The 225,179-nt window shown below is 74.2% G+C and carries 211 protein-coding genes, 1 tRNA gene and 2 riboswitches (2 of these 214 cut by a window edge); of the genes, 93 read left to right on the top strand and 119 right to left on the bottom strand.

From position 1 onward, the window contains the following. Together ACN27C_RS23585 and ACN27C_RS23580 are read left to right on the top strand one after the other, a co-directional pair. Positions 1 to 563 carry the 3' portion of a sensor histidine kinase gene (locus tag ACN27C_RS23585; RefSeq protein ID WP_422748193.1) on the top strand. Its footprint begins 655 nt before the window's first position, so 563 of the gene's 1,218 nt are visible here — the last part of the coding sequence; its start codon lies beyond the left edge, outside the window; it ends in the stop codon at positions 561 to 563. Next, complete coding sequence (locus tag ACN27C_RS23580) at positions 560 to 1,186, top strand: response regulator (protein ID WP_120569775.1); 627 nt, start codon at positions 560 to 562, stop codon at positions 1,184 to 1,186. The genes ACN27C_RS23585 and ACN27C_RS23580 overlap by 4 nt, the downstream gene beginning before the upstream one ends. A 5-nt stretch (positions 1,187 to 1,191) precedes the next feature. On the opposite strand, the gene ACN27C_RS23575 is transcribed toward ACN27C_RS23580, so the two are convergent. From ACN27C_RS23575 to ACN27C_RS23565, 3 genes are all read right to left on the bottom strand, one after another. Continuing rightward, positions 1,192 to 1,905 carry an RraA family protein gene (locus ACN27C_RS23575; RefSeq protein WP_393158818.1) on the bottom strand — a complete coding sequence of 238 codons (714 nt, stop codon included), beginning with the start codon at positions 1,903 to 1,905 and terminating at the stop codon, positions 1,192 to 1,194. A 9-nt stretch (positions 1,906 to 1,914) separates the two neighbouring features. After that, entirely contained in the window at positions 1,915 to 3,216 is a 1,302-nt protein-coding gene (locus ACN27C_RS23570; protein WP_422748190.1) for an FUSC family protein, read from the bottom strand. A 63-nt stretch (positions 3,217 to 3,279) separates the two neighbouring features. Next, the gene (locus ACN27C_RS23565; RefSeq protein WP_120573768.1) at positions 3,280 to 4,032 is read right to left on the bottom strand and encodes a dienelactone hydrolase family protein; all 753 of its coding nucleotides are present in this window, start codon (positions 4,030 to 4,032) and stop codon (positions 3,280 to 3,282) included. A gap of 135 nt (positions 4,033 to 4,167) precedes the next feature. Here ACN27C_RS23565 and ACN27C_RS23560 point away from each other — a divergent pair, with 135 nt between their 5' ends. Then, positions 4,168 to 4,566 (top strand): DUF2267 domain-containing protein, encoded by a 399-nt coding sequence (locus tag ACN27C_RS23560; RefSeq protein WP_121684670.1) that lies wholly within the window; start codon positions 4,168 to 4,170, stop codon positions 4,564 to 4,566. Between the two features lie 13 nt (positions 4,567 to 4,579). After that, the gene (locus tag ACN27C_RS23555) at positions 4,580 to 4,840 is read left to right on the top strand and encodes a hypothetical protein (protein ID WP_120569771.1); all 261 of its coding nucleotides are present in this window, start codon (positions 4,580 to 4,582) and stop codon (positions 4,838 to 4,840) included. 4 nt (positions 4,841 to 4,844) lie between these two features. Here the strand turns inward: ACN27C_RS23555 and ACN27C_RS23550 are convergent, their stop codons facing one another. Further along, a complete protein-coding gene (locus ACN27C_RS23550; RefSeq protein WP_120569770.1) occupies positions 4,845 to 5,774 on the bottom strand; it encodes a diacylglycerol/lipid kinase family protein in 930 nt (309 codons plus the stop codon). Positions 5,775 to 5,889: 115 nt separating this feature from the next. Here ACN27C_RS23550 and ACN27C_RS23545 point away from each other — a divergent pair, with 115 nt between their 5' ends. From ACN27C_RS23545 to ACN27C_RS23525, 5 genes are read left to right on the top strand one after another with little or no spacing between them, the layout of a single operon-like run. Beyond that, positions 5,890 to 7,596 (top strand): sugar ABC transporter permease, encoded by a 1,707-nt coding sequence (locus tag ACN27C_RS23545; protein ID WP_422748187.1) that lies wholly within the window; start codon positions 5,890 to 5,892, stop codon positions 7,594 to 7,596. Positions 7,597 to 7,642: 46 nt separating this feature from the next. After that, positions 7,643 to 8,209: a hypothetical protein gene (locus tag ACN27C_RS23540; protein WP_120569769.1), complete on the top strand. Its 567-nt coding sequence runs from the start codon at positions 7,643 to 7,645 to the stop codon at positions 8,207 to 8,209. 11 nt (positions 8,210 to 8,220) lie between these two features. Continuing rightward, a complete protein-coding gene (locus ACN27C_RS23535) occupies positions 8,221 to 8,763 on the top strand; it encodes a hypothetical protein (protein ID WP_422748184.1) in 543 nt (180 codons plus the stop codon). An 8-nt stretch (positions 8,764 to 8,771) separates the two neighbouring features. After that, positions 8,772 to 10,193 (top strand): hypothetical protein, encoded by a 1,422-nt coding sequence (locus ACN27C_RS23530; protein ID WP_422748182.1) that lies wholly within the window; start codon positions 8,772 to 8,774, stop codon positions 10,191 to 10,193. 48 nt (positions 10,194 to 10,241) lie between these two features. Further along, complete coding sequence (locus ACN27C_RS23525) at positions 10,242 to 12,983, top strand: ATP-binding protein (protein WP_422748180.1); 2,742 nt, start codon at positions 10,242 to 10,244, stop codon at positions 12,981 to 12,983. 5 nt (positions 12,984 to 12,988) lie between these two features. On the opposite strand, the gene ACN27C_RS23520 is transcribed toward ACN27C_RS23525, so the two are convergent. Beyond that, complete coding sequence (locus ACN27C_RS23520) at positions 12,989 to 13,567, bottom strand: TetR/AcrR family transcriptional regulator (protein ID WP_422748178.1); 579 nt, start codon at positions 13,565 to 13,567, stop codon at positions 12,989 to 12,991. Positions 13,568 to 13,637: 70 nt separating this feature from the next. Between ACN27C_RS23520 and ACN27C_RS23515 the strand changes: the two genes are divergently transcribed. Continuing rightward, positions 13,638 to 14,183 carry a hypothetical protein gene (locus ACN27C_RS23515; RefSeq protein ID WP_252449052.1) on the top strand — a complete coding sequence of 182 codons (546 nt, stop codon included), beginning with the start codon at positions 13,638 to 13,640 and terminating at the stop codon, positions 14,181 to 14,183. A gap of 30 nt (positions 14,184 to 14,213) precedes the next feature. On the opposite strand, the gene ACN27C_RS23510 is transcribed toward ACN27C_RS23515, so the two are convergent. The 4 genes from ACN27C_RS23510 to ACN27C_RS23495 form a co-directional block, all read right to left on the bottom strand. After that, positions 14,214 to 15,440 carry a low temperature requirement protein A gene (locus tag ACN27C_RS23510; protein WP_422748176.1) on the bottom strand — a complete coding sequence of 409 codons (1,227 nt, stop codon included), beginning with the start codon at positions 15,438 to 15,440 and terminating at the stop codon, positions 14,214 to 14,216. Positions 15,441 to 15,609: 169 nt separating this feature from the next. Beyond that, positions 15,610 to 16,467 carry an SIR2 family NAD-dependent protein deacylase gene (locus ACN27C_RS23505; RefSeq protein ID WP_422748174.1) on the bottom strand — a complete coding sequence of 286 codons (858 nt, stop codon included), beginning with the start codon at positions 16,465 to 16,467 and terminating at the stop codon, positions 15,610 to 15,612. Beyond that, complete coding sequence (locus ACN27C_RS23500; RefSeq protein WP_120569760.1) at positions 16,464 to 16,751, bottom strand: DUF1905 domain-containing protein; 288 nt, start codon at positions 16,749 to 16,751, stop codon at positions 16,464 to 16,466. The genes ACN27C_RS23505 and ACN27C_RS23500 overlap by 4 nt, the downstream gene beginning before the upstream one ends. Positions 16,752 to 16,755: 4 nt before the next feature. After that, positions 16,756 to 17,400 carry a DUF998 domain-containing protein gene (locus ACN27C_RS23495; RefSeq protein WP_422748171.1) on the bottom strand — a complete coding sequence of 215 codons (645 nt, stop codon included), beginning with the start codon at positions 17,398 to 17,400 and terminating at the stop codon, positions 16,756 to 16,758. Between the two features lie 132 nt (positions 17,401 to 17,532). Between ACN27C_RS23495 and ACN27C_RS23490 the strand changes: the two genes are divergently transcribed. Both ACN27C_RS23490 and ACN27C_RS23485 read left to right on the top strand, forming a co-directional pair. Beyond that, positions 17,533 to 18,816 (top strand): sensor histidine kinase, encoded by a 1,284-nt coding sequence (locus ACN27C_RS23490; RefSeq protein ID WP_393379893.1) that lies wholly within the window; start codon positions 17,533 to 17,535, stop codon positions 18,814 to 18,816. Further along, positions 18,804 to 19,463, top strand: coding sequence for a response regulator transcription factor (locus ACN27C_RS23485; protein WP_357895003.1), 660 nt, complete (start codon positions 18,804 to 18,806; stop codon positions 19,461 to 19,463). Before ACN27C_RS23490 ends, ACN27C_RS23485 begins: the two co-directional genes overlap by 13 nt. A 7-nt stretch (positions 19,464 to 19,470) precedes the next feature. On the opposite strand, the gene ACN27C_RS23480 is transcribed toward ACN27C_RS23485, so the two are convergent. Continuing rightward, the gene (locus ACN27C_RS23480) at positions 19,471 to 19,893 is read right to left on the bottom strand and encodes an acyl-CoA thioesterase (protein ID WP_121684684.1); all 423 of its coding nucleotides are present in this window, start codon (positions 19,891 to 19,893) and stop codon (positions 19,471 to 19,473) included. 71 nt (positions 19,894 to 19,964) lie between these two features. Between ACN27C_RS23480 and ACN27C_RS23475 the strand changes: the two genes are divergently transcribed. Then, positions 19,965 to 20,708, top strand: coding sequence for an N-acetyltransferase (locus ACN27C_RS23475; RefSeq protein ID WP_252449060.1), 744 nt, complete (start codon positions 19,965 to 19,967; stop codon positions 20,706 to 20,708). Between the two features lie 4 nt (positions 20,709 to 20,712). Here the strand turns inward: ACN27C_RS23475 and ACN27C_RS23470 are convergent, their stop codons facing one another. Then, a complete protein-coding gene (locus tag ACN27C_RS23470) occupies positions 20,713 to 21,018 on the bottom strand; it encodes a DUF1330 domain-containing protein (RefSeq protein ID WP_120569755.1) in 306 nt (101 codons plus the stop codon). 176 nt (positions 21,019 to 21,194) lie between these two features. Between ACN27C_RS23470 and ACN27C_RS23465 the strand changes: the two genes are divergently transcribed. From ACN27C_RS23465 to ACN27C_RS23455, 3 genes are all read left to right on the top strand, one after another. Next, positions 21,195 to 22,157: a hypothetical protein gene (locus ACN27C_RS23465; RefSeq protein ID WP_120569754.1), complete on the top strand. Its 963-nt coding sequence runs from the start codon at positions 21,195 to 21,197 to the stop codon at positions 22,155 to 22,157. Between the two features lie 40 nt (positions 22,158 to 22,197). Beyond that, entirely contained in the window at positions 22,198 to 22,536 is a 339-nt protein-coding gene (locus tag ACN27C_RS23460; protein ID WP_334458472.1) for a putative quinol monooxygenase, read from the top strand. A 98-nt stretch (positions 22,537 to 22,634) separates the two neighbouring features. After that, positions 22,635 to 22,994, top strand: a complete 360-nt coding sequence (locus ACN27C_RS23455; protein WP_091418203.1) for a hypothetical protein — start codon at positions 22,635 to 22,637, stop codon at positions 22,992 to 22,994. 42 nt (positions 22,995 to 23,036) lie between these two features. Here the strand turns inward: ACN27C_RS23455 and ACN27C_RS23450 are convergent, their stop codons facing one another. Next, positions 23,037 to 23,882, bottom strand: coding sequence for a S1 family peptidase (locus ACN27C_RS23450; RefSeq protein WP_121684688.1), 846 nt, complete (start codon positions 23,880 to 23,882; stop codon positions 23,037 to 23,039). 383 nt (positions 23,883 to 24,265) lie between these two features. On the opposite strand from ACN27C_RS23450, the gene ACN27C_RS23445 reads away from it, so the two are divergent. Further along, positions 24,266 to 25,711 (top strand): endo-1,4-beta-xylanase, encoded by a 1,446-nt coding sequence (locus tag ACN27C_RS23445; protein ID WP_422748165.1) that lies wholly within the window; start codon positions 24,266 to 24,268, stop codon positions 25,709 to 25,711. A 115-nt stretch (positions 25,712 to 25,826) separates the two neighbouring features. After that, a complete protein-coding gene (locus tag ACN27C_RS23440; protein WP_422748163.1) occupies positions 25,827 to 26,759 on the top strand; it encodes a superoxide dismutase in 933 nt (310 codons plus the stop codon). Between the two features lie 41 nt (positions 26,760 to 26,800). Here the strand turns inward: ACN27C_RS23440 and ACN27C_RS23435 are convergent, their stop codons facing one another. Both ACN27C_RS23435 and ACN27C_RS23430 read right to left on the bottom strand, forming a co-directional pair. Further along, the gene (locus tag ACN27C_RS23435) at positions 26,801 to 28,375 is read right to left on the bottom strand and encodes a Na+/H+ antiporter (protein ID WP_422748161.1); all 1,575 of its coding nucleotides are present in this window, start codon (positions 28,373 to 28,375) and stop codon (positions 26,801 to 26,803) included. Positions 28,376 to 28,451: 76 nt separating this feature from the next. Beyond that, on the bottom strand, positions 28,452 to 29,072 hold the full coding sequence (locus ACN27C_RS23430; protein WP_091418190.1) for an L-threonylcarbamoyladenylate synthase: 621 nt from the start codon (positions 29,070 to 29,072) through the stop codon (positions 28,452 to 28,454). A gap of 96 nt (positions 29,073 to 29,168) precedes the next feature. Here ACN27C_RS23430 and ACN27C_RS23425 point away from each other — a divergent pair, with 96 nt between their 5' ends. Next, positions 29,169 to 29,537, top strand: a complete 369-nt coding sequence (locus tag ACN27C_RS23425) for a hypothetical protein (RefSeq protein ID WP_422748159.1) — start codon at positions 29,169 to 29,171, stop codon at positions 29,535 to 29,537. Positions 29,538 to 29,796: 259 nt separating this feature from the next. Then, positions 29,797 to 32,781: a glycosyl hydrolase gene (locus ACN27C_RS23420; RefSeq protein WP_422748157.1), complete on the top strand. Its 2,985-nt coding sequence runs from the start codon at positions 29,797 to 29,799 to the stop codon at positions 32,779 to 32,781. A gap of 54 nt (positions 32,782 to 32,835) precedes the next feature. Here ACN27C_RS23420 and ACN27C_RS23415 read toward each other — a convergent pair whose 3' ends face one another. From ACN27C_RS23415 to ACN27C_RS23395, 5 genes are all read right to left on the bottom strand, one after another. Next, a complete protein-coding gene (locus ACN27C_RS23415) occupies positions 32,836 to 33,216 on the bottom strand; it encodes a VOC family protein (protein WP_121682901.1) in 381 nt (126 codons plus the stop codon). A gap of 45 nt (positions 33,217 to 33,261) precedes the next feature. Continuing rightward, positions 33,262 to 34,128, bottom strand: coding sequence for an SDR family NAD(P)-dependent oxidoreductase (locus tag ACN27C_RS23410; RefSeq protein ID WP_422748155.1), 867 nt, complete (start codon positions 34,126 to 34,128; stop codon positions 33,262 to 33,264). A 311-nt stretch (positions 34,129 to 34,439) separates the two neighbouring features. Continuing rightward, positions 34,440 to 37,235 (bottom strand): FAD-binding and (Fe-S)-binding domain-containing protein, encoded by a 2,796-nt coding sequence (locus ACN27C_RS23405; protein ID WP_422748154.1) that lies wholly within the window; start codon positions 37,233 to 37,235, stop codon positions 34,440 to 34,442. 46 nt (positions 37,236 to 37,281) lie between these two features. Continuing rightward, positions 37,282 to 38,052, bottom strand: a complete 771-nt coding sequence (locus ACN27C_RS23400; protein WP_422748152.1) for a nucleotidyltransferase domain-containing protein — start codon at positions 38,050 to 38,052, stop codon at positions 37,282 to 37,284. 29 nt (positions 38,053 to 38,081) lie between these two features. Next, positions 38,082 to 39,023, bottom strand: coding sequence for a diacylglycerol/lipid kinase family protein (locus ACN27C_RS23395; RefSeq protein WP_350816261.1), 942 nt, complete (start codon positions 39,021 to 39,023; stop codon positions 38,082 to 38,084). A 155-nt stretch (positions 39,024 to 39,178) separates the two neighbouring features. On the opposite strand from ACN27C_RS23395, the gene ACN27C_RS23390 reads away from it, so the two are divergent. The 4 genes from ACN27C_RS23390 to ACN27C_RS23375 all read left to right on the top strand — a co-directional run bounded on the left by ACN27C_RS23390 (position 39,179) and on the right by ACN27C_RS23375 (position 46,108). Further along, a complete protein-coding gene (locus ACN27C_RS23390; RefSeq protein ID WP_422748150.1) occupies positions 39,179 to 40,375 on the top strand; it encodes a hypothetical protein in 1,197 nt (398 codons plus the stop codon). 135 nt (positions 40,376 to 40,510) lie between these two features. Beyond that, positions 40,511 to 41,173 (top strand): hypothetical protein, encoded by a 663-nt coding sequence (locus ACN27C_RS23385; RefSeq protein WP_422748148.1) that lies wholly within the window; start codon positions 40,511 to 40,513, stop codon positions 41,171 to 41,173. A gap of 146 nt (positions 41,174 to 41,319) precedes the next feature. Further along, a complete protein-coding gene (locus ACN27C_RS23380) occupies positions 41,320 to 43,635 on the top strand; it encodes a transglycosylase domain-containing protein (protein WP_422748146.1) in 2,316 nt (771 codons plus the stop codon). A 409-nt stretch (positions 43,636 to 44,044) separates the two neighbouring features. Further along, a complete protein-coding gene (locus tag ACN27C_RS23375) occupies positions 44,045 to 46,108 on the top strand; it encodes a M4 family metallopeptidase (protein ID WP_121685769.1) in 2,064 nt (687 codons plus the stop codon). Between the two features lie 110 nt (positions 46,109 to 46,218). Here the strand turns inward: ACN27C_RS23375 and ACN27C_RS23370 are convergent, their stop codons facing one another. Continuing rightward, positions 46,219 to 46,668 carry a YbaB/EbfC family nucleoid-associated protein gene (locus tag ACN27C_RS23370; protein WP_422748144.1) on the bottom strand — a complete coding sequence of 150 codons (450 nt, stop codon included), beginning with the start codon at positions 46,666 to 46,668 and terminating at the stop codon, positions 46,219 to 46,221. Positions 46,669 to 46,855: 187 nt separating this feature from the next. Next, positions 46,856 to 47,506 (bottom strand): transglycosylase family protein, encoded by a 651-nt coding sequence (locus ACN27C_RS23365; RefSeq protein WP_120569737.1) that lies wholly within the window; start codon positions 47,504 to 47,506, stop codon positions 46,856 to 46,858. Beyond that, positions 47,505 to 47,650: riboswitch (cyclic di-AMP (ydaO/yuaA leader) on the bottom strand. (Overlaps the previous gene by 2 nt.) A gap of 171 nt (positions 47,651 to 47,821) precedes the next feature. Here ACN27C_RS23365 and ACN27C_RS23360 point away from each other — a divergent pair. From ACN27C_RS23360 to ACN27C_RS23350, 3 genes are read left to right on the top strand one after another with little or no spacing between them, the layout of a single operon-like run. Next, positions 47,822 to 49,384 carry an LLM class flavin-dependent oxidoreductase gene (locus ACN27C_RS23360; RefSeq protein WP_422748141.1) on the top strand — a complete coding sequence of 521 codons (1,563 nt, stop codon included), beginning with the start codon at positions 47,822 to 47,824 and terminating at the stop codon, positions 49,382 to 49,384. 47 nt (positions 49,385 to 49,431) lie between these two features. After that, complete coding sequence (locus ACN27C_RS23355; RefSeq protein WP_358172060.1) at positions 49,432 to 49,908, top strand: winged helix-turn-helix transcriptional regulator; 477 nt, start codon at positions 49,432 to 49,434, stop codon at positions 49,906 to 49,908. Between the two features lie 33 nt (positions 49,909 to 49,941). Then, positions 49,942 to 50,640 carry an SDR family oxidoreductase gene (locus ACN27C_RS23350; RefSeq protein WP_422748139.1) on the top strand — a complete coding sequence of 233 codons (699 nt, stop codon included), beginning with the start codon at positions 49,942 to 49,944 and terminating at the stop codon, positions 50,638 to 50,640. Between the two features lie 476 nt (positions 50,641 to 51,116). Here ACN27C_RS23350 and htpG read toward each other — a convergent pair whose 3' ends face one another. Next, positions 51,117 to 53,006 (bottom strand): molecular chaperone HtpG, encoded by a 1,890-nt coding sequence (gene htpG, locus ACN27C_RS23345; protein ID WP_422748137.1) that lies wholly within the window; start codon positions 53,004 to 53,006, stop codon positions 51,117 to 51,119. Between the two features lie 136 nt (positions 53,007 to 53,142). Between htpG and ACN27C_RS23340 the strand changes: the two genes are divergently transcribed. From ACN27C_RS23340 to ACN27C_RS23300, 9 genes are all read left to right on the top strand, one after another. After that, positions 53,143 to 53,871, top strand: a complete 729-nt coding sequence (locus ACN27C_RS23340) for a FadR/GntR family transcriptional regulator (protein WP_252449086.1) — start codon at positions 53,143 to 53,145, stop codon at positions 53,869 to 53,871. Beyond that, positions 53,868 to 54,695, top strand: coding sequence for a sterol desaturase family protein (locus ACN27C_RS23335; RefSeq protein WP_120569732.1), 828 nt, complete (start codon positions 53,868 to 53,870; stop codon positions 54,693 to 54,695). The genes ACN27C_RS23340 and ACN27C_RS23335 overlap by 4 nt, the downstream gene beginning before the upstream one ends. After that, positions 54,692 to 55,366 carry a lysoplasmalogenase gene (locus tag ACN27C_RS23330; protein ID WP_422748134.1) on the top strand — a complete coding sequence of 225 codons (675 nt, stop codon included), beginning with the start codon at positions 54,692 to 54,694 and terminating at the stop codon, positions 55,364 to 55,366. Before ACN27C_RS23335 ends, ACN27C_RS23330 begins: the two co-directional genes overlap by 4 nt. After that, positions 55,339 to 55,830: an SsrA-binding protein SmpB gene (gene smpB / locus ACN27C_RS23325; RefSeq protein WP_120569730.1), complete on the top strand. Its 492-nt coding sequence runs from the start codon at positions 55,339 to 55,341 to the stop codon at positions 55,828 to 55,830. The genes ACN27C_RS23330 and smpB overlap by 28 nt, the downstream gene beginning before the upstream one ends. Positions 55,831 to 55,871: 41 nt before the next feature. Next, a complete protein-coding gene (locus ACN27C_RS23320; protein WP_422748131.1) occupies positions 55,872 to 56,420 on the top strand; it encodes a DinB family protein in 549 nt (182 codons plus the stop codon). A gap of 47 nt (positions 56,421 to 56,467) precedes the next feature. Continuing rightward, positions 56,468 to 57,043: a helix-turn-helix domain-containing protein gene (locus ACN27C_RS23315; RefSeq protein WP_422748128.1), complete on the top strand. Its 576-nt coding sequence runs from the start codon at positions 56,468 to 56,470 to the stop codon at positions 57,041 to 57,043. Further along, on the top strand, positions 57,040 to 58,320 hold the full coding sequence (locus ACN27C_RS23310; RefSeq protein WP_422748126.1) for an MFS transporter: 1,281 nt from the start codon (positions 57,040 to 57,042) through the stop codon (positions 58,318 to 58,320). The genes ACN27C_RS23315 and ACN27C_RS23310 overlap by 4 nt, the downstream gene beginning before the upstream one ends. A gap of 115 nt (positions 58,321 to 58,435) precedes the next feature. Next, a complete protein-coding gene (locus ACN27C_RS23305) occupies positions 58,436 to 59,671 on the top strand; it encodes a ricin-type beta-trefoil lectin domain protein (RefSeq protein WP_422748124.1) in 1,236 nt (411 codons plus the stop codon). Positions 59,672 to 59,878: 207 nt separating this feature from the next. Continuing rightward, a complete protein-coding gene (locus ACN27C_RS23300; RefSeq protein ID WP_422748122.1) occupies positions 59,879 to 60,526 on the top strand; it encodes a GNAT family N-acetyltransferase in 648 nt (215 codons plus the stop codon). Between the two features lie 30 nt (positions 60,527 to 60,556). On the opposite strand, the gene ACN27C_RS23295 is transcribed toward ACN27C_RS23300, so the two are convergent. Further along, positions 60,557 to 66,331, bottom strand: coding sequence for a TIR domain-containing protein (locus ACN27C_RS23295; RefSeq protein ID WP_422748120.1), 5,775 nt, complete (start codon positions 66,329 to 66,331; stop codon positions 60,557 to 60,559). A gap of 108 nt (positions 66,332 to 66,439) precedes the next feature. Here ACN27C_RS23295 and ACN27C_RS23290 point away from each other — a divergent pair, with 108 nt between their 5' ends. From ACN27C_RS23290 to ACN27C_RS23280, 3 genes are read left to right on the top strand one after another with little or no spacing between them, the layout of a single operon-like run. Further along, on the top strand, positions 66,440 to 67,672 hold the full coding sequence (locus ACN27C_RS23290; RefSeq protein WP_358172035.1) for an SLC13 family permease: 1,233 nt from the start codon (positions 66,440 to 66,442) through the stop codon (positions 67,670 to 67,672). 10 nt (positions 67,673 to 67,682) lie between these two features. Next, complete coding sequence (locus tag ACN27C_RS23285) at positions 67,683 to 68,006, top strand: nuclear transport factor 2 family protein (protein ID WP_252449097.1); 324 nt, start codon at positions 67,683 to 67,685, stop codon at positions 68,004 to 68,006. Between the two features lie 56 nt (positions 68,007 to 68,062). After that, positions 68,063 to 68,962 carry a GNAT family N-acetyltransferase gene (locus tag ACN27C_RS23280; protein WP_422748117.1) on the top strand — a complete coding sequence of 300 codons (900 nt, stop codon included), beginning with the start codon at positions 68,063 to 68,065 and terminating at the stop codon, positions 68,960 to 68,962. Here the strand turns inward: ACN27C_RS23280 and ACN27C_RS23275 are convergent. Then, positions 68,902 to 69,819, bottom strand: coding sequence for a helix-turn-helix domain-containing protein (locus tag ACN27C_RS23275; RefSeq protein WP_422748115.1), 918 nt, complete (start codon positions 69,817 to 69,819; stop codon positions 68,902 to 68,904). The two genes, ACN27C_RS23280 and ACN27C_RS23275, sit on opposite strands and share 61 nt — an antisense overlap. 137 nt (positions 69,820 to 69,956) lie before the next feature. Between ACN27C_RS23275 and ACN27C_RS23270 the strand changes: the two genes are divergently transcribed. Then, entirely contained in the window at positions 69,957 to 70,640 is a 684-nt protein-coding gene (locus ACN27C_RS23270) for an SDR family NAD(P)-dependent oxidoreductase (protein ID WP_422748113.1), read from the top strand. A gap of 115 nt (positions 70,641 to 70,755) precedes the next feature. Here the strand turns inward: ACN27C_RS23270 and ACN27C_RS23265 are convergent, their stop codons facing one another. The 6 genes from ACN27C_RS23265 to ACN27C_RS23240 all read right to left on the bottom strand — a co-directional run bounded on the left by ACN27C_RS23265 (position 70,756) and on the right by ACN27C_RS23240 (position 75,659). Next, the gene (locus ACN27C_RS23265; protein WP_422748111.1) at positions 70,756 to 71,160 is read right to left on the bottom strand and encodes a VOC family protein; all 405 of its coding nucleotides are present in this window, start codon (positions 71,158 to 71,160) and stop codon (positions 70,756 to 70,758) included. A 24-nt stretch (positions 71,161 to 71,184) separates the two neighbouring features. Then, complete coding sequence (locus ACN27C_RS23260; RefSeq protein WP_422748109.1) at positions 71,185 to 72,087, bottom strand: inositol monophosphatase family protein; 903 nt, start codon at positions 72,085 to 72,087, stop codon at positions 71,185 to 71,187. 15 nt (positions 72,088 to 72,102) lie between these two features. Continuing rightward, entirely contained in the window at positions 72,103 to 72,756 is a 654-nt protein-coding gene (locus tag ACN27C_RS23255; protein WP_121685248.1) for a hypothetical protein, read from the bottom strand. After that, on the bottom strand, positions 72,753 to 73,754 hold the full coding sequence (locus ACN27C_RS23250; RefSeq protein WP_121685247.1) for a hypothetical protein: 1,002 nt from the start codon (positions 73,752 to 73,754) through the stop codon (positions 72,753 to 72,755). Before ACN27C_RS23250 ends, ACN27C_RS23255 begins: the two co-directional genes overlap by 4 nt. Before the next feature lie 55 nt (positions 73,755 to 73,809). Further along, positions 73,810 to 74,586 carry a class I SAM-dependent methyltransferase gene (locus ACN27C_RS23245; protein ID WP_121685246.1) on the bottom strand — a complete coding sequence of 259 codons (777 nt, stop codon included), beginning with the start codon at positions 74,584 to 74,586 and terminating at the stop codon, positions 73,810 to 73,812. A 107-nt stretch (positions 74,587 to 74,693) separates the two neighbouring features. Further along, positions 74,694 to 75,659, bottom strand: coding sequence for a TolB family protein (locus ACN27C_RS23240; RefSeq protein WP_422748106.1), 966 nt, complete (start codon positions 75,657 to 75,659; stop codon positions 74,694 to 74,696). A 139-nt stretch (positions 75,660 to 75,798) separates the two neighbouring features. Between ACN27C_RS23240 and ACN27C_RS23235 the strand changes: the two genes are divergently transcribed. Both ACN27C_RS23235 and ACN27C_RS23230 read left to right on the top strand, forming a co-directional pair. Continuing rightward, the gene (locus ACN27C_RS23235; RefSeq protein WP_120573759.1) at positions 75,799 to 76,392 is read left to right on the top strand and encodes an HD domain-containing protein; all 594 of its coding nucleotides are present in this window, start codon (positions 75,799 to 75,801) and stop codon (positions 76,390 to 76,392) included. A gap of 93 nt (positions 76,393 to 76,485) precedes the next feature. Beyond that, positions 76,486 to 77,127, top strand: coding sequence for a dihydrofolate reductase family protein (locus ACN27C_RS23230; RefSeq protein WP_422748103.1), 642 nt, complete (start codon positions 76,486 to 76,488; stop codon positions 77,125 to 77,127). A gap of 12 nt (positions 77,128 to 77,139) precedes the next feature. On the opposite strand, the gene ACN27C_RS23225 is transcribed toward ACN27C_RS23230, so the two are convergent. The 5 genes from ACN27C_RS23225 to ACN27C_RS23205 are packed head-to-tail and all read right to left on the bottom strand — an operon-like array spanning position 77,140 to position 81,508. Continuing rightward, the gene (locus ACN27C_RS23225) at positions 77,140 to 77,652 is read right to left on the bottom strand and encodes a hypothetical protein (protein ID WP_121685243.1); all 513 of its coding nucleotides are present in this window, start codon (positions 77,650 to 77,652) and stop codon (positions 77,140 to 77,142) included. An 11-nt stretch (positions 77,653 to 77,663) separates the two neighbouring features. Then, positions 77,664 to 78,467, bottom strand: coding sequence for an ABC transporter permease (locus ACN27C_RS23220; protein WP_422748101.1), 804 nt, complete (start codon positions 78,465 to 78,467; stop codon positions 77,664 to 77,666). Beyond that, positions 78,464 to 79,414: an ABC transporter ATP-binding protein gene (locus tag ACN27C_RS23215; protein WP_121685241.1), complete on the bottom strand. Its 951-nt coding sequence runs from the start codon at positions 79,412 to 79,414 to the stop codon at positions 78,464 to 78,466. Before ACN27C_RS23215 ends, ACN27C_RS23220 begins: the two co-directional genes overlap by 4 nt. After that, positions 79,407 to 80,054: a GNAT family N-acetyltransferase gene (locus ACN27C_RS23210; RefSeq protein WP_121685240.1), complete on the bottom strand. Its 648-nt coding sequence runs from the start codon at positions 80,052 to 80,054 to the stop codon at positions 79,407 to 79,409. Before ACN27C_RS23210 ends, ACN27C_RS23215 begins: the two co-directional genes overlap by 8 nt. Next, positions 80,051 to 81,508 (bottom strand): aldehyde dehydrogenase family protein, encoded by a 1,458-nt coding sequence (locus ACN27C_RS23205; protein WP_121685239.1) that lies wholly within the window; start codon positions 81,506 to 81,508, stop codon positions 80,051 to 80,053. Before ACN27C_RS23205 ends, ACN27C_RS23210 begins: the two co-directional genes overlap by 4 nt. Before the next feature lie 168 nt (positions 81,509 to 81,676). Between ACN27C_RS23205 and ACN27C_RS23200 the strand changes: the two genes are divergently transcribed. Both ACN27C_RS23200 and lanKC read left to right on the top strand, forming a co-directional pair. Further along, the gene (locus tag ACN27C_RS23200) at positions 81,677 to 82,351 is read left to right on the top strand and encodes a flavoprotein (protein WP_199733228.1); all 675 of its coding nucleotides are present in this window, start codon (positions 81,677 to 81,679) and stop codon (positions 82,349 to 82,351) included. Between the two features lie 11 nt (positions 82,352 to 82,362). Next, the gene (gene lanKC / locus ACN27C_RS23195; protein ID WP_121685238.1) at positions 82,363 to 84,969 is read left to right on the top strand and encodes a class III lanthionine synthetase LanKC; all 2,607 of its coding nucleotides are present in this window, start codon (positions 82,363 to 82,365) and stop codon (positions 84,967 to 84,969) included. 32 nt (positions 84,970 to 85,001) lie between these two features. On the opposite strand, the gene ACN27C_RS23190 is transcribed toward lanKC, so the two are convergent. Further along, positions 85,002 to 86,201: an IS110 family transposase gene (locus ACN27C_RS23190; protein WP_230651872.1), complete on the bottom strand. Its 1,200-nt coding sequence runs from the start codon at positions 86,199 to 86,201 to the stop codon at positions 85,002 to 85,004. Between the two features lie 391 nt (positions 86,202 to 86,592). Between ACN27C_RS23190 and ACN27C_RS23185 the strand changes: the two genes are divergently transcribed. Continuing rightward, positions 86,593 to 87,264 carry a GAP family protein gene (locus tag ACN27C_RS23185; RefSeq protein WP_121685237.1) on the top strand — a complete coding sequence of 224 codons (672 nt, stop codon included), beginning with the start codon at positions 86,593 to 86,595 and terminating at the stop codon, positions 87,262 to 87,264. A gap of 1 nt (position 87,265) precedes the next feature. Here the strand turns inward: ACN27C_RS23185 and ACN27C_RS23180 are convergent, their stop codons facing one another. The 3 genes from ACN27C_RS23180 to ACN27C_RS23170 are packed head-to-tail and all read right to left on the bottom strand — an operon-like array spanning position 87,266 to position 89,585. Then, the gene (locus ACN27C_RS23180) at positions 87,266 to 87,565 is read right to left on the bottom strand and encodes a phosphopantetheine-binding protein (RefSeq protein WP_422748097.1); all 300 of its coding nucleotides are present in this window, start codon (positions 87,563 to 87,565) and stop codon (positions 87,266 to 87,268) included. Further along, positions 87,562 to 89,049 carry an AMP-binding protein gene (locus tag ACN27C_RS23175; RefSeq protein WP_121685235.1) on the bottom strand — a complete coding sequence of 496 codons (1,488 nt, stop codon included), beginning with the start codon at positions 89,047 to 89,049 and terminating at the stop codon, positions 87,562 to 87,564. The genes ACN27C_RS23180 and ACN27C_RS23175 overlap by 4 nt, the downstream gene beginning before the upstream one ends. Then, entirely contained in the window at positions 89,046 to 89,585 is a 540-nt protein-coding gene (locus tag ACN27C_RS23170; protein ID WP_422748095.1) for a hypothetical protein, read from the bottom strand. Before ACN27C_RS23170 ends, ACN27C_RS23175 begins: the two co-directional genes overlap by 4 nt. A gap of 830 nt (positions 89,586 to 90,415) precedes the next feature. Between ACN27C_RS23170 and ACN27C_RS23165 the strand changes: the two genes are divergently transcribed. The 11 genes from ACN27C_RS23165 to ACN27C_RS23115 are packed head-to-tail and all read left to right on the top strand — an operon-like array spanning position 90,416 to position 98,120. Further along, a complete protein-coding gene (locus tag ACN27C_RS23165) occupies positions 90,416 to 91,450 on the top strand; it encodes a 3-oxoacyl-ACP synthase III family protein (protein WP_121685233.1) in 1,035 nt (344 codons plus the stop codon). A gap of 16 nt (positions 91,451 to 91,466) precedes the next feature. Further along, positions 91,467 to 91,730 carry a phosphopantetheine-binding protein gene (locus ACN27C_RS23160; RefSeq protein WP_121685232.1) on the top strand — a complete coding sequence of 88 codons (264 nt, stop codon included), beginning with the start codon at positions 91,467 to 91,469 and terminating at the stop codon, positions 91,728 to 91,730. 11 nt (positions 91,731 to 91,741) lie between these two features. Next, on the top strand, positions 91,742 to 92,398 hold the full coding sequence (locus tag ACN27C_RS23155) for a GNAT family N-acetyltransferase (protein WP_233585998.1): 657 nt from the start codon (positions 91,742 to 91,744) through the stop codon (positions 92,396 to 92,398). Next, the gene (locus tag ACN27C_RS23150) at positions 92,391 to 93,377 is read left to right on the top strand and encodes a TauD/TfdA family dioxygenase (RefSeq protein ID WP_121685230.1); all 987 of its coding nucleotides are present in this window, start codon (positions 92,391 to 92,393) and stop codon (positions 93,375 to 93,377) included. Before ACN27C_RS23155 ends, ACN27C_RS23150 begins: the two co-directional genes overlap by 8 nt. Further along, positions 93,374 to 94,600, top strand: a complete 1,227-nt coding sequence (locus ACN27C_RS23145) for an aminotransferase class V-fold PLP-dependent enzyme (protein WP_158614804.1) — start codon at positions 93,374 to 93,376, stop codon at positions 94,598 to 94,600. Before ACN27C_RS23150 ends, ACN27C_RS23145 begins: the two co-directional genes overlap by 4 nt. Positions 94,601 to 94,635: 35 nt before the next feature. After that, positions 94,636 to 95,388, top strand: a complete 753-nt coding sequence (locus ACN27C_RS23140) for an SDR family NAD(P)-dependent oxidoreductase (protein WP_199733227.1) — start codon at positions 94,636 to 94,638, stop codon at positions 95,386 to 95,388. Next, positions 95,385 to 96,326 (top strand): ACP S-malonyltransferase, encoded by a 942-nt coding sequence (locus tag ACN27C_RS23135; RefSeq protein WP_121685227.1) that lies wholly within the window; start codon positions 95,385 to 95,387, stop codon positions 96,324 to 96,326. The genes ACN27C_RS23140 and ACN27C_RS23135 overlap by 4 nt, the downstream gene beginning before the upstream one ends. Further along, positions 96,323 to 97,240 (top strand): ACP S-malonyltransferase, encoded by a 918-nt coding sequence (locus ACN27C_RS23130; RefSeq protein ID WP_121685226.1) that lies wholly within the window; start codon positions 96,323 to 96,325, stop codon positions 97,238 to 97,240. Before ACN27C_RS23135 ends, ACN27C_RS23130 begins: the two co-directional genes overlap by 4 nt. A 21-nt stretch (positions 97,241 to 97,261) precedes the next feature. Further along, on the top strand, positions 97,262 to 97,741 hold the full coding sequence (locus tag ACN27C_RS23125) for a DUF2975 domain-containing protein (protein WP_121685225.1): 480 nt from the start codon (positions 97,262 to 97,264) through the stop codon (positions 97,739 to 97,741). Next, a complete protein-coding gene (locus ACN27C_RS23120) occupies positions 97,741 to 97,959 on the top strand; it encodes a helix-turn-helix domain-containing protein (protein ID WP_013476639.1) in 219 nt (72 codons plus the stop codon). The genes ACN27C_RS23125 and ACN27C_RS23120 overlap by 1 nt, the downstream gene beginning before the upstream one ends. Further along, a complete protein-coding gene (locus tag ACN27C_RS23115) occupies positions 97,956 to 98,120 on the top strand; it encodes a hypothetical protein (protein ID WP_174536834.1) in 165 nt (54 codons plus the stop codon). The genes ACN27C_RS23120 and ACN27C_RS23115 overlap by 4 nt, the downstream gene beginning before the upstream one ends. 32 nt (positions 98,121 to 98,152) lie before the next feature. Here ACN27C_RS23115 and ACN27C_RS23110 read toward each other — a convergent pair whose 3' ends face one another. The 3 genes from ACN27C_RS23110 to ACN27C_RS23100 all read right to left on the bottom strand — a co-directional run bounded on the left by ACN27C_RS23110 (position 98,153) and on the right by ACN27C_RS23100 (position 100,231). Continuing rightward, positions 98,153 to 99,352 carry an RtcB family protein gene (locus ACN27C_RS23110; RefSeq protein WP_422748089.1) on the bottom strand — a complete coding sequence of 400 codons (1,200 nt, stop codon included), beginning with the start codon at positions 99,350 to 99,352 and terminating at the stop codon, positions 98,153 to 98,155. 30 nt (positions 99,353 to 99,382) lie between these two features. Continuing rightward, positions 99,383 to 99,455: transfer RNA gene (locus ACN27C_RS23105), tRNA-Glu, on the bottom strand. A 383-nt stretch (positions 99,456 to 99,838) separates the two neighbouring features. Next, on the bottom strand, positions 99,839 to 100,231 hold the full coding sequence (locus tag ACN27C_RS23100; protein WP_120569714.1) for a hypothetical protein: 393 nt from the start codon (positions 100,229 to 100,231) through the stop codon (positions 99,839 to 99,841). Between the two features lie 147 nt (positions 100,232 to 100,378). Between ACN27C_RS23100 and ACN27C_RS23095 the strand changes: the two genes are divergently transcribed. Then, entirely contained in the window at positions 100,379 to 101,152 is a 774-nt protein-coding gene (locus tag ACN27C_RS23095; protein ID WP_421500888.1) for an alpha/beta hydrolase, read from the top strand. A gap of 26 nt (positions 101,153 to 101,178) precedes the next feature. Here the strand turns inward: ACN27C_RS23095 and ACN27C_RS23090 are convergent, their stop codons facing one another. The 3 genes from ACN27C_RS23090 to ACN27C_RS23080 are packed head-to-tail and all read right to left on the bottom strand — an operon-like array spanning position 101,179 to position 103,568. After that, entirely contained in the window at positions 101,179 to 101,685 is a 507-nt protein-coding gene (locus ACN27C_RS23090; RefSeq protein WP_091418060.1) for a DinB family protein, read from the bottom strand. A 44-nt stretch (positions 101,686 to 101,729) separates the two neighbouring features. Beyond that, a complete protein-coding gene (locus ACN27C_RS23085) occupies positions 101,730 to 102,554 on the bottom strand; it encodes a M15 family metallopeptidase (RefSeq protein ID WP_121685221.1) in 825 nt (274 codons plus the stop codon). 48 nt (positions 102,555 to 102,602) lie between these two features. Beyond that, positions 102,603 to 103,568 carry an acetylxylan esterase gene (locus ACN27C_RS23080; RefSeq protein WP_120569711.1) on the bottom strand — a complete coding sequence of 322 codons (966 nt, stop codon included), beginning with the start codon at positions 103,566 to 103,568 and terminating at the stop codon, positions 102,603 to 102,605. Positions 103,569 to 103,765: 197 nt separating this feature from the next. On the opposite strand from ACN27C_RS23080, the gene ACN27C_RS23075 reads away from it, so the two are divergent. After that, the gene (locus ACN27C_RS23075) at positions 103,766 to 104,791 is read left to right on the top strand and encodes a LacI family DNA-binding transcriptional regulator (protein ID WP_120569710.1); all 1,026 of its coding nucleotides are present in this window, start codon (positions 103,766 to 103,768) and stop codon (positions 104,789 to 104,791) included. Positions 104,792 to 104,806: 15 nt separating this feature from the next. Here the strand turns inward: ACN27C_RS23075 and ACN27C_RS23070 are convergent, their stop codons facing one another. The 6 genes from ACN27C_RS23070 to ACN27C_RS23045 form a co-directional block, all read right to left on the bottom strand. Next, complete coding sequence (locus tag ACN27C_RS23070) at positions 104,807 to 106,087, bottom strand: D-alanyl-D-alanine carboxypeptidase family protein (protein WP_422748085.1); 1,281 nt, start codon at positions 106,085 to 106,087, stop codon at positions 104,807 to 104,809. Between the two features lie 91 nt (positions 106,088 to 106,178). Continuing rightward, positions 106,179 to 107,456 carry a D-alanyl-D-alanine carboxypeptidase family protein gene (locus ACN27C_RS23065; RefSeq protein WP_422748083.1) on the bottom strand — a complete coding sequence of 426 codons (1,278 nt, stop codon included), beginning with the start codon at positions 107,454 to 107,456 and terminating at the stop codon, positions 106,179 to 106,181. 101 nt (positions 107,457 to 107,557) lie between these two features. After that, a complete protein-coding gene (locus ACN27C_RS23060; RefSeq protein WP_091418039.1) occupies positions 107,558 to 107,974 on the bottom strand; it encodes a protein-tyrosine phosphatase family protein in 417 nt (138 codons plus the stop codon). 98 nt (positions 107,975 to 108,072) lie between these two features. Beyond that, the gene (locus ACN27C_RS23055; protein WP_091418035.1) at positions 108,073 to 108,693 is read right to left on the bottom strand and encodes a hypothetical protein; all 621 of its coding nucleotides are present in this window, start codon (positions 108,691 to 108,693) and stop codon (positions 108,073 to 108,075) included. A gap of 13 nt (positions 108,694 to 108,706) precedes the next feature. Then, on the bottom strand, positions 108,707 to 110,491 hold the full coding sequence (locus tag ACN27C_RS23050) for a DUF4012 domain-containing protein (RefSeq protein WP_422748079.1): 1,785 nt from the start codon (positions 110,489 to 110,491) through the stop codon (positions 108,707 to 108,709). Between the two features lie 102 nt (positions 110,492 to 110,593). Beyond that, positions 110,594 to 111,835 carry a glycosyltransferase family 4 protein gene (locus tag ACN27C_RS23045; protein WP_422748076.1) on the bottom strand — a complete coding sequence of 414 codons (1,242 nt, stop codon included), beginning with the start codon at positions 111,833 to 111,835 and terminating at the stop codon, positions 110,594 to 110,596. Between the two features lie 123 nt (positions 111,836 to 111,958). On the opposite strand from ACN27C_RS23045, the gene ACN27C_RS23040 reads away from it, so the two are divergent. Next, entirely contained in the window at positions 111,959 to 112,540 is a 582-nt protein-coding gene (locus ACN27C_RS23040; RefSeq protein WP_422748074.1) for a low molecular weight phosphatase family protein, read from the top strand. On the opposite strand, the gene ACN27C_RS23035 is transcribed toward ACN27C_RS23040, so the two are convergent. Further along, complete coding sequence (locus ACN27C_RS23035) at positions 112,521 to 113,969, bottom strand: polysaccharide biosynthesis tyrosine autokinase (protein ID WP_422748072.1); 1,449 nt, start codon at positions 113,967 to 113,969, stop codon at positions 112,521 to 112,523. The two genes, ACN27C_RS23040 and ACN27C_RS23035, sit on opposite strands and share 20 nt — an antisense overlap. Positions 113,970 to 114,154: 185 nt before the next feature. On the opposite strand from ACN27C_RS23035, the gene ACN27C_RS23030 reads away from it, so the two are divergent. After that, positions 114,155 to 116,002, top strand: a complete 1,848-nt coding sequence (locus ACN27C_RS23030; protein ID WP_120569703.1) for a nucleoside-diphosphate sugar epimerase/dehydratase — start codon at positions 114,155 to 114,157, stop codon at positions 116,000 to 116,002. 159 nt (positions 116,003 to 116,161) lie between these two features. Then, positions 116,162 to 117,463 (top strand): Na+/H+ antiporter NhaA, encoded by a 1,302-nt coding sequence (gene nhaA / locus ACN27C_RS23025; protein ID WP_120569702.1) that lies wholly within the window; start codon positions 116,162 to 116,164, stop codon positions 117,461 to 117,463. A gap of 61 nt (positions 117,464 to 117,524) precedes the next feature. Here the strand turns inward: nhaA and ACN27C_RS23020 are convergent, their stop codons facing one another. The 8 genes from ACN27C_RS23020 to ACN27C_RS22985 all read right to left on the bottom strand — a co-directional run bounded on the left by ACN27C_RS23020 (position 117,525) and on the right by ACN27C_RS22985 (position 124,499). Beyond that, complete coding sequence (locus tag ACN27C_RS23020; RefSeq protein WP_091418011.1) at positions 117,525 to 117,728, bottom strand: hypothetical protein; 204 nt, start codon at positions 117,726 to 117,728, stop codon at positions 117,525 to 117,527. A gap of 119 nt (positions 117,729 to 117,847) precedes the next feature. After that, positions 117,848 to 118,435 carry a TMEM165/GDT1 family protein gene (locus ACN27C_RS23015; protein ID WP_120569701.1) on the bottom strand — a complete coding sequence of 196 codons (588 nt, stop codon included), beginning with the start codon at positions 118,433 to 118,435 and terminating at the stop codon, positions 117,848 to 117,850. Positions 118,436 to 118,663: 228 nt separating this feature from the next. Next, positions 118,664 to 119,629, bottom strand: coding sequence for an L-histidine N(alpha)-methyltransferase (egtD, locus tag ACN27C_RS23010; protein WP_120569700.1), 966 nt, complete (start codon positions 119,627 to 119,629; stop codon positions 118,664 to 118,666). 32 nt (positions 119,630 to 119,661) lie between these two features. Next, the gene (gene egtC / locus ACN27C_RS23005; protein ID WP_120569699.1) at positions 119,662 to 120,411 is read right to left on the bottom strand and encodes an ergothioneine biosynthesis protein EgtC; all 750 of its coding nucleotides are present in this window, start codon (positions 120,409 to 120,411) and stop codon (positions 119,662 to 119,664) included. Between the two features lie 9 nt (positions 120,412 to 120,420). Then, a complete protein-coding gene (gene egtB, locus ACN27C_RS23000; RefSeq protein WP_364804964.1) occupies positions 120,421 to 121,728 on the bottom strand; it encodes an ergothioneine biosynthesis protein EgtB in 1,308 nt (435 codons plus the stop codon). Further along, on the bottom strand, positions 121,725 to 122,960 hold the full coding sequence (gene egtA / locus ACN27C_RS22995; protein ID WP_422748066.1) for an ergothioneine biosynthesis glutamate--cysteine ligase EgtA: 1,236 nt from the start codon (positions 122,958 to 122,960) through the stop codon (positions 121,725 to 121,727). Before egtA ends, egtB begins: the two co-directional genes overlap by 4 nt. Before the next feature lie 155 nt (positions 122,961 to 123,115). Beyond that, the gene (locus tag ACN27C_RS22990; protein WP_422748064.1) at positions 123,116 to 123,844 is read right to left on the bottom strand and encodes a hypothetical protein; all 729 of its coding nucleotides are present in this window, start codon (positions 123,842 to 123,844) and stop codon (positions 123,116 to 123,118) included. A gap of 19 nt (positions 123,845 to 123,863) precedes the next feature. Beyond that, positions 123,864 to 124,499, bottom strand: a complete 636-nt coding sequence (locus tag ACN27C_RS22985) for an RNA polymerase sigma factor (protein WP_013476621.1) — start codon at positions 124,497 to 124,499, stop codon at positions 123,864 to 123,866. A 500-nt stretch (positions 124,500 to 124,999) separates the two neighbouring features. Here ACN27C_RS22985 and ACN27C_RS22980 point away from each other — a divergent pair, with 500 nt between their 5' ends. Beyond that, complete coding sequence (locus ACN27C_RS22980) at positions 125,000 to 126,388, top strand: serine/threonine-protein kinase (RefSeq protein ID WP_422748061.1); 1,389 nt, start codon at positions 125,000 to 125,002, stop codon at positions 126,386 to 126,388. Between the two features lie 67 nt (positions 126,389 to 126,455). Here the strand turns inward: ACN27C_RS22980 and ACN27C_RS22975 are convergent, their stop codons facing one another. From ACN27C_RS22975 to ACN27C_RS22955, 5 genes are all read right to left on the bottom strand, one after another. After that, the gene (locus ACN27C_RS22975; RefSeq protein WP_422748058.1) at positions 126,456 to 128,936 is read right to left on the bottom strand and encodes an ABC transporter permease; all 2,481 of its coding nucleotides are present in this window, start codon (positions 128,934 to 128,936) and stop codon (positions 126,456 to 126,458) included. A gap of 5 nt (positions 128,937 to 128,941) precedes the next feature. Beyond that, complete coding sequence (locus ACN27C_RS22970; protein WP_422748056.1) at positions 128,942 to 129,706, bottom strand: ABC transporter ATP-binding protein; 765 nt, start codon at positions 129,704 to 129,706, stop codon at positions 128,942 to 128,944. A 149-nt stretch (positions 129,707 to 129,855) separates the two neighbouring features. Next, the gene (locus tag ACN27C_RS22965) at positions 129,856 to 130,521 is read right to left on the bottom strand and encodes a response regulator (protein WP_120569694.1); all 666 of its coding nucleotides are present in this window, start codon (positions 130,519 to 130,521) and stop codon (positions 129,856 to 129,858) included. Beyond that, the gene (locus ACN27C_RS22960; RefSeq protein WP_422748053.1) at positions 130,518 to 131,735 is read right to left on the bottom strand and encodes a sensor histidine kinase; all 1,218 of its coding nucleotides are present in this window, start codon (positions 131,733 to 131,735) and stop codon (positions 130,518 to 130,520) included. The genes ACN27C_RS22965 and ACN27C_RS22960 overlap by 4 nt, the downstream gene beginning before the upstream one ends. Positions 131,736 to 131,894: 159 nt before the next feature. Next, positions 131,895 to 132,593, bottom strand: coding sequence for a DUF305 domain-containing protein (locus ACN27C_RS22955; protein WP_120569692.1), 699 nt, complete (start codon positions 132,591 to 132,593; stop codon positions 131,895 to 131,897). A gap of 138 nt (positions 132,594 to 132,731) precedes the next feature. Here ACN27C_RS22955 and ACN27C_RS22950 point away from each other — a divergent pair, with 138 nt between their 5' ends. Next, entirely contained in the window at positions 132,732 to 134,183 is a 1,452-nt protein-coding gene (locus tag ACN27C_RS22950; protein WP_120569691.1) for an LVIVD repeat-containing protein, read from the top strand. A gap of 77 nt (positions 134,184 to 134,260) precedes the next feature. Beyond that, positions 134,261 to 134,881 carry an HD domain-containing protein gene (locus tag ACN27C_RS22945; RefSeq protein WP_393379834.1) on the top strand — a complete coding sequence of 207 codons (621 nt, stop codon included), beginning with the start codon at positions 134,261 to 134,263 and terminating at the stop codon, positions 134,879 to 134,881. 10 nt (positions 134,882 to 134,891) lie between these two features. On the opposite strand, the gene ACN27C_RS22940 is transcribed toward ACN27C_RS22945, so the two are convergent. Further along, positions 134,892 to 135,887: a carcinine hydrolase/isopenicillin-N N-acyltransferase family protein gene (locus ACN27C_RS22940; RefSeq protein WP_422748050.1), complete on the bottom strand. Its 996-nt coding sequence runs from the start codon at positions 135,885 to 135,887 to the stop codon at positions 134,892 to 134,894. A gap of 48 nt (positions 135,888 to 135,935) precedes the next feature. Then, positions 135,936 to 136,214 carry a DUF1203 domain-containing protein gene (locus ACN27C_RS22935; protein WP_422751666.1) on the bottom strand — a complete coding sequence of 93 codons (279 nt, stop codon included), beginning with the start codon at positions 136,212 to 136,214 and terminating at the stop codon, positions 135,936 to 135,938. Between ACN27C_RS22935 and ACN27C_RS22930 the strand changes: the two genes are divergently transcribed. Both ACN27C_RS22930 and ACN27C_RS22925 read left to right on the top strand, forming a co-directional pair. Continuing rightward, the gene (locus ACN27C_RS22930) at positions 136,165 to 136,455 is read left to right on the top strand and encodes a hypothetical protein (protein ID WP_422748048.1); all 291 of its coding nucleotides are present in this window, start codon (positions 136,165 to 136,167) and stop codon (positions 136,453 to 136,455) included. The two genes, ACN27C_RS22935 and ACN27C_RS22930, sit on opposite strands and share 50 nt — an antisense overlap. Before the next feature lie 80 nt (positions 136,456 to 136,535). Continuing rightward, positions 136,536 to 137,411 carry a transglutaminase domain-containing protein gene (locus ACN27C_RS22925; protein ID WP_422748046.1) on the top strand — a complete coding sequence of 292 codons (876 nt, stop codon included), beginning with the start codon at positions 136,536 to 136,538 and terminating at the stop codon, positions 137,409 to 137,411. Between the two features lie 6 nt (positions 137,412 to 137,417). Here ACN27C_RS22925 and ACN27C_RS22920 read toward each other — a convergent pair whose 3' ends face one another. From ACN27C_RS22920 to ACN27C_RS22900, 5 genes are all read right to left on the bottom strand, one after another. Further along, on the bottom strand, positions 137,418 to 139,028 hold the full coding sequence (locus tag ACN27C_RS22920; RefSeq protein WP_120569686.1) for an asparagine synthetase B family protein: 1,611 nt from the start codon (positions 139,026 to 139,028) through the stop codon (positions 137,418 to 137,420). Positions 139,029 to 139,032: 4 nt separating this feature from the next. Then, positions 139,033 to 139,992 carry a hypothetical protein gene (locus tag ACN27C_RS22915; protein ID WP_422748044.1) on the bottom strand — a complete coding sequence of 320 codons (960 nt, stop codon included), beginning with the start codon at positions 139,990 to 139,992 and terminating at the stop codon, positions 139,033 to 139,035. Between the two features lie 102 nt (positions 139,993 to 140,094). Then, entirely contained in the window at positions 140,095 to 140,889 is a 795-nt protein-coding gene (locus ACN27C_RS22910; RefSeq protein WP_422748042.1) for an isocitrate lyase/PEP mutase family protein, read from the bottom strand. Continuing rightward, complete coding sequence (locus tag ACN27C_RS22905; RefSeq protein WP_422748040.1) at positions 140,886 to 141,143, bottom strand: cytochrome P450; 258 nt, start codon at positions 141,141 to 141,143, stop codon at positions 140,886 to 140,888. Before ACN27C_RS22905 ends, ACN27C_RS22910 begins: the two co-directional genes overlap by 4 nt. Before the next feature lie 891 nt (positions 141,144 to 142,034). Then, positions 142,035 to 142,778, bottom strand: coding sequence for an ArsR/SmtB family transcription factor (locus ACN27C_RS22900; RefSeq protein WP_422748038.1), 744 nt, complete (start codon positions 142,776 to 142,778; stop codon positions 142,035 to 142,037). A 124-nt stretch (positions 142,779 to 142,902) separates the two neighbouring features. Here ACN27C_RS22900 and ACN27C_RS22895 point away from each other — a divergent pair, with 124 nt between their 5' ends. Then, complete coding sequence (locus tag ACN27C_RS22895) at positions 142,903 to 145,098, top strand: family 43 glycosylhydrolase (protein ID WP_422748036.1); 2,196 nt, start codon at positions 142,903 to 142,905, stop codon at positions 145,096 to 145,098. Between the two features lie 38 nt (positions 145,099 to 145,136). Here ACN27C_RS22895 and ACN27C_RS22890 read toward each other — a convergent pair whose 3' ends face one another. The 3 genes from ACN27C_RS22890 to ACN27C_RS22880 are packed head-to-tail and all read right to left on the bottom strand — an operon-like array spanning position 145,137 to position 147,462. Continuing rightward, complete coding sequence (locus ACN27C_RS22890) at positions 145,137 to 145,670, bottom strand: 2'-5' RNA ligase family protein (RefSeq protein WP_135240380.1); 534 nt, start codon at positions 145,668 to 145,670, stop codon at positions 145,137 to 145,139. A 44-nt stretch (positions 145,671 to 145,714) separates the two neighbouring features. Then, a complete protein-coding gene (locus tag ACN27C_RS22885) occupies positions 145,715 to 146,320 on the bottom strand; it encodes a response regulator transcription factor (RefSeq protein ID WP_120569680.1) in 606 nt (201 codons plus the stop codon). Beyond that, positions 146,317 to 147,462 (bottom strand): sensor histidine kinase, encoded by a 1,146-nt coding sequence (locus tag ACN27C_RS22880; protein ID WP_422748033.1) that lies wholly within the window; start codon positions 147,460 to 147,462, stop codon positions 146,317 to 146,319. Before ACN27C_RS22880 ends, ACN27C_RS22885 begins: the two co-directional genes overlap by 4 nt. 132 nt (positions 147,463 to 147,594) lie before the next feature. Between ACN27C_RS22880 and ACN27C_RS22875 the strand changes: the two genes are divergently transcribed. Beyond that, positions 147,595 to 148,422: a hypothetical protein gene (locus tag ACN27C_RS22875; RefSeq protein WP_422748031.1), complete on the top strand. Its 828-nt coding sequence runs from the start codon at positions 147,595 to 147,597 to the stop codon at positions 148,420 to 148,422. 118 nt (positions 148,423 to 148,540) lie between these two features. Continuing rightward, on the top strand, positions 148,541 to 150,298 hold the full coding sequence (locus ACN27C_RS22870) for a DEAD/DEAH box helicase (RefSeq protein WP_422748029.1): 1,758 nt from the start codon (positions 148,541 to 148,543) through the stop codon (positions 150,296 to 150,298). A gap of 73 nt (positions 150,299 to 150,371) precedes the next feature. On the opposite strand, the gene lon is transcribed toward ACN27C_RS22870, so the two are convergent. Further along, entirely contained in the window at positions 150,372 to 152,708 is a 2,337-nt protein-coding gene (gene lon, locus ACN27C_RS22865) for an endopeptidase La (protein ID WP_422748027.1), read from the bottom strand. 234 nt (positions 152,709 to 152,942) lie between these two features. On the opposite strand from lon, the gene ACN27C_RS22860 reads away from it, so the two are divergent. Then, a complete protein-coding gene (locus ACN27C_RS22860; RefSeq protein WP_120573755.1) occupies positions 152,943 to 153,290 on the top strand; it encodes a histone-like nucleoid-structuring protein Lsr2 in 348 nt (115 codons plus the stop codon). Positions 153,291 to 153,495: 205 nt separating this feature from the next. Here ACN27C_RS22860 and ACN27C_RS22855 read toward each other — a convergent pair whose 3' ends face one another. Together ACN27C_RS22855 and ACN27C_RS22850 are read right to left on the bottom strand one after the other, a co-directional pair. Further along, positions 153,496 to 154,773 (bottom strand): hypothetical protein, encoded by a 1,278-nt coding sequence (locus tag ACN27C_RS22855; protein ID WP_199733281.1) that lies wholly within the window; start codon positions 154,771 to 154,773, stop codon positions 153,496 to 153,498. Between the two features lie 257 nt (positions 154,774 to 155,030). Then, positions 155,031 to 155,897 (bottom strand): hypothetical protein, encoded by an 867-nt coding sequence (locus tag ACN27C_RS22850; protein WP_422748025.1) that lies wholly within the window; start codon positions 155,895 to 155,897, stop codon positions 155,031 to 155,033. Between the two features lie 106 nt (positions 155,898 to 156,003). Here ACN27C_RS22850 and ACN27C_RS22845 point away from each other — a divergent pair, with 106 nt between their 5' ends. Together ACN27C_RS22845 and ACN27C_RS22840 are read left to right on the top strand one after the other, a co-directional pair. Next, the gene (locus tag ACN27C_RS22845) at positions 156,004 to 157,095 is read left to right on the top strand and encodes a DICT sensory domain-containing protein (RefSeq protein ID WP_120569673.1); all 1,092 of its coding nucleotides are present in this window, start codon (positions 156,004 to 156,006) and stop codon (positions 157,093 to 157,095) included. Positions 157,096 to 157,127: 32 nt separating this feature from the next. Continuing rightward, positions 157,128 to 157,850, top strand: a complete 723-nt coding sequence (locus tag ACN27C_RS22840) for a helical backbone metal receptor (protein WP_422748023.1) — start codon at positions 157,128 to 157,130, stop codon at positions 157,848 to 157,850. A gap of 24 nt (positions 157,851 to 157,874) precedes the next feature. On the opposite strand, the gene ACN27C_RS22835 is transcribed toward ACN27C_RS22840, so the two are convergent. Continuing rightward, positions 157,875 to 158,573, bottom strand: a complete 699-nt coding sequence (locus ACN27C_RS22835; RefSeq protein WP_120573754.1) for a CBS domain-containing protein — start codon at positions 158,571 to 158,573, stop codon at positions 157,875 to 157,877. A 218-nt stretch (positions 158,574 to 158,791) separates the two neighbouring features. Here ACN27C_RS22835 and ACN27C_RS22830 point away from each other — a divergent pair, with 218 nt between their 5' ends. Then, on the top strand, positions 158,792 to 159,373 hold the full coding sequence (locus ACN27C_RS22830; protein WP_374667520.1) for a hypothetical protein: 582 nt from the start codon (positions 158,792 to 158,794) through the stop codon (positions 159,371 to 159,373). Between the two features lie 154 nt (positions 159,374 to 159,527). Beyond that, a complete protein-coding gene (locus ACN27C_RS22825) occupies positions 159,528 to 159,896 on the top strand; it encodes an FKBP-type peptidyl-prolyl cis-trans isomerase (protein ID WP_120569670.1) in 369 nt (122 codons plus the stop codon). 141 nt (positions 159,897 to 160,037) lie between these two features. On the opposite strand, the gene ACN27C_RS22820 is transcribed toward ACN27C_RS22825, so the two are convergent. Next, positions 160,038 to 160,436, bottom strand: coding sequence for an STAS domain-containing protein (locus tag ACN27C_RS22820; RefSeq protein ID WP_233586147.1), 399 nt, complete (start codon positions 160,434 to 160,436; stop codon positions 160,038 to 160,040). 185 nt (positions 160,437 to 160,621) lie between these two features. On the opposite strand from ACN27C_RS22820, the gene ACN27C_RS22815 reads away from it, so the two are divergent. After that, positions 160,622 to 161,641: an SMP-30/gluconolactonase/LRE family protein gene (locus ACN27C_RS22815; RefSeq protein WP_422748018.1), complete on the top strand. Its 1,020-nt coding sequence runs from the start codon at positions 160,622 to 160,624 to the stop codon at positions 161,639 to 161,641. Positions 161,642 to 161,699: 58 nt separating this feature from the next. Here the strand turns inward: ACN27C_RS22815 and ACN27C_RS22810 are convergent, their stop codons facing one another. From ACN27C_RS22810 to pdhA, 4 genes are all read right to left on the bottom strand, one after another. Next, positions 161,700 to 162,971, bottom strand: a complete 1,272-nt coding sequence (locus tag ACN27C_RS22810) for a L,D-transpeptidase (protein WP_199733120.1) — start codon at positions 162,969 to 162,971, stop codon at positions 161,700 to 161,702. Positions 162,972 to 163,564: 593 nt separating this feature from the next. Then, positions 163,565 to 165,106 carry a dihydrolipoamide acetyltransferase family protein gene (locus tag ACN27C_RS22805; protein ID WP_120573753.1) on the bottom strand — a complete coding sequence of 514 codons (1,542 nt, stop codon included), beginning with the start codon at positions 165,104 to 165,106 and terminating at the stop codon, positions 163,565 to 163,567. A gap of 53 nt (positions 165,107 to 165,159) precedes the next feature. After that, a complete protein-coding gene (locus ACN27C_RS22800) occupies positions 165,160 to 166,164 on the bottom strand; it encodes an alpha-ketoacid dehydrogenase subunit beta (protein WP_091417870.1) in 1,005 nt (334 codons plus the stop codon). Next, positions 166,164 to 167,363 (bottom strand): pyruvate dehydrogenase (acetyl-transferring) E1 component subunit alpha, encoded by a 1,200-nt coding sequence (pdhA, locus tag ACN27C_RS22795; protein WP_422751665.1) that lies wholly within the window; start codon positions 167,361 to 167,363, stop codon positions 166,164 to 166,166. Before pdhA ends, ACN27C_RS22800 begins: the two co-directional genes overlap by 1 nt. Positions 167,364 to 167,435: 72 nt before the next feature. Between pdhA and ACN27C_RS22790 the strand changes: the two genes are divergently transcribed. After that, positions 167,436 to 167,942, top strand: coding sequence for an Lrp/AsnC family transcriptional regulator (locus ACN27C_RS22790; RefSeq protein ID WP_030499924.1), 507 nt, complete (start codon positions 167,436 to 167,438; stop codon positions 167,940 to 167,942). A gap of 5 nt (positions 167,943 to 167,947) precedes the next feature. Here the strand turns inward: ACN27C_RS22790 and ACN27C_RS22785 are convergent, their stop codons facing one another. The 8 genes from ACN27C_RS22785 to ACN27C_RS22750 all read right to left on the bottom strand — a co-directional run bounded on the left by ACN27C_RS22785 (position 167,948) and on the right by ACN27C_RS22750 (position 182,357). Further along, complete coding sequence (locus ACN27C_RS22785; protein WP_364805023.1) at positions 167,948 to 168,928, bottom strand: DNA polymerase domain-containing protein; 981 nt, start codon at positions 168,926 to 168,928, stop codon at positions 167,948 to 167,950. Between the two features lie 34 nt (positions 168,929 to 168,962). Next, positions 168,963 to 171,098: an SWIM zinc finger family protein gene (locus tag ACN27C_RS22780; RefSeq protein WP_364805026.1), complete on the bottom strand. Its 2,136-nt coding sequence runs from the start codon at positions 171,096 to 171,098 to the stop codon at positions 168,963 to 168,965. Between the two features lie 11 nt (positions 171,099 to 171,109). Further along, positions 171,110 to 172,222 carry a VWA domain-containing protein gene (locus ACN27C_RS22775; protein WP_120569662.1) on the bottom strand — a complete coding sequence of 371 codons (1,113 nt, stop codon included), beginning with the start codon at positions 172,220 to 172,222 and terminating at the stop codon, positions 171,110 to 171,112. Continuing rightward, the gene (locus ACN27C_RS22770; RefSeq protein WP_422748014.1) at positions 172,219 to 174,519 is read right to left on the bottom strand and encodes a DUF5682 family protein; all 2,301 of its coding nucleotides are present in this window, start codon (positions 174,517 to 174,519) and stop codon (positions 172,219 to 172,221) included. Before ACN27C_RS22770 ends, ACN27C_RS22775 begins: the two co-directional genes overlap by 4 nt. Beyond that, positions 174,516 to 175,619: an ATP-binding protein gene (locus ACN27C_RS22765; RefSeq protein ID WP_357826785.1), complete on the bottom strand. Its 1,104-nt coding sequence runs from the start codon at positions 175,617 to 175,619 to the stop codon at positions 174,516 to 174,518. The genes ACN27C_RS22770 and ACN27C_RS22765 overlap by 4 nt, the downstream gene beginning before the upstream one ends. After that, entirely contained in the window at positions 175,616 to 179,314 is a 3,699-nt protein-coding gene (locus ACN27C_RS22760; RefSeq protein WP_422748011.1) for a DUF4132 domain-containing protein, read from the bottom strand. Before ACN27C_RS22760 ends, ACN27C_RS22765 begins: the two co-directional genes overlap by 4 nt. 74 nt (positions 179,315 to 179,388) lie before the next feature. After that, positions 179,389 to 181,686, bottom strand: coding sequence for an FtsX-like permease family protein (locus tag ACN27C_RS22755; protein ID WP_422748009.1), 2,298 nt, complete (start codon positions 181,684 to 181,686; stop codon positions 179,389 to 179,391). Continuing rightward, positions 181,683 to 182,357 carry an ABC transporter ATP-binding protein gene (locus ACN27C_RS22750; RefSeq protein WP_422748007.1) on the bottom strand — a complete coding sequence of 225 codons (675 nt, stop codon included), beginning with the start codon at positions 182,355 to 182,357 and terminating at the stop codon, positions 181,683 to 181,685. Before ACN27C_RS22750 ends, ACN27C_RS22755 begins: the two co-directional genes overlap by 4 nt. A gap of 187 nt (positions 182,358 to 182,544) precedes the next feature. Here ACN27C_RS22750 and ACN27C_RS22745 point away from each other — a divergent pair, with 187 nt between their 5' ends. Together ACN27C_RS22745 and ACN27C_RS22740 are read left to right on the top strand one after the other, a co-directional pair. Further along, complete coding sequence (locus tag ACN27C_RS22745; protein ID WP_422748005.1) at positions 182,545 to 183,807, top strand: sensor histidine kinase; 1,263 nt, start codon at positions 182,545 to 182,547, stop codon at positions 183,805 to 183,807. Then, positions 183,804 to 184,472, top strand: a complete 669-nt coding sequence (locus ACN27C_RS22740) for a response regulator (RefSeq protein WP_120569655.1) — start codon at positions 183,804 to 183,806, stop codon at positions 184,470 to 184,472. Before ACN27C_RS22745 ends, ACN27C_RS22740 begins: the two co-directional genes overlap by 4 nt. 27 nt (positions 184,473 to 184,499) lie before the next feature. On the opposite strand, the gene ACN27C_RS22735 is transcribed toward ACN27C_RS22740, so the two are convergent. Next, positions 184,500 to 184,829 carry a hypothetical protein gene (locus ACN27C_RS22735; RefSeq protein ID WP_091043629.1) on the bottom strand — a complete coding sequence of 110 codons (330 nt, stop codon included), beginning with the start codon at positions 184,827 to 184,829 and terminating at the stop codon, positions 184,500 to 184,502. Between the two features lie 184 nt (positions 184,830 to 185,013). Here ACN27C_RS22735 and ACN27C_RS22730 point away from each other — a divergent pair, with 184 nt between their 5' ends. The 5 genes from ACN27C_RS22730 (at position 185,014) to ACN27C_RS22710 (ending at position 190,993) form a co-directional block, all read left to right on the top strand. Beyond that, a complete protein-coding gene (locus ACN27C_RS22730) occupies positions 185,014 to 187,131 on the top strand; it encodes an acyltransferase family protein (protein WP_422748001.1) in 2,118 nt (705 codons plus the stop codon). Between the two features lie 44 nt (positions 187,132 to 187,175). Then, a complete protein-coding gene (locus tag ACN27C_RS22725) occupies positions 187,176 to 187,907 on the top strand; it encodes a histidine phosphatase family protein (RefSeq protein ID WP_422747999.1) in 732 nt (243 codons plus the stop codon). After that, the gene (locus ACN27C_RS22720; RefSeq protein ID WP_151500215.1) at positions 187,891 to 188,754 is read left to right on the top strand and encodes an NAD(P)H-hydrate dehydratase; all 864 of its coding nucleotides are present in this window, start codon (positions 187,891 to 187,893) and stop codon (positions 188,752 to 188,754) included. The genes ACN27C_RS22725 and ACN27C_RS22720 overlap by 17 nt, the downstream gene beginning before the upstream one ends. Positions 188,755 to 188,901: 147 nt before the next feature. After that, entirely contained in the window at positions 188,902 to 190,386 is a 1,485-nt protein-coding gene (locus ACN27C_RS22715; RefSeq protein WP_252449164.1) for a S8 family peptidase, read from the top strand. A gap of 106 nt (positions 190,387 to 190,492) precedes the next feature. Next, complete coding sequence (locus ACN27C_RS22710) at positions 190,493 to 190,993, top strand: hemerythrin domain-containing protein (RefSeq protein ID WP_422747996.1); 501 nt, start codon at positions 190,493 to 190,495, stop codon at positions 190,991 to 190,993. Between the two features lie 65 nt (positions 190,994 to 191,058). Here the strand turns inward: ACN27C_RS22710 and ACN27C_RS22705 are convergent, their stop codons facing one another. Beyond that, entirely contained in the window at positions 191,059 to 191,865 is an 807-nt protein-coding gene (locus ACN27C_RS22705) for an SDR family NAD(P)-dependent oxidoreductase (RefSeq protein ID WP_252449165.1), read from the bottom strand. Positions 191,866 to 191,970: 105 nt separating this feature from the next. Then, positions 191,971 to 192,060: riboswitch (ZMP/ZTP riboswitch) on the top strand. 18 nt (positions 192,061 to 192,078) lie between these two features. Here ACN27C_RS22705 and ACN27C_RS22700 point away from each other — a divergent pair. Next, positions 192,079 to 193,515 (top strand): glycine hydroxymethyltransferase, encoded by a 1,437-nt coding sequence (locus tag ACN27C_RS22700; protein ID WP_013286616.1) that lies wholly within the window; start codon positions 192,079 to 192,081, stop codon positions 193,513 to 193,515. Positions 193,516 to 193,573: 58 nt separating this feature from the next. Here the strand turns inward: ACN27C_RS22700 and ACN27C_RS22695 are convergent, their stop codons facing one another. From ACN27C_RS22695 to ACN27C_RS22670, 6 genes are all read right to left on the bottom strand, one after another. Next, positions 193,574 to 193,825 carry a hypothetical protein gene (locus tag ACN27C_RS22695; protein WP_013286617.1) on the bottom strand — a complete coding sequence of 84 codons (252 nt, stop codon included), beginning with the start codon at positions 193,823 to 193,825 and terminating at the stop codon, positions 193,574 to 193,576. A gap of 27 nt (positions 193,826 to 193,852) precedes the next feature. Next, complete coding sequence (locus ACN27C_RS22690; protein ID WP_357894817.1) at positions 193,853 to 195,196, bottom strand: PLP-dependent aminotransferase family protein; 1,344 nt, start codon at positions 195,194 to 195,196, stop codon at positions 193,853 to 193,855. Position 195,197: 1 nt separating this feature from the next. Next, entirely contained in the window at positions 195,198 to 196,301 is a 1,104-nt protein-coding gene (locus ACN27C_RS22685) for an alpha-hydroxy acid oxidase (protein WP_422747991.1), read from the bottom strand. Further along, positions 196,294 to 197,268, bottom strand: a complete 975-nt coding sequence (locus tag ACN27C_RS22680; protein WP_422747989.1) for an alpha/beta hydrolase — start codon at positions 197,266 to 197,268, stop codon at positions 196,294 to 196,296. Before ACN27C_RS22680 ends, ACN27C_RS22685 begins: the two co-directional genes overlap by 8 nt. After that, complete coding sequence (locus ACN27C_RS22675; protein ID WP_422747987.1) at positions 197,265 to 198,488, bottom strand: cytochrome P450; 1,224 nt, start codon at positions 198,486 to 198,488, stop codon at positions 197,265 to 197,267. Before ACN27C_RS22675 ends, ACN27C_RS22680 begins: the two co-directional genes overlap by 4 nt. A 66-nt stretch (positions 198,489 to 198,554) precedes the next feature. Beyond that, positions 198,555 to 199,865: an SGNH/GDSL hydrolase family protein gene (locus ACN27C_RS22670; protein WP_091417807.1), complete on the bottom strand. Its 1,311-nt coding sequence runs from the start codon at positions 199,863 to 199,865 to the stop codon at positions 198,555 to 198,557. 285 nt (positions 199,866 to 200,150) lie between these two features. Here ACN27C_RS22670 and ACN27C_RS22665 point away from each other — a divergent pair, with 285 nt between their 5' ends. From ACN27C_RS22665 to ACN27C_RS22645, 5 genes are read left to right on the top strand one after another with little or no spacing between them, the layout of a single operon-like run. Continuing rightward, a complete protein-coding gene (locus ACN27C_RS22665) occupies positions 200,151 to 201,713 on the top strand; it encodes a class I adenylate-forming enzyme family protein (RefSeq protein WP_422747985.1) in 1,563 nt (520 codons plus the stop codon). Beyond that, a complete protein-coding gene (locus ACN27C_RS22660; RefSeq protein WP_120569643.1) occupies positions 201,710 to 202,930 on the top strand; it encodes an MFS transporter in 1,221 nt (406 codons plus the stop codon). The genes ACN27C_RS22665 and ACN27C_RS22660 overlap by 4 nt, the downstream gene beginning before the upstream one ends. A gap of 36 nt (positions 202,931 to 202,966) precedes the next feature. Next, the gene (locus tag ACN27C_RS22655) at positions 202,967 to 203,359 is read left to right on the top strand and encodes an MmcQ/YjbR family DNA-binding protein (protein WP_350815857.1); all 393 of its coding nucleotides are present in this window, start codon (positions 202,967 to 202,969) and stop codon (positions 203,357 to 203,359) included. Next, positions 203,356 to 203,988 carry an HAD family hydrolase gene (locus ACN27C_RS22650; protein WP_422747983.1) on the top strand — a complete coding sequence of 211 codons (633 nt, stop codon included), beginning with the start codon at positions 203,356 to 203,358 and terminating at the stop codon, positions 203,986 to 203,988. The genes ACN27C_RS22655 and ACN27C_RS22650 overlap by 4 nt, the downstream gene beginning before the upstream one ends. A 41-nt stretch (positions 203,989 to 204,029) precedes the next feature. Beyond that, a complete protein-coding gene (locus ACN27C_RS22645; RefSeq protein WP_422747981.1) occupies positions 204,030 to 204,710 on the top strand; it encodes an SGNH/GDSL hydrolase family protein in 681 nt (226 codons plus the stop codon). 271 nt (positions 204,711 to 204,981) lie between these two features. On the opposite strand, the gene ACN27C_RS22640 is transcribed toward ACN27C_RS22645, so the two are convergent. The 14 genes from ACN27C_RS22640 to ACN27C_RS22575 all read right to left on the bottom strand — a co-directional run bounded on the left by ACN27C_RS22640 (position 204,982) and on the right by ACN27C_RS22575 (position 218,724). Further along, the gene (locus ACN27C_RS22640) at positions 204,982 to 206,331 is read right to left on the bottom strand and encodes a hypothetical protein (RefSeq protein WP_422747979.1); all 1,350 of its coding nucleotides are present in this window, start codon (positions 206,329 to 206,331) and stop codon (positions 204,982 to 204,984) included. 3 nt (positions 206,332 to 206,334) lie between these two features. Then, positions 206,335 to 207,300 (bottom strand): alpha-ketoacid dehydrogenase subunit beta, encoded by a 966-nt coding sequence (locus ACN27C_RS22635; protein WP_422747976.1) that lies wholly within the window; start codon positions 207,298 to 207,300, stop codon positions 206,335 to 206,337. Continuing rightward, on the bottom strand, positions 207,300 to 208,271 hold the full coding sequence (locus tag ACN27C_RS22630; protein WP_358171855.1) for a thiamine pyrophosphate-dependent dehydrogenase E1 component subunit alpha: 972 nt from the start codon (positions 208,269 to 208,271) through the stop codon (positions 207,300 to 207,302). The genes ACN27C_RS22635 and ACN27C_RS22630 overlap by 1 nt, the downstream gene beginning before the upstream one ends. Then, positions 208,268 to 209,065 carry a DUF3050 domain-containing protein gene (locus ACN27C_RS22625; protein ID WP_121683783.1) on the bottom strand — a complete coding sequence of 266 codons (798 nt, stop codon included), beginning with the start codon at positions 209,063 to 209,065 and terminating at the stop codon, positions 208,268 to 208,270. Before ACN27C_RS22625 ends, ACN27C_RS22630 begins: the two co-directional genes overlap by 4 nt. Positions 209,066 to 209,067: 2 nt before the next feature. Then, positions 209,068 to 209,991: a phytanoyl-CoA dioxygenase family protein gene (locus ACN27C_RS22620; protein WP_422747973.1), complete on the bottom strand. Its 924-nt coding sequence runs from the start codon at positions 209,989 to 209,991 to the stop codon at positions 209,068 to 209,070. Further along, complete coding sequence (gene hppD / locus ACN27C_RS22615) at positions 209,988 to 211,088, bottom strand: 4-hydroxyphenylpyruvate dioxygenase (RefSeq protein WP_422747971.1); 1,101 nt, start codon at positions 211,086 to 211,088, stop codon at positions 209,988 to 209,990. The genes ACN27C_RS22620 and hppD overlap by 4 nt, the downstream gene beginning before the upstream one ends. A 60-nt stretch (positions 211,089 to 211,148) precedes the next feature. Further along, complete coding sequence (locus tag ACN27C_RS22610) at positions 211,149 to 212,411, bottom strand: beta-ketoacyl-[acyl-carrier-protein] synthase family protein (RefSeq protein WP_121683786.1); 1,263 nt, start codon at positions 212,409 to 212,411, stop codon at positions 211,149 to 211,151. Continuing rightward, a complete protein-coding gene (locus ACN27C_RS22605; protein WP_252449179.1) occupies positions 212,408 to 214,027 on the bottom strand; it encodes a class I adenylate-forming enzyme family protein in 1,620 nt (539 codons plus the stop codon). The genes ACN27C_RS22610 and ACN27C_RS22605 overlap by 4 nt, the downstream gene beginning before the upstream one ends. Next, positions 214,024 to 214,524, bottom strand: coding sequence for a hypothetical protein (locus ACN27C_RS22600; RefSeq protein ID WP_422747969.1), 501 nt, complete (start codon positions 214,522 to 214,524; stop codon positions 214,024 to 214,026). The genes ACN27C_RS22605 and ACN27C_RS22600 overlap by 4 nt, the downstream gene beginning before the upstream one ends. A 110-nt stretch (positions 214,525 to 214,634) precedes the next feature. Then, positions 214,635 to 215,765, bottom strand: a complete 1,131-nt coding sequence (locus tag ACN27C_RS22595) for a beta-ketoacyl-[acyl-carrier-protein] synthase family protein (protein WP_422747967.1) — start codon at positions 215,763 to 215,765, stop codon at positions 214,635 to 214,637. Further along, the gene (locus ACN27C_RS22590) at positions 215,758 to 216,003 is read right to left on the bottom strand and encodes an acyl carrier protein (RefSeq protein ID WP_120569630.1); all 246 of its coding nucleotides are present in this window, start codon (positions 216,001 to 216,003) and stop codon (positions 215,758 to 215,760) included. Before ACN27C_RS22590 ends, ACN27C_RS22595 begins: the two co-directional genes overlap by 8 nt. Next, on the bottom strand, positions 216,003 to 216,266 hold the full coding sequence (locus ACN27C_RS22585) for an acyl carrier protein (protein ID WP_120569629.1): 264 nt from the start codon (positions 216,264 to 216,266) through the stop codon (positions 216,003 to 216,005). Before ACN27C_RS22585 ends, ACN27C_RS22590 begins: the two co-directional genes overlap by 1 nt. Before the next feature lie 180 nt (positions 216,267 to 216,446). Further along, complete coding sequence (locus ACN27C_RS22580) at positions 216,447 to 217,844, bottom strand: class I adenylate-forming enzyme family protein (protein ID WP_121685273.1); 1,398 nt, start codon at positions 217,842 to 217,844, stop codon at positions 216,447 to 216,449. 220 nt (positions 217,845 to 218,064) lie between these two features. Continuing rightward, entirely contained in the window at positions 218,065 to 218,724 is a 660-nt protein-coding gene (locus ACN27C_RS22575) for a TetR/AcrR family transcriptional regulator (protein WP_128139293.1), read from the bottom strand. Between the two features lie 107 nt (positions 218,725 to 218,831). On the opposite strand from ACN27C_RS22575, the gene ACN27C_RS22570 reads away from it, so the two are divergent. The 4 genes from ACN27C_RS22570 to ACN27C_RS22555 all read left to right on the top strand — a co-directional run bounded on the left by ACN27C_RS22570 (position 218,832) and on the right by ACN27C_RS22555 (position 220,914). Then, positions 218,832 to 218,960 carry a hypothetical protein gene (locus ACN27C_RS22570; RefSeq protein ID WP_422747963.1) on the top strand — a complete coding sequence of 43 codons (129 nt, stop codon included), beginning with the start codon at positions 218,832 to 218,834 and terminating at the stop codon, positions 218,958 to 218,960. A gap of 49 nt (positions 218,961 to 219,009) precedes the next feature. After that, positions 219,010 to 219,957, top strand: coding sequence for a sigma-70 family RNA polymerase sigma factor (locus ACN27C_RS22565; RefSeq protein WP_422747961.1), 948 nt, complete (start codon positions 219,010 to 219,012; stop codon positions 219,955 to 219,957). A gap of 47 nt (positions 219,958 to 220,004) precedes the next feature. Continuing rightward, positions 220,005 to 220,661: a CatB-related O-acetyltransferase gene (locus ACN27C_RS22560; RefSeq protein ID WP_128139179.1), complete on the top strand. Its 657-nt coding sequence runs from the start codon at positions 220,005 to 220,007 to the stop codon at positions 220,659 to 220,661. A gap of 124 nt (positions 220,662 to 220,785) precedes the next feature. Continuing rightward, positions 220,786 to 220,914 (top strand): hypothetical protein, encoded by a 129-nt coding sequence (locus tag ACN27C_RS22555; protein WP_258545576.1) that lies wholly within the window; start codon positions 220,786 to 220,788, stop codon positions 220,912 to 220,914. Between the two features lie 10 nt (positions 220,915 to 220,924). Here ACN27C_RS22555 and ACN27C_RS22550 read toward each other — a convergent pair whose 3' ends face one another. The 5 genes from ACN27C_RS22550 to ACN27C_RS22530 form a co-directional block, all read right to left on the bottom strand. Further along, a complete protein-coding gene (locus tag ACN27C_RS22550; RefSeq protein ID WP_422747959.1) occupies positions 220,925 to 222,172 on the bottom strand; it encodes a beta-ketoacyl synthase N-terminal-like domain-containing protein in 1,248 nt (415 codons plus the stop codon). Positions 222,173 to 222,345: 173 nt separating this feature from the next. Then, positions 222,346 to 223,617 carry a beta-ketoacyl-[acyl-carrier-protein] synthase family protein gene (locus ACN27C_RS22545; RefSeq protein ID WP_422747957.1) on the bottom strand — a complete coding sequence of 424 codons (1,272 nt, stop codon included), beginning with the start codon at positions 223,615 to 223,617 and terminating at the stop codon, positions 222,346 to 222,348. Beyond that, positions 223,614 to 224,024: a cupin domain-containing protein gene (locus ACN27C_RS22540; RefSeq protein ID WP_018784080.1), complete on the bottom strand. Its 411-nt coding sequence runs from the start codon at positions 224,022 to 224,024 to the stop codon at positions 223,614 to 223,616. Before ACN27C_RS22540 ends, ACN27C_RS22545 begins: the two co-directional genes overlap by 4 nt. Continuing rightward, complete coding sequence (locus ACN27C_RS22535; RefSeq protein ID WP_422747954.1) at positions 224,021 to 224,728, bottom strand: SRPBCC family protein; 708 nt, start codon at positions 224,726 to 224,728, stop codon at positions 224,021 to 224,023. The genes ACN27C_RS22540 and ACN27C_RS22535 overlap by 4 nt, the downstream gene beginning before the upstream one ends. Further along, a protein-coding gene (locus ACN27C_RS22530; protein WP_422747952.1) for an acetyl-CoA carboxylase biotin carboxylase subunit crosses the window boundary here: on the bottom strand, positions 224,725 to 225,179 show its 3' end. It continues 1,003 nt past the right edge of the window; the window shows 455 of its 1,458 coding nt (coding positions 1,004-1,458); the start codon falls outside the window, past its right edge; the stop codon is at positions 224,725 to 224,727. The genes ACN27C_RS22535 and ACN27C_RS22530 overlap by 4 nt, the downstream gene beginning before the upstream one ends.

Below are 225,179 nucleotides of genomic sequence, written 5' to 3'. Positions count from 1 at the left end.
GCGAGGTGTTCGACGACGTGCACGCCACCGGCACGGCCGCGCTGACCGACCTGCGGCGGCTGGTGGCGGTGCTGCGTGACCCGGACGGTGTCCGCGGCGACGCCGCCCTGACCGCGATCGAGCCGTCGGCGCTGCCGGCCGCGCTCGGCGCGGCTGTCGACCGGGCCCGGCAGGCGGGCGTCGTGGTGGAGGCCGACGTCGACCCGGCGGTCGGCAGGCTCGACGCGGTACGCGGCCAGGCGGTGCTGCGACTGACCCAGGAGGCGTTGACGAACGTGGCGAAACACGCGGGCGCGGCGGCCCGGGCCCGGCTGGCCGTGTCGGTCGAGGACGACGCGGTGCACTGGGCGGTGACCGACGACGGGCGCGGCGCTGCGCCGGCCGGGGTGCCCTCCGGCGGCGGGCACGGTCTCGTCGGGATGCGGGAACGGGTCGAGGTGCTCGGCGGGCGGCTGGAGGCCGGGCCCACCGGTTCCGACTGGCGGGTCCGGACCGTGCTGCCCCCGCCCGGGCCGGCCCACCAGGCGCCCCGGCCCCGCGCGGGCACGCCGGAGCCGGCGTGATCCGGGTGCTGCTGGTCGACGACCAGCACCTCATCCGGGCCGGCCTGCGGATGCTGTGCGACGCCCAGCCCGACCTCGAGGTCGTCGGCGAGGCCGACAACGGCCGGGACGCGGTCAGCCTGGCCGCCCGGCTACGCCCCGACGTGGTGGTGATGGACCTGCGGATGCCCGGCGTCGACGGGATCACCGCGACCAGCCGGATCCTCGCCGACCGGCCGGCCACCCGGATCATGGTGCTCACCACGTTCGGCGACGACGACCACCTCTACCCCGCGCTGACCGCCGGCGCCTGCGGGTTCCTGCTCAAGGACGCGCCCCCGGCCGACCTGCTCGACGGCGTCCGCCGCGCCGCCGCCGGCGACAGCCCGTTCAGCCCGGACGTCCTGCGCCGGCTGGTCGAACGCGCGGTGCACGCCCGCGCCGGCGCGCCCCGGCGTGCGGCCGAGCTGACCGCCCGCGAGCGGGACGTGCTGGACCTGGTCGCCGACGGGCTGTCGAACACCGAGATCGCCGACCGCCTCCACATCGGGGTGACCACTGTGAAGACGCACATCACCAGCCTGATGACCAAGACCGGCAGCGCCAACCGGGTCCGCCTGGCGCTGTGGGCGCGCGGCGGCTGACCGGGTCACTCCTCGATCGCGCCGCCCACCGCCCGCAGGTGCGCCCGGAACGTCAGCGCCGGGTCCGCCTCCCGGGCCGCCAGGTACGCGCCGAACCCGACCTGCGCGCGCAGCGACTCCCCGGCCCGGATCCGGTCGGCCTGCCGCCGCTCGGTGTCCCGGATGGACCCGGCCAGGTCGAACAGCTCCCCGGCCCGGTCGGCGGGTACGAACAGCACGCCGTCGTCGTCGGCCAGCGCCAGATCCTGCGGGCCGACGGTGAACGGCCCGACCCGGGCGTGCTCCAGCGCCCCGGCCGGGCGCGGGTCCAGCTCCAGCGGCCCGCTCGGGGTGGCGCCGAGGCTGAACACCGGCAGTCCGACCGCGACCAGGTCCGCGGTGTCGCGGTGCGCGCCCCACACCACCAGCCCGGCCAGGCCGGCGGCCCGCGCCTCCAGCACCACGAGGTCGCCGACGCACGCCCGGTCGGTGCGGCCGGCGTCGTCGACGACGAGCACGTCCCCGTCGGCGGCCAGCTCGATCGCCTCCAGGAAGACGTCCACGCTGCCGGCGTGCCGGGCCGGGCGGACCCGGCCGGCCAGGCGCCGCCCCGGCAGCACCGGGACGACGGCGGCCGGGGCGCAGCGGACGGGCACGCCGGCGCGCAGGCAGGCGTCGGCGACGTGGGCGGTGGTCAGAGCGGCGAATCGCGCGGCCGGCGCGTCCTGACGGATGTCCATGCGCCGACGCTAACCAGCCGGGCCGCCCCGGGCAGGTGCCAGTCGACGCCCGGTGGCCTTCGGCCGGGGCCGCCCGGCGGGCCGGCGCCGGACCGGGCGGCTCATCCGGGCCCGGACCGGCGGGCGCGCCTCCGCCTCCCCCGCACCGGCGGCCCGGCGCACGGTGCCGTTGGCGTCCTCGGGCCGGCAGCCGGTGGCCCGCAGCAGCTCGCTCTGCCCGGTCCGCAGATCGCTGATCATCGCCTCGCCGTAGGCGCGCACACCCTGCGACCACGCGCGCCCGGCCAGCTCGGCGCCCTGCCGTACCAGCTCCCGGGTGCGGTCCAGGTCCTCCCCGGACTTGCAGGCCCGCTTCAGCTCCCGCACCGCGTCGCCGAGACGGGCCACCGCGTCGGGCAGCGCGGGCGGGACCGGCTCGTCGTACTGCAACGCGGTGGCGGAGCGGCGGGCGATCGAGCGGGCGTACAGGACCAGCCGTTCGAGGTGCTGGGTCGCGTCGGCGTACCGGTGGAACCGGGCCCGGCGGTGCCAGCGGGCCGGGGCGATGGTGACCACCTCCTCGGCCCCGCTGAGCGCCTCGTTGAGCCGCCCGATGTCCGGTTCGATCCCGCGCAGATCGTCCAGGGCGCGCTGCGCCGCGTCGGCGTCGCCGCGGGTCAGCGCGTGGGCGACGGCGTCGAGCTGCTCGGTGAGCCGGGCGATCACCGGCTCCACCGCCCGGTCCAGCACGCGGATCGGGTTGACCGGCAGCAGCAGCGCCACCACGAACAGGCCGACCAGGCCGCCGACCAGCGCGTCGAAGATGCGGGGCAGTTCCAGGCCGGGCTGCACCGGCGCGAGCGTGGCGATCAGCACCGCCGTACCGCCGGCCTGGCCCACGAGCGCGCCGCCGCGCCCGGCCACCAGCAGCGCGGTGGCGATGGCGAGCGTGACCACCAGGCCGGTCTGCCAGGATCCGCTGCCGAGCAGCGCGCGCAGCAGGTCACCGACCACGATGCCGAGGCCGACGCCGACGAGCAGCTCGAACGTGCGGCGGGCGCGCTGGCCGATGGCGGTGGCGATGGTGCCGACCGCGGCGGCGGGGGCGAAGACGTGCGCGCCGGAGCCGAGCAGCATCTGGGCGAGCAGCGCGGCGAGCGCCGCGGCCAGCCCGGCCTGCGCGGAGATCACCACGGTGATCTCCAGTTGGCGCAGCCGGTTCCGGCCGGCCGCGCCGCCCTGGTCACGGACCCGGGAGAGCGCGAGACCGCCCCGCTCGACCGCCCCGTCCAGGGGCGAGCGGACGGTGTCCTCGGCGCGGCGGTCGGTCATGACGGCGGTTACCCGGCTCCGGGCCGGTGAATCGTCGGCCGTGCCCCCGCGCGCCCTTCGGAGTCAGCGGCGGTACGTGCGGTCCAGCAGGTCGAACAGCGCCGTCCAGTGCCTCCGCGTGGCCTGCTCGTCGTACATCGGGGTGTCCGACTGGGTGTAGCCGTGGCGGGCGCCGGCGTACACCTCGGAACGGTAGGTCACCCCGGCCGCGTCCAGCGTCTTCTCCAGCGTGGCGATCTGCTCGGCGGTCATCGACGGGTCGGCGTCGGCGTGCCCGAAGTAGAGTTCGCCGGTCACCGCGCCGACGGCCAGGTGCGGGCTGTCCGGGGCGTCGGTGACCACCCGCCCGGCGTGGAACGCGGCCACCGCGGCGATCCGGTCCGGGAGCGCCTCGATCGCGCGCAGCGCGTTCGTGCCGCCCATGCAGTAGCCGGTGATCGCCGCCGGGCCCGGCGCGACGTCCGGGCGGGCGGCGAGGAAGTCCAGATAGGCGGCCGTGTCGCGGGCCACCGCGTCCGGCGTCAACGCGGCCATCATCGGCCCGATGCTCTCGAACAGGGCGGCCCGGCGGCTGTCGTCGGCGAGCGCGCCGAGGTCGATCAGCGGGGCGCGCCCGGCGCGGTGGAACAGATTCGGGGCGAGCACCACGTACCCGCGGTCGGCGATCGTGGCGGCCATCTCCGCGACCCGGGGCCGCAGCCCGAACGCGTCCATGAACAGCAGGACGGCCGGGAAGGGCCCGCCGGACCCCGGCGTGGCCAGGTAGGCGTCGGCCGTTCCGTCGGGGGTGGGCACGTCCACGATCGTCGGCTGCACTGTCGGGGCCTCCTCGCTGCGGGTTCCGGCCTGCACGCTACCCCCGGTCCGGCGGCTCCGGCGCCTCGGGCTCGCGCCCCGTTTGCCGAGGTCCAGCGTGGGAATCCGGCAATCCCAGCGGAGGAAGGCGGCGAGATGGACCAGGATCAGTTCGTCGGCGCGGTGGCCGAACGGTGCGGCGCGTCCACGGAGCAGGCCACCGCGATCACCCGGGCGACGTTGACCACGCTGGCCGAGCGCATCGACGGCGGAGAGGCCCGCGACCTCGCCGACCGGCTGCCGGAGGCGCTGCGGGCGTACGCGTTCGGCCCGGCCGAGGACGCCGAGCCGTTCGGGCTCGACGTGTTCGTGGAGCGGGTGAGCGGACGCGCCGACGTCGACGTGGACGCCGCGCGGGACGGGATCACGGCGGTGTTCGACGTGCTGCGCGACGCGGTCGACCCGGCCGCCTACGCGCAGGTCGTCGGGCAGCTCCCGGCCGAGTACGGCGAGGTGGCCGACCAGAGCGCGCCGTACGTGCGGCGCACGGCGTGACGGGGCGCGCCCGATGAGCGAGGACGCGCTGCGCCGCCCGCCCGAGGCCGACGCGCAGGAACAGCGGCAGGACGAGACACTCGTCGGACCGCCCGACACGGTCGGCACGGCGGTGCCCGAGGCGAGCGAGGCGGACCTGGCCGAGCAGGGCGTGCTGCGCCCGCCGAGCGACCGGGCGGGCCTGGGTGAGTCGGTGCGCGACGACCTGACCGCCGCCGACGCGGTGGAGCAGAACACGGAGATCCCACTGCCCGACGAGGAGCACTGGGCCTGACCGGTCAGTGATCCGGGCTGTCGGCGCGGGCCATCAGCCGCAACGCGTTCGGGTCCAGGCCGATGCGTACCGGCGTCTGCCCGTACGGCTCGCCGTCGACCTCGATGCGGGCCGGCCGGTCGGTGTCCAGCCACAGCTGGCGTACCGCCAGGAACGGCTCCTCGCCGAGCGTGCGGCGGTGGCCGGCCGCCGCGTTGCGCGCCGTCTCGCGCAGCAGCCCGCGCCGGGTCGGCCCACCCACCGGGTACGCGACCAGCAGCCGGTCGTCGGCGGTGGCGTCGGCGGTGATGGGCCGGCCGGCGTGGAAGCCGCCGTTGGCCACGTACACCTGGTGGGTGGTGAACGTGTGCTCGCGGCCCTCGGCGCGGACCGTCACGGCCAGCGGCCGGTGCCGGGCCAGCAGCCCCAGGCCGGTCATCGGGTACGCGAGCCGCCCGACGACCCGCTTCAGCCTCGGCGGCGCGGCCTGCATGATGTCGGCGGACAACCCGATCCCGACGTGGTTGGTGAACCGGGTGTCGCCGATCAGGCCCAGGTCGACGTCGATGACCTTGCCGTCGGTGAGCACCGCGACGGCGGCGTCCAGGTCGAGCGGGACGCCGACGGTGCGGGCGAAGTTGTTCGTGGTGCCCAGCGGCAGCAGACCCATCGCGATGTCCCGGTGGGCGAGCAGCCGGGCGGCCGCGCCGACGGTGCCGTCGCCGCCGCCGGTGACCAGCAGGTCCGGCCCGAGGTCGGCGGCCTCGGCGAGCACCCGGTCCAGTTCGCCGGGCCGGTCCACCGGGTACGCGCCGAGCAGCGCGAAACCGGCCGCCCGCAGGCGTGCGTGGACGGTGTCGTAGAGCCGCCGGCCACGGCGGGAGTGGGCGTTGACCACGAGCGCCGCCCGCCGTCGTTCCCGGATCGCCGTCGACAGCTCCTGCTTGGTCCGCACGGTTGCGACCCTAGCCGCCCCCGCGCCGACGTGGGCCGGTGGCGCTGCCGGTATTGACCGGGTCGGTTATCGTCGCGGCGGCCGTGATCGTCGATCTTCGAGGGTGGATGTCCCGATGAACCAGCCGGCAGCACCGCAGGCGACAGCGTCAGTGCCCCCGCTCACGTCGCCGAACCGTCCGGGGAGGGCCCTGATCGGGCTGGCCCTGGTCGTCCCGGCGGTGATCGCCTGGATCTGGTCGTACGTCCTGCCGACGCTGTCCACGTTGGCTCGCAGCTTCCAGGGTGACGGGCCGCGTGGCTCGGGCGAGTCGGTCGGCACGGCGAACTACGAGGCCGCCCTCACCTCCGGGTTCGTCGGGCAGGTCGGGCTCGCGGTGCTGCTCAGCCTGATCCCGCTGGCGGTGGCGCTGCTCGCCGCGCCGCTGCTCGCGATCGTCGCCGACCGGGCCGGCCGGGTGGCCCGCCTGGTCACCCGGGGCGTGCTGGCGCTGCCGCTCGCCGCGTACGCGCCGGTCGCGGTGTTCCTCGGCCGGCGCGCCGAGCACATCGAGAACGGCACCTTCACCCAGGAACTGCAGTCTCCCCGGACGCTCCTCGTCTCGGCGCTGGCACAGGTGACGTTCGGGCTGGTCGTCGCGGTGGCCGCGACGCTGTACCTGAGCGCCCTGCGCCGCCGCGAGCCCGACCAGCGGCCCGCGCCCGCCATGCTGGCCGTCGGTGGGCTGCTCGGCCTGAGCGTTCTCGCCGCAGCCCTGCAGACCTACACCGCCCCGTACATCCTGACCGGCGGCGGGCCGCGCGGCGACGACACGGCGACGCCGGTGTTCACCGCCGCGCAGACCTCGTTCCGGACGATGCGCCTGGGCGCCGGATCGGCCACGTCGACGCTGCTGCTGGTGCTGCTCGGGCTGCTCGGGCTGGCCGCGGTGGCGCTCATCCTGGCCACCCGGCTGCGCATCGAGTTCGACGGCTGGCGGGACGGCCCGGCCGTGCGGGAGGCGGAGTCCTACTCCGGCCGCCGGCCGCTGCTCGTCGGGCTGACCGCCGTCGCGCTCGTCGTCGTCCTCGGCGTGACCGTCTGGGCGTCGCTGCCGTGGCTGCGGAACCTCTCCGCCGACACCGGGCCCCTGCCCCGGGGGGTCGAGACCTCGAACCTGTTCGCCAACACCTGGGTGCCGCCGCTGCTGTCCACACTCGTCGCGGTGGCGCTCGCCGCGCTGGCCGGGTTCGGGATCGGCGCGCTGCGCCCGCTCGGGCGCTACAGCGAACTGCTGCTGGTGCCGTTCGCGCCGTGGTTGTTCGTCGGCGTCGGCCCGCTGGCCATCGCCGGTTTCGAGCGCACCAGGGAACTCGACCAGCTCGGCCTGTTCCTCGGCCTGGTGCCGCCGACCTGGCTGTCGGTGCCCGCGCTGTTCGCGTTCACGCTGCTGTTCCGAGGCCAGCACGAGCGGTGGCGCTCCGGCGGCGGCGTCGGCCGTACCCTGCTGCTGCCGGCGCTGCCGATGCTGGCCGTGACCACGTTGGCGACCTGGCTGGCGCACGTCCAGTCGCCACTGTGGGGGATGCTGGTGGGCCGCGGCCCGGACAGCCTGACCGCTCCCGCGCTGGTGACGATGATCGCCGGCCGCGCCTTCGGCGCCGGCGGCGAGCTTCCGCTGGGCCTGATCCTGCCGCTGCCCATGCTGATCCTGTTCGTGCTGCTGTTCGTCGCGCTCATGGTCGGCTACGTGGATCGGCTCGCCATCCGGGTGGGACGGCGCAGCCGCGCGGACGCGCCGCCGGCCAGGGCCGGCGAGCCCGTCGGCAAGGTCACCGCATAGGGAAACCCCCGATTACGGCCGGTGACGGCGCGCCTAGCGTCGGGCCATGGCAACTGACGCGCTCACACCGGCCCGGACCGCACGTGCCCGCCGCGACGGCGGGCTCCCGCGAGGGCTGATCCTGCCCCTGCTGCTGCTCGCCCTGCTCGCGCCGGCCGGGTGCGACTCCGGCGACGGGATCGTCGACGGCGGGCCGGCCGACTCCGCGGCGGGCGGGGACGGCGGCGACGTGGACGCGGGCGCGGTGGACGACGTCCGGCCCCCGTGCCCGTTCACCGCCGCCCAGGTCTCCGAACTGGTCGACCGCAAGCTGCGCGACGAGGGGAACTGCTCGTTCGGCGACGGCATCGCCCAGCTGGCGGTCACCACCGCCTCCGCCACCGCCGGCAAGGCCACCTACGACTACCAGTACGACCAGGCCGGCCAGCAGTACGAGAAGGTCGTCGACCTGGACCGGGGCGAGCGGGGCTACCTCGCGGTCAAGGACATCCGCGGCGAGGCGGTGCTGATCGAGGGCAAGGGCACGTACACGGTGACCATCAGCAGCTTCGGCGGCGGCACCGCGGGCAACGAACAGATCCTGCGCCGTACGCTCGACGCGATCCCGGCCTGAGCGGGGCCGGCATGCGAAGCCGCCGACTGGTCGCGCTCGCGCTGACCGCGACCCTGCTCACCGCGTCCGCCGGCTGCGGCGACGACGAACCGCCGGCCGCCGGCGGCGCTCCGCCCGGTGCGGACGCGCCGGTCGCGGAGCCGACCGGGGAGGCACCGGCCGAGCCGAACGCCGGACCGGTGGACGACGCCGCCCCACAGGCGTGCACGCTGGTGTCGAAGGCCGACGCGGAACGCCTCGCCGGCACGGCGCTGGACGAACCGGTGGTGGCCGGGCAGTCGTGCACCTACACCGGGCCGGTGACCGGGCCGACCGCCCAGGTCGAGGTGTTCGTGGGCGAGGGCGCCAAGAAGTACCTCGACATCGAACGGCAGCTCGGGCACGAGATCCGTGAGCTGGCCGGGACCGCCGACGAGGCGCTGCTCACCGCGGAGGCGTTCTTCCTGCGCAAGGGCGAGCTGTGGGTCGCGGTGCGGCTGGTGCGGCTCAACGACCCGCAGGAGAACCGGGCGCCGCTGGAACGGCTCGCCCGTACCGTCGCCGGCCGGATGTGAGGCGGCCGGTGCGCGGCCGGCGGCTGCTGGCGGCCGGCCTGGCGGCGCTGCTCCTGGTGACCGGCTGCGGCGGGCCCACGCCCGGCCCGGCGGACGGGGGCGACGGCGGGCAGCCCCGGTACGGGCAGGCCCCGGCGCCGGGGAAGGACGTCACGCTGCAACCGGACGTGGTGCTGGTCGGCGGCGGCAGCCGGACCGTGCGGTCGGTGAGCCCGGACGGGCTGACCTGGCGGCTCGACCCCGGCGCGCGCGACGCGGACCGGCTCGCGCCCGGCCGGGTCATGTTCCTCACCGGACGCGGCGTGGGCCGGGTGCTCGACCTGGACGAGGAAGGCGGTGACCTGCTCGTCACGATCGGACCGGTCACGCTCACCGAGGTGATCCGCGACGGCACGTTCGGCGGCGACGACGTCGCCCTCGACCGCCCGACCGTCTACGTGGCGGGTGAACCCTCGTGGACCCGGGAGGTCGCGGCGGCCGGCGGCACGCTGGGCCGGTCGCGTCCGCTCGCCGTCGCGCCCGCGCAGCCGCCACCGGCGCCGGGCGGGCAGGCGGGCGCCACCGCCCACGGCTACCGGGTGCGGACGTTCTGCTGCGCCGGTGGCGTCGGCACGCACTTCACGTACGACGACGGCGGGCTCCGGCTGGCCGGCACCGTCACGCTCACCGTCGGACGGCCCACCGCGTCGTTCCACCTGGCCGTCGGCGCGGGCAAGGTGACCCGGGCCGAGCTGGAGATCGGTGGCGGCTTCGGCATCAAGGTGGACTTCACCGCCGGCATCGACGGCGGGCAGAACCACCGCCGCACGTTCCCGGTCCCGGTCGACATCGCGTTCCCGATCGGGCTGGTCGCCGGTCTGCCGCTGTCGTTCACGGTGAGCCAGACGCTGGAGGTGGCCACCGCGTTCGGCGCCCGCCGGGGCACGTTCCGCGGCGCCGGTGAGTACGCGCTGGCCGGCAGGCTCGGGTTCGGTTACGCGAACGGCCAGGTGGGCTCGCGCGTGACGGAGGGGTTCGCGCGCCGGGTGAGCCTGCTCGACTCGCTCACCGGCGTGCCGGTCGGCGTGATGGGCCTGGTCGTCCGGCACGGCGTGCGGTTCACCATGGGGATCAGCGCGTTCCTGTTCACCGCCGGCATCTGGTTCGAGCTGATCGCCTCGTACGGCGCCACCATCGGTTCCGCGCTCGGCGCGCCGTACGCGCTGTGCCGGGGCGTCGGGCTCGGTGTGCATGCGCGGTTCGGGATCGGCTACCGGATCCTGGAACCCGTCGTCCAGGTGATCAACAAGTTCCTCAGCCTGCTCAGCCCGTCCCGGGCGCCCCGGATCCCGCCGATCGTGGCGTCGGGCGGGCCGAGCTGGAGCGCCGCCGTCTACCGCAACCAGGAGGTGATCCCGCCCGTCTCGATATGCGGACAGCTTCCGGGCTAGGCCGCGCCGACGCTGGGTTCGCGGGCGCGGCTGTGCCACCATCCCGCCATGGACGCCGCACTGGTCGGCCGCGACGCGGTCGTCGAGCGGGTGTGGCGTGCCCTGACCTCCGGTACGCCGGTGCTGCTCGACGGTCCCAGCGGCATCGGCAAGACCGCGCTCTGGCGGGCAGTGGTCGCCCACGCCGGGCGGACCGGCTGGCGGGTGCTGTCCGCCGCGCCCACCGAGGCCGAGACCGCGCTGCCGTACGCGGCTCTGGCCGACGTGCTGCGCCCGCTCGCCGACGCGCTGCCGGGGCTGCCCGCGCCGCAACGGGTGGCCGCCGACATGGTGCTGCTGACCGGTGAGCACGACGGCGCGGTGGACGAGCGGGCGGTGGGCGCGGCCACCCGCACGCTGCTCGACGCGGCGGTCACCGACGCGCCCCGGGTCCTGCTCGCGGTCGACGATCCGCAGTGGCTGGACCCGCCGAGCGCCCGGGCGCTGCGGTTCGCGCTGCGCCGGCTGACCCGGTGGCCCGCCGTCCTGGCCACCCACCGCACCGGGGACAGCACGCCGGCGCCGGTGCCGCTGGGGCTGGACGACGACCCGACCGGCCGGCATCCGCTGCTGCGCGCCGACGTACCCCCGCTCACCCCGCCGGACCTGCACCGCGTCCTGGCGGCCCGGCTCGGCGGCACACTCAGCCGTCCGCTCACCGACCGGCTGGCCCGCGACGCCGACGGCAATCCGCTGCTCGCGATCGAACTGGCCCGGGCGGTGCTGCGGCTGCCCCGCCCGCCCGCGCACGACGAGGACCTGCCCGTACCGTCGTCGCTGCGCCTGCTGCTCGCGGAGACGCTGCGGGCGCTGCCCGGCCCGAGCCGGGACGCGGTGCGGCTGGCCGCGCTGCTGACCGTGCCGACGCTGCGGGACCTGGCGGCGGCGGGTGTGCCGGCCGGGGCACTGGACGCGGCCGAGGACGCCGGGCTGGTCGTGGTCACCCCGAGCCGGGTCGACTTCGCGCACCCCCGGTACGCGGCGGCGGTGCGCGAGAGCATCCCGCCGGGGGCCCGGCGGCGGATGCACGCGCTGCTCGCCGGCACGGTCGCCGACCCGGACGAGCGGGCCCGGCACCTGTCCCGGTGCACCGTGGCGCCGGACGCCGCTGTCGCCGCCGACCTGGCCGCCGCGGCGGCCCGGCAGCGGATGCGTGGCGCCTCAGCGCTCGCCGCCGACTGGTACGCCCGGGCGGCCGAGCTGACCCCGTCGTCCGCCGCCGCCGACCGGAACCGGCGTCGCCTCGACGCGGTGCAGTGCCGCATCGACGGCGGCGACTACGCGGCGGCCGGGCGGGCCGCCGAGGCGGCGGCCGGGGAGCTGACCGGTGCCGAGCGGGGCGAGGCGCTGCTGCTGCGCGCGCTCGTCGCGTGGTGCGCCGACGACCTGGTCACGGCCGTCCGCGTCGCCGAGCAGGCGCTCGCCGCCGCCGGGCCGGACGGGGATCTGGCCGGGCGGATTCACACCCACCTGACCATGTTCCACGACCAGCCGGAGCCCGCCCGCCGGCACGCGCGGGCCGCGATCGCCCGCCTGTCCGACCGGGACGAGCACCGCCCGCTGCTCACCGCCGCGCTGCTGCTGCTGTTCTTCCACGAGGTACGCGCCGGCGGCCCGGCGCCCACCGATCTGCTGGACCGGGCCCTGTCGCTGGAGGCGGGTGAACCGTCCTTCCTGGCCGGTTCGGTGCCGGCGATCTGGTGGAAGTCGGTCGACGACCACGACCGGGCGCGGTCCCGGCTGCACCTGATGCTGGACCTGGCGGTGGCGCGCGGCGACGACCCGCTGCGGCACGAGGTGCTGACCCACCTCGGCGAGACGGAACTGCTGGCGGGGCGCTTCGCCGAGGCCGGTACGCACATCGCCGCCGCCCGTGACCTGGGTGAGCAGCTGGGCACCGGACTGGTGGGCGAGAGCTGGCTGGCCGGTGTGCTCGACGCGCACCGGGGGCGGCTGGCGCGGGCGGGCGCCGCGGCCGCCGGGCTGCGCCGCGACGACGACCTCGGCGACGCGTGGAGTCGGCGACTGCACCACCAGCTCACCGGCCTGGTGGCGCTGGCCTCCGGGGAGTGGGTCACCGCCGCGGCGGCGTACGGCGCGCTCGCCGCCGATCTGGACGGGTCGGGCATCGCCGAACCGCTGGGGCAGCGTTTCGAGCCGGACTGGATCGAGGCGTGCGTGGGCGCCGGTGACCTGGACACCGCGCGCGCCGCGCTGGACCGGCTGGCCGGGCGCCACCGCCGGCTGCCGCGCCCGTGGACGACGCTCGGGCTGGCCCGCAGCCGGGTGCTGCTGGCCGGCGCGACCGGGGCGGATCCGGGCGCGGCGCTGGACGCACTGACGCAGGCCCGGGCCGCGGTGCCGGAGGGGGTGCTGCCACTGGACCGGGCCCGCTGCCTGCTCGCCGCCGGCCGCACGTACCGGCGGGTGCGGCGACGTCGTGAGGCGCGGGCGGCGCTCGACGCGGCGGCGGCCGAGTTCGACGCGCTCGGCGCGTCCGCGTTCGCCGACCGGGCGCGGGCGGAGCTGGGCCGCATCGGCGCCCGCACCCCGGCCCCGACCACGCTCACCGCCACCGAGGAGCGGGTCGCCCGGCTCGCCGCCCGGGGTCAGACCAACCGGCTCATCGCCGACGCGCTCTACATCAGCCCGAAGACGGTGGAGGCCAACCTGGCCCGGGTCTACCGCAAGCTGGGCATCGCCAGCCGCGCCGAGCTGGGCGCGGCGATGGGCCGGCCGCCGGGCGACTGAGTCGCTCAGGCCGCGGCCAGCGTGTCCAGGTGCGCGCCGAGCAGCTCCCGGGCGCGCGCGGGCGGCATCCGCTCGGGATACAGCAGCGCGTGCAGCGCGAGCCCGTCGAGCAGGGCGTGCAGCCGGGCGACCGCCTCGGGGCCGGCGGCCGGTTGCCCGGTGAGCAGCGCGACGGCGAACTCGGCGGCGCGACGGATGCCGTCGTCCGCGTCGGCCATCCGGGTTCGCGCCGCCGGGTCGGTCTGGGCGCGCGCGGCGAGCAGCAGCCACACCTCGGCCTCGCGGACGCGCTGGCGGTCCAGCGGCAGCAGTTGTTCCAGGATCCGCTGGGCGACCTCGCGCGGACTGCCGGTGCGGTCGTCGGCGGCGATCCGCTCGGCCGCCTCGGCCTGCACGTGCTCCATGGCGAACACCAGCAGCTCGGTCTGGGTGGCGAAATAGTGCCGCAGCGCGCTCGGTGACCAGCCCGCCTCGGCCGCGATGCTGCGGACGGTGGCGGCGCCGACGCCGTCGCGGTAGACGACCCGCCACATCGCCCGCGCCAGCTCGGCACGGCGCGCGTCGTGGTCGACGATCTTGGGCACGGGCCCCTCCGGAACCTGGTTGACGGCCGCTGTTACGGTTATCGCACAGCGTACTAAAAAGGGGGGCCGGATGCTCGTCGCAGTGATCGTCGGATGTGAGGTGGCGTTCTGGGTGGTGCTGCTCGCCGGACTGATCGCCCGGTACCCGCTGCGGCGGCCCCGCCTCGGCGCCGCCCTGCTGATCGCCGTGCCGGTGGTCGACCTCGTGCTGCTGGCCGCCACGATGATCGACCTGCGCCGGGGCGCGACCGCCACGTTCGCCCACGGCCTCGCCGCCGCGTACCTCGGGTTCTCGGTGGCGTTCGGGCACAGCATGGTGCGCTGGGCCGACCAGCGGTTCGCGCACCGGTTCGCCGGCGGCCCTCCCCCGCGCCGGGCCCCCCGGTACGGGATGGCGCGGGCCCGGCACGAGTGGCGCGAGTGGGGCAAGGGCATGATCGGCTGGGCGGTCGCCTGCGCCGTGCTGCTCGCCGGCATCGCCCTGGTCGGCGACGGCGAGCGCACCGCCGAACTGTGGGCGTGGACCGGCCGGCTCACCGTGGTGATGGCGGGCTGGCTGGTGTTCTGGCCGGTCGCGTACACCGTCTTCCCGAAGCGGGCGCCGCGCGGCGCGTGAGGGTCACCCGCCACGCCCGCTGATCCGGCCTCAGACCGGTTGAGGCGCACCGGTTGCCGTCGGCCGCCCGGCGGCGGACGGCTCACCGAGCCGATCGACGGCGATCGCGACCAGCAGCAGCCCGGCCAGCGCGGCCAGCGCCAGCGGTGGCGGCAGTACCGTCCCGAGCGCGCCCAGCGGCAGCGCCGCCCCGGCGACGGCCAGCCGGGCCGCTCCGACCGGCTGCCCGGTCAGCCGCCGGAACAGCAGCCGTCCGGCCAGGTAGACGGCCGCGCCGCCGAACAGCGCCACCGCCGCCGAGGGGTTCAGCCGGGGCCCGGCCTCCGGGTCGGCGACGTGCTCCAGCACTTGTTCGACGCCGAGCGCCAGGTAGATGACGCCGGCGACGAGCAGCAGATGGGTCTGGCTGTAGGCGTCCGCGGCCATCCGGTCCCGCTGCGCCGCCGGTGCGGCGGCGAGCGCCCGGGCCGCCGCCGGGGACGTGCGGTGGAAGTAGAGCCACCAGAGGCAGACGGTCACCACGAAGGCGACGAGCGCCACGGCGAGGACCGGCGGCTCGGTGACCGCCGAGGCCGCGCCCACCCCCGCGGCCACCACCGACTCCCCCAGCGAGATGATCAGCACCAGGCCGTACCGCTCGGCGAAGTGCGTCGGGCTGCGCAGCGGCCAGGCGCCCCGGCGGGCGTACGACAGCCGCTGACCGGCCACCTCGACGGCGAAGCCCAGCACCCACAGCGCCGCGTGCGCGGCACCGTCCAGCAGCGCGCCGAGCAGCAGCGGCACCCAGCCGACGGCGCTGACGAACGCGAAGAACCGGATCCGGGCGCGCAGTTCCGGGTCACCCGCCGCGGCCCAGTGGAACAACGTCAGGTGCACCACGCGCAGCACCACGTAGGCCAGCACGACGATCAGCGGCCCGTCCAGCCCCGGGCCCGGCGTCCACGCCTGCGGCATGGCGAGCGCGGCCAGGAACAACGCGGCCATCGCGACCAGGAACCCGCCGCGCACCACCCCGACGTCGGCGGGCGTGTGGTTGCCCAACCAGGTGTACGACAGCCACGCCACCCAGAGCAGCACGAGCAGGAGCAGGCCCTTGGCCATCCCGGCCGGGGTCGGGTGCGGCTCGATCAGCGCCATGATCCGGGTGAGCGCGAAGACGAAGACCAGGTCGAAGAAGATCTCGAACGGGGTGACCCGGCGCCGGTCCGGCCCCGGCCGGGGCGCACGCAGCCGCCGTCGCACCCGTTCGCGTCCCACGTCCGCCGCCCTCCGCCGGTCCACCTCCTGCGCCGACGGTAGGCGGCCCCGGACGGGCGGTCGGGTGATTTCCGCGATCACGCCCTGCCCGGTCCGCCGGACCGGTGCCCGCCGGGCGGTACGACGAGACGGCGCGGCCGGGCTGTCAGGCAGGGCGGCGGCGGGCAGCTCAGCCGGCGTCGGCGTCCGGCCAGGCGGCGCGGACCAGCGCGGGCAGCACCTCGCCGGCCGGGCCGCGCAGGTTCACCGCGCAGATCGCGTCCAGCGGCGTCGGCACCGGGTTCACCTGCACCACGGGCGCGCCGAGACGGGCCGCCACGACCGGGATCTCGGCGGCCGGGTGCACGAGCGCCGAGGTGCCCACCGTCAGCAGCAGGTCGCAGCCGGCCGCCGCCTCGACCGCCGCGTCCAGCGCGGCCGACGGCAGCGCCTCGCCGAACCACACCACCCCGGGCCGCACCGGCGCGCCGCAGCCGGCGCACGCGGGCGGGGTCAGCGGCCCGTCCTGCGGTTCCGGCGCATGCGACACGGGCCCGCCGGGCGGTTCCGCCTCGTCGCGCGCCTCCGGAGCGCCGGGCACCGGCGTGCCGGCGGGCGGTGGCAGGTCGGACGGCAGCGGCGCGGGCCGGGCGCAGGCCGAGCAGCGGGGCGCGAACAGGCTGCCGTGCAGGCGTACCGGTGCGGGCACGCCGCCGCGCTCGTGCAGGTCGTCGACGTTCTGGGTGATCACCACCGTCGCCGGGAGGCGGGCCTGGATCGCCGCCACCGCCCGGTGCCCCGGATTCGGCAGCGCCCGCCGCACCCCACGCCGGCGTGCCTCGTACCAGCCCCAGACCAGCGCCGGGTCGGCCCGGAACGCCGCCGGGGTCGCCAGTTCCTGCGGGTCGTAGCGCTGCCAGAGCCCGGTCTGGGCGTCGCGGAACGTCGGCACGCCGCTCTCGGCCGACATGCCCGCCCCGGTGAACACCACCGGCCGCCGCGCGGCGGCGAGCAGCCGGCCCGCCTCGGCCAGCTCCGGCCCGGTCACACGTCCACCGTCAGCCGCACGTCGACCCGATCGCCCAGCTCGATGCCCTCCGCCCGGCGCGCCGCGACCCGCAGCGGCACCACGTACCGGCCGTCCTTGGGCCACAGCGACGTCCGCCAGTCGGTGTCACCGATGCGGACCGTCACCGGGATCATGCCCCAGCCGTAGGTGACCGACGCCGAGGCGGCCTCGATCGCCGCGCTCTGCTCGTCGGGCACCGTGACGAAGTGGTACGGCGCCGGGCCGCGCCAGAACCACACCTCGCCGCTGAACGCCAGCTCCATCCGGTCAGGATAGGGGCCGGGACCGACACGACCACAGCAGCCGGAGCCCGGCCGCCGTCACCCAGGCGAACAGCGGGAACACGGCGACGCGTTCCATGCCGCCCACGCCGATGCCGGCGTCCACCCGGGACAGGAACAGCACGGTGCCGGCGAGCCCGAGCAGGCCCAGGAGCGCGCTGACGGTCCGCAGTTCGCGCAGCAGCGGCGACCGGCGGGCGAGCGCGGCGGCGAGCAGCGCGGCGTTGCCGGGCGCGAAGACCAGCAGCGCGCCGAGCACGTGCAGGTTCTCGTCCACGTCCGCCGGGTGGAGGCCGGCCAGCACGTACCCGGACCCGGCGGCCACGATCGACGCGACGGCGACGGCCGCGGCGCGGCCCGGGCGCAGCGCGCGGTGTGCGAGCAGCGCGCCCAGCGCGAGCAGCAGCCCGGCGCCGACGAATACGGCGTTCATGGCCGGGTGCCACGGCGAGCAGACCGGGCGGGGCCGGCTGCTGTCCCACACGCCGCAGGTGACGTTGCCGAGGTCGCTGATGTTGTGCTCGGCCCAGCTGAACCCGGGCTGGTCCCAGGCCAGGCCGACGACGACGTTGGCGGCCAGGAACGATGCGGTGGCGAGCAGCCAGCAGGCGCCCGGGAGGCGGTTTCTCATCCGCCGAGTGCACCGTCCCGGGGCGGCCGGCGCACGGGGCGTGACGGGCCGGTTCGGGGTAGGGCCAGGCCTACCCCGAGAACGGGGTGCAACCGGCTGGGCCGGGCGGCGTGGTCTGGCTAGCGTCGGGCCATGACAGTTGATCACGGGCTGGCCGTCGCGTTGCGCCGCCGCCGCTACCTGCTCTCCGCGTGGCCGTGGCGGGCCCTGGCGTACGCCGTCACGACCCTGCCCCTGGCCGGCGCGGCGGCGCTCGGCGCGGCGGTCGTCGCCGCGCCGCTGCTGCTGGTGGCCGCCGCGCTGCGGCGGGGCCGCCCGGTCGACGCCGGGGCGCTGGCGGCGCTGGCCGTGGTGGCGCTGGCGGTGGTGGCGCTCGCCCCGCTGGCCGGCGCGCCGGTGGCCGCGTTCGAGCGGTGGCGCCTCGGCCTGGTCGACGACCGCCCGGTCACCGCGCCGAGGTGGCGCGGGCTCGCCGCCCGTTTCACCACCGCCACCGGGTGGCGGGAGGGCGCGTACCTGGCCGTGCTGGGTGCGGCGGTGCCGCTGGCGTACGGGATGTTCGGGCTGCTCGTGCTGCTGGACGCGGCGCTCGTCGCCGGTCCGTGGCTGGCCGGCGGCGAGGATCGGATCGTGCTGGTCTGGGCCACTGTCGACTCCCCGGCCGAGGCGGTGCCGTACGCCTTCGCCGGCCTGCTGGCGTTCCCGGCGCTGGTCTACCTGGCCGGCCTGCTCGTCGCGGTGCAGGCGGCGGTGACCCGCCTGCTGCTCGACGACGCGCCCGCCGGGACGGCCCTGCGCGAGGTGACCCGGTCCCGTGCCCGCCTGGTGAGCGCCTACGAGGCGGAGCGGCGCCGCATCGAGCGGGACGTGCACGACGGCGTGCAGCCACGCCTGACCAGTCTCACCCTCCAGCTCGGGCTGGCCCGCCTGGACGTGCCGGACGACTCCCCGGTGGCGAAGCCGCTCGCGGCGGCGCACGAGCAGGCCAAGGAGCTGATGGTGACGTTGCGCGGCATAGTGCAGGGCATCCGCCCGCCACAGCTCACCGAACTCGGTCTGGCCGCCGCCGTCGGCGACCTGGCCGCCCGGTCGGTCGTCCCGGTCACCGTGCACGCCGACCTGACCCGCCCGGTGCCCGACCTGGTGGAGACCACCGCCTGGTACGTCGTCTCGGAGACGCTCGGCAACGTCACCCGGCACGCCGGGGCCACCCGGGCGCAGGTGCGGCTGACCCGTACCGACCGCCTGCTGGTGGTGGAGGTACGCGACGACGGCCGGGGCGGCGCCGACCCGGCGCGCGGCACCGGCCTGACCGGGCTCGCGGACCGGGTGGCCGCGGCGGACGGGCGGCTGCTGCTGTCCAGCCCGCCCGGTGGGCCTACCCTCGTGCGGGTGGAGCTGCCGTGCCGTCCGTGACCCGGGTCGTCCTGGCCGAGGACGAGGTGCTGCTCCGGGAGGGCCTGGTGGGCCTGCTGACCCGGTTCGGCTTCGCGGTGGACGCCGCGGTCGGCTCCGCCCCGGAGCTGCTCGACGCGGTGCGCGCGCACCGGCCCGACCTCCTGGTGACCGACATCCGGATGCCGCCGCAGCATCGCGACGACGGCCTGCGCGCGGCCGTCACGCTGCGTGCCGAACGCCCGGACCTCGCCGTGGTGGTGCTCAGCCAGCACGTGCAGAGCGGGTACGCCGCCGCGCTGCTCGACAGCGGCGACGGCAACCGGGTCGGCTACCTGCTCAAGGACCGGGTGGCCGACGTCGCGGAGTTCGCCGCGACGCTGCGCCGGGTGGCGGCCGGCGGCACCGCCGTCGACCCGGACGTGGTGCGGCACCTGCTGCGTCGTCCGCGCGACCCGCTCGGCACGCTGTCCCCCCGTGAGCGGGAGGTGCTGGGCCTGGTCGCCGAGGGCCACTCCAACGCGGCCATCGCGGCCCGGCTGTACGTCACCGAGGCGGCGGTCGGCAAGCACGTGGGCAACATCCTGGCGAAACTCGGCCTGCCGCCGGACGAGGACACCAACCGGCGGGTGCTCGCCGTGCTCGCCTACCTGCGCGCGGCGGGCTGACCGGGCGTCACAGGTTCATCGGCACGGGGTCGGTGGCCAGCGCCCGGAACCGCTCGCGCGGGTCGGCCACGAGCCGCCGCCCGGTGAGGTCGAGCAGCCCGCCGACGCCGGTCACCGAGGCGACCGGGGTGCCGTCGGCACGGGTGAACTCCTGGCCGATCCGGAACGTCTTGCCCTCGCCCCAGTGGAACTCGCAGGTCACGTCGACCTCGTCGCCGCCGCGCAGCTCCCGCAGGTAGCGCACCGTCACCTCCAGCGCGACCGGCCCGACGCCGCCGGCGAGCAGCCGGTCCTGGCCGATGCCGGACGCGCGCAGGCACTCCCAGCGGGCGTGCTCGGCGTACTGGAGGTAGACCGCCTGGTTGAGGTGCCCCTGCGTGTCGAGTTCGTAGCCGCGCACCGTGACGCGCACCCGGAACGGATCTGCCATGCCGGCAGCCTAGCCAGTGGCGCCGACAAAACGGCGTGCGGTCCGGGCCGCGCGGCTCTAGCCTGCCCGGCGTGACAGTGGAGATCGTGACCCTGGCGCAGCGGCCCGACCTGGCGCCGCTGCTGGACGCCGACTTCGACGGCGCCTGGCCGCCGTTCATGCTCTGGGATCCGATGGGCGCGATCTACTACGGCGTCGCGCACGAGACGTACCCCGAGTTCGTCTTCGCCGCCGTCGATCCGGCCGAGCCGGGCCGGGCGGTGGCCCGGGGGTACGCGGTGCCGCTGCGCTGGACCGAGGACGAGCTGCCAGACGGCGGCTGGGACCGGGTGATCCAGCGGGCCACGCTGGGCCGGCTCACCGGGTCCACTCCGAACCTGGTGTCGGCGCTGGAGATCTGCGTGCGCCCGGACCGGCGCGGCGGCGGGCTGTCCGGGCTGATGCTCGCGGCCATGCGCGCGGCGGTGGCCGGCGCGGGCTTCGACACGCTGGTGGCGCCGGTGCGCCCGAACGGCAAGGCCGCTGTCCCGGACGTGCCGATGACCGAGTACGTGGCCCGGCGCGGCCCGGACGGGCTGCCGGCCGACCCGTGGCTGCGGGTGCACGTGCGGGCGGGCGGGGTCGTCGAGCGGATCGCGCCCCGGTCGATGACGGTGACCGGCACGCTCGCCGACTGGCGGCGCTGGACCGGGCTGCCGTTCGACACCTCCGGCCCGGTACGCGTGCCGGGCGCGCTGACCCCGGTGCTCGTCGACGTCGACCACGACCACGCCGCGTACGTCGAGCCCAACGTGTGGGTGCGCCACCGGCTCTGACGGCTCAGGCCGGCCAGGCGTGACCGATCCCGTCGAGCAGCAGGACCACGCCGTCGGTGGCCGCCTCCCGGTCCCGGGAGATCTCCCGGTACTCCGGCGAGGTGGACCAGCGCTCGAAGTCCTCGCGGTTGTCGAACGACAGCAGTACCGCCTTCTGGTGCGGCCAGTCGCCCTCGACCACGCGGGGGGCGGTGTCGGCGGCGAGCAGCTTCCCGCCGTAGCGGGCCAGCACCGGCGGGAAGGCGGCGGCATACCTGTCGTAGCGCGCCCGGTCGTGGATGGTGAGCTGTGCGAGGGCGTAGACGGTCACCGGCTCAGGCTACCGACCGCCCGAGCGCCGCGGTGTCGTCCGTCAGGTCGGCGCCATCGCCGCCGCGACCCGGCCGACTGTCCGTTGTGCGCTAGCCATTATGCCTCTGACCTGCGAATACTGGTGGCAGGCTCGCGCGCGCCCCGCGCCGGGTGGGGGGAAAGAGGTGGGGCACGATGATCGGACAGGAGACCCAGCCGGAGGCCATACCCGGGCCGCGGAACGCACCGGAGGACCGGCTGGTCCGGCCCGCCGCGCCGGTTCCCGGCGCGGTGTGGCAGGTCCGCGTCCGGACCAAACTCGACGACCTGTACCAGCAGCTCACGGTGCTGTCCGCGCGCGACCCGGAGCGGGCCGGGGCGCTGCGCGCGCAGCTGTCCGGGGTGGAGGGGGTGCTCGGACGCAGCGGCGTGGTCGAGTGGTTGCGCGGCGGCAACCTGGAGTACGCGTGGCAGACGATCCACTCGGTGGAGCGGGGGATGGTGGCGCTGCGCAGCCCGGACGAGCTGACCGGGCTGCTGCCGGCGTACCGGAGCGCGGCGGCGCAGGTGCTGCCGGCCGACGACAAGGTGCTCACCGATCTCGACCCGTCGGCCGGCACCCCGTCCGACGCGCTGCTGCGCGCCCGGGTGCAGGCACTGCTGCTGCGCTACCACTCCGCGTCCGACGAGTTCCACGAGTCGGCCCGCCGGCTGCGCAACCGGATGCTGGGGCTGTCGGTGTTCGCGCTGGTGGCGGAGATCCTGGTGGTGCTGGTGCAGTGGCGCAGCCACGACGTACGGCTGCTGGAGGCGCCGACCGACGCCGGTGGCGTGCCGGCCTGGCGGCTGCTGTTCTTCGTGCTGATCGCCGGGGCGCTCGGCGCGTTCCTCAGCGCGCTGCCCTCGATGATCACCTCACGGTCCGGCGGGCTGCCCTACAAGCTGCCGTTCCAGCAGGGGCTGCTGAAGCTCGCGATCGGCCCGCTGGTGGCGGTGGTCGGCATCATGCTGGTCATCGGCGGCCTGGTGGAGACCAGCGTGAGCAGCACGGCCGCGCTGCTGGGCCTGGCGATCGTCTTCGGCGCCGGACAGCAGGCGGTCACCGCGTTCGCCGACCGGCGGGCGGCCGAACTGCTCGGGCCGGCGGCCAAGAGCTGATGCCGCACGGCGGCCTGTCCGGCCTGGGTAGCCTGATCCCATGATCTTCATTACCGCGAAGTTCCGGGTCCGTCCGGAGGACGCCGACAACTGGCCGCAGATCGCCGCCGACTTCACCGCCGCGACCCGGGCCGAGCCCGGCTGCCTGTGGTTCGACTGGTCCCGCAGCCTGGACGACCCGACCGAGTACGTGCTGGTCGAGGCGTTCCGCGACGACGAGGCGGGCGCGGCGCACGTGCAGTCGGAGCACTTCCGGACCGCCCGGCGCACGCTGCCTCCGCACCTGGCCGAGACGCCCAGGATCGTCAACGTGACGGTGCCGCAGCAGGACTGGTCGCGCCTGGGCGAGATGGCCGTGCCCGGCGACACCGCGAGCTGAAGATTTCCCACGGTTTACCGCTCAGGCATTGAAGCTTGTTTTCACCTCCCGCTACCCTCGGCGGAAAGATCCACCATCCACCGTGGAGGAGCTGAAGCATGCGCAAGCTGATGGCGGCGCTCGGCGCCGGGGCGATGACGGCCGCGGGCCTGCTCGCGGTCGCGACACCGGCCCAGGCCGCGGCCTGCACCCTGGTGCAGTCGGAGATCTACAACGGGGCGAACCTGATCGCCTGGTCGCGCGGCCTGGACGGCTGCTCGGGCGACGTCTACTGGGAGATCCAGTCCGGTGACGGCGGCACGTGGCAGGTGACCGACAGCGGCACCACGCACTACGACGACCAGGTCGTCAGCTACTACGGTGACGTGGACCTGCCGTGCTACCTGCGGGTGTACGCGGCGTTCGGGGACCAGGAGCGGCTGACCCGGCCGGTGCGCAACAACAACTGCGCGGGCTGACCACCGGCCGGGGCGCGTCGGGCGCCCCGGCCGCACCGCCGGTCACGGGATGGTCAGGCCGTACGCGGCGAGGATCTCCAGGATCGGCTGGTAGTAGCTGGTGCCGCCGCTCGTGCAGTTGCCGCTGCCGCCGGAGAGGACGCCGATGACGGTGCCGGTCGCGGCCACGTAGAGCGGTCCGCCGCTGTCGCCCGGCTCGGCGCAGATGTTCGTGCGGATGAGCCCGGTGACGCTGCCCTCGGCGTAGTTGACGGTCGCGTTCAGCCCGGTGACGGTGCCGCACCGCACGCCCGTGGTGGCGCCGCTGCGGCAGACCGCCTGCCCGACGTACGCGCTGCCGGCGGCGGTGACGGTGACCTGCCCGGGGTAGGTGTGGATCGCGCTCGGGTGGGCGACGGTCCCGGTGTACCGGACCACGCCGTAGTCGTTGCCGGGGAAGCTGCTGCCGGTCCGGCTGCCGAGCACCGTGGTGCGGGCGCTGTCGGCGTACCAGGTGGCGGCGAGGCGGGTGCAGTGCCCGGCGGTCACGAAGTACCAGGCGGTGCCGCTGCGCACGTTCGCGCCCAGGGAGCAGCGCCCACCGCCGCCGTAGATCGCCTGGCCGCCGGCGATGAGCGTGCGCAGCCGGCCGGGTTCGTGGCGCAGCACCGCACCGGCCCGGTCGGCGGTGCGCCGCAACGCGGCCAGCTCGCGCCCGCGTACCGTGTCGTCGGCGGTGACAGTGAGCCGGCCGGTGGCCGGGTCGTGCTCCCAGGCGGTGCCGGGCGTGCGGATCCCGGCGAGCGCGGCGGGGTCGGGCGGCGGTGCGGCGGCGCCGGCCCGGGCGACCGCCGGGGTGCCGGCGAGCAGGGCGGCGAGGACGAGTACGACGAGCGCGGGTCGGCGCATGCTCCGGCACCTCTTCCATCGTCTACGGTCGATTCGCCAAGCATCGGCCCGCAGGCGCGATCGACTCAACCGGCAGAACCGGCGATCCCCGAAACTTCCGGAGCCACGGCGGGCGGCACGGGCGCGCCCGCAGGCCGTGCCCACACGCAGATCCCGCCCGCCCACCCGGCACCGCGTGCCCCGATGTCGACATATCGAGGTGATTAAGTTTTCGGAACGCTTCCGGTAGGCTCCGGGCAGAGATTCGCTTCGATCCACTCACGATGTGCCGGGGAGTCACTCCCTCACCTGGCGCGGCCACCGGGCGGCCGCGCGGAGCCGACGTCGTGGCGGGCGGTGGCCGAGGCGAGCCGATCCCATTGACAGGCTAGAGAGGCGTTCAGATGGACAAGGTGCTCGCCCGCGGCAGCGGGAGCGCGGCAGCCCGGTCACGCCCGCGGACCGCTGTGGTCGCGATGGTGGCGGGGGCCGCGATGGTCGCCGCCACGATAGCGGTGGCGACCAGTGCCAGCGCCGGCACGACGCTCGGCGCGTCGGCGGCGGAGCAGGGCCGGTACTTCGGCACGGCGGTGGCGGTGAACAAGTTGTCCGACAGCACGTACGTCGGCATCCTGAACCGCGAGTTCAACATGGTCACCGCCGAGAACGAGATGAAGTGGGACGCCACCGAACCGTCCCGGAACCAGTTCAACTTCAGCGCCGGCGACCGGCTCGTCGCGCACGCTCAGGCCAACGGCATGCGGGTGCGCGGCCACGCGCTGCTCTGGCACCAGCAGCAGCCCGGGTGGACGGGAAGCCTGTCCGGCAGCGCGCTGCGCGAGGCGATGATCAACCACGTCACCCAGGTCGCCACCCACTACCGGGGCAAGATCCACTCCTGGGACGTGGTGAACGAGGCGTTCGACGACGGCAACAACGGCGCCCGCCGCAACTCGAACCTCCAGCAGACCGGCAACGACTGGATCGAGGCCGCGTTCCGTGCCGCCCGCGCCGCCGACCCGGGCGCCAAGCTCTGCTACAACGACTACAACACCGACAACTGGTCGTGGGCCAAGACCCAGGCCGTCTACAACATGGTCCGGGACTTCAAGACCCGGGGCGTGCCGATCGACTGCGTCGGGCTTCAGTCGCACTTCAACAGCGGGTCGCCGTACCCGAGCAACTACCGCACCACGCTACAGAATTTCGCCGCGCTCGGCGTCGACGTGCAGATCACCGAGCTGGACATCGAGGGTTCGGGCAGCAGCCAGGCCACGTCGTACGGCAACGTGACCCGGGACTGCCTGGCCGTGCCGCGCTGCAACGGCATCACGGTCTGGGGCATCCGCGACACCGACTCCTGGCGGGCCAGCGGCACCCCGCTGCTGTTCGACGGCAGCGGCAACAAGAAGCAGGCGTACACCGCCGTGCTGAACGCGCTCAACGAGGGCGGCACCCCGCCGCCCACCACCGCGCCGCCGACCAGCACCCCGCCCACCTCGACGCCGCCCACCAGCACGCCGCCGACCAGCGCACCGCCGACGACTCCCCCGCCGACCGGCGCCTGCACGGCGACGTTCACCACCAACCAGTGGCCGGGCGGGTTCGTCACCAACGTCCGGATCACCGCGGGCTCCAGCGGGCTCAACGGGTGGGCCGTGTCGCTCACCGTGCCCTCGGGCTCGGCGATCACGAACACCTGGAGCGCCCAGGCCAGCGGCACCACCGGTGCGGTGACGTTCCGCAACGTGGACTACAACCGTCAGGTCGGTGCCGGTGGCACCACCGAGTTCGGATTCCAGGGCGCCGGTACCGCGCCCTCCGGCACGCCGACCTGCGCGGCGGGCTGACCGTCGGCGCGACCCGGCACGGGAGCACCGTGCCGGGTCGCGTCCCCGGCGGACATCGGCCCGCGACCGTACAGTGGGGTGGGTCCTGTCCCACCGTTTCGCCGGAAGGACCACAGTGAACCGACGCATCAGGACCGCCCTCGGCGTCGCCCTGACCGCCACCCTCGTCACCACCGCCGCCCCGGCCCCCGCCACCGCCCACGACCGCCGCCCGAGCGTCATCGCGCTGCCCGACGGCTTCGCGCCGGAGGGCGTCGCCGCCGCCGGCCGGTACGCCTGGTTCGGGTCACGGGCCACCGGCGAGATCTACCGCGCCGACCTGATCACCGGAGCCGGCAAGCAGGTCAGCCCCGCCACCGGCACCCCCTCGCTCGGCCTGAAGATCGACCCGCGGGGCCGGCTCTTCGTCGCCGGCGGCACCGCCGGTGACGCCCGGGTGATCGACACGCGCACCGGTGACGTACTCGCCAGCTACCGGTTCGCCGAGGCGCCGACGTTCGTCAACGACGTGACGCTCACCCGCGACGCCGCCTGGTTCACCGACTCGAACCGGCCGGTGCTCTACCGCCTGCCGCTGGGACGCGGCGGCACGCTGCCGCCCGCCGACGGGTTCACCACGCTGCCGCTGACCGGCGACTTCCAACAGGACGGCACCGGCGTCAACCTCAACGGCATCGCGCCCACCCCGGACGGGCGGGCGCTGATCGTCGTGCAGTCGAACACCGGCACGCTGTTCCGGGTGGACCCGGCCACCGGCGTCACCACCGCCGTCGACGTGCCGGGCGCCACGTTCCTCAACGGCGACGGCCTGCTGCTGCTCGGCCGCACGCTGTACGTGGTGCAGAATTTCCTCAACCAGGTCGCCGTGGTCGACCTGAACCGCTCCGGCACGGCCGGCGTCGCGCGCGGCGTCATCACCGACCCGGGCTTCGACGTGCCGACCACCGTGGCCGCCGCGCTCGGCCGGCTCTACCTGCCGAACGGCCGGTTCACCACCCCGCCGACGCCGACCACCCCGTACACGGTGGTCGCTGTCGACCCGCGCTGAGCCACGCCGGCCGCCACCCGTCCGGTGGCGGCCGGCCCGGCTCACTCCTCCATCTCCGGCCCGAGCAGCCGGATCTCCTCGATGTCGATGGCCGCTTGGAGCTGCCGCAGCACCGCGTCGTCGATCTGCCGGGTGTTGCGCAGCCGGGTGATCTCCTGCCGCTTGTGGTCGAGCACCCGCAGCCGCAGCCTTCGGGCCATCTGCCGCTCCGCCTCCGCGTCCTCACCGCCCGGGTCGCGGGCGTCGGCCAGGTGCTCCTCGTAGTCGGCGCGCAGCCGGTCCACCGTGTCCTGCGTGGCGCCCACGTCGCTGGCGGCCCGGGGCAGCGCCTCCAGGGCGGCCTCGGTGGCCCGGATCCGGGCCCAGCGCACCTCGTCGTCGCGTTCCCGGTCGCCCGTCAGGCCCGCCCAGCTCACGACAGCGGGCAGTGTGGTGCCCTGCACCAGCATGATCAGCACGATCACCACCACGGTGACGAAGATGATCAGATCCCGTTCGCGCACGGTGCTCCCGTCGTGCATGGTGACCGGCACGGCGAGCGCGGCGGCGAGCGAGACGGCGCCGCGGAACCCGGCCCAGCCCACCGCCGTACGCATCCGCCCGTCGAAGTGCCGCGCCCGGCTCGACTCGCGCCGGTCCACGCGTTGCAGCACCGACACCGACAGGTGCACCCAGACCAGCCGGATCACCACCACGACCAGCGCCACGAGCGCCGCGATGCCGAGCGACGCGGCCGGCGAGTGGCTGGTGATGCTGCGCAGCGAACGCGGCACCTGCGTGCCGAGCAGCACGAAGAGACCACCGTTGACCATGAACGTGGAGAGGTCCCAGAACGCGAACGCGGTAACCCGGGAACGGGCCCGGATCACCCGGGGCGCGGCGTAGGACAGCAGCAGCCCGGACACGACCACCGCGAGCACGCCGCTGGCGTGCACCGCGTCGGCGAGCAGGAACGCGACGAACGGGGTGAGGATGCTCAGCCCGCCCTCGCGCATCGGGTCGTCCACGTGCTTGCGGATCAGCACCACGACCGCGCCGACGAGCAGGCCGGCGGCCACCCCGCCGGCCGACTTGCCGACGAACTCGCCGGTGAGCAGCAGCGGCCCGGGCACCGTCCCGCCCGCGACCACCCCGGCCGCCACGGCGAACAGCACGAGCGCCGTACCGTCGTTGACCAGGCTCTCCGCGCGCAGCGTGGTGAGGATGCCGCGCGGCATCCGCTTGGCCAGGCCGGCCACGGCGGCCGCGTCGGTCGGGGCGAGGACCGCGCCGAGCACCCACGCGGCGGCCGGCTGCACGCCGAGGGCCTGCGCCGTGAACGCGACGGCGGCCATCGTGACGATCACCAGCACGACGGCGAGGCCGATGATCACCACCAGGTTGGCCCGGATCTCGCGCAGGCTGATGACCAGGCTCTCCCGGTAGAGGATCGCCGGGAGGAACAGCACCAGCACGACCTCGGGTTCGAGGATCAGATTGTCGAACGGCGGCAGCAGGCCGATCAGCGCACCCATGGCGATCAGCAGGACCGGCGGCGCGACGCTGTAGCGACCGCCGATCGTGGTGCCGACGAGCACCGTGGCGCCCAGCACGGTGATCAGCACGAGTGCTTCCACGCCGTACCCCCGTCACCGTCCGCCGGGAATCACGGTGCCCTACGACGGCGGCCCGGCGCGGCGGAACGGGTGATCGTTACTCGAAGCGGGACGGGTCTCCGGCCCCGCGGCGCAGGATCTCCGGCTCGGGGCCGGACAGGTCGACCACGGTGGTCGGCTCCAGCCCGCAGTCCCCGGCGTCGACCACGGCGTCGACCAGGTGGTCGAGCCGTTCCTTGATCTCCCAGCCCTGGGTCATCGGCTCGTCCTCGCCGGGCAGCAGCAGCGTGCTGGTCAGCAGCGGCTCGCCGAGTTCGGCGAGCAGCGCCTGGGTAACGGTGTGCCGGGGTACGCGTGCCCCGACCACCCGCCGCCGCGGGTCCTGCAACCGGCGGGGCACCTCGGCGGTGGCCGGCAGCAGGAACGTGTAGCTGCCCGGGATGACGGACTTCACCTGCCGGAAGACCGCGTTGCTGAGCTTGACGAACTGGCCGAGCTGGGCGAAGTCGGCGCACATCAGCGTGAACGGGTGCCGGTCGTCGAGCCGCCGGATCTCCCGGATCCGCTCCACGCCGTCGCGGTTGCCGATCCGGCAGCCGAGCGCGTAACAGGAGTCGGTCGGGTAGGCGATCACCCCGTCGGCGCGCAGCAGGTCCACCACCTGCCGGATCACGCGGGGCTGGGGGTTGTCCGGATGCAGGTCGTAGTACCTCGCCACGCCGGTCAGCCTATTCCCGCGTTCCGGCGGGCGCAGGTTTGGGCGGGGCGGTTTCCGGAAACAGGTGGGGGCCGTTCACGACAGGGGGACCGAATCATGTCCGAAGCCAGCACAGACCGCGTCGCCGACCGCCCCGCGGAGGTGACCGATCCGCTGCTGTGGGACCTGGCCGCCGCGGTGGCCGACGCGCACCAGCCGGACGCCGAGCGCGTCTGCGCCAGCCCGAGCTGCGCCGGGGCGGCGTGGCCGTGCGCGGCCTGGAACAACGCGCAGGCGGGGCTGAGCGCCGCCCGGACGCCACGGCAGTCCGCCGTGCCCCGGCAGCCGGCCGCCTCGCCGCAGTCCGCCACGACGCGGCCGGTCGCGGCCGGGCAGCCGGGCGACGGGCAGGCCGGTGCCGCGGGTGAGCCGGGCACTGGCGCGGCGCGGACCGGCGCGCGGAACCTGGCCGCCACCGCCGCCTGACTCAGGGTAGGCACACGCTCCTCGCGCCGCCCCGGCCGCCTCGGCCCGGGGCGGCGCTTTCGCGTCCCGTCGCGGCTGGTCAGCGCGCTTCGCGGCAGGGCCGGCGGGTACGCCCCAAGCGTGGGAGAGCGCTCTCTTCGGTAACAAGACATTGACGGATCCGTAACCCGAACCTTAATGTCCCTTCCCAAGAGAGCGCTCTCACGACTGCCGGACCACCACTCCGTACCCCCGCCTTCTCCTCGTGAAGGGGACCTCCATGACCCACCTGCGGGACTTCTCCCCCGACCCCGTACCCCCGACCGCGCCCGCCCCGTCCCCGGCCCGCCGGCGCGGTCTGCGGGCGACCGCCCTCGTCGCCGCGTCAGTGCTCGCCGCCGGCCTGCTGGGCGTCGTGGTCGCCGGTGGCGGCACGGCCACCGCCGGCGCCGTCGGCGCGGGCAGCTACACCGAGACGCGGCCGGCCGGCGCCCTGCTGCCCAAGGGCTGCGGCGCGATCAGCACCAACCCGCGCGTCTTCACCACCGCCGACGCGCCCGCCGGCGCCGTCCCCACCAACGACTGGTGGTCGTCGCTGATCTGGAAGCGCAACAACTGCACGGGCAGCGAGGTCCTGCACGCCCACCCGCTGGCGGCCAAGGCCGAGAACAACGGGCTCGGGCTGTCGTACACCACCACGCCGGCGATCAGCGGCACCGCGACCGGCGTCGGCGAGTTCCACTACCCGTACACCGAGGACGTCCGCGTCGGGATGCCCGGACTGTCCGCGCCGGTGGTCAAGGCCGCCGGGTGGACCGACTGGACGGTCACCGCCGACTGGAGCGACGGCAGCCGCACCATGCGCGCCACCATCGGCCACGGCCTGCCGTTCAGCTACTACACGGTCAGCGGCGGCACCGCCCAGCTCACCACCGCCGGGACGCCCACCGTCTGGCGCAACTCCGGCGCCACCATCGGCTTCACCGTCCGCGGCCACGACTACGTCGCGTACGCCCCGACCGGCGCCACCTGGACCGTCAGCGGCACCGGCATCAGCTCGACGCTGGCCGGCAAGGGGTACTTCTCGGTCGCGGTGCTGCCCGGCGGCGGCGACCGGGGCGCCCTGGCCGACACCTACGCCCGGTACGCCCACGCCCACGTCACCGGCACCCGGATGAGCTACTCGTACGACCAGTCCGCCGGCACGGTACGCACCACGTACGCGTTCACCACCACGCCCCGCGAGGGCAGCGAGACGAAGACCGTGGTGGCGCTCTACCCGCACCAGTGGCGCAGCCTCACCGGCGCCACCCCGATCGGGCAGACGTACGTCTCGGCGCGCGGCGCCATGCGGGTGCTCACCGGCGTGCCGTCGTTCACCACCACGATGCGCTTCACCGGCGTCCTGCCCGAGGTGCCCGCCGTCGGCGACTCCAGCGGCGCAGACCTGTCCACAGTCACCGGCTACCTGAACGCCGAGCAGGGCAACCCGGAGGGCGTCAGCGGCCCGGACACCTACTGGGCCGGCAAGGGACTCGGCCGGGCCGCCCGCATCGCCGAGATCGCCGACCAGCTCGGGCAGACCTCGGTCCGCGACGCGACGCTGACCGCGATGCGGAACCGGCTGACCAACTGGCTCACCGCCGGCTCCGGCGAGAGCGGCCAGCTGTTCTACTACGACCGCAACTGGGGCACGCTGATCGGCTACCCCGCGTCGTACGGCTCCGACGAGGACCTCAACGACCACCACTTCCACTACGGCTACTTCATCGCCGCCGCCGCCACGCTGGCCAAGTTCGACCCGGGCTGGGCCGGCGACAGCCGCTACGGCGGCATGGTCGACCTGCTCATCCGCGACGCCAACAACTACGACCGCGCCGACAGCCGCTTCCCCTACCTGCGGGACTTCGACATCTACGCCGGCCACGACTGGGCCTCCGGCCTGGCGCCGTTCTTCGCCGGCAACAACCAGGAGTCCTCCTCGGAGGGGATGAACTTCGCCAACGCGCTGATCCAGTGGGGCCAGGCCACCGGCGACACCGCCGTCCGCGACGCCGGGGTCTACCTGTGGACCACCCAGTCCGCGGCCATCTCCGAGTACTGGTTCGACGTGTACGACCAGAACTTCCCGGCCGCGTTCGGGCACAAGACGGTCGGCATGGTGTGGGGCGACGGCGGGTCGTACTCGACCTGGTTCTCCGCGGCGCCGGAGATGATCCAGGGCATCAACATGCTGCCGATCACCGGCGGTCACCTCTACCTGGGCGACTTCCCGGAGTACGTCAAGGCCAACTATGCCGAGCTGGTCACCAACAAGGGCGGCCCGCCCACGGTGTGGCAGGACATCATCTGGGAGTTCCTGGCCCTCGGCGACGGTGAGCAGGCGCTGCGCAACTTCCGCGCCAACAGCGGGTTCACCAGCGAGGAGGGTGAGAGCAAGGCGCACACGTTCCACTGGATCCGCAACCTGGCCGCGCTCGGCACGGTGGACACCTCCGTCACCGCGAACCACCCGCTGGCGAAGGTGTTCGTCAAGAACGGCGCCCGCACCTACGTGGCGTCGAACATCACCGCCCGGTCGCTGACTGTCACGTTCTCCACCGGCACCACCCTCGTCGTGCCGGCCGGGAAGACGGCCACGTCCGGGGCGTACACGTGGAGCGGCGGCAACGCCACCGGCGGCGGGACCGTGCCGACCGGCAGCCCGTCGACGTCGGGGCCCAGCCCCACCCCGACCACCGCGAGCCCGACGCCGACCTCCGCGAGCCCCAGCCCAACGGGTACGGGCAGCCCGCTGAAGCCGGTCCGGTACCTGCGCTCGGGCGGCGGGCTGGACGGCACCGCCGGCACCGCCGGCACGGTGAACGTGGCGGCGGCGAACGGCAACCACGACGGCACGCCGACCAACCCGCAGGTGTTCACCGCCACCGGGCTGACCGGCACGTACACCGGCGGGGCGACCGCCTTCGACCTGGCCGTCGACGCGGGCACCGCGGTCGGCAACGGCGTCCAGATCCGCGTCTCCTACGACCTGACCGGCAACGGCAGCGTCGAGCGGGTGGAGACGTACCGGTACTTCGCCACCGATCCGGTCCCGGGTGCGGAACGCTACCGGCAGACCCAGGGTCTGCTCTCGTCCACCGGCACGCTGGGCAACCTGGCCGGCGGCACGGTACGCGTCGAGGTGTGGAACGCCATCGGCGGCGCGCCCACGATCCTCGGCGTCGGCAACGGCTCGACTGTCACCCTGCCGTACGGTTCCTGACCCGCGGTTCCGGCGCCCCGGCCCCAGTGGCCGGGGCGCCGGTTCGCGACCGGGTCACGGCCAGCGGGTGGCGGTGGACTCGAACAGCGCGCTGTCGCTCGCCACCGGGATGACGCAGAGCAGGTGCCCGCCCGGCGCGCGCAGCACGTGGCAGTCGAGCCAGCGGGAGACCGGTGCGGCGCCGAGTCCGCACAGCCGCTCGACCTCGGCGGCCACGTCGTCGGTCTCGATGTCGAGGTGGTAGCGGGGCGCGTCGCCGACCGACTGCACGGCGGTGACCAGCCCGGGCACCACGTCGGCCAGGCCGGTGAACTCCGGTTCGGCCGGTTCGGTGCGCAGCTCCGAGCCGAGCGCGGCGGACCAGAACGCGGCCGCCTCCCCCGCCTCGTCCCGCGGCGCGTCGATGATCAGGGCGTACAACCTCGATCGATGCATCGCCCGAGCCTAACCACGACCGCCCTCACCGGCAGCCCCGCGCGGTCAGGCGGTCACGTGCGCACTGTCGCCGGCCGTCGCGGCGAACGACGTGCCGCTGACCATCCGGGCCGCGTCCGAGGCGAGGAACACCACGAGCGGCGCGACGTCCTCCGGTTCCACCCACGGCACGCCCAGCGGCGTCTTCGACCGCAGCGCCGCAATCGCGGCGTCCTCCACCTCGGCGAGGTCACCGGAGGCCGGCTTCCCCGCCTCGACGAGCGCCTGCACGTAGCGGTCCCGGTGCCGGGTCAGCGCGGTGTCGACCAGGCCCGGGATCACCGCGTTCACCGTCACGCCGTGCGGACCGAGTTCCAGCGCGGCGGACTTGACCAGCCCGATCAGTCCCCACTTGGACGCTGAGTACGCGGACCCGTTCGTGGTGCCGTGCTGCCCCTGGGTGGACGACGTCACGACGATCCGGCCGCCGCCGCGGCGTACCAGCAGCGGCGCGAAGACCCGCAGCACGTTGGCGGCGCCGGTGAGGTTCACGTCGATCTGGTCGTGCCAGTGCTGGTCGGTCATCTCCAGCAGCGGCGCGAACGCCTGGATGCCGGCGTTGGCGAACAGCACGTCCACGCCGCCGTGCTCCCGCTCGACCGCCTCGGCGACCGCGCGTACCGCGCCGATGTCACGCTGGTCGGCGACGTGCGCCGACCAGCGGGCGCCCGCCGCCGTCACCCGGCGCCCGGTCTCGGCCAGGTCCTCCGGCGTGGCGGGCGGGAGATCCAGGATCGGGCTGACCGGCCCGGCGACGTCCATCCCGGCCACGTCCGCGCCGGCCTCGGCCAGCGCCACCGCCGCGGCACGGCCGATCCCCCGCGCCGCGCCGGTGACCACAGCGACCCGCCCCGACAACATCCCGGCCGCCACCGCGTCACCCCTCCCGTGGACTCCCCCTCTCGCACCGTAAGCCCTGCCGCCCTCGCCCCGCCCGCAATCGAGACCCCGGTACGCCCGCCCAGCCCACTCGTCACCGGCACCGCCCTCAACCGGCGCAGCGCCTCACCGAAGCAGCGCCCTCGGAGGGGAACCCCCTGGTGTCGATCACGAACCCCAGGCACACCCGACCAACCCAAGATCGACACCGGTACGGGGAAGTGGTGCCATCCGACCCGCCCGGACCCCACCACCACCCCGAACTGGTGTCGATCAAGCAGGCAATCGGCGCCCCTCCGGCGTCGCTACGGCGTGGTGGCCTCGGCCAGCAGCTCCAGCAGGTGCCGGTACGGCTGCCCGGTGGCCCGCGCCAGCCCGATCTCGCAGGTCCGGTTCACCGAGGCGTACCCGTCGAAGGGGCGCGCCGCGACGGCGGCGGCCTCGGCCCGGGTGGCCGACGCGGTCAGCTCCGGGTGCAGCAGTCCCCGGTCACCGGCGAAGCCGCAGCACTGCCAGCCCTCCGGGACCACCACCTCGTCGGCGACCGCGCGGGCCACTGTGAGCAGCGCGTCGTCCAGGCCGAGCCGGACCGACGAGCAGGTCGGGTGCAGCGCGAGCGAGCCGATCCGGCGGCGCACCGTGAGCCGGGGCAGCAGCGTGCCCGCGGTGTACGCGACCGCGTCGACGACCCGCACGTCCCCGGCGCCGTCGACCAGCCGCTCGAAGCCCTCGGTGCAGGACGCGGCGTCGCTGACCACGGGCAGCGCGCCGTCGCGGCTCGCGGCGCGCAGCACCGGGGGCACGCGGTCGCGCACCGCCCGGTAGCCGTCGGTGAGTCCCTTCGACGACCAGGGGGTGCCGCAGCACAGGTCACCGATGCCGTCCGGCACGAGCAGGCGTACGCCGGCCCGCTCGGCGAGCGTGAGCAGCGCGGCGGCGACGCCGGTCCCGCCCTGCGCCGGGGCGAACAGCGTGCCCAGGCAGGACGGCACGAACACCGCGTCCGGGTCGTCGGCCGGGTGCGGGCGGCGTGGGGTGCCGCCGCGCGGCAGGTCCCGCTGCCACCGCGGTACCCGGTCGGCGCCGAGCACCGCGCGGGCGGCCCGGGTGGCGGCCTCGGGCAGCGCGGGCGGCAGCGCCCCGGCCAGGTCGAGCCCACGGGCCATGCCCCGGGTGGTGGCGCCCCAGCGGCGGGCCGCGCCGCGCCAGGCGGACCCGGCCGTCCGGCCGTGCTCCTGCGCGCGCAGCCGCTTGACCAGGTCACCGGTGTTGATCAGCACCGGGCAGGCGGTGGCGCACATGCCGTCGACCGCGCAGGTCTGCACCGCGTCGTAGTCGTAGTCGTCGGTCAGCTCCCGGACCAGCGCGGTGTCGCCGGCGGCCTGCGCGGCGGCGATCTCCCGGCGCAGCACGATGCGCTGCCGGGGCGTGGTGGTGAGGTCGCGGCTGGGGCAGACCGGCTCGCAGTAGCCGCACTCGACACAGCGGTCCACCTCCTCCTCCACCGTCGGCACGGTCTTGAGGTGCCGCATGTGGATCTCCGGGTCGTCGCTGAGCAGCACACCCGGGTTGAGCACGCCGTCGGGGTCGCACAGCGTCTTCAGCTCGCGCATCACCTCGTACAGCTCGTCGCCGAACTGGCGCCGCACGTACGGGGCCATCACCCGGCCGGTGCCGTGCTCGGCCTTGAGCGTGCCGCCGTGGCCGAGCACCAGGTCGACCATCTCCTCGGTGAAGTCGGCGTAGCGCGCCGGAGCCGCACCGCCGTCGAACCGCTCGTTGAGCATGAAGTGCAGGTTGCCGTCCTTGGCGTGGCCGAAGATGACGCTGTCGGCGTACCGGTGCCGGTCGAACAGGTCGGCGAGCGCCGCGCACGTGCCGGCCAGCGCCTCGACCGGCACGGCGATGTCCTCCAGCAGCGCGGTGGTGCCGGACGGGCGGGCGCCCGCGACCGCCGCGTACAGGCCCTTGCGGATGTGCCACAGCGCGGCGCGGGCGGCCGGTTCGCCGCTGAGCCGGGCCGGTGCGCTCAGCGGCAGGCCGGCCAGCACCGGCTCGGCGGCGGCGACCCGGTCGGCGAGCGCCTCCGGGTCGGACTCCTGCCACTCGGCGAGCAGCGCGGCGTGCCCGCGCACGGCCAGGCCGCGCAGGGCGGCGTCCGCCTTCGGGTCGCGCTGGGCCACCCGCAGGGCGGCGGCGTCGAGCAACTCGACCGCCGCCGGCCCGGCGGCCACCAGCGCCGGCATGGCGGCCATCGCCGCGCCCAGGGACTCGAAGACCAGCAGGCCGGTCGCGGCGTGCCGGTGCACGGGTACGGTGCGGAACGTCGCCGAGGCGACGAACGCGAGCGTGCCCTCGCTGCCCACCACGAGCCGGGTGAGCAGGTCGGCCGGGTCGTCGTGGTCGAGGAACGCGTTCACGCCGTAGCCCATGGTGTTCTTCATGGCGTACTGGGCGCGGATGCGGCGCACCGACTCGGGGTTGCCGCGTACCCGGTCGCGCAGCCGCAGCAGCCCGGCGTGCAGCTCCGGTTCGGCGGCGCGCAGCCGGGCGTCGGCGTCCGGGGCGCCGGTGTCCAGCACGGTGCCGCTGGGCAGCGCGAGGACCAGCGACTCCAGTGTCCGGTACGTGTTGAACTCGGTTCCGCACGTCATGCCGCTGGAGTTGTTGGCGACCACACCGCCGACCGTGCACGCGGACTCGCTGGCCGGGTCGGGGCCGAGCTTGCGGCCGTACGGCGCGAGCCGCGTGTTCACCTGCCGCAGCACCACCCCCGGCTGCACCCGTACCCGCCGCCCGTCGTCGAGCACCGTGAGGTCGCGGAAGTGCCGCCGCACGTCGACCAGCAGCCGGTCGGTGACCGCCTGGCCGCTGAGGCTGGTGCCGCCGGAGCGGAACGTCAGCGCGGTGCCGGTCCGGCGGCCGTACGCCAGCAGCGCGGCGACCTGACCGGCGTCGGACGGTGTGACCACCGCGCCGGGATGCAGCAGGTAGTGCGAGGCGTCGTGGGCCATCCGCAGCCGGTCCGCGGCCCGGGTCGCCACGCCGCCGGGCACCACCGACTCCAGCCCGGCCCGCGCGGACGCGCTCAGCTCAGTCATGATCACCGCACCTCCCCCGGCCCACAGTAGTCACGCGCGGTGCGGCTCAGTCCGCGGTGATCCGGTCCAGCACCCGCCGCTGGAACGCGCGGGCGGCCGGACCGGACGGCGGCGTACCGCCCCGGCGGGCCTCGATCGAGGCCCGGATCAGCGCGGCGTCCGGGTCGTCGGCGGCGACCCGCAGCCCGGCGTCGACCTTGCCCAGCCAGACACCGTCGCGGTAGCGCACCAGCGTCCGGCAGGCCCCGAGCACCGCGTCCTCCGCACCGGGGGCCGGTTCGTCACCGGGCGGCGTGGGCAGCGCCAGCCACCAGCGCAGCGCGTCGGCCAGCAGCGCCCGCAGCGCCTCGGGTGACGGGTCGGCGAACACCTCGGCGGCGGGCGGGCCGAGCAGGGCCAGGCCGGACTGGCGCAGGATGCTGCGGTCCAGCGCGTACCAGAACAGCCCGTCGGCGGCGGGCCGGTCGGCCGGGTCGTAGGTGGCGCGGAACGGCATTGTGGCGCCCGTGTTCAGCTCGACCTCGAAGCCCGGCTCCGGGGTGCCGGAGGCGGCCACGTCGCGGCGGTAGACGACGAGTTCCAGGCCGCGTGCCGGGCAGGGCAGCGACCCGTGCCGCAGCCGGTCCACGAGCAGGCGCTTGTCCGGCTCCGGCATCGGCCCGGCGGCCACCAGCGCCACGTCCACGTCGCTGCGGCCCGGCTGGTACGCGCCCAGCCCGACCGAGCCGGCCGCGTACGCGCCGACGAGATCGTCACCGAGCACGTCCCGGGAACGGCGGACCACTTCGGCCAGGTAGTCGCGGATGTCGTCACGCATTCCGGCATCCTGCCCCGGCCCGGTCGCGGTCAGTCCGCCGGGTCGGGACAGCACACGGTCAGTGCCCCCGGGACCACCTTGACCTTGAGCCGCTTCGCCTTGCCCCGGGCGCCGCCGTCCAGCTCGTACGTCTTCGGCGCGTCGAACCGCACCTTGATCTTGCGCCCGCGGGTGATCCGGACGAACGGCGACTCGTCGGAGCGCCCGGCGGCCATCCGGCCCAGCGTGCGCGCCCAGTCCACGGCGCCGCTGGCGGTGGACACGCCGACTTCGAGGGCCCCGTCGTCGGGGCGGGCGTCGTCGAAGGCCGGGATGCCGCCGGTGATGGTGCCGACGTTGCCGAACAGCACGCAGCTCGCCTCGTCGTCGAACCAGTCGGCGCCGTCGACCCGGATCCGGGTCCGTACGCACTCCCCGCGCACGTGCCGCAGCCCGGTCCAGACGTACGCGATCCGGCCGAACCGGCCCTTGAGCTGCCGGTCGGCGTCGCGGATCAGGTCGCCGTCGAACCCCGCGCCCGCCATCACCGCGAAGTGCTCGCCGTTGATCCGGCCCAGGTCCAGCTCGCGCCGGCGGCCGTGCAGCGCGATCCGTACCGCCTCGGGCAGGTCGACCGGGATGCCGAGGTTGACCGCGAACAGGTTGGCGGTGCCGGCGGGCAGGATGCCCATCGGCACGCCGCTGCCCGCGAGCGCGTCGGCGCACCGCTGCACCATGCCGTCGCCGCCCCACACCAGCACCAGCTCGGCGCCGGAGTCCAGCGCCGCACGGACCCGCTTGGGCGCCTTGCGGCTCTTCGGCACCTCGTACCAGAGCAGCCGCCCGACCCCGGCGGCCACGAGCCGGGAACGCAGTTCGTCGAGCCCACCCCCGAACGTCTTCTTCCGGTGGGCGACGACAGCGACCACACCGGCCGGGGGCGCGGCGGAAGCGGGGGCGGTGTCCGGGCGTTCGGCAGTGCGCGTGTCCATGGCCCGGCTGGTACCCGGACAGCGCGGATCCCACGCCTGCGCCCGGCGCGACGCGCCCGATTCGGATCAACGGCGTACTGTGCCCGGCCCGCCACGTTCGGTACAGTGCGGGTCGTCGATCCGTGCCGCCGGGCGCGGGTTCCGAGGGGTGCGGGATGTCGGTACGGACCGGGTGGATGGCGCGCGGCACGCTGCGCCTCGGCCTGCTGCTCGGCGCCGTGGCCGTCGTCTGGGGCGCCCACGAGGCCGCATCCGGCTCGGCCGCCCACGCCGCCGACCGGGAGCCGTCCGGTCCGCTCACCGCCACCGTCGGGGTGCTCGCCCACACGCTCGGGACGGTGCTCGGCCTGCCCGTGTCCGGAACCGACGACGGCGACGCGCCCCCTTCCGGGCCCGGTGACGCCGCGGCGGAGCCGGCGGCATCGGCCGCACCCGCACCTGCTCCCGACTCCGCCGCGCCGCCCGCCGCGACCTCGCCGACGCGGGGCCCGGCCGAACCGGCAGCGCCGGACAAGGCCGAACCGGCGACGCCGGACGCGGCCCCGGCCGCGCCTCCCGAGCCGGTGCCGCGTCGCCCGGCCGTCGCGGCACCGGTCACCGGCCGGGTGGTCGAGGCGGTGGTGACGCCGGTCCGGGAGCACGTGCTCACGCCCGTCACCGACGGCCTGCGTCCGGTCACCGACCCGCTGCGCGACCACCTGCTCGCGCCCGTCGCCGACGGTCTGCGCCCGGTCACCGACCCGGTGACGGTGGGCGTGCTCGACCCGGTGGCGGACCTGCTGTCCCCGGTCGTGGAACCGTTGCGCCCGATCGTCGGCCCGGTCTGGCGGGGCCTGGCACCGGTGCTCGACCCGCTGGAACCGGTGCTCGACCCGCTCAGCCCGGTGACCGATCTGCTCGACCCGCCGGCCACGCCGGACCCCGAATCGCCGGCGCCCGGCGAGCCCGTGCCCGGGCCGTCCGATCCGAGCGTCCCGGTCGTTCCGGCCGACCCGGCCGCGACGCCGGCACCGGCCCCCGGGCGTGCGCACGACGCGCCGCCCCGCGCCGCCGGGCCGGTCCTCGCCGCACCGGCGGCGCGCACCCTCACCGTCGTCGGCACCCGGTGGGTCGACCCCGTACGCAGCCGGGCACCGGCGGCCGTCGGCCCGGCGGCGCACGTCACCACCACGCCCGCACTGCCGCTGCCGCTCGACGGCGTCACCCACGGCGGCGGCGCCGTGCACAGCGAGCCGGCCGACGCGGACGCGAACCGCTTGCGGCTGCCGGCGCTGACCCACCGGTACGCGCGGCCGGCGGCCGACCCGCTGCCGCCGTCCCGCACGTCGCGCCCCGGCACCAGACCCGCCTGAGCGGACTCCGCAGGCACCATCTCCGATCCGGAGCACGGGCGTCCCGCCCGACTGCCGCATGCCGCGGCGGCGCCGCCGACTGTCGTCCGGCGCCCGCAACCGACCCGATCACGCCTGGAATACAGGAGTCCGTTCATGAGCACAGCCCTGCCCGTCGTCCGCGCCCGGTGGTGCGACATCGGCCGGATCGCCGATCTCGTCGCCGAGGCCCTCGCGCCCACCGCGCTGGCCGCCTGGCTCGTCCCCGACACGTCCCGCCGCCTGCCGGTCCTCGCCGCCGTGGCGCGGATCTGGACCGAACACGCGTTGCTGTTCGGCGACGCGTTCCTGCTGCCCGACGGCAGCGCCGCCACCGTCTGGTTCCACCGCTACCGCCCGATCCCCTCCCCCCACCGGTACGCCGACCGTCTCGCCGGCGCCGCCGGGCCGGACGGGGACCGGTTCCGCCGCCTCGGTGCCGAGCTGGCGGCACGCCGACCGGCCGAGCCGCACAACAATCTGGCGCTGCTGGCCGCGCCGCGGGGTGGCGCGCCGCAGGCGTTGTCCGCGGCGCAGCGCCGGATGGACACGTTGAGCCTGCCCACGTACGCGCACCCGTGCGCCGGTGCGCAGGAGGAGGAACTGCTGCGGCGGCTCGGCTACGCCGAACGGGAGACGTTCGCCGCCCCGGACGGCACGCCGGTGCGGTCGCTGTGGCGGTCGGCGCCGTTCCACGCGGGTGGCAGCGACAGGTGGCGTTCCCGCCGAGCCGCCCGCCGGGAACGCGACGACCGGGCCGCCGGGTGGGCGGCGCGCTGACCGGCTGAGCGCCGGGCCGGGGCGGACGATCGCCGCCCCGGCCCGGACCGGCGCCACACCGTCCGGGTTCGTCGGCCGGTGCGGCCGGCGCAGCTCGGTTAGCCTGCGAGCCGGGCACGACTCAGCCGAGCAGTCGGAGGTAACGCGTGCGGAACAGCGGATCCACCCCGGAACCGGGCGGCGCGGCTCAGGTGCGCCCCAGGCGCAAGCGGCGGCGTCTGCTGGTCGTCCTCGCGGTCTGCACGCTGCTGGCCGGCTGCGGGCTGGTGGCCGGCGGCTACTACTTCGACAGCGTGCCGACGCCCAGCGACCTGAAGCTGCCCGAGTCCACCACCGTCTACTACGCCGACGGGCGCACGCCGATGGCGAAGCTGGGCGCGCAGAACCGCACCATCGTGCCGTACGACCAGATGAACGACTCGGCGAAGCAGGCGATCGTGGCGGCCGAGGACCGTACCTTCTGGACGAACCAGGGCATCGACTTCAAGGGTGTGCTGCGGGCGGCCTGGGCCAACGTGAGCGGCGGACAGCGGCAGGGCGCGTCCACCCTCACCCAGCAGTACGCGCGCATCGCCGCCGACCTGCGCGGGGTCACCTACTCCCGCAAGCTGCGCGAGGCGGTGATCGCGTGGAAGCTCGACGACGCGTACTCCAAGGAGGAGATCCTCGGCTTCTACCTGAACACCGTGCCGTTCGGGCGGGGCGCGTACGGCATCGAGGCGGCCGCGCAGACGTACTTCGGCAGGACGGTGCGCCGGGACGCACCCGCCGCGCGGCAGCTCACGCCGGCCGAGGCGATGGTGCTCTGCGCGATGGTGAAGCAGCCGGAGGCGGACCCGGCCGACCCCGAGGGCTCACCCGGCTACGACCCGCGCCGCAACGCGCTGGCCCGGCAGAACTCGATCGACAGGTGGAACTACATCCGCGACGGGATGGTCAAGCTCGGCTACCTGACGCCGCAGCAGGCGGCGGATCTCGCGTACCCGGACACGGTCCGGCCGATCGACAAGGACGCGGGCCGGTCCGACCTGGACCGGCCGACCGGCCTGGTGGTCAACCACGTGCTCGCGGAGCTGCGCGAGACCGACCCGTTCCGCGGCAAGCCCGACGAGGTGATCCGCGACGGCGGCTACCGGATCGTCACCACCATCGACAAGCGCGTGCAGGACGCGGCCGAGGCGGCGGCGGACATCCGCCGCGACACCGCGCCGCAGTCGGTACGCGGCCAGCCGCGCAACTGGCAGGCGGCGCTGGTGGCGGTGGAGCCGGGCACCGGGCGGGTGCTCGGCTACTACGGCGGCGACAAGGGCTCGGGCGCGGACTACGCCGGCTGGTACTACGACGAGAACGGCGAGACCCGCGGGTTCGGCCAGCATCCGCCGGGGTCGTCGTTCAAGGTGTACGACCTGGCGGCGGCCGTGCGCGACGGGATCTCGGTGAAGCAGCGGTTCGACTCGCCGGACACCAAGGAGTTCCCCTCCTCGGGGCGCACCAGGGGGAGCGCGGCCGGGCCGATCCGCAACGCCGAGCGCGCGCCCTGCCAGCCGGACTGTGCGCTCTGGGAGGCCACAGTCGCCTCGCTGAACGTGACCTACTTCGAGCTGACCGAGAAGCTCGGCACCGACAAGGTGATCGAGATGGCCCGGCAGGCGGGCGTGGAGTCGATGTGGGAGACGGTCCGCGGCAATCCCCGGCCACAGCGCGTCGACCTGCGCAGTGATCCCGCCGACGAGGTGGCGAAGCGGTTCTCCACCGAGGTCGGGATCGGGCAGTACGGGATCACCGTGCAGGACCACGCGAACGGGATGGCGACGTTCGCGGCCGGCGGCAAGCGCGCCGACGCGCACTTCGTCCGGTCGGTGACCAAGGACGACGAGGAGGTGTGGACCGAGCAGCTGCGGACGACGGACCTGGGCCTGGACCGGGAGGCGATCGACCAGCTCGACTGGACGCTGCGCCGGGTGCGGGCCGCCGAACTGGGCAACGGCTGGGACTCCGCCGGCAAGACCGGCACGTGGCAGGCGGGGCAGAGCACCACGCAGAACGTGCACACCTGGATGGTCGGCTGGACCGGCGCGCTCGCCTCGGCCGTCTGGCTGGGCACCACCGACGGCAAGCCGCTGCGGACGAAGGGCGGCAGCTACGAGGTGTACGGCTCGACCGGCGCCGCGCCGATCTGGCGGCAGTTCATGAACCGGGCCACCGCGGCCATGAAGCTCGACCCGGGCAAGTACCGCTTCGGTGAGCCGGCGTTCCCCGGCGAGACCCCGGAGCCGACGCGGTCGGTGCCACCGCCGCCGACCACCGCCGCGCCGACGCCCTCGGAGTCGCCGAGCCCGAGCCCTTCCTCGTCGAGCCCGAGCCCGGGCCCGACCGGTCGGCCGACGTCGCGGCCGACGCTGACGCCGTCGCTTCCACCGCTGCCCACCGTGTCGCCGACGCGTACCCGCGGCCCGCGCTGACCCGGCCGGGCGGCGGATCGGCCGCCCGGCCGCGCGCACGGCGGCCTCGCGTCTATGCGCGCCATTCGCACACAGCGGCAACGTCCGCAATTTGCACGCCCGCCCATCCACAGTCGGCGATGTTCGCCCTGATCAGGGCCTATTGAAGATCATGGTTGCCTGAATCGACGCGCGCGGCGACACGCCCGACTGTCAGCCGTTGCCCAGGTCACCCATTGCTCCGGGCTCGGGCGGCGTGTGATTGTGCACCAGCGAGCCGCCGACCCCCGGCGACTCACGACGGTCGATCTGTCGACCCGGAGCCACGCCGGCAGCTCCGGTGACCGGCCGTCACCCTGCCTCGCACCACCGCGCCGCCCGTCCCCACCGGGCTCCGTGCGGCGCGCCTGTAGAACAGGAGCAAACCCCCGTGAAACTCTCACCTCGCTTCGCCGCGCTCACCGGCGCGGCCGCGGCCGGCATCCTCGCTGCCGGCACCGCCGCGGCCGTGCAGGCCGCGCCACCCGGGCCCGCCGCCCCGGACCCGGCCCAGGCCCGCGCGACCGCCGCCGACTCGGCCCGTGCCCTGGTCGCGAACCGTCCCGCCTACCTGCAGGCCGGCTCCGACGACGCGTTCGTCCAGAAGCCGGTCATCTCCTCCGAGGGCACCCAGTACGTGCCCTACGAGCGCACCTACAAGGGCCTGCCGGTGGTCGGCGGCGACTTCGTGCTCGCCACGGACGCAGCCGGCAACCTGAAGTACGCCTCGGTCGCCCAGCAGCGGCCCATCGGCGCCCTTGCCACCACGCCCGCGCTGACCCGGGACGCCGCCGCGAAGACGGCGCGCGCCCAGCTCACGACCGTGAACGCGGTCGAGGGCACCACGCTCGTGGTCTACACGCTCGGCGCCGCACCGGCGCTGGCCTGGGAGACCACGGTACGCGGCACCGGCGCGGACGGCCCCAGCCGGCTCACCGTCGACGTCGACGCCCGCACCGGCGCGGTCCTGCGCAAGCAGGAGCACGTGGTGCGCGGCACCGGCACCGGCGCCTGGAACGGGCCCAGCCCGCTGACGCTCAACACCACCCAGTCGGGCTCGACGTACACCATGAAGGACCCGACGGTCACGAACCTGAGCTGCCAGGACGCGGCGAACAACACCACGTTCAGCGGCTCCGACGACGTCTGGGGCAACGGCACCGCCACCAACAAGGAGACCGGCTGCGTGGACGCGCTGTTCTCCGCGCAGACCGAGCACAAGATGCTCGCCCAGTGGCTGGGCCGCAACGGCGCCAACGGCAACGGCGGCTACTGGCCGATCCGGGTGGGCCTCAACGACCAGAACGCCTACTACGACGGCAGCCAGGTGCAGATCGGCAAGAACACCGCCGGCCAGTGGATCAGCTCGCTGGACGTGGTGGCGCACGAGATCGGCCACGGCATCGACGACAACACCCCCGGCGGCATCTCCGGCGGCGGCACGCAGGAGTTCGTGGCTGATACGTTCGGCGCGGCCACCGAGTGGTTCGCCAACGAGCCGTCCAGCTACGACGCGCCGGACTTCCTGGTCGGCGAGAAGATCAACCTGGTCGGCTCCGGCCCGATCCGCAACATGTACAACCCGTCCGCGCTCGGCGACCCGAACTGCTACTCCAGCAGCATCCCGTCGACCGAGGTGCACGCCGCGGCCGGCCCGGGCAACCACTGGTTCTACCTGCTGGCCAACGGCAGCAGCCCGACCAACGGGCAGCCCTCCAGCTCCACCTGCAACGGCAGCAGCGTGACCGGCCTGGGCATCCAGAAGGCCATGAAGATCATGTACAACGCGATGCTGCTGAAGACGTCGTCCTCGTCCTACCTGAAGTACCGCGTGTGGACGTTGCAGGCGGCGAAGAACCTCTACCCGAGCGGCTGCACGGAGTTCAACGCGGTGAAGGCGGCGTGGACCGCGGTCAGCGTACCGGCCCAGTCGGGCGAGCCGACCTGTGCCGGCGGCACCCCGACGCCCACGCCGAGCACCACGACCACTCCGCCGTCGGGCGGCTGCTCCGGCAACAAGCTCGCCAACCCGGGCTTCGAGTCGGGCAACGTGAGCTGGAGCGCCTCGTCCGGCGTCATCACCACCGACAGCGGCCAGGCCGCACACGGCGGCTCGTACAAGGCGTGGCTGGACGGGTACGGCTCGTCGCACACCGACACGCTCAGCCAGTCGGTGACGATCCCGGCCGGATGCCGGGCGACGTTGAGCTTCTGGCTGCACGTCGACAGCGCGGAGTCGACCACCAGCACCGCGTACGACAAGCTCACCGTCAAGGCGGGCAGCACCACGCTGGCCACCTACTCCAACCTGAACAAGGCCACCGGCTACGTGCAGCGGTCCTTCGACATCTCGTCGCTCGCGGGCACCACGGCGACCATCTCGTTCAGCGGCGTGGAGGACAGCTCGTTGCAGACGTCCTTCGTCGTCGACGACACCGCGGTCACCCTGAGCTGACCGTGGCGTAGCGCGGCCGGTCGTCGTCCTCCCGGCGGCCGGCCGCCTCGTCGTGCCAGAGCCTCGTCGTGCCGGGCGTCGCGGGGTCGCGGCGCCACGCGGCCGTCGGGTCAGGCCGGGCTGCCGGCCCGGGACGGGGTGCCGCGGTCGCGGTGAATCCGCGCGGCCGCCTCGTGCATCGCGCGGCCGAACAGCTCGACCTGGTCGCCCATGGTGCCGAGCCGGGCGGCGAGCGCGTCGGCGTCGGCCCGCGCCGACGCGCTGACCTGGGCGTCCAGCTCGGACAACGCGGCGTTGGCGGCGGTGACGAGGTGTCCGCAGAGGACGTCGAGGGGCTCGCCGGCCAGCTCCGGGTCGACCGTCACGGAATCCAGCCGGCCACCCTGGACGGCGACCGCGCGGACCCGCCCGCCGGCGGCCGTGCCCTCGGCGCGGAGCAGGTCGCCCGGCTCGCCGTCGGCGTGCGCCGAGGCCCGGGAGCGCATCGCGGTGAGCGCCTGCTGCGTGCGGGTCAGCATCTCGTCGAGGCTCGCGGCCGCCGAGAACGGGTCGTTGGTCATTTCCGCGCTTTCTTCACGTCTTAGCCGAGCACCGTGACCCTAGCAACCGGCTCCGACGAATCGCGGTCACCGGCTGTCGCGGGCCGCGCCCCGGCGCCGCGAGCAGGCCGGACACCGGCGACGCGGCGTGTCGCGGACGGGTGAACGCCCGGCCGGACGGACCGGCCGGGCGTTCTCCGGACCGCTGTCAGCGCAGGCGCAGCCGCTGACCGGGGAAGATCAGGCCCGGGTCGTCGCCGACCACTGCCCGGTTGCGCTCGTGCAGGGCACGCCAGCCGCCGTCGACGCGCTGCGCCACGGCGATCTCCGACAGGGTGTCCCCGCGCCGGACCACGTACGTCCCGGCACCGCTCGCGGGCTGCGGCGCGGCCTTCGTCGCGGGCCGCTCCGGCGCGGCCTTGCGCGGGGCCGGCCGCTCCGGGGCGGCCTTGCGCGGAGTGGCCTTCGTGGTGGCCCGCTCGCCGGCCGCGGCCGACCCGGCGTTCGCCGAGCCGCCCTTCCTGCCGCAGACCGGCCACGCGCCGATGCCCTGACCGCGCAGCACCTTCTCGGCGACGGCGATCTGCTCGGAGCGGCTGGCCAGGTCGGCGCGGGCGGCGTACTTCTTGCCGCCGTAGCCGTTCCAGGTGGCGCGGGAGAACTGGAGCCCGCCGTAGTAGCCGTTGCCGGTGTTGATCTTCCAGTTGCCGCCTGACTCGCAGCGCGCGACCGCGTCCCAGTTGACGCCCGCGCTGGCCGGGGCGGCCGGGCCGAAGAGGGTCGCGGCGCCGACGGCGGCGCCGGCCAGAACCGCCCCGAGAGCGGTACGGCGGCTTCGGGCTGAGTATTCAGTTGCCATGTGGATTCCTCCACGCCGACGAGGTGAGCTGTCGGGTTCGGGCCGAGGAGCCCGGCCGCCGGTGGCGGCTTCACCCCGAGGTGACGATGCACCGTGGAACGTGTGGTTCCCCCGCTCCCGCGCGAGGTTCGGTTACCGGGGACGGCGGCGGGATTTGGCGTTTCCGGCCCGCGGTGTCCGCGTCTGCGAACGAAACCGACGCTAGGAGCGTTTTGCGACGATCGTCCACTTCTTGTGATGCTCTTCACCCGGCCGGGCTACCGGCGGCGGCGCTACGGTGGCAGGGCCAGGCAAGATCACGGGAGGACGGGACGGATGACCGATCACGGACACGAGCTGACCTTCGGCGGCTTCCTCACCCCCGCCGCCGGGCAGCCCGACCAGGTGGTGGCGCTCGCCCGGCTCTGCGAGCAGGTCGGGCTGGACCTGGTCACGTTCCAGGACCACCCGTACCAGCCGGGCTTCCTGGACACCTGGACGCTGATGTCCTACGTGGGCGCCGCCACCGAGCGCATCCGCCTGGCCGGCAACGTACTCAACCTGCCGCTGCGCCAGCCGGTGGTGCTGGCCCGCAGCATCGCCAGCCTGGACCTGCTCACCGGCGGCCGGGTCGAGCTGGGGCTCGGCGCGGGCGCGTTCTGGGACGCGATCGAGGCGACCGGCGGGCGGCGCCTGTCCCCCGGCGCCGCCGTCGAGGCCCTGGACGAGGCGATCCGGGTGATCCGCGAGGTCTGGGACACCGACCGGCGCGGCATGATCCGGGTCGACGGCGAGCACTACCGGGTGGTCGGCGCCAAGCGCGGCCCGGCGCCCGCGCACCCGGTGGGCATCTGGGTCGGCGCGTACAAGCCGCGCATGCTGCGCCTGGTCGGCCGCGCCGCGGACGGCTGGCTGCCGTCCCTGTCGTACCTGCCGAAGGGCCCCGACGAGCTGCCCGCCCTGAACGCGCTCGTCGACGAGGGCGCCCGGGCCGCCGGGCGCGACCCGGCCGCGATCCGCCGCATGCTCAACGTGACCGGCACGTTCGCCCGCTCGTCGGCCGGTTTCCTGGCCGGGCCGCCGGACCAGTGGGTGGAGGAACTGGCCGGGCTCACGCTGGAGCACGGCATCACCACGTTCATCCTCGGCAGCGACGAGCCGCGCGCGATCCAGATCTTCGGCCAGGAGGTCGCGCCCGCCGTGCGGGAGCTGGTCGCCGCCGAGCGCGCCACGCCCGGCGGCGGTGCCCGCGCGGCCGCCGAGGAGCAGGCCGCCGCCGGCGGCCCGAGCACGCTGGGTGTCACCCCCACCCCCGACCCGGGGGTACGCCTGAGCGCGCGCCGCCCCTGGGACGAGTCCACCCGCCCGAGCGCCCCGCCGCCACCGGCCGGGCACACCTACCCGGCCCGGGGACAGGCCGCCGGGCAGCACCTGGTGGACGTGCACGACCACCTGCGGCAGGAGCTGGCCCAGGTGCGCGACCTGCTGGAACAGGTCAAGCAGGGCTCGGTCACACCGGGCCGGGCGCGGGCCGCGCTGAACGAGATGACCATGCGGCAGAACAACTGGACGCTCGGGGCGTACTGCGCGGCCTACTGCACGATGGTCACCCAGCACCACGGGCTGGAGGACGCCTCGATCTTCCCGCACCTGCGCCGCTCCGAGGCCGGGCTGGCCGCCGTGCTGGACCGCTTGGAGGAGGAGCACGTGGTGATCCACGGCGTGGTGGAGAGCGTGGACCGGGCACTCGTGGAGCTGGTCCGCCGGCCCGGCGACTTCACCGGACTCCAGGAGGCGGTGGACCTGCTCACCGACACGTTGCTGTCGCACCTGTCGTACGAGGAGCACCAGATCGTCGAGCCGCTGGCCCGGCACGGTTTCTTCCCCGGCCAGCTGTGAGGTAGCTGACTTTTGGTTCCCTAAGTCAGGTGGGTACCGTCGACGCCATGACGGACCTCCTCGCCCACCGTGACTCCTGGTCCACCGCCAACTGCTCGATCGCCCGGGCGCTCGAGGTGGTCGGCAACCGCACCACGCTGCTCCTGCTGCGGGAGGCGTCGTTCGGCACCCGCCGCTTCGACGACTTCGCCCGGCGGGTCGGCGTCAGCGAGCCGGTGGCCGCCGCACGCCTCAAGCAACTCGTCGCCGACGGGCTGCTCGACCGGCGTCCCTACCGCGAGCCCGGGCAGCGCACCCGCGACGAGTACGTGCTCACTGCCAAGGGAAGCGACCTGATCCCGGTGCTCGTCGCGCTGCGGCAGTGGGGCGACGCGTACGCCGCCGACGAGGCCGGCCCGGCGGTCCGGGTTGCCCACGACGAGTGCGGCGCGCCGGTGCACGCGCGGCTGCGCTGCGACGCCGGGCACGACGTACCGCCCGGCGAGCTGGCCGTCCTGCCCGGCCCGGGCCTGCTGTCCGCCTGACCTCCCTTTTCCACCACACCTCGGAGCGAGACCATGAAGATCGCTGGAAGCACCGCCCTGGTCACCGGCGCCAACCGCGGCTTCGGCCGGCACCTGGCCGCCGAACTCGTCGCGCGCGGCGCCACCGTCTGGGCCGGCGCCCGCAACCCGGACACCGTGGAGCTGCCCGGCGTCACCCCGGTACGCCTCGACATCACCGACCCAGCATCGGTGGCCGCCGCCGCCGAGCGGGCCGGTGACGTGACGCTGCTGGTCAACAACGCCGGCGTGAGCACCGGCACCGACCTGCTCGACGGCGACCTCGCGCAGATCCGGCTGGAGCTGGAGACGCACTACCTCGGCACGCTGTCGGTGGTACGGGCGTTCGCGCCCCGGATCGCGGCCAACGGCGGCGGCACGATCCTGAACGTGCTGTCGGCGCTGTCCTGGTTCACGTTCCCCGGCGTCGGCGCGTACGGCGCGGCCAAGGCCGCCGAGTGGTCGATGACGAACGCCCTGCGCGTCGAGCTGGCCGGCCGGGGCGTCCGTGTCGCGGGCCTGCACGTGGGCTACATGGACACCGAGATGGCCGCCGCCGTCCCCGGCCCGAAGGCCGACCCGGCCGACGTCGCCCGGCTCGCCGCGGACGGCATCGAGTCCGACAGCTACGAGATCCTGGCCGACGACGTCGCCCGCCGGGTCCAGGCCGGACTGTCCGGCGGCGTGGCCGCGCTCTACCCCGCACTCCCCTGAGCCGACCCGTCTTCGCCGAGGTGGCGGCGCCACCTCGGCAAGACGGTTCCGCTGCCACAACTACCGCCACTCTGGGACACCCCAGCGTGATCAACACCAGCTCGCCGAGGTGGCCGGGTCAGAGCCCGTGGGATGCCGCCACTTCGGCGCAGTGGTGTCGATCACGCAGCTGCCACGACTACCGCCCGGGCATAGTCGATCGTCAGCCGGTGCCCCCCGCGCGGCGCTCCGCCCCATCCACCCCGACCCACACATGTGCACCTGGGCAGCCCTGCCGACACGGGCGGAAGCCCTCACCGCCCCGGTCATCCCTCCAGGTGGGATCGATCTTCCCCACCCTGGGACACCCCAGTGTGATCAACACCAGTTCGGCGAAGTGGCGGGGTCAGAGCCCGTCCGATACCACCACCTCGGCGAGCTGGAGTCGATCACGCCGGCCCGCCGGGGTGGGTCGGGCGAACCGGGTCGGGGTAGGGCTACAGCCCGCGGGCCAGGCGGTCGGCGAGGATCCGGGTGAACCGGGCCGGGTCGGCCAGCTCGCCGCCCTCGGCCAGCAACGCCATGCCGTACAGCAGCTCGGCGGTCTCGGTCAGCGCGGCGGTGTCGCCGCCCTCCCCGTGCGCCTTGCGCAGCCCGGTGACCAGCGGGTGGGCCGGGTTCAGCTCCAGGATCCGCTTGACCTGCGGCATCTCCTGGCCCATCGCCCGGTACATCTTCTCCAGCGTCGGCGTCATGTCGTGCGCGTCGCCCACCACGCAGGCCGGCGACGTGGTCAGCCGGGTGGACAGGCGCACCTCCTTGACGCTGTCGGCGAGCGCGCCGCCGAGGAACGCGAGCAGGTCGGCGTACTCCTGGCGCTCCGCCTCGGCCTTCTCCTTCTCCTCCTCGGTCTCCAGGTCGACCTGCCCCTTGGCGACCGAGCGCAGCGTCTTCCCGTCGTACGCGCCGACGCGCTCGACCCACACCTCGTCCACCGGGTCGGTGAGGATCAGCACCTCGTAGCCCTTGGCGCGGAACGCCTCCAGGTGCGGCGAGTTCTCGATGGTGGCCCGGTTCTCGCCGGTGGCGTAGTAGATCTCGGTCTGGCCGTCCTTCATCCGCTCCACGTACGCCCGCAGCGTGGTGGGCTCGGCCGGGTCGTGGGTGCTGGCGGCCCGGACCAGCTCCAGCAGCGTCTCGGTGTTGTCCGGGTCCTCCAGCAGACCCTCCTTGACCACCGCGCCGAACTCGGTCCAGAACGTGCGGTACGACTCGGCGGACATGTCCTTGAGCGTGGCGAGCACCTTCTTGACCAGCCGGCGACGCACCGCGCGGATCTGCCGGTCCTGCTGGAGGATCTCCCGGGAGATGTTCAGCGACAGGTCGTGCGCGTCCACCACGCCCTTGACGAAGCGCAGGTAGTTGGGCATCAGCGCGTCGCAGTCGTCCATGATGAACACGCGCTTGACGTAGAGCTGCACACCGCGGCGGCCCTGCGGGGAGAACAGGTCGAGCGGGGCGTGCGAGGGCAGGAACAGCAGTGCCTCGTACTCGAACGTGCCCTCGCCGCGCATGTGGACGGTTTCCAGCGGGTCGGCCCAGTCGTGCGCGACGTGCCGGTAGAACTCCTTGTACTCGGCCTCGTCGACCTCGTCCCGCGAGCGCGCCCAGAGCGCCTTCATCGAGTTGAGCGTCTGCTCCTCGCGGGTGGTGCCGTCCTCGCCGGGCTTGTCGACAGTCATCCGGATCGGCCACGAGATGAAGTCGGAGTAGCGCTTGACGATCTCGCGGATCGTCCACTCGGCGGTGTAGTCGTGCAGGTTGTCCTCGGTGTCGACCGGCTTGAGGTGCAGCGTGACCGAGGTGCCCTGGGGTGCGTCCCCGACCTCCTCGATCGAGTACGTGCCCTCGCCGGTGGACTCCCAGCGGGTGCCGCCGGACTGCCCGGCGCGGCGGGTCAGCAGCGTCACCCTGTCGGCGACCATGAACGTGGCGTAGAAACCGACTCCGAACTGGCCGATCAGCTCCTGCGAGGCGGCGGCGTCGGAGGACTCGCGCAGCTTGCGCAGCAGTTCGGCGGTGCCGGACTTGGCGATGGTGCCGATCAGGCGGACGACCTCGTCGCGGGTCATGCCGATGCCGTTGTCCCGCACGGTGAGCGTACGGGCGTCCTTGTCGACCTCGATCTCGATGTGCAGGTCGGAGGTGTCGGCCGACAGTTCCTTGTCGACGAGCGACTCCAGCCGCAGCTTGTCCAGCGCGTCGGACGCGTTCGAGATCAGTTCGCGCAGGAAGACGTCCTTGTTCGAGTAGATCGAGTGCACCATCAGCTGCAACAGCTGACGGGCCTCGGCCTGGAACTCCAACGTCTCGACCCCGTCGCTCACACCGGCTCCCTTCCCTCTGGCGGCCTACCGCGGAAAGGATACGAGGGGTGACCGGAACGGCACGCACCGGCCGCCCTCAAAATTCACTGGTACAACCAGTTGACGGGTTGATGTGTTCGGGGCCACACTGCTGCGCATGACCTTCGATCCCGCGCCCCGCGTCTCGGTCTCCGACCACGTCTTCGGCCGGCTGCGCGACGCGATCGTGTCCGGCCGGTACGCGCCGGACGAGACGCTGCCCGGCGAGCGGGAGCTGGCCGGGGCGTTCGCGGTCAACCGGCACGCGGTCCGGGAGGCGCTGCGCCGCCTGCAACAGCTCGGCCTGGTCCGGGTCAGCCAGGGCGGCGCGACCCGGGTGCTGGACTGGCGGGTCCACGCCGGGCTGGACCTGGCGCTGTCACTGGCCCGCTCCGGTGACGTACTCCCGGTCGAGACGCTGGTGCGCGACATGCTGGAGATGCGGGCCTGCGTCGGGGTCGACGCGGCCCGGCTCTGCGCCGAGCGCGCGGACCCGGCGGTCGTCGCCGCCCTGGTCCGGGCCGCCGAGGAGTACGGCGACCTGGCCCCCGACCTGGACCTGATGAACGAGGCCAACATCGCCATCTGGCGGCTGGTCGTACGCGGCAGCGGCAACACCGCCTACCAGCTCGCGTTCAACAGCCTGGTGGCCGGCACGTTCGCGGTCGGCGACGTCCCCCCGGACGCCCGCGCGGCCGAACTGCTCGACGTGGCCGGTCACCGTCGTCTCGCCGCGTCGGTCGCCTCCGGTCAGGGCGCGGCGGCGGCCCGGCACGCCCGGGCGCTGCTCACCGCGCCGGTCACCACCCCCACCACCCCCACCTCCGGAAGGGAAGCGCGCGCATGATCCCCGCCGTGCTGTACGCCGTCCCGGCGTTCCTGCTCCTGATCGTCGTGGAGGCGGTCTCCTACCGCTTCCTGCCCGACGACGACGAACGCGGCTACGAGCTGCGCGACACCACCACCAGCCTGTCGATGGGGCTGGGCAGCCAGATCATCGGCTTCCCGTGGAAGCTGCTCACCGTCGGTGCGTTCGCGGCGCTGTGGACCGTGGCGCCGGTGCACCTGTCCCCCGGCGACTGGTGGACCTGGGTGATCCTGTTCTTCGCCGACGACCTGGCCTACTACTGGTTCCACCGCTCGCACCACGAGGTACGCGTGCTCTGGGCGAGCCACGTCGTGCACCACAGCAGCGTCTACTACAACTTCTCCACCGCGTTGCGGCAGAGCTGGACGCCGATGACGTCGCTGCCGTTCTGGCTGGCGCTGGCGCTGCTCGGCATCCCGCCGTGGATGATCTTCCTCCAGCAGTCGGTCAGCCTGCTCTACCAGTTCTTCCTGCACACCGAGCGGATCAAGGTGCTGCCCCGGCCGATCGAGTGGATCTTCAACACGCCATCCCACCACCGGGTGCACCACGGCTCGAACACCGAGTACCTGGACCGCAACTACGGCGGCATCCTGATCATCTGGGACCGGCTGTTCGGCACGTTCGAGCCGGAGCGGGCCACCGCGCGCTACGGCCTCACCAAGAACATCGGCACCTACAACCCGCTGCGGGTGGCCACCCACGAGTTCGCCGCGATCTGGTCCGACGTACGCCGGGCCGAGTCCTGGCGGCACCGCCTCGGCTACCTGTTCGGCCGTCCCGGCTGGCAGCCGGCCCGATGAGGCGCTCCTGGCTGCTGCCCCTGTTCGGGCTGATCGCCGCCGTCGAACTCGTCGGGGTCGCGCTGGACTCGACCGTGCTCCAGTGGCTGGCCAAGCCGCTGCTCGCGCCGGTGCTGCTGGCGTACCTCTGGGCGCACCGGCGCCGGGTCGACGCGGTGGCGGTCGGCCTGGTCGCCGCCACCGCCGGCGACATCGCGCTGCTCCTGCCCGGAGACACCGCGTTCCTGGCCGGCATGGGCTTCTTCCTGGTGACCCAGCTCGCGTTCATCACCGCCTTCGTCCGGCACCGGCGTGCGCGGGCCGTGGCGTGGGCGGGCTACCTGGTCGCCTGGGCGGGCGCGAACGCGCTGCTGTGGGGCATGCTCGGGCCGCTGCGGCTGCCGGTGCTCGGCTACAGCCTGGCGCTGTGCCTGATGGCCGCCGCCGCGACCGGGGTGTCCGCGCGGGTCGCCGCCGGCGGGGCGTTGTTCCTCGTCTCCGACCTGCTCATCGGCGTGGGCGCGGCCGGCGTGGAGCTGCCCGGGCGGGGTCTGCTGGTGATGACCACCTACTGCGCCGCGCTGCTGCTGATCACCACCGGCTGGGTGGCCGCGACGCGCCCGGCGACCGGCCCGCAGCCGCCGCCGGCGGGTACCCTGCTGGCGTGGCCAGGGAGAACGGGCGCAAGCTGATCGCCTCGAACAAGAAGGCGCGGCACGACTACGACATCCTCAAGACGTACGAGGCGGGCATCGTGCTGGCCGGCACGGAGGTGAAGTCGCTGCGCGAAGGGCGGGTGTCGCTGGTCGACGCGTTCGCCCAGGAACGCGACGGCGAGATCATGCTGTACGGCCTGCACATCGCCGAGTACGGCTTCGGCACCTGGACCAACCACGCGCCCCGGCGCACCCGCAAACTGCTGCTGCACCGGGTGGAGATCGCCCGGATCCTGGAGAAGCTGCGCGACGGCGGCATCACGCTGGTGCCGCTGTCGATGTACTTCGCCGACGGCTGGGCCAAGGTGGAGCTGGGCCTGGCCCGGGGCCGCCGGTCGTACGACAAGCGCCAGGCGCTCGCCGAGCGGGACGCCAAGCGGGAGATCGCGCGGGAGATGGGCCGCCGGCTCAAGGGCCGGACGGCGACGCGGCGGGGCTGAGCGCGCCGTTTCTGTCCCAGGCCGGTGGCACGCTGGCCCACATGACCGATCTGACCTGGAACCCACTGCTCCGCGAGCAGCTCACCTGGCACTGGACCTACCAGTTACGCGACCGCCTCGCCGGGCTCACCGACGCCGAATACCTCTGGGAGCCGGTCCCCGGCTGCTGGAGCCTGCGCCCGCGCGGCGACGGCGGCACTCCGGCGATCGACTTCTCGATGCCGCAGCCGGACCCGCCGCCGTTCACCACCATCGCCTGGCGGCTCGCCCACGTCATCGTCGGCGTGCTGGCCATGCGCAACGCGTCGCACTTCGGCCGCGCGTCCACCGACTACGGCTCGTTCCCCTACTCCCCGACTGCGGCCAGCGCGCTGGCCCAGCTCGACGAGGAGTACGCGGCCTGGACGGCCGGGGTCGAGGCGCTCGGCGAGGAGGGCCTGGCCCGCCCCTGCGGCCCGGCCGAGGGGCCGTTCGCCGACGTCCCGATGGCCACGCTCGTGCTGCACATCAACCGGGAGGTGATCCACCACCTGAGCGAGGTGTGCCTGCTGCGCGACCTGTACCGCCACACGCCGGAGACGGCCCGATAAATACAAGGGTTCTTGTACATCATCTCTTGTAGGTCTAGCCTGACGGTATGACGGACGGAACCGGCAACCGGCGCGTGAGCGACCCGCGAGCCATGCGGGCGCTGGCCCACCCCACCCGGCTGCGGCTGCTCGGCGAGCTGCGCCTGCGCGGCCCGCAGACGGTCGGCATGCTCAGCGAGCGCACCGGCGAGGCGGTGGGCTCGGTCAGCTACCACGTCGGCAAGCTGGCCGAGCACGGCTTCGTGGCCGAGGCCCCCGACCTGGCCCGCGACCGGCGCGAGCGGTGGTGGCGGGCCGCGCACGCCACCACCGACTGGGATCCGCTCGAACTGCTCGACGACCCGGAGCGCCGGCTCGCCGGCAACCTGCTGCGCCAGGCCGCCATGCAGCGCTACGTGGACCGCTACCAGGCGTACCTGGACTCCGAGGCGAGCCTCGACCCGGCCTGGGTACGCGGCACCACCAGCAGCGACATCGTGCTGCGGCTGACGCCGGAGGAACTGGTCGAGCTGCGCGACGAGCTGACCGCGCTGGGCCGGCGCTGGCAGGAACGCGGCGCACCCGGCCGGGCCGGCGCCGAGATGGTCACGCTGATCTGGCAGGCGTACCGGGGGCCGCAGTGAACCGCGACCGCCGGCCGCTGGCCGGACTGCTGATCGGGCACGCCGTCTCGCTGACCGGCAACGTGCTCACGCTCATCGCGCTGCCGCTCTACGTGCTCGCCGAGACCGGCTCGCCGGCGGCCACCGGGCTGGCCGGCGCGTTCGCCACCGCGCCGGTGGTGCTCGGCGGCGCGTTCGGCGGCGTGCTCGTCGACCGGATCGGCTACCGGCGGTCCAGCGTGCTCGCCGACGTGGTCTCCGGCGTGACGATCGCCGCCGTACCCCTGTTGCACTCCACAGTCGGCCTGCCGTTCCCGGCGCTGCTGGCCCTCGTCTTCGTCAGCGGCCTGCTGGACACGCCGGGGCAGACCGCGCGCACCGCGCTGCTGCCGGAGGCCGCGGCGGCGGCCGGGGTGCCGATCGAGCGGGCGGCCGGGTGGGAGGACGCGACCTCGCGCGGCGCCCGGATGATCGGCGCACCCTTGGCCGGCCTGCTGGTCGGTGTGTTCGGGGCGGTGCCGGTGCTGGCGCTGGACGCGGTGACGTTCGCCGTGTCGGCGCTCGTGGTGACGCTGCTGGTCCCGCGCGGCCTGCGACCGTCCGACGACGGCAGCGAGCCGGAGACCGGAGGCTACTGGCGGCAGTTCGCCGCCGGGCTGCGTTTCCTGGTCCGCGAGCCGCTGCTGCGCGCCATGGTCCTGCTGGTGCTGGTGACCAACCTGTTCGACGCGGCCAAGAGCCAGGTGCTGCTGCCGGTGGTCGCCGAACGGGAACTCGGCGGGCCGGCCGCGTTCGGCCTGCTGGTCGGCGTCATGGGTGGCGGGGCGCTGGTCGGCTCGCTGGTGTTCAGCGCGATCGGTCACCGGCTGCCCCGCCGGGCCACGTTCGTCACCGCGTACGCGCTGTGCGGCGCCCCACCACTGTGGGCGCTCGCCGCCGCGCCGTCGCTGCCGGTGGTGGCCGCCGTGGTGGCGGTGGCCGGGCTGGCCGCCGGCGCGCTCAATCCGCTGATGGGCGCGGTCCAGTTGGAGCGGGTGCCGCCGGCCATGCGTGCCCGGGTCTACGGCGTGATCGGCGCGGGCGCGTGGGCGGCCATGCCGGCCGGCGCGGTCGGCGCGGGATTCGCCGCGGACCGGTTCGGCCCCACGTCCACGCTCGTCGTGATGGGCGCGTGCTACCTGCTGGTGGTGCTGACGCCACTGTTGGGCGGTCCGTGGCGGGACATGCGCCGGCCCACCGTGGTGCGGCAGCGTGAGCCGGAGCCCACGTCGGAGCGCCGGCGGGAAACGCTCTCTTGACATCGACCGACTTCGTTCATACCTTCATCGAAGTCTATTTGTATGGTTTGTTAACCGTTGGGCGGGGCCGGCCGCCGTGACGGAGAACGGCCACCACCCCCGCAGGAGGCGCCCCGTGCGCACTATCCGTACCCTCGCCGCACTGGCGGCGACGGCGGTCGGCCTCACAGCCGCCCTCGCCCTCGTCCCCCACTCCCCCGCGATCGCCGCCCCCGGCGCGGTCACCTGGTCCGACGACTTCAACGGCCCGGCCGGCGCCGCCCCCGACGCGAGCAAGTGGCGCTACGACATCGGTGGCGGCGGCTGGGGCAACAACGAGCTGCAGTACTACACCAACAGCACCCGCAACGCCGCGCTCGACGGCAACGGCAACCTGGTCATCACCGCCCGAAGGGAGAACCCGTCCGGCTACTCGTGCTGGTACGGAAGCTGCCAGTACACCTCGGCGCGGCTGCTCACCAACGGCACGTTCGCGCAGGCGTACGGGCGGTTCGAGGCGCGCATCAAGGTCCCGCGCGGGCAAGGGCTGTGGCCGGCGTTCTGGATGCTCGGCAACGACATCGGCACGAACCCGTGGCCCGGCAGCGGCGAGATCGACATCATGGAGAACGTCGGCTACGCGCCGTCGACCGTCTGGGGCACGCTGCACGGCCCCGGCTACTCCGGCGGCAGCGGCGTCGGCGCGTCCACCTCGCTCCCGGGCGGCCAGGCGCTCGCCGACGCCTTCCACACGTTCACGGTGGACTGGGCACCGGACTCGATCACCTGGTACCTCGACGGCGTGGCGTACTCGCGCAAGACGCCCGCCGACATCGGCGGCAACCGCTGGGTCTTCGACCACCCGTTCTTCATGATCATGAACGTGGCGGTGGGCGGCAACTGGCCCGGCTCGCCGGACGGCAGCACCACGTTCCCGCAGACCATGACCGTCGACTACGTCCGGGTCCAGGCGTGGGACAACGGCGGCGGAGGCACCGGCGGGCAGATCGTCGGGTACGGCGACAAGTGCGTCGACGTGGCCAGCGCCAACACCGCCAACGGCACCCCGGTGCAGCTCTGGACCTGCAACGGCACCGCCGCCCAGCGCTGGACCTGGAACGCCGACGGCTCGGTACGCGCGCTCGGCAAGTGCCTCGACGTGGCCGCCGGATCGACGGCGAGCGGCGCCAAGGTGCAGCTCTACGACTGCAACGGCACCGGCGCGCAGAAGTGGGTGTTCAGCGCGGCCGGGGACATCGTGAACCCCCAGGCGAACAAGTGCCTGGACGCCACCGGTCCCAGCTCGGCCGACGGCACCCGGCTGCAGATCTGGGACTGCACCGGCGCCGCCAACCAGAAGTGGCGCCGCTGACCGGCGTCACGGCCCGCCACCCCTCCCCCGCGATCTTGCACTTTCGGCCCGAGCGGTGACGCGAATGTCCCATCCGCCCGGGCACAAACTGCAAGATCGCGAGGGGTGGCGCCTCGCCGGGGGCACGAATGGCGTTGCGGGCTGGGATACCGTGAGGTCCGTTTCGCTCCCGCGAGACCAGGTCATCGATCCCCTGGAAGCGCCATCATGGATGAACCGACCGGCGCGCTGCCGTCGACGAGCGGGTTCACGCCGGAGCCCATCTCCACCGCACGGCTTGACCTGCTGCCCCTGGCCGTCGAGCACGCCCAGGAGATGGCCGCCGTCCTCGCCGACCCGGCGCTGCACACGTTCATCGGCGGCGAGCCCGCTTCCCCCGCCGCGCTGCGAGCCCGCTACGAACGGCTGGTCGCCGGCTCGCCCGACCCGGCCGAGTCGTGGTGCAACTGGGTGATCCGGCTCCGGGACGACGGCCGGCTGGCCGGCTTCGTCCAGGCCACGGTCACCGGGCCACACGAACCGGTGGCGGACACCGCCACGGCGGGCGCGCGGGCAGTCGGGCACCGGCACCTCGACGAGGCGACACCGGCCACCGCGGGACCGGTCGCGGAGATCGCCTGGGTGGTGGGAACACGGTGGCAGGGGCGCGGGATCGCCACCGAGGCCGCCCGTGGAATGGCCGGCTGGCTGGGCCGGCGCGGTGTGCGTACCCTCGTGGCTCACGTCCATCCCGACCACCGCGCGTCGGCGGCGGTGGCCACGGCCTGCGGCCTGGCCCCCACCGACGTGTGGCAGGACGGCGAGGTCCGCTGGACCGGACCGGCCGCCCCGCCTCCCCCGCCTGCCCGGGGTTGACCAAGGAGTTCGTGTCGGATACGGCGGGGATCAGAAGGGGGCGTCCACGGACAGGCGGCGGACCTGGGTGAGGTAGGGGTCCAGCTCGCCCACCTCGAACCGGCACGTGCCGATGACGTGCCAGAACTGGCCGCCCGGGTCACCGTCCAGCTTGTACCGGCCGTCCGGGCTGACCGCCGCCCATCCGTCCGGCAGACCGATGAGCGTGGTCCGCAACTGGGCGTGCTCCGGGTCGGCCACGTCCCACAGCCGCACCGTGCCGTCGTCGCCGGCGCTGGCGAGCAGGCTGCTGTCCGGGCTGAAGTGCACCGACCAGACACGCCGGGTGTGCGCGGCCAGGGTGCCGTGCAGACGGCCGGTGACCGGATCCCAGAGCCGGATCACCAGATCGTCGCCGGCGGTGGCGAGCAGGTTGCCGTCCGGGCTGAACGCGCAGGACCAGAGCCGGCCGTCGTGTTCGGTGAGCACCAGGCGCCGCTCGCCGGTGACCGCGTCCCAGACCACCGCCGTGCCGTCGTTGCCGGCGCTGGCCAGCAGCGTGCCCTCGCTGTTGAAGCCGACCGAGTAGACCCGGTCGGTGTGGTGTTCGAGGGTGAGGCGGCAGGTGGCGGTGGCGGCGTCCCAGAGCCGTACCGTCTGGTCGTCGCAGCCGGTGGCGATGGTCTCGCCGTCGGGGCTGAACGCGACGGTGCGCACGCGCCCCCGGTGCGGGGTGAGCGTGGCGAAGTGCCGGCCGGTACGGCGGTACCAGAGGCGTACCGTGTCGTCGTCGTTCGCGGTGGCGAGGGCGTCGCCGTCGGGGCTGAACGCGACCGCCCACACGTGGTCGGTGTCCACGTTGAGTTCGCGCTCGTCGGCGCCCGTGTCGGTGTTCCACAGGTGCACGCCGCCGTCGCCGCTGGGCGTGGCCACGAGCGGCTCCTCGGGGCAGAACACCACCGACAGCAGCCGGTCGGCCGGGCTGGCGAGCTGCCGCAGCAGGCGGCCCGTGCGCGGCTCCCAGAGCCGGATCACGCCGTCGTTGCCGCAGGCGGCCAGCACCTCGCCGTCGTCGCGGAAGGACAGCGCGGTGACGCGGCGGCCGTGCCCGCGCAGCGTGTGCTGGAGCTGCCCGCTGCGGACGTCCCACAGCCGGGTCGTGCCGTCGTTGCTGCTGGTGGCCACCTGGTTCTGGTCCGGCCGCCAGACCACCGGCCAGACCGAGCCGCGGTGCCGGGTCAGCTCGTGCCGCACCTGCCCGTCGTCGGTGTCCCAGAGCTGGATCGCGCCGTCGCTGGCGGCGGTGGCGAGCAGGCTCCCGTCGCCGTTGAACCGGACGCTGTAGATCGCGCCGCGCTGTCGCCCGAGCACCCGTACCGGACGGCCCGTCTCGGTCTCCCACAGCCGCAGCGCGCCGTGCGTGTCGCCGGTGGCCATCAGCGTGCCGTCGGGGTGGATGTCGAGGGCGTACACGTCGGCCTCGTGGCCGCGCGGCGCGCGCAGCAGCTCGCCGTCGATGGCCCGGCGGATCCAGATCCGGCCGTGCTGCCCGACGGCGGCCAGCAGCCGGCCGTCCGGCGAGTGCACGACCCGGTAGACCACCTCCGGCTCCTGCACCTCGAACGCCAGCTTGCCGGTGGGGATGTCCCAGCCGCGAACCGTGCCGGCGCTGTCGGCCACCACGACCCGCCGCCCGTCCGGGCTGAACGAGGTGCCCCAGATCGGCGCGGAGTGGCCGGGCCACTCGTGGCGCAGCCGGGCGCCGCGGGTGTCGTACAGCCGCACCACGCCCGCGGCGTCGCCGACCACCAGGCGGCCCCGGCGGCCGTCGGTGAGCAGCGGCCACACCCAGCCGGCGAAGACGTCCTCGATGACGTGCCGCACGTCGCCGTGGTCGGCGTCCCACAGCCGTACGGTGAGGTCGGCCGAGCCGGTGACGAGCTGGTGGGAGGCGGCGTCGTAGCGGACCGCGTACACCCGGGACCGGTGTCCCTGGAGCGTGCGCACCGGCAGCCCGGTGGCGGTGTCGCAGAGCAGCACACCACCGTCGTCGCTGCCGACCGCGAGGACCGCGCCGTCCGGGCTGTACGCCACCGGCACCGGCAGCCGGCCCACCTCGAAGCCGTAGCCGACGCCCACGGCGGGCGGGGCCAGGCCCGGCGCGACCGGCCGGCCCGGCGCGACGACGGCGCCGCGCAGTTCCGGGGCGCGCAGCAGCGCCGGGTCGGCGCTGACGTCGATCAGCGCGGTGCGGTGCCAGCTGCTGCCGGCGACGCGCGCGCCGCGCAGGTCGGTACGGAACAGGCGCGCGCCGGCCATCTCCGCGTCGCGCAGGTCCGCCCCGGCGAGGCGGGCCTGGTCGAGGCGGGCGCCGCGCAGCCGGGCGTGTTCCAGCCGCGCCTCGGTCAGGTTGGTGGCGACCAGCCGCGCGTCGGTCAGGTCGGCGCCGGTCAGGTCGGCCCCGGCGAGTTCGCGGTGCGACAGGTCCTCGCCGCGCAGCACCGCGCCGCGCAGGTCGGCCCGGTCGGGCAGGCGCAGCCGGGCGGACAGCCGCAGCGCGTTGGCGCGCAGCGTCTCGCCCGCGGACTCGTCGCCGAGCACCCGCGCGGTCCACGCGGTGCAGCGGGCCGGGTCGGCGAGGTCGCCGAGGAACTCCACCGCCAGCGCGGACAGCGACCGTACCGCCAGCGCGGACGGTTCCTCGCCCCTGTTGATCTGCTCGGCCACCCCCTCGGCCACCAGCCACTCCATCACCGAGGTGTGGATGAACCCGAACAGCCCGTCGTCGGTGCGGACCAGCAGGCTGCCTGCGCCGACCGCGTGCGCCGCCTGCGGGCCGGACAGCCGGGAGTCGGCCCGCCCGGCGAGCTGGCCGGTGGACTCGGCCAGCTCGGCCAGGCGAAGGTACGCCTCGCCGCTCTCCCAGAGCTGGAACGCCAGCCGGCTCACCGCCTGCCACAGCTCGGGGCGGCGCAGGCTCACCGGCGCGCCCGGGATGCCCTGGGTCCGGCGTTCCTCGAAGTCCAGCCAGGACTCCAGGATCTCCCGGTACAGCGCGGCGGCGCTGAACGTGCCGCCCGCCCCGGCGACGGCGGCGAGCCGCCCCTCGTCGAGGTTGGCGATGAAGCCGAGCATGCGCGGGTTGCGGGAGAGCCCGAGCAGGTCCTTCACGCCGGCGAGCAGGTCCATCCGCTCGCGGGTGGCCCGCTCGTCGCCGCCGTACCGGTTGCGCAGGAACGCCTCGATCTGCCCGGGGGTGAAGTCCTCCACCGCGAGTACGCGCCGGTGCGGCAGCAGGCCGACCCGCTCGCCGAGCGCGGTCAGCACCTGCGAGTTGGTCTTGAAGTGCTGGGTGCGGCTGCTCACCACGATCTTCGCGTTGCCCTCGGCGGCCTGCAGCAACGTCTCCAGGTGGTCGGCCGCCCGGTCGTACGTCACCCGGGCCACCAGCTCGTCGAACCCGTCGAACAGCAGCACGATGCGGCCCTGGCGCAGCATGTAGCGGAACGCCTTGAGGTCGATCACCTGCTCGCCGTGGTTCGCCAGGTGCGCGGCGACCAGGCCGTCCACGGAGTGCGCCTTGTCCAGCGCGCGCAGCTCCACCAGGATCGGGATCAGGTCCGGTGCGGCGGTGGGCAGCCGCCGGGCCACCTCCCGCAACGCGAACGTCTTGCCCCGGCCGAAGTCGCCGAGCACCAGCACGAAGCGGCCGTCCGGCGCGGAGACGGTCTCCAGCAGCTCGTCCACCACGTCGTCGCGGACGCGCTGGTCGGCGCCGACGAGGTGGCGGTAGCGCTGCGGCACGTACTGCCCGGGCGGGTAGAGCCGGTCGGCCTGGAGCCGGGCGGTCTGCGCGGCGACGTACTCGCGCAGGTCGAGCAGGCCCTGGAACTCGGTCAGGTGCAGCACGCGTACGCCACGACGCTGCGCCTCCTCGGCCAGTCCGCGCGGCACCCGGTCGCCGTCGTAGACCAGCTCGGAGGCGATGTCCGGGTCGGTGGCGTGCACCCGCCGGGCGAAGACGTCAAGGTCGGCGGCGGTGGGGGTGCCGACGTGCGCGCCGACGCGCTGCTGGCGGACCACCCCGTCGGAGCGGTAGCTGATGTACAGGTGCGGCGGGTCGGTGTCGACGCGGCGCACCACCACCCGGTCGTAGCGGGCCTCGCAGACCTCGGCGAGCCGGTCCAGCAGCCGCTGGACCGGGGCGACCGGCGCGGCGGCCGCCGCCACGCCCTGGGTGGCCCCCTCGACGGCGACCGGGCGGCGCGGGTCGGGCACCTGCGCCGGGCCGGACGCGCCGAAGGTGGCCTCCGCGTGCGGCCAGGACACGGCGGTCGCCGTGCCGCCGTCGAGCCGGTCGTCGCGGCCGAGCACCCAGCGGGTCATCCCGTCCACGCCCAGGCGCAGCACCTGCGCCCGGCCGTCGCGGGGCGCGGCGGCCAGCGGCACCATCGGGTCCACCCGGGCCGACGGTGCGGCGTCGGCCAGCAGCAGGTTGAGCATCGGGCCGACCAGCCGGTTGACCGAGCCGCGGTCGCGCAGGGACACCGGGTCCGGCGGCACCTCGTCGGCGTACGGGCTGCGCGCCCCCGGGGCGTGCGCCATCGCGCCCAGCCGCAGCCAGCCGGACTGCTGGTAGTGGCGCAGCCGCTGGGCGAACCAGCTGGACTGCGCCTCGCCGAGGAAGCCGTACCGGTCCTCCTCGCGGTGGGTGATGGCGATGGTGGAGTTCAGCCCGGCCACCACCACCCGCAGGTCCGGTACCGGGAACAGCGTCCAGGGCTGCTCGCTGTCGAAGATCCGGTCGTCGAGGCCCTGGTAGAGGTCGTCGAACAGGCGCGCGTAGTGCCGCCACTTCGGCCAGTACGGCGGCTGCGGGTCGACGTCGTCGGCCTCGCAGGTGGCGAAGTACGCGCGGCACGCGGCCATCGTCACGTCGCGCGGGCCGGGCACCACGACCAGCCGGTGCGGTTCCAGCCCGAGCAGCACCCGCAGGCCGGTGAGGAAGCTCAGCGCGTCGGAGAACTCGCGCGGGCTGCCCGACTCGGTGAGGTTCCCGGCGACGACGAGCAGGTCCGGCCGGGGCACGCCGTCGTTCATCAGCACCGTGAGGTCGCCCATCAGGTGTTCCTGCACCTCGCCCGGGGTGACCGGCGCGCCGGGGGTGATCACGCCCCGGCCGAAGCGCGGCCCGGCGACCTGGAGCACGGTCACGGTGTCCCGGGCGGTCGGTGGCGCCGCCGCGGCCGGCGGGAACGGCGGCGGGTTGATCGGGGTACGCCGGGCGCGGCGGGGCGCGGGCGCTCCGGCGGCGGGCGCGGCGAGCACCCCGTGCGGGTCGGCCGGGTGGTGCGGGAACGCCGGCTGCCGCATCGGCTTGGCCCGGCCGTCGAGCGCCTCCCGGATGCGGTCGAGCACCCGGTTGCGGGCCTGCACCGGGTCGTCCACGCCGACCAGATCCACATAGGTAATGGTGGCGAGCAGGCCGTCGATCGGGCAGTCCTCGACGCGTACCGTGACGAGCTTGTTGCCGGTGCCGTCCGGGTCGGCGCGCAGCGCGGCCTGCCACTCCAGCTTGCCGTACGTCGAGTGCAGGTAGCGCTCGGACAGCACCGCCACCACCACCTCGGCCTCACGGACGCCGCGGTCCATGAAGTCGATGAAGTTGGTGCCTGCCACGAAGTCCCACGCCTGCAGCAGCGTGCGATAGCCGGCCGCCTCGAACTCCCACGCCAGCCACGTGGCCCAGCGTTCGTCCGCGGGCGAGTAGCTGATGAAGAAATCGATGGGGCGGTCGGACCGGGTGGGGTGCGCGCCTACAACCACATGGTCATTATGGCCACCGACGGTCAACAGATCGACACCCTCGGCAGCTCGGATCGCGACCGCGTCGGGCTCCTCCGGCCGCACCGGCGTGTGCGAGGATCATCCCTCGTGGAGACCCCCGGCGATCCGCCGAACGCCGTGCCCGACCGTTCCCGCTGGGGCCGCCTGCACGTGCTGGACTGGATCGCGATCGGGCTCGCGGTGCTCGGGGTGGTGTGCGTGCTCACCGGGCTGCTGCCCCGTGCCGACGCCGAGGGCACGATGCGGCGGATCGTGCCGATCCTGATCTTCCTGGGCACGGTGGTGGTGCTGGCTGAGCTGACCGCTGTGGCCGGTGTGTTCGACGCGCTGGCGACCCGGGTGGCGGTGACCGCGCGGGGCAGCTTCCGGGCCCTGTTCTGGCTCTGCGTCGGTTTCGCCTCGATCACCACGATCGCGCTCAACCTGGACACCACGGCGGTCCTGCTCACGCCGGTGATGATCGCGCTGGCCCGGGCGCTGAACGTGCCGCCGACGCCGCTGGCGATGACCACCGTGTGGCTGGCCAACACGGCCAGCCTGCTGCTGCCGGTGTCCAACCTGACGAACATCCTGGCCAGCGACCGGGTCGACCTGGACCCGGTGCCGTGGGCGGCCCGGATGTGGTGGCCGCAGCTGGTCGCCGTCGCGGTGACCGCGCTGCTGCTGTGGTGGTGGTACTGGCGTCCGGCACGGGCCGGGGCCGACCCGTTCGTCGCGCCGCCGCCGTACGTGCCGCCGGACCGGGTGCTCTACCGCACCGCGCTCGCCGCCTGCCTGCTGTTCGTCGCCGGGATCCTCGCCGGGGTGGAGATCGGCGTCGCCTCCGGGGTGGCCGCCGCGATCCTGGTCGCGGGCTTCGCGGTGCGCGCCCGGCACCGGCTGCGGCTCGCGCTGGTGCCGTGGCGGCTGCTGGTGTTCGTCACCGGGCTGTTCCTGGTGGTGCAGACCATCGGCCGGTTCGGCCTGGACACGGTGATGGGCACGCTCATCGGCGCCGACCCGGGCGCGGAGGGGGCACTGCGGGCGGGCGCGGTCGGCGCGCTGTTCAGCAACGTGGTCAACAACCTGCCCGCGTACCTGGCCGGCGAGGCGGTGATCGCGGCCGACCGGCACACCCAGTTGCTGGCGCTGCTGATCGGCACGAACGTCGGCCCGCTGGCCACGCCGTGGGCGTCGCTGGCCACACTGATCTGGTACGAGCGCTGCCGGGCCGCCGGGGTGGCCGTGCCGCTGGGCCGGTTCGTGGCCACCAGCGCCGCGCTCGCCGTGCTCGCCACCACCGCCACCGTCACGGCGCTTCTTGTCGGACCCGGCGCCTAGCATCGCGACCATGAGCAGCACGCCCGAGATCGTCCGCCGCTACTTCGCGCTCGCCGGCCAGGCCGACAAGGAGCCCTACCTCGCGCTGTTCGCCGACGACGCGGTGGTCGAGGACGAGGGACGCACCCACCGCGGGATCGACGAGATCCGCGCCTGGCGCAGCGGCACGCCGCTGGTGTCGTACGAGATCACCGACGTCGAGCAGACCCCGGCCGGGACGGTGGTGACCGCCACGATCAGCGGTGACTTCCCCGGCAGCCCGTTCGCCGGGCTGCGGTTCCGGTTCGAGGAGTACGACGACACCCGCATCCGCCGGCTGCGCATCGCCCCCTGAGCCGGGGCGGGAAAACCGCTTCGGCGCGGTTCCGGCCGCTGGCTACCGTGGCCCGCATGACCGCCGCGCCGACGCTGCACTTCTGCACCGACCCGGGCGAGTTCCTCGCCGCCGCCGAGGCGTACCTGGCCGCCGATCCGGTGGTCAACACCGTCGTCGCCACCGTCGCGCGCCGGATGGCGGCCCGCCGCGCCGAGGGCGTCGCGCTGCCCGAGGACGACTGGTGGCTCGTGGTCCGGGACGCCTCCGGGGCGGTGGTGGGCGCCGCGATGCGTGCCGCGCCGTTCCCGCCTCGACCGCCGTTCCTGCTGCCCATGCCACCGGAGGCCGCCGTGGCGCTGGCCCGGGAGTGGTACCGGCGCGGCGAGCGGGTGCGCGCGGTGAACGGCGCGCTGCCCGCCGTGCGCGCCTGCGCCGACGAGGTGGCCCGCCTCGACGGCCGGCGGGTCGAGGTCGCCCAGCACACCCGGCTGCACCTGCTCGGCCACCTCACGCCGCCCGCACCGGTGCCCGGCGCCCTGCGGGCGGCCACCGCGCACGACGTCGGCCTGGTCGCCGCGTGGTTCGGCGCGTTCATGGCCGACGCCGACGAGCAGGCGGGCCGCCCGCGCGGGACGAGCGCCCACGAGGCGCCCGACCGCGCCGAACTGCTGCGCCGGATCCGGGACGGGCGGGTCTGGTTCTGGACCGACGGGTCGGGTGCTCCGGTGCATCTGACGGCCGCCAACCCGACGTCGTTCGGCGTGGCCCGCGTCGGACCGGTCTACACGCCACCCGAGCAGCGCGGACGCGGCTGGGCCGGAAACGCGGTCGCCGAGGTGTGCCGGCTGCTCACCGCCGAGGGGGCGCGGGTGTGCCTGTTCACCGACCAGGCCAACCCGGTGTCGAACCGGCTCTACGCCCGGCTCGGTTTCCGCCCGGTGGTCGACATGGCCAACCTGGTCGTCGCCGGCTGACCCGGCCGCCTCACGCCCCGGCCCGCCGGAGCGTCCGGCGCGTCGAGCGTCGCCGACGCCAGCAGCGCCAGCTTCTCGGCGTCGCCGGACCCGGCCTCCGGGTGGAAGACCACGAGCATCAGCGTCTCGGCGCCGCCGATGGTTAGCCGCTCCCGGTTGAGTGTCAGCTCCCCGAGCTGCGGGTGCCGCATCCGGATCGGCCCGCCGCTCTGCCCGCGTACCTCGTGCCGGGCCCAGAGCTGGCGGAACCGGGCGCTGGCGAGCGCCAGCTCCCCGGTGAGCTCGATGAACCGGGGGTCGTCCACGTCGGTGCCGACCGCCTGCCGCAGGTTCGCGACGAGACATTCGGTGAGGTCCTGCCAGTCCGGGTAGCGGGCCTGCTCGGCCGGGTCCAGGAACATGTCCCGGAGCTGGTTGCCTCCGACGGCGAGCCGGGGCGACAGCGCGCGGGCGAGCGCGTTCGAGGCCAGGATGTCGAAGTATCGCCCCTCGATGTACGCGGGCTGGGCGAGTGAGTCCAGGAGCTTGAGCGCGCCCGGCGGCGGTGTCTCCCTCGGCGACCGGCGGCGCCGCCGGGGCTGCTCCGCGACGAGCGTCAGCAGGTGGGCGAGGTGGTCGTCGTCGAGGCGCAGCACCCGGGCGATCGACTCCAGCACCTGCACCGACGGGCGGCGGTCCCGGCCCCGCTCCAGCCGCAGGTAGTAGTCGGCGCTGATGCCGGCCAGCATGGCGACCTCCTCGCGCCGCAGCCCGGGCACCCGCCGCACTCCCCCGTCGGGGATGCCCGCCTGCCGCGGGGTCACCAGTTCCCGCCGTGCCCGCAGGTACGCGCCGAGCGCGTTCGTCGTGTCGCTCACCGGACCACCGTACGGCGCGGCGACGCCCGCAGAGGGGGCCCTGTCAGGACCCCGGTCCGACAGGGCTCTGGCCGGCGCGGACGGCCGTTCGTAGCGTTCCCCGCGGCCAGTCCGGCCCACGTACCGCGAGGAGAGACATGACCGTCACACTGATCACCGGCGCCAACAGGGGCATCGGTCTCGAGACCGCCCGGCAGCTGCTCGACCTGGGCCACGTCGTGTACGTCGGCGCCCGGGACGTCGAACGGGGCGAAAAGGCCGCGGCGACGCTCGGCGCGCGCTTCGTGCAGCTCGACGTGACCGACGACGCCTCGGTCACCGCCGCGCTGGCCGCGATCGACGCGGCCGAGGGCCGGCTCGACGTGCTCGTGCACAACGCGGGAGTGCTCGACGAGGCCGTCAGCGGCCCGACCGCCCTACGTGTCTTCGACACCAACGCGGTGGGCGTCGTCCGGGTCACCGAGGCGGCGCTGCCCCTGCTGCGCCGGTCGCCGAACCCCACAGTGGTCACGGTGTCCAGCAGCGCCGGGTCGTTCTGGGCGACGACCAACCCGGACCGCCCGGAGTACGGCATGCCGGCCCTGCTCTACGCCTCGTCCAAGGCGGCGGCCACCATGCTGACCCTCCAGTACGCCAAGGCGAACCCGGGCATCCGGTTCAACGCGGTCGAGCCCGGCTTCACCGACACCGACATGACCGCCGCGATGGCCGGCGGCCGGTCGCCGCGGGACAGCGCCCGGGTGATCGTACGGCTGGCCACGCCGGACGCGGACGGCCCGACCGGGACGTTGCAGGACGAGCACGGCGAGCTGCCCTGGTAGGACGCGGCTCAGCCGACGGGGCCGAGCGCGCGGTGGCGGACGCCGGCCGAGGTGGCGGCCCGGCCGGCCGAGCGTCGTCGCGGCGTTCGGTCTGACGCGCCGGCCCCGCCGCCGGTCAGGCGTGGCGGGCGCGATCCGGCTGGTGGAACTGCTCGAACATGACCTCGTAGCCGTCCGGGTCGAGACCGTAGAAGATCCGTGCCCAGCCCACGTCCTCCGGCTCCAGCGTCACCGGCAGCCCTTCGTCACGCCACAGCGCGTACGTCGCGTTCAGGTCGGCGGTGGGCACGGTGAGCACGACACCGAGCCCCGGCGGCCCGGCCTTGACCTCGCGTTCCCGCTCCGCGTCGTGGTGACCGTGGCGGTGCAGGTCGGACAGGATCAGCCAGGTGTGGCCGAACGTGAGGTAACGCAGGTTCGGCTGGTCCGCGTTCGGGATCTCCTTGAAGCCGAGTCGCAGGTAGAGCCGGTGGGAACGGTCCAGGTCACGGACCCGGAGCCCGAGCTGTCTGGCGGCCATCCGGCCGAGGCTAGCGGACCCCGCTCACCAGCCGACCGAGCCGAGGCCGACCGGGGTGAGGCGGCGCACCTGCGGCTCGATCCACTGTGCCGCGGTGACCAGTTTGACCAGCCGGTCGATGGTCTCCGGTGGCCCGGCCACGAAGCTGCGCCGGTCGGCGGGGCAGCCGTACCGGTCGTCGAACGTGCCGCCGTCGAGCGCGCGTACCGCCATGCCGGCCTCGACGGCGAGCAGCATCCCGGCGGGCAGGTCGACCGCCTCGGGACGGTAGCCGACGATGCCGTCGATGTCGCCGCGGGCCAGCATCACCCAGGACAGCAGCGGCGCCCATAGTTGCAGTACCCGGCGCGCGCTGGTGTCCAGCACCACCTTCAGCGCCCGGGCGGTGCTGTCGTCCCGGCGTACCTCGTGCCCCTGGGTCCAGGCCAGCACGGGCGCGGACGGCACCGGGCGGTGCGCGGCCCGCAGCGGCCGCGCGGCCGGGCCGGGCGCGTGCACGAACGCGCCCCGGCCGCGCACCGCCGACCAGGTACGGCCCGCGACCGGGTCGTGCACCACGCCGAGCACCGGCGAGCCGCTGTCGCACAGGGCGATCCCGACGACGTACGCGGGCAGCCCGATCGCCACGTTGTTGGTGCCGTCGAGCGGGTCGACGAGCCACGCCCAGGTGGTGTCCGGGGCGTACTCGCCGCCCTCCTCGGCGATCACGCCGTGCTCCGGCCAGCGGGCCCGGATCCGGTCGACGATCAGCCGCTCGGCGGCCAGGTCGAGGTCGGTCACCAGGTCACCGGTGTCGTTCTTGGCCCGGGCGTGCACCTCCCCCCGGGTGCCCCGGCGCAGCAGGCGGCCCGCCGCCTGGGCGGCCTCCACCGCGAAGCGGTGCGCGTCGCGCAGGTCGGGCCCGCCTCTGCTCGGCTCCACGTCCATGGCTCCTCCAGCCAGTCAGCCCCGTGCCACCAGTCGCGCGATCTCCCGCGCCATCCGCGCGGTCTCCGCCGCGTCGCAGCGGTCCCGGCGTACCCGGTGGCTGCGCCCGTCCACCGCGCCGAGGCTCAGGTCGCACGCGCCGGGAGTGGTCCGGCCGAGCGCCACAGTCACCGCCGGCTCACCGGCGTCCACCTCCGAGGTGTGGAAACCGCCGGCGCGCAGCGCGTACGAGTCGCCGGCGGAGTGCGTCTCCACCGCCGCGGTCATCGCGGTGACCAGCCGGTCGGTGGCGGCCATCTCGTCCACCTCGCCGAGGCTGTGCACCTCGTAGATCCGCCAGGACGGGTCGGCCGGCGCGTCGTCGACCTCGATCAGCTCGTTGCGGACGGTGCCGTGCAGCACGTGGCTGAGCAGATCCCAGCTGTGCGAGTGCATCGTGGAGGTGGTCGGGCGCACCGGCGGCGGGTCGGCCGGCCAGGCGTGCACGCAGATGCCGTCCGGGCCGTCGCGTTCCACTGGCAGGCAGGTGAAGCCGAGCGGGTGCCGGACCGCTCGCAGCGGCCGCCGCCCGTCGGCCACGTCGCCGAGCACGTCCAGCACCCAGCCGCGCAGCATCTCCGGCCGGGTGCCCCGGTCGATCTCCCGTTCGAGGTCGGCGTAACTGGTCATGAGTAGGGGTTCCTCGCCTGGACGGCCTTGCCGATGATGTCGGCGACCTCGCGGTCGCCGAAGGACCGGGGCAGCGTCAGGCCGAGGGCGGTGAACAACCGCCGTACCTGCTCGACCGACGGCTCGTCGTCGAGCTTGACCTGGGCCGCCGCCTCGATCGGCACGCGCCGGCTCTGCCGGCGGCTGTAGTCCAGCTCGATGTTGAATCGGTTGTAGTAGACCTCGCCGCGGTCGATGCGCAGCGCGGGCGTCTGCGGGTTCTCCTGCGTGATGACGACGCAGGAGGAGGAGAGGTCGTAGCGGAACGTGGTCATCTGCGCGGAGAGCCGGACGTCGACGGTGAGCAGGCCGGAGCGTTGCAGGTGCCAGCAGGCGGCCAGCACCGTCGCGTACGACTCCTTGCGGGTGCGGTCGACGGTCCACGGCTCGCCCGGCGCGTCCGGGTCGAGGCTGCGCCGGAAACGCGCGTACCGCTCGCAGACCTCCTCGTCGGTCGGGTCGATGATCTCGATCGCGACGGTGAGCGTGGCGTTGCGCCGCCGGGCGTGTTCCAGGCAGTCGGGCAGCGTGACCGCGCGCAGGAAGGTGCCGGTGCCGCCCTTGAAGCTCCACTGGTCGGTGTGCCGCCGCGCCTCGGCGAGCGCCTGCCCGACCTCGCTGCCGTGCAGCACGCGCACCATGGAGACACTGTCGATGGCCTCGCGGGCCCGGTTCAGCGCGCCCTCCGGCCCGGTGATCTCCTGCATCTGCGGCACCAGGTCGGTCAGCCGGTCACGGGTGTCCGAGATGACCTGGCGGATCTCCCGCTCGGTGGTGCGCCGGCGCAGCCGGTCCCGCAGCATCGCCTGCGCGAGCAGGCCCAGGACCAGCAGGATCGCGCTGTTGACGACCTCCTGGTCGACCGCGTTGGTGAGGCCGAGCACGGACACCGTGAGCGCCAGGACGAGGCCGATGAACGCGTCGAGATTGGTCACGACCCAGGCGAGCAGGCGCGTCATGACATCCCCCGGTCGACGACGGAACCTCCATGATAGCCCGCTGTCAATGTCGCCATCACGCCCTGTTCCGCGGCGGTGGCGGTGCGCCGTGCCGGCGGGCGGCGCAGATCAGCGAACCGCCGAGCCCCGGCGCGGCGCGGGCCAGCCGCCGCGAGGCCACCCAACGGCCGCCCGGCAGCCGCCAGCCGACCTCGTTGGACCGCAGCGCCACCGGGGTGAACCCGGCCCGGCGCAGCGTCCGGCGCAGCAGCGAGGCGGTGAACGGGCGGATGTGCAGCCAGAGGTACGGGTGCAGCGGGTCGACCTGCCGCGGCGCGCGGCCGGCGAGGAACGCCAGCCGGTCCTGCACCGGCGCCAGGTTCGGGGTGGTGAGCACCAGCAGGCCGTCCACGGCCAGCACCCGGTGACACTCCCGCAGCAGCGTCAGCGGGTCGTAGACGTGCTCGATCAGCTCCCCGGCGAGCAGCCCGGCGAAGCTGCCGGCCCGGAACGGCAGCCCGCGGGTGGCGTCCAGCCGGACCGGCAGCGCCCGCCCGCCGGCCGCCGCGCGGGCGGTGCGCAGCGCCGTCTCGGCCATGTCCGCGAGCACCACCGGGCCGGGCAGCGCGGCCGGGTCGAGCATGCCGCGCGGCCCGCAGCCCAGTTCCAGCACCGGCCCGCGCCGGGTCACCCCCTCGGCCATCAGCCGGGCCGCGACCGCGCGGCGCACCCGGTGGTACGGGTCGTCGACGTACCCGTCGACCTCGGCGCCGTCGTGGTAGCGGTGATGGTTGGCGTGCCTGCCGTGCGCCTGCGCGCGGTGCGACGACGTCCCGGTCGGCGGCTCGGCCATCACCCCTCCACAGCGGACGCCGGCCCCTTCGGCGGCGTCCGCTCCAAGCCTCGCACCGGTCACGCCCGGCGGCGCGCATCCGGTCCGTGATGCGCGCGCCCGGTACGTCAGATCGCCCGCGCCCAGTCCAGCCGGGTGCTGTCGTCGTACTCGTCGCCGGGGATCCACCACTGCTCGCCGAAGCCACTGGTGGACACGATGATGTTGCCGCCGTCGGGGTACTCGTTCTCCGGCGGGATCGAGAGCGCGGCGCAGTAGCGGCCGTCCGGGGAGAACACCGGCGACAGGTAGAACCGGGGCTCGTCGGTGAGCTTCTTCAGCCCGGTGCCCCCGATCCGCACGGACGCCAGCGAGTGGTTGCTGGACTCCAGGTCGGGATACCAGCGGTCGGTGCGGAACACCACGCGCCCGGAGTCGGGCGTGAAGACCGGCGAGCCGAACAGTTCACCCGGCGTGCCGGGCGTGTAGAGCCGCCGCGCCGTGCCGGTCGCCAGTTCGAGCACACGCAGTTGCGGACCCTCCGAACGGCTGCGCCACCGCAGGACGATCATGGAGCCGTCCCGGGACCAGTCCGGGTCGGCCATGGAGTGACCCTGGACCAGCACGCGGGTGCCGCCGGTCGCCACGTCGACAGCGATCAGCCGGTCGTTGTTCTCCCCGGTGACCAGGGCGATCTCCGAACCGTCCGGCGACCAGGTCGGCGCGCCGTAGCGGACACCGAACGGGTCGGCGAGCAGCGTGCGCTTCTGGCCGGTGATCCGGTCGTACACCGCCACGAACGGCTCGAGCGTGCCGTCGCCCGAGCGGGCCGTGTTGACCCAGGCCACGTACCGGCCGTCCGGCGACGCCTTCGCGTGGTCCCCGTTGGGCAGCAGCTCTCGCGGCGTGGTCCGGCCCGGGTCGACCTGGAGCACACCCCAGCCGACGCTGACCAGCCACGACCCGTTCACCGCGTCGGCGGCGGACACCGGTGCGGCGGACGCGGCGGAGGGCGCGGCGGCCAGCCCGGTCGCGGCGGCCAGGCCGGTCAGCGCGGCGGTACGCAGCAGGGCACGACGATTCAGTGTGGTCATTCGACAACCCCCGTGAGAGACGTGGCCCTCACCCTCCCGAGTGGATCGACGCACCGGAATCGGACGAGCGGCCGCTTCACGTTCGGCTGCTCGTCCATCACCGCCGGTGAGCCCACCGGGGACCGGTACGCTCGCCCCGATGACCTCCGACGCGCTGCGCCGCGCCCTCACCGAACCGGGCGACCCGCCGCTGCTCCCGCTGCCCGGCGTGGCGGTCGAGCTGCTGGACGCCCTGGCCGCCCCGCCGCGCCTGGGCGCGCACCTGCGGCTCGTGCACGACGTCGCCTGGCACCTGACCGCCGCGTTCGCCGACCGGTTCGCCGCGGTGCCGTTCGACAGGCAGGCGGTGCTGTTCGGCGCCGCGGTGCACGACCTCGGCAAGGTCGAGCATCCCGGCGAGCTGACCGGTCCCGGATCGGCGCACGAGGAGGCGGGCTACCAGTTGCTGCTGCGCTTCGGCGTACCGGAGGAGCGGGCCCGCTTCGCGGTCACCCACGCCGCCTGGCACTCCCCCGGCGTGCAGTTGGAGGACCTGCTGGTCAGCCTCGCCGACAAGGTCTGGAAGGGCCGTCGGGTCACCGACCTGGAGCAGCTCGTGGTCGACCGGCTCGCCGGCATCACCGGCCAGGAGCGCTGGCAGACGTTCCTGGACCTCGACGACGTGCTCGCCGAGCTGGCCGCCGGCGCGGACCGGCGGCTGGCGTTCCAGGCCGAGCATCCGGTGTACGGCTGACGCCACGCCCGATCCGGCTCCGGTGCGACGATGAGTCCGGCGCCGGCGGGCGGTCTTCCCGGTGTCGGTGTTCTCCGATCTCCGGGAGGAAGCATGAGCACGAGCGAGGCGCGCGGCCGGGTGCGGGCGTCCATCACCGTCTCCCTGGACGGCTACGTCACCGGTCCCGACGACCACGCGGGCCAGGGGCTGGGCGTCGGCGGCGAGCGGCTGCACTACTGGGTGATGGGCGGCCCCTGGACGTACGACACGCAGCGCGAACCCGGCGCCGGCATGGCGGACGAGGACCGCGCGTACTTCGACGAACTGCTGGCGGGCACCGGCGCCGGGCTGTGCGGCCGGGGCATGTACGACAGCGCGGGCGCCTGGGGCGGCCGGAACCCGTTCCAGGGGACCCTTGTCGTGCTCACCCACCGCACCGCCGACCAGCCCGACCCGAGCACCGGCTTCCTGCTGGTCGACGGGTTCGACGAGGCGCTGGCCGCAGCGAGGCGGGCGGCCGGCGACGGCGCCGTGGCCATCGGCGGCGGCGCCGACGTCATCCGGCAGGCACTCGCGGCCGGCGTCGTGGACGAGCTGGGCATCAGCACCGCACCGGTCGTCCTCGGCCGGGGCAAGCGGCTGTTCGAGGGTTTCGACCGGGACATCGACCTGGAGATCCGCGCCGTGCACCACTCACGCTACGCCGTCCACGTCCGGTACGCCGTCGGCCGCCGTTCGAGAGGCACCGCCTGACGTCAGCGGCGTTCAGCCGGTGACGGCCTCCCACGCCTGCTCGGTGGCGTCCCGCGTCCGCTCGGCGGACCGGCCGTCGCGGGCGGTGACGGTCACGACGAGCGTGTCCGCCCGGCGCCAGCAGGTGATCGACCCGTCGGCGCCACTGTGGCAGGTGGTCTCGGCGCCGGGCGCGGCCGTGCCGCCGCCGAGGCGCGACTGCAACGCCCGCCCCACAGCGGTGATGCCGACCGGATTGCCGTAGTAGGCCTCGAGGGTCAGCGGCGGCGGGATCGCCTCGCCGTACCCGTTGATCACCACGGCGAGCCCGGGTGGGCCGTCAACCAGCGGCGGGAGTTTGTCGCGCCCGGTGTCCTGACGGGGCAGGCCGGCCAGCTCGGCCGGAGCGGTGAGCCGGTCGAGCTCCAGCGGGCCGGACCGGGCCGGATCCGGCTCGTCCCGCCCACAGCCGGCCGAACCGATCGAGACGGCGACGGCCAGGGCACTGGCAGCCAGTCGGGCAGCGCGACGGGGATGTCCGGTCACGAGATCCTCCCTCACCGTGGGGCGGCTGTGTAGCGTCGGTATCTCCAGGTCGCAAGCGGCGCGAACATGAGCAGGATGCCGATAATCCATCCTATCGACATCCAAACCGGATGCTCGGCGGCGAATCCGTTCGGCGGTGCCGTGCCGGCCCCACCGGCCGCCTCTCGGACGGCCTGCGTCACCGCACTCACCGGGTTCCAAGTCGCTATCCCCCGAAGCCCGGAGGGCAGTTGGTCGATCGGCACGAATGCGCTCGACAGGAACGTGGCCGGAAAGAGCCAGATGAGGCTCGCGCTCTGCGCCACCTCGGCGTTGCACACCGCCAGGCCGAGCGTGGCGGTGACCCAGGTCAGCGCGTACCCGAAGCCCAGAACCAGCGCGCCACCGGTAAGCAGTCCGGCCGCGTCGCCGGCCGGCCGCCATCCCACTGCGAGTCCCGCGCCTGCGCAGACCAGGACCACGAGCACCATGCTGAGCAGATCCCCGGCCGTGCGCCCGACCAGGACCGCGGCACCCGCCATCGGCAGCGACCGGAAACGATCCACGATACCGCGTCGCACGTCGTCCGCGAGGCCGATGGCGGTGATCGCGGAGACCCACACCGCGCTCTGCACGATGACGCCCGGCATCAGGTACGCGCGGTAGTCCGACCCGGGCACCGTGATGGCATCCCCGAAGACGTACGCGAAGAGCACGACGAACAGCACCGGCTGGATCGTGGTGAAGACCAACAGGTCAGGCACCCGGCGGATGCGGATGGCGTTGCGCCAGGTCAGGATCGCGCTGTCGGTGAGCGCCCCGCGCAGGGTCGTCATCGGTGTCCGCCTTCCTCTGCCGCAGTCAGGGCCAGGAAGACGTCGTCTAGACTGGGCCGCTCCGTGCCCAGTTCCAGCGGCTCCACACCGTGCGCACGGAGGTCACCCGCCAGCCCGATCATCGCGACGGTGGCGTCGGCCACCGGCACGGAGAGCCGGCACCCGTCCGGGCTCCGGTCCGGCTCCCGCAGGCCGTGTGCCGCCAGCAGACGCGCCGCGCGGTCAGCGTCCCGCCGGTCCACTGTCACCGCCAAACGATCGCCGCCGAGGCATTTCTTGAGATCCTCGGGCGTGCCCTCGGTCACCAGGCGGCCGCCGGCGAGGATCGCGATGCGATCGGCGAGCCGGTCCGCTTCGTCCAGGTACTGCGTGGTGAGCAGCACGGTCACCCCGTCCTCGGCGAGCCCTCTGACGATGTCCCACAGGGCCCGGCGGCCGGCCGGGTCCACTCCCGTCGTCGGCTCGTCCAGGATCAGCACGTCGGGACGCCCGATCAGCGCACAGGCCAGATCGAGGCGTCGACGCATCCCGCCGGAATAACCTCGGGCCGGGCGGTCCGCGGCGCTGTCGAGCCCCAGCCGCCGGATCAACGATGCGGCTCGGCTGCGCGTGGTGCGGCGGTCGAGCTGGTAGAGACGGCCCACCATGGTCAGGTTCTCCAGACCGGTGAGGTACTCGTCGACTGCGGCGAACTGACCGGAGAGGCCGATCCGGCGCCGGACCTGGGCGGGCGCGGCCACCACGTCGACGCCGCAGATCCGGGCGCTTCCGGCGTCCGGTGGCTGCAACGTCGACAGGATGCGGACCAGCGTCGTCTTGCCGGCCCCGTTCGGGCCGAGGACCGCCACGATGCTGCCGCGCGGGACCGCCAGGCTGAGGCCGTCCAGAGCAGGCGTGCTGCCGTACGACTTGTGCAGGTCGCGCACGTCGATGGCCGGCTCAGTCATCGGCCGGCTCCCCGACGAGACGGCGGGCCACGTCGACGGGCGCGGCGGCGAGGTAGCGGGACAACACCCGTCGCGCGGCCCGGCGGTCCTCGGCCGGCACCGCTTCCGCCGACGGGTGCCGGCCGGGCGAAGCGGCGTACTCGGTGGCGAGCAGCGACGAGACGACGGCGTGGTGGAAGCGCCCGTCGAGGTAGAAGTAGTCGCGGAGCACCCCTTCCACCGTCAGCCCCAACGCCGCCACCGTCTCGATCATCATGCGGTCGAAGGTGGCGGTGACCAGCTCCACGCGGTGGGCGTTCAGGGTACGGAAGAGGTAGCCGAACAACAGGGCGAACGCCTCCCGGCCGGCGTCGGCACCCCAGCGCTCCGGATCGCCCACCACGTGCTCGATCGTGTAGCCGCCGGTGACGCCGGCACGTCGCCACGACAGCGCGCCGATCGGGTCGCCGTGCGCATGCTCCACGACGAGAGTGGTCTGCCGGGTCCCCCCGATCACCTCCCGGGCCTGTGACGGCGTCAGGAACCGCGGCCCTCGCGACGAGTGCACCACGGTCTCCGCGGCCAGCCAGCGCGCCACCAGTGCCACGTCGTCGTCATCCAGGGCGCGTAACCGGACCGACGTCCCACCGAGCATGCTCATCGGGGCGCCCCGGACACCGTCATCGCGTGCTTGATCCTGCTGTACTCGTCCAGGGCGTAGATGGACAGCTCCTTGCCGTGACCGGAGACGCCGAAACCTCCGTGTGGCATCTCCGAGGCGAACCGCAGGTGCGTGTTGATCCAAACGCAACCGAACTCGAGCCGCCGGACGAGCTCCATCGCCGTACCGTGATCGCGGGTCCAGACGCTTGCCGCGAGACCCTGTTCCACCCCGTTGGCCAGGTCCAGCGCCGTCTCCAGGTCGTCGAAGGGCTGGACGGTGACGACCGGGCCGAAGGTCTCCTCCTGCACCAGGCGGTCATGCTGTCGCACGCCGGACACCACTGTCGGTTCGAAGAAGTAGCCGGTCTCGCCGATCCGCCGGCCACCGGTGTGGATCCGGGCGCCCGGTGTCAGAGCGAACAGCAGGGAGGTCAGCCGGTCGAGCTGAGCGGCGTTGTGCAACGGGCCGAGGTCGCAGTCGTCGCCGGGCGGGCCCACCCGCAGCGACTCCGCGCGTTTCACCAGCGCCGCCACGAACTCGTCGTGCCGCTCGGCGGCCACGATCACCCGGGCCGCCGCCACGCAGTCCTGGCCGGCGTTGCCGAAACCGGACGTGGCGACCGCGTCCACGGCCTCGGTCAGGTCCGCGTCGGCCAGCACCACCACCGGCGCGTTGCCCCCGAGTTCGAGGTGTATCCGTTTCAGTCTGTCGCCAGCGGCCGCCGCGACTTCACGACCGGCGCGGGTGCTTCCGGTGAGCGACACCATGGCGACGTCCGGGTGGACCGCCAGCAGTCGCCCCGTTTCGGCGTCTCCGCAGACGACGTTGACCACGCCAGGCGGCAGATGCGCGTCGGCGAGCTCGGCCAACCGCAGGGCCGTGACCGGGGTGGACGGGGCCGGCTTCAGCACCACGCAGTTCCCGGCGGCCAGAGCCGGGGCGAGCTTCCACACGGCGGTCAGCAGTGGGAAGTTCCAGGGCAGGATCTGCGCAGACACCCCCACCGGTTCCCTGCGCACGAGCGAGGTGAGGCCGGCTTCGTACTCCCCGGCGGCCGGCGCCAGTGCGAGGCGAGCCGCCCCGGCGAAGAAACGAAGATGGTCCACGGCCGGCGCGATCTCGTCGGCGGCGACCAGGCGGGCCGACTTCCCGGTCATGGCAGCCTCCGCCTCCGCGAGAGCGGTGGTTTGCCCCGCCACGGCGTCAGCCAGCGCCAGCAGCGCCGCCGCTCGGCGTGCGGGCGGTTGCCACCGCCAGTGCCCGAACGCCGACGTGGCGGCGCGCACCGCCTCGTCCACGTCCGCAGCGTCGGAGCGGGGTGCAAGGTACGCGGCCCGGCCGGTCGACGGGTCGTTCACCGTGTCCCACCGTCCCGACCGGGGCGGCACGGCCGCGCCAGCGATGTGGTTGTCGTATCGCGGTGGGTGATGGTGCTCCGGTGTGCCGGACATGCGCCCCCCTGGTCTGCCGCGGTTCATGTGGGGGCGAAGCTACCGCTCGCCGCGACGCGTTCCGTAGTGGCTGGCCGGTAGCGGCCAGCGGCGTTGACCAGCCGGCGCGGACGTTCCTACGTTCGGCGCACAGTCCGTATGACGAGCCGGGAGTGGGGCTGATTCACCGTGCCGCAGAACGAGCGCGAACCGACCGCCGACAGCGCGAAGGCCGTTCCGGAGTTCGGCGGCCGGCGTCTGCTGCTGGTCAGCAGCGGCGCGGTGGCGGTGATGCACCTGCCGTTCTGGCTCAACTGGATCAGCACCAACTATCCGGATCTGCAGATCCAGGCGGTCGTCACACCGAGCGCCCAGCGCTTCGTCAGTCAGGACGCGCTCACCCTGCTGACCGGACGCCGGGCCCACCTCGACCGGTGGCCGGCGCAGACCGACACTGGCGCACTGCACGCGCAGTGGGTGGAGTGGGCCGACTGCGCCCTGGTCTACCCCGCGACGCTGAATTACCTCGGTCGACTCGCCTCAGGGCTGGGCGACAGCCCGAGTCTGCTCGCCCTCCAGTGCGCTGCCACGATCCCCATCGTGGTGGCGCCGTCCCTGCCCCCCGGTGCCACCGACAATCCAATCGTGCAGGGGAACCTGCGACGGCTGGCCACCCGGCCGAACCTCGTGGTCGCACCCACGCAGCCGGCCCGGAGCGCGACCACCGGCCGGCGCGACGCCGCGGGCGCGGTGCCGGTCTGGTCAGCGATCGTCCTCCTTGAGCGCTGCCGCCGGGCGCTGGCCGGAACCGGCGACGAGCAGGTGACACCACACCGCACGACCCAGCCTATCCGCAGCGCCTGAGGGGGACGCCGATGTTTGAGCTCAAACAGGTCTACTGCTTCGCCGACCAGGTCTTCTTCGACGACGTGAGCAACTGGCGGGACGGACCGGGGTTCGATACGGCGGCGGGATTCCGGGTCGACGCACGTCAGGTGCCGGACGGGTGGACGCGTGTCGAGCGCGGCATCTGGACGGTGCTACGTCCCGATCGGACGGAGGGTCCGGAGCAGGGGTGGAAGATCCACGCCGCTGCCACGCCGCAGAACGCGGACGAGGTGATCTCCCGGGTGTGGGACTACTGCACGGCGCGTGACATCCGGTTCAAGTACCTGCGGAACCCGAACGTGCTGGTCGCGCTGAATGCCAAGTACGCGCCACGCTCGGCCAGCGGCAAGGCCGTGACGATCTACCCCGTCGACGAGGCGGCGCTACGCCTGATCCTCGAGGAGCTCGATCCGCTGCTCGCCGGGCTCTCCGGCCCGTACATCCTCAGCGACCTTCGCTACGGCGCCGGCCCGCTGTACGTCCGCTACGGCGGCTTCCGCCGCATGGAGTGCCTCGACGACGCCGGTCAGCTCGTGCCCGCGATCCGGGACCCCGACGGGACGCTCGTGCCGGACGTCCGGCGGCCCGTCTTCGCGCCACCCTCGTGGGCGACCCTGCCGGAGTTCCTGCGGCCACACCTCGCAGCGCGTACCGCGGGCAGCGGCGGTGAGCTGCCGTACCGGGTGGAGCGGACCCTGCACTTCTCCAATGCCGGGGGCGTCTACCAGGCCGTCCGCACCACCGACGGCAAGCGGGTGGTGCTCAAGGAGGCGCGGCCGTACGCCGGTTTCGACGAGCACCGGCAGGACTCGGTGGCCCGCATGCGGCGGGAACGATGGGCGTTGGAAAAGCTTGCCGGTGTTCCCGGCGTGCCGGAGGTGTACGGCTCTGTCGAGGCCGGCGGCCACCACTTCCTGGTCCAGGAGTTCCTGGATGCTCAGTCGTTGCACGTCTGGCTGGGCTGCAACCACCCGTGGGTGGTACTGGCCGACCCGACCCCTGACGACTTCGCCGCCTTCACCAAGCGGGCGCTGGCCATCGCCGAACGGATCGAACGGCTCCTGGCCGCCGTCCACGAGCGCGGGGTCGTCTTCGGGGACCTGCACCTGGGCAACGTGATGGTGCACGCGGACGACTCGGTCTCCCTCATCGACTTCGAGCTCGCCTTCGATGCCGCGCAGGCCGACTGGCGGCCGGGGCTCGGGGCTACCGGCTTCACCAGCCGGGACCGCAGCGGCGCCGACCTGGACCGGTACGCGCTGGCCGCCGTCCGCCTCGGCATGTTCATGACCTTGAATCGTGTCGTCGCTCTCGACCCCGACAAGGTGGTCCAGTACGCCCACGAGGCAGAGCGGCACTTCCCGCTCCCGGCCGGCTGGGCGGACGAGATCATCGCGGAGCTGCGCCCACCCGGCGCGAAGGTCCACAAGCCGTGTGGCGACGAGCCGCTCGCGGTCGACCTAGACGCGTCCCTCCCGGACTGGTCCGCTGCCACCCGGTCGATGGCACGGGCCATCATGGCCTCGGCCACCCCGGACCGGGAGGACCGGCTGTTTCCCGGCGACACCCGGCAGTTCTCGGTCGGCGGGCTGAACCTCGCCTACGGCGCGGCGGGAGTGCTGTGGGCCCTGTCGGCGACCGGGCAGGGGCGGTGGCCCGGTCACGAGGAGTGGTTGCTGTCGGCGGTACGACGGCAGACGGGCATGCGACCGGGCTTCTACGACGGGGCAGCCGGTGTGGCGTACGCCCTGCACCACCTGGGGCACGAGGAGGCCGCGTACGACCTGGTGGCACGCTGGGGTGGCGGGCCGGGCGCCGTGCTGCCGATGGACCTCTTCTCGGGGTACGCCGGCGTCGGGCTCAACCTCCTGCATCTCGGCCGAGCGGCCGGGGAGTCGAGCTGGCGGACCGACGCACTCGCCATCGGCGACCGCCTGGCCGACGCGGTCCGGTCCGGTAACCCGAATCTTCCCCGGGGCGAGCGGCGCCCGCCCCGCACTCCGGTGGAGGCGGGCCTGATGCGCGGCTGGTCGGGCGTGGCCCTGTTCCTGCTGCGTCTGTATGAGGAGACCGGTGACCGCGGCTTGCTGGACGCGGCGGTGACCGCGGTGCACCGAGACCTCGACAGGTGCACGACAACCGCCGACGGATCCCTCCAGGTCGAGGAGGTCGGGGTCCGGACGCTGGGGTACCTCGAGGTGGGCAGCGCCGGCATCGCCCTGGTCGCGGACGAGCTGCTGGAACACCGCGACGACGAACGGGTGCGGGCGAGTCTGCCCGCCCTGCTGAGTGCCTGTGCCCGGGGCTTCGTCATCCAGGTCGACCTGTTCCGGGGACGGATAGGGCTCGGCGCGACGCTCGCCCGGATCGCTGGCAGGCACGGCATCACCGACGTGGAGTCCGCTGTGGACCGGCATCTGCGCCGGCTCTCCTGGCACGCCATCGCCTACCGCGGTGAGCTCGCTTTCCCCGGGGACCTCGACTTCCGGCTGTCGATGGACCTCGCGACCGGCACCGCGGGTGTGCTCCTGGGTACCGCCGCGGCGACCGGGCGCACCCCGGACTTCCTGCCGTTCCTCTCACCTCGCCCTTGATCGCCCCCCGGGGGGTGTCCCTATGGGTTTCGTCAAGCGGGGACGGGGCTGGTGGGGCGGGGTTGGTAGGGGATCTTGTCGCGGAGCATGGCGAACAGGACGTCGCAGCGGCGGCGGGCGAGGCAGATGAGGGCGGCGTTGTGGCGTTTGCCTTCGGCTCGTTTGCGGTCGTAGTAGGCGCGGCTGGTGGGGTCGGCGAGGGCGGCGAACGCGGCGAGGAAGAAGGCGCGTTTGAGGTTCTTGTTGCCGCCGCGGGGTGGGTGTTCGCCGCGGATGCTGCTGCCGGATCGTCGGGTGACGGGGGCGAGGCCGGCGTAGGCGGCGAGGTGGCCGGGGGTGGGGAAGGCGGTGCCGTCGCCGACTTCGAGCAGGATCCGGGCTGCGGTCCTGACGCCGATGCCGGGCATCGAGGTCAGGACCGGGGCGAGAGGGTGCGCATCAAGCATCCTCTCGACCTCGCCGGCGGTCTGGTCGCGTTGTCGCAGGACATCGCGGAGGCTGTCAGCCAGGCGGGGCAGGATCGTCTCCGCAGCCTGGGTGCCCGGGACGGTGACGGTCTGCTCGTCGAGGGCGGTCAGGATCTGCTCGACCAGGCGTTCGCCCATGCGGGGTGCGTGGACGGCGGCGATCGAGACAAGTTTGCGGCGACCGGCCTTGCGCAGTCCGACGGGGCCGCCGCAGCGCGACAGCAGCTCCAGGACCGCCTTGTGGTGAATCTTAGGGCCGAGGACCCGTTCCAGAGCGGGATGGATCTGGGTGAGCAGCCCACGGATCCGGTTGGACACGCGGGTGGCTTCGCCGGCGAGATCGTCATCGAACCCGACCAGCACCTCCAGCTCCGCGAGGGCTTCATCGCCGACGTCGACCCGCCGCAGCGTGTGGGGCAGGGTGCGGGCCGCGTCAGCGATGACGTAGGCGTCACGGGCGTCTGTCTTCGCGGTGCCGGGATGCAGGTCGGCGATGCGGCGCATGGCCAGGCCGGGCAGGTAGGCCACCTGATGCCCACACGCCCGAGCCACCGCCACGGGCAGGGCGCCGATCGAGGCGGGCTGGTCGACCACCACCAGCACCCGACCGTGGCGGGCGAGCTTGCCGAATAGCTGCCTCAGCCGGACCTCGGTGTTCGGCAACGCCGCGTCATGCAGCCGCTTGCCATCGGGCGCCAACCCGACCGCATGGTGATCGCCCTTACCGACGTCCAAGCCGAGGTAGACGCCGTATCCGTCGTGCACCAGACCCGCCTCCACGCATCGTCCGTGGCCTCGGCCGCTGATCCAGGCGTCGGACTGCCGGCAGCCACGTTACGAAGAGACCTACCCCAACACGGGTGGCCGTGTCCCTATCAGCGGTCCACCGACGCCACCCGACCCGGCGACAACACCCCCCGGATCATCCGAACGACAGGGGCAGGAAGTCATACCGGGCCGGGCGACCGAGGAGTCCCCGGCTGGGGACGATCAAAAAGGTAACGGGGCACCGCGCCGGTACGCCGCCGTCCGCACCAGACGGCCGTCTCACGAGGACAAATCCGGCGCCGTCCGGGACACGGCCCTACAATGGTCGTGCCCCGGACGCCCACCCCCGGCTGAACCGAGAGGGACCACCCGTGACCAGGAGGCCACGATGATCGCCGGTCTCTTCGGCCTCGCCCTGCTGGACAGCCTCAATCCGTCGGCGCTCGCCGTCACGGTCTATCTGCTGCTCTCGACGAGACCGCCCGGGGCCCGCGTGCTCGTCTACGTGGGTGCCATCTACGCCTCGTACCTCGCCCTCGGCGTGCTGCTGTTCCTCGGCGCGGATTCGTTCCTCGACCGGGCGGGTGGATACCTCGCCAGTGACGCGGGCTACGTGCTGCAGGGTGTGGTCGGCGTGGCGCTGCTGCTCTATAGCTGGCTGGCCGGCCGTCGCCGAGGCGGCGAGCGGCTGACGCCCCGCCGGCCCCGATCCCACTCCTACGCCGCGATCGCGTTGCTCGGTGTGATCGTGACCGTCGCGGAGTTCGGCACCGCGCTGCCCTACCTCGGCGCGATCGGCATCCTGGTCGGCGCGGACACGTCCATCCCGCAGGCGATCGTGCTGCTGGCCGCCTACAACGCGGTGATGGTGTTGCCGCCGCTGCTGGTGCTCGCGGCCTACCAGGCACTGGGTAACCGGATCCGGCAACGGCTCGAGTCCGCTGGCACATGGCTGATGCGGCAGGCCGCTGAACTCTGGCTGTCGGTACTCAGTGCGGCAGGGGCACTGCTGGTCCTTAGCTGCGTGCATCACTTCGAGCTGTGGAAGAAGATCGGCTGAGTCAGTCGGCGCTGATCTCGTCGAGCGTCCGGTGCGGTGACCCGGTGCGGTCCGGATCCGCCAGCCGTGCCGCGACGAACCGCTCAATCGTGTTCACCGAGCGAAAGTCGGCCAGGTCGAGAGCGTCCTCGGCCAGCGGGACGGACCATCGGTCACCCAGCCAGGCCACCACGACATAGACGGCCAGGCTGTCCAGGATTCCGGTTGCCACCAGGTCTTCGTCGAAGGAGAGTTCGTTGGCCGGCACGCCGGGCAAGAACTCGGCCAGCAGGAAGTCGCGGATCTCGTCGTGGCGGCTCACGGCGTCGCTCCAAGATGGACGCGGGCGGTGGCGATCCGGTCCGGCTTGCCGCTGCCGGTGCGTGGCAGGGGTGTGGTGACCAGGTGGAACCTGCTCGGGACTGAGGTGCGGGCGAGCTGGCCGGCGCAGTGCCGCCGCAGAGCCATCTCACCGGCCGGGGCGCCGCCGGCGGTGCGTACCACGGCGTGCAGGCGCTTGCCCGCCACCGGGTCGTCGAGGGCGACGACCACCGCCTCGGCTACCCCCGGACACTCCAGCAGGACCCGCTCCACCGCCTGCAGGTTCACCTGGACGCCCCGCACCTTGACGTGGAAGTCGATCCGGCCCTGCAGATGCAGCGCGCCGTCGGTGCAGCGCCGGACCACGTCGCCGGTGCGGAAGAACGGCTCGTGGGGAACGCCGGCCACCGGGACCGCGAACCGCTCGGAGGTACGCGCGGCGTCCAGGTAGCCGCTCGTCTGGAAGGGGGTACGCACCCACAGCTCACCGGAGCCAGGGCCGTCGACGGGCCTTCCGTGGTCGTCGGCCAGCAGCCATTCGACGCCGGGCACCGGTTCGCCCAGTGGCACCGGATCCGGGGCCGGCCGGCCGGGAGGTATCTGGTAGACGAAGGCATCGTTGATCTCGGTACAGCCGTACACGCTGCTGATCGCGGCCCGCGGTAGGAGACGAGGCAGTTCGGCGAGGAGCCGGGCCGGTGCCGCATCGCCGCTGTAGAGCACGTGCCGCACCGACGGCAACGGCAACCGAGGCCGGGCGGCCACGAGGAGCTGGTAGAACATCGGCACGGCCTGGACTATCTCGGGCCGTTCCCGGGCGAGCAGATCGAGCAGCCGCCTTCCGTCGGTGGCGTCGTTCCGGGCGACGGGCACGACACAGCCGCCCCGGTGCAGGGTCGTCCATACATCGAGCAGGCTGAGGTCGAAGTTGAGCGGCGCGTAGCTGAGCACCCGGGTGCCGGGCCCGATCCCGAAACGTCCACCCGCCCATCCGGCGAACCGGTGGATCGCACGGCCGGAGACCGGCACCACCTTCGGCACGCCCGTGGACCCCGAGGTCGTCAGCAGGAAGGGGGTATCCGCCGGGACGGCTGCGGACGGGTCGGTGACCGGTTCGGCCGAGGGCACCACCGTCACCTCGTCACCGTCGGCGACGACCTGGTGCCGGCAGCCCGCCTGCCGCAGTAGCGCCGACAGTGTCTCGGCGGGCAGTTCCCCGGAGGGCAGCAGTACCGGCGCACCGATCCGGTGGCAGGCGAGGATGAGGGCGACGGTGTCGGGCGCGACCGGGGCCACCGCCGCGACAGGGTGGCCAGCCCGGATTCCGAGCATCGTCAGCCGGCGTCGGTGGCGGTCGACGAGACGGGTCAGGTCGGCGTAGGTCACGTCCTCGCCGAGCCAGCGCATTGCCGTCGAGGCGGGCGCGCGCTCGGCGTGCCCGGTGACCCGCTCGGCCAGGGTTCGGATGCCCGGTCCCGGAGTCATCGGCTGCCGTCCTTGACCGCGCGCCGGTTCCGGTGATGTCGTAACGCGAGATGCATTCCGAGCTGGAATCGGCTCCGCGCTCCAGTGGTGGCCATCAGAGCCTGGATCTCCCGGCGGACGGTCCGTTCCCCGATGCGCAGCGCCGCGGCGATGGCGGCGTCGGTCAGTCCGCGAGAGAGTCCCGCCATTATGGCCTCGCGGCGATCCCGGGGACCGCTGTCGCCGTCCGGGAGTGGATGGCTCGCCGCCCACATCCGCTCGAACGTACGGGTGAGTTCGTCCAGGGTGTCCGAGCCCCGCACGAGCACCGCCGAGCGCTCCGGACGCACCGTGTTGGGCGACACGATCGCCATCCTGCGGTCCACCATCACGATCGGAAGCGCTGCCGAGTCGACGGGCTGGATGCGGGCCTCGGTCGCCGGCAGCGCCTGCACCACCGGCGCCGCCGGGTCGGGCAGATGGATCAGCCGTTGGACGGTCTCCCCCTGGCCGCCCCGACACCTATCGACCAGATCGGGCGCGATCAGGCGCGTCACGCGGTAGGGCAGAGCGGCGCAGAACTCCCTCGTGCAGCCACGGACCGCCTCGGAGACAGAGCGGAGATAGAGCTGGCGGTCGACTCGGACGATGGTGGCTTCCGCAGACCCTGGCGCTGCATCGCTACCTCCAATTGAGGAGACAAGACGGCGCAGTTCATGCATAGCGAGCCCCCGCAGCGCTTAGGTGCACTTCAATTATTGCCGAGAGATTACCTGGCATGAATCTTCTTAGCAACCCCTCGCAGGACACTCGCAGGAAATCAATGCGATCGAATGACAATTGCGATTTCTCATTCCCCGTCAACATCCCGCCATGTGAACAATTCGGTCAATCCATCCTTGATCGCCCCGATCGGAGGGCCGCCATCTGCATGATGGCCGGATGCTGCCATCGGCTTGACGCTCACATTGAACCGACCATAACCTCTGACTCAGCCTCAACAAAGCTTTTCCGGTGCCACGAAGCTCGCTGCGCCAAGCGCCCGAGACAAGCCCATAGGCACCGAGTTAACGCATCTGATCGCTGGCCGATGCAGTCCGACGACTACGCGCGTCGCAATTGGCCAACGCTGTTTTCGGAGCACCATCCGGTGATTCCGTGAGCACGCACAGGGAAGGGGGTGAAGAAAATGGACCTGTCCAACGTTCTGGACCTTCAGGGCACCGAGGTGGTCGTCGAGCACGTCGACCTGCCGGCCAGCTTCGACAGCTCGACCTGCTGATCGCGGCGCACCACACCGCGCGACGTGGACCTCTCCGGTCCACGTCGCGCGGTACCCCATCGTTCGTACCCAGCCCAGCCCGGCCCTCCGGGAAGGAAGCCACCCATGACAGCGCAACAAGCACCGGCGGCCTACCGGGCGCTGACCGCGGGAGCGCCGGCCGTCCCCGTCGGCATCTTCGGCTCAGGGCTGTACGTACCCGAGCGGGTGGTCGGCAACTCCGAGATCGCCGACGGCCTGGACACTACCGAGGCGTGGATCGAAAGCCGGACGGGCATTCTGACCCGTCACTTCGCCGCCGCCACCGAGTCCACCTCCGACATGTGCCTGCGCGCCGTCCACAACGCCCTGGAGGGGGCACGGATCGACCCGGGCGAGGTGGACGCGGTCATCGTTTCCACCATCACCGCCGACCAGCCTCTGCCCTCCACGGCGGCGGCGGTCGCCGAAGCGCTCGGCGCTCACGCCGCCTGGCCGATCGACCTCACCCAGGCCGCCTGCGCGGGCGGGGTGCACGGCCTGGTGCTCGCCGCCCACCTCTTGCAGAACCCCGAAATCGGAACAGTGGTGGTGGCCGGCGCCGAGACGCTGTCCCGGATCACCGATCCGGCCGACCGCACCACCAGGGTCTTTTTCGGCGACGCCGCCGGCGCTGTGGTGCTACGCCGGACCAAGCCGGGTGGCGGTCTGCTCGCCTGGGACGCCGGCTACAAGCTCTCCTACCGCGTCGGCATCACCGCCGGCGGCAGCCGACGGCCTCTGACCCCGCAACGGGTGGCCGACGGCGAGCACTTCCTGCGGATGGACGGCCGGGCGGTCTGGCGGGAAGCCACCCAGGCTCTGCCCGCCAGCATCCGCAACGTCGCCCGGCGCGCGGGAGTCGCCCTCGACGATCTTGATCATGTGGTGCTGCACCAGGCCAACCTCAACATCATCCACGAAGTGATGGACCAGCTCGGCGTGCCCCGCGGCCGGGCCACGACCACTGTCGGCGACCTCGGCAACACCGGCTCCGCAACCGTCTTCACGGTGCTCCACCAGTTACTCACCTCCGGTCGGCTGCGCCCCGGCGACCTGGCCGTCGTATCGGCCATCGGCGCCGGGTTCGTCTGGGGATCGGTCTGCCTGCGCCACCATTGATCCGAAAGGTCTACACATGCGCGACGAACTCCGGGAGCTCTTCGTCTCCACCTACGATCTCGACCTGCCACCGGGCGATGTCGACCCCACCGAACCGCTGTTCGGCACCCGCTCACGGTTCGGCCTCGACTCGATGGACACCCTACGCTTCATCGCGCTGCTCAACGAGCGCTACGGCCTGGACATCGCCGCCACCAACACGGACACCTTCCGGACCATCGAGCGCATCGAGGCCGTTCTCGGACCCCGGCAGGCGACAACGGTACGGGAGGAGCGCTGATCGTGGAGGGCATGCTCGTCCGGCTCAGACCGGTCAGCGAGGACGACTACGGCCGGCTACCGACGTGGACCCGGCACTCGGCCGCCGGAGTACTGGTAGGCGGAGGACAGAGCGACGGGCTTGATGCCGCGGGATGGCGCTCGGCCATCGAGTCCGGCCACACCGAGTACGCCGCCATCGAGACCCGCATCGACGGCGAGACGATAGGGATGGTCTCCTGGCGGCCCCTGGCGCACGACCGCAGCTTCGCCGTCGGCGCGGTCGTGGGCGATGACCAGTGGTGGGACAGCGGAGCCGGCCTGGAGGGGGCGCTTCTGCTGGTCGACCACCTTTTCCAGCGGGAGCGGGCACACCGGCTGGAGCTGCTGGCGGCCTGTTACAACCGGCGCTCGGTGGCCTTTCTCGCCAAGGGGGATCTCGTCGTGGACGGCGTCCTGCGCGACTACCTTTACGTCGACGGCGGCTACCACGACGCCGTGATCTGCTCCATGAACCGCGAGGAGTACCTCGCTCCCCTCGACGGCTACCTGCCGTCGCTGCGGTTGATCTGCGACGCCGACGCCGACGCCGCGGCCGGCACGCTGCGCCGGTACCTCGCCGGTTCCGGCGGTGACCACCTGCGTGGTGTGCTCTCCGACTGGCGGATGCCGGAGGCCGCGCATGCCTGAGGAAGCGACCACTGCTGCCGCGGACCTGGTCGCCGATCTGGCGGCCACCGCGGAGAGACTCGCCGGCCTCGGAGCGGTCCCGGACCGGCTGCTCCAGACGCACGCCGGCCAGATCCCGCGCGACCTCGTGGCCCGCCTGAGCAGGCAGGTGGGCCGGCCGCCGCGGCACAGTGGCGCACTGCTGGTCCGTGGTCTGCTCGCTCCGCTGGCCGCGAAGTGCGGGCCGACGCCCGCCCACTGGTCCGCCGCGCCCACCGGCCCGATGGACCTCGCCCTGGTGCTGGTCGCCGCCGCGCTCGGCCAGGTGTTCGGCTGGGCGGGGCAGCAGGACGGGCGTCTGGTCCACAACATCGTGCCCAGCCAGGGCTACGAGAACCTGCAGGTCGGTGCCAGCAGCAGCGTGCCGTTGGAATGGCACACCGAGGACGCCTTCCATCCCGGCCGGGCCAGCCTGCTGATGCTCGCCTGCGTCCGCAATCCCGCCGGCGTCGGTACCCGGATCGCGTCGGTACGTGAGCTGGGACTGCCGCGCGAGGACCTGATCCGGCTCGGCCGACCGGTCGTGCGCATCTCCCCCGACGCGTCGTACCCGGCGACGGGGAGCGGGCCGGGTACGACGCGGCCCGGCGTACCGACAGTGTGGTGGGCGCCGGACGGCCCCTGCCTGCGTTACGACCCCGCCTACAGCACCCGCAGCCACGACGATCCCGCCTTCGAAGAGTCCTACCGGTCCCTGGCGGAGCGGCTGGAACAGAAGGCTCGTTCGGTGCCGATGGGCGCAGGCGATCTCGCACTGATCGACAACGATGTGGCGGTGCACGGGCGTGTGCCGTTCACACCGCGGTACGACGGCACGGACCGTTGGCTCAAGCGCATCATGGTGCGATTGCCCAGCCAGCGCCCGGAGGCCGAACGTCGCGAGGACGGCTACGGCCAGGTCGACATCGTCCTGCCGACGACAGCCGGAGCCGTCCGGTGAGCCCGACGACGCGGATCGGCCTGCCCGAGCACCCGGTGCCGGAGTTGAACGACCTCCTGCGCGCGCCGGCCGACGAGCAGTTTCCCGGGCTGCGCGGCGCCGGCCACCGCTTCGACGCCCCCGGCGGCACATTGGTCCACGCCGCCGTGGTGCGGGCGATGAGCAGGTATCTCGGCAGCCGGCACGTGGCCAACGACCACGGCCCCTTTCCGGCCAGCGCCTACTCCGACGTGATAGTCGAATGGGCCGCCGACCGTGTCCGGGCCCTCCTCGGGGCCGCCGGTGGACACATCCTGTTCGGCCCGAACATGACCACGCTCACCACTATGTTCAGCCGTGGGGTCGCCGGCGATCTGCGGCCGGGAGACGAGATCGTCTGCACCGAGCTCGATCACGAGGCCAACCACTGGCCGTGGCGTGCGGTGGCGGAGCGGACGGGCGCCCGGGTCCGCCTCGCGCGGTTGCACCCGGACGGCGCCCTGCCGGCGGAGGCGATCATCCGCGAACTGACCCCACGGACCCGGTGGGTGGCGATCAGCGGCGCCTCGAACGCACTCGCCACCGTGCCGGACGTGGCCGCGGTCTCCGCAGCCGCGCACCGGGTAGGCGCGCGTGTCTACGTCGACGGGGTGCAGCGGGTGGCGCACAGCCGGGTGGCTGTCGACGAGTGGGGAGTCGACGCCTTCGTCACGTCCGCCTACAAGTGGTACGGCCCGCACTGCGCGGCGCTGTGGCTCTCCGACCACCTGGACCCACTGCTGCCGGAGCAGGTGCCGTCCGCCGGGGACGCCCTGCCCGGCAGGCTGGACCTCGGCACCACCCAGTTCGAGGCGGTGCTCGGCACCGGCATCGCGGCCGAGGTGCTGTTGGGCTGGGACCGGACCGTCATCGCCGAGCGCGAGCACGCCCTCGCGGAGCGGATTCGCACGTGGCTGCGGGCGGACAGCCGATTCAGGGTGCTCGGGCCGGCCGGGGGAACCCTGATGCCGATCATCACTTTCCAGGTGGCCGGAATGGCTGCGACGGCAGTGGCGACCAGCCTCGCGGCGCGGGACGTCGCGGTCTGGGACGGCACGTTCTACTGCGGGCCGGCGTTCCAGGCGTTGTCGCCCGCGACGTCCGGCGCCGTCCGGGCGGGCGTCGCCGCCTACACGACCGACAACGACGTCACGGCGTTCCTCGACGCGCTGGTCGAGGTGACGCGGAAGAAGCGGGCCGGCTGACGCCGGCCGGCATCCGGTAGGCAGGAGGAGAACGGGTGGACCTCACAGCTCGCGTCGCAATGGTCACCGGCGGGTCGAGTGGGATCGGGCGAGCGGTCTGCCTGCGCCTGGCGCAGGCGGGCGCCCGGGTGGTGATCGGCTATCGCGGCAACCGCGACGGCGCCGACACCACCGCGCAGGCGATCCGGGACAAGGGATGGCCGGAGCCCGCGACGGTCCGTGTCGACGTCACCGATGCCGAGGACACCCAGCGAGTCTTCGGGCACGTGGTCCGGGCGAACGGCAAGCTGGACATCCTGGTCAACAACGCGGGGGTGGGCCAGCCCTCCGCAGTCGTGCCGATGAACCCGGTCGGCGAATGGGCGGCCAGCGTCGAGACCAACCTGCTGGGAACGCTGCACTGCATCAAGGCGAGCTCCCTGCACATGCTCGTGGCCCGCTCAGGCTCGATCGTGAACATCTCCTCGATCGCCGGCCGCGTCGGCATACCCGGTCTGAGCTCCTACTGTGCGAGCAAGGCCGGCATCGAGGGGATGACCCGGGCATTGAGCCGGGAGTTCGCCCCGTACGACGTCCGGGTCAATGCGGTGGCGCCCGGGTACACCGCCGACACGGGGATGGTCGACCGGATCGACGACAAGCGACTGAGGGAGTTCCTCGACCGGATCGCGATGAAGCGGCTCGCGGAGGCACACGAGGTGGCCAATGCAGTGGCCTTCCTGGCAAGTGACGAGGCGAGTTACATCACCGGGCACACGCTGGTGGTCGACGGAGGGCTGACCGCATGAACCGGGAGACGCCCGACGCGGTGCTGTTCAACCCCCAGGTGGTCGTCGAGCCCGGCGACCACCGGGACTTCTACGACGAGTTCCCCGAGGTGCACCGCCGGATGGCGGAGGCGTCGGACGTGCTCGGCGTCGACCTCGCGGCGCGCTTCTACGCGGAGGACCCGGCGGCCATCAACGACGGGACGGTCGTGCGCCCGGCCTCGGTCGCGATCGCGGTGGCGATCTGCGATGTGATCGGCCTGCGTAAACGACCGCCCCGGTACATGGCGGGCCTGAGTCTCGGTTCGATCGTGGCCGCGCACCTCGGCGGATTCATGTCGTTCCGGGACACCATCCGGATGGTGTCCACCATGCCCGCGGTTGAGGACCGGGTGGTGGCGGGGCGGCCGTTGGGCGTGGCGTTCTACTACAACGTCGACCTCGACCGGTTCCAGGCCGAGATGCGGGAGGTATCCACCGCCGAGTCGCCGCTGCTGACCTGCGCGATCACCGCCGACAACCAGATGATTGCCACCGGCGCGGTGGCCGGGCTGCAGGAGCTCAATCTGCGGGCCGCCTCGATCGGCGGCGTCGGCCTGGTGATCCCCTACGGACCGCCCGCGCACAGCCCGCTGCCGGTGCTGTACGACATCAAGGAAACCTTCGCCCGCGAATGGAGCTATCTGGATCCGACGTCGGATCCGCAGGTGCCGCAGCTATGCAATCACACCGGGGCGGTCATCGACCGACGCGAGGACCTGATGGCCGCCTTCGTCGAGCAGTACACGAGAACGGTCCGCTGGGACCTGGTGGTGCGACGGCTCGCGGACCTCGGCGTCAAGCGGGTGACGGTCGTCGGGCCCGGGCACTTCGTGTACCGGTCGATGCAGTTCGTCGACGTGTCGTACCAGGTGCAGACGGTGCTGACCTGCGCCGAACTCCGGAGCGCGGCCGAATGACCGAGGCGGTGCTGCTTCCCGGGCTCGCCCCCTCGAATCACCGCGCGGTGGGTGAGTTCATGGTGACCGATCCCTATGCCCGCCGCCGGGTGGCTCAGGCCGACGCGGTGCTGGGCCGGTCGCTGGTGGACGGTTTCCGGACGGCCGGGCCGGCCGGCAACGCTGACAGTCAGCTCGCGTTCATGGTCAACTGCATCGCGCTGGCCGATCGCGCCGATCAGGCCGGCATGTCCGCCCGGCTGGCCATCGGTCCGAGCTTCGGCCAGTTCGCTCTCGCCGCGCACCTGGGCGTGCTGCCGTTCGAGATCGCCGTCGAGCTCGTCATCGCCTTCTCCGACTGCGAGCGGGAGTACTTCCGAACCCGGCACACCGGCCTGGTGACCCGGTTCTTCTACCGGCTCGACACGACAGGTCTGGCAGTGGTGCGCCGTGAGTTGACCGTGCGCGGCGCCTGGAACGAGCTCTCCTGCGATCTCGACGCCGGCTTCGCCGCGCTGACCCTAGCCAGAGACGCGGTGCCTGCTCTGGACGCCGCGGTGCGAGCGATCGGCGGAATCCCCCTCTACAGCCTCTCGCCGCCCGTGCACAGCTCGGCCTTCGGTGAGCTCCGGGATCGGTGCGCCGAGGTCTGCCACGGTGTCGACTTCGCCGCGCCTCGCATGCCGGTTGTCTCCGACCACGACGGCACACTCGTCACGACCGGGCCAGGCGTACGTGAGCTCCTGCTGGCCGGGATCGTCCGCCCGGTGCGGTGGCCCGCCGCGATGGCCGCCCTGACCGGGGCCGGGGTGCGCATCGTCTGGGTTCCCGGACCGAGCAACCTGTTCGACCGGCTGGCGCGCACCGCCTTCGAGGTGCGCGCGGTCAACCCGGAGAACGCAGCAACAACGTGTGAGGCGATTGACTTTCGATAGGTTCCGCGCGATAGTCGATGCATGTTGATGGCGCAACGTGCGGTGACACCACTCCGCGCATTCCTGGTCCTGCTGTTCGCGATCCTGGTGCTGTTCCAGACCATGTCGCTGCCCGGGCAGTTCGCGCACATGGCGCGCGAGAACCCGGACATGGCGTACCTGCGGTGGCCCGCCACCGCGGTGACGATCTTCTGGGTGCTGTGCGTGCAGGTGGTGATCGTCTGCACCTGGCACCTGCTCACCCTGGTCAAGAACGACCGCATCTTCACCGAGGCGTCTCTGGGCTGGGTCGACGGGATCGTCTGGGCGGTCGCCGCCGCCTGGGTGGTGCTCGTCGGCGTATTCCTCTACGTGGGCTTCAACGCCGACGACCCGGGGCTGCCGCTGCTGCTGTTCCTGCTGGTCACCGGCGTCAGCGTGCTGGGGCTGCTGATGGTCGTCCTGCGCGCGCTGCTGCGCCAGGCCACCACGCTGCGCACCGACATGGAAGCGGTGATCTGATGCCGATCGTCGTGCGCATCGACGTCGAACTGGCCAAGCGCAAGATGAGCGTCGGCGAGTTCGCCGAGCGCGTGGGGCTCACCCCGGCGAACGTCGCCGTGCTCAAGAACGGCCGTGCCAAGGCCGTCCGGTTCAGCACGCTGGAGGCGATGTGCCGGGTGCTCGACTGCCAGCCCGGCGACCTGCTCGAATGGGTCGCCGACGAGGAGGAACGATGAGATACCTGGCCGCCGCCGTAGCCCTGCTCGCCGTCGCGCTCGGCGTCGCCGGCTTCGTGTACGGGGAGGCCGACGACTCCCCCGGCCTCCAGCTCCTGTCCGCGCTGCTCGTCATCGGCGCGGTCGCCATCGGCGTACGCGTCGCCCGGCGTACCCGATAGGGCCGGCGCCCCCTCGACGCCGGCCCTATCGCTCAGCCCTTCACGCAGACGACCTGCTTGAGGTGGGCGACCACCTCGACCAGGTCCTCCTGCTGGGCCATCACCTCGGTGATGTCCTTGTACGCGCCGGGGATCTCGTCGACCACACCGGCGTCCTTGCGGCACTCCACCCCGGCGGTCTGCGCGGCCAGATCCGCCGTGCTGTACGTCCGCTTCGCCTGCCCCCGCGACATCCGCCGCCCGGCACCGTGCGACGCCGAGCAGTACGCGTCGAGGTTCCCCTTACCGCGCACGATGTACGAGCCGGTGCCCATCGAGCCGGGGATGATGCCCAGGTCCCCCTTCCCGGCCCGGATGGCGCCCTTGCGGGTCACCAGCACGTCCACCCCGTCGTAGGTCTCCTCCGCCACGTAGTTGTGGTGGCAGGAGATCGGCTCGTCGTAGCCGACGTGCAGGAACGCGTCCCGGACCACCTGGCAGAGCAGCGCGACCATGACCGCCCGGTTGCGGCGGGCGTACTCCTGCGCCCACCACAGGTCCCGCCGGTACGCCTCCATCTCCGGCGTGCCGGCGAGGAACACCGCGAGATCCCGGTCCGGCAGGCCGGTGTTGTGCGGCAGGCCGCGCGCCACCGCCATGTGCCGCTCGGCCAGCTCCTTGCCGATGTTGCGGGAACCGGAGTGCAGCATCAGCCAGACCCGGCCGTCGTCCGCGCCGCCCTGCTCCAGGCAGACCTCGATGAAGTGGTTGCCGCCGCCGAGCGTGCCGAGCTGCCGCTGCGCCCGCGTCTGGAGCTGGGCCACCTTCCGGTCCAGCGTCGCGAACCGCCGCCAGAATTCGTCCCAGCCGGCCTGCTCCAGCCCCCGGACCCGGCGCGGATCGACAGCGTCGTCACGCATCGCGAAGCCGACCGGGATCGCCGCCTCGATCGCCGAACGCAGCGGCGCGAGGTCGTCGGGCAGGTCGGCGGCGGTCAGCGAGGTCCGCACCGCGGACATGCCGCAACCGATGTCCACGCCGACCGCGGCCGGCGACACGGCCTGCCGCATCGCGATCACCGAGCCGACTGTGGCGCCCTTGCCGAAGTGCACGTCCGGCATCACCGCGACACCCTGCACCCAGGGCAGCGCGCCGATGTTGCGCAGCTGCCGGGCCGCCTGCGCCTCGATCGCGTACGGGTCGGTCCAGACCCGGACCGGTGCCCGGGTACCGGCCAGCGGGGTGAAACCCATCGTCGTCTCCTTGCTCATCTCCGTCTGACGTAGGCCGTACGGGACTCGAACCCGTAGCCTCCCGGGTGAGAACCGGGTGAGCTGCCAATTGCTCCAACGGCCCTCCGGCGGCGTGACGCCGTCGGCGGATCCACCCCGGACACGGAGAACCGCCCGGCTCCGGTCTGGGGGCGGGCGGTTCGCGCGGATCGTCGCGCCGGCGCTAGACGCGCCACCACCCTGGTTGCCACTGCCGTCGCCGGCCCGTGCCCGATTCGGGCAGCAGGACACCGGCGCGCGGCGCTTGCCGCTCGGCGCGGGTGCGGTTCTGCTGCGACACGGTGCGCTCCTCTGGTGGATCAGATCGACGTTGCCTGCTCACGGTACGGCCGCCGCACCCGGGCGGCAATGCGATATTCCTTCGGGCGCGTTGGTCACCGCGAGGGCGACGACCGGCGCACCCGCACCGCGGTTCCACTGTGCCGGGCGAGCCCGGCGGCCCGGCTGTCAGCCGGCGTGCGCCACCGGGTGGCGCCGCATCTCCTCCATGAACGGGTAGCGCGCGGTCAGCTCGGCCAGCGTGATGCCGACCCGCCACGCGGCGGCGACCTGCGCGACCTGAAGCAGGTCGGTGGCGTCGCCCCGGGCCTGGACGTCGCCGTCCACCCGAAGGTCGATCATGAAATAGCGGGCCTGGGAGCCGAGGCTGACACAGACGACGCCCCGGGCGGAGGTCATCTCGGCGCAGGTGAACCGGCTGCGCCCCTGCTCGGGCGCGGTCACCTCGCCGACGTCGAGCTGGTGCGCGGCGGCGGTCGCCACGAGCGCGGGGGCGAGACCGCCGGGCTCGACCAGGTCCGGGTAGAGGCGCACACCCAGTGCGGCCGACACGTCGCTCATGACTGACTCCCACTTCCTCGTGACAGAGACCAGCAGCGCGCAGGTTACGGGTGTGTTTCCGGCACGCACGGCCATCTTTTCCCGTGCGACCGTCCCGGGGCAATAGGAACGCCCGCATCGAACCCCTCCGAGGTAGGCTGCCGCCTCATGGCGCTGATCCGGTGTGACTTCTTCTCCGAGGCGCTCGGCATGGGCACGTCGATGACGGTGCTGCTGCCCGATCGCGGCGCGGCCGGGATCGGGGTGCCGGGCACGGCCGCCGACGGTGACCCGCCGGTGCTCTACCTGTTGCACGGCCTGACCGACGACGACACGGTGTGGACCCGGCGCACCTCGATCGAGCGGTACGTGGCGCCGCTGGGGCTGGCCGTGGTGATGCCGCAGGTGCAGCGCAGTTTCTACTGCGACGAGGCGCACGGCAACCGGTACTGGACGTTCCTCAGCGAGGAGCTGCCCGAGGTGTGCCGGTCGTTCTTCCGGCTGTCCAGCCGCCGGGAGGAAACGTTCGTCGCGGGCCTGTCGATGGGCGGCTACGGGGCGGTGAAGTGGGCGCTGCGCCACCCGGACCGGTTCGCGGCGGCGGCCAGCCTGTCCGGCGCGCTGGACGTGACGCGCCGCCGCCACCATCCGACCCATCCGGTCGACCCGGCGGTGTGGCACACCGTCTGGGGTGACGGCCCGGTGCCCGCCGACGACGACACGGTGGGGCTGCTGGAGCGCTCCGGCGACGACCGGCCGGCGCTCTACGTCGCCTGCGGCACCGAGGACTTCCTGTACGAGGACAGCATGCGGTTCCTCGACGTGGCCCGGAAACGCGACGTGCCGGTCACCGTCGACTTCGGTCCGGGTGACCACGACTGGGCGTACTGGGACGCGCGGATCCAGGACGTGCTGGCCTGGCTGCCGCTGCGCACGCGCTGACCGGTGTGCGCGGGCGCTGAGTTGGCTCAGACGCCGACGGTGCCGTCGATCGCCTCGCGGATCAGGTCGGCGTGCCCGTTGTGGCGGGCGTACTCGTGCAGCATGTGCAGCATGACCAGGCGCAGCGAGACGTCCTCGCCCCAGCGTGCCTGGTGACCTGTCACGTCGAGCGACTCGGCCTCCCGCTCGATGCGCCGGGCGTGCTCGATCTCGCGCCGCCACGCCTCGAACGCCTCCGCCGCGTCGGCGTCGCGGGCGTCGTACGCCTGCTGGAAGTCGCCGCTGTCCGACCACACCAGCGGCACGTCCTCGGCGGCGATGACCCGGCGGAACCAGGTGCGCTCCACCTCCGCCATGTGCCGGACCAGACCGAGCAGCGACAGCGTGGACGGCGGCGACGCCGGCCGGCGCAGCTGCTCGTCGGTCAGCCCCTCGCACTTGAGGGCCAGCGTCGCCCGGTGGAAGTCGAGGAAGGCGCGCAGCGACTCCCGCTCGCCGGCGAGCAGCGGCGGGCCGATCCGTTCGGTCTCCATGAGCGCCGAGCCTAGTCGCAATCGATCATGGTGGAACGACCGCGTCACCGCAGCGACGAACCGGCCACCGGGAAGTCGAACCAGGTGTCCGGGTACGGCTCGTCGACGTACCGGTAGTGCCACCACTCCAGCGGATAGTTCTCGAAGCCCTGCGCGGACATCAGCCGGCGCAGCAGGTCCCGGTTGCTCCGGGCGGTGTCGCTGATCCGTGCGTCGGCGGTGTGGGCGCGCGGGTCGAAGCAGTCGAACCCGGTGCCCATGTCGATCGAGTCGTCGGCGAAGCGGCGGCCGGCCGGGTCGGTGCACGGCACGAGCGGCCGGCCGGGCGTGTACGCGGGCTGCGCGGCGGCGGAGACCGGGACCAGGGTCAGGTCGACGGTGCTGCCCCGGCTGTGCGCGGTGGGGGCGCCGATGTAGCCGTCGGCGAACAGCCGGTCCTTGGGTACGCCGGGGTAGAACTCCCCCTTCATCCGCTGCTCGGCGGGGAGTTTCGCCCAGGCGACGAAGTCGTCCGCCGCGCGCTGCGGGCGGTAGCAGTCGTACACCTTGAGGCTGTGCCCGCCGGCGAGCGCGGCGGTCTGCACCCGGTGCAGCGCCTGCGCGGCCGGGCGGGTGAGCAGGCAGCGTGGTTCGGCGTACCCGTCGATCGGGCGGCCGACGAAGTTGTGCGGGCCCGCGTACCGGATGTCGGTGCGGACGGTGGGGTCGACGGTGGTGAGGTCCACGAAGTCCGCCGGGGCGCGCGGGCCGGTCGGCGTGGGTGACGGCGGCGCGGACGGCGACGGGGACGGCGCGGGCCGCTGGCAGGCGGCGGCGAGCAGCGCGGCCGCGACGGCCAGGACCGCCGTCGCGCGTCTGCCGGTGCCCACCCGCCGTGTCTACCAGCCCGGGCGGGCCGGCATCGGCGGAACCGGTGGTCAGCCGCCCAGCACGGTACGGAGGAAGTCGACAGCGGCGGCGTCGTCGTCGATGCCGCCCGCCTCGTGGCCGTTGAACCGCCACACCGTCAGGTCCTTGTCGCCCCGGTACTCGTGGTAGGCGGCGTAGACGGTGGACGGCGGCGTGATCTCGTCCATCAGCGCGACGGAGAACCGGGCCGGCACCGTGGCGCGGCGGGCGAACGCGACGCCGTCGACGTAGCCGAGCGTGCGCAGCGCCTGCTCCTCGCGGTCCCGGTGCACGGCGAGGTAGTCGCGGATCTCCCGGTACGGCGTGGCGTCGGTGATCGTGATCGCGCGCGGGATGTCGCAGAGGAACGGCACGAGCGCCACCGCCGCGCGCACCCTCGGCGCCAGCGCGGCGGCGGCGAGCGCGGCGGCCCCGCCCTGGCTGTGACCGAGCACGGCGATCCGGTCCGGGTCGACCGCCGGCAGCTCGCACGCGGCGTCCACGGCGCGGACCGCGTCGGTGAGGAAGCGCCGGTAGTAGTACCGGTTCGGGTCCTCGATGCCCCGGGTGGCCATGCCCGGCGCCTGCGGTCCGCCCGCGGCGACGTCGGGTGTGTCGCCGCGGCTCCACCCCGAGCCCTGCCCGCGCGTGTCCATCTGGAGGTGGGCGAAGCCGGCCGCGGACCAGAGCAGGTTCTCCAGCGCGTGGCCGCGCCCGCCGCCGTACCCGACGTACTGCACGATCGTGGGCAGCGGCCCGGCGGCGCCGCGCGGCACCCGCAGCCAGGCGCGGATCGGCTGTCCGGCGAAGCCGGGGAACGTCACGTCGAAGACGTCGACCCCGGTCAGCGGCGTCGGCAGCGGGGTCGCCGACACGGGGTCGCCGCACGAGCGCGCCTGTGCCAGAGTGTCAGCCCAGAAGGCGTCGAAGTCCGGAGGCTCGTGCAGGTCGCTGCGGTGGGTACGGAGTTCGGCCTCGGTCAGGTCGGTGAACACGCCTCGGATTCCTCGTCCTTCGTCGGGGGTGGACGGCGAGCCGTCGAAGATGGCGGGCGCATTTCCGGAAGGTTTCCGCAACTCGTGCGAACGCTAGGGCCGGTCCGGCCTGTCGTCAAGCCCTCGGCGTACGGCAAGATGTGCGTGGGGCGGGACGGTCTACCGGTCGGTTCCGGCAGCCGGCGAAGGGAACACGGGTGAGCGCGGACGACGAGCGCAGGGTGACCATCACCGCGATCGCACGGGAGGCCGGCGTCTCGGTCCCGACCGTGTCGCGCGTGCTCAACGGACGTTCCGACGTCGCGCCGGACACCCGGGAACGGGTCGAGGAGCTGCTGCGCCACCACGGCTACCGGCGCCGGGGCAGCCGTACGGTGCGCCGGGCGGACCTGGTCGACCTGGTCTTCAACGACCTGGACAGCCCGTGGGCGGTGGAGATCATCCGCGGCGTGGAGGACGTCAGCCACGCCGCCGGGGTGGGCACCGTCGTCTCGGCTATCCACCGCGAGTCCAGCTCCACCCGGCAGTGGCTGCACAACCTGCGCGCCCGCGCGTCCGACGGCGTGATCGTGGTGACCTCGCACCTGAGCCCGGCCGTGCAGGCCCAGCTGCGGCGCCTCAACGTGCCGGTGGTGGTGGTCGACCCGGCGGCCGGCGTGGCCGCCACGGACGTGCCGGCGATCGGCGCCACCAACTGGACCGGCGGCCTGGCCGCCACCGAGCACCTGCTCAAGCTCGGCCACCGCCGGATCGGTTTCGTGGCCGGCCCGCCGCACCTGCTGTGCAGCCGGGCCCGGCTGGACGGCTACCGGGCCGCGCTGGCCGCCGCCGGAGTCGCCGCCGACGACCGGCTGGTGCAGCCCGGCGACTTCTACCACGCGTCCGGCTTCACCGCCGGTGGCGCGCTGCTCGACCTCGACGACCCGCCGACGGCCATCTTCGCCGCCAGCGACCAGATGGCGTTCGGGGTGTACGAGGCGGTCCGCCGCCGCGGGCTGCGGGTCTGCGACGACGTGAGTGTGGTCGGCTTCGACGACCTGCCCGAGGCGCGGTGGGCGTCACCGCCGCTGACCACTGTGCGCCAGCCGCTGGTGGAGATGGGCCGGCTCGCCGCGCGCACCGTGCTGCGGCTGGCCCAGGGCGACGAGATCGACTCGCCCCGGGTCGAATTGGCCACCGAACTCGTCGTACGGGACAGCACCGCCGGGCCCGCCTGCCGCTGATCCGGGCCACTCTTTTCAGTCCTGTTCCGGAATTTCCGGCTCCCGCAGGGCCGACCCGGTCGACATGGCGACGGCGGCGGCGTGGCGGCGACGCCGGGCCAGCAGCAGCGCTCCCCCGGCCGTCAGCACCGCGCCCACCGCCACAGTCACACCCGCGCCCGGCCGCGGCCCGGGTGCCGCCCCGCCGCCGGCCAGGCCGGCGTGCCCGGCCAGGGCCGAGGCCGCCCCGCCCGCCGGAGGCGCGGACCGGTCCAGCTCCCCCGGCTCGACCAGCCGTCCCACCGAGGCGTCGCGCGGCTGCGCGAACCCCCAGTCCAGCAGCGCCGCGCCCTGCTGCCAGCCCCGCTGCGTGGTCACCTCGGCGCCCAGCAGCGTGACCACCAGGCGCCGTCCGCCGCGCTCGGCCGCCCCGACGTACGTGTGCCGGGCCAGGTCGGTGAAGCCGGTCTTGCCGCCGAGCGCGCCCGGATAGTGGTCCAGCAGCATGTTGTCGTTGGCGATGGCGAACGCCTTCGCCCGCTGTGCCGGCTGGGCCGGTATCTGCGCGGACCGGGTGGCGGCGTACCTGCGGAACGCCGGGTCGGCGAAGCACGCCCGCGCGATGAGCGCCAGGTCGTACGCGCTGGTGAACTGCCCCGGTCCGTCCAGCCCGGACGGGGTGACCGCGTGCGTCTGCCGGGCGCCGAGCCGGTGCGCCTCCTCGTTCATCGCCCGTATCCCGCCGGGCAGCCCGTCCGGGCCGCCGCCGAGCCGGGCGAGCGCGTTGGCCGCCTCGTTGCCGGAGCGCAGCAGCAGGCCGAGCCAGATCGTCTCGATCCGGTAGCGCCCGCCCTCGACCAGCCCGGCCGCCGAGCTGCCCGGTTCGACAGCCAGGTCCCCGGCGGTCACCGTGACCTCCCGGTTCGGGTCGAGCCGGGGCAGCATGGTGGCGGCAAGCAGCAGCTTCTGCACGCTCGCCGGTACGCCGTACTCGTGCGGGCCGCAGCCGCCGAGCACCGCGCCGCTGTCCAGGTCCGCGACCACCCAGGAGGTGGCGGTCACCGCCGGTGGCGCGCTCGACGCGGGCGGGACGACCAGCCCGGCGGTGTCCAGCGCCGCGCCGCCGACGGCCCGCGCGGCCGGGTCGGGCGCCGGCGGCGGCTGCGGTGGCCGGGTCGACGGGGCCGGCACGTTCGGGCAGGGCGGCGCGGCCGGCAGCCGGCGTACGGGCGCGCGGACGGCGGCCGCCGCCGGTGTCGCCGGCGCCGGCAGCAGCAGGGCGGCGGCCAGCGCCACGAAGGGTCCCCAGGTCCTCATGACCCGGACGGTAGCCACGCCGACCCGAACGGGTCACCGGCTCCGGGATTCGCGTTCCGGCGCCGGGACCGCGCGGTAGAGTGCCGCCCGCTCAGGCGCGGCGGCGTCCCCGCCTGCGGGCGCGGCCCCGGCGGGCGGCGAGCACCGTCGCCACCCCGCCCACGGTGAGCGCCAGCAGGCCGGCGACCGGCACGATCACCCGCCAGTCCCCGTCGCCGATGCGTTGCAGCGCCGTCCCGGCCGGTCCCCGCCACGGCGGGGAGGCGGTACGGGTGGGCTCGGCGGCCGCCGCCTGCCGGGGCTGCGCCGCCTCGGCGTCCCGCTCACCCGGCTCGACCAGCCGGCCGACCGAGGCGTCCCGGGGCAGCCGGAAGCCCCAGTCGAGCAGCTGGGCGCCCTGCTGCCAGCCGCGTACCGGGCGGGCCTCGGCGCCGAGCAGCGTCACCACGAGACGGCGTCCGTCCCGCTGCGCGGCACCGACGTAGCTGTGCCGGGCCAGCTCGGTGAAGCCGGTCTTGCCGCCGAGCGCGCCGGGATAGCGGTAGATGAGCTGGTTCTCGTTCTGGATCTGGAACCCGCCCTTCTTCAGCGCGGGCTGGGCCGGGATCTGCGTGCGCTCGGTGAGCGCGTATCGGCGGAACGCGGCGTCGGCGAAGCAGGCCCGCGCGATGAGCGCCAGGTCGTACGCGCTGGTGAATTGGCCGGGACCGTCCAGGCCGGACGGTGTGACCGCGTGCGTCTGCCCGGCGCCGAGCCGGCGGGCCTGCTCGTTCATCTCGGCGACGCCGGCCTGTGCGCTGCCGGCGCCGAGGCGGGCCAGCATGTTCGCGGCGTCGTTGCCGGACTGGAGCAGCAGGCCCAGCCACAGCGTCGCCACGCTGTAGCGGCCGCCGACGAGCAGGCCGACCGCCGAGCTGCCCGGCTCGATGTCCAGGTCGGCGCGGGTGGCGACGGCGACCTGCTGGGGGTCCAGCCGGCTCAGCATGGTGGCGGCCAGCAGCAGTTTCTGGGTGCTGGCCGGGGTGCCGGGGACGTGTGGGCCGCACGCGCCGAGGACCGCGCCGGTGTCCAGGTCCGCCACCAGCCAGGTGGTGGCGGTGACCGCCGGGGGCGCGGGGCTGCCGGGTGGCCTGACCAGCCCGGTGCCGGCCAGCGCCTCGCCGCCCACCGCCGCCTGTTCGGGTGTCGTGGCCGGCGGCGTCGGGCGGGGCGGCCGGCTGACCTTCGGCGCGGGCAGGCGCGGGCAGGGCGCGGTCGCGGGCGCGGCGGGGGCGGCGGGTGTGGTGGCCGGGACGGCGGCGGCCGGGGCGGGTGCCCCGGCCGCGAGCAGGGTGACGGCGGTGGCGGCGGCCAGGACCCGGGCTCTCATGAGAAGGCACCCTACCGAGCCCGATGATCAGGTCCGGACGGCTCACCGGTGTCGTGACGCCGTGCCGATCGGGCCGTCCCGTTCGGTGACCGGCGCGGGTGTCAGCGCACGCCGCGCAGCCACCACCGCTGCCACGGTGTCTCCACCGCGCGCCGGTGATAGTGGGACCGGACCCAGGCCACCGCCCGCGCGGGCGGCAGCCCGTCCAGCACGGCGAGCGCGGCCAGCGCGGTGCCGGTGCGTCCGACGCCGCCGTGACAGGCCACCTCGACCCGCTCCCCCGCGTACGCGCGCCGCCGCGCCTCCCGCAGCGCGTCCAGGGCGTCGGCGCGGTCGGACGGGATCCAGAAGTCGGGCCAGCGGACCCGCCGGGCCGGCCACTCCGGCTCGGGACCGGGCGCCAGCAGCAGCGCGAAGTCGGCGGGCGAGGCGGGCGCGGCGACCTTGCGCCCGCGGACGGTGGCGCCCCCGGGCAGCGTGAGCAGGCCGGCCTGATCGGTCCACGGTGTCGCGTCCATGGCTCATTGTGTCGTGTCGCCCGGACACGTGAATGCCCGCCGGACGAGGTCCGGCGGGCACTCACGATCGAGCCGGGTCGTCCCCGGCGCGCCCCGGATCAGCCGAGGCGACGGCGGCGCCAGGCCATGGAGGCCAGCAGCAGCACCGCACCGGCGGCGGCGAGGCCCCCACCGAGCTTCAGCGGCGTGCCGATGCTGTCACCGGTCACCGGCAGACCGCCGTGGTGCGGCGACTTGGTCGGCCGCGGCGGCAGGACGGTGCCGGTGGCGCTCGCGATCCGCCCGGACGTCAGGCCGGTGGCGGTGAACGTGTACCGGCCCGGCCGGGTCGGCCGGTAGGTGACGGTGAAGTTGCCGTTGGCGTCGGCCGTCACGGTGAACGTGGTCGGCGCGGGCTGTGGCTGGGCGCGGTTGGGCGTGTAGGCGACCGGCGCCATCGCCACCGTGCTGCCGTCGCTGCGCCGCGCGGTCCCCTCGGCCGGGGCGGCCGCGGGCAGACCCGAGATCGCCACGTCGATCCGCACCGTCTCGTTCGGCGCGAAGTTCGAGCCCCGCAGGGTGAACGTCTCGCCGAGCCGGATGGTGGTCGGTGAGACGGTCAGCGACGCGACCTCGGGCGGGTAGACCGGGGGCTGCGGCTGCGCCGCCCCGGCCGCGGTCGGCACGGCCGCTACGGCCAGGCCCACCGTGAGCGCCATGATGATGCGGGATAGCCGCATGATGGATTCCCTCCTACTGTTCACAGCTTGGTGCGTTGACTACTTGGGTGGTCCATGGGGTGACGGTGGGCGTGTGCACCAGCTCGGCCGTCCCGGCGCCGGTCTTGCCGGTGAGCACCGTGACGTCGAGCGTCCGGGTCTGTCCCGGGCGGGCCTCGACCTTCGCGACCGCCACCTGACGGCGGCCGTCGGTGCCGCTGCCCATCGCGGCGTCCCGTCCGTCCAGCCGGCCGGTGAGGACGGCGCCGCCGGTGGGCGTGTGCACGGAGACGAAGGTGCGTGCGGTGTACTTGTCGCCGGCCAGAGCCAGTCCGGTGACCGACTTGCTCAGGCCCGACTTCGGGGCGGTGGAGTGCACCGTGACCTTCAGCCGCAGCTCGCGGCGTCCGTCCGGGTGGCATTCGCCGACCGTCACGGTGGCCGAGAACCTGAGGTAGTAGCCGAGCTTCGCGCCGCTGCCGTCGTTGAGGAACACGCCGACGGTCGGCACGGTGTCCTTCTCCGGAAGCTGACCGGCCAGCCGGCTGCCGGCCAGTGCGCGTTGCTCCTCAGATCGGACACTCCAGAACAATATCCGACGTTCATTGATTGAACGGGTAAAAACGGTCAAAAGTGCGCGTGGGTCTACCGTCTTGGTGAACAGGGTGTCGAAGACCCCCGAGGCCGCCTTGGTGAAGTACTCGTCCTGGTCCTTCGTGTCCAGGTCCCGGTACGAGTCACTGAGGAGCGTGCGGACGGCGGTGGCGGCGCCCAGCGACGGCCCGTCCGGCACGTTCACCGGACCCACGACCCCGAGCAGGTACGACAGGACCACCGGGTCCACAGCCAGCACCCCGTCCACAGTGGTGCCGGTCCGGCGACGCACCATGTCCCGGTAGAGCGCGGCGGCGGCCGGGAAGTCCGGATTGAGGTTCACGTCCGCCGGATAGATGCCCGGCAGATCGCCCCAGAGCCGCTTCGCCTCCGCGTCGATCTTGAGTGGCGGGTCGAAGAACCGCAGGTCGGACGAACTGCCCTGCTTCACGAGGCGGATCCGTCCACCCTCGGCGCGCAGGACGGCGTACGCGCCGAACATGCCGCCGGTGGCGCGCAGCTCGGCCGGGTTCTGCGAGACCAGCAGATAGCTGCGCGGTCCGTCCGCGCCGAGAAGTGGCGGCAGCAGCCGCGCGCCACGATCAGCGGCGGAGGTCAGCTCGCCGAGCTGGTCCAGCTCCGCGCGCAGCGCGGTGACCGCGTCGCGTACCTGCGTCACGAGGTCGCCGGTGGGCACCTTCCGCAGCCGGTCGGCGGTCGTGCGCACCGCCTGGTCGGCGGCGGAGACCTCGGCCGAGACGGCGCGCAGACGAGCCAGGTCCAGCTTGCCCTGCTTCGGCACCAGCGAGGCGAGGTCGACGCGCAGCAGCGTGGGGAACGCGAGCCGGGCCAGGTCGTCCACCGCCACCGAGATCTGCCGTACCGCGGCCAGGTTGTCCCCCGCGTACGGGGTCTGCTGGCCCACCCACCACACCGGATCCCCGGTCTCGCCGCGCGCGGCGGCGGCCTGCTCCTGCAGCGCGGCGAGCGTGCGCTGGGCCCGGGCCACGTCGCCGTCGAGCACCTGGGCGCTGAGCTCCCGGGCCAGTCCGGCGGCGTTGACCAGGTGGGCGCGGGCCTGCCAGCCCCGGAACGCCACCCAGCCGCCGGCGCTGAGCAGCACCGATACGACGACCAGCCCGGTCAGCAGGATCCGGCGGACCCGGGCGCGCCGGCGCCGACGCGAGCGACGCCGCCGGACGGGCGTGGCACCAGGTCCGGTCACGGATTCCCCCTACCAGTCGGTCGAATCGGACACAATTCGCGATCGAGTGCTTTTTAGCACAGGAAAGCGCCTGTTCGAGGCGTTATTCGACACTCTGATGAATTAGCCGCTGTGTGCGAGTTTTGTTCGGTTCGGCGTACGCTCGGCCGCCTCGTGCAGCAGCGCCTCGATCCGGTCCACACCGGCCCGCATCGACATGTCCCGCAGGTACGCGTCGCGGCCCCGCCGGCCCATGTCGATCCGGGCGGCCGGCGGGATGGCGGCGGCCAGCCAGAAGCGGTCGGCCAGCGCCGCCCAGTCCTCCGGCGGGCAGGACAGACCGGCGCGGGCCCGCTCCACCACCTCCGCCGTCTCCCCCGCCGCGGAGGCGACCACCGGCGCGGCGCAGGACAGCGCGGCCTGGAGCTTGTCGGGCACCCGGCCACGCAGCTCCGGCAGGTCGCGCTGGGCCACGAGCTGGTAGTCGGCGGCGGCGTAGAGCTGCGGCATGTCCACGGCGGACCGTCGTTCCAGGAACCGGACGTTGTCCGCGCCGAGGTCGGCGGCGAGCCCCCGGACCTGCCGCTCCTGCGGGCCCGATCCCACGAGCACCAGGTCCATCCGGTCGCCGAGCGCCGCCGCCGCGCGGACCGCCGTCTCCAGATCCTGCCGGGCGCCGATCGTGCCGGCGTGCATCACCACGCAGCGGTCGTCCCGGCGGACCAGCCGCCGCACCGCCGGGCCGGCCTGGGTGGGGCGGAAGATGCGCTCGTCGGTCCAGTTCGGCGCCGTGCGCACCCGGCCCGGGTCGGCCCCGCCGGCACGGACCAGATCCGCCATGGACGGCGAGCCGACCGCCACCACCGCCGCCTCCCGGTAGAGGCGACGGGTCGCGGCCTCCAGCCGCGCCGGCCGCCCGCCGTCCCGCTCGGCGCGCCCGTCCCGCCCGGTCCACACGTCCTGCACGTGCAGCACGGTGGGGGTACGGCCGAGCAGCCGCAGCAGCCCGGTGGCGGCGAACGTGACCGCCGGGTGGCCGTAGACGTAGAGCACGTCCACGTCGCGCAGCAGTCCCCGGCCGGCGAGCGCGGCACTGCCGGCGAAGGACAGCCAGCTCGTGGTGCGGGCACGGGCGGAATCGTCGCCCGCGGCGTACCGGGGCACCCGGCGCACGGTCAGCCGCTCGCTGTGCGTCTGGTGCCGCCAGCGCTGCCGCCAGCCGGGATAGACGTGGCCGCCCGGGTAGTCCGGGAAACCGGTGAGCACCCGTACCTCGTGGCCCCGGGCCACCAGCTCCTCGGCCAGGCTGCCCGGGACGAACGCCGGCTCCGGCGGGAAGTGGTAGGTGAGGATGCCGACCCTCATGGCCGCGCTCCCGGCGCGGCTTTCCGGACGGCCGGGCGCCGCACCGCGTACGATTCCCGCATCCCCTCTGCGTCCGGCCGCGACCGCCGGAAGAACGCCGTCGCGGCACCCTCCGTCGCGACCGTGCCGACGAGAGGGGTGCAGATGGTCGACGAGGTGCTCTTCGTCTGCCACGCGAACATGTGCCGGTCACCGATGGCGGAGTTCATCGCCCGCCGGATGCTGGCCGGCCTTCCGCTGGCGGTGGCCAGCGCGGGGACCGACGCGATCGACGGGGCCGCGATGCACCCGTACGCGGTCGAGGTGACAGCGGCCACCGGCGCGGACCCGGCCGCCTTCCGGACCCGCCGGCTGCGCCCGGAGCACCTGACCGGGGCGGCGCTGGTGCTGACCGCGACCCGCCGGCAACGCTCGGCCTGCACCGCGCTGGCGCCGGCCGCGCTGACCCGGACGTTCACGTTGCGGCAGTTCGCCCGGCTGGCGGCCGAGGCCCGCCCCGCCGAGGCGGAGGCGGACGCGGGCACGCCGTTGCGGGCGGCGGTGTCGGCCGCGGTCCGCGCCCGGGGGCGGCTGCAACCCGCCGCCCCCGACGCGGAGGACCTGCGCGACCCGATCGGCGGCTCGCCGGCCGACTTCCGGCGCTGCGCCGGGGAGATCGAACGGTCGATCCGGCCCGTGCTCGCGCTCATCGCGACAGCCGGGTGAGTTCCTGCGTCCGGTCGCCCACGGCCTTCGCGCCCCGCCGGGAGCCGGCCCGGTCGGCCGGCACGGACGGCGCCGCGGGCGGCACGACCACCTTGTACGCCTCGTACTGGTAGGCGTCCGACTTGGCCACCTTGGCCATGTTGAGCACGCAGCCGAGCAGGCGTACCGAGACCGAGCTGAGCGCGTGCGCCGCCGCCGCGACCTGGCTGCGGGAGGTACGCCCCTGCTGGGTGACCAGGAGCGCGCCGTCGGCCTGCACGGCCACCACCACTCCGTCGGTGACCGCCAGCAGCGGCGCGGTGTCGATGACCACGATGTCGGCCGAGTCCCGCAGCGCGACCAGCAGGTCCGCCATGGACTTGGAGCCGAGCAGCTCGCTCGGGTTGGGCGGGGTGGCGCCGCTGGGCAGCACCAGCAGGGACTTCTCGCCCCAGCGCTGCACCACGTCACCGACCTGGACGTCACCGACGAGCACGTCGGTGAGGCCGACGCCGCCGTCGAGCCCGAGGTAGTCGGCGACCTTGGGGCGGCGCAGGTCGGCGTCGATCAGCAGCACCCGCCAGCCCGCCTCGGCCAGCGCGATGGCGGTGTTGCAGGCCATCGTGGTCTTGCCCTCGCCCTGCAGCGCGCTGGTGACCGCGATGACCCGGGCCGGCTCGTGCACGTCCACGAAGCGCAGGTTGGTGCGCAGCTTGCGGACCGCCTCGGCCCGGGCCGAGGTGGCCGCGTCGCCGACGATCAGCGGCGCCGACCGCGCGCCGGTCTCGTACGGGATCTCGCCGAGCAGCGGACTGCCGGTGACCCGTTGCAGCCCGGCGCCGTCGCGCATCCGGACGTCGGCCACCCCGCGCAGCACGGCCAGGCCGACGCCGGCGAGCAGGCCGAGCAGACCGCCCAGGACCAGGTTGCGGGTGGGCTGCGGCGAGACCGGGTTGGAGGTGACCCGGGGACCGCTGACCACCTCGATCTTGATGGGCGGGGCCTTGCCGTCCGGTGGCGTCTCGACCTTGCGTACCAGCTCGGTGAACTTGGTCGCGAGCATCTCGGTGGTCTTCAGCGCCCGGGTCTGGTCGGTGTCGGTGATCGTCGCCTTGAGCAGCACCGTGCCGGTCGTGGCGGTGGTGTGGATCCGGCTGCGCACCTGGTCGGCGGTGAGGCCGAGCGGCGCGTCGGCCACCACGCTCTGCGCCAGCCGGTCGCTGGTGAGCAGGTCACCGTAGGACTTCACCCGCTGCTGGAGGAAGAGGCTGCCCTGGTAGGCGTCGGTGACCCCCTGGCTGGGCGTGGTGACGAAGAACGTCACCGAGGCCTCGTACCGAGGCGCCGTCCGGACCGTCACCAGCGCGGCGGTGCCCAGGCCGAGCATCACCGTCACCAGCACGATCCACCAGTGGCGTCGGACCAGGCGCAGGTAGCCGAGAACGTCCATCACGCTCCCCCTCGCGACACGCCGGTCTGCCGATGAAACTGCACGAAAGCCCCCTAAAAACCCCAGTCGCCGTGCCAGGATCGAATCGCCTATTCACGACGTTACGTGACTGGACGACAGTAAACGACCGAACAGGCACAGACGGTCTAATCCTTTCAATACGGATAGGACACAGAGGGCAGCCCATGGATCGTGACGCGATCACAGCCGTTCGACCCCCCGGCCGGATCACCCACCGCGCCGCCACCCTTTCCCTGTTAACGCTGGACACGGCCGCGTGGTGCGGAGGTTTTCTCGGCGCGGCCTGGACGCGGTACGAGTTCGACCTCACCGCCGCCGCCAGCGCCCGTACGCTCGGCCTGGCACTGGCCTGCGCCGCGCTGTACGCCGCGCTCACGCTGCTGCGGTCCCGGCTCTACGGCCGGTATCCGATCGGCAGCGCCGGCGACGCGCAGGGCCTGGCCGTCACCGTCGCGCTCGTCACCGCGGTCGGCTTCGTCGCCGTCCTGCCGTGGACGCAGCACCCGGTCCCGGCCAGCACGCCGCTGGTCGGCGGTGCGGTGGCGCTCGTGGTGATGGCGGCCGCCCGGGGACTCTGGCGGGCCCACGCCGACCGCCGGCCGCCCGCCGCCCGGCACGCCGAGCGCTGCCTGATCTACGGCGTGGACGCCGCGAGCGAGCGGCTCGTCCGGGTGCTGCTGCACGACCCGGACAGCAGCTACCGGCCGGTGGGCCTGCTCGACGACGCGCCCGACAGCCGCGGCCTGCGGCTGGAGCGGCTGCGCGTGCTCGGCGGCCGGGAGCAGATCGCCGCCGCCGTCCGGGCCACCCGGGCGAGCACTGTCATCTTCTCGATGAGCGGCTCCGACCCGCAGCTGCTGCGCGACGTGCGCACCCGCACGCTGGAGGCCGGGGCGGCGTTCAAGGTCCTGCCGCCGGTACGCGAGGTGCTCGACCGTCCGGTGGCCGCCACCGACGTCCGCGACCTCCAGCTCACCGATCTGCTGGGCCGCGCGCACCGGGTGGCCGAGCTGAGCGTCGAGCGCGGCGGGCTGGCCGGACGCCGGGTGCTCGTCACCGGCGCGGGTGGCTCGATCGGCTCGGAACTGTGCCGCCAGATCGCCCGCTGCGAGCCGGACGAGCTGATGATGCTCGACCGGGACGAGTCCGCGCTGCACGCCCTGCAGATGTCCCTGTACGGGCGCGCGCTGCTGGACGGGCCGGAGCTGATCCTGGCCGACATCCGCGACGCCGAGGGCATCGCCCGGGTGATCGCCGACCGGCAGCCCGACGTGGTGTTCCACGCCGCGGCGCTCAAGCACCTCACGCTGCTCCAGCGCCACCCGGGCGAGGCGATCAAGACCAACGTCCTGGGTACGCTGAACGTGCTGGAGGCGTGCCGGGACGTCGCCGAGTTCGTGAACATCTCCACCGACAAGGCGGCCAACCCGGCGAGCGTCCTCGGCTACTCCAAGCGGATCACCGAGCGGCTCACCGCGTACCAGGCGCAGCGGCTCAACGGCCGGTACCTGAGCGTCCGGTTCGGCAACGTGCTCAGCAGCCGCGGCTCGGTGCTCACCGCGTTCCAGGCGCAGATCCGGGCCGGGGTGCCGATCACCGTCACCCACCCCGACGTGACGCGGTACTTCATGACCGTGCAGGAGGCGGTGCACCTCGTGCTCCAGGCCGCGACGATCGGCCGGGGCGGCGAGGCGCTGGTTCTCGACATGGGCGAGCCGGTCCGGATCGCCGACGTGGCACGCCGGCTGGCCGCCGAGGCGGACCGCCCGGTGGAGATCGTCTTCACCGGTCTGCGCCCGGGCGAGAAGCTGCACGAGCACCTGTTCGGCGCCGACGAGGTGGACAGCCGGCCGCTGCACCCACTGATCTCCCACGTCCCGGTGCCCGAGCTGGACCCGGACGAGATCCGCGGGCTCGACCCGTACGCCGACCCGGACGAGCTGATCAAGCGGATGGCCGCGTTCTGCGACCCGGCCGGGGTGTCCCTGCCGGCGCTGCCCGGACAACGCTGACGCCGGCCGATGGGACGCCCCACCCAGGTGGTGAGACGGGCGTCCCATCGGCCGGCTCGGCTCGCCGCCGGTGGCGGCACCCGTTAGGGTTGGTTCCGGTGTGCCGGGAAGCCTGGTCGGCGATTGTTCCGCCGACCCCAGCTTCCGAACGGACCCCGCATGCCCCAGCACACCCCGCACCGGTCCCGCCTGCTGTCCCGCCGCTCCTGGCCGGAGGCCCGCTTCCTGGCCGACGTGCTGCGCACCGAGACGGTCGGCGGCGGCCTGCTGCTGCTCGGTGCGGTGCTCGCCCTGATCTGGGCGAACTCGCCGTGGCGCGCCGCGTACGCCGAACTGAGCCACTGGGTGCCCTGGCCCGGCGGCGCCGGCCTGCACCTGGACCTGGACCTGCGCACCTGGGCCGCCGACGGGCTGCTGGCGATCTTCTTCTTCGTGGTCGGGCTGGAACTCAAGCGCGAGTTCGTGGCCGGTGACCTGCGCGACCCCCGGCGGGCCGCGCTGCCCGTGATCGCCGCGCTCGGCGGCATGATCGCGCCCGCGTTGATCTACCTGGCGGTGACGCTCGGCGCCGGCGGCGCCGGCCTGCGCGGATGGGCCATCCCCACCGCCACCGACATCGCCTTCGCGCTCGCCGTGCTCGCCGTGGTCAGCTCCCACCTGCCGCAGGGGCTGCGCGCGTTCCTGCTCACCCTCGCGGTGGTCGACGACCTGTTCGCGATCACCATCATCGCGGTGTTCTACACCGCCGACTTCCAGCCGCTGCCGCTGCTCGGCGCGCTGCTGCCGATCGCCGCGTTCGGGCTGCTCGTGCAGCGCCGGCGGACCTGGTGGTGGGCGCTGATCCCGCTGGCGGTGGTCGCCTGGACGCTGGTGCACGCCTCCGGCGTGCACGCCACCGTGGCGGGCGTGCTGCTCGGTTTCACGGTGCCGGTGCTGCGCGGCCGCGACGGCGCGCCCGGCCTGGCCGAGCGGCTGGAGCACCGCTGGCGGCCCGTCTCCGCCGGCTTGGCCGTGCCGGTCTTCGCCTTCTTCGCCGCCGGGGTGACGCTGGTCGGCGTGGACGTGGGCGGCGTGCTGACCAACCCGGTGGTGATCGCGGTGGCCGCCGGGCTGGTGCTCGGCAAGGTGATCGGCGTGTTCGGGTCGACGTACCTGCTCGCCCGGTTCACCCGGGCCGAACTGGACGAGGAGATCACCTGGGCCGACCTGCTCGGGCTGGCGCTGCTGGCCGGCATCGGCTTCACCGTGTCGCTGCTCATCGGCGAGCTGGCGTTCGGCGCCGGCAGCCCGGAGGAGGACGGCGTCAAGGTGGCCGTGCTGCTCGGCTCGTTGATCTCCGCCCTGCTCGCCTCGGTGGTGCTGGTCCGCCGCAACCGGGTCTACCGGCGGATCAGCGAACGGGAGAGCCGGGACGCCGACGGTGACGGCATCCCGGACGTCTACCAGGAGGGCCCGGCCTGAAGCCGGCGCGGCGGGTGCGACCAGCCGGTCACACCCGCCGCTCCTGCCACGCGGTTGCGCCTCAGCTCCGGCGCTCGGCCGGGCGCGGCTCGCGCTTGCGCTCCGGTTCCTCGAGCGCCTCGGCGGCCGGGCCGGTGAGGTCGTCGCCGGGCACGGCCACCTGCTCGGCGCGGTCCTGCTCGTCCTCGCGCCCGCCCGGCGGCGGCTCCGGCGCGGTGGCGCCCCCGGCGAAGCCGTACTCGTTGGGCTCGTCGTGCCTGCTCATGGGCGGAACCTCCCGGTCGTGCCGATTCGTCCTCCGCCGGGCGGTCACCGCCACGGCGCTCACCCGGCTACTTACCCACCGAAGCGGTCTCCGATCATCGGGCGCAGCCGCGGGTCGGCTCAGGTCAGCTCGGAGACCGCCTCGAAGATCAACCAGAGGCCGCAGACGGCGAACAGCACCGCCGCGCCGTAGCGGATGGTCCGCTCCGGCAGGTGCCGGCCGAGCATCCGGCCCACCAGGATCGCCAGCGCGTCCGCGGCCACCATGCCGAGCGTCGACCCGAGCCAGGTGCCGAACCAGCCGTACTTGGTGGCCAGCGTGATGGTGGCGAGCATGGTCTTGTCGCCCAGCTCGGCCAGGAAGAACGCCACACCCACGGCGATGACCGCGGACCGGCCGCCGCGCTCGGCCTTGCGCTTCTCCTCCTCGGTCAGCCTGTCACCGCGCAGCGTCCACGCGCCGAAGCCGAGGAACGCCAGACCGGCGATCAGCGAGATCCAGTCGGTGGGCAGGGCGGCGTTCAGGCCGTACCCGATGGCCACCGAGGCCAGGTGGACGACGGCGGTGGCGATCGTGATGCCGATGAGCACCGGCACCGGCTTGAACCGCGTGGCGAACGTCAGTGCCATGAGCTGGGACTTGTCGCCCAGCTCGGCGACGAAGATGACGCCGAAGCTGACCACCAGCGCGACGAGGAAACCCTCCATGTGAACCTTCCCGATCAAGCCGGGAGGAGGAACGGGGGCGCCCTCGACCCGGCTGCGACAGCCTGAGTCGAAGGTCTCGCCCGCCCCGGAGACCGGGGCCGCGTGGCCGGATGCGGAACGCACCAGTGTGTCGACCACGACATTGGGGGCTACTCCCCTTCGCGCCGCCCAGCCTAGCCGATCACCGGCGGGCCCGGTCACCGGGTGTGGGCGGGGCCACGGCGGCGCTCAGTCGGCCCGCGCCAGGCTCACCCCGAACAGCCCGTCCGGGTCGGTCCAGAACGCCCGCCGGTCGAACCCGGCGGCGGTCAGCTCGGCCGCGATGCCCTCCGGCCGGAACTTGGCCGACACCTCGGTCCGCAGCTCCTCACCGGCGGCGAACACCACGTCGGTGTCCAGGACCCGCACCCGGGTCGGGTGCTCGGCGCGCAACCGCATCTCGATCCACTCCCGCCGCGGATCCCAGACCGCCACGTGCCGGAACGCGTCGACGTCGAAGTCCGCGCCCAGCTCGCGGTTGATCACCCGGAGCACGTTGCGGTTGAACTCGGCGGTCACGCCCGCCGCGTCGTCGTACGCGGGCACGATCACGCCCGGATCCTTGACCAGGTCGGTGCCGACCAGCAGCCAGTCGCCGGTCTCCAGCGCCGCGCGCATCGCGGTGAGGAACTCGGCCCGCTCCACCGGCAGCAGGTTGCCGATCGTGCCGCCGAGGAACGCCACCAGACGCCGGCCGCCGGTGGGCAACCGGTCCAGGTGGCGGGTGAAGTCGCCGACGATCCCCCGCACCCGCAGCCCCGGGTACGCGGCGGCGATCTGCTCGGTGGACGACCGCAACGCGCTCACCGAGACGTCCAGCGGCACGAACGTGCCCAGGTCACCGTGGCGGGTGAACGCGTCGAGCAGCAGCCGGGTCTTCTCCGACGAGCCCGAGCCCAGCTCGATCAGCGTCTTCGCGCCGGTCATGGTGGCCACGTCGTCGGCGTGCGCGGCCAGCACCGCCCGCTCGGCCCGGGTCGGGTAGTACTCCGGCAGGCGGGTGATCTCCTCGAACAGCTCGCTGCCCCGGGCGTCGTAGAACCACTTCGGCGGCAGCCACTTCGGCGTCGCGGCCAGCCCGACCCGTACGTCCTCCCGCAACCCACGGTCGAGGTCCTGCTGCTCCAGGTGGATCTCCAGCGGCTCCGCGCTCATCGAGTGTCCTCTCTTGCGGTGGGTACGGAACGTCAGGCGGCGCTCGTCTCCCGCACGTCGAGCCCGCCCGTGGTCGCCACCACGAGCCGGCCGTCCGGCACGGCCCGCCAGGCCGGGTCGTCGTCGAACGGTTCGGACGCCAGCAGCACCGAGTCCGGGCCGCGGCGCACCGACAGCGCGTGCCCGGCCGTGCTCGCCACCACCGTCGTACCGTCGGTGAGCAGCAGGTTCAGCCGCGACCCGGGAGCGGCGGCGGCGACCGCCGCGACGGTGTCCGCCACCGCCTCGTCCGGCGGCGCGCCGGCCCGCAGCCGGTGCCGGACCAGCGCCCACAGCAGCGCCGAGTCGGTCGGCACGTCGAGCGTGATCAGGTCGCGGACGGGCAGGCCGGCGGCGAGCGGGACCAGGCTGTCCGGCCAGCCCCGCACCACGCCGTTGTGGCTGAACAGCCACCGCCCCTCGGCGAAGGGCGCCGCGGCGGTCTCGTGCAGCGGCATGCCGACCGTGGCGGAGCGGACCGCGGCCAGCACCGCCCGCACCCGCGTCACGGCGGCCAGCTCCGGCAGCGTCGTGTCGCTCCACATCGGCTGGGCCCGCCGGTAGCGGACCGGGTCGCCGTCGTCGTCGGGGTACCAGGCGACGCCGAAGCCGTCGGCGTTGATGGTGCCGCCGCCGCGCATGTCACGCGGCGCCCACGACTGGCGCAGCAGCCCGTACGGCGGGTCGAACAGCAGGCTGCCCAGGAGCACAGGTGGACCGAGGTACGCGAGGTGACGGCACATCGGGCCGGCTCACTCCTCCGGGCCGGCGTCACGGGCGCAGCGGAACCCGCTGAAGATCTGCCGCCGGATCGGGTAGTCCCAGTTGCGGAACGTGCCCCGGCAGGCGGACCGGTCGGTGCCGAACGAGCCGCCCCGCAGCACCCGGTGGTCGTCGCCGAAGAAGACCTCCGAGTACTCCCGGTACGGGAACGCGGTGAAGCCCGGGTGGCCCCGGAACGGCGAGGAGGTCCACTCCCACACGTCGCCGACGAGCTGGTGCACACCCAGCGGCGAGGCGCCGGCCGGGTACGCGCCCACCGGCGCCGGCCACAGGTGCCGCTGCCCCAGGTTGGCGTGCTCGGTGGTGGGGTCCTCGTCACCCCACGGGTAGCGCCGGGACCGGCCGGTCGCCGGATCCCAGCGGGCCGCCTTCTCCCACTCCGCCTCGGTGGGCAGGCGCTTGCCGGCCCACGCCGCGTACGCCTGCGCCTCGTACCAGCAGACGTGCACCACCGGCTCGTCGTCGCGTACCGGCGACCAGCGGCCGAACCGGCGGTACGCCCAGCCGTCCCCGTCGCGCCGCCAGTGCATCGGCGCGCTCAGGTCCGCCTCGACGCGGTGCCGCCAGCCCGCCTCGCTCCACCAGCGCGGCTCGTCGTACCCGCCGTCGGCGATGAACGCCCGGTACTGCCCGTTCGTCACCGGGGCGGCGTCGATGAGGTACGCCGGAAGGTCGACGGTGTGGGCCGGGCGCTCGTTGTCCAGCGCCCACGGGTCGGTGGAGGTGCCCATGGTGAACGGCCCGGCCGGCACCCGTACCTCCCCACCGGCCCGGGCGCGGGGCTCCGGCGGGGGCGGCGCGTCCAGCACCGGGGCGCCCGCGCGCAGCTGGTGGGTGGCGAGCATGGTCTCGTCGTGCTGCTGCTCGTGCTGCACGATCATGCCGAACGCGAACCCGTCGGCGACCAGGGGACGCTCGGTGAAGCGGATGCCGTCGAGCAGGTCGAACACCTTGTCCCGCACCGTACGCACGTACGCGCGGGCCTCGGCCGGCGGCAGCAGCGGCAGCGCCGGCCGGTCCTTGCGCGGCTGCTTGAACGCGTCGTAGAGGTCGTCGATGTCGTGGCGCACCGGGTCACGGCCGCCGACGTCGCGGACCAGCCACAGCTCCTCCTGGTTGCCGACGTGCGCCAGGTCCCAGACCAGCGGAGACATCAGCGTGGAGTGCTGCCGGACCAGGTCGTCGTCGTCCACCGCGTCGGTCAGCAGCGCGGTACGGGCCCGGGTGCGCTCCAGTTCCGCGGCGATCCGGTCGCGTAGTCGCTCGGTGGTGGTCACCGGTGTCCCCTCTCCGCGGCGGCGCGGTGCCGCCGGATCGCTCGCCGGGTCTCGTCGTGGATGCCGGCCGGCAGGCCGAGCCGGGGCAGGGCCGTCAGGGCCAGGTCGAACAGCGCCGCCGCGGCGGTCGCCAGCGGGCGCTCGGCCAGCCCGCACCGGGCCGCCGCGCGCCACCGGTCGGCGACCGGCGCGGCAGCCGCCAGCGCGTCCCGGGTGGTGGCCGGGTCGGCGAAGATCGCCGCCAGCACCGCCAGCGGCACCGTCCACTCCGGGCCGGGCTGGGTGTCCAGGTAGCGCAGTTCGAGGTAGCCGCGCGGGCGTACCGGCGGGAACAGCGTGCTGAGGTGGTAGTCCAGGTCGTCGGTGGTGGGCGGGCGGGGCAGCGCCCCGGCCAGCCAGTCGGCGAACGTGACACCGGGCGGCGCGGTCCAGTCCGGGCCGTCGCCGCGGACGCAGAGCAGCGGCGCGGCGAGCGCGTACCCGGTCCAGGCCGCCACCGGGTCCTCGCCGGCGCGCTCGGGCGACCAGACCGGACGGGTGCGGGCCGGGTCGATGGCCAGCCAGGTGGCCATCCGGGCGGAGGCCCAGCCGGTACGGCGCCCCGCGTGCCGGTCGGCGGTGGCGAAGGCGGCGAGCAGCGGCGGGCCGACGGCGTGTGCGGTGGCCCACCTCTGCGCCAGATGGTCCGGCTCGCCCGCGTCCAGGCAGACCTGGAGGCCGGCGGTGCTGTACATCATCGCCCGTCCCGCCGGGCCGCGGCGGTCGAAGGCGCATCGCATGGCCCGGTAGCGCGGGGTCTCCACGACCGGCCGGGGAAGGCGCCACGGGTCGATGCCGCTGCGGCCGAGCACCAGGCCGGCGGCGTCCAGGCGGGCCCGCAGCTCGGCGACGTCGGCCTCGGTGGCCAGGATGAGCGCGGCGACCGACGATCGCGGTGTCGCGGAGATCTCCACCTGCCCGCCGGGCTCCACGGTCACGGCGCCGCCGCGCCGGAGCTCGTCGGCCGGGCTGGTGGGGTCGAGGGTCACGGGGCTGTGCCGCCCCAGCGCCTCGCGTAGTCGCTCGCGGTCGACCGGCCGGGCCGGGTCCGCGGCGTCGTGCACGGTCCATTCCAGTTCGACGCCGACGAGTGCGGGTGGCCCGGTCTTGAAGCAGATCCGGGCCAGGTGGCCCCGGGCTGTCTCCTCGTCTCCCAGGACGACTGCCCGGTCCAGATCCGGCGACATCACCATGGGACGGCTCCTCCTCGGCGATGGGCGACGACGTCGTCGCGACGCGCCCGGCCGGGACGGCACGGGACGCCGCCCCACCATCCTCTGTCTAGCAGACGAGTTCCGCTTGCCCGGAGAGATGAATTTTTGTCCGGAATCTGATTGCGCGGTGGCGGTCAGTCGTCCGTCCGCGGGCCTGGGCGCTCGGGCTCCGGGTCGTCGTGCGGGTCGTCCGCCGGAGCGCCGACCAGGTTCCGGCAGTAGCTCTCCACCTGCTCAGGGCCGCCCGCGGCGGCCACCAGGTCGGCGAAGCCCGGCGTGGTGAGCGCCTTCTCCCGCTGCCGCTCCGACTTGGTCAGGTAGGCACGGCAGTGGCCGGCCATGCTCGCCCCGCCGGCCGGGGGTGCGGACGGCCGGGCCTTGGCGCTCGGCGTCCCGGAGGGCACCGGCGTCGGCGCCGGTGGCGACGCCGCTGCGGACGCGTCGCCGGCGGGGGTGCTCGGCGCCGGCCGCGACGGCCCGGTGACGGCGGGGCCGGTGGGTCCGGCTGTCGTCGCGGGCGGGAGCACCGGCTCGGGGTTGCGGTCCAGGCGTACGGCGGCGAACGCCACCCCGGCGACCGCCGTGGCGGCCAGCCCGGACAGCGCGGCGGCGATCCGCAGGCGCCGGCGCGGGCGCGGCGCGGCCACCGGCGCCGGTTCGGTCCCGGCGCGGGCCGCCCGGAAGGCGGCGAGCGCCCGCTCCTCCCCGGCGACCTCGCCGGGGGCCGCCGGTCCGGCGGCGGCGGACAGCAGCCGGCTCAGCGGGTCGGCGTCGGCCCCCGGCGGCGTGCCGGCGCGCGCGGCGTCGAGCAGGCGGTCGGACTCCGCCCGGTCGGCGGGCCCGCCGGACCGGCGAGCGTACATGCCGTCGTCTCCCCTCACGTCAGCCCTCCGCCGGCTCGGCCTCGGGCGCGTGCGGCACCTGGCGGTCGGTACGGGGACGCGGCGCGACGGCGTCCCGGGTGTCGTCCGGCGCGGCCTGCGCCGCCGAACGCTCCAGCATCGCGGCCAGCCGGCGCAGGCCCCGGTGTGCGGCGGTACGCACCGCGCCGGCCCGCCGGCCCAGCACCCGCCCGGCGGTCTCCGCGTCCAGGCCGATGACGGCCCGCAGCATCACCGCCTCGGCCTCGGCCGGCGGCAGCGTACGGATCAGCGCCAGCGCGCTCTCGGTGGCGATTGCCTCACCCGCCCGGTCGGCGGTGTCGACGTCGGCGGCCAGGTCGTTGAGCGCCTGCACGGGCACCGGCACGGAGGGACGCCGCCGCTGCCGGCGCAGATGGTCCATGGCCCGGTTACGGGCGATCGTGACCACCCAGGCGCGGAACTCGCCGCCGGTGAACGACGGCAGGTCACGCGAGATCTGGAGCCACGCCTCCGAGGCCACGTCCTCGGCGTCGGCGCCGACGAGCGCGGTCAGGTAGCGCAGCAGCGCGGGTTGCAGGCTGCGGTAGAGGAACCGGAACGCCTCCTCGTCGCCCGCCTGCGCCCCGGCGACCGCCTCGTTCAGCTCGGCCGTCACGCTCGCCGTCCCGTGACGGCCCGGCGCCGGACGTCGACGGGCGTCGGTGACCACACCGCCATCCGCACTCGGCCCCCCGGTGAGCTGATCAGGCACGCGCACGAGGGTGCGGTGCGCCTTGGACACTGCCGCGCGGCATCGGGCGTCGGCGGGACATACCGTACCGGCGTCCGGGAGCGGCCGGGAGTCGGGCCGACACGGGGCCCGGCGAACTGCGTCGGCAAGCCGTCGGAGGCCGGAAAAACAGAGAGAAATGTCTACCCCTGGCACCGGCGTGTCGGGGTAACACTCAGGGCGGCCGCGACGCTCCCCCGGACGGATCACCGCCGGCACGGCGGACCGGGAACGCGGGGGCGCGTGACTTCCTGGCCGATCGTACCGGGTCGATCACGATCAGCCGATCGGCGTCCCGGCTGCCGCACACCCGGCCGGACGGCCCACCGAACCGGCCGCGGATATCGCGGGAAATACTTCGCGCCCGCAGTGGGTACGGTATGGGGGTGCTGTCCTCAGACGTCGTACTCAGCGGTCGGTACCGCCTGGATGACCGTGTCGCCACCGGCGGCATGGGCGACGTCTGGCGTGCCACCGACCTGGTCCTCGGTCGCCCGGTCGCGGTGAAGGTGCTGCTTCCCGCCCTGGTGTCCGACCCCGACTTCATCGCCCGGTTCCGTTCCGAGGCCCGGATCATGGCCTCCCTGCGCCACCCCGGCGTGGTCCAGGTCTTCGACTGCGGCGAGGACGACCTGCCCGGCGGCGGCCGGGCCGACTACCTGGTGATGGAGTTCGTCGCCGGTGAGCCGCTGTCGCGGCGGATCGAAACCGCCGGGCAGCTCGAGGTCGCCGAGACCATGTCGATCGTGGCCCAGGTGGCGCAGGCGCTGCACGCGGCGCACGGCCGGGGCATCGTCCACCGGGACGTGAAGCCGAGCAACCTGCTCGTGCAGGACGACGGCACCGTGGTCCTGGTCGACTTCGGCGTGGCCCGCTCGACCAACGTCACGAGCATCACCAGCACGAACGCGGTGCCCGGCACCGCCCTCTACATGGCGCCGGAGCAGGCCGCCGGCCGGCCCGTCTCGGGTGCCACCGACGTGTACGCGCTCGGCGCCGTCGCGTACTGCTGCCTCACCGGTAGCCCGCCGTTCACCGGCGACAACCCGCTCCAGGTGGCCGTACGCCATCTCGACGACGAGCCGCCGGAGCTGCCGGCGGAGATCCCGGCGTCGGTGCGGGAGCTGGTGTCGCGGGCGCTGGCGAAGGATCCGGCCGACCGCTACCCGAGCGCGGCGGCGATGGCCGACGCGGCGCGGGCCGCGCGTACCGACTCGCCGACGGCGACGGTGGCGCTGCGCGGCGCGGCGGGTCCGGCGCGGTCGCGGGACGACCAGCCGGCGGTCCGCCCGGGCGCCGCGGTGGCGACGTCGCGGCGGCGGAGCCGGCGCGGCACGCTCGTCGGGGCGCTGGGCGCGGTGCTGGTGGCGATGGGGGCGCTGGGCGCTCTGGTGGCGGCCGCGAACGACACCGCCGAACCGGCCACGAAGATCGACAAGACCGCACCGGCGGTGGCGCCGAGCGAGCAGGCCGCCGAGCCGGTCGTCGACGAGCCGTCGGCGGACGACGACTACACCTACCGACCGGTCGGTCCCGGCGACAGGCCGTCGGCCACGCCCTCGGTGACGCCGAGCTCCTCCCCGACCCCGTCGGCGCAGCCGAGCGTGACCGACGAGCCGGCCCCGACGGACGAGCCGAGCAGCACGCCGTCCAGCGCGCCGACGACGACGGCGCCCACCACGCCGCCGGCGCCCGACCCGACCACCGCCGACCCCGGCACCGGCACCGGCACCGGCGGCGGGGACACCGGCGGGCAGCCGGTCACCCAGCCCTGACCCACGGCATCCACGAGCCGGCCCCGCCCACGGCGGAGCCGGCTCGTGCGTGTCCGGGACCGGGCGGTCAGTCCGCGCCGAGCGACGCCACGACCGGCCGGGACAGGGCGCGGCGGGCCGGCAGGACCGAGGCGAGCAGGGCGGCCACCACCGCCACGGCGACGATCAGCCCGATCCGTCCCCAGGGCAGCACCAGCGCGAAGTCACCGCCGATGCGGGCGACCACGGCCGTCGCCCCGGCCGCCGTCCCGGTGCCGAGCGCGATGCCGAGCAGCGTGCCGACGAGCGCGGTGAGCACCGCCTCGACCGCGAGCACGCCCCGCATCCCGGCCCGGCTCAGCCCGACCGCGCGCAGCACCGCCGTCTCCCGGGTGCGTTCCACCACGGACAGGCTGAGCGTGTTGGCGACCCCGACCAGCGAGATCACCACGGCCAGGCCGAGCAGCGCGGTGACGAACCCCAGCACCAGGTCGACGGTGCCGGTGAGCATCTTCTTGTACGCGGCCTGGTCCATCACGTTCACCGTCGGGTAGCGGGCCAGCACCGACTCGACGGCGGCCCGGGCCGCATCGACGCTCACCCCGGCGGCCGGGTCCACCTCGGCCAGGTAGCCGCGCTCGGCCGGGAACATGGCGGTGAAGTCGGCGTCCAGCACGTCCACCAGATGCCCGGCGGGCACCGGACTGCCGGCCAGGACCGGCTCCTCGTCGGCCACCACCGCGGCGACCCGGAACGGCCGCCCGGCGAGCGTGATCGTGGAGCCGGCCGTCCAGCCCCGGGCGGCGGCCAGTTCGCGGTGCACCAGCACCGCTCCCGGCCCCAGATCCGCCGGGTCACCGGCGTCCACGGCGGACAGCGTCCGCCGGACCAGCGCCGGATGCGCGGCGCGCAACTGCACGTCGCCGACCACCCGGCTGCGCTGCTCGTGCACCACGCCCAGCTCCGGGCGGGCGGCCAGTTCGCCGGCGACCGTGGCCGGCAGGTCACCGCCGATGCCGGTGACGAGGAAGTCCACGCCGATCCGGGCGTCCACCGCGCGTTCGATGCCGGACTTGACACTCGCCGCGCCGACCACGAAGGCCGAGACCAGCCCGATGCCGATCACCATGGCCGTCGCGGTGGCGGCGACCCGGCGCGGGTTACGCACCGCGTTCGACACCGCCAGCCCGCCGGTGGCGCCGAACGCCGCGCGGAACGGCCCGCCGAGCACCCGTACCAGCGCCGGCACCAGCACCGGGCCGAACGCCACGATGCCGCCGAAGGCCAGCAGCCCGCCCGCCGCGACCAGCACCACCTGGCCGGTGGCGCCGGCGCCGGCCAGCGCCGCCACACCGGCGGCGAGCGCCAGCACGCCGACCCCCAGCCGGATCCGACCGGCCGGGCGGACCGGGTCGACCGCCGCGTCGGTGAGCGCCGCCACCGGTGCGACCCGGGTGCCCTGCCAGGCCGGCAGCGCGGCCGACGCCACCGTGAGCAGCGTCCCCAGCCCCAGCGAGACCAGCAGCGTACGCGGGGTCAGCGTGAGCCCGCTGCCCAGCGGCACGCCGGTGCCGGCGAGCAGGAGGCCGAGGCCGCCGGCCACCGCCGCGCCGGCCAGCACTCCGACCACGGAGGCGAGCAGGCCGGTCACCGCCGCCTCGGACAGCGTGGCCCGGTAGATCTGCCCCCGGGTGGCGCCGACCAGGCGCAGCAGCGCGGTACGCCGGGAGCGCTGGGCGAGCACGATGGCGAAGGTGTTGGCGATCACGAAGCCGGCCACCACCACCGCGACCGCGGCGAACGTGCCCAGCAGCATGCCGAACTGCCGCAGGTCGCGTACCGCGTCGTCGACTGCCGCGTCGAGGACGGCGTCCCGGTCCCGGACCGTCACGTCCGGCCCCACCACGGCGCGGATCCGGTCGGCCAGCGCCGCCGCGTCGGCACCGGGCCGCGCCGCCACCATGATCCGGCCGTAGCCCTTCTCGCCGCTGACGGTGAGCGCGTCCGGGCCGGTCAGCCCGATGTACGGGCCGCCGACGTCGCGGGAGCTGCCGTCCACGTCGACGGCACCGACCAGGGTGTACGGGCGGGCCGCGCCGTCCCGCCCGCCGATCGACACCGGTCCGCCCAGTGCGAAGCGCTGCTCGGCGACGGTCCCGTCGTCCAGCACCACCTCGCCGGGGCGCTGCGGCAGCCGCCCGGCCACCACGTCGTAGGACTGGAGGTCCGCCTCGGTGGGGATCGCGGCGAGCACCGCGTACCCGAGCACGGGACGGCCGTCGGTGCCGACCACGCCCACGGAGCCGGTCAGCTCGCCCGCGGCGGCTGCCACCCCGTCGACGGCGCGTACCCGGTCCACGAGCGCCGGGGGCAACGGATCGGTCCCGGCGTACGCGGCCAGGTCGGTGTGTCTGTCGAACTCACCGGCCCGCTCGTACGCCCCGGCGCGCATGCCGTCGACGAACATCAGCGTGCCGGCGACGAACGCGACGCCGAGCACGATCGCCAGCGAGGACAACAGCAGGCGCAGGCCGTCGGCGCGGACCTGGCGCAGGGTCAGGCGCAACATCACGCTCACCGCCCCGCCGGCGCCACGGCCGGGTCGAGCCGGCTGAGCGCGTCCCGGACGTCACCGACTGTCGGCTCGTGCAGCTCGTCGACCAGCCGGCCGTCGGCGAGGAAGACCACCCGGTCGGCGTGCGCGGCGGCGGCCGGATCGTGGGTGACCATGACGACGGTCTGGCCGAGCGTGTCCACCGCCTCGCGCAGCAGCCGCAGCACCTCCGCGCCGGAGCGCGAGTCGAGGTTGCCGGTCGGCTCGTCGGCGAAGATCACCCACGGCCGGTTGATCAGCGCGCGGGCCACCGCGACGCGCTGCTGCTGCCCGCCGGACAACTCGGCCGGACGGTGCCCGAGGCGGTCGGTCAGGCCCACCGCGGCGACCACCTGACGCAGCCACGTCGCGTCCGGCCGGCGGCCGGCGATCGCCAGCGGGAGGACGATGTTCTCCTCCGCGGTGAGCGTGGGCAGCAGGTTGAACTTCTGGAAGACGAAACCGATCCGGTCCCGGCGCAGCCGGGTGAGCCGCCGGTCGTCCAGGCGCGTCAGGTCGGCGTCACCGATGTGGACCGCCCCGGCGGTCGGCCGGTCGAGGCCGGCGAGGCAGTGCAGCAGCGTGGACTTGCCGGAGCCGGACGGGCCCATGACGGCGGTGAACCGGGCGGCGGCCAGGTCGAGGTCGACGCCGCCGAGCGCGACGACGCGGGACTGCCCCACGCCGTACTCCTTGCGCAGTGCGCGGGCGGCGAGGGCGACGCCTGTGGTCGGTGGTGCGGACACGGTGGTGCTCCTGTCGGACACGGTCTTTCGGACAGTTCCGACGCTAGGTCCGGCACCGGTCAGTTGATCTCCACCTGCGCGCTCGACCTCGGTGCGACCACGGTCGTCCCCCACCGGGCAAACCCGTACGACCTGAGACGTACGGCCGGTCAGCCGCCGGGCGTGACCAGGCCGCTCTCGTATGCCAGGACCACCGCCTGGACCCGGTCGCGGAGCTGGAGCTTGGCCAGGATGCGGCCCACGTGGGTCTTCACGGTCGCCTCCGCGACGTGCACCCGGGCGGCGATCTCGGCGTTGGAGAGCCCCTGTGCCACCAGCAGCAGCACCTCGCGCTCCCGCTCGGTGAGCTGGGCCAGCCGCGGGTCCGCCGTCGGCGCGGGGCCGAGCTGCCCGGCGAACCGGTCGAGCAGCCGCCGGGTGATCGACGGGGCCACCACCGAGTCGCCCTGTGCCACCACCCGGATCGCGGCCATGAGCTCCTCCGGCGGCACGTTCTTGAGCAGGAACCCGCTCGCCCCGGCGCGTAGCGCGGCGAACGCGTCGGCCTCGGTGTCGAACGTGGTGAGCACCAGCACGCGCGGGCCGCCGCCGGCCGAACCGGCGCAGATCCGCCGGGTCGCCTCCACCCCGTCCATGGTGGGCATCCGCAGGTCCATCACTACCACGTCGGCCTCGACCCGGTCCAGCACCCGCAGCGCGTCCGCGCCGTCGATGGCCTCGCCGACCACCTCCAGGTCCGGCTGGGAGCCGAGCACCATCCGGAACCCGGCCCGCACCAGCGCCTGGTCGTCGACGATCATCACCCGCACGGTCACGCCGCCGCGCTCCCTTCCTCGATGCCGGCCGCCGCGGGCAGTGGCAGCCGCGCCTGCACCCGCCAGCCACCGGCGAGTGTGGGGCCGGCGGCGAGGCTGCCGTCGTACACCCCGACCCGTTCCCGCATGCCGACCAGGCCGTGCCCGCCGGACGGCGCCGGCCGGACCACCGGAGCGCCGCCGCCGTCGTCCACCGCCCGGACCACGACGGCGTCCGCGGCCCAGTCCAGCGTCAGCTCCACCGACGCGCCGACGCCCGCGTGCTTGAGCGCGTTGGTCAGGCTCTCCTGGACCACCCGGTAGACGGTCAGCTCCAGGCCGGGCGGCAGCGCCCGCGGGGTGCCGGCGCCGCCGCAGGTGATCCGCAGCCCGGCGGCACGGAACCGGTCGAGCAACGCGGGCAGTTCCACCAGCGCGGGTCGGCGGTGCGCCGGCTCGGCGGCCGGCTCGTCCGCCGCCGGCAGCGGCTCCGGACGGTCGGGTTCCCGGAGTACGCCGACCAGCCGCCGCATCTCCTCCAGCGCCGCCCGGCCGGTGTCCGCCACCACCTTGGCCGCCTCCCGGGCGGTGGCCGGATCCCGGTCGAGCGTGAACCACACCCCGTCCGCCTGCACGATCATCACGGCCATGCTGTGGGCGACCACGTCGTGCAGCTCACGGGCGATGCGGGTGCGTTCCTCGGCGACGGCGGCGCGCGCCTCCGCCTCCCGTTCCCGCTCCAGCGTGGCGGCACGCTCCTCCAGGCTGACCACGTAGAGCCGGCGGGTCCGCAGGTTCAGCCCGGCCAGCCAGACCGCGCCGACGATCAGGGCGTAGAAGAACGCGCCCATCCACCAGGGCCCGGTGCCGGGCGACTGGAGCGCGGCGAGCACCCCGCCGATCGCGGCGACGACCCCGGCGAGGATGCCGTCGCGGAGCCGGTCGGCGTACTTGACCACGCTGTAGAGGGCGATCAGCACGGCGACGTCGTAGCTGAGCGGCCCCCAGCCGGCGATCACCTGGACCAGCGCGAGCGCGGCCACCAGGACGCCCACCGCCGACGGGTGGGTACGCCGGAAGAACAGCACCGCCGCCATCGCCAGGCCGACCGCGGACGCCGCGAGCCCGGTCAGCCCGGCGAGGTACCCGGACAGCACGAAGAACACGACGAGCCCGCAGACGGCGGCGTCGAACGCGACGCCCCGCAGCGGACGACCGAGGATCAGGCGGTTCACGATCCCCCAGCCTAGGCCCGCCGCCCGCCCTCCCCGGCCCGTCCCCGGCCCGTCCCCGTCGATCATGAAGTTGGCGGCGGATGCTGTCCGATTTGTCGCAGCCAACCTCATGATCGACGGGGTGAGGGTGGGGTGGGTTGGGGGTGGGGTGAGGGCGGGTCAGGGGGTCAGGAGGGCCTGCATGCGGGTGATCTCGGCGGACTGCTCGACCGCGACCGCGGTGGCGAACTCCTGCATCGGCTGGTCGACGCCGACCTTCAGCAGGTCGGTGGACATGACGATGGCGCCCCGGTGGTGGTCGGACATCATCTGCACGAACAGCCGGTCGAACGCCGCGCCGCGCGCGTCCGCGAGCCGCCGCATCGCCTCGGCGGACTGCATCCCGCGCATGCTGCCATGGTCGTGCCCGGGCACGTCGGCGGGCAGGTCGCGCGTGCTGAGCCAGGCGCGCAGCAGGCCGACCTCCGGACCCTGCGCGGCGCGGATCCGCTCGGCCACGGCACGGATCCGCGCGTCGGCGGCGCGCTCGGGCGCGAGCGATGCCATCTCCAGGGCCTGCTCGTGGTGCGGGATCATCATCCGGACGTACCAGACGTCGAGGCTGTTCCACCGCGGCGTGGTGGCGCCCCGGACCTGCTCGGCGGCGCGGGTCGCGGCCGGCTCCCCCGGCCGCCCCGGCACCACCACGGGTGGCGCCGACGCGACGGCGCTCGCGCTCGGCTCGGCCACCGCGACCGTTCCGGCAGCCTCCGGGGTACGGGCGTCGTCGTCGCGCCCGGTCAGCGTCAGCGCGCCGACCACCACGAGGGTCACCAGTGCTGTGACGCCCACCCACACTCGCGCCTGCCGGCTGGTCATACGACGCCTCCTCCGGTCAAGGTGACAGCGATCCTATCCATAGACGAAAGTTCCCCAGTGTGACCCAGCTCACATTGATGGGCGTCGTCAATAGGTAAGGTGTGGCGAATCATGACCCCCTTTCGAAGGGTGTTGCCGATGATCAACATCCGCACGTCCCGCATCCGGATCGTCAGCCTGGCCGCCGCCGGCCTGCTGCTCGCCGGCGTGTTCACCGCGCCCCCGAGCAGCGCGCAGGAGATCCCCCGCGCCCAGGCCGCGCCGGCCACCGTGGACAACGCCGTCCCCGGTGTCGACGAGATCTCCAGCAGCCCCAACCTGCGTCAGGTGGCGAACCTGCCGAAGCAGGCGCCGTTCGACACCTCGGCCGCCCTCGGCACCGACATCGCCTTCCAGGGGCGGTACGCGTTCGTCGGCAACTACGACGGGTTCGTCGTCTACGACGTCTCCCGCCCGAACCGCCCGACGATCGTGTCGCAGGTGCTCTGCCCCGGCTCGCAGAACGACATCTCGGTCCACGGCAACCTGCTGTTCCTGTCGACCGACTCCTCCCGCAGCGACGACTCCTGCGCCAGCACCACCCAGCCGGCGTCGGTCAAGGAGTCCTGGGAGGGCATCAAGATCTTCGACATCCGGGACAAGCGCAACCCGCGCTACATCAAGTCGGTGGAGACGGCGTGCGGCTCGCACACCCACACCCTGGTGCCCGGCAAGGACAAGCGGAACGTCTACCTGTACGTCTCCTCGTACAGCCCGCGGGCCGAGTTCCCGGACTGCCAGCCGCCGCACGACTCCATCTCCATCGTCAAGGTGCCGGTGAAGAGCCCCACGACGGCCTCCGTGGTCGCCACGCCGAACCTGTTCCCGGACGGCGGCTACCCGGGCGTCCCGGGCCAGTCGTCGGCCACCACCGGCTGCCACGACATCACCGCGTACCCGTCGAAAGACCTGGCCGCGGGCGCGTGCATGGGTGACGGCGTCCTGCTGGACATCAAGGACCGTGAGGCCCCCCGGGTGATCGAGCGGGTCACCGACGCGGAGAACTTCGCGTTCTGGCACTCGGCCACGTTCAACAACGCCGGCACCAAGGTCGTCTTCACCGACGAGCTGGGCGGCGGCGGCGCGGCCACCTGCAACGAGGTGGTCGGCCCGAACCGCGGCGCGGACGCCATCTACGACATCACCGGCCGCGGCGACGCCCGCAAGCTGGAGTTCCGCAGCTACTACAAGATCCCCCGCGTCAACACGGACACGGAGAACTGCGTGGCCCACAACGGCTCGCTGATCCCGGTGCCCGGCCGCGACATCATGGTCCAGGCCTGGTACCAGGGCGGCATCTCGGTGTGGGACTTCACCGACTCGCGCAAGCCCAAGGAGATCGCCTACTGGGAGCGCGGGCCGCTGGACGCCTCGCAGCTGCGTACCGGCGGCTCCTGGTCGGCCTACTGGTACAACGGCCACATCTACTCCAGCGACATCCAGAAGGGACTGGACGTGCTGGAGCTGCGTGACCCGCGCACCTGGCTGGCCCAGTTCCTGCTGGTGCCCGAGCTGAACGTGCAGACGCAGGCCGGTTACCTGAGCTGGTGACCCGCTGACCGTGGCCGGGCCCGGTGCTCCCCTCGGGGGCACCGGGCCCGGTGCGGTCCCGGGACCGGAACGGACACGTGCCGGTGACGATCGACGACCGGACGGCGGTGCCGGGCGACGCCCTGATCCGGGCGCTGCACGAACGCCTCGCGCCGTCCCGCGAGGCGTTGCGCCTCGTCTGGACGCACTGCCGGATCGTGTGCGACATCGCCGGACAACTGCTCGACCGCAGCGGTGTGGACGCGGACGCCGCCGTCGTACGGGCCGGCAGCCTGCTGCACGACATCGGGGTCTACCGCCTCTACGACGCGGACGGGCGGATCGACGAGCGGAACTACGTGCGGCACGGCGTGCTGGGCCACGCGCTGGCGCGGGAGGCGGGGCTGCCCGAGGTGATCGCCCGGTTCTGCTCCCGTCACACCGGCGTCGGGATCACCCGGGCGGACGTCCGCCGGCAAGGGCTGCCGATCCCGGCCGCCGACTACACGGCCGTCACCGTCGAGGAACACCTCGTGATGTACGCCGACAAGTTCCACAGCAAGACCACGCCGCCGTCGTTCGTCTCCGCCGCGTCCTACGCGGTGGCCGTACGGCGCTTCGGCGCGGACAAGGTCGACCGGTTCGCGGCGCTCGTCGAGCGGTTCGGCGAGCCGGACCTGTCCACACTCGCCGCCAGGTACCGGCAGCCGATCGTCTGAGCGGACGTGGTCAGTTGCTCATCGGCAGCCGGTAGTCGCGGGTGCCGCCGCCCGCCGTCACCACGCGCACCTCACCGCTGCGCAGCCCGTACGTCACCGACCAGCGGGTGTGCGACTGGCGTACCGCGTTCAGCAGCCGCAGCGCCCCGGCCGTGTCGACCACCCCACCGGTGCGGTCCAGTTCCTTCGCCAGCACCCCGTACCTGTGGTCCTGCCGCAGTTCCCGGTCCGGCACACCCACGGCCGGCACGTTCGTCAGCGCCTGCCACGGGGCCTGTCGCCGATCCACTGTGAGCTTGCCGTCGACGAACTCCACCACCGCGGACGCGCCGGTCGCGTCGGCCAGCAGGTAGTGCAGCGGCGGCCCGCCGTCGAAGTCCAGGTTGTAGCGCTTGAACACGGCGACCGCCTCGTCGACAGTGGCGGCCGAGTCGAGCACCAGGCGCAGGATGCGCACCGAGCCCACCTTGGGCAGGCCGGGCACCGGCTCGGCGCGCGCCCCGTCGTCGGCGGCCAGCCCGACGGCGAGACCCCGCTCGTTCATGCCGTCGAACGGCAGCAGCGGCGCGTCCAGCAGCCGCCGGTCCCCCGTCGGGTCGGCGGCCACGCCCAGGTACGAGATGTCGACCAGCGAGATCGAGGCGTACCCGTCCGGCGGGTCGGTGCGCAGCACCAGCGCGGGGTTCGGCTCCCAGTCGAAGTTGCGGGCGAACACCGGCCGGTCGCGGTCGGCGAGCGCGGCGAACAGCGAGCAGCCGAACGGGCTCGGCGGCGTCGACCCGGCCAGCCCGGCGGTCGGGTCGTAGTCGCCGTCGTACGTCATCTCGTACATCGGCAGGTCGTCGATCTTGCGGAGGCTGGCCAGGGTTCGTTCGACCTGCCCCGGGTCCTGCCGCGAGGCGGTCGGTGAGCCGGCCGCGGCCGGCGGGTCGGACCGGCGGCTCTCCCCGCAGGCCGTGCCGAGCAGGAGCAGCGCGAGCCCGCCGGCGATGAGGGTCCTCCGCATGACAGCGACGCTAGAAGAGGCGTCGGCCGATGTCCATCCGGGACCCGGTCAGCTCCGCACGACGGCGAACATCCAGCAGCCGTACACGACGTTGCGGCTGTGCAGCAGGTCCACCGCCGGGTCGGCGAACAGCTCCGCGATCACCGCCTCCGGGTCGCCGCCGTCGTGTCGCCGTCCGCCCACGATGCGGCCCCGGCTGTCGTACGCGCGCAGCACCTGCTCGCGTCCGCGCCACCCGGACGGGTACGCCGTCACGTCGTCCGGGCCGGCGCAGCCGGTGGCGTGCGCGAACACCGGCCCCACCTCGCGGTACGGGCCCGGCGGCAGCGGCGGGGCGTACCCGAACAGCAGCAGCGCCTCGTCCGGCCGGGCGTCGCGAAGGCAGCCGCCCGAGCACCGGCTCGCCGCCGGTGGCGCGCCGGTGCTCGGGCGGCTGCCCGGTGGCGTCGCGGCCGGTGCGTCGCAGCTCGGCGAGCGTCGCGGCGGGCAGCGGGTCGACCCGGAACGCGGTACGGGTGGTCGTCACGGTCCCAGCCTGGCGCGGCGCGGAACGCGGCGCTGGCGGTGATCGGACCTGGCATTCGGGTGCCGCGAGAATGAGCACGGAGCGGGCACCCGCCGGCCGGGTCCGGCGCCGACAATGGCCGGATGGACGTCGACGACTACCGGACCCACTCCCCGTACAGCGATCCCCGCCACCACGTGGCGCTGCTCGACGCCGTGCCCGCCGACCTGCCCACCGTCGCGGCGATCGCCCGCAACGTGATCGTCCACTACCGCGCCGGTGGCGTGGAGCTGCCGGACGTCCGCCGGGCCGAGGTGAACCTGCGCTGGATGGACCGCATCCTCGACGCCGACCAGTCCCGGTTCCCGCTGCCGCTGACCGCCGAGCGCCCGGCCGCCGAGCGGGTCGCCGGCTGCTGCCGGGACCACACGCTGCTCACCGTCGCGGCGCTGCGCCAGCACGGTATCCCGGCTCGCAGCCGGATCGGGTTCGTGAGCTACTTCGTGCCCGGCTGGCACCACGACCACGTGGTCGCCGAGTGGTGGGACGGCGAGCGCTGGGTCTGGTCCGATCCGGAGCTGGACCCGGCCGGCGACCGGCCGTTCGACGGCTACGACATCGACCCGGAGGCGGGGCACTTCGAGTCGGCGGCCCGGGTGTGGCTGGCGTACCGGGCGGGCCGGATCGACCCGGACACGTACGGCGTGGACCCGTCGCTGCCGATCCGGGGCGACTGGCTCGTCCACGACTACGTGCTGCTGGAGCTGGCCCACCGGCACAAGGACGAGGTGCTGCTCTGGGACGGGTTCGGGGCGATGACCGAGGACCTGACCGGCGCCGACCTCACGCTCGTCGACGAGGTCGCCGCGCTGCTGGTGGCCGCCGACCGTGGCGACGCCGCAGCCGAGCGGGAGCTGGCCCGGCGGTACGCCTCGGACGCCCGGTTGCGTCCGGGCCCGACTGTGCACTGCATGGACCCGGTCTCCGGCACGGCCGCCGACGTCGATCTGCGGCGCTGACCGGGCTCACCCGGGCAGGGGCGCCTCGTCGCCTCGGGTGCGGCGCGGGTTGACCAGCCGGCGGACCATCGGCGCGGCGTTCCAGCGGGCCGCACCGACCAGGTCCCGGGCGTGTTCGAGCACCGTGTAGTCGGGCCGCGCCATGCCCTCCGCGATGGCCCGGTCGAGGTCGTTGCCGCAGCGGGTGAGCACGCTGTCGAAGTCCCGGCGGACCGGTTCGAGCAGGTCGTAGCCGAAGGAGCGGTGCAGCCGGGCGAACAGCGGCTTGTAGAGGCGGGCTCGCTCGTGCAGCCCCGACGAGTACGACATCGGGTTCTTCGGCCGCTGCCGGACGTAGGACGGCAGCACGTCCGCGAAGGCCCGCCGGACGATCCACTTCTCCTGCCCGTCGCGCAGTTTCACGCCCAGCGGCAGCCGCATGGCCAGCTCGACGACGCTGAGGTCGAGGAACGGCACGCGGGCCTCCACGCCGTGCGCCATGCTGGCCCGGTCCACCCGTTGCAGCTCGGTCCGGCACAGGTTGCGGATCTTGTGCAGGAACAGGCGGCGGGACCGCTCCGGCCCGACCCGGTGGTACATCGGGTACCCGCCGAACAGTTCGTCGGAGCCGTCGCCGGTGAGCACCACCCGTACGCCCAGCTCGCGCAGCCGCCGGAAGATCGGCACGGAGACGACCGCGTTGATGATGTCGCCGTACTCGGTCAGCTCGGAGATGCGGATCGCCTCGCGGACGTCGGCGAGCCGGATGTCGCGCGGGCGCAGCTCGATCACCTCGTGCGGTACGCCGAGGTCGGCGGCGAGCCGCCGGGCGTACGCGACGTCCGGGCTCTCCGGCACGCCGATGGTGACCGCCACGCAGTCGGGGTGCAGTTCCCGGGCGTGCAGCAGCGCCAGTGAGCTGTCCAGGCCGCCGGAGAGCACCACGCCGACGGTGAGGTCGGTGTCCAGCCGGGCGCGCATCGCGTCGGTGAGCGCGACGCGGACCAGCAGGGCGGCCTCGTCCGGGTCGTCGATCACCGGCAGGCCGTCGCCGAGGGTGAGCAGGTCGACGTGCGGGCCGAGCCGGACCGGGCGGCCGGGCTCGACCCAGCCGTGGTGGCCGGGCGCCACCTCGCCGATCGGCGCGCCGTGCCCGACCAGCGCCTTGACCTCGGAGGCGAGGTGCAGGCAGCCGGGCAGGCGGGACCAGTACAGCGGCTTGACCCCGAGCGGGTCGCGGGCCAGGTACGCCCGGCCGGTGTCCCGCTCGACGATCACGAACGCGTACTCGCCGCGCAGCCGGCGGACCGCGTTCCCGCCCCACTGGTGGAACGCGGTGAGCACCACCTCGGTGTCGCCCGTGGTGCGAAACCGGTGCCCGAGCCGGGTCAGCTCGGCGCGCAGCTCGTGGTGGTTGAAGATCTCGCCGTTGAAGCAGAGCAGGTGCCGCTCGTCCGGTGACATCCACGGCTGGACGGACCGTTCCCGGTCCACGATCTTCAGCCGCCGTACGCCGGCGAGGAGGCCGTGTTCCTGCCGGGTCTCGGTGACCTCACCGCGCGGTGCGAGCGCGGCGAGCATCCGCCGGAAGGTGGCCGGATCCGCCTCGGGGCCGATGCTCAGCGCGATCCCGCACACCGGGTCACACCCCCATCTCGGCCTCGTACGCCCGCCGGTACCGGCGGCGGGCGTCCGGGGCGAGGCACACGTGCCAGGCCTGTCCCTCGTCGACCACGTTCACCTCACCGGCGTCCTGACGGGCCAGCAGCAGCCCGGCGAGCGCCGGGCGGGCGCCGAAACGGTCGTACCACTCCAGTTCGACGTCGGCAGCCCAGCCGAGGCAGTGCCCGCTGGGCACCATCGCGGCGTACCCGAGGCGGCGCAGCCGGTACTGGTGTTCGGCGCTGCGGGCCAGGCTGGTCACCCACAGCGGCGGCGTGCCGCCCGGTGCGACGGCGGTGAACTCCCGGGCCAGGTCGTTGAGGAAGCCGATCATCTCGCGGCGGGCCCGGCGGAACAGCAGCCCGGCGGTACGCGGGGTGGCGTCCGGGCGCAGCCGCCGCCGGACCGCCCGCAGTCCGCGTCCCACCACTGTGGCGGGTTGTTCCTGGTAGCGGAACTCCAGCAGGCCGCGGCGGCGCAGCCATTCCAGGTCGACCAGTTCGGTGCTGGCGCGTACCTGGTCGTCGGTGAGGAACGTCGGGCTGTCCCGCCACCAGAGGACGTCGACGCGGGAGAGCAGGTAGATCCGGACCAGCGCGGTGAGGTCCTGCGCCGAGCTGCGCGCGTTGGGCTGGTAGCGGGCCATCTCCAGCAGCAGCGTCTCCCGGGCGCCGATCAGCCCCTGCGGGGTGGCGTCGAGGACGGCGGCGATGGCCGGTTCGCGCAGCCGCTGGTCGAGCAGCACCTGACGGGCGGTGGTGGACGGCGCGTCGGCGAGCGCGCCCACCTCGACCAGGAGTTCCGCCACCGCCGCCCGGTACGCGGACAGGTCCGGCTCGGCGCCGGCGCGCCGGCCGCCCGCGGGCACCCGCCGGGCGGGAGCGGTGGACGTGACGGCGGGACCGGGCTGGCGACCGGGGCTGCGGCTGGGCACTCGCATGGTCTCCGTCCCCTCTCGGTCAGGACACGGCGTGATTGGGCCTGCACACACCGTAATGAGCCGAGAGGGTGGCGATCGTCCCATCTCCCCCGAAGTGCCCGATCAGGTGGCGGACGGCCGCACCAGCGCCTGCACCTCCTCGTACCCGGGCGGCGGCGGCAGGCCCGCGTCGCGCCCGGCGCCGATCGCGTCGGTCAGGTGCAGCGCGGCACCGAGCGCGGCCCGGAACAGCAGCGATCCGGTGCTGACCCGGGCCACCCCGAGCCGCCCGAGGGCGGCCAGGTCCGGACCGCCCGGCCGGTGGAGCACGTTCAACGGCAACCCCACCTCGGCGGCGAGCACGCCGACCAGGTCGTCCGGCGCGCCCGGCACGAACAGGCCGTCGGCGCCGGCGGCGCGGAACGCCGCCGCCCGCCGTCGTGCCTCGGCCAGCGGCGACGGCACGCCCAGCCACCAGGCGTCGGTGCGGGCGTTCACGAAGATCTGCGGCAGGGCGGCGCGGACGGCCGCGATCACGGCGGCGACGTGCTCCACCGGGGCCAGGCGCCCGTCCGGGCGGCCGTCCTCCAGGTTCACGCCGACCACACCGAGCGCGGCCAGCTCGCCCACGAACCCGGCGACCTCCGCCGGGTCGTCGTGGAAGCCGTCCTCGACGTCCACCGTCAGCAGCGCCGGCAGGTCCCGCAGCCGGTACGCCAGCTCCAGCGTCTCGGCGCGGGTGGCGCGGACCGCGTCCGGCCGGCCGGCCGCCGCCGCCACGCCCAGGCTGGTGGTGCCGATCGCCGGGTGGCCCCGGGCGGCGAGCGCCGCGGCGGAGGCGTGGTCCCAGGCGTTCGGCAGGAGCAGCGGTTCGCCGCGCCGGTGCAGGTCACGGAATGCGCGGTACCGGTCGGTCATCGCAGGATCACCTCGAGTCGGGTCGTCGGGACGTCAGGGGCCGGGACGGCGGGACGGCAGCGGCGGCGCAGCACGCCGACCACGCCGGCGGCCAGGGCGAGCGCGTGTCGCTGGCCGGGGCAGCCGCGGGGGCCGGCGCCGAACGTCAGCGCGGCGTTCGCCCGGCCGGCGCGGAAGCGGTCCGGCTCCGGGAAGGCCGCCGGGTCGCGGTTGGCGGCGTCGAACCGCAGCAGCAGCCGCTCCCCCGCGCGCACCGGTTGGCCGCCCAGGCTCAGCGGCCCGGCGGCTGACCCGTACCGGCGGGTCGAGGCGCAGCACCTCGGCGAGCAGCGCGTCGGTCCCGAGCCCGTCCGGCGCGGCGAGCCCGTGCCGGACGGCGGCCACGATCAGCCCGGCGGTGGCGTCGGCGGCCTGCACCAGCAGCCCGAGCCGGTTCGCTGTCACCTCGGCCGGAGCGGGCGGCGACATGGCCAGCAGCGCCGCCACCGCCCGGTCCGCCCGCCGCACCGCCGCCGGGTCGGCGCCCGGGTGGTACGCGGCGGCCACCGCCGTCACCTCCGCGACGGCCGCCGCCGGGCATGAGCGATCGCACCGAGCGAAGCGAGGGCCGTGAGGCCATGCCCGACCAGCACATTCGGCCAGGCCGAGCCGCTCCGCCAGCACCACGAGGGGTACGCGCCGAGCCAGGTCACCGGTCACGTCCACCCGGTCACCGCCGTCGTCCCCGGTCGCGGCGCGGTCGAGGATCCGGCCGGTCAGCCGTTCCGCGGCCACACCCAGTTCCCGTGGGTCGAGGGTGTCGAGCGCCGCCACCCCCACGGCTCGCCGCGCGGCATGCCGGTCCGGCGGACTGAACCGGCTCACCGAGGCGCGCAGCCAGGCCAGGCCACCCTCCGGCGCCTCCTCGGCGGGCGGCACCACGCAGCGGGGATCGGTCAGGACGGAGACGACGTCCGCGTACCGGGTGACCACCCAGCCGCCGTCGTCCGAGGTCGGCGGCCCGCAGGGCGGTATGCCCGGAGCAGCCGTGATCGTCGGTGAATCCATCGCCCGACCGTAGGGCGCCGACAGTTCGGTCCGGACCGAACGATCCGGCCGGGCACCTCCGGCGGCCCGGCGCGGGCGGGACGGGTGCCGCGGGCGGGTCAGGCGCGGGCGGGACCGCTGTCGCGGGACGCGGGCGGGGCCAGCAGCGCCGGGTCGAGCGCGAGCGCGTCGGCCAGCGCGTCCCGGCCGGACGGCGTGAGCCGTACCGCTCGCCCGGCGCCCCGCATGGTCCAGCCGAGGTCGAGGAAGCGTCCGCACAGCGCCGCCCCGAGCGCGCCGGCCAGGTGCGGGCGCCGTTCGGTCCAGTCCAGACAGTCGCGGACGAGCGGCCGTCGCGTCGCGCGCAGCGGCTCGACCGGTACGCCGAGACCGGCCAGCCAGGTCACGCCGTTGCCGGTCAGCGCCAGGCCGCCGGAGCGGTCGAGCACGCCGCGGTCGAGCAGGGCGTCGTACACCAGCACGCCGAGCCGTCCGGCCAGGTGGTCGTAGCAGGTGCGGGCGTACGCGAGGGCGACGCCGGCCGACGCGGCGCGCAACGTGCGGGGCGGGGTGGCCGGGGCGGGCGCCCGTGCGGCCAGGTCCTCGACGAGCTGGGCGACGCCCGGGTCGGCGAGGCGGACGTACCGGTGGCGGCCCTGCCGCTCCTCGACGAGCAGGCCGCCGGCCACCAGCCGGGTGAGGTGGTCGCTCGCGGTGGACGCGGCGACCCCGGCGGCGCGGGCCAGTTCCCCGGCGGTCCAGGCGCGGCCGTCGAGCAGGGCGAGGCAGAAGCCGGCCCGGGTGGGGTCGGCGAGCAGCGCGGCGAACCCGGCGAGTCCGCGGCCGTCGGCGCCAGTGGTCATCGGCCCATGTTGACACGGGCACGGTTCGGGCCGCGCCGAACGGTCCCGGGGTTCTTTACAGCACTCTCTCCAACGTTGTAGAAACGGTGGCACCGCACCTCCGTCTATCCCGAGGGCAGGCCCGATGGGACACCTCCGCCGCGGTGGCGCGCTCGCCGCCGTACTCACGCTTCTGCTCGCCGGCGCGGCCCCCGCGTCCGCCGCCGGGCCCGACCGCTACCGCAACCCGGTCTCCGCCGGGTTCGCCGACACCTTCGCCGACCCGGTCGTGGTGCGCGGCGACGACGGGCTCTGGTACGCCTTCGGCACCTCCGACCCGCTGCGCGAGGGCGAGGGGCGCGCGCACCGGGTGCCGATCGCCCGCTCCGCCGACCTGGTCGACTGGGCCTACGTCGGCGACGCGTTCGCCCCGGACCAGCGGCCCGCCTACGCCGCGCCCGGTGCCGCGTTCTGGGCGCCCGACGTGCGGCGGGTGGCGGGCCGGTGGGTGATGTACGTGACGGTCACCGACACCGGCGTCTCCGACGACACGTTCGACACCGCCGTGGGCGTGGCCACCGCGCCGAGCCTGGCGGGCCCGTGGACGTTCGCCGACACGCCCGTGGTCGCGCCGCGCCCGGGCGCCGGCGGCGGCTACCTGTGGACGATCGACCCGAGCCAGCTCACCGACGCCGACGGCCGCCACTGGCTCTACTACGGCAGCTACTACGGCGGCATCTCGGTCACCGAGCTGTCCCCGGACGGGCTGCGCGCGGCCGGCACGCCGACGCCGGTCGCGATCGACAACAAGTTCGAGGGCGCGTACGTGCTGCGCCGCGACGGCTGGTACTACCTGTTCGCCTCCACCGCGAACTGCTGCGCCGGCCCGGCCACCGGCTACTCCGTCCAGGTCGGCCGGTCCCGTGACCCGCGCGGCCCGTTCACCGACCGGGACGGGCAGCGCCTCGACGTGTCCCGGGCCGGGGGCACGCCGGTGCTCACCCAGAACGGCAACCGCTGGATCGGCACCGGGCACAACGCGGTGCTCACCGACCTGTCCGGGCAGGACTGGATCGCCTACCACGCGATCGACCGCGCCGACCCGTACCTGGACGAGCCGTTCGGCGTCAACGAGCGGCCGATGCTGCTCGACCGGCTCGACTGGATCGACGGGTGGCCCACTGTCAACGCGGGCGCCGGTCCCTCCGACAGCGTCCGGCCCGCACCGGTCACCACCGGCCCGATCGACGCCCGTTTCGCCACCGCCGACCTGCGCGGCTGGCGGGCCGAGCACGGCCGCTGGCAGGCCGCCGGCGGGGTGCTGACCGGCAGCGGCACGCTCACCTCACGTACCCGGATGGGCGGCGACCTGCGGGTGGAGACCGACCTGCGGCTGACCGGCGCGACCACCGCCGGGCTGCGGGTGGGCGGCGTGGACGTCCGCATCGGGCGCGGCAAGCTGAGCGCGGGCGTCGCGACCACCGCGCTGCCCGCCGGCCTCGACCTGCGCGACCGGCACAATCTCGCGATCGAGCTACGCGGGCGGCAGCTCGTCGCCACGCTCAGCCCGTCCCGCCTCGGCGACCCGGTCGCCCGGGTGACGGTGCGGCTGCCCCGCCCCGCGACGGGTGAGCTGTCCGTGCGCGCCGAGGGCGGCCCGGCCGAGTTCGACAACGTCAGCGCCGCCCGCCTGTACCGCCCGGCGCGGCACACCGTCCCCGACCCGCGCGTCGGCCCGGTGCTGCGCGGCTACTCCGACGAGTTCAGCGCCCGCCTCGGCCCGGCCTGGCAGTGGGTACGTCAGGACCCGGCCGCCACCGTCAGTGGCGGCGCGCTGCGCTGGCCGGTCCAGGACGCCGACCTGTCCGGCACCGGCAACACCGCCGGGGTGCTGCTGCGCGACGCGCCGGCCGGCAACTATGTCGCCGAGACGAAGGTGACGCTCGACCTAAGCGAGGACAGCGTGCGCAACTACCAGCAGGCGGGCCTGGTCGCGTACGTCGACGACGACCGGTTCGCCCGGCTGACCCAGGTGGCGATCTGGAACACCCGGCAGGTCGAGTACGGCTACGAGCTGCCCTTCGCCGGGCAACCCGTGTACGGCGGCAACATCGTCGGCACCCCGGGCACCACCACCTGGCTGCGGCTGGCCCACCGGATCGATCCGGTGAACGGCGAGCACGAGTTCCGGGCCGGGTCCAGCCGCGACGGGAAGCACTGGACGTGGGGCGCGGTGTGGACGTTCCCGGCGGACACGACGCCCCGGATCGGGCTGGTGGCGCACGGCGGCGCGACACCGGCGGTGACCGCGGAGTTCGACTACCTGCGCTTCCACCGCTGACACTCGGGGCCGTCCCCTGTCGTGGGGGCGGCCCCGGCTCAGCCCCCGGAACGCGGGCAGGCGGTGGTCAGCTCGCTGATCGTGCGGGTGTCGCCGTCGTAGCTGCGCGCCGCCACGAACGCACCGGCCGGCGGGTGCGCACCGGCGACCGCCCGGGCGCGCCGCCGGTCCGCCGCGCCGAACCGCAGCGCCAGGCTCAGGTGTGGCACCCACCGGCCCGGCTGGTGCCACGAGTGCCCGCCGGACGCCTCGGCGAGCACGTCCCAGACCGCGCCGTGCAGCGCGACCAGCTGCGGTGTCGGCCGGACCAGCCACACCAGCGGCGCGCTGCCGTCGAGGACCGCCACCCGGCCCAGCCGTACCGGCAGCGGCAGCGCCGCGTCGCAGAGGTCGGCGAGGCGCTGCTCGGCGCCGGGCGGGAACTCCTCGACCGAGGCGAGCGTGAGGTGCGGCCGGTTCGTCGGGTGCGTGTTGCGGGCCAGGCTGGGCAGCCCGGCGGCGGCGAGCCGGTCCCAGGCAGCGCGAACCGCCGCTTCCAGTTCGGGAGAGCAGAGCAGTTCGACCGTCCGCACGTGATCAGGCTAGTCGGCGTCAGCCGCCCGCGACGTCCCGTACGTCAGAGCCAGCCGGCCTCCCGCGCCCGCCGTACCGCCTCCGCCCGGTCGGCGGCGCCGAGCTTCTGCACACAGGCGCTCAGGTGGTTACGGACCGTGCCGGCGGCCAGGTGGGTCCGCCGGGCGATCACCGCGACCGGCGTTCCCAGCTCGGCCAGCCGCAGCGTCTCCAGCTCACGCGGTGTCAGCGGGCACTCCGGCAGGGTGAGCGCGTCGGCCGCGAGCGCCGGATCGACGTAGCGGGCGCCGGAGTGCACCCGGCGGATCACGTCGGCCAGCGCGCCGCCGGGGGCACCCTTGGCGAGGAACCCGCGCACCCCGGCGGTGAGCGCCGGCCGGAGCTGGGCGGGCCGGCCGTGTCCGGTGAGGATCACCGGCGCGCAGCCGGGCAGTGCCCGGGTCAGCTCGGCGGCGACCTCGACGCCGCCGGGCGGCGGCATCTCCAGGTCGAGCACGGCGACGTCCGGGCGGTGGGCCAGCGCCGCGTCCAGGGCGCTGCGCCCGTCGTGGGCGTGCGCGACCACCTCGATGTCCGGTTCCAGGTCGAGCAGGGCGGCCAGGGCGAGCCGGATCAGTTCCTCGTCGTCGGCCAGCAGCACCCGGATCACGGCGTCACCGGCACTGTCGCCACCAGGCTGAACACGCCGTCGGCGGCCTCGGCCCGGACCCGTCCGCCGGCCGGTGCGAGCCGGTCGGCCAGGCCGCGCAGGCCGCCGCTGAGCCGGTCCGGTCCGCCGTCGTCGCGGACGCCGTCGTTGCGTACGGTAAGCGTCACCACGCCGCCCTCCCGGGTGATCTCGATCCGGCACCAGCCGGCCCGGCTGTGCCGCAGCACGTTCGTCCCGGCCTCGCGCAGCACGGCGGCCAGGTCGGCGGCGATCGGCGCGGGCACCTCACCGTCCGGCGGGACCACAGTCGTGCGTACCCCGCTGGAACGCAGCACCTCCCCCACCGCGGCGGCCTGCTCGACCAGGTCGACGGCACGGTAGCCGTGCACCGCCGCCCGGACCCGGGTCAGCGCCGAGCCGGCCAGCCGCCGCGCCTCGGCCGCCTCCCGGGCGGCCCGGCCGGCGTCGCGCGGCGCCAGCCGCTCCGCCAGCTCGGCCTTGAGCGCGATCACCGTGAGGTCGTGGCCGAGCAGATCGTGTACGTCCCGGGCGAAGCGCAACCGTTCCTCGGCCGCGGCGAGCCGCGCCTGGGCGGCCTGCCCCTGCCGGGCCTCGACGAGCAGATCCCAGAACCAGACCTGCACCCAGGTGAGCGCGGCGATCCCGGCGCCCACCGCGCCGGTGACCAGCAGCGCCGTGGGCACCGGCCCGCCCGTCGACCAGGTGACGGCGGCGGACACCGCGAGGACGCCGGCCGCTGCCACCGCCGCGACGACGGGCCGGAACAGCAGCGGCACCATGCCGACCAGGGACGCGCCCAGCCACGCCCAGGTGGGCCAGGAGCCGGCCGCGACCGGGCCGAGCAGCGGCAGGCTGAGCAGCGCCGCCACTGTGAGCGCGGCGTGCCGGCGACGGCGGGCCGGTAGGGGCAGCCACGGCGTGACGGCCGCGTGCAGCACCGCGATCTGGGCCGCGGTGAAGGCGAGCAGCCCGGCGGCGCCGAGCGCGACGCGTACCGGGTCGGGTTCACGGGTCAGGCCGACCACGGGCAGCAGCACGGTGGTCCACACGTTGGTGGCCAGCGACAGCAGGGTGACCCGCCGGGCCCGGCGCAGCCGGTGGTCGGCGGAATCGACTGTCATGCCCGCCGATCCTAGGGCGTGCGCCGGCCCGCCCGCCCCTGCGAGATGTCACGGCCGGATCGTGCGTTCCGCACGGTTTCCCGGTGACTGACGCGCCTTCTCCGGTGCGCCCGGCGGCGGCAGGGTCGGGGCATGACGGAGATGACTGTGGTCGTACCCCGGCGGTGGGCCGGGTGGGCGCGGACCCGGCACCTGGCCGGGATGGTGGTGGCGATGGTGGCCGGGATGGTGCTGCTCGGGCCGCTGTGGCAGGTGGGCGGGCGGCTGCTGGGCGGCGCGGCGGTGCTGGCGCGGCCGGACGTGGGCGCGCTGGTGATGGCGACGAACATGGCGGCGGGCATGGCCGCGTGGATGTGGTACCGGGGGGACGGCCGGGCCGCCACCGCGGAGATGTCGGCGGCCATGTACGTGCCGTTCCTGCTGCTGCTCCCGCCCTGGTGGGCCGGGTGGGTCGGGGACGACATGCTGCTGCTCGGCGGTCACCTGCTGATGGTCCCGGCGATGCTGCTGGTGGCGCTGCGGCACCGGCACGCGCCGGCGGCGCCGCCGCGCCGGCACCCGGTCGCCGCGGCGGTGGCGCGGGGGTGGCCGGCCGGGCTGGGGCTGCTCATGACCGTGGACATGTGGTTCGCGCCGACCGTCTTCGCGCCCTGGACGCTGCTGGTCCTGCCGGCCGGCTACCTGCTGATCGGCACCTGGCGGCGGCAGTGGAGCGACCGGCGCGCGCTGGCCGCGCAGCTCGCCGGGGCGGCCGTGTGGGGCGGCCTGGCGGTCGTGGCGACGACCGCGTCCGCCGAGGTCGCCGGGGTGCTCGTCGGGGTGGGCTGGCTCGTGCACGCCGCGTGGGACGCCTGGTACCACCGCACCGGCGCGGTGGTGCCGCGCGGGTACGCGCTGTGGTGCGCGGTGTTCGACGTCGGGGTGGGTCTCACCACGCTGCTGGCCGTCCTGTCCCGGTGATCCGGCGGGGGCACGGGGCCACGCCGGATCACCCGGAGGGGATGGCACAGGGGTGGCGCGGCGAACGTTTGCCCCGGTCGCCGCGACCGCCGCGCGGCGGTGATGAAAAACTTGTCGCATGACCGCCGCACCGACCCCGACCGACCCCGCCGTTCCCGACGACGCCGAGGACGCCTTCGCCTTCGCCGATCTCGGGCTCCGCACCGAGTTGCTGGGCGCGCTGTCCGCGCTCGGGTACGAGGAACCGACGCCGATCCAGCGGGAGGCCATCCCTCCGTTGCTGGCCGGGCAGGATCTGCTGGGGCAGGCGGCGACCGGTACGGGCAAGACCGCCGCGTTCGCGCTGCCACTGTTGCAGCGGATGCCGGTCGGCCGGGCCGAGGGCGACCCGGTGTCGCTGGTGCTGGTGCCGACCCGTGAGCTGGCCGTGCAGGTCTCCGAGGCGTTCCACCGCTACGGCAAGGACCTGGGCGCCCGGGTGCTGCCGATCTACGGCGGGCAGCCGATCGGCCGGCAGTTGCGCGCGCTCGACCACGGCGTGGACGTGGTGGTGGCGACGCCGGGCCGGGCCCTGGACCACATCGCCCGGGGCACGCTGCGCCTCGGTGCGCTGAGCACGGTGGTGCTGGACGAGGCGGACGAGATGCTCGACATGGGCTTCGCCGAGGACATCGAGGCGATCCTGGAGCACGCCCCGGCCGGCCGGCAGACGGTGCTGTTCTCGGCCACCATGCCGGCCCGAATCGACGGGCTGGCCCGGCAGCACCTGACCGACCCGGTCCGCATCCGCATCGAGCGGGAGCGGCCGGTCGCCGGGGAGGCGCCCCGGGTGCGGCAGAGCGCGTACATCGTGGCCCGGGGGCACAAGCCGGCCGCGCTGGGCCGGGTGCTGGACGTGGAGTCGCCGACCGCGGCGATCGTGTTCTGCCGCAGCCGCGAGGAGGTGGACCGGCTCACCGAGACGATGAACGGCCGGGGCTACCGGGCCGAGGCGCTGCACGGCGGGATGAGCCAGGAGCAGCGGGACCGGGTGATGGGCCGGCTGCGCGCCGGCACGGCGGACCTGCTGGTCGCCACCGACGTGGCCGCCCGAGGGCTGGACGTCGAGCAGCTCACCCACGTGGTCAACTACGACGTCCCGTCCGCGCCGGAGTCGTACGTGCACCGGATCGGGCGGGTCGGCCGGGCCGGGCGGGAGGGTGTGGCGATCACGCTCGCCGAGCCGCGCGAGCACCGGATGCTCAAGACCATCGAGCGGGTCACCGGGCAGCGGATCACCATCGACAAGATCCCCACGGTGGCGGACATGCGCACCCGGCGGCTGGAGCTGACCCAGGGCGCGCTGCGGGAGAGCCTGCTGGAGGACGACCTCGACCCGTACCGGGCGATCGTGGAGTCGCTCACCGACGAGTTCGACCTGGTCGAGGTGGCGCTGGCGGCGGTGAAGCTGGCGCACGAGGCGACGTCGCCGGGCTCGGACGACGAGGAGGAGATCCCGCAGGTCCCGGTCCGCGGTCCGCGCGAGGGCCGGCCGGAGACCGGCGGGCGGGGCGAGCGCCGGGGCCCGGGGCGTCCGCGTACCGGCGGGACCACCCAGGTCTTCATCGGGCTGGGCCGCCGGGCCGGGGTACGGCCGCAGGACCTGGTCGGCGCGATCACCGGGGAGACCCGGATCAACGGCCGGGACATCGGCTCGATCGAGATCGCGGACCGGTTCTCCCTGGTCGAGGTGCCGCAGGGGGTGGCCGACGAGATCATCGCCGGGCTGCGCGGCACCACCATCAAGGGCCGCAAGGCGACGGTGCGCCGGGACCGCGACGGCGACGGTACGGGCGAGCGCCGCGACCGGGGCTACGAGCGGCGCGACCGCCGCTGAGCCCGGCGCGACCCGCGGGCGGACACGACGGCGCCCCGGCCACAGTGCGTCTGTGGCCGGGGCGCATCGGTCGTCAGGCCGCGGCGAGCGCCGGACCGTCCAGCGACTCCGTGTCGATCTCGACCGGGCGCAGCGCCAGCGCGAGCACGTCCGCCACGTCGGACAGGGTGTGCACGGTCAGCGCCTCCCGCACCTCGGCCGGCAGGTCGTCCAGGTCCGGCTCGTTGCGCTTCGGGATGATCACCTCGGTGAGACCGGCCCGGTGCGCGGCGAGCAGCTTCTGCTTCACCCCGCCGATCGGCAGCACCCGGCCGGAGAGCGTCACCTCGCCGGTCATCCCGAACTCGGGCCGCACCGGCCGCCCGGTCACCAGGGACGCCAGCGCGGTCACCATGGTGATGCCGGCGCTCGGGCCGTCCTTGGGCACCGCGCCCGCCGGGACGTGCAGGTGGATCCGCCGCCCGGCCAGGGCGTTCGGGTCCAGGCCGTACCGCCGTCCGTTCGACCGCAGGTACGACCACGCGATGTGCGCGGACTCCTTCATCACGTCGCCGAGCTGGCCGGTGAGCGTCAGCCCCGGCTCGCCCTCCATCGTGGTGGCCTCGATGAACAGCACGTCGCCACCGGCGCCGGTGACGGCCAGGCCGGTCGCCACGCCGGGCACGGCGGTCCGCTCGGCCGACTCCGGGGTGAACTTCGGCCGGCCCAGGTAGCGGGCCAGGTTGCCGGCGTCGACGTGTACCGGCGCGGAGTCCTCGGCGAGCGCGACGGCGACCTTGCGCAGGATCTTCGCGAGGGCCCGTTCGAGCTGCCGGACGCCGGCCTCCCGGGTGTACTCGCCCGCGATCAGCGCCAGCGCCTCGTCGGCGACGGTCACCTCCTCGGCGGTCAGCCCGGCCCGGTCCCGCTGCCGAGGCAGCAGGTGGTCCCGGGCGATGGCGACCTTCTCGTCCTCGGTGTAGCCGTCCAGCGCGACGAGTTCCATCCGGTCCAGCAGCGGGCCGGGGATCGCCTCGACCACGTTGGCGGTGGCCAGGAACAGCACGTCGGACAGGTCGAGGTCGACCTCCAGGTAGTGGTCGCGGAACGTGTGGTTCTGCGCCGGGTCGAGCACCTCCAGCAGGGCCGCCGCCGGGTCACCGGAGTAGCCGGCGGCCAGCTTGTCGATCTCGTCGAGCAGCACGACCGGGTTCATCGAGCCGGCCTCGCGCAGCGCCCGCACGATCCGGCCGGGCAGCGCGCCGACGTAGGTGCGCCGGTGGCCGCGGATCTCCGCCTCGTCCCGGACACCGCCGAGGGAGACGCGGACGAAGTTGCGGCCCAGCGCCCGGGCGACCGACTCGCCGAGGCTGGTCTTGCCGACACCGGGCGGGCCGGCCAGGGCCAGCACCGCGCCGGAGCCGCGTCCGCCGACCACGCCGAGGTTGCGCTCCGCGCGCCGGTTGCGCACCGCGAGGTACTCCAGGATGCGGTCCTTCACGTCGGCCAGGCCGGCGTGGTCGGCGTCGAGCACGGCCCGGGCCGCGGCCAGGTCCGTGTTGTCCTGGGTACGCGTGCTCCACGGCATCTCCAGGACGGTGTCCAGCCAGGTGCGGATCCAGCCCGCCTCGGGTGAGGCGTCGCTTGCCCGCTCCAGCTTGCCGACCTCGCGCAGCGCCGCCTCGCGTACCTTCTCCGGCAGGTCGGCGGACTCCACCCGGGAGCGGTAGTCGGCGGAGCCGTCCGGCTCGTCCTCGCCGAGTTCCTTGCGGATCGCGGCGAGCTGCTGGCGGAGCAGGAACTCCCGCTGGGACTTCTCCAGCCCTTCGCGGACGTCGCTGTTGATCTGCTCGGTGACCTCCTGCTCGGCCAGGTGTTCCTTCACCCAGCCGACGAGCAGTTCCAGCCGGGCGGTGACGTCCGGCGCGGCGAGCAGTTCGGTCTTCTGCGTCAGGCTGAGCCAGGGCGCGTAACCGGCCGAGTCGGCCAGCTCGGACAGGTCGGTCATCCGCTCCATGGCGTCGATCACCTGCCAGGCGCCGCGCTGTTGCAGCACGGACGTCATGAGCGCGCGGTACTCGCGGGCGAGTTCCCGGGCGCGGCCCGCCGGTGCGGGCTCGTCGAGTGCGGTCGCCTCGACCCAGAGCGCGGCGCCGGGGCCGGGCACGCCGGAGCCGATACGGGCGCGGGCCAGACCGCGGATGACCGCCGCCGGCTCGCCGCTCGGCAGCCGGCCCACCTTCTCGATCGTGGCGACCACGCCGACGGAGCCGTACTCGCCGTCGATGCGGGGTACGGCCAGGAGTTCCTTGTCGCCGGTGGCGCGCGCCGCGTCGACGGCGGCCTGGGTGGTCGGGTCGAGGGTCACCGGGATGACCATCCCGGGCAGCAGGACGGCGTCGGTCAGAGGAAGTACCGGAAGAGTTGCCATCGAACACCTGCCATCACGTTGGTTGAGCGTGTCTGGCTCAAGTAACAAAACGTGTCCCTTGTTCCGGGTTGTGACCCACGCCACTCCCGAGCGCCTCGTTCCCGCGCCGCGCACCCAATGGCGGCACCGTTTACCGCGACCCGCCGAATGGAAACAGCCGACTATTGTTGCGGAATTACCGCGCGGTAGGTCAAACTCTTAGCCACACCCCGCCCGACACAGGGAGTAATGGCGATGGCAAGGAAAGTAATCACCGTTCTGACCGACGACCTCGACGGCGGAAAGGCCGATCGGACCGTCGAGTTCAGCCTGGACGGCGTGGCGTACACGATCGACGTCTCCGACGAGAACGCGGGCGTCCTGCGCAAGGCGCTGGATCCGTACATCAGCGCTGGCAGGCGAATCGGCCGGGGAGCGACCGAGGTCACCCGCGGCGCCCGCCGCACCTCCCGGCCGAGCACCTCGGGAATGGACCGCGAGCAGAACCGCGCCATCCGGGAATGGGCCGCCAAGAACGGGTTCGAGATTTCCGAGCGCGGGCGCATCCCGGTGTCGGTGGTCGAGGCGTACAAGAACCGCTGACCGTCACCGGTTCACCGTCGGGCATCCCGGGGTCACGCTGAGAAATCGGTGTGGCCCCGATCGGCTTTCTGTGGTCGGCGCTTTTCATCCGGCTGGATACCGCCGGCACGAAATTTCTTCCGGGATCACCTCCCACCGTGCCGTACGCGGGAACGGCCGCGGCCGCCCGGAGAAGTCCCCCGGACGGCCGCGGCCGTTCGCCGGCTCAGTTGACCCGGATGCGCACCACGTCGATGGCGGGGGTCTGGTTGGCCCGCTCCATCATCGGGATGCGGTGCGAGCCGTCACCGGCCCAGACCGCGCACTGCGCCACGCCCGACTGCGCCAGGCCCGGGATCTGGATCAGCACGTCGTCCGGCTGATCACCGCCCCGCCCGTCCTCGGTGGCGACGAAGAAGGCCGGCACGTCCTGCGGGTTCGGAGGCTGCCGGGTGCTGCCGAGCATCCGGCAGGCGGTGTGGAAGTGACCGCGTACCAGGCCCTGACCGTTGAGCAGCGAGCTCTCCAGGTAGTAGCCACCCTGGCCGGCGGCGAGGAAGCGGTCGCGCACCAGGTTCTTGGTGGTGACCCGGAGCGTGAACGGCTGGTTGCGCCGCACCTGGTTCGGGAACTGCGTGATCAGCAGCGACGGGTTGTTCGCCGCGGCGCCCACCTCACCGAATGCGGTGCTCACGCACCGGTTGCCGTTCTGGAAACCGTCGTGCGCCTGGAGCTGGCTGCCGGAGCAGTCCTTGGCGAGCACGTTCAGGCCGTTGCCGCCGCCGTTGTTCTGGCCACCGCCGTTGTTGTTCCCGCCGCCGTTCTGGCCGCCGTTCTGGCCCCCGTTGTTGCCGCCGTTGTTGTTGCCGCCGTTCTGGCCGCCGCCGGTGCCGGGAGTGTCGGTCAGCGCGCACTGGGCGAGCTGGTCCAGGCCCTGCGGGCGCTGGGCGACCCGGCCGATGGCGGTGGCGATCCGGTTGAGCGCCGCGGTGCGCTTGTCCGCGAGCGGACGCAGGATCGCGTTGTTGATGAAGTCGCCGCCGTTGCGGCCGTCCGCGGCGAGCCGCCGGTTCGCGTCGGCGATCTGCGACTCCAGCAGCGCCAGGGTGCGGTCCACCTCGGCGCGCGCCCGGTCGGGCACCTGCGGCAGCCGGCCGCGGACGTCCGGGCAGGCCACGGTCGGGGTGCCGGCGCCGGCGCCGCCCGCGTTGGTCTGCTGACACTCGGCCGGTGACATCTGGCCGTCGCCCCAGTGGCTGCGGACCCAGCGGCCGTTCTGCCAGGTACGGGTGGTGCTGCCCTGGCCGTTCGGGGCGGTCGCCCCCGGGCTCGCGGGCACGCAGGACGCCGACGCGGCGCGGGTGGTCGTCCGCCGGTCCTGGGCGGACGAGATCTGGGTGACGGCGACGATGCCGCCGAAGACCGCGAGCGTGCCGACAACCGCCAGCAACCGCTTGCTCCGCGCGTTACCGGATGACCGGCGCGCCCGTGTGGACCTGCGCATCGAATTGCTCTCCTTCTCGATCCGGTAGTTGACTGGTGATCCCGGCGGACCGACGAATTCGGGGTGTGAGATCACTGCGACGCTCGGTCGCACGTCAATGGCCGACGATGCCCTTTCCGCACCGTCTCCGCGCCGTCGGCGGCGCGGCGGGGAAGATCTGCGTCCATTCCCGATGAGGTACGGAGCGCCGTCGGCGAAGGTTCAACCGGAGATCGGAAAAAAAATCGAAAGTCGCCGTGGTCGCCGGCGAGGACGGTTCAGTCGGCGCAGAGGTGATCGAAGGCGAAGCCGCCGTCGAAGGAGTCCCGCCGCGCGGCCAGCGCACGTACCCGCCGGAGAAGCTCGTCACGGTCCAGCAGGGACGGCGCGGCGGCGTCGAGGTCACGCAGCCGCTCCCCCAGCGCCACCACGGCCAGGTCCTCGGCGAGCCGGCCCGGGTCGACGCCGCAGGAGAAGCCGCGCGCGGTCAGCCGGACCCGCTCCAGCAGGCAGCGGCCGGGCCGCACCTCGACCCAGGCCCAGCCCTCCGCCGGGCCGCCGGTCCAGCGCACGTGCAGGCCGCGCACGATCGGGTCGGCGATCCGGCCCGCCACGTACGCCTCGACCGCCTCGACCCGGGCCAGCGCGCCCAGGTCGTTCACCGGTCCCTGCCGGCCGTCCGGCAACCGGCCGACGATGTCCCGGAAGCCGACCGCGTCGCCGCCGTCCGGGTCGGTGCCGTCGGCGTAGGCCCGCGCGTCCAGCACGTACTCGGCGAACCGGCGGGCCTGTTCCGCGCCGCCCAGCGTCGGCGACTCGACGCGCAGCAGCGGCAGGCCGACGGCGACGCAGACGGCGTCGGTCAGCCGTTCCTCCCGCCGCGCGGGCGATCCGTCGCCGGCGGGCGCGGTGAACCGCACCGCGAAGCGCGGCAGCCCGGTGTCGGCGGCGCAGACCACCAGGTCGAGCGCCGCCCGCCCGGCGGTGCTCCACTGGCTGCCGGTGACCCCCGGCGGGCGGCCCTGCACCAGCTCACCGAGCCGTCGCCCGGCGTGGCCGAGGTGGCCGGCACGGACCAGGGACGGCGCGACACCGGGCGGGATCGGCCGCAGCCAGGAGGCGGTCACGCTGCCTGTGCTCGTCATCTCGCCCCGATCCCCCTCGTCCGGTCGACGCCCGAGTGTAGGCGGTGCGGCAGGACCGGTCCGGCCGACCGGTGCGCTACCGCGCCCGTCCCTCTAGGCTCTGCCCGTGCCCAGCGGACGGACCCCGGAACAGTTCACCAAACGCAGTCTCGTCGCCGTCTCCCATGCCATCGAACGCGCCGCGCTCGCCGAGGCCGAGGACGGCCCGCTCGTCGTGCTCGCGCTGTTCCAGCGGCTGCCGTACTTCGCCCGGGAGCGCGAGGTCTACCGGCGCATCGCCGGCCGCGCCGCCGTGACGGTGGTGGCGATGGTCGGCGGCCCGCCGCCCGACCTGCCCGAGGGCGCCTACGGCGTGGCGCTGGACGAGGCGGAGGCGCTGGCCCGGGAGTGGACGGTGGTGGCCCTGAGCCCACGTTTCGGCGCCACACTCGTCGCGCACGACCGGGCCGACGTGGTGCCCGCGCCGACGCTGGAGTCCGGCCGCCTGTTCGAGGGGCGCTGGGGTTTCCGCCGCGACGAGGCGCTGCACGAGGCGATCCGGCTGCGCGAACAGCTCGCCGAGCGGCTGCCCGCCGCGGCGCGTACCGCGCTGGACGAGGCGATCGCCCGGGTACGGGACATCCCGGCCGGGCCGGGCGAACCCCGCGCCGAGGCGGCGCTGCGGCTGCTGGCCCGCCGCGGCGACCGGAACGACCAGCCGGTCGAGCCGGCCGAGGCGATGCTGGACGAACCCGGCCTGGCCCGGTGGTCCGGCGCGGACGGGGTGACCGCCTCCGGCACGCTGCCGGTGGCGCTCGTCGGCCTGCGGGTGGACGCGCCGCCCGGCTCGCCGGAACGCTTCGGCCGCCGCGGTGTCGCCCGGGAGGGGCACGCCGTGCTCACCGCGATCACCGCCGTCCTGCGGCCGGTCGACCGCGCGCTGCGCGTCACCGAGAACGAGTTCCAGCTCCTCCTGCCGGGGCTCGACGAGCCGGCGGCGCTGGACGTGGTACGCCGGTTGCACGACGCCATCGGCGCGCTGGCCCGGTCGTACCCGTTCATGGCGTACACCGTGCACGCGGCGGTCGGGGTGACCACCCGGCGGCCGCTGCCCACCGCGGACCTGCGCGCGGCGGTCGACTGGGCGGTACGCAAGGGCGTGCCGGTGGCGGGCCTGCCGACGGAGACCGCCGACGCCGTGGCCGCGCCGGCCCACTGACCGGCCGGTCCGGCCCGAGGGGAGGAGACGCGGTGCGGGTGGTGTCGCTGGTACCGTCGCTGACCGAGGCGGTCGCGGCCACCCGCCCGGAGGTGCTGGTCGGGGCGACCGACTGGTGCACCCATCCGGCCGGGCTGGACGTCGCCCGGGTCGGCGGGACGAAGTACCCCGACCTGGACCGGGTGCTCGCGCTGGAGCCGGATCTGGTGCTGCTCAACGAGGAGGAGAACCGGCTGGCCGACGCCGAGGCGCTGCGCGCGGCCGGGGTGCCGGTCCGGGTCACCTTCCCGCGTACCGTGCCGGAGGCCCTCGACCAGCTCGGTGAGCTGGTGGTCGCGCTCGGCGCGCCGGCCGAGCCGCCGTGGCTGCGCGAGGCCCGCCGCGCGTGGGCCGCGCTGCCGCCGCCGGGACGGGTCCGCACCGCCGTGGTGCCGGTGTGGCGGCGGCCGTGGGTGGTGCTGGGGCGGGACACGTTCGCCGGGGACGTGCTGGCCCGGCTCGGTGTGCGCAACGGCTGGGCCGACGACGCGGACCGCTATCCCCGGCCGGGCCTGGAGGAGCTGCGCGCCCGGGCGCCGGACCTGGTGGTGCTGCCCGACGAGCCGTACCGGTTCACCGCCGACGACGGGCCGGAGGCGTTCCCCGGCGTGCCGGCGGCGCTGGTGTCCGGCCGTCACCTCACCTGGTACGGCCCGTCGCTGGCCGAGGCCCCGGCGCTGCTCGCCGCCCAGCTCGCCACCGAGGGCCCCACCTGACCGGTGGGGCCCGGGCGGCGGCGCTCAGGCCACCGGGGTGGCGTGCACCGGGTCCAGTTCCATCAGCGTGGTGTCGTCCACGTCGTACCCGATCGCGTTGTGCACCGCGACCACGCCCGCGACCTGGGCGGCGAGACGGCCGGCCAGATCGACGGCGCTGCGCCGGTCCAACCGCCCGTCCATGGTGACCTCGCCGCCGCGGACCTGGACCGTGACCAGGCCGTCGCGCACCGACAGCACCCGGCGCAGCACCTCGTGCACGACCTCCTCGCGGATCTCCGCGTCGGTACGCAGGTGCACGCGCAGCAGGTCACCGCGGGTGACGATGCCGGCGAGCCGGCCCAGGTCGTCCAGCACGGGGAGCCGCTTCACCGCCTCCTGGTCCATCAGCCGGGCGGTCGCCGCGAGCGACGCCCGCTCGTGGGTGGTGACCGCCGGGGCGGTCATCAGGTCCCGGGCGACGAGCGCGCCCGCCTTCTCCCGCGCGGTACGCCGGCGCCGCCCCTCGAAGACCCGCCGCTCGTCCGGGTGGCCGGACCGCTCCACCTTGTGCAGCAGGTCCGCCTCGGAGATCACCCCGAGCACCCGGCGGAACGAGTCCACCACCGGCACACCGCTGATCCGCTGCCGGACCAGCACGTCGACCACCTCGCGGTACGGGGTCTCCTCCGTCACCGTCGCGACGTCCCTGGTCATCACGTCGGCCACCTGCCACGTCCTCATCACGACCTCCTCGTGCCGGGCCTCCACCTGCGACGGTAGGCGGCCGGCGGGCGCCCTGGTCAGGGGCGGCGGACCGGCCGCGACGGGCCGACCGGACCGGGTCGGGACGGGACCAATGACCCGGTCACGAGGGCACCTCTCGGCCCTGCTCCCGGACGCCGCGCGGCGGTGGAATGAATGTGCCACCGGGAAGCGCGGTGCGAGGCACAGGAAGGGACGTGGAGACAATGACCGCGACAATCGAGCGGACCCCCGCCGTCAAGCGGACCCCCGCCGCCACCATCGCTCCGGCGGCGCACACCGAGACCACCCGCCAGAAGGCCACCCGGTACGTCTGGGCCGGTCTGCGGCTCGCCCTGGGCTGGGTGTTCCTCTGGGCCTTCCTCGACAAGATGTTCGGCCTCGGCCACGAGACCCCGGCGAAGAACGCCTGGATCAACGGCGGCAGCCCCACCAAGGGCTTCCTCGGCAACGCCGTCGAGGGACCGTTCGCGGGCTTCTACCAGAACCTGGCCGGCGCGGCCTGGGCGGACACGCTGTTCATGGTCGGCCTGCTCGGCATCGGTGTCGCCCTGATGCTCGGCATCGGCATCCGGGTCGCCGCGGTCGCGGGCGGTCTGCTCCTGGTCCTGATGTGGACGGCGGTGCTGCCCCCGGCGAACAACCCCTTCATGGACGACCACCTCATCTACGCGGGCCTGCTGGCCGGCCTGGCCCTGGTGGGCGCCGGCAACACCCTCGGCCTCGGCCGGGTCTGGGCGAGGCTCCCCCTGGTCCAGCGTCTCCCCTGGCTGAAGTGACCAGCTCGCCCCGGGGCGGGCGTCGCCGACAGGCGGCGCCCGCCCCCTTTCGTGTCCCCGCCACTCCGGTGTGCGGGGACCGGCGCGTATCGGCCGGTCGCGATCCGGCAGGATCGACAGTGACCACACCGTCAGCACCCGAGGAGACCCGCTCATGGACAAGCCCGAGGTCGGCCCGATCGAGGGCGCGCCGCCCGCCGATCTCGTCGTCGAGGACATCACCGTCGGCGACGGCCCGGAGGCCCGCCCGGGCCAACTGGTGAGCGTGCACTACGTGGGCGTGGCCCACTCGAACGGCCGCGAGTTCGACGCCTCGTGGAACCGGGGTGAGACGTTCGAGTTCCCGCTCGGCGGCGGCCAGGTCATCGCCGGCTGGGACCAGGGCGTCGTGGGCATGAAGGTGGGCGGCCGGCGCCGGCTCACCATCCCGCCGCACCTGGGCTACGGCGCCCGGGGCGCGGGTGGCGTCATCAAGCCGAACGAGACGCTCGTCTTCGTGGTGGACCTGCTCGGCGTGCGCTGAGCGCAGCGCCGTCCACGTCGGGCCGTCGGCACTCGCGCCGGCGGCCCGTCGGGTGCCCGGCCGACGCGCGGCGGCCCGGTTCGTGCCCGGGGCGCGCAGCGGCTCCGCTCGTGCTCCGGCCGCCCGGTGCCCCGCTCGGGCTCAGGCCGCGCAGGCCACCAGGTCGTGGGCGCGGCCGGGCAGGTCGTGGGCGCGGCCGGGCAGGGCTTGCGAGCGGTCGGAGCAGCGCACCGGGAGCACCCGGTGCAGGCCGGTCACCCGCAGCACCCGGGCCACCACCGGGTCGGGATCGGTGAGCACCAACTCGCCACCGCGGGCCCGGACCCGCAGGTGGGTGGCGACCAGCGCGCGGACCCCGGCGGCGGAGAGCAGCCGCACACCGGACAGGTCGACCCGCAGCACCGGCCGGGCCGGCGCCGCCCAGAGCGCGGCCCGGAACGCCGTCACGGAGGCGATGTCGATCTCGCCGACCGGGCGCAGCTCGACCACGTGATCGTGCACGTCCATCGCCACGTGGAAGCGCTCAACGCTGTGTACCATGCGACCAAACCTACCCGGCCCCACCGACATTTCCGGGCCTCGCGGCGGGGGCTCCGGGTACTGTCCGGGACCCGACCCCGAGCCGTCTCAGGGTCAACCCGCAGCCGCCACGCCACGCCGCGCCGGACACCGCGAAACGCCGTCGGGGACTGCCCAGCGCGACGCCGCCGGGCCACAATGAGCCGATGGCCGTCCCCCGCCCGCGTGCCCCCCTACTGATCCGGCCGGTCCGCGAACCGGCCACGGTGCCGCCGCCGCTCACCGGCCCCTGGACGCCCGCTGACACCCGGCTCGACCGGGCCGACCTGCTGCCGCTGCCGGCCGGCGGGCACGGCCCGGAGGACGTGGTGGTCGACGGCGACGGCCGGGTGGTCACCGGCGACGAGGACGGCCGGCTCTGGTGGTGGCCGGCCGACTCCCCGCCCGGCACCCCGCCCACGCTGCTGGCCGAGACCGGCGGACGACCGCTGGGCATCGAGCACGATCCGGTCGACGGCGGGTTGCTGGTCTGCGACGCATACCGGGGACTGCTGCGGGTCGACCCGGCCGGCCGGGTGCACGCGCTGACCGGCACCGCGCCGCCGGTGCACCTGGCCGACAACGCGGCGGTGGCGCGCGACGGCACCGTCTACTTCACCGACTCGTCCGACCGGTTCCCGCTCTCGCACTGGAAGCGCGACCTGCTGGAGCACCGGCCCAACGGGCGGATCCTCGCGTACGACAGGGGCACCGGGCGCACCGACGTGGTCGCGGACGGGCTCTACTTCCCCAACGGGCTCGCGCTGACCCCGGACGAGTCGGCGCTGATGCTCGCCGAGACCGCCACCCACCGGCTGCTCCGGGTGGACCTGCCGAGCGGGCGGGTCACGGTCCTCACCGACCTGCCCGCGTACCCGGACAACATCTCCGCGGTCGGCGACGGCACCTACTGGGTCGCGTTGCCCAGCCCTCGGCTGCGCGCCATGGAACGGCTGCTGCCACACCCCCGAGTGCGGCAGATCGTGGCCCTGCTGCCCGGCGCGGTGCAGCCGCAGCCGCGCCGCTACGGGCTGGTCGCGCTGGTCGACGGCACCGGCCGGGTGCTGCGCACGCTGCACGGCCCGAGCGGGGCGTACCCGATGGTCACCGGCGTGCGGCAGCACGGCCGCCACCTCTGGCTGGGCAGCCTGACCGCGACCGGGGTGGCCCGCGTCGGCCTGGACTGAGCACGACGGGCCGGCCCGCGCGAACGCGGGCCGGCCCCGTGGCCGTTCCTCCCCAGGTTCAGCCGCCGCTGTTGCTCCGCGAGGGGGCCGGGGCCGGTGACGACCCGCCGGCCACCGCGCCCGGGTGCGGCGTGGCGCTCTGCGTGGGCTTCAGCCCCGCCGGTACGGGCAGCGCGCTGCCCTTGGCGAACTCGTCCCAGCCGACGTTCCAGGCGGTGAACCCGTTGCCCTGGTCGAGCTTCACCTCGGTGCCCTTGACCGTCACCAGGTCACCGACCTGCGTGAAGCCCATCAGCCAGTCCGCGGCGGTGGCCGAGACGTTGGTGCAGCCGTGCGAGACGTTCGTGCTCCCCTGGTCGCCCTCCGACCACGGCGCCGAGTGGATGAACTCGCCGCCCCAGGTCAGCCGCTGGGCGTCGTCCACGTCGACCACGTAGCCGCCGTTGGGCTCACCACGGGTGTCGAACGTGGTGTGCTCGTGCTTCTCCATGATCACCATGTTGCCGCTGGACGTCGGCGTGCTCGCCTTGCCCAGACTCACCGGGATCTTCTTGAGCACCTTGCCGTCCTGGTAGACGGTCATCTGCTTGGTCCCGTTGTCGATGTCGAGCGTCACCTGGCGGCCGACCTTGGCGCTCGCGACCCGGTCGGAGTCGCCGATCGCGTCCTTGCCGATGGGCAGCCCTTGCAACGCGCTGCGCACGCTGATCTTCGTGCCCGGCTTCCACCGGTCCGGCGCCCGGTACTCGGCCTGCTTGCCGTCGGCCACCCAGGACCAGGTGCCCGGCTGCGGCGGGTCGGTCTTCACGAACAGCCGCCGCTGGACGTCCGCGCGGGCCTCCTTCGGAATCGGCGGGTCGAATCCGAGCACGACCGGCATCGCCGTCCCGTACGTCTGATTCGGCCGGAAATACAATTCGCTGGTGACGGCCGGTTTGGTGGATTTGGCCATCGTCGTGAACGTCGTCTTCTGCGTGGCGGTCTTGCCGGAATCGCCGGTCGCGGTCACCTCCGCGGTGTACGTCCGGGAATTGGCAAGCGGCCGGTCCGGCACCCAGCCGGAGCCGTCCTCGCGCGGCTGGGCCGGCACCGCGTTTCCCTTGTCGTCGGTCAGCTTGACGGCTGTCACCTTGCCGTTGCTGACCTTCGTCCCCACCTCCGCGCTGATCGGCACGTCCCGGGTACGGTCGGCCGGCGACACGGAGACCGACGGTGGTGCGGCCTCGGCCCGCTTCGCCACCGACTTCGGGCCGGCGGTACACGCGCCGACCGCCAGCGGCGCGGCTGCGACGGTCATCGCGAAAAGCGTCAGTCGGCGCCTCGCAAACATATTTCGCCCCCCATTTCCGAACCCTCTCGCCCACATTCTGTAGGCCCGGGATCGCGCCGTGGCACCTTCGGCGGAATTGCTCGGAAACAGCTGCGCGAATTGTGCCGGACAGGTAAATCCCGTCCCCGCTTGCGCCCCACGCCCCCTCCGCCCGGTTCCCCGCCGCTCGCACCCGCCTCACGCCCCCCCGCCCCGCGCCGGCCCGGCCCGTCGATCATGAAGTTAGCCGCTCGATATGCCCGCTTTCTCCCCGTCAACCTCATGATCGACGCAGAGACGGCGAGCGCCAGGGGGCCGATGCCGCGCGATCTTGGTACCAAACGGCCCCCAGAAGGGCCCTTTCCTACCAAGATCTCGGCCCGTCCCACCGTGCGACACAACCGTCTCGCGAGACGGACAGCGCTGGGTACCGCGGGTCAGTCAACCCGGGCTCTCGCCCACGCCACCGGGCCACTGCCGCGATCTTGCGATTGCGGCCCTCCAGAAGGGGGCGAACAGGGCACGTCGGGGGCAGCGAGTGCAAGATCGCGGAGGGGCGGCGGGGACGGTGCGGCCCCGGCCCTCTTGGTGAGGGCCGGGGCCGGAGGAGTTGGTCAGACGTTGGCTACCAGCAGGGCGGGCTGCTCGACGCAGTCGGCGACGTGGCGCAGGAAGCCGCCGGCCACGCCACCGTCGCAGACCCGGTGGTCGAACGTGAGACTGATCTGGGTCACCTTGCGGACGGCGAGCTGCCCGTCCACCACCCACGGCTTGTCGACGATCCGGCCGACGCCGAGCAGCGCCGCCTCCGGGTGGTTGATGATCGGCGTGGAGCCGTCCACGCCGAACACGCCGTAGTTGTTGAGCGTGAACGTCCCGCCGGTCAGCCGCGCCGGTGGCAGCGTGCCGGCCCGGGCGGCCGCCGTGGTCTCGGCGAGCGCGGCAGCCAGTTCCCGGGTGGTGAGCCGCTGCGCGTCGCGTACCACGGGCACGACCAGGCCCCGGTCGGTCTGCGCCGCGATGCCCAGGTGCACGCCCGCGGACTGCACGATCCGCTGTCCCTCGGTGTCGACGTGCGCGTTGAGCTGCGGGTACCTCCGCAGGCCGCTGAGGCAGATCCGGGCCAGCAGCGCCAGGATGCTCACCGGCGCGTCAGGGGTGGCCGCGTTGATCGCGGCGCGCGTCTCCAGCAGGCCGGTGGCGTCCACGTCGACCCAGATGGTCACCTCGGGGATCTCCCGCCGGCTGCGGGAGAGCTTGTCGGCGATCACCTTGCGGATGCCGGTGAGCGGGATGACCGTGTCACCGTCGCCGGCCGGGGCGAGCCCGACGTGCGCGACCGGGGCGTCCGGCACCGCCGCGAGCCGGGCCGCCGGAGCGGGGGCGGCCACTGCCGCGTCCAGGTCCGCACGGCGGATCACGCCGCCCGGCCCGGTGCCGCGCAGCGACGCCAGGTCGATGCCGTGCTCCTTCGCGAGCCGCCGCACGATCGGCGAGATGACCAGCGGCGCCGCCGGTCCACCGGTCGGTGCCGGCTCGGCCGTGCGGTCCGCCGACCGGACGCCGCCCAGGGCCGGCGAACCGGCTGGCCCCGGACTCGCCGGGGCCGGAGAGCCCGCGTGCGCCGAACCCGCCAGGGCCGGAGAGGCCGCCGGGGCCGGAGAGCCGGACGCGGACGCCGGACCGGGCACGGGGCCCGCCGCGTTCGGCGTGCCGTGCTCGGGGGCAGGGCTGGGCGCGAGGCCCGTCGCGTTCGGCGTGCCGGGCTCGGGGGCCAGCGCCAGCCGCGGACGGCGCCGCCGCCGGCCGGTGCCGCCGTGCCCGGTACCGTAACCGATCAGGACGTTGCCGGACCCGGCCCGCTCCTCCTCGCGGTAGGTGGCGTGCGGGTCGGGGGCGTCGTCGAGCGGGGCGATGGTGATCAGCGGCTGACCCACCGGGCGGACCTCACCGGCCGCGCCGTGCAGGGCCACGACCCGTCCGGCGTACGGGCACGGCACGTCGACCACGGCCTTGGCGGTCTCCACCTCGACCACGGTCTGGTCCACGGTGACCACGTCGCCGACGGCCACGCGCCACTCGACGATCTCCGCCTCGCTCAGCCCTTCCCCGAGGTCGGGCAGGAGGAAGTCGCGGGTTCCGATCGCCGCTGTCATGCCGTGCCGGCCGGGCATGCCCACACGGCCCTCGCTCCGCTCGGTGCGTTCGGTCATGCCGCCACCCACCGCGTGTCGGGCTGGTCGTCCCACTGCAACCGGGCCACGGTGTCCAGCACCCGGTCGACCGAGGGCAGGTGGGTGTGCTCCAGCATCGGCGCCGGGTACGGGATGTCCAGCCCGGACACCCGCAGCACCGGGGCGTGCAGGGCGTGGAAGCAGCGCTCCTGCACCCGGGCGGCGATTTCCGCGCCGACACCGGCGAAGCCCTGCGCCTCCTGGATCACCACGCACCGGCCGGTACGGCGTACCGAGGCGGTCACGGTGGCGTCGTCGAACGGCACAATGCTGCGGACGTCGACGACCTCCAGGTCCCAGCCCTCCTCGCGGGCGGCCTCGGCGGCGGCCAGTGCGACCGGCACCGCCGGGCCGTACGCGATCAGCGTGGCGTCGGTGCCGGGGCGGCGCACCACGGCGGTGCCGATCGGCGCGGTACGGGCCGGCAGCTCGGCCTCGGCGCTGGTGAAGTAGAGCTTCTTGGGCTCCAGGAACACGACCGGGTCGGGGTCGTCGATGGCGGCACGCAGCAGCGAGTACGCGTCGTCGACCGTGGCCGGGGTGACCACCTTCAGGCCGGGGGTGTGCGCGTAGTACGCCTCGGACGAGTCGCAGTGGTGCTCCACGCCGCCGATGCCGCCGGCGTAGGGCACGCGGATGACGATCGGCACGCTGAGTGCGCCGCGGGTGCGGTTGCGCAGCTTCGCCACGTGCGAGGCGATCTGCTCGAACGCCGGGTACGCGAACGCGTCGAACTGCATCTCGACCACCGGCCGCAGCCCGGACATGGCCAGGCCGACGGCGAACCCGACGATGCCGGCCTCGGCGAGGGGGGTGTCGAAGCAGCGCTTGTCGCCGAAGCGGGCCTGCAGCCCGTCGGTGATCCGGAAGACGCCGCCGAGCTGGCCGACGTCCTCACCGAAGACGAGCACGCGGTCGTCGTCGAGCATCGCGTCGGCGAGCGCGGCGTTGAGCGCCTTCGCCATGGTCATGGTGGCCATCAGGCGTCCCCCTCCGCGTCGGCGGCCAGTTCGGCCCGGACCATCTCGCGCTGCTCGACGAGTTGCGGCGTCGGCTCGGCGTACACGTGGTCGAACAGGCTCAGCGGGTCCACCGTCGGCTGGGAGTCCATCCGGCGGCGCAGCGCCGCGGCGTACTCCTCGGCCTCCGCGGCGATCGCCGCGACGGCGTCGTCGTCGAGCACGTCCTTGACCCGCAGGTACGCCTCGAGCCGGGCGATCGGGTCGCGGTCACGCCACGCCTCCACCTCGTCGGCGTCGCGGTAGCGGGTCTGGTCGTCGGCGTTGGTGTGCGGCTCCATCCGGTAGGTGTGTGCCTCGATCAGGTAGGGGCCCTTGCCGGCGCGGGCGTGCGCCACGGCGCGCTCCAGCACCGCGAGGACGGCCACCGGGTCGTTGCCGTCGACCTGCTCGCTGGGTACGCCGTAGCCGACGCCCTTGTAGGCGAGGCTCGGCGCGGCGGTCTGCCGGGACAGCGGCACGCTGATCGCGTACTTGTTGTTCTGCACCAGGTAGACGACAGGCGCCTTGAACACGGCGGCGAAGTTGATGCCCTCGTGGAAGTCGCCCTCGCTGGTGGCGCCGTCGCCGATGAACGCCAGGGCCACCGTGTCGCGGCCCTGGTACGACTCGCCGTAGGCCAGCCCGGCGGCGTGCACGCACTGGGTGGCGAGCGGGGTGCACTGCGGCGCGGTGCGGGTGACGGCCGGGTCGTACCCGCAGTGCCAGTCGCCGCGCAGCAGCGTGAGCACCTCGACCGGGTCGAGGCCGCGCGCGGTCAGCGCCATCGACTCGCGGTAGGTGGGGAACACCCAGTCGGTGTCGCGCAGCGCGAGGACGCCGCCGATCTGGCACGCCTCCTGGCCACGGGCGGACGGGTAGACGGCGAGGCGGCCCTGCTTGGTGAGCGCGGTGGCCTGGACGTCGAAGCGGCGGCCGACGACCATGCGACGGTACATCTCGCGCAGCGTCTCGACCGGCGGCTCCGGGTAGTCGTCGCGGGCCGGCAGCGGGGTCCCGTCGGGTTCGAGCAGCCGGACCGGTTCCCGCTGCGGCATGAAGCCGGCCGACGGGTCGGGTGCGGCCGGGGTGGTCTTCCGGCGGGTGCGCGGGGATGCCCTGCGGACCGCCTGGGGTGTGGTCGTCACGGCGGGGACCTCCTGGACGTGTGGTGGCCCTATGCTCCCGGTCGTGGATGATTGACTCAACATGCGGGATGAACGCGGGACGAATGGCACGGGAGGGCGGCTGAGGTGAGCCAGGAGACCGGCACCACACCGGGCGCGGCGGGCGGAACGGGACGTTCGGCCGGGCCGCTCGACGAGGTGGACCGGCGGATCCTGCGTGAGCTGGTCCGCGACGCCCGGACGTCGATCCGTACGCTCGCCGAACGGGTGCACGTCTCCCGCACCAACGCGTACGCCCGGGTGGAGCGGCTGCTGCGCGACGGCGTGCTGACCGGGTTCACCGCGCGGGTCGCGCCGGAGCCGGCCGGGCTGGGCACGTCGGCGTACATCGCGCTCACCATCGAGCAGAACACCTGGCGGGAGGTCTCCGCGGAGCTGGCCCGGGTGCGCTACATCGAGCACGCGGCGCTGCTCAGCGGCGAGCACGACGTCCTCGCCCTGGTCCGGGCGCCGGACAACGCGACGCTGCGGGACGTGGTGCTGGACCGGGTGCAGAGCATCGCCGGCGTGCTGTCCACACGTACCTGGCTGGTGTTCGAGGAGTTCGACGGCACGCAGAGCCCCTGGGACTGACCGCCTCAGCGTTCCGGCGGCGACTCCAGCCCTTCGGCGTCGGCCCGCTCCAGCAGCGCTTCCAGCGAGTACCGCCGCCCGTCCAGCCCGGCATGCGGGTCTCCCCGCTCGGCGAACCGGGCGGGCATGCTGAGCACGTCGAAGTCCTCCGGGCGGGCGTCGTCCAGCTCGGACCAGTCCAGCGGCGCCGAGACCAGCGCCGCGGGCGTCGGCCGGATCGAGTACGCCGAGGTCATCGTGTGGTCGCGGGCCATCTGGTTGTAGTCGACGAAGACCGGCCGGTCCCGCTGGTCGCGCCACCAGGTGGTGGTGACCAGGTCGGGCAGGCGGCGCTGCATCTCCAGGCCCAGCGCGAGCACCGCCCGCCGGCACTCGCCGAAGCTCCAGCGCGGCTCGATGGAGACGTAGACGTGGATGCCGCGCCCGCCGGTGGTCTTCGGGAAGCCCTCCAGGCCCAGCTCCGTCAGGAACGCGCGTACCTCGTGCGCCACCGGCACCACCTGCGCGAAGTCCACGCCCGGCATCGGGTCGAGGTCGATGCGCAGCTGGTCGGGGCGTTCCACGTCGTCCTTGGACACCGGCCACGGGTGGAAACGCAGCGTGCCCAGGTTGGCCGCCCAGATCACCACGGCCAGCTCACTCGGGGCCACCTCGTCGGCGGTACGGCCACTGGGGAACGTGATGTGCGCGGTGCGCACCCAGTCGGGCGCGCCGGCCGGAAGCCGCTTCTGGTAGAACGCGTCGCCCTTGTTGGTCTGCCGGGTGGCGACCTTGGCGCCCTCGAACACGCCGCGCGGCCAGCGTTCCAGCATGGTCGGCCGGTCCTGCAGCGCGCGCAGGATGCCGTCGCCGACGGACAGGAAGTAGCGGACCACGTCCAGCTTGGTCAGCCCGCGCTCCGGGAAGTAGGGCTTGTCGGGGCTGGAGACGCGGACCAGCCGCTCCCCCACCTGGATCTCCTGCGCCGCCGTGGTCGCCACCGTCACACCGTAGCGATCCTTCCCGGCCGTGGGGACCGGCTCACCGGGACTCCGTCGTCACCGACAGCCGGATCCAGGCGTCGACCCAGGCCCGGACCGCCGGTTCGCCCGGGTCGGCGCCGAGCGTCCCGGCCAGGCCGGACAGGGCCGCGCCGCAGCGCTCCAGTCCGACTCCGGCGAGACCGGCCGCCGTCGTGCGCAGCCGCTCGGGGAAGCCGGCCGCCAGGTGCCGCAGGCCGGTGTGCGCGGCCTGGGCGAGCAGCGCCGACGCCGTACCCAACGCGGCCGCGACCGGGTCGGGCCGGACGTCGACCGCGCCGGCCAGCCGGCCGTCGCCCGCACCGGGCGCCAGCTCGGGTACGACCACCGCGTCGGCGACCACCGCCAGCGGCTCGACGACGAGTCCGTCGGCGCCACGGCGGACCGTCCCGCTGACGTAGCGCGGCGGCCCGTGCGTGCCGTCGAGCGCCGCCGCGAGCGCGTCGAGTGCGCCCGGTGCGGCGGCGTGGTGGGTCGCGGTGACGGTAGCCGTGCCCCCGTCGGCCCCGGTCACTGTGGCGTCGAGGCGCTGCTCACCGGCCGCGTACCCGATGGCGCGCACCTCGCCGAGTGCGAGCACCCGCACGGCCTCGGCGGCGGTCCGGGGGCGCAGCAGCCGGGGTGGCCGGCCGGCCAGCTCGGCGGCGAGCGCGTCCGGGTCGCCGGTGAGCAGGCCGGGCGGCAGCTCGGACCACGACCCGGTGCCGGGGGTGACTGTGGTACGGGCCAGCCGGCCGGCGGCGAACCGGAGCCGGTGCGCGGCGCTGCGCACCGCCGACTCGGAGACCACGTTGCCGGTGGCGAGCGCGCCGAGCGTGGCGCCGGTGGCCCGCCGCCCGGCCAGTTCGTGTCCCGTGGGCGTGCCGTCGTCGGTGACGGGGTAGGCGCGGCGCAGCACCAGCACCGAGACGGCCGCCGGGTGGGCGAGCACCACGTCCACGCCCACCTCCCCGCCGCTGCACCGGACCCGGGCGCCGAGGCCGGTCAGGCGTACCCGCCGCAGCGGCGTCTCCGCCGGCTCGTGGGTGCCCAGCACCCGCTCCGGTGGCGTGGCGCCGGCGTTGACCACCGCGCGCCGCCGGGCGGGCAGCTCGGCGAGCAGGTCGGCGAACGTCTCCGGCCGGTAGCGGGCGCCGCGCGCGGCGTACGCCTCCAGCTGCCCGGCCAGGTCGTCCACCGCCAGCAGCGGCCAGCGCAGACCGGCCGCGTCGAGGTCACGCCGGACCGCCGCCAGCCGGGCGTCCACCCCGGAACCCAGGTGCGCGGCCCCGGTCAGCAGCACGTCGGCGGCCAGCGTCACCGCCGCGTCCAGCGCCGGATGGTCCGTCACGGTGGCCGCACCGCCGACGCGTACCTGTGCCTCGGGACGGTCCGGGTGTTCCCGGTCGGCCGCCCGGCACGCCCACACCGCGAGCGCGATCGCCTCGCCGCCGTCGTCGGCCGCGTCGCCGCGCGCGTACCCGATCTGGCGGGGCACCAGGAAGCGGACCGTGCCGGTGGGCAGCTCCACGCGCGGGACCGGGTCGGCGGCGTCCGGCCGGTGGACCACGGCGGTGTAGCCGCGCCGCCGGCGCCGCTGCGCGGCGGCGAGCGCTGGTGCGCCGATCGCGGCGGCCAGTTCCTCGTCGGTGACGTCGCCCGGCGACCACCGCCACGGCTCGCCACCGGCCCGGGCGTCGTCCCGGCCCGGCGCGGCCTGCCCGTCCGGCGCGGCTTCCAGGTTCGGTGCGGCCTTCCGGTCGCCTGCCGTGTCGTAGCCCGGCGCGACCTCCCCGTCCGGTGGGGCCTTCCGGTCCGGGGCGGCGTCGTGGCCCGGTGCGGCGTCGCGGTCGGGCGGGGCCTGGCGGTCCGGGGTGTGGGCGTGGGTGCGCTGGTAGGTCAGCACGACGGCGAGCAGGTGCCGGCACACGCCCGGCGCGGGGCAGGAGCAGCAGGCCGCCGCCAGGCCACCGCCGCCAGGCGGGAGCGTGACAGTCACCCCGTCCGGGTACGCCGCGCGCACCGCGCCGTCGGTGTCCTCGATGAGCGTGGGCCGCTCACCGGCGTCGACCTCCTTCGTGGCACGTTTCACCAGGCCCCTGTTGCTCAGCGCGGCGAGCACGTCCGGGGTGAGCGCGATCAGGTCGGCGCGGGTCATGCCTCGTCTCCCTACCGGCCGACGTGCTCGGCCACGAACGCCGCCAGCTCGCCCGGCGTCATCGCGCCGACCGCAGCGCCCACGTCGGCCAGCCGCTGCGCGGTGGCCCGGTCGTACGCCGGGTCGGCCTCCTCGTCCAGCGCGGCCAGGGCCAGCACGTGCGTGCCCTGCTCCACGAGTTGCTTCACCGACCGGACCAGGCGCCCGGCGTCGCCGCCCTCGTAGAAGTCGGACACCAGCGCGACGATCGCGCGGCGAGGGTTCTCCACGAGCTGCGCGCCGTACGCGACCGCGCGGGCGATGTCGGTGCCACCGCCGAGCTGCACCTTCATCAGCAGCTCGACCGGGTCGTCCACGTCGGAAGTCAGGTCGACGACCTCGGTGTCGAAGGCGACCAGGTGGGTCCGTACACCGGGCAGCCCCCACAGGCAGGCGGCGGTCACCGCGGCGTGGATCACCGAGCCGAGCATCGAACCGGACTGGTCCACCAGCAGGATCACCTGCCAGCGGTCCAGGTGGCGGCGGGTCCGGGAGAAGAAGTGCGGCTGCCGTACGTGCAGCCGGCGCTCGTCCGGCCGCCAGTGCGCCAGGTTCGCCCGGATGGTGCGCCGGACGTCGAAGTTGCGGGCCTGCCGGAACCGGCTGGGGCGTCGCGCCCGGGGCCCGGAGAACGACTGCCGGACGTCGGCGGCCAGCCGCTCGACCAGTTGCCGCACCACCGCCTCGACCAGCCTGCGGGCCAGCCGCAGCACCTCCGGGTCCATCAGGTGCTTGGTGCGCAGCACCGCGCGCAGCAGTGCCGGGTTCGGTTCGACCCGGGCCAGCACCGCCGGGTCGGTGACGACCTCGTGGATGCCGTACCGCTCGACCGCGTCGCGTTCCAGCCGCTGCACCGTCTCCTTCGGGAACAGCCGGGTGATCCCGTCCAGCCAGTCCACAGTGGTCAAGGCGGACGGGCCGGACCCGCCGCGCCGCACGTCGCGGCGGCCCAGTTCGGCGTCGCGGCCGTAGAGCCAGTCCAGCGCGGCGTCCCGGCCGGCCGCCTCGGCCGACAGGCCGCCCAGGCTGTCCTGCGCGGCGTCGCCGAGCACCAGCCGCCAGCGTTCCCGCATCGGGTCGCTCACGTCCCGTCCCCCTCCCACAGCCCCTCCCGGGTCAGCACCGCGTCGACCCGTTCCTCCACCGCGCGGGCGGCGGCCACCAGCAGCGGGTCGGCGTCCAGCCGCAGCAGGTCACCGGGCGGCGCGTCGCCGCCGTGCAGCGCCTGCACGTGCCGGGCCACCTCAGCCCGTTCCCGGGGCGGGAACCAGCCGAACGCCTGCCGCAGCGCCGGCAGCGCCACCAGGAAGTCGTGCGCGCCCATCGAGGCGAGCAGTTCGTCCACCACCGTCAGCAGCGCCGCGTCGCCGCTGACCGCCTCCTCCCGGGCCAGCGCGAACAGCCCGCCCAGCCAGTCGCCGAGCGTGTCCGGCGCGGCCACGGCCCGGAGGGCGCGGGCGGCGTCCGGCACGTCGCCCAGCGACCAGGCCAGGCCCAGCGCCGCGCCGCGCAGGTCCGGCGGGGCCGCCGCGTCGCCCGCCACCCGCCCGGCCACTGCCAGCGCGCCGTCCCGGTCGAGCCCCAGCGCCGGACCGGCGTGGCGGACCGCGTCCCGGACCGCGACGAGCGCGGTGAGCCGCCCCGGGTCGGCCGGCGCGGCCACCGCGCGCACGCCCTCGACGAGCCAGAGCGCCCGGCGTACGGCGGCGGTGATCAGCGCGCCGAGCGGGGCCGTTCCGGCGCTGCCGAGGAGGTGGTCGTGCCGCCACAGGGCCAGTGCCACGGCCAGGGCCCGGCCCAGCGCCCGCAGATCGGTGACCGCGCCCGCGGCGTGGGCGATCGCGGTGAGCGTCCGGGTGGAGTGCTCGGGCAGCCCGGCCAGCGCGGTGTCGAACAGCGTCGTGGCGAGCGCGTCCACGTCCGCGCCGAGCAGCGTCACCCGCTCCTCGATCCGGGCGGTGACCGCGTCGAGGACGGTCGGGCCGTACCCGCCGGCCTCGATCACCCGGGCCAGCCGGTCCGCCGACGGCGCGGGCGTCCAGCGTTCGGTGAGCAGCGCGTCCGCACCCACCCGCGGGCCGCTCTCGCGGGCATGGCCGGGTACGTCGAGCAGCCGCAGCCGGTGCAGCAGGCGGCTGCGGGCCAGGTCGTCCGCGTCGGTCAGGTCCAGCTCGACCGGCTCGCGCCCGTCGATGCGGTGCCGTTCCAGTTCGGCGTCGACGTCGTGCACCAGCGGCGGAAGCGGCGTGTCCGGGTGCAGGCGGCCCACCCGGTCGCCGCTGAGCGCGGCGACCATCTCCACCACCACCGGATGCGCGCCGGGTGCCAGGGTGCCCCGGGTCGCCCACGGCAGCGGCTGGTCGAGCGCGTCGGTGACCAGCGCGGACACCAGCCCGTCGAGCACGTCGACCCGGCCCGGGTGGGCGTGGCCGCGCAGCCGGGCCAGGCCGCCGGCCATGCTCCGGGCGGCGATCAGGTCGGCGGTGGAGACGGGCTGCCGCCGGGTCCGCAGCCGGGCCGCCACCGCCTCGGTGAGCGCCTCCGCGGCCCGGCGCGGACCGTCCTCCCAGACCCGCTGGTAGTACGCCGGGGAGGGCATGCCGGACTGGTAGCCGACGAACGCGTCGAGCCGCCGGAACGAGTACGGCACGAGGTAGCTGCCCGCCACCGCGTCCGGTGCGGGAGTGGGGACCTCCGGCCAGTCGTCGTCCGCCCCGTCACCGTCGGCGGTCAGCCGGACCAGGGCGGGACGGTGGAAGCCGCCGGTCACCACCAGCACCGGACGGCCGGCGGCGCGGCGCCGGGCGGCGCGGACCCAGCGGGCCATGTACGCCTCGCGGGCGGTGTCGTCATCCCCCGCCGCCGACTCGCCGCGCAGCACGTCGAAGTACGTGTCGAGGCGCTCGGCCAGCCCGTCGTCCGGGCCGATCTCGAACAGGTGGTCCCAGAGCGCGTCCACGTTGTCCACTGCCAGCGTGGCGCAGAGCCGGCGTACCGCCTCGGCGTACCGCTGGTCGGCGTCGGCGTACCGGTTGGCGCGGCCGGACAGCGCGGGATGCCACGCGGGCAGGTCGATGAAGCGCAGCTGCGCACCCGCCTCCCGGCCGGCGGTCAGCGCCACCCACTCCGGCGAGTACGCGCAGAACGGGCTCCAGGAGGCGTGCCGCCGCGTGCCGTCGCGGTGCGCGGTGAACACGGCGATCGGCAGCTCGTGGTCTCCCAGCAGCTCGTCCATCCGCCCGTTCAGGTCCGCCGGCCCTTCCACCAGCACGTACGCCGGACGCAGCCGGGCCACGGTGGCCGCCACCAGCCGGGCGCAGGCCGGACTGTGGTGCCGGACGCCGAGGAACGTGACGCCGTCGGGCGCCCCGGTGACGCTCACCCGGGCAGCAGGTGCCGGGCGTCGTGCACCGCCCGCCACTGCGCGCCGGAGCGGCGGGACACCTGCTGTTCCAGGTAGCGCCGCAGCCGGGCCAGGTCCTCCGCGTCGTCCTTCGCGGCGGTGCCGGCCAGGCAGGCGACCAGGTCGGCGGCGTCGCCGGGTTCGCCGCGCAGGAACCAGCCCCGCAGCCCGACCGCGTGCGCCACCGAGACCGCCTCCGCGGTGCTCATCACCGCCGACAGCCGCTCCATCGCGTCGCCGCGTTCGGTGACCCCGGTCCGCAACTCCCGGAACGTGGTGACCAGCACCTCCAGCAGGTCGCGCCGGGGCGGCGTGGTCACGCCGGAACGGCGCAGCAACTCGCCCGCCTCAGCCTCGACCAGTTCCAGCTCGGTGCCGAGGTCGGGGATCGGGAAGACGGTCTCGAAGTTGAACCGCCGCTTGAGCGCGGCGCTCATCTCGTTGACGCCGCGATCACGGGTGTTCGCGGTGGCGATCACGTTGAACCCCTCACGGGCGAACACCATGGCGTCGGCGCCCGGCAGCTCCGGGATGGCGAGCACGCGGTCCGACAGCGGGGAGAGCAGGCAGTCCTGCACCTCCAGCGGGCAGCGGGTGATCTCCTCGAACCGGACCACCCGCCCCTCGGCCATGCCGCGCAGCAGCGGCGCCGGCACCAGCGCGCGCGGGGACGGGCCGTCCGCGACCAGCAGCGCGTAGTTCCACGAGTAGCGGATCTGGTCCTCGGTGGTGGCCGCGCCACCCTGGATGGTGAGCGTGGAGTCGCCGCTCACCGCGGCCGCGAGCAGCTCCGACAGCAGCGACTTGGCGGTGCCGGGCTCGCCGACGAGCATCAGCCCGCGGCTGGTCGCCAGCGCCACCAGCGCCCGGTCGATCAGGGACGGGTCGCCGACGAACTTGCGCCGGATCCCGGCCGCCGGGTCACCGAGGATGAACCGCCGCGCGGCGCGCAGGCTCAGCCGCCAGCCCGGCGGGCGCGGGTCACCGTCGTCGGCGGCCAGCGCGGCCAGCTCGTCGGCGTACCGGACCTCGGCCGGCGGCCGCTGGGCTCGCTCGGCGGCCGGGTCGAGCGCGGTCACCGGGTCACCTCCGCCAGGTCGCGCAGCACCTCGGAGACGGCGACGTCGTCCAGGTCGCCGAGGCGGACCTTGCCGCCGCGCTGGAACCAGTCACCCTGCGGCACGTCGTTGACCCAGATCGCCTCGATCTTCTGGTCGGGGAACATGTCCACCACGCCGACCGCGATGCCGGGGTCGAGGTCGATCACCACGGCCCGGCCGCCGGGGACGTCACGTTCCAGCCAGCCCTGGATGCCGGCGTCCTGCGGGGTGCCGCGTCGCCAGCCCCGCCGTTCCAGGCTGAGCAGCCGCCCGGCCGGGACCGTGACGCCCATGTGCCGGTGCAGCAGCGCCTCACCGCGCTCGGCCGCGTCCAGCCGGTGCACCTCGCGCCCGAGCTGCGGGAAGGGCTGGAGGATCTCGTAGTCGGCGAAGACCTCCGCCCAGGCCGGCACCGCCGCGCCGAGGTGCAGCGGGTGCGCGATGGTGACGGTGGCGTCGTCGGGCAGCGCGTACGTCTCGTCGTCCACGTCGGCCAGCGTCCGGTCCTCGGCCACCCGGAACGCGGCGCCCACCGTCCCCGCGTCGTCCACCGTGGCCCAGACCAGTCGGCGGACGACGTGCCAGAGCAGCGGGTGGGACAGGAAGTAGCGGCGGAAGTCCGCAGCCGGCCAGCGCCGCCCGGTCACCATGGCCGCCTCGAAGCGGCGGATCTGGTCGGCGGCGAGCGTGCGCACGTCCTTCTTCAGGCCGGCGAAGCGTTTGTGCGCGGCGGGCGCCAGCGTCGCGTCGTCCCGGGCGCCGGGCTTGGGCAGATCCTTGCGGCGGGCGCCGGTGCCGTCCACCACGTACGGCTTGAGCTGCTCGTCGAAGCCGACTGTGAACCGGCGCGGCCCGTAGTCGAGGACCAGGCTGCCGTCGGCGTCCAGGCCGAGGTCGGGCACCAGCCGGTCGCCGAGCTGCTCGGGCGTCAGGCCCAGCCCGTCGGCGACCTCGGTGACCTTGCGCGCCGCCTGCTCCCGCAGGCCCCGGAACTTCACCTTCTGCGAGATGCCGTAGAGGTGCATCAGCGCCACGTCGGTGCCGATCTGCGCCAGCACCTCCAGGCCGGTCACCGCCCGGGTGTGCTGGCTCTCACCGGGCCAGGCCCGGACCAGCGGCGCGAGCCGCCGCGCGGTCGAGTCGTCGCCGAGCAGGCCCAGCGCGGTGAACGCCCAGCCGTCCTTCGACGGCGCGCCGGCGCTCTGCCAGCTCTCGAACAGCGCCCAGGCGAACTCCGCCAGGGAGTCGGCGTCGCACGCCGCGCGGACGATCTCCACCCCCGGGTACGGCTCGCCGGGCGAGGAGATGGCGAGCATCGTGCAGAGGTGGCGTACCGCGTCGGCGGGCAGCGCCGCCGAGCGGTCCCGCAGCAGCACCTGCGGCAGCACCGCCGGGTCCAGCCAGGCCGGCAGGCTCGGCATCCGGGCCGGGAGCTGGGCCAGCGGGTCGGCGTCGAGCATCGCCGTGGCGGCGGCGAGCGCCTCCTCACCGTGCTCCCCGGCCACGCCCAGGAGCGCCTCGCGATGCTCCGCGGCGACCAGGCGCAACGCCCGCTCGGCGGCCCGGCGCCGCGGTCCGGGCGCGCCCAGGGCGGCCGGCAGCAGCGCCCGCGTGGCGTACTCCGGGTGCCGCCGCAGCCAGGCCCGGGCGGTCGGGCGGACCGTCTTGAGCCGGTCGAGCCAGTCGGCCATCAGGTCGGCGACCTCACCGTCGGCGTACGGCAGCAGCACCTCGCCGACGCTCTTCGGCGCGCTGCGGGCCAGGTGCAGCGCGGTGGGCAGCGCGTCCAGCTCGTACCGGCCGGCGAGGCGCAGCATCCACCGGTCGGCGCCCCAGGACTCGTCGGGCCGCCAGGACGGCAGCAGCGGCCGGGCCAGCTCCTCGGTGGCGCGGACGAAGAAGTGGATCGCCGCGTACGACCCGGCCCGCCCGGCGGCGACCTCGGTGGCGAGCGCGCCCAGGTCGTTCCCGTGCCAGTAGCCGGCCCAGCCGGGCACGATCGCGGCCCACCGGTCCCGCTCCCCCGGCAGCCAGGCCATGGCGGACCCGGCGGGCCGTTCCAGCCCGTCCACCACCGGCGGGTTGGCTCGTGGGCGCCGGACCGACCAGGGCGGCGTCACCAGCACCGGCGGCAGCCGGTCCGGCGCGGCGACCGGCAGCGCGGACGCGTCGTCGCGGATCCGCTCGACCCGTTCCCGCCGCGCCGGGTCCAGCGCCGGCAGCGCGGTCTCGACGGCCGCCGGGTTGGCCAGCACGTGCGCGCGCAGCAACGTGGCGGCCTCCCGCGCGGCCGGGCTGCGCCCCTCGGCGGCGGCGGACAGCAGGCGCACGCCGCGCACCGGGAAGCGGCGCAGCATCTCCGTCACCGCGGGCGGGACGTACCTGCGGTCCAGCCGGTCGAGCAGCGCCGTCATCGGCTCGTCGCCGGGCAGGGCCGCCAGCAGCGACACCAGCCGCTGCCGCCCGTCCGCGCCGGTGTGCTCGTGGTCGAACCACCCGGCCAGCACCGGCGCGGCGGGCGGCCCGACCGCGGTGGTGGCGGTGACGATCGACGCCGGGTCGTACATCAGCCGGTAGACCTGCAGGTGCCCGGCGAGGGCGTGGATCGCGTCCACGTCGTCGACCGCGGCGAGCAGCAACTCGGCGAGGAACGGGCCCCCGTCGCGCGCCACGTCGGCGACGTCCTGGGCCACCCACTCCCGCTCGGTCGGCAGCAGGAACGAGGTGACCGCCCGCGTCGCCAGCGACCCGGACCGGTACGGGACCAGCGCGGCACGGGCGGCGGCGTAGTCGGCGTCGCCGGCCGCCGCGAGGTGCGCCCGGACGCGGCGCAGCACGGACTGGCGCAGACGCCAGTGGCCGTAGTTGTGTGACTTCTCCGCCTCGGTGCGGTGCAGCAGAAGCGGGGACGCCGACCCGGTGGCCGCCACGGTGATCTGCCCGGTCGCGGCGACCGCCGCGCCGACCGGGCCGAGATCGGCGACGAGCAGGTCGGCGAGGGCCACCCCCTGCTGGTCGCGCGCGTGATAGCCGAGCGCCACCGCCGCTGCCGCCACCAGCGCGGCCCCGCCCAGCGGACCGGGCTCGCCGTCCAGGTAGCCGCGCAGCGCCGGGCCCAGCTCCGGATCGTCGGTGGCCCGCGCGGTGGCGGCCACCGGGACGGCCACCGCGTCCAGCACCTTCCGCCCGGCGGCACGGCCCTTCGCGGCGCTCGGCAGGGCCGTGCCCGGCGTGCCGCCCCGGCGCGGGACCAGCATCCGCCGCCAGCCGGCCGGAACCTCGAACGCGTCCTCGTCCGGCAGCCCGCCGGCAGGCGACGTGGCCGACTGCGCCCCGGCCGGGTCGCTACCGGCCGCACGAGCACCGGCCGGATCGGCGCCGGCCGGCTCGGCGGCGGGCGCTTCCGGGTCGCGGCTCGGCGCGGCCGGCCCGGCGGCGGGCGCTCCGACGTGCCCCGTGGACGGCGCGACTGTCGTCTCGGCGTACCCCTTGCGCAGTTTCTCCGCGATCAGCCTGTCGGCGTGCGCGGCGGCCTCGGCCGGCGAACCCAGTTCCTTGACCTGGGTGCGGCCCTGCGCGCCGATCGATCCATAGCGGACCGTCACCGTCGCTTCGCGCTGCCCGACCTCCCAGAACTTGGCCGAGCTGCCGCCCACGAACTCGAATCTGCGCACACCGTCTCCTTGATCGCCCGCAGTGTGCCGGGACCATAACCGGCCCCACCGACACCCCTGGAACCGCCGGGGCGCTACTCGCTCCGCAGGGCCGTCGCGGTCCGGGTCCGGGCCGCCCACCCGGCCGGCAGCAGCGCTCCGAGCAGGGCCGTCAGCGGCCCGCCCAGCGCCAGCGCCGTCAGGAGGAGCGGCCCGTACACGTCGAGCAGCGCCTCCGGCAGGTGCAGTCCGCCGCTGGCGGCCATCGTGGGGACGACGAGCCGGTGCATCGCCACACCCGCGGGTACGCCGAGCAGCCCGCCGACCAGGCCGACACCGGCGACTGAGGCGACCACCATCGCGATCGTCTGGGCCGGCGTCATGCCGAGCGCCTTGTGCACGCCGAGATCGTGGACCCGGTCGCGCAGGTCGAGCACGAGCATGTTGAGCACACCCAGCGCGGCCACCGCGAGCAGCAGCAGGGTCAGCGTGGCGGTCAGCCCCTCCACGACCAGCAGGAGCGGGTCGGTCTCCGTGCCGCTCGGCCGCGCCGTGAGGCCCCGGCCGGCGAGTGCGCCGGTCAGCGCCCGCGCGTAGGCGCCGGCGTCGGTGTCCGGGGCGAGCGCGACGCGGTACTCGGACGGGTTCGAGCCGGTGGGCGTGGCGGTACCGGTGAACACCGCCATGACGGACTCGAACACCTCGCCGACGATGCGCAGGCGTACCGGCGTGCCCTCGATCCGGACCGTGACGGTGTCACCGATCCGCACTCCGGTGGCGCTCAGCAGGGGTCCGCCGACGACGGCCTCGCCGGGTGCGGCGAACCAGCGTCCGGACACCATCTCGAAGCCTTCCCACGCCGCGTCGCCGGTGATCGTCGTGACGGAGACCGGATCGGCGATGCCCGCGACGGTGCCCGGTGCCTGCGTGCGGCCGTACCGGGCGCGGGTGCCCGGCTGCGCGTCGATCGCCGCCAGCACCGCGGCCGGATCGGCGGTGGGAGCGGCGACCGGTCCGGCGTCCGGGTCGCCGGTCACCGTGACGTCCGCGACGTCCTGGGTGAGCGCGGTCTGGATGCGCAGCAGCGACGCGGCGAGCCCGGTCGCGAACGTCATCGCCGCCGCGCCGGTCGCGACCGCCAGCAGGATCGCGATCGTGCGGGCCGGCCGGGCGAACGGGCGGGCCAGGCCGAGGCCCACCGGCCGGGCCACCGGCAGCCGCGCCGCCAGCCGCGACGCCCAGCGGCCCCGCGCCGGACCGGACGCCCGTCCGACAGCGATGGCGTCCACGGTGCGAAGCCGCCCCGCTCTCAGCGCGGCCGCCCACGCGGTCAGCGTCACCACCGCCAGCACCCCGCCGGTGGCCAGGACGGTCACCCACCAGGCGATGGTGGTGTTCGCCGAACCGTAGATCTCCTCGGTCTCGGCCAGTACCGGCAGCGCGAGGAGGTTCCCGGTGACGGTTCCGGCGACGGCACCCACGGCGGCCGGGACCAGCGTCTGCGCGACGAACGCGCGGACGACACCCGCGGGGGTGCAGCCGAGCGCCTTGAGGATGCCGATCCGGCGGGTGGCGGCACCGACCGTGCCCGCGACGACAGTGCCGACCACCAGCAGCGCCATCACGATGCCGAGCAGCGCGAACGCGACGAGGAACGGCACGAAGACGGCCGCGTCCTCGACGGCCTGCTGCCGTACGTTTAACCAGGATCGGGCGCCGGTGACCGCGCCGGCGGGCAACGTGGCGACCACGGCGTCCCGGCCGGTCGCGACCTCCGTCGGAGTGCGCGCATCCGTGAACCGGTAGAGCATCTGGTACCCGTCCGCCGTGTCCGGCCCGTCGAGGACGCCGACGGCGGACGGCAGCACCCAGGCCCCGGCGGTGTCGCTGATCGACCGGGCCGTACCGACCACCGTGAACTCGGCGCCGCCGGGTGTGGCCAGGCGGGAGCCGGGCGGCACGCGGACGGCGCCGCCGCTCAGCACGATCTCGTCCGGACCGGCCGGCCACCGCCCGCCGGCCAGCTCGATCCGGTCGACCGGACCGCCGGGATCGGCGCGGGCGACGACTGTCAGCGGCGGCGTCCGCATCCCGCCGCGCTCCGAGAAGGCGACCACCAGCACCCGGTACGGGCCTGCCGCGGCAACCACGCCCGGCGCCGAGGCCGACGCGGCGAGCTGCGGTTCCGTCACCGCACCGGAGTCCGCCCGCACGGTCAGGTGCGCTCCCCGCTGGGCGGCGAACGCGTCGTCGAAGGGCGCCTGCGACGCGACGAGCAGCCCGCCGCCGAGCACCGTGGCGGTCACGGCGGCCGCGGTGACCAGACCGACGACGACTGTCTGCACCCGGCGGCGCCGTACGCCGGACCGGACGACCCGGCCGAGCCCGCTCACCGCCGCACCTCGACCCGGCCGTCGCGCAGGCGGATCGTCCGGCCGGCGGACGCCTCGGCCAGCCGCAGGTCGTGGGTGACCAGCACGATCGTCTGGCCGCTGCGGTGCAGCTCGTCGAGCAGGCGCCGGACGTCCTCCCCGGAGGCGGTGTCCAGCGCGCCGGTCGGCTCGTCGGCCAGCAGCAGCGCGGGCCGGTTGATCAGGGCGCGGGCGACGGCGACGCGCTGGCGCTCACCGCCGGAGAGGCGTCCCGGGTAGGCCTGCGCGTGCCGGGCGATGCCGAGCGAGTCCAGCAGGGAGGCCGCGTGCGTGCGCGACGCGCGGGCCGGGGCGCCGGCCAGCTGGGCGGGCAGCAGGACGTTGTCCAGCACGGTCAGGTCGTCGAGCAGGTTGAAGAACTGGAAGACCAGGCCCACGTGCGCGCGCCGGAACCGGGCCGACGCAGCCTCGCCGAGCCTCTCCAGCCGGGTGCCCGCGACGGTCACCGTGCCGGCGTCCGGCCGGTCCAGTGCGGCGAGCAGGTTGAGCAGCGTGGACTTTCCGCTGCCGGACGGTCCGAGCACTGCAACGCACTCGCCGGGCCGGACGGTCAGCGAGACGTCGTGCAGTGCGGGCGGCCCCTCACCGTAGCGGCGGGTCACCCCGCGTACGTCGATCACCGGATCGGTCATGTGTCGCCCCTTGTGGTCGGGCCGGTCGATTGGACGCCGTGACGTTAGGTGTGGGCCGCAGGTCGGGGCATCGGTCCGGAGACGCACCGCCGTACCGCCGGAGGTGGATCTTCGTCCGGGGTCATCCCTGCGATGTAGTCGCAGTGCACACCGTGACCGATGCCCCGGCCGGCGTGCGGCGGCGAGAATGTGGCTCGTGAGAGGCATCGTGGCGACCGGACCGCTGCCGAGGCCGGGCTGGCGGGCGCTGCTGCTCGACGCGGCGCTGGTGGCTGTGCTCGGGCTGGTGTGCTTCCAGGCCGCCACTGACGACGTCGGTGTCCCGCCCCCGCCGTTGCCGCCGCCACTGCCGCTGCCGCCGTTGGCGGTCCCGCCGGAGGTGCAGCCGGCGCCGCCCGGTTCGACTCTCGGGGCGCTGCTGCTGGTCTTCGTCATGTGCGCGCCGCTGGTGCTGCGCCGCCGGTATCCGCTCGCGGTGCTCTGGGCGACGACGGCCGCCGCGTCACTGGTCCTGGTGACCGACGGGGACCGGCAGCCGGCCCTGTTCCCGTGCGTGGTGCTGACCTGCCTCGTCGCCGTCTACAGCGCGGCGGCGCACAGCCCGTACCGGCTGCCGGTGCTGGCGTCGGTCCCGGTGGTGGCGCTGCTCGCCCTGGGCCTGCGGGAGCTGATGGTGGTCACGGTGCCCGCGGACCGTCTTCCGTTCGTCGTGCTGGCCCCGCTGGTGGCCGCCGCGGGCGGCCACCACGTGTGGCGGCGACGGGCGGGCGAGGACCGGCAACGGCTCACCGCCGAGGCCCGCGCCCACGAGCAGGCGCTGCGCGACGCGGTCGCCGGTGAGCGGGCCCGCATCGCCCGCGAACTGCACGACGTCGTGACGCATCACGTCAGCGTGATGGTCATCCAGGCCGGCGCCGCCCGGACGGTGCTCGCCGCGGCACCGGATCAGGCACGGGAGGCGCTGCTCGCCGTCGAGTCGACCGGCCGGTCCGCGCTCACCGAGCTGCGGCACGTCATGGGCCTGCTGGCCGAGTCCGAACCGGACGACCCGGAGGACCCCCAGCCCGGCATCGACGACCTGCCCGAACTGGTCGAACGCATGCGTGACGCCGGCGTGCCGGTGGGCCTGACCGTCTCGGGCGAGCGCCGGCCGGTCACCTCCGGTGTCGGGCTGACGGCCTACCGGGTGGTGCAGGAGGCGTTGACCAACATGGTCCGGCACGCGCCGGGCGCCGCCGGCACCGTCGTCGTCGAGTACGCGCCGGAGAGTCTGCGGATCGAGGTCGGCAACACCGAGCCCGGCGTACCGGCCGCGACCGGCACGACGGGCGGGCGCGGCCTGATCGGGCTGCGGGAGCGGCTCGCCGTCTACGGTGGGACGTTGCGCGCCGGCGCGCGGCCGGGCGCCGGCTACCACGTCGAGGCCCTGATCCCGTGGGAGGCGACATGACGGTACGAGTGGTGGTCGCCGACGACCAGGCGCTGGTCCGTACCGGATTCCGCATGATCCTCACGGCCGGCGGGGTGGACGTGGTGGCCGAGGCGGCGACGGGCGCGGAGGCGGTGGACGCGGTGCGCCGCACCAGGCCCGACGTGGTGCTCATGGACGTGCGCATGCCCGAGCTCGACGGTCTCGAGGCCACCCGCCGCATCCTCACCGGGGCCGTCGCGGCGCCGCGGGTCATCATCCTCACCACGTTCGACCTGGACCAGTACGTCTACGCCGCGCTCGCCGCCGGGGCGAGCGGCTTCCTGCTCAAGGACGTGACGCCGGAGCACCTGGTCGCGGCCGTACGCCTGGTCCAGGACGGGGACGCGCTGCTCGCGCCCGCGATCACCCGCCGCCTGGTGCGGCGTTTCGCCCGCCGTGACCCGCAGACGGCGGCGGTGCACCGCGACCTGGCCACGCTGACCCGGCGCGAGACGGAGGTCCTGCGCCTGCTGGCCGGCGGCCTGAGCAACGCCGAACTCGCGGACGCGCTGCACCTGTCCGAGGCGACGGTGAAGACCCACGTCGCCCGCATCCTGGCCAAACTCGGTCTGCGCGACCGGGTCCAGGCGGTGGTGGTCGCCTACGAGACGGGTCTCGTGAGTCCCGGTTCGCCGGAGGACTGACCGGTCCGGCGACGGCCGGCAACGTGCTCAGGTGATCAGCAGCGCCCCGACGACGATCAGCGGCACCGAGACGAACAGGAAGATGCCGACGCCGGTGAGCACCCGCCCGCCGCCGCCGTCCTCCCGCTCGGGCGCCAGGCCGAACGTGGACCGGGCCGGCAGCATGCCGATGCGGCTCAGCGTCAGGTCACCGGTCATCCCGATCACGGCACCGACGATCATGAACGCCACTCCCACCCGGTGCGTGAAGTCGCCGCCGCCGACGGCCACCCAGATGCCGACCGCCGCGGCGATCACCACCGCGGCGATCACGAAGAGCACCAGCGCCTCCCGCAGACCCCGCACCACCGTCGACATGTGCGCCCTCCCTCGAAGCGGACCGCCGCGACCCGTCCGGCATTGTGCCCGGTCGATGCCAGCCCGTGCCGCCCCGGCCACCGGAGAGCCGGTGCCGGCACGGCGCCCCACAACGCCCGACGGCAACCTCCCACTTGGTCCGTCGTTATGCCGCAAGGAGATACGAACGGACAGGTGGAGCTTCATGGCCGAGAACGGCATCAATCAACCCGGATCGCCCCGGTCTTCCTTCCGCGGGGACATCGAAGGGCTCCGGGCCATCGCCGTACTGCTGGTGCTGGGCGGTCACGCTGCCGGGAACCTGGTGCCGGGAGGCTTCGTCGGCGTCGATGTCTTCTTCGTGATCTCCGGATTCCTGATCACGGGACTGCTGGTCGGCGAGTTGCGCCGTACCGGGCGGATCTCGCTGACCGGGTTCTACGCCCGCCGGGCCAAGCGACTCCTGCCCGCCGCGGTCCTGGTGCTCGTCGTCAGCCTGCTGCTGGCCTACACCCTCCTTCCGCGGACCCGCTGGTCGGCGACCGGCTGGGACGTGGTGGCCAGCGCCGTCTACGGGATGAACTGGCGCCTGGCGGCGCAGGCCGTGGACTACTGGGCGGCGGATCAGGCGCCGAGCATCGTCCAGCACTTCTGGTCGCTGGCCGTGGAGGAGCAGTTCTACCTCGTCTGGCCCCTCCTGCTGCTCGTCCTGGCCCTGCCGGGCCGGCGACGCGCCGCGCGTCCCGCCCTGCTGATGGTCGGGTTCGTCCTGGTGGCGGTGCCGTCCTTCGCCTGGTCCGTGTGGCTGACCCGGTCCGACCCCGGAGCCGCCTATTTCGTCACCACCACCCGGCTGTGGGAACTCGCGCTCGGCGGAGCGCTGGCCATCGCGGGCACGGCCCTCCACCGCCTGCCTCGGGCACTGGCCGCCCCGCTCGCCTGGGCCGGTCTCGCCGCCGTCGCGGCCGGTGCCTTCGTCCTCGGCCCGGACACACCGTTCCCGGGCACCGCCGCGCTGTTGCCGACGCTCGGCACGGCGGCGGTGATCGGCTGCTCGGTGGCCGCCGGACGCGCGGGCCCGGCCGGGATGCTGGGGCTCGCCCCGTTCCGTGCCGTCGGTGCCGTCTCCTACTCCCTGTACCTGTGGCACTGGCCGCTGCTCATCGTGGCCGAGGCACGCTTCGGTGAGCTGGCCCCCGTCGCCGGGCTGGTCGTCGTGTCACTCTCCGCGATTCCGGCGGTACTGTCCTACCGTTACGTGGAGAACCCGATCCGGATGTCGAAGACCCTGCAGTGGGAACCGACCAGCGCCCTCCGGATCGGCGCGGCCTGCACCGGTGTCGCGGTAGCTGCGGGACTGTTGTTCCAGTTCACCGTCTGGCCGCCGCCGCAGGCCCCGGCCTCCACCGTGGTGTTGCCGCCACTGAGCACGGCGCAGGCCACCGCCAGTGCCGCGGCACCGGCCGGCCCGGCGGGAGCCGCCGTGCTCACCCGCGGCAAGGGCGCGGGCGCGCCGGTCGACCGGGTCGCCTCGGTGGTCCCCGACCCGCTGACCGCGCTCAAGGACGGGCCCGAGGCATGGCCGGACAAGTGCACGGCGGGATTCGACGGCGGGCAGCCGTCCCCGTGCATGTACGGCGACGCCGACTCCGCCTTCCGCGTTGCCCTGGTGGGGGACTCGCACGCGAACCAGTGGCTACCGGCCCTGCGGGGAATCGCCGACGCCAACAACTGGCGGCTCGAGTCGTACGTCCGGCAGGCGTGCCCGTTCCTGAACCGGGGCATCGCCCGGGAGAATCGGCCCCAGCCGGAGTGCCTGGACTGGAACCGGTCGGTGCTGCGGACACTCACCGGCGAGCACAAGCCCAACCTGCTGGTGGTCAGTCACACCATCTACGTGGTGCTGGAGGACGGCGAGCCGGTCGAGAACCGAGTGGTGGCCGACCGGTTCACCGAGGCGATGCGCGCCACCTGGCGGGAGGTGACAGCGGCCAAGGTGCCGGTGGCCGTCATCCGGGACACGCCGTACCAGTCGATGGACATCCCCGAGTGCATCACCGCCAACCCGCGCAAGCTGACCCGTTGTACCAGTCCCCGCGACGTCGCCCTGGCCACCGGCGCGGCGAATCCGATGCTGCGAGCGGTGGTCGACCAGCCTCGCGTGCACCTGATCGATCTAACCGACTCGATCTGTCCGACCGAGCGCTGCGCGCCGGTGATCGGCGGCGTGCTGATCTATCGGGACAGCAGCCACCTCACGGCGACTTACGTGACCACCCTGGCGCCCCGGCTCAACGACGCGCTGAGACGACTGCTCGACTGAGCCGGCACGGTTATCCGTCCCGGGGCCCGGGTACCGGGAGCCGCATGGCGGAGATGGCATCGCTCTGGATCGTCCGGCACGGCGAGAGCACGGCGAACGTCGCGGCCACGGCGGCCGAGACGTCCGGCGCCGAGCTGATCGACCTCACCCACCGCGACGCGGACGTGCCGCTGTCGGCTACCGGTGAGGAGCAGGCGCAGGCGACCGGCCGCTGGCTGGCCGGGCTGCCGGACTCGCAACGGCCGGACGTGGCGGTGGTGTCGCCGTACCTGCGGGCGGTCCGGACGGCCGAGCTGGCGCTCGACGGCACCGGGATCCCGACGAGCGTCGACGAGCGGCTGCGCGACCGGGAGCTGGGCATCCTCGACGGGCTCACCGCCCACGGCGTGACCCGGCGCTACCCGGAGGAGGCGCAGCGGCGTACCCGGCTCGGCAAGTTCTACTACCGGCCGCCCGGCGGCGAGTCCTGGACCGACGTGGCGCTGCGGCTGCGGGCGCTGCTGGGCGACCTGCGCCGCGACCACGACGGGGGCCGGGTGCTGCTGTTCGGCCACGACGCGCTGGTCTTCCTGCTGCGCTACCTGGTGGAGGGGCTCACCGAGGCGGACCTGATGGCGCTGACCCGCGAGCATGTGATCGCCAACTGCTCGGTCACCGGCTGGCACGCCGACGACTCCGGCCGGCTCGTGCCGGACGTGTTCAACGACGTCACCCACCTGCACCGCCAGGGGGCGACACCCACCAGGGAGGACGAGGTCCATGCCGAGCCGGTCTGACGTGATCACCCCCGCGCTGCTGCGGGACTGGGCGCTGCCGGTGCCCACCGGCGGCAAGGAGGCGCGCGGCACCGTGCTGGTGGTCGGCGGTTCCCGGTTCACCCCCGGCGCGGTGCTGCTGGCCGGGGTGGCCGCGCTGCGTGCCGGGGCCGGCGTGCTCCAGCTCGCCGCGGCCGAGTCGACGGCCCCGTCGCTGAGCATCCAGGTGCCCGAGGCGCTCGTGATCGGCCTGCCGGAGACCGACGACGGCGCCGTACGCGGCGACCCGGGCGACCTGCTCGGCGGGCTGGTCGCCGAGGCGGACGTGGTGGCCGTCGGCCCCGGCCTGAAGGACATCGACGCCACCGGGGAGCTGCTGCGCCTGGTCCTGGACGCGGCCGGGCGGGAGACCGCCCTGGTGCTCGACGCGTACGCGCTCGGTGCGCTCAGCCACGCGCCGGATCTGCTGGTCGGGTCCGGCCGCAAGGTGGTGCTCACGCCCAACCTGACCGAGGCCCAGCACCTGCTGGGCCGCGATCCGGGCGACGACCTGGACGCCGAAGCGGTGGAACTGGCCGGCCGGTACGACGCGGTCGTGTCGCTGTACGGGCACATCGCGACGCCGGACGGCCGGGCCTGGCGGGAGGAGAGCGGGGACGCCGGGCTGGGCACCTCGGGCAGCGGCGACGTGCGCTCCGGGCTGCTCGCGGGCCTGCTCTCCCGGGGTGCCGACCCGGCGCAGGCGGCCTGCTGGGCGGCGTTCGCGCACGCGGTGAGCGGGCAGCGGCTGGTCCCCCGGTACGGGCGGATCGGCTTCCTCGCCCGGGAGCTGCTGGACGAGATCCCCTACACGATCGCCACCGTCTGACGATCGACTTCACGGGCGCGCGGGACGTGTAACACCCGGGGGCGCGGCGGCGCTGGTCCGGGCGAGGCCGGTACTTCGCCGTGCCTCCGCCCGGACCGCAGCCCGTTCAGGGGTGCGGTCCACCCGCACGAACCCCTGGGAGTCTGTGTGAACAATCTCCGTCGCAAGACACTCGCCGCGGCGTCCGCGGTGACGCTCGGCGCCGGGCTCGCCCTCACCGGCGGCATGGCGCCGGCCGCGGCCGCCGGACCGGAGACCTCGTATCTGGTGCTCGCCCCGCAGGGCAACGGCACCGCCAAGGCCGCCGCCCGGGTGGCGGCCGCCGACGGCACCGTGGTGGCGGCGTACGACAAGATCGGCGTGCTGGTCGTGCGCTCGTCCGCCCCGGACTTCGTCACCCGGGTGGCGGGCGCCGGCGTCGAGTCGGTCGCCTCCACCGCCGGCCTGGGCACCGCCCTGGACGAGGGCGAGACGGTCGAGGTGCCGGCCGCCGCCGTCGCCGCGGCCACCGGCGACCCGACCGCCGAGCCGCTCTACAACCTTCAGTGGGACATGGACCAGATCCGCGTCCCGCAGGCGCACGCGGTGACCGGCGGCAGCCCGTCGGTCGTGGTGGGTGTGCTGGACAGCGGCATCTCCAGCAGCCACCCGGACCTGGCGACCCAGATCGCCAGGGACAAGAGCGCCTCCTGCGTCGGCGGTGTCCCGAACACCGCCGAGGCCTCGTGGAACCCCACCACCAGCGACCACGGCACCCACGTGGCGGGCACCATCGCCGCCGCCGTCAACGGCGCCGGGGTCACCGGCGTCGCGCCGGGTGTGAAGGTCGCCGCCGTCAAGGTGGTCAACGACGACGGCTACATCTTCCCGGAGGCCGCGGTCTGCGGGTTCATGTGGGCCGCCGAGCACGGCTTCCAGCTCACCAACAACAGCTACTACATCGACCCGTGGCAGCTGAACTGCCGCAACGACGCCCGCCAGCGCCCGGTGTGGAAGGCCGTGCAGCGGGCCCTGCGCTACTCGCAGTCCCAGGGCGTGCTGCACGTCTCGTCGGCCGGCAACTCGAACTGGGACCTGGCCCACAAGATCACCGACACCGGCAGCCCGAACAACGGCACGCCGGAGGACCGCGAGAACCTCACCAACGCCTGCCTGGTCCTACCGGCCGAGGCGCCGGGCGTGGTGACGGTCGCCGCGGTCGGCCCGACCGGTGAGAAGAGCTACTACTCCTCGTACGGCCAGGGCGTGATCGACGTGACCGCGCCGGGTGGCGACACCCGGTTCCGGACCCGGGGCGCGGTCTCGACGTCCGCCGACGGCATCCTGTCCACCACCTTCAACACCGCCACCCGCACCAACGGGTGGGGCTACAAGCAGGGCACCTCGATGTCCAGCCCGCACGCCACCGGCGTCGCGGCGCTGGCGCTGTCCGCGCACCCGGGCATGAACCCCGGCCAGCTGGCCTCGTTCCTGGAGCGTACGGCGGTGGCGAAGTCCTGCCCGTCGGGCGTCTACAACCCGGTGCCGCTGATCCCGGCGGGCCCGAACGCGTACGACGCGACCTGCTCCGGCGGGAACCGCAACGGGTTCTACGGCGCCGGCGTCGTGGACGCGTACAACGCGGTGAAGTAACCCAGACGCGCGTGGACCGGGCCCGGCGATCACGCTGGGCCCGGTCTGTTTGTCCTGGTCGGGCACCGGGTAGGGGGGCACCGTCAGCCGACTTAGGAGGTAACCGGTGTCCACCGACGCGATCGTCCTGCTCAAGGAGGACCACAAGGAGATCCGCCGCCTGTTCAAGGCCTTCCAGGAGGCCGAGGAGGGGCCGGCGAACAAGCGCGGGAAGATCGTCGGGCAGATCCTCGAAGCTCTGACGGTGCACACCTACCTGGAGAACGAGGTGATGTACCCGGAGGTCCGCAAGCTGGTGCCCGACGTCGAGGACGACATCCTGGAGTCGTACGAGGAGCACCACGTCGCGGACGTGCTCTGCTTCGAGCTGTTCACCATGGACGCCGACGACGAGCGCTTCAACGCCAAGACGACGGTGCTGATCGAGAACGTGCTGCACCACGTCGAGGAGGAGGAGCAGGAGTGGTTCCCGAAGGTGCGCGAGGCGCTCGGCCGTAACCAGCTCCAGGAGATCGGCCAGCGGATGCTCGACCTGCGGCCGAAGGCGCCCAAGACGCCGACCGCCCCGAAGGCGCTGAAGAAGTCGCTGGACGCCGTGGTCGCCTGACACCGGGCCCGGAACGCGAGCGGGACCGCCCCTTTCCTTCGGGGCGGTCCCGCTCGCGTCGGTGCTCAGTCGCCCGAGCCGGGCTCGGCCATCTTCCGGTGCTGCTCGGCCTTCAGCCGATCCGGAACGATCTTGCCGGCGGCCACCTGGATCTTGTTGACCAGCGAGCCGGCGGCGACCTTGTGCTCCCCCTTCATCAGCGCCTCGAACGCGTCCTCGGCCACCTTGCGGGGGTCGTCCTTGCGCCCCTGGCCGACCCGGGTGTCCTCCATGTCGGCCCGGTCGAAGAACTCGGTGTCGGTCGGGCCGGGCATCAGCGAGGTCACCGTGACGCCGCTGTCCTTCAACTCGTTGCGCACCCCCTCGGCGAAGGACTGCACGAACGACTTCGAGGCGTTGTAGACCGCCTGGTACGCCCCGGGCATGGTGGCGGCGATGGACGAGGTGAACAGCACCCGCCCGGCACCCCGGCGGACCATGTCCGGCAGCAGCAGCTTGGCCAGGTGCACGGTCGAGCGGACGTTCAGGTCGATCACTGTCAGCTCGTCGGCCAGGTCGGTGCCGCCGACGAAGTCCCCGCCCGCGCCACGCCCGGCGTTGAGCGCCAGCGCGTCGACCGGGCGGCCCAGGCCGGTCACCTCCCCGGCCAGCCGCCGTACGCCCTCGGGCGTGGCCAGGTCCACCTGGACCGGGTACACCTCCGGGCCGCCGTCGCGCCGCAGGTCGCCCGCCGCGCGCTCGATCGCCGCGTCCTCGGCGGCGACCACCACGTCGTACCCGTGCTCGGCGAACTGGACCGCCAGCTCGTACCCGATGCCGCTGGACGCGCCGGTCACCACGGCGAGCGGCCGTCCGGTGCTCGGTGTGGTCATGGTCGTGCCTCCTCTCCCCCGGGCCGGGTCGGGGCCGGCCTCCCCCACGGTGTGCCCCGGGACGGGCGGCCCAACCCCGCAGGTCCCGGCCGGGCCGGTAGGATCGGCACGGGCCGTGACTGGCGCGTGGAGATGGAGCACCATCGGGGAGCGGCCTCGTCATGAGGACGCATGCCGAGCGCCTGGGCCTTCCGCACGTCACCTGGAGGTCGCATGTCGCGCAACGCCGAGTCCACCGCCTTCCGCAGCGCGTTGGAGGTCGTCCGCGGCGTCGAGCCGCGCGTGGCCGACGCCATCGCCGCGGAACTGGCCGACCAGCGCGAGTCGCTCAAGCTCATCGCCAGCGAGAACTACGCCTCCCCCGCGACGCTGCTGGCCATGGGCAACTGGTTCAGCGACAAGTACGCCGAGGGCACCGTCGGGCGCCGGTTCTACGCCGGCTGCCAGAACGTCGACACCGTCGAGGCGCTCGCCGCCGAGCACGCCCGGGAGCTGTTCGGCGCGTCCCACGCGTACGTGCAGCCGCACTCCGGCATCGACGCCAACCTGGTCGCGTTCTGGGCGATCCTGGCCGACCGGGTCGAGTCCCCCGCGCTGCGCAAGGCGCAGGCGCGGCAGGTCAACGACCTCACCGAGGCCGACTGGTTCGCGCTGCGCCGCGAGCTGGGCAACCAGCGGATGCTCGGCATGTCGCTGGACGCCGGCGGGCACCTCACCCACGGTTTCCGGCCGAACATCTCCGGCAAGATGTTCGACCAGCGCAGCTACGGCACCGACCCGGCCACCGGCCTGATCGACTACGACCGGGTGGCCGAGGCGGCCCGCGAGTTCAAGCCGCTGATCCTGGTCGCCGGTTACTCCGCGTACCCGCGGAAGGTCAACTTCCGGATCATGCGGGAGATCGCCGACTCGGTCGGCGCCACGTTCATGGTCGACATGGCGCACTTCGCCGGGCTGGTCGCCGGCAAGGTGTTCACCGGCGACTTCGACCCGGTGCCGCACGCGCACATCGTCACCACGACCACGCACAAGTCGCTGCGGGGCCCGCGCGGCGGCATGGTGCTCTGCGGCCCGGAGCTGGCCGACCAGGTCGACCGGGGCTGCCCGATGGTGCTCGGCGGGCCGCTGCCGCACGTGATGGCCGCCAAGGCGGTCGCGCTGGCCGAGGCGCGCCGCCCCGACTTCGCCGACTACGCCCAGCGGATCGTGGACAACGCGCAGGCACTCGCCGACGGGCTGCTGCGCCGGGGCGCCACGCTGGTCACCGGCGGCACCGACAACCACCTGGTGCTCATCGACGTGTCCGGGTACGGCCTGACCGGCCGGCAGGCCGAGCAGGCGCTGCTGGACTCGGGCATCGTCACCAACCGCAACTCGGTGCCGCAGGACCCGAACGGCGCCTGGTACACCTCGGGCATCCGCATCGGCACCCCGGCGCTGACCACCCGAGGGCTCGGCGCCGCCGAGATGGACGCCACCGCCGAGCTGATCCACACCGTGCTCAGCCAGACCACGCCGGGCACCGGCCCGGACGGCGCGCCGTCGAAGGCGAAGTACGTGCTGGACCCGGCCGTCGCCGAGTCCGTCGGCAAGCAGGCCGCCGACCTGCTCACGCCGTTCCCGCTCTACCCCGCCGTGGACCTGGGCTGACAGTCGTGACAGCGGCGCCCCGGGAGATCGTTCTCCCGGGGCGCCGGCGGTCACGGGGTCAGCGCAGCGGGCGCTTCAGGTGGTAGCGGTGGACCTCGGTGCTGCCCTGCACGTTGTTCACGTCCTCGGCGGCGGAGACCAGCTCCCACCCCTCCCGGCCGACCCGGTTGAGGTGCGCGATCGCGGTGTCGCCGTACGCGGTCACGTCGGTGCGTGACCCGTCCGGGCCGTACCACACGAACGAGACGTGGAAATTGCGACCCTGACCCTGATACCGACGAACGAGCAACGCGTACTCCCAGGCAACCATTCGTCCATTATCAACAGAGCGACGGCGTCAGGAAACACGCGCTGTGGCGGAACCCTGACACTCCGGCGTCACGCCACTCGGCATGGTGTCCGTGACCAGCGCGGCCAGCCGGTCCAGACCCAGATCGATGGACTCCGGTGTGACAGCGCTCACCGACAACCGCAGCGCGTTCACCGGTGTGCCCGCGTCGTAGAAGTGCGCCATCGGGGTCCAGAGCACGCCGTACTCGCGGGCCGAGCGGTGCAGCAGCGCGTCGTCGACGGCGAACGGCACGCTCACCACCACGAAGAACCCGCCCGCCGGGACGGTCCAGGAGACCGGCCCGCCGGCCGGGAAGCGCCGGGCCAGGCCGTCGACCAGGTGGCGCAGGTTGCGGGCGTACGCGGCCCGCTCCCTGGTGTTCGCGGCCACCAGCGAGCAGTCGTGCGCGAGCAGCGCGCCGCCGATCACCGCCTGGCTGATCGGCGACGTGTTCACGGTGACCATGCTCTTGATCTTCGCGAGGTGGTCGGCGAACGGGACCGCGGTGCCGTCGGCCTCCCCCACCCGCTGGTCGGCCACCACGTAGCCGACCCGGGCGCCCGGCAGCACGGTCTTGGCGAACGAGCCGAGGTAGACCACCCGGCGGGCGGTGTCCAGCGCCTTCAGCGTGGGCCGCCGCGCGGTGCCGTCGGCCGGGAACAGGCCGTACGGGTTGTCCTCGATCAGCAGCAGGTCCTCCTCGGCGGCCAGGTCCAGCAACCGCCGCCGCTGTGCGGTGTCCATGCTGACGCCGGACGGGTTGGCGAAGTCGGGCATCACGTAGCAGCCGCGGGGCCGCAGCCCCTCCGCCCGGGCCCGGCGCAGCCCGGCGCGCAGGTCGTCCAGGTCGACGCCGTCGGGCCCGCCGGCCACCGGGCGTACCGGCAGGTCGACCAGGCGGGCCGCGCCGGTGAGCCCGACGTAGGTGGGCGCCACCGCGAACAGCACGTCGGCCGGGCCGGCCCGCAGCGCGCGCAGCACCAGGAACATCGCCTCCTGGCAGCCGACTGTCACCACAATCGACTCCGGGTCGACGGTGAGGCCCTCGTCCACGGCGAGGTGCCGGGCGATCAGGTGGTGCACGACGCCCTTGGTGCGGCCGTACTGCAACAGCGTCCGGTCCACACCGGCCCGGTCCAGCCCGACCTCCTCGGCGAGGTGGCGGCGGAAGCGGTCCAGGTGCGTGTGCAGCAGCGCCGAGTCGAAGAACTCCTCGTACGGCCGCCCGGCCGCCAGCGACACCGCGTCCGGGTAGTGCTGCGCCACCTCGTTGAGGAAGTTCATCGAGTTCAGCGCCGGGTCGCCGACGCTGCCGTGCAGCGCCGTGACGGCCAGGTCGACGGGCTCCACGTCAGCCTCCGATCCGGGTACGCAGCCGCCGGGCCGAGGCCGGGTCGGGGCAGCCGCTGAGGATGAGGGCGTCGCGCAGTTCCGCCGCGAGCAGCGCCAGCGCCGCCTCGGCGCCGGCCCGGCCGCCCGCCGCGAGCGCCCAGAGCAGCGGCCGGCCCAGCAGCACGCCGTCCGCGCCGAGCGCCAGCGCGCGCAGCACGTCGACGCCGCTGCGGACGCCGCTGTCCAGCAGCACCGCGCACCGCCCGTCGACCGCGCCGACCACCTCGGGCAGCATGGCCGCGCTGGCCGGGGCCGCGTCGAGCTGGCGTCCGCCGTGGTTGGAGACCACCACGGCGTCGACGCCGGCGTCCGCCGCGCGGACCGCGTCGCGCGGGTCCAGGATGCCCTTGACCAGCAACGGCACCCGGGTACGCTCGCGCAGCCACTCCAGGTCCGCCCAGCTCAGCGCCGGGGCGAACACCGCGCCGGTGTGCACCGCCACCGCCGAGACGCCCGGGGTGCCCTGGTGCGCCAGGTCGTCCCGGCCGCCGGGCAGGTTCGCGGCGGTGACGTGCGGCGGCAGCGCGAACCCGTTACGGGCGTCGCGCAGACGCCGCCCGAGCACCGGCACGTCCACAGTCACCATCACCGCCGCGCAGCCGGCCGCCTCCGCCCGGTCGAGCAGGTCGGCCACCAGTGCCCGGTCGCGCAGCCAGTAGAGCTGGAACCACACCGTCGCGCCGGTCGCCGCGATCTCCTCGATCGGCGTGCTGGACAGCGTGCTCGCCACGTAGGGCACGCCCGCCGCGCGAGCCGCCGCCGCGAGCGCCGGCTCGCCGTCGGGGTGCAGCAGCCGCTGGTACGCCATCGGCGCCACGGCCACCGGCAACGCGGCCCGGCCGCCGGGCAGCGCCGCCCCGGTGGACGGGTCGTCCACCCCGGCCAGCATCCGGGGCAGCACCGCCACCCGGTCCAGCGCGGCCCGGTTCGCGGCCAGCGCGGTCTCGGTGCCGCTGCCCCCGTCGACGAAGTCCCACACGTCGGCCGGGAGGACCGCCCGGGCCGGCGCGGCGAACTCGGCCAGGCTGGCCGGCGGCACGAACCCGTCCGCCACGTCAGCCATGGTCGGCACCCTCCGCCGCCCGGGCGGGCGCCGGGTCGAGCCCGAACGCGCGGCGCAGGAAGGCCGCGGCCCGCTCCTGGGCCTGGCGGCCCGCGTCGAACACGCCGGGCATCGCGAAGAACCCGTGCACCATCCCCGGGTAGTGGGCCGTCTCGGTGGGCACGCCCGCCTCACGCAGCCGGGACGCGTACCGCTCGCCCTCGGCGCACAGCGGGTCGTACCCGGCGGTGACCACGAGCGCCGGAGGCAGGCCGGACAGGTCCTCGGCGAGCAGCGGCGACGCGAGCGGGTGGGCCGCGTCGCCGGGATCGGCCAGGTAGTGGCCGCGGTACCACCCCACCGAGTGCCTGTTGAACAGCATCGGGTCCTCGTCGTCGCCGGGCCGGTGCCCGGGCCGCTGGTCGGTGTTCGGGTAGACCAGCAGCTGGGCGGCGAGCCGGGGACCGCCGTCGGCGCGCGCCAGCAGCGTGACCGCGGCGGCCAGGTTCCCGCCCGCGCTGTCGCCGCCCACCGCCAGCCGGTCCGGGTCCACGCGGAACTCGGCGGCGTGCGCGGCGAGGTGCCGCAGCGCGGCGTGGCAGTCCTCCACCGCCGCCGGGAACGGATGTTCCGGGGCGAGCCGGTAGCCGACCGTCACGGTCTGGGCGCCGGTGAGGTTGACCAGCCGGCGGCAGATCCCGTCGGCCGTGTCGACACTGCCGAGCGTCCAACCGCCACCGAAGAAGTAGACGAGCGTGGGCAGCGGCCCGTCGCCGTCCGGCCGGTGGATCCGCACCGGCAGCGGCCCGCCCGGGCCGGGCACCGTCGTGTCGCGTACCTCGGAGACCGGCTCGACCGCGCCGGAGCCGGCGCGGATCGCGGCGAGGTCGGCGGCGCGGGCCTCGGCGAGGGTCTGCGTGTAGAGCGGCACGGTGCCGGCGGCGGCCCGCGCGGCCCGCCACGCGACCACCTGCGGATCGAGTGTCATCCGGCCTCCCCGGTGGTGACGAAGAGTTTGTCGATACCGCGCAGGAACAGGCTCCCGCTGTACGAGTAGGGCTGGGTGACGGCGAGCCGGGGGAAACGCGCGAACAGGCGCGGCAGCGCCAGGCGGCCCTCCAGCCGGGACACCGCCGACCCGAGACAGAAGTGCAGCCCGACACCGAAGGCCAGCGACGGCGGGCCGTCGCGGCGCGGGTCGAAGCGGTCCGGGTCGGGGAACCGGGCCGGGTCGCGGTTCGCGGCGGCGATCAGCAGCAGCACGTTGTCGTCGCGGTCGACCGGGACGCCGCCGAGGTCGACGCCGGCCGGGGCGGAGCGGGCCAGGAAGTGCACCGGGCTCTCCATCCGCAGCACCTCCTCCACGCAGCCGCGGGCCAGCTCGTCGTCGCCGGGCAGCGCGGCGGTCACGTCCGGGTGGTCCAGCAGCAGCGGCAGGCCGTTGCTGAACATGTAGACGGTGGTGACGAAGCTGGCGTTGAACAGCACGATCAGGTTGCTGATCAACTCTTCCTCGGTGAGGTCGACGCCGCCCGCGTCGAGCACCTCGACCAGCCCGCTGATCAGGTCGTGGCCGGGCGTGCGGCGCCGGTGGGCGATCAGGTCCCGGTAGTAGACACGCAGCTCCTCGGCGGCCTGGTTGGCCCGGGCCAGCCGCTCCGGCGTCTTGCCGGACACGTCCATGTACTCGTCGATCCAGTCGACCCGCTGCCGGTACCAGGACAGGTCGGCCGCGGGCAGGCCGATGAACTCGGCCATCACCAGCGCCGGGACCGGGTACGCGAAGTCGGCCACGAAGTCCACCTCGTGACCGTCCGCACCCACCTCGGCCATGTGGTCCAGGCGTTCGGCGACGATCCGCTCGATCACCGGCTCCAGCGCGCCGAGGCGGCGCGGGGTGAACGTCCGGGCGAACACCGCACGCATCCGGGTGTGGTCCGGCGGGTTGACGAACATCATCGAGGTGAGGAACGTGCGCAGGATCTCCTGCTCCTCCCAGCCGGGCGGGAAGCCCTTGTACCAGCCGGGGTCGCGCAGGATCTGGTCCACGATGTCGTACCCGCCGGCCACCGCGCTCACGGTGCTGTGCTCGGCACGGGCCGGTACGGCGTTGATCGGCCCGTGCTCGTGCAGGGCCGCGTAGAAGGGATACGGGTTCTGCCGGCCCTGCTCGCTGTAGAGCCCGGTCAGGATCTCGCTGACGTCCACTGTCTCTTCCTCCCCAGGAAACGGCGGCGGGGGCGGCGTCGTGTCGACCGCCGCCCCCGCCCGGTGTCACAGTCCGAGCAGCTTCAGTGGCACGGCGTTCGCCATGGCCGCAGCGCCCGTGTCGTTCGGGTGGATGTGGTCACCCGAGTCGTACGCCGGCAGCAGCCGGCTCGGCTGGGCCGGATCGCGCATCACCGCGTCGAAGTCGACGACGCCGTCGAACTCGGCCCGCCCCGGCCCGCGCAGCCAGGTGTTGACGGCCTGCCGGGTGGCGTCCTTCTCCGGCGTCCACACACCCGGGCCGCCGTTGCCCTCGTACGGCATGAGCGTGCCGGCGATGCTGGTCAGGCCGCGCGCCTGGACCTGCCGGTTGAGCTGGCGCAGCGAGGCGATGATCGCCTCCGGGCTATCGCCGTTCATCCAGATGTCGTTGATGCCCAGGTGGGTGATGACGGTACGCACCCCGGTCTGCGGGAACACGTCCTCGTTGAGCCGGGCCAGCGCGTTCGGGCCCAGCTCGTAGTAGCCGGGGAACCCGCCCGCGCCGGGCTCGGTGCCCTCGTGGTTGAGCCGGTTGCCGGCCAGGCTGAGGTTGAGGACACCCGGCGTACGCGGCTCCGGGCGGGCGTCGATCAGCCGCTCGGCCAGGAAGTCCGGCCAACGGCGGTCGGCGTTGACGGTGCTGCCGTTGCCGTCGCCGATGGAGTCGCCCAGCACCACCACCGAACCGGGCGTGACCTTGCGCTCCACGTCGATGCCGGACAGGAACATCCAGCAGCAGTTGGGCCGGATGGTGAAGCCCGCGCCGTCGGCCGCCGAGGTGAGGTCGGTGGCGCCGATGAAGTTGGTGACCTTGGACTGGCCGTGGAACGTCACCGGTCCGGTGAGCACCGGGAAGTACAGGGTGACCACCAGGTCCTCCTGCTCGGCCACCGGGAAGGCCACCGGGTCGCTGAGCAGCTCGGCGCCCTTGTTGATGGTCGCCGACCCGGCGCCGGAGAACGTCAGCTGGCGGACGCTCGCCGGGACGATGTCGGACAGGTCGTCGGGGGTGGCGGTGTTCGGCCGGGCGATCGTGGCGCGGCCGACCTGGACGGCCTGCTGGCCGTACAGGTTGGTCAGTCGCACCCGCAGGCGCGGCCCGCCGACCGAGGTCTGCACGGTCATCCGGATGCTCTGGTTGTTCAGGCCGGTCTCGGTCAGGCCCACGTTGTTCCCGCGGGTCACCGCCGCGGCCCAGGTTCCGGCCCACTCGGCGCGCCCGTGCCCGGCGCGGTCGTTCCCGGTCGGGCCGGCGCTCGCGGTGACCGCCGGGGTGGCGGCGATCAGCAGCGTTACGGCGGAAGCTATGACGTGCCATCTCTTCGGGGTCGGCATCGATCCTCCATGGTCGGCAGCCCCGGGCGTGACGCGGTCGGCGGCACCGGCCCGGGCGATGGACCGGAAACTAGCTTCCGGCCGTGACGAGCGTCAATCAACCTGATCGACATGATCAAATGCCCGGGGGACGTGACGCAGCGACGATCGGCTCTGTCCGCCGTGGACCGCGGCTGCCTAGGCTCGGGGCTGGCGGCGGTGCGGTCGCCGACCCTGGCACCTGCCGCCTTGTCCCGGCCCTGACCTGGCCGGACGCCGCTCGCGGACCATGATGGGGGCTGCCCGATGACCGACCGGCCGAACTACGTGCACGAGGCGCTGGAGCTGTTCGCCGGGTTCGGCGACCGGGAGGCGCTCGTCGGCGGCGGACGCCGCCTCACCTACCCCCGGGTGGCCGCCGAAGTGCGCGGCCTGGCTGCCGCGTTGCGCCGTCACGGGGTACGCCCCGGCGCCGCGGTGCTGGTGATGCTCGGCAACACGATCGACGGTCCGCTGCTGCAACTGGCCCTGCACCTGCTCGGCTGCCGGAGCATGTGGGTCGCCCCGGTGACCTCCCGGCGGGAGGTCGACGAGTTCGTCGCGCTGTCCGCGCCGGAGGCGTTCGTGTACGACCCGCGGGACGCGCAGGCGGTGCAGGTCGCGACGGGCCTGTCCGGCGTACCGGTGCTCTGCCTCGGCCCCGGCGGCGCCGGACCGGACCTGACCGCCGAGGCCGCCGGGCCGGCCGTGGAACTGCCCGCCGAGGTGCCCGCGCCCGAGTCGTTCCTGCAGACCAGCGGCACCACCGGGACGCCGAAGCTGGTGCACCACCGGGAGAGCTTCTACCGGCAGGTGCTCGCGCTCGCCGCCGACTTCCGGGGCGCCGGGTTCCCGCTGCTGCGGCACCTGTCGCACTCCCCGATGTGGCTCGCCAGCGGCCAGATCACCACGTTGTTCAACCTGTTCACCGGCGGCGTGCTGTTCCTGCGCGAGCAGTGGGATCCGGCCGCGTTCATCGCCACCGTGGACGCCGAACGGCTCACCTCCACGTTCGTCACCCCGCCGATGCTCTACGAGGTGCTCGACCACCCCGACCTGCCGGGCGCCGACTTCTCCGCCATGTTCATGTTCAACGTGGGCGCCGGGCCCGCCGCGCCGGCCCGGCTGCGCCAGGCCATCGCCCGCTTCGGCCCGTGCCTGCGCATCGTGTACGGGCTCAGCGAGGCGGTCGTCATCTGCGCGCTGCCCGGCCTCACCGAGGACCCGGAGCACCCGGAGCGGCTGCGCTCCTGCGGCCGCCCGTACGGTGACGTCTCGGTCCAGATCCGCGACGCCGACGGGCGGGTGCTGCCGGCCGGCGAGGACGGCGAGGTGTGGGTACGCACCAAGCTGAGCTTCGCCGGCTACCACGGTCAGCCGGAGCTGACCGCCGAGACGCTCGTCGACGGCTGGGTCCGCACCCGCGACATCGGCCACCTCGACGCCGACGGCTTCCTCTACCTGGTCGACCGGTTACAGGACCGCATCCTCACCCGGCAGCGCAGCTGGCCGATCTACTCCCGCCCGATCGAGGACGTGCTCGCCGGCCACCCCGAGGTACGCGCCGCCGCCGTGATCGGCGTACCGGACCCGGTGGCCGGGGAGTTGCCGCACGCGTACGTGGTGCCGGCACCGGACGCGTCGGTGACCGGCGAGGAGCTGATCGCGCTCGTGGTCCGGGAACTCAGCGAGACCTGGGCACCGGGCGCCGTCGAGTTCGTCGACGCGCTGCCGCTGAACCGCTCCGCGAAGGTCGACAAGCGCGCGTTGCGGGCCCGGTACGCCGCCGGACACCCGGTCGGCGCCGACCCGATCGGCAGTCCGGCGTGAACCCGCGCCGGGAGTTGTACACCCTGGTCGGCGCCGACCTGCTGTCCAACCTCGGCACCCGGATCTCGGTGGTCGCCATCCCCTGGCTCGTGCTGGAGACCACCGGCAGCCCCACCAAGATGGGGCTCGTCGCGGCGGCGGAGACGCTTCCGTACATGCTCTCCAGCGCGCTGGCGACCCCCTGGGCGGACCGGTTCGGGGTACGCCGTACCTCGGTGTTCGTGGACGCGGCCAGCGCCGTCGCGATGGCCGTGGTGGCGCTGGCGCCCTGGCTCGGCTTCGGCACCCTGCTGGTGCTGGTGGCGATCGCCGGCGGGCTACGCGGCATCGGCGACCGGGTCAAGCACGTGCTGTTCAAGCCGGCCGCCGAGCGGGCCGGGGTGCCGCTGATCCGGCTCACCAGCGCCTACGACGGCCTGGCCCGCGGCATGACGCTGTTCGGCGCGGTGCTCGGCGGGCTGCTCATCGACTGGGTCGGGCTGACCCGGGCCATCTGGATCGACGCGGCCACATTCGCGGTCTGCGCGCTGCTGATCGGCGTGCTGGTCCGGCCGCCCGCACCGGCGCAACCGGCGCCCCGGGAGCCGTACCTGCGGGCGCTGCGCGGCGGCTTCGCGTACCTGCGCACCGACCGGACGTTGATGACCATGCTGATCGTGGTCTCGGTGTCCAACATGTTCGCCAACGCCAGCGTCGCGGTCTGGATCCCGCTGTGGGTCAACGAGGTGCTCGGCGACCCGGCCGGGTTCGGCCTGCTGCTGGGCGTCTTCTCGGCCGGCGCGCTGCTGGGCAACCTGCTGTTCACAGTGGTCGGCACGCGGCTGCCGGCCGGGACCACGTTCGCGCTGGGGCTGACGCTCAGCGGCGCGCCCCGGCTGCTCGCGCTGGCGCTCAGCGACGACCTGGTCGTGGTGCTCGTGGTGACGTTCCTGTCCGGCATCGGCATCGCGGCGGTGAACCCGCTGCTCGGCGCGGCGCTCTACCAGCGGGTGCCGGGCGAGCTGCAGACCCGGGTGCTGGGCATCTCCGGGTCGGTGGCGTTCCTCGGCCTGCCCGTCGGCGCGCTGCTCGGCGGCTGGTCGGTGGCGCTGCTCGACCTGACCCCGGCGCTGCTGGTGATGTCGGGCGTCTGCCTGGTGCTGACCGTCGGGCCGCTGCTGCTGACCCGCGCGTCCCGGCGCCCGGCCGCGGAACCGGCCACGCCCACGCCGGTCTGAGCCGTCGTGTCGGGGGGTTTCGGTACGGTCGGGGCCATGGCGACCTGGGACGACGTGCGGCGCATCGCGCTGGCCCTGCCCGAGACCACCGAGCGCGGCTCGCACGACGACCTGCCCGCCTGGCGGGTACGCGACAAGATGTTCGTCTGGGAACGGCCGCTGCGCCGCGGCGACATCGAGGCGCTCGGCGACGCTGCGCCCGACGGCCCGATCCTCGGCGTCCGGGTGCCCGACCTGGGCGCCAAGGAGGCGCTGATCGCCGACGACCCGGCGGTCTACTTCACCACGCCGCACTTCGACGGCTACCCGGCGGTGCTGGTGCGGCTCGACCGGATCGACATGGACGAGCTGACCGAGCTGGTCACCGAGGCGTGGTACGCACGCGCACCGAAGCGGCTCGCCACGGCGCACCGGGCGGAGAACGCGTGACCGGCCCGGTGGACGCGATCGTCTTCGACATGGACGGCACGCTCGTCGAGTCGCACGCGGTGGTGCCCGCGGCCTACCGGGCGGCGGTGCGCGCCGGAGGCGGCCCGTCGTACACCGACGCCGAGATCATCGCCGGCTACTCGATCGGCTCCCCGGCGGACCTGCTGACGCACCTGCTGCGCCGGCCGGCCTCCGGCGACGACCTGGACCGCTACCACGCCGAGCTGGACGCGCTCGCCGGGCGGGTACGCGTCTACCCCGGCGTCGCGGACGCCCTCGCGGAGATCGCCGCCCGGGTGCCGGTCGGCGTGTTCACCGGCGCGAGCCACCGCGCCGCCGAGATCCTGCTCCACCGGGCCGGCCTGCTCGATCACTTCGAGGTCGTCCTCGGCGGCGACCAGGTCGACCGCCCCAAACCGGCGCCCGACGGCGTGGAGGCGGCCTGCCGCCGGCTCGGCGTGCCACCGGGTCGCGCCGCGTACGTGGGCGACTCGCCACTTGACGTACGCGCCGCCCGGCACAGCGGCGCGGTGGCGGTGGCCGCCGCCTGGGGTCACCAGTACGACCCCGACGAGCCGGCCGACCTCAGCCTGACCCGGCCCGGGGAGCTGCTGGCCCTGCTGCCCTGAGCCTCTTTCCCCGCACGGGACGCTCGGCTAGCCTGCCGGGCATGCCATCGACGTTGACCGAGGCGACGGACCCGTGGTGCCTGCGGCCCGGGGAGGCCGCCGAACTGCTGCGCGGGCACCCGTGGCAGCGGTTCGTGGTGCTGGGCGACAGCGTCGCGGAAGGGCTGTGCGAGCCGGCCGACGGCTACCCCGACCTCCAGTGGGCCGACCGGATCGCGGCCGAGCTGCGCGCGATCCGGCCGGAGCTGGCCTACCTGAACCTGGGCCGGCGCGGGCTGCGGGCACACGAGGTACGGGCCACCCAGCTCGCCGACGCGCTGGCCTTCGCACCGGACCTGGCCCTGGTGGTGTGCGGCGGCAACGACGCGTTCCGGTCCGCCTACGACCCGGACGCGGTCGACGCCGAGCTGACCGCGATGATCATCGCGTTGCGGGAGGCGGGAGCGGACGTGATCACGGTGGGCATGTTCGACGTGTCGCACAGCCCGGCGGTGCCGGACGCGCTACGCGCGGGCCTGGGCGAGCGGATGCGCCGGCTGTCCCGGCACACCCGGGGCGTGGCCGAACGGTTGGGCACGCTGCACGTCCACCTGACCGACCACCCGCTGGTGGCCGACGCGTCGCTGTACAGCAGCGACGGCCGGCACGGCAGCGCTCGTAGCGACGCGATAGCCACCGCCGAAACCCTCCGAGTCCTCGCCACCCACGTCCCGCACCCCTGACCCACTCGTCCCGCCGCGCCGCCCCCTGCCCTGCCCTGCCCTGCCCTGCCCTGCCCTGCCCTGCCCGACGATCATGAAGTTGACGGCACTGCGCGTCCATTTTGTCCCCGCCAACTTCATGATCAGCGGGGCCAGGGGTGCCCGGGACCCAACCCGCAGCCCCGCCCACTCCGTTGACCAAGGAGTTTGGGTCGGTGAGACGCCCCCGTGAGGACACAAACTCCTTGATCAACGCCGGGAGTGAGGGGTGGACGGCGGGCGAAAGGGGCGGTCAGTCGGTTAGGAGGATGCCGGTCAGGAGGACGCCTCTCGCCAGGTTGAGGACCTCGTCGCAACCCGGGTAACCCACTCGGGCGAGCGCACCCGATGCGGTGCGGTCGAACAGGTACGGGGCGAGGCTGTACGGGACGTCGGCGGTGACCGTCTCACCGGTCTCGATCTGCACGAAGTCCATCGCCACCCGGTCCGCCTCGTGGTAGCGCTGCAGGATGTTGCCGCCCTCGGCGATGGCCGCGCGTACCCCGTCCGCCCACGCCACAGCTGTCATCTCCCGGCCGATGAGCACTCCGTGCCCGGCCGAGCCGCCGGCCGGCTTGGCGACCAGGTCGGCCTGTTCGGCGAGCGCCCGGTCGAGCTGGTCGGCGGTCAGCGCCACGGTGTGCGGCACGTACCGGCGGATCAGCGTCCGGTCGTCCTCCGGCAGCAGGTCCAGGTCGTCCCAGAGCCAGGCGTAGTTCAGCTTGTTGCTGAGCAGCCAGGCGGCGCTGCTGACGAACATCGGCAGCGTGCCGGCGGCGAGCGCGCCGGCCACCGCGTCCAGCCCGGCGCTGGGGGTGACCCGGTTGGGCACGAACAGCCGGAACAGGGCGTCCACCGGGGCGCCGCCGACGACCAGCCGGTTCTGCCCGTCCAGGGTGGCGGTGGCGACCGGGGCGATGACCAGGTCGATGCCGAACGGGCGGGCCTGGTCGATCAGCGGGGACAGGATCCGGATGAACGTCTCCGGGTCGTCCAGTCCCGGGTAGTCGGCGTCGAAGTCCATCAGCAGCGCCACCCGCGCGCCGTCGGGCAGGCCGAGAGTGTCCCGGATGGCCACGAACCGCTGGTCCAGCAGGGACGGCGCGGGTCGCGCGCCGTCGAGCAGGTCATGGGTACGGTACAGCTCGGCGTACCGCTGGATCACGGTGTCGGCGTCGAAGCCGCCGCCGAGGCTGCTGTCGATGTTGTACTCCACGATGCACGGCACGCCGCCGGAGAACAGCACGTCGGGCCGGTACGCGGCGAGCAGCCCCTCGTGCAGTTCCTCGTCCGGGTCGAGCAGCCGGGTCTCGCCGTCCGGCACGTCGAGCAGCAGGCGCAGTTCGCCGGCGGTACGGGCGCGGCGCCGGCACGCCTCCAGGATGAGCTGGGCGATGCGGTCGCAGACCTCGTTCAGCTCGCGGAACGCGTCGGCGGTGAACACCGGCGGGCGGGCCAGCCGCCACTGCTTGTTGTACGTGGCCCGGCCGTGGAAGACCTTCTCCCAGGCCGCGGCGCCGGTGGTCACCATCGCGGTACGGGTGGACTCGGGCAGGTCGGTCCACGCCTGGCCGAGCGGCGGCCACGTGTAGTTCGGGTCCATCGTTCATCCGTCCTTGAGGGTCAGTTGGATGGCGGCGGTGAGCTGGTCGCGGCCGGGTTGCACGGCCCGGTCCAGGGCGGGCGCGAAGGGCAGCACCGCGCCGTCGGGGCGGGTCACCCGCCGCGGCGGCGCGGCCAGCCGGACCCGCTCGACCACGGTGGCGATGATCTCCCCGGCGATGCCGCAGGAGCGGTTGCCGTCGTCGACGACGACCAGCCGCCCGGTGCGGCTCACCGACTCGACGAGGCCGTCCCAGTCGAACGGGTAGAGCGTGCGGGGGTCGAAGACCTCCACCGACGCCTGGCCGGCGAGTTCCTCGGCGACGGCGAGCGCGTCGTGCACCAGGTGCCCGACCGCCACCACAGTCACGTCGGCGCCGGCGCGGCGGACGACCCCCCGGCCCAGCGGCACCGGCGTCAGGTCGGTGACGTCGGCGCGCAGGTCCAGGGCGCCGGCCGGGGCGAAGACCACCACCGGGTCGTCGCAGCGGATCGCGGAGACCAGCAGCCCGTACGCGTCGGCCGGGGTGGCCGGTACGACTGTGGTCACCCCGACGTGGGCGAACAACGCGTACGGGTGGTCGGAGTGCTGCCCGGCCCAGCCGGTACGGGAGCCGGAGCCGGGCACCACGTAGGTGACCGGCACCGCGCACTGGCCGCCGGTCATCAGCGGGAACTTGTGCGCGTGGTTGACGATCTGCTCGAAGACCAGGAACAGCAGCGACGGGATCTGGAACTCCACCACCGGGCGGGCCCCGGCCAGCGCCGCGCCGGTGGCGAAGCTGGTGAACGCCTGCTCGGACAGCGGGGTGTCGCGGACCCGTTCCGGACCGAACTTCTTCAGCAGGCCGGTGGTGACGTTCGCGGCGGCCACCCGGATGTCCTCGCCGAGCACCACGACCGACTCGTCGCGGGTCATCTCGTCGGCCAGCGCCCGGGTGAGCGCCCTGCGGTAGGAGAGCCGGGGCATCAGCCACCTCCGGTCCGGGCGGTGAGCCCGCTGGCGTACAGGTGGTCCAGGGCGGTCGCCGGGTCGGGGTGCGGCCCGGCGAGCGCGTACTCGACGGCGGCGTCCAGTTCCGCCTCGACCGCGGCGTCCACCTCGGCCCGCACCGCCGGGTCCAGCCGCGCTCCGGCGATGTCGACCGGATCGCGGGACCGGCCCTCGGCCACCTCCTCCGGCGGCCGGTAGTCGAGGCGTACCTGATGTTCGAAGGTGTGGTGGGCGTCGAAGCGGTAGGTGCGGGCCTCGACCAGCTCGGGGCCGCCGCCGGCGCGCATCCGCGCGACGGCGGCGGCGGTGACCTCGCGTACCGCCTCGGGGTCCTGCCCGTCGACGGTGGCCGCCGGCATGCCGAAGGCGGCGGCCCGCCCGGCGATGGTGCCGGCGACCGCGCCGTCGACCGGCATGGTGGTGGCGTAGCCGTTGTTCTCGCAGACGAACAGCACCGGTATCCGCCAGAGCGCGGCCAGGTTGAACGCCTCCAGGAGCATGCCCTCGTTGACCGCGCCGTCGCCGAAGAAGGTGGCGCCGACGATGTCGGCGCCGCGCCGCCGGCGCTCCCACACCGCTCCGGTGAGGATCGCGCCGGCGGCACCGACGATGGCGTTGGCGCCGAGGACGCCGACGCCGAAGTCGGCGGCGTGCATCGACCCGCCCCGGCCCCGGTTGAGCCCGGTGACCCGGCCGCACAGCTCGGCCAGCATCCGGGCCGGGTCGGCGCCCTTGGCGAGCACGTGCCCGTGCCCGCGGTGGGTGCCGGTGACCAGGTCCTCGGCGCCCAGCGCCGCGCAGACGCCGGCGGCGATCCCCTCCTGACCGAGGTACGGGTGGATGCCGCCGACGATCTCCCCGGCGCGGACCAGCTCGATCGCGCGCTCCTCGAAGCGGCGGATCAGCCGGACCGTCCGGTAGAGCCGGAGCGGGTCGGAGCCGGTCACGCCGGACGGCCCTCCTTGACGGCGGCGAGGATGTCGTCCCAGAGGCGGGCGCGGGCGGCGAGCGCGGCGTTCACCGTGTCGGCGCACTCCTGCCACTTGGTGTCGTCGTCGCCGCACAGGTCGGCCAGCATCTGCATGGCCATCGGGGTGTGCTGCTCGCCGTCGACCTCGATGTGCCGCTCCAGGTAGTCGACGAACTTGTTCAGCCGGTTGCTGCGCTCGTTGACGGCGACGACCTGGGTGAACATCTCCGGGATGAGGTCCTCGCGGCCGAACGCGAACGCCGCGGCCTGGCAGTGCACCGGGGTGGTCTCGATGATCCGCCAGGTGGTGCCGGCGAACGCGGCCGACGCCGCGGGGACGCCGGCGGCGCCGAGCGCCTCGGTGACCGGGGTGCCGTCGCGCAGCAGGTCGACGAGCTTGTTCACGGCGCTGGTGTCGGCGCCGGCCTCGGTCATGCCCTGCACGTACAGCTCGAAGTGGCTGATGTAGCCGTCGCCCAGCTCGTCGCTCTCCTCGACCATCACGATGTCGTTGATCAGGCGGCGGCTGCCGGTCGGTCCGGTGGGGATCCACGGCACCGTGACGCAGGTGAGCTGCCGCTGCAACGACTTCAGCAGGGACATGAAGTCCCAGACGGCGAAGACGTGGTGCTCCATGAACGTGACGAGCGCGTCGTGGGTGTCGAGGTTGGCGTAGAGGGGGTGCTTGACCACCACGTCGCGGCGCTCGGTCACCGCCCGCTCCAGCCGCTCGATGCCCGGGTGCGTCTTACCCCAGTCGTACCGTGACATTGTCAGCCTCCCTGCTGGGCGCGGTCGCGCCAGATGACCGGGCAGTAATCGGGGTCCGCGTAGTCCGGCCGGCCCTCGTGGGTGCGGCGGACCAGCACGTCGTGGTTGTACGCGGCGAGCGTGCCGTCGGAGAGCGGATACTCCCGCCAGGCGTTGTCGCCGTCCTGCAGGTGCAGCGAAATGGCCCGGCGGGGCCGCCCGCTGACGTTCGCACCGCTGCCGTGGTAGGTGCGGCAGTGGTGGAAACTCATGTGTCCCTTGGGGATCACCATGGGGATCTTGCGGATCTCGGCGCCGTTGTACGCCGCGTTCTCGGCGAGCATCACTTCGAGCTGGTCGCGGTCCCGGTCGGCGAAGTGCCGCACCACCGTGTCGTCGGCGCCGATCTCCCGCCAGCGGTGGGAGCCGTCGACCATGGTGATGGTGCCCATCTCCTCGCCGCAGTCGTGGAACGGGATGAACGCGGTGAGCATGTTCTCCGACGACGAGGACGCCCAGTAGTGCTTGTCGAAGTGCCAGGGCACGATGTTGGACGGCTCACCGGCGATCGGCGGCTTCCAGATCAGCGTGGACTGGAAGATGCGGATCTCGGCGGCCCGGGCCAGCCGGGCGGCGACCGCGCCGATCAGCGGCTTGCGCAGGATGCGGGCGATGCCGTCGTGCTCGTGGTGGACGTAGTCGTTGTGCCGCTGCACGTCACCCCGGGACGGCTCCCAGTAGGCCAGCTTCGGCGGCCGTACCGGCAACCGCCGGTCGCGTTCCCCGGCGTAGTAGCTGTCGGTGGCGGCGACGAGTTCGTCCACCTCGTCGTCGGTGAGCAGCTTCTTCGACAGGTACCAGCCGTGCTCGGCGTAGTGCCGGACGTCCTCGTCGGAGGGAAGCAGCGCCTCCTCCTCGGCGGTCAGCCCGGGATCGATGGTGGTCATGCCCCTACCCCTCCGGCCGCGACGCCGGGGGTCGCCCCCGCCGCGGCCAGCTCGCGTTCCTTGGCCTCGTAGAGCGCCTTGATGTTGCCGCTGCCGAAGGTGCGCGCCCCGCGCCGCTCGATGAGTTCGAGGAAGAGGGTGCGGCGCACGTGCATCGACTCGGTGAAGATCTGCAGCAGCTGCCCGTCGTGGTCGGAGTCGACCAGGATGCTCAGCTCACGCAGCCGGTCCACCGGCGCGTCCAGCCGGCCGACCCGCTGCTCCAGGCCGTCGTAGTACGCGCCGGGGGTGCTGGCGAACCGCACCCCGCGCCCGGCGAGCGCGCCGACGGCGCTGACGATGTCGTCGGTGCGCAGGCCCAGGTGCTGCACCCCGGCGCCGGCGTGCCAGCGCAGGAAGTCCTCGATCTGCCCCGGCCGGGCGCCGGTGTCCGGCTCCAGCAGCACGAAGGTGACCTTCCCGGACGGGCTCTGCACCACCTTGGAGTTCATCGCCTGGCCGGCGACCTCGATGTGCTCGGTGAAGATGTCGGCGAAGCCGAACACCTTCTCGTAGTGCGCCACCGTCTCGCCGAGCTGCCCCGGCGGCACGCAGATCGCCAGGTGGTCGACCTCGGCGAGCAGCGTGTCCGTGCCGTCCGGCGCGGTCACCGGCTCGATCGCGCCGGGCAGGAACACACCCGGGTCGCCGCGGCGCTCGACCAGGCGGTGCACCACGTCGCCGAAGCCGCCGACCTCGGCCACCACCACCTCGGCGCCCGCGCCGGTGAAGGTGCGCGGCGGGCTCAGCGCCGTCGCGCCGCGGTCCACCAGTTCCGCGTACGCCCCGGCGGCGTCGTCGACGGCGAGCGCCACCACGGCGATGCCGTCGCCGTGCCGGTGCACGTAGGTGGCCGCCGGGTGCTCCGCGGACAGGCCGGTGGTCAGCAGCAGCCGGATGCCGGCCTGGGCCAGCAGCAGCGACCGCTGCCCGTCCAGCCCGGTCTCCGGACCGCCCTGCCCGCACAGCCGGAAACCGACGGCGTTGTCGAAGTAGAAGGCCGCCTGCCGGGCGTCCCCCACATACAGTTCGAGATGATCTATCCCGTTGATGGTCATGGGCTTCCCCTGTTCCCCCCGTGATCGCGACCCGGACGGACGCCCGGGACTGGAGTCCGGTCAGCCAGCGGCCGGGGTGGCGGCCCGGCGGGCCGGCCCGGAGAGCCGGCGCAGGAGCAGACTGACGTTCTGGCCGCCGAACCCGAACGAGTTCGTCAGCGCGTGGCCGGCCCGGGTGGGCCGGGGCACGGCGCGGACGTGGTCCGCCTCGCACTCCGGGTCCGGGTCGTCCAGGTGGTAGGTGGGTGGCAGCAGGCCACCGTCGAGCGCCAGCGCGGTGGCGGCGGCCTCCAGCACCCCTGATGCGCCGAGCAGGTGACCGGTGAGCGCCTTGGTGGAGCTGACCGGCACGCCGCCGGTGCCGAAAACCTCGGCCAGCGCGATCGTCTCGGCGACGTCACCGAGCTTGGTGCCGGTGCCGTGGGCGTTGACGTACCCGACGTCGGCGGGCTCGACCCCGCCGGCCGCCAGCGCCCGGCGCATGCACGCCGCCGCGCCGGCGCCGTCGGGCCGCGGCGCGGTCGGGTGGTACGCGTCGGTGTTCGCCCCGAAACCGGCGACCTCGGCGTAGCCGCGCACACCCCGGCCGTCGGCGTGCCCGGCGCGTTCCAGCACCAGCAGCGCCGCGCCCTCGGCCAGCACGAATCCGTTGCGCCGCTTGTCGAACGGGCGGCTCGCCTCGGTGGGTTCGTCCCAGCCCCGGGCCAGCGCCCGGGCGTTGCCGAACGTGTCGGCGAACGTGCCGAACAGCGGCGCCTCGCTCGCCCCGCACACCACCACGTCGGCCTCGCCGGAGCGGATGAGGCGTACCCCGTCGGCGACCGCCTGGGCGCCGGAGGCGCAGGCCGTGCCGACCGACGAGCTGTAACCGCGGATGCCGTGCGCGATGGCGATCCGCGCCGAGGGCATGTTCGGCAGGATGCCGGTGAGCAGGTACGGGCTGACCGCCGCCCGGCCCCGGGCGGCCCGCGCCAGCACCTGGCCCTCCAGCGTGGACATGCCGCCCACACCGCCGACGATCACCGCGATGCGCTCCGGGTCGACGTCGCGGCCCACCTCGATGCCGGCGTCGGCGAGCGCCTCGGCGGCGGTGATCAGGGCGAGCAGCACCACCCGGTCGAGTACCTTCGTCTCCGGTCCGGAGGCCACGCTGCGCGGGTCGATGTCCGGCAGCACGCCGGCCACCTCCAGGCTGCCCGCCGCCGGGTGCCCCTCGGGCGGGCGGCGCAGCCCGGACCGGCCGGAGATCAGCGCGTCGAACGTGTCCGCCGCACCGCGCCCGGCCGGGGTGAACAGGCCCATGCCGGTGATGACGGCGCTCACGACGGCGCCTCGGTCAGGTAACGCTCGCGCAGCGCCACCTTGCGCACCTTGCCGGTGACGGTGACCGGGATGTCGTCGGCGCGTACCGGGACGATCCGGCGCAGCGTGGCGGCCACGTCCGGGCCGAGCGCGGTACGGATGCGCTCGGTGCGGTCCGTCCCGGGGTCGGCGCCGGCGGCAAGTTCCAGCAGCACGTCGGTGGTGACGGTGCCGTCGTCCGCCTTGACGATCACCACTGTGCAGTCGGTCACGTCGGGGCAGGCGGCGAGGATGCGTTCCTCGGACAGCGCGGTGAAGAACCGCTTCCCGTCACCTGCCTCCACCGAGTCGACCGCCCGGTCCAGGTGGTAGTAGCGGCCGTCGTCGTCGGCGTACACCAGGTCGCCGGTGAGGTACCAGCCGCGCAGCCGGAACCGGTACGTGGTGACCGAGTCGTTCCAGTAGCCGCGGAACAGCGACGGCGAGTCGATGCCGAGCCAGCCCACCTGCCCGGGCGGCAGCTCGTTGCCGTCGGCGTCGAGCACCGCGACCTTGGTGAACCGGTACGGGCGGCCGACGCAGCGGCCGTACCGGTCGGTGTCGACGGTGTGGGTGATGTGGAACATCGAGTGGCCCATCTCGCTGGAGCCGAGCCCGTCGATGAACACCGAGCCGGGTACCCGGGTCACGCCGCCGCGGGTCACCACGTCCCGGGAGCCGACCGCGACCAGCCGCCGGACGTGCGGCTCGTGCGAGCAGTCGCCGGTGTTGAACCACAGCCGCACCGAGTCCAGGTCGTAGCCGGACAGGTCGAAGCGGGCCAGCTCGGCCCAGGTGACCGAGAAGCCGAACACGCCGTCCGGGCGCCAGCGCTGGATCGCGTCGAGCACCCGCTCGCCGCCCTGCTCGGAGAGCAGGAACATCTCGGCCCGGTTGCCGAGCGCCTGGTTGACCATGAGCACCGTGGCGGTGTGCGGGGCGGGCAGCGCGTTGAGGATGCGCGTGGTGCCCTGCGCCTGCGGCATGGACAGCAGGTGGCGGGTGGCGGCGAACAGGCTGGCGTGCGAGTGCAGCACGGCCTTCGGCACGCCGGTGGTGCCCGAGGTGTGGGTGATGACGATCGGGTCGTCCGGGTGGTGCCGGTAGTGCGCGGGCGCGGCGTCCGGGTCGCCGGTGCCCGCCTGCGCGGGTTCGCCGATCATCGGCGCGCCCAGGTCGTGCCCGGCCAGCGCCTCGGCGTGCGCGGCGTCGGCGAGCACACCGGCGGCGCGCAGCCGGCGGATGTACTCGGCGGCGATCTCGGGGCGCAGCCTGCCGTTCATCAGCGCCGGGACGGCGCCGAGGCGGGTCAGCGCCAGGAACGACAGCACCATGTCGGCGGCGGTGCCGGCCCAGACCGCGACCGGGTCGCGGGGCTTCACCCCGCGTTCGTGCAGCCAGGCCGCCCGGGCGGCGACCATCCGGTCGAGCCGGCCCAGGGTCAGCGGGGTCTCGGCCGGGTGGCCGTCGACCTCGGTGTCGAACGTGAGCCCCGGCCCGTCCGGGTCGGCGCCGTGGGCCAGCACCCGGGCGAGCACATTGCCCGCGCCCAGCTCCGCGTCGGCCGCGAGCGCGCCGCGCAGTCCCTTCGTCCTCATTGACGTGTTCCCTCCCCCAGCAGCACCGCGGTCGCCTCGCCCGGCGTACCGTCCGGTGCCAGTTCGATCAGGATCAGCAACGCCTGTGCGGCGTCGCCGTCGTACAGCAGCAGGTCCGCCTCGGCCTCCCCCTCGGCCCGCGGGTTGCCGGTCGGGCTCAGGCACACCACCGGCCCGTCCAGTCCCCAGCGCGCCGCGACGTGCCCGGCCACGCTGTTCGGCACCGACTGGAAGAAGAACAACGGCCCGATCCGCGCGCCCGCGTCCACGGTGGCGCGGACGTGCGCCGCACCGGCGGTGTCCCCGCCCGCGCTGACCAGCACCACAGCCGTCCGGTTGCCCGGCGGCAGCGGCCCGTCGCCGTACCGCCGCGCGAGGCACCGCTGCGCCACCGCCGCCACCAGCGGATGGAACGGCGAGTGCACGAACCCCGGCACCCCCGCCGGCGCGGTGCCCTCATCCCCCGCCTCGGGCCACCACGCCTCCGCGAGCACCACCACCCCTGCGCGCGATCTTGCGGTTGGTGCCCCCTCGGCGGGCGTTGTGCCCGTTTCGCCGGGGCCGGAAGTGCAAGATCGCGGGAGGTCGGGGTGGGGGGTGGGCGCGGTCATGAGGTGCTCACCAGAAGGGCCGTGTTGGCGCCGCCGAAGGCGGCGTTGAGGGTCAGCGCGTGTCCGGTGCGCGCGGGGCGGGGTGCGTCACGGATGACGTCCAGCGGGCACTGCGGGTCGGCGCCGAGCCACCCGGCGGTGACCGGCAGCTTGCCGTGCCGCAGGGCCAGCACGGTGACCAGCAGTTCCAGCAGCCCGGACGCCTCCAGCGCGTGCCCGTGCACCGACTTGGTGGAGCTGACCGGCAGCCGCCCGGCGTCCGCACCGAAGACGCGGGCCAGCGCCGCCGCCTCGGAGGCGTCGCTGAACGGGGTACCGGTGGCGTTGGCGTTGACGTAGCCGACCGCGTCCGGTGGCAGCCCGCCCCGGCGCAGCGCCGCCTCGACCGCCCGGGCCAGCCCGAGCCCGTCCGGGTGCGGCTGGCACGGGTGGTACGCGTCCCCCGCCCGGCCCCACCCGGCCACCGTCGCGAGCGTCTCGGCGCCCCGCCGGGCGGCCGCGCCCGCGGACTCCAGCACCACGGCGGCCACCCCGTCGCCCAGCAGCAGGCCCTTGCGGCCGGCGCTGAACGGGCGTACCGCGCCGTCGGCGGCGAGCGCCCGGCCGGCGTCGAACAGCGCGTACTGGTCCGGTTCGACCAGGTAACCGGCCGCGACCACGACCCGCTCCAGGTCGCCGCGGCGGATCAGCGCCGCCGCGTCGGCGACCGCGCTGCTCGCCGACACGCAGGCCGTGGTGTAGATCCGGGTACGCCCACCGATGCCGCACCGTGCGGCCAGGTGACCGGCGAGCGCCGGCACCGTCGGCTCGTCCCACCCCCGAGGTACGGGCAGCGAGTACGGCCCGCCGTGGGTGGCCAGGAACAGCGCCGACTCCGCCCGCCCGGCCCGGTCCAGTCCGGCGGCCCGGGCGGCGGCGTCGATCGCGTCGGCCAGCTCGCCGGCGAGCGTGCCGACGTCCGGCGTTGTGGCCGCCACCGTCACCCGGCGGCCCGTGGTGTCGAAACGGCGCACCGGCGCGAACGCCGGGGTGCCGGTGAGCACCCCGGCCAGCAGCGCGTCGGCGCCCCTGCCGAGGGCGCTGAGCGCGTACGTGCCGGTGATCCGTACGGTCTCCCGCTCAGCCATCTGCGGGAGCGGTGAGAGAGCCACGGAACACCGCGAGCGCGTCGTCGACGGTGCGGATGCCGGCGAGTTCGTCGTCGCTCAGGTCCAGCCGGCGGTCGTAGCGTTGCTCGACCATGTGCACCAGCCAGGCCAGCTCCATCGAGCCGAGCCGGTCCGGCACCTGGTCGGCCGGGCTTGCGGTCAGTTCGGCGAGCATGCTCACCAGGTCAGCTCGCCCCAGGTCGGGCTGACCGGACATCAGGACTTGTCGCTGTTCGCGGCCACCCGGTCGGCGACCATCGTGGTGAACTCGCCGACCGTCATCAGCGCCATCTTCTCCGACTCGTCGTCGGCGAACTTCAGGCCGTACCGGTCCTCGACGCGGACCGCGAGGTCGGCCAGGGCCAGCGACTCCAGGTCGACGCCGGACGGGCCGAGCGTGGTGTCGTCGTCGAGCTCCTCCACGTCGTAGTTCATGTCGGCGAGCTGTTCGACGACGAAGGTGCGGACCTCGTCTCGCATGGGTTCAGACCTCTTCTCCGTGTACCGGCTGACGGTGCCCGGTCGGGACACCGCGTGCGTGTGAACCGGCCGGCTCGGGCGCGCGGGTCGCGCGTTGCCCGGCCGGTCCGGGGCGGGATTCGGGGTGGACCGGACGTCCGGCGGGCGTCCGGTGGGTGTGCGGCTCGTACAGGGGGCCGGTCACGACGCCGCGTCCCGCAGCGCCGGGACGGACCGGACCAGCTTTCCGGTGGTGGTGCGGGGCATCTGGTCGAGCAGGCGCAGCGTGCGGGGACGTTTGAAGCCGGCCAGCCGTTCGGCGATGAGCTTGTCGAGCGTCTCCTCGGTCGGCGAGCCGTCGGTCTGGACGTACGCGGTGATGCCGTCGTCCCAGACCACCACCGCGGCGAGGACGCCGGGCAGCCCGGCCACAGTGGCCTCCACCTCGGTCAGGTCGACCTTCAGGCCGCCCACCGACACCTGCGAGTCCAGCCGGCCCTTGATGGTGACCAGACCGGTCTCCGGGTCGACCACGCCGGCGTCGCGGGTGTGCAGCCAGCCGTCGGCCCACCGGGTCGGGTCGGCCAGTCCGACGTACGGGTCGGCCGGGCAGCTCACCCACAGCTCGCCGTCGCGCTCGCGTACCTCGATGCCGGGGGCGGGCGCGATGGCGGGGCGGTGCCGCCCGTACAGGTCGGTGCCGATGACGCCGACCTCGGTCATCCCGTACATGTTGCCCAGCGGCACGCCGTAGCGGTCGGTGAACGCGTTCGCCACGGCGGCGGGCACCAGCTCGCCGCCGGTGGTCATGCGCTTGAGCTGCGGCAGCGGCCCGGCCGGTGTGGTGGAGGCGAGCAGCCCGATGTGGAACGGGACGCCGAGCACCGTGGCCGGGGTGTCCTGGGCGGCGACGGCGGCGAGGATCGCGTCGCCGCTGAGCCGCTCCGGCGGGCACAGCTCGACGCCCGCGTGCAGCCCGTAGAGCAGGCCGCCGACCAGGCCGAGCACGTGCACCATGCTGGGCAACAGGATGATCCGCTCACCGGGCAGGGCGACACCGTCGATGCGGGTGTAGCGGTGCACCTCGGCGACCAGGTCGGCGGCGGTGCGGCCGATCACCTTGGACGGTCCGGTGGAGCCGGAGCTGAGCTGGATCACCGCGTGCGGGCTGCCCGCCGGGCGGTCGGAGTAGGCGCTGACCCCGGCGGTGACGTCGACGAAGATCCGCAGCGCGCCGCCGCCGGTCCGGGTCGGGGCGACCACCACCTGCGGGCTGAGCCGGCGCAGCGCCTGGTCGACCTCGTGGTCGGTGAGCCGGTGGTCGAGCAGCACCGCCTGGGCGCCGGTACGCCAGGTGGCGAGCAGATGAGCCACGTACGCCAGCGAGGGCGGCAGGCGCAGCGCGGCGGCGCCTCCGGCGCGCAGCCCGGCCCCGGCGAGCCGGTCCTGGGCCTCGCCGACGAGCCGGCGCAGCGTGCCCTTGTCCACCGGTTCGGGCAGGCGCAGGCAGACGTCGGTGTCGCGGCCGGTGAACAGGATGTCGTCCACCCAGTCCACCGTCGTCGAGGCAGGATCTTCCGCCACGGGATGTGCAGTCACGACCAGCCACCGTTCCACTGAGGAACTGGGCGGATCCGCCCAGCGGGTACGTCGTTCGGGGTATGGCGGAACCCTACGACGCTCCTCTTCCGCATCGCCAGATGCAAATGGCTAGATCCAAAACAGCGGCTGGGTGGATTGCTCAGGCTCGATCGGACAGGCAGGATCGGGGCCACGCCGGCAAGGTAGTCCGCCGGCCGCCGGATGCTGCCCTCCAGCCTCACCCCGGTGCCCGCCCACCCGCCGGGCGGACGGCGTAGTCCGCGAGCGCGGGCGCGAGGGCGTCGAAGGCGACGTGCGCGTAGCCGGTGACGGCACGCGCGATGTCGTCGTCGTCCTGCCCGGCGATGGTGCGGCGCATGGTCTCCTCGAACAGCAGCCGGTGGACGCCGGCCAGCTGCGCGGCGGCGACCCGGGGCAGGACGTCGCCCTCCGGGCTCCCGGTCTCCTCGGCCAGGGCGGCGGCCAGGGCCTTCTCCCGGTCGTCGTGGAACTCGCGGAGGCGGGCCACCAGCGCCGGGCTGGCGGCGATCATCCGGGCGAACGTGGGACCGGAGAACCCGATGACCGGGTCGTGCGCGGCCACCGCGGCGAGGTAGGCGCGGCGCAGCGCCGCCAGCGCCGACTCGCCGGGCTCGCGCTCCCGGACGACGGTGGCCAACTGCCGCACGAACTCGTCGTGCATGTCCAGCGCCAGATCCTCCTTCCGAGGGAAGTAGTTGGTGACGGTCATCTTGGACACCTGCGCGGCGGCGGCCACCTCGGCGATCGTCACGTTGTCGAAGCCGCGTTCGAGGAACAGGCGGGTGGCCTGGCTCGAGATGTTCTCCCTGGTCTGGCGCTTCTTCAAGGCCCTGAGGCCGGTGCTCTGCGCGGTCATGCATCCACCATACCTGGTACCGACCAAAAATTATCCTTGACATGTTCTTAGGTCGGTTCTAATTTTATGTCGTGCCGGCGAGACGCCGACACGGAAGGGAGCCTGACATGCCCGCCCACACCCGCGACATCGCCGCCGGCAAGCCCCGCCGCCCGCACCTCGCTCCGGCGCGCCGGCCGCACGTCCCCGTGGTCGCCCCCCGGCGTCAGCCCCGCCGGCTCCCCGGCCGCCGCTGACCCGCCACCCGTCCCGAGCCCCCGCACCGTCCCGGAAGGAGCACGTTTCTTGCTCGCCACCACCCACCCCGCAGCCACCGGCCACACCACGGACGCGGTGGCCGACTACCTCCGGACGATCGGACGCACGCCGCTGCTCACGGCCGAGCAGGAGACGTGCCTCGGTGCCCGCGTCGAGGCCGGCAGCCTGGCGCAGCGGCGCTTGGACGACGACGGCGACCGGGTCGGCGCGGCCGAGCGGGACCGGCTGCGGCGGCTCGTCGCCGACGGGCGGCGCGCCCGGCACCACATGATCGAAGCCAACCTGCGGCTGGTCGTCTCGGTCGCGAAACGGTACGCGCTCGCCGGCCGGCTGCCACTGCTCGACCTGATCCAGGAGGGCACCATCGGCCTGATGCGGGCGGTCGAGAAGTTCGACCACCGGCGTGGACTGAAGTTCTCGACGTACGCGACCTGGTGGATCAAGCAGGCGATCGGCCGGGCCCTCACCGACCAGAGCCGCACGATCCGCCTGCCGGCGCACCTGGTCGAGGTGCTCAACCGGGTGAACCGGACCCGCCGCACGCTGGCGGGCGAACTCGACCGGGAGCCGACGCCTGCCGAGGTCGCCGCCCGGATCGAGGTGCCCGTCGAAAAGGTGGAACTGCTGCTGCGGCACGACCGCGAGCCGGTCTCCCTGCACACGCCGGTCGCCGGGGCTGCCGGCACGACCGAGCTGGGCGACCTCGTCCCCGACGAGGCGCCCGACCCGGCCGGCGTCGTGGTGTCGTCCTGGCGGCGCCGCTATCTGGACGAGGTGCTCGGCACCCTGTCGGAGCGCGAGGCGGCCGTCATCTGCCAGCGGTACGGCCTCGACGACGACCGGCCGAGCACGCTCGACGAGATCGGCACGAGGATCGGGCTGACCCGGGAGCGGGTCCGCCAGATCGAAAGCCAGGCGCTGCGGAAGCTGCGCCACCCCACCCGCGCCCGGGTCCTGGCCGACCTGCACGCCTGAGCCGGCGCCAAGACCGCACACCGACCGTCCCACCAGGAGGCCGACCGATGACACCCGACCCCCGCACCGTCCACCCGCTGCCCGCCTTCGACCGCGTGGTGTTCCTCAAGCCACTGGTGACGTCACCGAAGATCGTCGTGGGTGACTACACCTACTACGACGATCCTGACGACGCGACCGGCTTCGAGCACCGCAACGTCCTGTACGCCTACGGACCGGAACGGCTGGTCATCGGGAAGTACTGCGCGATCGCCTCCGGCACCCGGTTCCTGATGGCCGGGGCGGCCCATCCCAGCATGGGCGTGTCCACGTACCCGTTCACCATGTTCGGCGGCGAGTGGGCCGAACGGACCCTCGACATCGTCACCGCCATGCCGAGCCGCGGCGACACCGTCGTCGGGAACGACGTCTGGTTCGGCTTCGGATCCGTGGTCATGCCGGGCGTGCGGATCGGCGACGGCGCCGTCATCGCCACCGGCGCGGTGGTCACCGCCGACGTGCCGCCCTACACGATCGTCGGCGGCAATCCCGCCCGGCCGATCCGGCAACGCTTCGACGACGCCGACATCGTGCGGCTCCGCCGCGCCGCCTGGTGGGACTGGCCCACCGACCTCGTCACCGCGCACGCCCGCACGATCATGGCCGGCACGCCCGCCGAGATCGCCCGGATCGCCGCCGAGCACGGCGTGGAACAGCCCGGGTGAGACCGCCGCGCGACGACGCGCACCCTCGGACGGCCGGGCCGCAGGGAACGATTCACCGGTGCCGGCACCGGGCACAGAGGTGCCAGCGGCCACCACCGGTCCGCCCCGAACGAGCGGAGGCGTCATGCGCTGGCTCTACCTGGTCCTGCTCCTCGGGCTGATCCTGGTCCTCGTCGGGTTGCGGGTGTGGCTCCCCCGGCGCGCCCTCCGGGCCGGCCGCTCCCTCCGGCAGCGCGTCGACCGACGCGACTGACCGGGCTTCGTCAGCCCTCCCCGGCCGGCGGGGGCGCCGCGCCGCGCAGCACCAGCGCGCTGTTGAACCCGTCGAAGCCGCGCGCGCCGACCAGCGCGATCCGGCTGCGCGGCGGGCGGGGCTGCCGCAGGAACGTCAGCTCGCAGCCGGGCGCCGGCTCGTCCGGACCGGCGGAGGCGGGCAGCATCCCACGGCGGAACGCCAGCAGCGCGGTGGCCGCGTCCAGCGCCGACCCGCCCTGGTGCGCCCGCCCGGTCAGCGGCTTCTGCGTGGTCACCGGCGGGGTCCGGTCGCCGAACACGGCACGCAGCGCCGCCGCCTCGGCCCGGTCGTACGCGGGCACGCCGAGCGCGTCCGGCCAGATCACGTCCACGTCGTGCGGGCGTACCCCGGCGCGCTCCAGCGCCAGCCGCATCGACCTGGCGTAGTGGGACGGGTCCGGTCCGGTGGCCGGGTCGGTGGGCGCGGCGTCGTGGGTGGCGGCCCAGCCGGTGACCTCCCCGTAGACGCGGGCGCCCCGGGCCAGCGCGTGGCCGAGTTCCTCCACCACGAAGACCGCACCGCCCTCGGCCGGCACGTACCCGGAGGCCGCGACATCGAACGGCCGGTACGCCCGCTCCGGGTCGGACACGTCGCTGAGCAGGCCGGAGCGGAGCTGGCAGGCGAGCGCGTACGGGCTCAGCGGGCACTCGGTCGCCCCGGCGATCACCACGGGGGTGCCCCGGCGGATGGTGCGCACCGCGTGCGCCAGGCTGTCCAGCCCGCCGGCGGACTCGGACACGGTCACTCCGGACGGTCCCTTGAACTGGTGGCGGATCGACAGCTGCCCCACGCTCGCGGCGTAGAACCAGGCGATCGACTGGTACGCCCCGACGGTGCGGCTCGGCCCGCCCCAGAGCCGTTGCAGCTCCCGCTGCCCGAACAGGTTGCCGCCCGACGAGCTGGCGAGCGTGACCGCCCACTTGTACGGGTCCGGCGACACTTCGGGCAGCCCGGCGTCAGCCAGCGCCAGCTTGGTGGCGGCGAAGCCGAGGTGCGTCCATCTGTCGGTCTGCACCCGCTGCCGGGTGTCGCTGAACCCGGCCGGGTCGAAGCCGGCCACCTCCCCGGCCACCCGGGTCGGGTACCGCTCCGGGTCGAACAGCGTGATCGGCCCGGTGCGGCGGGTGCCGGCGAGCACGGTGTTCCAGTGCGCCTCGGCGCCGACGCCGCTGGGCGCGACCACGCCGATGCCCGTCACCACGGCCCGCGCGGTCACGGTGCCGTCCTTGTTCGCGACTGCGGGGCTCGCAAACCCGGCTCACTCCTCGCGCTCACGGTGCCGTCCTTGTTCGCGACTGCGGGGCTCGCAAACCCGGCTCACTCCTCGCGCTCACGGTGCCGTCCTTGTTCGCGACTGCGGGGCTCGCAAACCCGGCTCACTCCTCGCGCTCACGGTGCCGTCACCGCCAGACGGCGGAACACCATCGCCGACTGGAAGCCGCCGAAGCCGCTGCCCACCGACAACGCCACGTCCACCGGCACCTCCCGGGCCTCGTTCGGCACGTAGTCCAGGTCGCACTCCGGGTCGCGGGTGCTCCAGTTCGCGGTGGGCGGCACCACGCCGTACTCGATGGCGAGCGCGCAGGCGGCCATCTCGATCGAGCCGATGGCACCCAGCGAGTGGCCGACCATCGACTTGATCGAGCTGATCGGCACCCGGTACGCCGTCTCCCCCAGCGCCCGCTTGAACGCGGCCGTCTCGTGCCTGTCGTTCTGCCGGGTGCCGGAGCCGTGCGCGCTGACGTACGACACGGCCGACGGGGCGAGCCGGGCCTGCCGCAGCGCGTCGCTGATCGCCACCGCCATCTCCGCGCCGTCCGGGCGCAGCCCGGTCATGTGGAAGCCGTTGCTGCGGCCGGCGTACCCGGCGACCTCGCAGTAGACGTGCGCGCCGCGGCGGCGGGCGTGCTCGGCCTCCTCCAGCACCAGCACCGCCGCCCCCTCGGCGAGGACGAACCCGTGCCGGTCGGCGTCGAACGGCCGGGAGGCGTGCTCCGGGTCGTCGTTGTCCGGGCTGGTCGCGCCGATCGCGTCGAACGAGGCGACGGTGACCGGGGAGATCGGCGAGTCGGCGGCACCGGCCAGCACCACGTCGGCCTCGCCGTCGGCGACGAGCTGATGGGCGTACCCGATGGCGTCGATGCCGGAGGTGCAGCCGGTGGAGATCACCTGCGCCGGGCCGTGCAGGCCGTGCCGGCAGGCCACGTCGGCGGCCAGGCTGCTGGGTACCAGCGCCTGGTAGAGGTACGGCCCGCCGAGCGCGTGGTCGACCAGCCAGTGCCGGCCGGAGTCGCTGACCCGCACGTACTCCTGCTCCAGCGCCATGGTCCCGCCGACGGCGGTGCCGAGCACCACCCCGGCGCGTTCCCGCTGCGCGTCGGTGAGGGTGAGGCCGCTGTCCGCGAGCGCCTCGGCGGAGCAGGCGAGCGCGAACTGCACGTACCGGTCGGCGCGCTGCCGTTCGGCGAGCGTGATCCCGGCGGCGTCCGGGTCGAAGTCGCACTCGGCGGCGATCTGCGACCGGAACGGCGACGGGTCGAAGAAGCTGATCCGCCGGGTGGCGGTACGTCCCTCGGTGATCGTCTTCCAGAACCGGTCCCGGGTGGCGCCGCCGGGCGCGACGACGCCGATGCCGGTGACGACCGTGCGCCGGCCGGTCACGACGGCTCCCGTGGCGGCGGCGCCGCGCTCTCGGTGTCGACGTGGCCGAGTTCCGGGCGGGGCGCGAGCGGTCCGAGGTGGAACACCACCTCGGCGGGCTCGTCGCCGGTGTTGCGCAGCCGGTGCCGGACGTCCTTCGGTACGTAGAGCGCCTCCCCGGCGGCCACCGGCACCGGCACGTCGTCCAGGTCGACGGTGATCGCGCCGCGGGCGACGTACAGGAACTCCTCGCTGTACGGGTGGTAGTGCTCGGCGATCCGCTCCCCCGGCGCGAGCGTGGCCACCCCCATGAATCCGGAGGTGCTGCCGACTGTCTTCGGGCCGAGCAGCACCCGCAGTTCCCCGCCGCGACGGCGGTCGGCCGGTACGTCGTGGACGGAGACCCGGGCGGTGGTGGTGTCGGTCATCGCGCGCCTCCCGCGTGCGCCCGCTCGATCTTCTCCTTGATCACGGCGAGCTGGATCGTGCTGTTGGTGTTGATCCGGTCGGTCATGCCGGCGTTGTCCACAGGTGCGTCGGGCTTCATCGCGAAGTCCTGCGTCCAGGTCATCCGGGTGCCGCCGGGCGTCTCGTCGTAGCGCCAGTGGATGCGCATGTACTCGAACGGGCCGGTCTCGACGCGCCGGGCGTGCACCTCGCGGGTGGCCGGGTCGGCGGTGCGCTCGCTGACCCAGCTCCACGACACACCGTTCTCGTCGGGGTGCATGGTGAGCCGGAAGCGCACGGTGTCGCCGTCGCGGTGCAGGATCTCCGCGGTCGCGTACTCGGTGAACAGGTCCGGCCACCGGGCCACGTCGTTGGTGATCTCCCAGACCAGCGGCAGCGGCGCGGCTATCTCGACGGCGTTCTCGGTGTGCCCGGGCGGGTCCGCCTTGCGGGCCACCAGGTCGGCGACGCCGGCGATGCTGAGCTGCGCGGCCTGTTCGGGGATCTTCACCCGCCACCTGTCGGCCACCACCGCTGACAGTTCGAGCAGCGCCAGCGAGTCCATGCCCAGTTCCTCCAGGCTCGCGGCGGGCGCGCCGGCGGCGGCGTCCGGGTCCAGGCCGCAGTGCGTGACCAGGATGTCGGTGATCTCGCGGGCGAGCGGGCGGTCGGGGGCGACTGTCATCGGTTCCTCCAGGTGGTCGGGCCGGCGGTGGGCACGGCGCTGACGGGGGTACGGCCGCCCGGCTCGGCGCGCGGATCGGGCACGACGGCCCGCGCCGCCTCGGCCGGCGGGGCGAGCAGGCGTTCCACCAGGGCGGTGGTGTGCCGGGCGGCGCGGAAGGCCGGGTCGCGCAGCACCCGCCGGGCGAACGGGATGGTGGTACGCACGCCGGGACCGGCCACGTCGAACTCGGCCAGCGCCCGGTCGAGCCGGTCCAGCGCGGCGTCCCGGTCCGGCGCCCACACCGCCACCTTCGCCAGCAGCGAGTCGTAGTGCGGGCTGACCAGGTAGCCGACGTGTCCGTGGGTGTCGACCCGGGTGAACGGGCCGCCCGGCGGGCGGAAGCGGTCCAGCCGGCCGGGTGCGGGCGCGAAGTCGCGGTCCGGGTCCTCCACGTTGACCCGGCACTCGA

The organism is Micromonospora sp. WMMD1219 (assembly GCF_049315215.1).
In the GTDB taxonomy this organism is placed as follows: domain Bacteria; phylum Actinomycetota; class Actinomycetes; order Mycobacteriales; family Micromonosporaceae; genus Micromonospora; species Micromonospora tulbaghiae.
This window is presented reverse-complemented; position numbering and strand designations above follow the sequence as displayed.

Coding starts and splice junctions, on each gene's coding strand:
- ACN27C_RS23575 (WP_393158818.1), bottom strand. CDS start 1,905: ATGGACATCCGTCAGGACGCGCCGGCCGCGCGATTCGCCGCTCTGACC.
- ACN27C_RS23570 (WP_422748190.1), bottom strand. CDS start 3,216: ATGACCGACCGCCGCGCCGAGGACACCGTCCGCTCGCCCCTGGACGGG.
- ACN27C_RS23560 (WP_121684670.1), top strand. CDS start 4,168: ATGGACCAGGATCAGTTCGTCGGCGCGGTGGCCGAACGGTGCGGCGCG.
- ACN27C_RS23555 (WP_120569771.1), top strand. CDS start 4,580: ATGAGCGAGGACGCGCTGCGCCGCCCGCCCGAGGCCGACGCGCAGGAA.
- ACN27C_RS23545 (WP_422748187.1), top strand. CDS start 5,890: ATGAACCAGCCGGCAGCACCGCAGGCGACAGCGTCAGTGCCCCCGCTC.
- ACN27C_RS23540 (WP_120569769.1), top strand. CDS start 7,643: ATGGCAACTGACGCGCTCACACCGGCCCGGACCGCACGTGCCCGCCGC.
- ACN27C_RS23535 (WP_422748184.1), top strand. CDS start 8,221: ATGCGAAGCCGCCGACTGGTCGCGCTCGCGCTGACCGCGACCCTGCTC.
- ACN27C_RS23525 (WP_422748180.1), top strand. CDS start 10,242: ATGGACGCCGCACTGGTCGGCCGCGACGCGGTCGTCGAGCGGGTGTGG.
- ACN27C_RS23515 (WP_252449052.1), top strand. CDS start 13,638: ATGCTCGTCGCAGTGATCGTCGGATGTGAGGTGGCGTTCTGGGTGGTG.
- ACN27C_RS23500 (WP_120569760.1), bottom strand. CDS start 16,751: ATGGAGCTGGCGTTCAGCGGCGAGGTGTGGTTCTGGCGCGGCCCGGCG.
- ACN27C_RS23495 (WP_422748171.1), bottom strand. CDS start 17,400: ATGAGAAACCGCCTCCCGGGCGCCTGCTGGCTGCTCGCCACCGCATCG.
- ACN27C_RS23490 (WP_393379893.1), top strand. CDS start 17,533: ATGACAGTTGATCACGGGCTGGCCGTCGCGTTGCGCCGCCGCCGCTAC.
- ACN27C_RS23480 (WP_121684684.1), bottom strand. CDS start 19,893: ATGGCAGATCCGTTCCGGGTGCGCGTCACGGTGCGCGGCTACGAACTC.
- ACN27C_RS23465 (WP_120569754.1), top strand. CDS start 21,195: ATGATCGGACAGGAGACCCAGCCGGAGGCCATACCCGGGCCGCGGAAC.
- ACN27C_RS23460 (WP_334458472.1), top strand. CDS start 22,198: ATGATCTTCATTACCGCGAAGTTCCGGGTCCGTCCGGAGGACGCCGAC.
- ACN27C_RS23455 (WP_091418203.1), top strand. CDS start 22,635: ATGCGCAAGCTGATGGCGGCGCTCGGCGCCGGGGCGATGACGGCCGCG.
- ACN27C_RS23450 (WP_121684688.1), bottom strand. CDS start 23,882: ATGCGCCGACCCGCGCTCGTCGTACTCGTCCTCGCCGCCCTGCTCGCC.
- ACN27C_RS23445 (WP_422748165.1), top strand. CDS start 24,266: ATGGACAAGGTGCTCGCCCGCGGCAGCGGGAGCGCGGCAGCCCGGTCA.
- ACN27C_RS23425 (WP_422748159.1), top strand. CDS start 29,169: ATGTCCGAAGCCAGCACAGACCGCGTCGCCGACCGCCCCGCGGAGGTG.
- ACN27C_RS23420 (WP_422748157.1), top strand. CDS start 29,797: ATGACCCACCTGCGGGACTTCTCCCCCGACCCCGTACCCCCGACCGCG.
- ACN27C_RS23415 (WP_121682901.1), bottom strand. CDS start 33,216: ATGCATCGATCGAGGTTGTACGCCCTGATCATCGACGCGCCGCGGGAC.
- ACN27C_RS23405 (WP_422748154.1), bottom strand. CDS start 37,235: ATGACTGAGCTGAGCGCGTCCGCGCGGGCCGGGCTGGAGTCGGTGGTG.
- ACN27C_RS23400 (WP_422748152.1), bottom strand. CDS start 38,052: ATGCGTGACGACATCCGCGACTACCTGGCCGAAGTGGTCCGCCGTTCC.
- ACN27C_RS23395 (WP_350816261.1), bottom strand. CDS start 39,023: ATGGACACGCGCACTGCCGAACGCCCGGACACCGCCCCCGCTTCCGCC.
- ACN27C_RS23390 (WP_422748150.1), top strand. CDS start 39,179: ATGTCGGTACGGACCGGGTGGATGGCGCGCGGCACGCTGCGCCTCGGC.
- ACN27C_RS23385 (WP_422748148.1), top strand. CDS start 40,511: ATGAGCACAGCCCTGCCCGTCGTCCGCGCCCGGTGGTGCGACATCGGC.
- ACN27C_RS23370 (WP_422748144.1), bottom strand. CDS start 46,668: ATGACCAACGACCCGTTCTCGGCGGCCGCGAGCCTCGACGAGATGCTG.
- ACN27C_RS23365 (WP_120569737.1), bottom strand. CDS start 47,506: ATGGCAACTGAATACTCAGCCCGAAGCCGCCGTACCGCTCTCGGGGCG.
- ACN27C_RS23360 (WP_422748141.1), top strand. CDS start 47,822: ATGACCGATCACGGACACGAGCTGACCTTCGGCGGCTTCCTCACCCCC.
- ACN27C_RS23355 (WP_358172060.1), top strand. CDS start 49,432: ATGACGGACCTCCTCGCCCACCGTGACTCCTGGTCCACCGCCAACTGC.
- ACN27C_RS23350 (WP_422748139.1), top strand. CDS start 49,942: ATGAAGATCGCTGGAAGCACCGCCCTGGTCACCGGCGCCAACCGCGGC.
- ACN27C_RS23340 (WP_252449086.1), top strand. CDS start 53,143: ATGACCTTCGATCCCGCGCCCCGCGTCTCGGTCTCCGACCACGTCTTC.
- ACN27C_RS23335 (WP_120569732.1), top strand. CDS start 53,868: ATGATCCCCGCCGTGCTGTACGCCGTCCCGGCGTTCCTGCTCCTGATC.
- ACN27C_RS23330 (WP_422748134.1), top strand. CDS start 54,692: ATGAGGCGCTCCTGGCTGCTGCCCCTGTTCGGGCTGATCGCCGCCGTC.
- ACN27C_RS23320 (WP_422748131.1), top strand. CDS start 55,872: ATGACCGATCTGACCTGGAACCCACTGCTCCGCGAGCAGCTCACCTGG.
- ACN27C_RS23315 (WP_422748128.1), top strand. CDS start 56,468: ATGACGGACGGAACCGGCAACCGGCGCGTGAGCGACCCGCGAGCCATG.
- ACN27C_RS23300 (WP_422748122.1), top strand. CDS start 59,879: ATGGATGAACCGACCGGCGCGCTGCCGTCGACGAGCGGGTTCACGCCG.
- ACN27C_RS23285 (WP_252449097.1), top strand. CDS start 67,683: ATGAGCAGCACGCCCGAGATCGTCCGCCGCTACTTCGCGCTCGCCGGC.
- ACN27C_RS23280 (WP_422748117.1), top strand. CDS start 68,063: ATGACCGCCGCGCCGACGCTGCACTTCTGCACCGACCCGGGCGAGTTC.
- ACN27C_RS23270 (WP_422748113.1), top strand. CDS start 69,957: ATGACCGTCACACTGATCACCGGCGCCAACAGGGGCATCGGTCTCGAG.
- ACN27C_RS23265 (WP_422748111.1), bottom strand. CDS start 71,160: ATGGCCGCCAGACAGCTCGGGCTCCGGGTCCGTGACCTGGACCGTTCC.
- ACN27C_RS23260 (WP_422748109.1), bottom strand. CDS start 72,087: ATGGACGTGGAGCCGAGCAGAGGCGGGCCCGACCTGCGCGACGCGCAC.
- ACN27C_RS23255 (WP_121685248.1), bottom strand. CDS start 72,756: ATGACCAGTTACGCCGACCTCGAACGGGAGATCGACCGGGGCACCCGG.
- ACN27C_RS23250 (WP_121685247.1), bottom strand. CDS start 73,754: ATGACGCGCCTGCTCGCCTGGGTCGTGACCAATCTCGACGCGTTCATC.
- ACN27C_RS23245 (WP_121685246.1), bottom strand. CDS start 74,586: ATGGCCGAGCCGCCGACCGGGACGTCGTCGCACCGCGCGCAGGCGCAC.
- ACN27C_RS23240 (WP_422748106.1), bottom strand. CDS start 75,659: ATGACCACACTGAATCGTCGTGCCCTGCTGCGTACCGCCGCGCTGACC.
- ACN27C_RS23235 (WP_120573759.1), top strand. CDS start 75,799: ATGACCTCCGACGCGCTGCGCCGCGCCCTCACCGAACCGGGCGACCCG.
- ACN27C_RS23230 (WP_422748103.1), top strand. CDS start 76,486: ATGAGCACGAGCGAGGCGCGCGGCCGGGTGCGGGCGTCCATCACCGTC.
- ACN27C_RS23220 (WP_422748101.1), bottom strand. CDS start 78,467: ATGACGACCCTGCGCGGGGCGCTCACCGACAGCGCGATCCTGACCTGG.
- ACN27C_RS23215 (WP_121685241.1), bottom strand. CDS start 79,414: ATGACTGAGCCGGCCATCGACGTGCGCGACCTGCACAAGTCGTACGGC.
- ACN27C_RS23210 (WP_121685240.1), bottom strand. CDS start 80,054: ATGAGCATGCTCGGTGGGACGTCGGTCCGGTTACGCGCCCTGGATGAC.
- ACN27C_RS23205 (WP_121685239.1), bottom strand. CDS start 81,508: ATGTCCGGCACACCGGAGCACCATCACCCACCGCGATACGACAACCAC.
- lanKC (WP_121685238.1), top strand. CDS start 82,363: ATGTTTGAGCTCAAACAGGTCTACTGCTTCGCCGACCAGGTCTTCTTC.
- ACN27C_RS23185 (WP_121685237.1), top strand. CDS start 86,593: ATGATCGCCGGTCTCTTCGGCCTCGCCCTGCTGGACAGCCTCAATCCG.
- ACN27C_RS23175 (WP_121685235.1), bottom strand. CDS start 89,049: ATGACTCCGGGACCGGGCATCCGAACCCTGGCCGAGCGGGTCACCGGG.
- ACN27C_RS23165 (WP_121685233.1), top strand. CDS start 90,416: ATGACAGCGCAACAAGCACCGGCGGCCTACCGGGCGCTGACCGCGGGA.
- ACN27C_RS23160 (WP_121685232.1), top strand. CDS start 91,467: ATGCGCGACGAACTCCGGGAGCTCTTCGTCTCCACCTACGATCTCGAC.
- ACN27C_RS23155 (WP_233585998.1), top strand. CDS start 91,742: ATGCTCGTCCGGCTCAGACCGGTCAGCGAGGACGACTACGGCCGGCTA.
- ACN27C_RS23150 (WP_121685230.1), top strand. CDS start 92,391: ATGCCTGAGGAAGCGACCACTGCTGCCGCGGACCTGGTCGCCGATCTG.
- ACN27C_RS23135 (WP_121685227.1), top strand. CDS start 95,385: ATGAACCGGGAGACGCCCGACGCGGTGCTGTTCAACCCCCAGGTGGTC.
- ACN27C_RS23130 (WP_121685226.1), top strand. CDS start 96,323: ATGACCGAGGCGGTGCTGCTTCCCGGGCTCGCCCCCTCGAATCACCGC.
- ACN27C_RS23125 (WP_121685225.1), top strand. CDS start 97,262: ATGTTGATGGCGCAACGTGCGGTGACACCACTCCGCGCATTCCTGGTC.
- ACN27C_RS23120 (WP_013476639.1), top strand. CDS start 97,741: ATGCCGATCGTCGTGCGCATCGACGTCGAACTGGCCAAGCGCAAGATG.
- ACN27C_RS23115 (WP_174536834.1), top strand. CDS start 97,956: ATGAGATACCTGGCCGCCGCCGTAGCCCTGCTCGCCGTCGCGCTCGGC.
- ACN27C_RS23110 (WP_422748089.1), bottom strand. CDS start 99,352: ATGGGTTTCACCCCGCTGGCCGGTACCCGGGCACCGGTCCGGGTCTGG.
- ACN27C_RS23100 (WP_120569714.1), bottom strand. CDS start 100,231: ATGAGCGACGTGTCGGCCGCACTGGGTGTGCGCCTCTACCCGGACCTG.
- ACN27C_RS23095 (WP_421500888.1), top strand. CDS start 100,379: ATGGCGCTGATCCGGTGTGACTTCTTCTCCGAGGCGCTCGGCATGGGC.
- ACN27C_RS23090 (WP_091418060.1), bottom strand. CDS start 101,685: ATGGAGACCGAACGGATCGGCCCGCCGCTGCTCGCCGGCGAGCGGGAG.
- ACN27C_RS23070 (WP_422748085.1), bottom strand. CDS start 106,087: ATGAGGACCTGGGGACCCTTCGTGGCGCTGGCCGCCGCCCTGCTGCTG.
- ACN27C_RS23065 (WP_422748083.1), bottom strand. CDS start 107,456: ATGAGAGCCCGGGTCCTGGCCGCCGCCACCGCCGTCACCCTGCTCGCG.
- ACN27C_RS23060 (WP_091418039.1), bottom strand. CDS start 107,974: ATGGACGCGACACCGTGGACCGATCAGGCCGGCCTGCTCACGCTGCCC.
- ACN27C_RS23055 (WP_091418035.1), bottom strand. CDS start 108,693: ATGCGGCTATCCCGCATCATCATGGCGCTCACGGTGGGCCTGGCCGTA.
- ACN27C_RS23045 (WP_422748076.1), bottom strand. CDS start 111,835: ATGAGGGTCGGCATCCTCACCTACCACTTCCCGCCGGAGCCGGCGTTC.
- ACN27C_RS23035 (WP_422748072.1), bottom strand. CDS start 113,969: ATGGACGTTCTCGGCTACCTGCGCCTGGTCCGACGCCACTGGTGGATC.
- ACN27C_RS23030 (WP_120569703.1), top strand. CDS start 114,155: ATGGATCGTGACGCGATCACAGCCGTTCGACCCCCCGGCCGGATCACC.
- nhaA (WP_120569702.1), top strand. CDS start 116,162: ATGCCCCAGCACACCCCGCACCGGTCCCGCCTGCTGTCCCGCCGCTCC.
- ACN27C_RS23020 (WP_091418011.1), bottom strand. CDS start 117,728: ATGAGCAGGCACGACGAGCCCAACGAGTACGGCTTCGCCGGGGGCGCC.
- ACN27C_RS23015 (WP_120569701.1), bottom strand. CDS start 118,435: ATGGAGGGTTTCCTCGTCGCGCTGGTGGTCAGCTTCGGCGTCATCTTC.
- egtD (WP_120569700.1), bottom strand. CDS start 119,629: ATGAGCGCGGAGCCGCTGGAGATCCACCTGGAGCAGCAGGACCTCGAC.
- egtC (WP_120569699.1), bottom strand. CDS start 120,411: ATGTGCCGTCACCTCGCGTACCTCGGTCCACCTGTGCTCCTGGGCAGC.
- egtA (WP_422748066.1), bottom strand. CDS start 122,960: ATGGTGATGTCGCCGGATCTGGACCGGGCAGTCGTCCTGGGAGACGAG.
- ACN27C_RS22990 (WP_422748064.1), bottom strand. CDS start 123,844: ATGTACGCTCGCCGGTCCGGCGGGCCCGCCGACCGGGCGGAGTCCGAC.
- ACN27C_RS22975 (WP_422748058.1), bottom strand. CDS start 128,936: ATGTTGCGCCTGACCCTGCGCCAGGTCCGCGCCGACGGCCTGCGCCTG.
- ACN27C_RS22955 (WP_120569692.1), bottom strand. CDS start 132,593: ATGACCAGCCGGCAGGCGCGAGTGTGGGTGGGCGTCACAGCACTGGTG.
- ACN27C_RS22950 (WP_120569691.1), top strand. CDS start 132,732: ATGATCAACATCCGCACGTCCCGCATCCGGATCGTCAGCCTGGCCGCC.
- ACN27C_RS22940 (WP_422748050.1), bottom strand. CDS start 135,887: ATGCGGAGGACCCTCATCGCCGGCGGGCTCGCGCTGCTCCTGCTCGGC.
- ACN27C_RS22925 (WP_422748046.1), top strand. CDS start 136,536: ATGGACGTCGACGACTACCGGACCCACTCCCCGTACAGCGATCCCCGC.
- ACN27C_RS22915 (WP_422748044.1), bottom strand. CDS start 139,992: ATGCGAGTGCCCAGCCGCAGCCCCGGTCGCCAGCCCGGTCCCGCCGTC.
- ACN27C_RS22910 (WP_422748042.1), bottom strand. CDS start 140,889: ATGACCGACCGGTACCGCGCATTCCGTGACCTGCACCGGCGCGGCGAA.
- ACN27C_RS22900 (WP_422748038.1), bottom strand. CDS start 142,778: ATGACCACTGGCGCCGACGGCCGCGGACTCGCCGGGTTCGCCGCGCTG.
- ACN27C_RS22895 (WP_422748036.1), top strand. CDS start 142,903: ATGGGACACCTCCGCCGCGGTGGCGCGCTCGCCGCCGTACTCACGCTT.
- ACN27C_RS22880 (WP_422748033.1), bottom strand. CDS start 147,462: ATGACAGTCGATTCCGCCGACCACCGGCTGCGCCGGGCCCGGCGGGTC.
- ACN27C_RS22875 (WP_422748031.1), top strand. CDS start 147,595: ATGACGGAGATGACTGTGGTCGTACCCCGGCGGTGGGCCGGGTGGGCG.
- ACN27C_RS22870 (WP_422748029.1), top strand. CDS start 148,541: ATGACCGCCGCACCGACCCCGACCGACCCCGCCGTTCCCGACGACGCC.
- lon (WP_422748027.1), bottom strand. CDS start 152,708: ATGGCAACTCTTCCGGTACTTCCTCTGACCGACGCCGTCCTGCTGCCC.
- ACN27C_RS22860 (WP_120573755.1), top strand. CDS start 152,943: ATGGCAAGGAAAGTAATCACCGTTCTGACCGACGACCTCGACGGCGGA.
- ACN27C_RS22855 (WP_199733281.1), bottom strand. CDS start 154,773: ATGCGCAGGTCCACACGGGCGCGCCGGTCATCCGGTAACGCGCGGAGC.
- ACN27C_RS22850 (WP_422748025.1), bottom strand. CDS start 155,897: ATGACGAGCACAGGCAGCGTGACCGCCTCCTGGCTGCGGCCGATCCCG.
- ACN27C_RS22835 (WP_120573754.1), bottom strand. CDS start 158,573: ATGAGGACGTGGCAGGTGGCCGACGTGATGACCAGGGACGTCGCGACG.
- ACN27C_RS22825 (WP_120569670.1), top strand. CDS start 159,528: ATGGACAAGCCCGAGGTCGGCCCGATCGAGGGCGCGCCGCCCGCCGAT.
- ACN27C_RS22820 (WP_233586147.1), bottom strand. CDS start 160,436: ATGGTACACAGCGTTGAGCGCTTCCACGTGGCGATGGACGTGCACGAT.
- ACN27C_RS22815 (WP_422748018.1), top strand. CDS start 160,622: ATGGCCGTCCCCCGCCCGCGTGCCCCCCTACTGATCCGGCCGGTCCGC.
- ACN27C_RS22810 (WP_199733120.1), bottom strand. CDS start 162,971: ATGTTTGCGAGGCGCCGACTGACGCTTTTCGCGATGACCGTCGCAGCC.
- ACN27C_RS22805 (WP_120573753.1), bottom strand. CDS start 165,106: ATGACAGCGGCGATCGGAACCCGCGACTTCCTCCTGCCCGACCTCGGG.
- ACN27C_RS22800 (WP_091417870.1), bottom strand. CDS start 166,164: ATGGCCACCATGACCATGGCGAAGGCGCTCAACGCCGCGCTCGCCGAC.
- ACN27C_RS22780 (WP_364805026.1), bottom strand. CDS start 171,098: ATGACCCGCGCCGACCTGATCGCGCTCACCCCGGACGTGCTCGCCGCG.
- ACN27C_RS22750 (WP_422748007.1), bottom strand. CDS start 182,357: ATGACCGATCCGGTGATCGACGTACGCGGGGTGACCCGCCGCTACGGT.
- ACN27C_RS22745 (WP_422748005.1), top strand. CDS start 182,545: ATGTGGCTCGTGAGAGGCATCGTGGCGACCGGACCGCTGCCGAGGCCG.
- ACN27C_RS22740 (WP_120569655.1), top strand. CDS start 183,804: ATGACGGTACGAGTGGTGGTCGCCGACGACCAGGCGCTGGTCCGTACC.
- ACN27C_RS22735 (WP_091043629.1), bottom strand. CDS start 184,829: ATGTCGACGGTGGTGCGGGGTCTGCGGGAGGCGCTGGTGCTCTTCGTG.
- ACN27C_RS22730 (WP_422748001.1), top strand. CDS start 185,014: ATGGCCGAGAACGGCATCAATCAACCCGGATCGCCCCGGTCTTCCTTC.
- ACN27C_RS22725 (WP_422747999.1), top strand. CDS start 187,176: ATGGCGGAGATGGCATCGCTCTGGATCGTCCGGCACGGCGAGAGCACG.
- ACN27C_RS22720 (WP_151500215.1), top strand. CDS start 187,891: ATGCCGAGCCGGTCTGACGTGATCACCCCCGCGCTGCTGCGGGACTGG.
- ACN27C_RS22705 (WP_252449165.1), bottom strand. CDS start 191,865: ATGACCACACCGAGCACCGGACGGCCGCTCGCCGTGGTGACCGGCGCG.
- ACN27C_RS22700 (WP_013286616.1), top strand. CDS start 192,079: ATGTCGCGCAACGCCGAGTCCACCGCCTTCCGCAGCGCGTTGGAGGTC.
- ACN27C_RS22695 (WP_013286617.1), bottom strand. CDS start 193,825: ATGGTTGCCTGGGAGTACGCGTTGCTCGTTCGTCGGTATCAGGGTCAG.
- ACN27C_RS22685 (WP_422747991.1), bottom strand. CDS start 196,301: ATGGCTGACGTGGCGGACGGGTTCGTGCCGCCGGCCAGCCTGGCCGAG.
- ACN27C_RS22680 (WP_422747989.1), bottom strand. CDS start 197,268: ATGACACTCGATCCGCAGGTGGTCGCGTGGCGGGCCGCGCGGGCCGCC.
- ACN27C_RS22670 (WP_091417807.1), bottom strand. CDS start 199,865: ATGCCGACCCCGAAGAGATGGCACGTCATAGCTTCCGCCGTAACGCTG.
- ACN27C_RS22665 (WP_422747985.1), top strand. CDS start 200,151: ATGACCGACCGGCCGAACTACGTGCACGAGGCGCTGGAGCTGTTCGCC.
- ACN27C_RS22655 (WP_350815857.1), top strand. CDS start 202,967: ATGGCGACCTGGGACGACGTGCGGCGCATCGCGCTGGCCCTGCCCGAG.
- ACN27C_RS22645 (WP_422747981.1), top strand. CDS start 204,030: ATGCCATCGACGTTGACCGAGGCGACGGACCCGTGGTGCCTGCGGCCC.
- ACN27C_RS22640 (WP_422747979.1), bottom strand. CDS start 206,331: ATGGACCCGAACTACACGTGGCCGCCGCTCGGCCAGGCGTGGACCGAC.
- ACN27C_RS22635 (WP_422747976.1), bottom strand. CDS start 207,300: ATGCCCCGGCTCTCCTACCGCAGGGCGCTCACCCGGGCGCTGGCCGAC.
- ACN27C_RS22625 (WP_121683783.1), bottom strand. CDS start 209,065: ATGTCACGGTACGACTGGGGTAAGACGCACCCGGGCATCGAGCGGCTG.
- ACN27C_RS22620 (WP_422747973.1), bottom strand. CDS start 209,991: ATGACCACCATCGATCCCGGGCTGACCGCCGAGGAGGAGGCGCTGCTT.
- hppD (WP_422747971.1), bottom strand. CDS start 211,088: ATGACCATCAACGGGATAGATCATCTCGAACTGTATGTGGGGGACGCC.
- ACN27C_RS22605 (WP_252449179.1), bottom strand. CDS start 214,027: ATGAGGACGAAGGGACTGCGCGGCGCGCTCGCGGCCGACGCGGAGCTG.
- ACN27C_RS22595 (WP_422747967.1), bottom strand. CDS start 215,765: ATGGCTGAGCGGGAGACCGTACGGATCACCGGCACGTACGCGCTCAGC.
- ACN27C_RS22590 (WP_120569630.1), bottom strand. CDS start 216,003: ATGTCCGGTCAGCCCGACCTGGGGCGAGCTGACCTGGTGAGCATGCTC.
- ACN27C_RS22585 (WP_120569629.1), bottom strand. CDS start 216,266: ATGCGAGACGAGGTCCGCACCTTCGTCGTCGAACAGCTCGCCGACATG.
- ACN27C_RS22575 (WP_128139293.1), bottom strand. CDS start 218,724: ATGACCGCGCAGAGCACCGGCCTCAGGGCCTTGAAGAAGCGCCAGACC.
- ACN27C_RS22570 (WP_422747963.1), top strand. CDS start 218,832: ATGCCCGCCCACACCCGCGACATCGCCGCCGGCAAGCCCCGCCGCCCG.
- ACN27C_RS22560 (WP_128139179.1), top strand. CDS start 220,005: ATGACACCCGACCCCCGCACCGTCCACCCGCTGCCCGCCTTCGACCGC.
- ACN27C_RS22555 (WP_258545576.1), top strand. CDS start 220,786: ATGCGCTGGCTCTACCTGGTCCTGCTCCTCGGGCTGATCCTGGTCCTC.
- ACN27C_RS22540 (WP_018784080.1), bottom strand. CDS start 224,024: ATGACCGACACCACCACCGCCCGGGTCTCCGTCCACGACGTACCGGCC.
- ACN27C_RS22535 (WP_422747954.1), bottom strand. CDS start 224,728: ATGACAGTCGCCCCCGACCGCCCGCTCGCCCGCGAGATCACCGACATC.